The organism is Cupriavidus sp. C2SS-8b (genome assembly GCF_057073745.1).
The window spans coordinates 1,584,032-1,813,133 of the sequence record NZ_CP172717.1 but is presented as its reverse complement, the minus strand read 5'-3'; the positions used below and the strand labels follow the sequence as shown (position 1 = coordinate 1,813,133).

187 protein-coding genes, 2 tRNA genes, 3 rRNA genes and 1 riboswitch (1 of these 193 only partly in view) are annotated in these 229,102 nt (G+C 66.2%); of the genes, 102 read left to right on the top strand and 90 right to left on the bottom strand.

Features of this window, described 5'->3' with window-relative positions; genetic code table 11:
- Positions 1–1,468: the 5' portion of an exonuclease domain-containing protein gene (locus ACIGJB_RS25160; protein ID WP_483732696.1), read on the bottom strand. The gene continues 125 nt to the left of window position 1, outside the view; only the first 1,468 of its 1,593 coding nucleotides appear in the window; the start codon lies at positions 1,466–1,468; the stop codon falls past the left edge of the window.
- Between the two features lie 486 nt (positions 1,469–1,954).
- On the opposite strand from ACIGJB_RS25160, the gene ACIGJB_RS25155 reads away from it, so the two are divergent.
- The 7 genes from ACIGJB_RS25155 to ACIGJB_RS25125 all read left to right on the top strand — a co-directional run bounded on the left by ACIGJB_RS25155 (position 1,955) and on the right by ACIGJB_RS25125 (position 9,465).
- Positions 1,955–3,488 (top strand): 16S ribosomal RNA (locus ACIGJB_RS25155).
- Positions 3,489–3,552: 64 nt separating this feature from the next.
- Positions 3,553–3,629, top strand: a tRNA-Ile gene (locus ACIGJB_RS25150).
- A gap of 11 nt (positions 3,630–3,640) precedes the next feature.
- Positions 3,641–3,716, top strand: a tRNA-Ala gene (locus ACIGJB_RS25145).
- A gap of 306 nt (positions 3,717–4,022) precedes the next feature.
- Positions 4,023–6,903: ribosomal RNA gene (locus ACIGJB_RS25140) — 23S ribosomal RNA — on the top strand.
- Between the two features lie 129 nt (positions 6,904–7,032).
- Positions 7,033–7,146: ribosomal RNA gene (gene rrf, locus ACIGJB_RS25135) — 5S ribosomal RNA — on the top strand.
- Together the 16S, 23S and 5S rRNA genes with 2 tRNA genes alongside form the textbook arrangement of a ribosomal RNA operon.
- A gap of 196 nt (positions 7,147–7,342) precedes the next feature.
- Positions 7,343–8,941 (top strand): MFS transporter, encoded by a 1,599-nt coding sequence (locus ACIGJB_RS25130; RefSeq protein WP_483732695.1) that lies wholly within the window; start codon positions 7,343–7,345, stop codon positions 8,939–8,941.
- A gap of 62 nt (positions 8,942–9,003) precedes the next feature.
- Entirely contained in the window at positions 9,004–9,465 is a 462-nt protein-coding gene (locus ACIGJB_RS25125) for a MarR family winged helix-turn-helix transcriptional regulator (protein WP_483732694.1), read from the top strand.
- Positions 9,466–9,488: 23 nt separating this feature from the next.
- Here the strand turns inward: ACIGJB_RS25125 and ACIGJB_RS25120 are convergent, their stop codons facing one another.
- Positions 9,489–10,148 (bottom strand): response regulator, encoded by a 660-nt coding sequence (locus ACIGJB_RS25120; protein ID WP_483732693.1) that lies wholly within the window; start codon positions 10,146–10,148, stop codon positions 9,489–9,491.
- Between the two features lie 374 nt (positions 10,149–10,522).
- Positions 10,523–11,479, bottom strand: coding sequence for a LysR substrate-binding domain-containing protein (locus ACIGJB_RS25115; protein WP_483732692.1), 957 nt, complete (start codon positions 11,477–11,479; stop codon positions 10,523–10,525).
- 893 nt (positions 11,480–12,372) lie between these two features.
- Here ACIGJB_RS25115 and ACIGJB_RS25110 point away from each other — a divergent pair.
- The 4 genes from ACIGJB_RS25110 to ACIGJB_RS25095 all read left to right on the top strand — a co-directional run bounded on the left by ACIGJB_RS25110 (position 12,373) and on the right by ACIGJB_RS25095 (position 15,457).
- Positions 12,373–12,660: a transposase gene (locus ACIGJB_RS25110; RefSeq protein WP_483712045.1), complete on the top strand. Its 288-nt coding sequence runs from the start codon at positions 12,373–12,375 to the stop codon at positions 12,658–12,660.
- Between the two features lie 100 nt (positions 12,661–12,760).
- On the top strand, positions 12,761–13,126 hold the full coding sequence (locus tag ACIGJB_RS25105; protein WP_483732691.1) for a hypothetical protein: 366 nt from the start codon (positions 12,761–12,763) through the stop codon (positions 13,124–13,126).
- A gap of 106 nt (positions 13,127–13,232) precedes the next feature.
- Positions 13,233–14,612, top strand: coding sequence for a DUF3300 domain-containing protein (locus ACIGJB_RS25100; protein ID WP_483732690.1), 1,380 nt, complete (start codon positions 13,233–13,235; stop codon positions 14,610–14,612).
- A gap of 2 nt (positions 14,613–14,614) precedes the next feature.
- Positions 14,615–15,457: a DUF2950 family protein gene (locus ACIGJB_RS25095; RefSeq protein ID WP_483732689.1), complete on the top strand. Its 843-nt coding sequence runs from the start codon at positions 14,615–14,617 to the stop codon at positions 15,455–15,457.
- A 31-nt stretch (positions 15,458–15,488) separates the two neighbouring features.
- On the opposite strand, the gene ACIGJB_RS25090 is transcribed toward ACIGJB_RS25095, so the two are convergent.
- Complete coding sequence (locus ACIGJB_RS25090; RefSeq protein ID WP_483732688.1) at positions 15,489–16,259, bottom strand: Crp/Fnr family transcriptional regulator; 771 nt, start codon at positions 16,257–16,259, stop codon at positions 15,489–15,491.
- Between the two features lie 258 nt (positions 16,260–16,517).
- Between ACIGJB_RS25090 and ACIGJB_RS25085 the strand changes: the two genes are divergently transcribed.
- Positions 16,518–17,606 carry an extracellular catalytic domain type 1 short-chain-length polyhydroxyalkanoate depolymerase gene (locus ACIGJB_RS25085; RefSeq protein ID WP_483732687.1) on the top strand — a complete coding sequence of 363 codons (1,089 nt, stop codon included), beginning with the start codon at positions 16,518–16,520 and terminating at the stop codon, positions 17,604–17,606.
- A 70-nt stretch (positions 17,607–17,676) separates the two neighbouring features.
- On the opposite strand, the gene ACIGJB_RS25080 is transcribed toward ACIGJB_RS25085, so the two are convergent.
- Positions 17,677–18,987 carry an MFS transporter gene (locus ACIGJB_RS25080; protein ID WP_483732686.1) on the bottom strand — a complete coding sequence of 437 codons (1,311 nt, stop codon included), beginning with the start codon at positions 18,985–18,987 and terminating at the stop codon, positions 17,677–17,679.
- A gap of 301 nt (positions 18,988–19,288) precedes the next feature.
- Between ACIGJB_RS25080 and ACIGJB_RS25075 the strand changes: the two genes are divergently transcribed.
- Positions 19,289–23,203, top strand: coding sequence for a DUF748 domain-containing protein (locus tag ACIGJB_RS25075; protein WP_483732685.1), 3,915 nt, complete (start codon positions 19,289–19,291; stop codon positions 23,201–23,203).
- A gap of 127 nt (positions 23,204–23,330) precedes the next feature.
- A complete protein-coding gene (locus tag ACIGJB_RS25070; protein WP_483732684.1) occupies positions 23,331–23,528 on the top strand; it encodes a rubredoxin in 198 nt (65 codons plus the stop codon).
- 248 nt (positions 23,529–23,776) lie between these two features.
- Here ACIGJB_RS25070 and ACIGJB_RS25065 read toward each other — a convergent pair whose 3' ends face one another.
- The gene (locus tag ACIGJB_RS25065; RefSeq protein WP_211958527.1) at positions 23,777–23,959 is read right to left on the bottom strand and encodes a hypothetical protein; all 183 of its coding nucleotides are present in this window, start codon (positions 23,957–23,959) and stop codon (positions 23,777–23,779) included.
- Positions 23,960–24,249: 290 nt separating this feature from the next.
- On the opposite strand from ACIGJB_RS25065, the gene ACIGJB_RS25060 reads away from it, so the two are divergent.
- From ACIGJB_RS25060 to ACIGJB_RS25030, 7 genes are all read left to right on the top strand, one after another.
- Positions 24,250–24,753, top strand: coding sequence for a hypothetical protein (locus ACIGJB_RS25060; RefSeq protein WP_483732683.1), 504 nt, complete (start codon positions 24,250–24,252; stop codon positions 24,751–24,753).
- Between the two features lie 301 nt (positions 24,754–25,054).
- A complete protein-coding gene (locus ACIGJB_RS25055; protein WP_483732682.1) occupies positions 25,055–26,377 on the top strand; it encodes a cytochrome c oxidase subunit II in 1,323 nt (440 codons plus the stop codon).
- Between the two features lie 10 nt (positions 26,378–26,387).
- Complete coding sequence (gene ctaD / locus ACIGJB_RS25050) at positions 26,388–28,145, top strand: cytochrome c oxidase subunit I (protein WP_483732681.1); 1,758 nt, start codon at positions 26,388–26,390, stop codon at positions 28,143–28,145.
- A complete protein-coding gene (locus ACIGJB_RS25045; protein WP_483732680.1) occupies positions 28,142–28,789 on the top strand; it encodes a bb3-type cytochrome oxidase subunit III in 648 nt (215 codons plus the stop codon). Before ctaD ends, ACIGJB_RS25045 begins: the two co-directional genes overlap by 4 nt.
- A 16-nt stretch (positions 28,790–28,805) precedes the next feature.
- Entirely contained in the window at positions 28,806–29,501 is a 696-nt protein-coding gene (locus tag ACIGJB_RS25040) for a heme-copper oxidase subunit III family protein (protein WP_483732679.1), read from the top strand.
- An 8-nt stretch (positions 29,502–29,509) separates the two neighbouring features.
- Positions 29,510–29,863 carry a cytochrome C oxidase subunit IV family protein gene (locus tag ACIGJB_RS25035; RefSeq protein WP_483732678.1) on the top strand — a complete coding sequence of 118 codons (354 nt, stop codon included), beginning with the start codon at positions 29,510–29,512 and terminating at the stop codon, positions 29,861–29,863.
- 16 nt (positions 29,864–29,879) lie between these two features.
- On the top strand, positions 29,880–31,103 hold the full coding sequence (locus tag ACIGJB_RS25030; RefSeq protein ID WP_483732677.1) for a DUF2252 family protein: 1,224 nt from the start codon (positions 29,880–29,882) through the stop codon (positions 31,101–31,103).
- A gap of 778 nt (positions 31,104–31,881) precedes the next feature.
- Here ACIGJB_RS25030 and ACIGJB_RS25025 read toward each other — a convergent pair.
- Positions 31,882–33,309 carry an NAD-dependent succinate-semialdehyde dehydrogenase gene (locus tag ACIGJB_RS25025; protein ID WP_483732676.1) on the bottom strand — a complete coding sequence of 476 codons (1,428 nt, stop codon included), beginning with the start codon at positions 33,307–33,309 and terminating at the stop codon, positions 31,882–31,884.
- A 226-nt stretch (positions 33,310–33,535) separates the two neighbouring features.
- On the opposite strand from ACIGJB_RS25025, the gene ACIGJB_RS25020 reads away from it, so the two are divergent.
- A complete protein-coding gene (locus ACIGJB_RS25020) occupies positions 33,536–34,582 on the top strand; it encodes a patatin-like phospholipase family protein (protein WP_483732675.1) in 1,047 nt (348 codons plus the stop codon).
- A 35-nt stretch (positions 34,583–34,617) separates the two neighbouring features.
- Here the strand turns inward: ACIGJB_RS25020 and ACIGJB_RS25015 are convergent, their stop codons facing one another.
- Together ACIGJB_RS25015 and ACIGJB_RS25010 are read right to left on the bottom strand one after the other, a co-directional pair.
- Positions 34,618–35,232, bottom strand: a complete 615-nt coding sequence (locus ACIGJB_RS25015) for an HD domain-containing protein (RefSeq protein ID WP_483732674.1) — start codon at positions 35,230–35,232, stop codon at positions 34,618–34,620.
- Positions 35,233–35,257: 25 nt separating this feature from the next.
- Complete coding sequence (locus ACIGJB_RS25010; RefSeq protein WP_483732673.1) at positions 35,258–38,728, bottom strand: AAA family ATPase; 3,471 nt, start codon at positions 38,726–38,728, stop codon at positions 35,258–35,260.
- 184 nt (positions 38,729–38,912) lie between these two features.
- On the opposite strand from ACIGJB_RS25010, the gene ACIGJB_RS25005 reads away from it, so the two are divergent.
- The 4 genes from ACIGJB_RS25005 to ACIGJB_RS24990 all read left to right on the top strand — a co-directional run bounded on the left by ACIGJB_RS25005 (position 38,913) and on the right by ACIGJB_RS24990 (position 43,342).
- The gene (locus tag ACIGJB_RS25005) at positions 38,913–40,403 is read left to right on the top strand and encodes an MATE family efflux transporter (protein WP_483732672.1); all 1,491 of its coding nucleotides are present in this window, start codon (positions 38,913–38,915) and stop codon (positions 40,401–40,403) included.
- A 426-nt stretch (positions 40,404–40,829) separates the two neighbouring features.
- Positions 40,830–41,291 carry a tripartite tricarboxylate transporter TctB family protein gene (locus ACIGJB_RS25000; RefSeq protein WP_483732671.1) on the top strand — a complete coding sequence of 154 codons (462 nt, stop codon included), beginning with the start codon at positions 40,830–40,832 and terminating at the stop codon, positions 41,289–41,291.
- A gap of 13 nt (positions 41,292–41,304) precedes the next feature.
- Complete coding sequence (locus ACIGJB_RS24995) at positions 41,305–42,807, top strand: tripartite tricarboxylate transporter permease (RefSeq protein ID WP_483732670.1); 1,503 nt, start codon at positions 41,305–41,307, stop codon at positions 42,805–42,807.
- A gap of 238 nt (positions 42,808–43,045) precedes the next feature.
- The gene (locus ACIGJB_RS24990; RefSeq protein ID WP_483712026.1) at positions 43,046–43,342 is read left to right on the top strand and encodes a transcriptional regulator; all 297 of its coding nucleotides are present in this window, start codon (positions 43,046–43,048) and stop codon (positions 43,340–43,342) included.
- A 73-nt stretch (positions 43,343–43,415) separates the two neighbouring features.
- On the opposite strand, the gene ACIGJB_RS24985 is transcribed toward ACIGJB_RS24990, so the two are convergent.
- The 8 genes from ACIGJB_RS24985 to ACIGJB_RS24950 form a co-directional block, all read right to left on the bottom strand.
- The gene (locus ACIGJB_RS24985) at positions 43,416–44,213 is read right to left on the bottom strand and encodes a DUF4397 domain-containing protein (protein WP_483732669.1); all 798 of its coding nucleotides are present in this window, start codon (positions 44,211–44,213) and stop codon (positions 43,416–43,418) included.
- Positions 44,214–44,487: 274 nt separating this feature from the next.
- A complete protein-coding gene (locus tag ACIGJB_RS24980; protein WP_483732668.1) occupies positions 44,488–45,513 on the bottom strand; it encodes a diguanylate cyclase domain-containing protein in 1,026 nt (341 codons plus the stop codon).
- Positions 45,514–45,595: 82 nt separating this feature from the next.
- Positions 45,596–46,618 (bottom strand): chemotaxis-specific protein-glutamate methyltransferase CheB, encoded by a 1,023-nt coding sequence (gene cheB, locus ACIGJB_RS24975; RefSeq protein ID WP_483732667.1) that lies wholly within the window; start codon positions 46,616–46,618, stop codon positions 45,596–45,598.
- Positions 46,615–48,888, bottom strand: a complete 2,274-nt coding sequence (locus ACIGJB_RS24970) for a response regulator (RefSeq protein WP_483732666.1) — start codon at positions 48,886–48,888, stop codon at positions 46,615–46,617. The genes cheB and ACIGJB_RS24970 overlap by 4 nt, the downstream gene beginning before the upstream one ends.
- A complete protein-coding gene (locus tag ACIGJB_RS24965) occupies positions 48,885–49,562 on the bottom strand; it encodes a chemotaxis protein CheW (protein ID WP_483732665.1) in 678 nt (225 codons plus the stop codon). Before ACIGJB_RS24965 ends, ACIGJB_RS24970 begins: the two co-directional genes overlap by 4 nt.
- A 2-nt stretch (positions 49,563–49,564) precedes the next feature.
- Complete coding sequence (locus tag ACIGJB_RS24960) at positions 49,565–50,809, bottom strand: CheR family methyltransferase (protein WP_483732664.1); 1,245 nt, start codon at positions 50,807–50,809, stop codon at positions 49,565–49,567.
- On the bottom strand, positions 50,806–51,297 hold the full coding sequence (locus tag ACIGJB_RS24955; RefSeq protein ID WP_483732663.1) for a chemotaxis protein CheW: 492 nt from the start codon (positions 51,295–51,297) through the stop codon (positions 50,806–50,808). The genes ACIGJB_RS24960 and ACIGJB_RS24955 overlap by 4 nt, the downstream gene beginning before the upstream one ends.
- A gap of 27 nt (positions 51,298–51,324) precedes the next feature.
- Positions 51,325–52,944 carry a methyl-accepting chemotaxis protein gene (locus ACIGJB_RS24950; protein WP_483732662.1) on the bottom strand — a complete coding sequence of 540 codons (1,620 nt, stop codon included), beginning with the start codon at positions 52,942–52,944 and terminating at the stop codon, positions 51,325–51,327.
- A gap of 253 nt (positions 52,945–53,197) precedes the next feature.
- Here ACIGJB_RS24950 and ACIGJB_RS24945 point away from each other — a divergent pair, with 253 nt between their 5' ends.
- Together ACIGJB_RS24945 and ACIGJB_RS24940 are read left to right on the top strand one after the other, a co-directional pair.
- The gene (locus ACIGJB_RS24945; protein WP_483732661.1) at positions 53,198–54,526 is read left to right on the top strand and encodes a putative bifunctional diguanylate cyclase/phosphodiesterase; all 1,329 of its coding nucleotides are present in this window, start codon (positions 53,198–53,200) and stop codon (positions 54,524–54,526) included.
- Positions 54,527–54,838: 312 nt separating this feature from the next.
- The gene (locus tag ACIGJB_RS24940) at positions 54,839–57,538 is read left to right on the top strand and encodes a DUF6600 domain-containing protein (protein ID WP_483732660.1); all 2,700 of its coding nucleotides are present in this window, start codon (positions 54,839–54,841) and stop codon (positions 57,536–57,538) included.
- 75 nt (positions 57,539–57,613) lie between these two features.
- Here the strand turns inward: ACIGJB_RS24940 and ACIGJB_RS24935 are convergent, their stop codons facing one another.
- From ACIGJB_RS24935 to ACIGJB_RS24915, 5 genes are all read right to left on the bottom strand, one after another.
- Positions 57,614–58,786 (bottom strand): ABC transporter substrate-binding protein, encoded by a 1,173-nt coding sequence (locus ACIGJB_RS24935; RefSeq protein ID WP_483732659.1) that lies wholly within the window; start codon positions 58,784–58,786, stop codon positions 57,614–57,616.
- 124 nt (positions 58,787–58,910) lie between these two features.
- Positions 58,911–59,618 (bottom strand): ABC transporter ATP-binding protein, encoded by a 708-nt coding sequence (locus ACIGJB_RS24930; protein WP_483712015.1) that lies wholly within the window; start codon positions 59,616–59,618, stop codon positions 58,911–58,913.
- Positions 59,605–60,369: an ABC transporter ATP-binding protein gene (locus ACIGJB_RS24925; protein ID WP_483732658.1), complete on the bottom strand. Its 765-nt coding sequence runs from the start codon at positions 60,367–60,369 to the stop codon at positions 59,605–59,607. Before ACIGJB_RS24925 ends, ACIGJB_RS24930 begins: the two co-directional genes overlap by 14 nt.
- Positions 60,362–61,387 carry a branched-chain amino acid ABC transporter permease gene (locus tag ACIGJB_RS24920; protein ID WP_483732657.1) on the bottom strand — a complete coding sequence of 342 codons (1,026 nt, stop codon included), beginning with the start codon at positions 61,385–61,387 and terminating at the stop codon, positions 60,362–60,364. Before ACIGJB_RS24920 ends, ACIGJB_RS24925 begins: the two co-directional genes overlap by 8 nt.
- A gap of 11 nt (positions 61,388–61,398) precedes the next feature.
- Entirely contained in the window at positions 61,399–62,262 is an 864-nt protein-coding gene (locus ACIGJB_RS24915; protein ID WP_483732656.1) for a branched-chain amino acid ABC transporter permease, read from the bottom strand.
- Positions 62,263–62,813: 551 nt separating this feature from the next.
- Between ACIGJB_RS24915 and ACIGJB_RS24910 the strand changes: the two genes are divergently transcribed.
- The 3 genes from ACIGJB_RS24910 to ACIGJB_RS24900 all read left to right on the top strand — a co-directional run bounded on the left by ACIGJB_RS24910 (position 62,814) and on the right by ACIGJB_RS24900 (position 65,606).
- Entirely contained in the window at positions 62,814–63,725 is a 912-nt protein-coding gene (locus ACIGJB_RS24910; RefSeq protein WP_483732655.1) for an IclR family transcriptional regulator, read from the top strand.
- A 30-nt stretch (positions 63,726–63,755) separates the two neighbouring features.
- Entirely contained in the window at positions 63,756–64,568 is an 813-nt protein-coding gene (locus tag ACIGJB_RS24905) for an SDR family oxidoreductase (RefSeq protein ID WP_483732654.1), read from the top strand.
- Positions 64,569–64,631: 63 nt separating this feature from the next.
- Positions 64,632–65,606: a Bug family tripartite tricarboxylate transporter substrate binding protein gene (locus tag ACIGJB_RS24900; protein WP_483732653.1), complete on the top strand. Its 975-nt coding sequence runs from the start codon at positions 64,632–64,634 to the stop codon at positions 65,604–65,606.
- A gap of 760 nt (positions 65,607–66,366) precedes the next feature.
- Here ACIGJB_RS24900 and ACIGJB_RS24895 read toward each other — a convergent pair.
- The 3 genes from ACIGJB_RS24895 to ACIGJB_RS24885 all read right to left on the bottom strand — a co-directional run bounded on the left by ACIGJB_RS24895 (position 66,367) and on the right by ACIGJB_RS24885 (position 71,967).
- Positions 66,367–67,758: an MFS transporter gene (locus ACIGJB_RS24895; protein WP_483732652.1), complete on the bottom strand. Its 1,392-nt coding sequence runs from the start codon at positions 67,756–67,758 to the stop codon at positions 66,367–66,369.
- 117 nt (positions 67,759–67,875) lie between these two features.
- The gene (locus ACIGJB_RS24890) at positions 67,876–71,313 is read right to left on the bottom strand and encodes an ATP-binding protein (RefSeq protein WP_483732651.1); all 3,438 of its coding nucleotides are present in this window, start codon (positions 71,311–71,313) and stop codon (positions 67,876–67,878) included.
- A gap of 6 nt (positions 71,314–71,319) precedes the next feature.
- The gene (locus ACIGJB_RS24885; protein ID WP_483732650.1) at positions 71,320–71,967 is read right to left on the bottom strand and encodes a response regulator; all 648 of its coding nucleotides are present in this window, start codon (positions 71,965–71,967) and stop codon (positions 71,320–71,322) included.
- Between the two features lie 648 nt (positions 71,968–72,615).
- Here ACIGJB_RS24885 and ACIGJB_RS24880 point away from each other — a divergent pair.
- Positions 72,616–72,870 (top strand): hypothetical protein, encoded by a 255-nt coding sequence (locus ACIGJB_RS24880; RefSeq protein ID WP_483732649.1) that lies wholly within the window; start codon positions 72,616–72,618, stop codon positions 72,868–72,870.
- Positions 72,871–72,893: 23 nt separating this feature from the next.
- On the opposite strand, the gene ACIGJB_RS24875 is transcribed toward ACIGJB_RS24880, so the two are convergent.
- From ACIGJB_RS24875 to folE, 3 genes are all read right to left on the bottom strand, one after another.
- Positions 72,894–73,187, bottom strand: coding sequence for a nicotinamide mononucleotide transporter (locus tag ACIGJB_RS24875; protein ID WP_483712004.1), 294 nt, complete (start codon positions 73,185–73,187; stop codon positions 72,894–72,896).
- Between the two features lie 179 nt (positions 73,188–73,366).
- On the bottom strand, positions 73,367–73,810 hold the full coding sequence (locus ACIGJB_RS24870) for a BLUF domain-containing protein (protein ID WP_483732648.1): 444 nt from the start codon (positions 73,808–73,810) through the stop codon (positions 73,367–73,369).
- A gap of 22 nt (positions 73,811–73,832) precedes the next feature.
- Entirely contained in the window at positions 73,833–74,582 is a 750-nt protein-coding gene (folE, locus tag ACIGJB_RS24865; protein ID WP_483732647.1) for a GTP cyclohydrolase I, read from the bottom strand.
- Between the two features lie 322 nt (positions 74,583–74,904).
- Between folE and ACIGJB_RS24860 the strand changes: the two genes are divergently transcribed.
- Complete coding sequence (locus ACIGJB_RS24860) at positions 74,905–75,066, top strand: hypothetical protein (RefSeq protein WP_483732646.1); 162 nt, start codon at positions 74,905–74,907, stop codon at positions 75,064–75,066.
- Between the two features lie 25 nt (positions 75,067–75,091).
- Here the strand turns inward: ACIGJB_RS24860 and ACIGJB_RS24855 are convergent, their stop codons facing one another.
- From ACIGJB_RS24855 to ACIGJB_RS24845, 3 genes are read right to left on the bottom strand one after another with little or no spacing between them, the layout of a single operon-like run.
- A complete protein-coding gene (locus ACIGJB_RS24855; protein WP_483732645.1) occupies positions 75,092–76,351 on the bottom strand; it encodes an arsenic transporter in 1,260 nt (419 codons plus the stop codon).
- Positions 76,352–76,390: 39 nt separating this feature from the next.
- Entirely contained in the window at positions 76,391–78,424 is a 2,034-nt protein-coding gene (locus ACIGJB_RS24850; RefSeq protein ID WP_483732644.1) for a penicillin-binding protein 1A, read from the bottom strand.
- Positions 78,425–78,433: 9 nt separating this feature from the next.
- Positions 78,434–79,324, bottom strand: coding sequence for an alpha/beta hydrolase (locus ACIGJB_RS24845; protein WP_483732643.1), 891 nt, complete (start codon positions 79,322–79,324; stop codon positions 78,434–78,436).
- 159 nt (positions 79,325–79,483) lie between these two features.
- Between ACIGJB_RS24845 and ACIGJB_RS24840 the strand changes: the two genes are divergently transcribed.
- Together ACIGJB_RS24840 and ACIGJB_RS24835 are read left to right on the top strand one after the other, a co-directional pair.
- Positions 79,484–79,726: a hypothetical protein gene (locus ACIGJB_RS24840; RefSeq protein ID WP_483732642.1), complete on the top strand. Its 243-nt coding sequence runs from the start codon at positions 79,484–79,486 to the stop codon at positions 79,724–79,726.
- 156 nt (positions 79,727–79,882) lie between these two features.
- Positions 79,883–81,853: a sigma-54-dependent Fis family transcriptional regulator gene (locus tag ACIGJB_RS24835; protein WP_483732641.1), complete on the top strand. Its 1,971-nt coding sequence runs from the start codon at positions 79,883–79,885 to the stop codon at positions 81,851–81,853.
- A gap of 7 nt (positions 81,854–81,860) precedes the next feature.
- On the opposite strand, the gene ACIGJB_RS24830 is transcribed toward ACIGJB_RS24835, so the two are convergent.
- The 5 genes from ACIGJB_RS24830 to kdgD all read right to left on the bottom strand — a co-directional run bounded on the left by ACIGJB_RS24830 (position 81,861) and on the right by kdgD (position 86,835).
- Positions 81,861–82,259 carry a DUF779 domain-containing protein gene (locus tag ACIGJB_RS24830; RefSeq protein ID WP_483732640.1) on the bottom strand — a complete coding sequence of 133 codons (399 nt, stop codon included), beginning with the start codon at positions 82,257–82,259 and terminating at the stop codon, positions 81,861–81,863.
- Between the two features lie 10 nt (positions 82,260–82,269).
- Entirely contained in the window at positions 82,270–83,298 is a 1,029-nt protein-coding gene (adhP, locus tag ACIGJB_RS24825) for an alcohol dehydrogenase AdhP (RefSeq protein ID WP_483732639.1), read from the bottom strand.
- Positions 83,299–83,413: 115 nt separating this feature from the next.
- Positions 83,414–84,934 carry an aldehyde dehydrogenase gene (gene adh / locus ACIGJB_RS24820; protein ID WP_483732638.1) on the bottom strand — a complete coding sequence of 507 codons (1,521 nt, stop codon included), beginning with the start codon at positions 84,932–84,934 and terminating at the stop codon, positions 83,414–83,416.
- 309 nt (positions 84,935–85,243) lie between these two features.
- On the bottom strand, positions 85,244–85,753 hold the full coding sequence (locus ACIGJB_RS24815; protein WP_483732637.1) for a hypothetical protein: 510 nt from the start codon (positions 85,751–85,753) through the stop codon (positions 85,244–85,246).
- 167 nt (positions 85,754–85,920) lie between these two features.
- Complete coding sequence (kdgD, locus tag ACIGJB_RS24810) at positions 85,921–86,835, bottom strand: 5-dehydro-4-deoxyglucarate dehydratase (RefSeq protein WP_483732636.1); 915 nt, start codon at positions 86,833–86,835, stop codon at positions 85,921–85,923.
- Between the two features lie 366 nt (positions 86,836–87,201).
- Here kdgD and ACIGJB_RS24805 point away from each other — a divergent pair, with 366 nt between their 5' ends.
- The 9 genes from ACIGJB_RS24805 to ACIGJB_RS24765 all read left to right on the top strand — a co-directional run bounded on the left by ACIGJB_RS24805 (position 87,202) and on the right by ACIGJB_RS24765 (position 99,434).
- On the top strand, positions 87,202–88,581 hold the full coding sequence (locus ACIGJB_RS24805; RefSeq protein ID WP_483732635.1) for an MFS transporter: 1,380 nt from the start codon (positions 87,202–87,204) through the stop codon (positions 88,579–88,581).
- 16 nt (positions 88,582–88,597) lie between these two features.
- A complete protein-coding gene (gene garD / locus ACIGJB_RS24800; RefSeq protein WP_483732634.1) occupies positions 88,598–90,187 on the top strand; it encodes a galactarate dehydratase in 1,590 nt (529 codons plus the stop codon).
- A 129-nt stretch (positions 90,188–90,316) separates the two neighbouring features.
- On the top strand, positions 90,317–91,462 hold the full coding sequence (locus tag ACIGJB_RS24795; protein ID WP_483732633.1) for a sensor domain-containing diguanylate cyclase: 1,146 nt from the start codon (positions 90,317–90,319) through the stop codon (positions 91,460–91,462).
- Positions 91,463–91,611: 149 nt separating this feature from the next.
- Positions 91,612–92,418 carry an IclR family transcriptional regulator gene (locus ACIGJB_RS24790; protein ID WP_483732632.1) on the top strand — a complete coding sequence of 269 codons (807 nt, stop codon included), beginning with the start codon at positions 91,612–91,614 and terminating at the stop codon, positions 92,416–92,418.
- A gap of 37 nt (positions 92,419–92,455) precedes the next feature.
- Positions 92,456–94,627, top strand: a complete 2,172-nt coding sequence (locus ACIGJB_RS24785) for an acetate--CoA ligase family protein (protein ID WP_483732631.1) — start codon at positions 92,456–92,458, stop codon at positions 94,625–94,627.
- 105 nt (positions 94,628–94,732) lie between these two features.
- Positions 94,733–95,734 carry a Bug family tripartite tricarboxylate transporter substrate binding protein gene (locus ACIGJB_RS24780; protein ID WP_483732630.1) on the top strand — a complete coding sequence of 334 codons (1,002 nt, stop codon included), beginning with the start codon at positions 94,733–94,735 and terminating at the stop codon, positions 95,732–95,734.
- A 34-nt stretch (positions 95,735–95,768) separates the two neighbouring features.
- Positions 95,769–97,079 (top strand): DUF1254 domain-containing protein, encoded by a 1,311-nt coding sequence (locus ACIGJB_RS24775; RefSeq protein ID WP_483732629.1) that lies wholly within the window; start codon positions 95,769–95,771, stop codon positions 97,077–97,079.
- Between the two features lie 13 nt (positions 97,080–97,092).
- Positions 97,093–98,433, top strand: coding sequence for a DUF1254 domain-containing protein (locus tag ACIGJB_RS24770; protein ID WP_483732628.1), 1,341 nt, complete (start codon positions 97,093–97,095; stop codon positions 98,431–98,433).
- Positions 98,430–99,434 carry a tripartite tricarboxylate transporter substrate binding protein gene (locus tag ACIGJB_RS24765; protein WP_483732627.1) on the top strand — a complete coding sequence of 335 codons (1,005 nt, stop codon included), beginning with the start codon at positions 98,430–98,432 and terminating at the stop codon, positions 99,432–99,434. The genes ACIGJB_RS24770 and ACIGJB_RS24765 overlap by 4 nt, the downstream gene beginning before the upstream one ends.
- 41 nt (positions 99,435–99,475) lie before the next feature.
- On the opposite strand, the gene ACIGJB_RS24760 is transcribed toward ACIGJB_RS24765, so the two are convergent.
- Complete coding sequence (locus tag ACIGJB_RS24760; RefSeq protein WP_483732626.1) at positions 99,476–101,053, bottom strand: aldehyde dehydrogenase (NADP(+)); 1,578 nt, start codon at positions 101,051–101,053, stop codon at positions 99,476–99,478.
- 139 nt (positions 101,054–101,192) lie between these two features.
- Positions 101,193–101,930, bottom strand: a complete 738-nt coding sequence (locus tag ACIGJB_RS24755; protein WP_483732625.1) for a FadR/GntR family transcriptional regulator — start codon at positions 101,928–101,930, stop codon at positions 101,193–101,195.
- Positions 101,931–102,127: 197 nt separating this feature from the next.
- Between ACIGJB_RS24755 and gudD the strand changes: the two genes are divergently transcribed.
- The 4 genes from gudD (at position 102,128) to ACIGJB_RS24735 (ending at position 108,249) form a co-directional block, all read left to right on the top strand.
- Positions 102,128–103,489: a glucarate dehydratase gene (gudD, locus tag ACIGJB_RS24750; protein WP_483732624.1), complete on the top strand. Its 1,362-nt coding sequence runs from the start codon at positions 102,128–102,130 to the stop codon at positions 103,487–103,489.
- A gap of 103 nt (positions 103,490–103,592) precedes the next feature.
- Positions 103,593–104,555, top strand: a complete 963-nt coding sequence (locus ACIGJB_RS24745; RefSeq protein ID WP_483734656.1) for a Bug family tripartite tricarboxylate transporter substrate binding protein — start codon at positions 103,593–103,595, stop codon at positions 104,553–104,555.
- A 357-nt stretch (positions 104,556–104,912) separates the two neighbouring features.
- Complete coding sequence (gene gdhA / locus ACIGJB_RS24740; protein WP_483732623.1) at positions 104,913–106,256, top strand: NADP-specific glutamate dehydrogenase; 1,344 nt, start codon at positions 104,913–104,915, stop codon at positions 106,254–106,256.
- A gap of 498 nt (positions 106,257–106,754) precedes the next feature.
- Positions 106,755–106,854: riboswitch (glycine riboswitch) on the top strand.
- Positions 106,855–106,998: 144 nt separating this feature from the next.
- On the top strand, positions 106,999–108,249 hold the full coding sequence (locus tag ACIGJB_RS24735; protein ID WP_483732622.1) for a D-amino acid dehydrogenase: 1,251 nt from the start codon (positions 106,999–107,001) through the stop codon (positions 108,247–108,249).
- Between the two features lie 6 nt (positions 108,250–108,255).
- Here the strand turns inward: ACIGJB_RS24735 and ACIGJB_RS24730 are convergent, their stop codons facing one another.
- Positions 108,256–108,417, bottom strand: a complete 162-nt coding sequence (locus tag ACIGJB_RS24730) for a hypothetical protein (protein WP_483732621.1) — start codon at positions 108,415–108,417, stop codon at positions 108,256–108,258.
- 135 nt (positions 108,418–108,552) lie between these two features.
- Here ACIGJB_RS24730 and ACIGJB_RS24725 point away from each other — a divergent pair, with 135 nt between their 5' ends.
- A complete protein-coding gene (locus tag ACIGJB_RS24725; RefSeq protein WP_483732620.1) occupies positions 108,553–109,944 on the top strand; it encodes a GntP family permease in 1,392 nt (463 codons plus the stop codon).
- Positions 109,945–110,007: 63 nt separating this feature from the next.
- On the opposite strand, the gene ACIGJB_RS24720 is transcribed toward ACIGJB_RS24725, so the two are convergent.
- The 5 genes from ACIGJB_RS24720 to ACIGJB_RS24700 all read right to left on the bottom strand — a co-directional run bounded on the left by ACIGJB_RS24720 (position 110,008) and on the right by ACIGJB_RS24700 (position 117,274).
- Complete coding sequence (locus ACIGJB_RS24720; RefSeq protein ID WP_483732619.1) at positions 110,008–111,132, bottom strand: ABC transporter permease; 1,125 nt, start codon at positions 111,130–111,132, stop codon at positions 110,008–110,010.
- A 2-nt stretch (positions 111,133–111,134) separates the two neighbouring features.
- Positions 111,135–113,867 carry a ribosome-associated ATPase/putative transporter RbbA gene (rbbA, locus tag ACIGJB_RS24715; protein WP_483732618.1) on the bottom strand — a complete coding sequence of 911 codons (2,733 nt, stop codon included), beginning with the start codon at positions 113,865–113,867 and terminating at the stop codon, positions 111,135–111,137.
- Between the two features lie 2 nt (positions 113,868–113,869).
- Positions 113,870–114,940, bottom strand: a complete 1,071-nt coding sequence (locus tag ACIGJB_RS24710) for an HlyD family secretion protein (RefSeq protein WP_483732617.1) — start codon at positions 114,938–114,940, stop codon at positions 113,870–113,872.
- Positions 114,937–116,334 (bottom strand): efflux transporter outer membrane subunit, encoded by a 1,398-nt coding sequence (locus ACIGJB_RS24705; protein WP_483732616.1) that lies wholly within the window; start codon positions 116,332–116,334, stop codon positions 114,937–114,939. The genes ACIGJB_RS24710 and ACIGJB_RS24705 overlap by 4 nt, the downstream gene beginning before the upstream one ends.
- Before the next feature lie 514 nt (positions 116,335–116,848).
- Positions 116,849–117,274: a phasin family protein gene (locus tag ACIGJB_RS24700; RefSeq protein WP_483732615.1), complete on the bottom strand. Its 426-nt coding sequence runs from the start codon at positions 117,272–117,274 to the stop codon at positions 116,849–116,851.
- Positions 117,275–117,580: 306 nt separating this feature from the next.
- Between ACIGJB_RS24700 and ACIGJB_RS24695 the strand changes: the two genes are divergently transcribed.
- The 7 genes from ACIGJB_RS24695 (at position 117,581) to ACIGJB_RS24665 (ending at position 133,259) form a co-directional block, all read left to right on the top strand.
- Positions 117,581–119,122, top strand: coding sequence for a methyl-accepting chemotaxis protein (locus tag ACIGJB_RS24695; protein WP_483732614.1), 1,542 nt, complete (start codon positions 117,581–117,583; stop codon positions 119,120–119,122).
- Positions 119,123–119,250: 128 nt separating this feature from the next.
- Positions 119,251–119,751 carry a two-partner secretion domain-containing protein gene (locus ACIGJB_RS24690; protein WP_483732613.1) on the top strand — a complete coding sequence of 167 codons (501 nt, stop codon included), beginning with the start codon at positions 119,251–119,253 and terminating at the stop codon, positions 119,749–119,751.
- Between the two features lie 29 nt (positions 119,752–119,780).
- Positions 119,781–120,710, top strand: coding sequence for a hypothetical protein (locus tag ACIGJB_RS24685; protein ID WP_483732612.1), 930 nt, complete (start codon positions 119,781–119,783; stop codon positions 120,708–120,710).
- On the top strand, positions 120,707–122,458 hold the full coding sequence (locus tag ACIGJB_RS24680; RefSeq protein WP_483732611.1) for a ShlB/FhaC/HecB family hemolysin secretion/activation protein: 1,752 nt from the start codon (positions 120,707–120,709) through the stop codon (positions 122,456–122,458). Before ACIGJB_RS24685 ends, ACIGJB_RS24680 begins: the two co-directional genes overlap by 4 nt.
- Before the next feature lie 26 nt (positions 122,459–122,484).
- Positions 122,485–123,303 (top strand): peptidyl-prolyl cis-trans isomerase, encoded by an 819-nt coding sequence (locus ACIGJB_RS24675; protein WP_483732610.1) that lies wholly within the window; start codon positions 122,485–122,487, stop codon positions 123,301–123,303.
- Positions 123,304–123,406: 103 nt separating this feature from the next.
- Positions 123,407–131,296 carry a two-partner secretion domain-containing protein gene (locus tag ACIGJB_RS24670; protein ID WP_483732609.1) on the top strand — a complete coding sequence of 2,630 codons (7,890 nt, stop codon included), beginning with the start codon at positions 123,407–123,409 and terminating at the stop codon, positions 131,294–131,296.
- A gap of 1,660 nt (positions 131,297–132,956) precedes the next feature.
- Positions 132,957–133,259: a hypothetical protein gene (locus ACIGJB_RS24665; protein ID WP_483732608.1), complete on the top strand. Its 303-nt coding sequence runs from the start codon at positions 132,957–132,959 to the stop codon at positions 133,257–133,259.
- Between the two features lie 855 nt (positions 133,260–134,114).
- Here ACIGJB_RS24665 and ACIGJB_RS24660 read toward each other — a convergent pair.
- From ACIGJB_RS24660 to paaX, 4 genes are all read right to left on the bottom strand, one after another.
- A complete protein-coding gene (locus tag ACIGJB_RS24660; protein ID WP_483732607.1) occupies positions 134,115–134,306 on the bottom strand; it encodes a hypothetical protein in 192 nt (63 codons plus the stop codon).
- A 331-nt stretch (positions 134,307–134,637) separates the two neighbouring features.
- Positions 134,638–135,993, bottom strand: coding sequence for an esterase-like activity of phytase family protein (locus ACIGJB_RS24655; RefSeq protein WP_483732606.1), 1,356 nt, complete (start codon positions 135,991–135,993; stop codon positions 134,638–134,640).
- A gap of 127 nt (positions 135,994–136,120) precedes the next feature.
- Positions 136,121–136,675: a YbhB/YbcL family Raf kinase inhibitor-like protein gene (locus ACIGJB_RS24650; RefSeq protein WP_483732605.1), complete on the bottom strand. Its 555-nt coding sequence runs from the start codon at positions 136,673–136,675 to the stop codon at positions 136,121–136,123.
- A 166-nt stretch (positions 136,676–136,841) separates the two neighbouring features.
- Positions 136,842–137,786 (bottom strand): phenylacetic acid degradation operon negative regulatory protein PaaX, encoded by a 945-nt coding sequence (gene paaX / locus ACIGJB_RS24645; protein WP_483732604.1) that lies wholly within the window; start codon positions 137,784–137,786, stop codon positions 136,842–136,844.
- 116 nt (positions 137,787–137,902) lie between these two features.
- Between paaX and paaA the strand changes: the two genes are divergently transcribed.
- The 10 genes from paaA to ACIGJB_RS24595 all read left to right on the top strand — a co-directional run bounded on the left by paaA (position 137,903) and on the right by ACIGJB_RS24595 (position 147,376).
- A complete protein-coding gene (gene paaA, locus ACIGJB_RS24640) occupies positions 137,903–138,886 on the top strand; it encodes a 1,2-phenylacetyl-CoA epoxidase subunit PaaA (RefSeq protein WP_483732603.1) in 984 nt (327 codons plus the stop codon).
- Between the two features lie 57 nt (positions 138,887–138,943).
- Positions 138,944–139,225, top strand: a complete 282-nt coding sequence (gene paaB, locus ACIGJB_RS24635) for a 1,2-phenylacetyl-CoA epoxidase subunit PaaB (RefSeq protein WP_483732602.1) — start codon at positions 138,944–138,946, stop codon at positions 139,223–139,225.
- A 25-nt stretch (positions 139,226–139,250) separates the two neighbouring features.
- Complete coding sequence (gene paaC / locus ACIGJB_RS24630; RefSeq protein WP_483732601.1) at positions 139,251–140,003, top strand: 1,2-phenylacetyl-CoA epoxidase subunit PaaC; 753 nt, start codon at positions 139,251–139,253, stop codon at positions 140,001–140,003.
- A gap of 5 nt (positions 140,004–140,008) precedes the next feature.
- The gene (gene paaD, locus ACIGJB_RS24625) at positions 140,009–140,524 is read left to right on the top strand and encodes a 1,2-phenylacetyl-CoA epoxidase subunit PaaD (RefSeq protein WP_483732600.1); all 516 of its coding nucleotides are present in this window, start codon (positions 140,009–140,011) and stop codon (positions 140,522–140,524) included.
- 24 nt (positions 140,525–140,548) lie between these two features.
- A complete protein-coding gene (paaE, locus tag ACIGJB_RS24620; protein WP_483732599.1) occupies positions 140,549–141,625 on the top strand; it encodes a 1,2-phenylacetyl-CoA epoxidase subunit PaaE in 1,077 nt (358 codons plus the stop codon).
- 62 nt (positions 141,626–141,687) lie between these two features.
- Positions 141,688–143,352 (top strand): phenylacetic acid degradation protein PaaN, encoded by a 1,665-nt coding sequence (gene paaN / locus ACIGJB_RS24615; RefSeq protein WP_483732598.1) that lies wholly within the window; start codon positions 141,688–141,690, stop codon positions 143,350–143,352.
- A gap of 75 nt (positions 143,353–143,427) precedes the next feature.
- Positions 143,428–144,774, top strand: a complete 1,347-nt coding sequence (gene paaK / locus ACIGJB_RS24610; RefSeq protein ID WP_483732597.1) for a phenylacetate--CoA ligase PaaK — start codon at positions 143,428–143,430, stop codon at positions 144,772–144,774.
- A gap of 108 nt (positions 144,775–144,882) precedes the next feature.
- Entirely contained in the window at positions 144,883–145,191 is a 309-nt protein-coding gene (locus ACIGJB_RS24605) for a DUF485 domain-containing protein (protein ID WP_483732596.1), read from the top strand.
- Entirely contained in the window at positions 145,188–146,852 is a 1,665-nt protein-coding gene (locus ACIGJB_RS24600) for a cation/acetate symporter (RefSeq protein ID WP_483732595.1), read from the top strand. The genes ACIGJB_RS24605 and ACIGJB_RS24600 overlap by 4 nt, the downstream gene beginning before the upstream one ends.
- A gap of 191 nt (positions 146,853–147,043) precedes the next feature.
- The gene (locus ACIGJB_RS24595) at positions 147,044–147,376 is read left to right on the top strand and encodes a hypothetical protein (RefSeq protein ID WP_483732594.1); all 333 of its coding nucleotides are present in this window, start codon (positions 147,044–147,046) and stop codon (positions 147,374–147,376) included.
- A 206-nt stretch (positions 147,377–147,582) separates the two neighbouring features.
- On the opposite strand, the gene ACIGJB_RS24590 is transcribed toward ACIGJB_RS24595, so the two are convergent.
- Together ACIGJB_RS24590 and phnN are read right to left on the bottom strand one after the other, a co-directional pair.
- Entirely contained in the window at positions 147,583–148,575 is a 993-nt protein-coding gene (locus ACIGJB_RS24590; protein ID WP_483732593.1) for a tripartite tricarboxylate transporter substrate binding protein, read from the bottom strand.
- Positions 148,576–148,622: 47 nt separating this feature from the next.
- On the bottom strand, positions 148,623–150,431 hold the full coding sequence (phnN, locus tag ACIGJB_RS24585; RefSeq protein WP_483732592.1) for a phosphonate metabolism protein/1,5-bisphosphokinase (PRPP-forming) PhnN: 1,809 nt from the start codon (positions 150,429–150,431) through the stop codon (positions 148,623–148,625).
- A gap of 352 nt (positions 150,432–150,783) precedes the next feature.
- Between phnN and ACIGJB_RS24580 the strand changes: the two genes are divergently transcribed.
- On the top strand, positions 150,784–151,329 hold the full coding sequence (locus ACIGJB_RS24580; protein WP_483732591.1) for a MarR family winged helix-turn-helix transcriptional regulator: 546 nt from the start codon (positions 150,784–150,786) through the stop codon (positions 151,327–151,329).
- 107 nt (positions 151,330–151,436) lie between these two features.
- Here ACIGJB_RS24580 and nadC read toward each other — a convergent pair whose 3' ends face one another.
- From nadC to ACIGJB_RS24550, 6 genes are all read right to left on the bottom strand, one after another.
- Entirely contained in the window at positions 151,437–152,270 is an 834-nt protein-coding gene (gene nadC, locus ACIGJB_RS24575; protein WP_483732590.1) for a carboxylating nicotinate-nucleotide diphosphorylase, read from the bottom strand.
- 292 nt (positions 152,271–152,562) lie between these two features.
- Positions 152,563–154,629: an elongation factor G gene (gene fusA / locus ACIGJB_RS24570; RefSeq protein ID WP_483732589.1), complete on the bottom strand. Its 2,067-nt coding sequence runs from the start codon at positions 154,627–154,629 to the stop codon at positions 152,563–152,565.
- A gap of 184 nt (positions 154,630–154,813) precedes the next feature.
- A complete protein-coding gene (locus ACIGJB_RS24565) occupies positions 154,814–156,280 on the bottom strand; it encodes an NAD(P)/FAD-dependent oxidoreductase (RefSeq protein ID WP_483732588.1) in 1,467 nt (488 codons plus the stop codon).
- A gap of 16 nt (positions 156,281–156,296) precedes the next feature.
- A complete protein-coding gene (locus tag ACIGJB_RS24560) occupies positions 156,297–156,701 on the bottom strand; it encodes a nuclear transport factor 2 family protein (protein WP_483732587.1) in 405 nt (134 codons plus the stop codon).
- Between the two features lie 217 nt (positions 156,702–156,918).
- The gene (gene pdxR, locus ACIGJB_RS24555; RefSeq protein WP_483732586.1) at positions 156,919–158,460 is read right to left on the bottom strand and encodes a MocR-like pyridoxine biosynthesis transcription factor PdxR; all 1,542 of its coding nucleotides are present in this window, start codon (positions 158,458–158,460) and stop codon (positions 156,919–156,921) included.
- 105 nt (positions 158,461–158,565) lie between these two features.
- On the bottom strand, positions 158,566–160,002 hold the full coding sequence (locus ACIGJB_RS24550) for an amino acid permease (RefSeq protein ID WP_483732585.1): 1,437 nt from the start codon (positions 160,000–160,002) through the stop codon (positions 158,566–158,568).
- Positions 160,003–160,316: 314 nt separating this feature from the next.
- On the opposite strand from ACIGJB_RS24550, the gene ACIGJB_RS24545 reads away from it, so the two are divergent.
- The 3 genes from ACIGJB_RS24545 (at position 160,317) to ACIGJB_RS24535 (ending at position 163,934) form a co-directional block, all read left to right on the top strand.
- The gene (locus ACIGJB_RS24545) at positions 160,317–161,144 is read left to right on the top strand and encodes an IclR family transcriptional regulator (protein WP_483732584.1); all 828 of its coding nucleotides are present in this window, start codon (positions 160,317–160,319) and stop codon (positions 161,142–161,144) included.
- A gap of 91 nt (positions 161,145–161,235) precedes the next feature.
- Positions 161,236–162,216, top strand: a complete 981-nt coding sequence (locus tag ACIGJB_RS24540; protein ID WP_483734655.1) for an AAA family ATPase — start codon at positions 161,236–161,238, stop codon at positions 162,214–162,216.
- Positions 162,213–163,934, top strand: a complete 1,722-nt coding sequence (locus tag ACIGJB_RS24535; protein ID WP_483732583.1) for a cobaltochelatase CobT-related protein — start codon at positions 162,213–162,215, stop codon at positions 163,932–163,934. The genes ACIGJB_RS24540 and ACIGJB_RS24535 overlap by 4 nt, the downstream gene beginning before the upstream one ends.
- A gap of 1 nt (position 163,935) precedes the next feature.
- Here ACIGJB_RS24535 and ACIGJB_RS24530 read toward each other — a convergent pair whose 3' ends face one another.
- From ACIGJB_RS24530 to ACIGJB_RS24515, 4 genes are all read right to left on the bottom strand, one after another.
- A complete protein-coding gene (locus ACIGJB_RS24530) occupies positions 163,936–164,283 on the bottom strand; it encodes a 2Fe-2S iron-sulfur cluster-binding protein (protein WP_483732582.1) in 348 nt (115 codons plus the stop codon).
- A gap of 30 nt (positions 164,284–164,313) precedes the next feature.
- Positions 164,314–164,631 (bottom strand): ferredoxin, encoded by a 318-nt coding sequence (locus tag ACIGJB_RS24525; protein ID WP_483732581.1) that lies wholly within the window; start codon positions 164,629–164,631, stop codon positions 164,314–164,316.
- A 1-nt stretch (position 164,632) separates the two neighbouring features.
- On the bottom strand, positions 164,633–165,007 hold the full coding sequence (locus ACIGJB_RS24520; protein WP_483732580.1) for a 2Fe-2S iron-sulfur cluster-binding protein: 375 nt from the start codon (positions 165,005–165,007) through the stop codon (positions 164,633–164,635).
- A 97-nt stretch (positions 165,008–165,104) separates the two neighbouring features.
- Positions 165,105–166,643, bottom strand: a complete 1,539-nt coding sequence (locus ACIGJB_RS24515) for a hypothetical protein (protein WP_483732579.1) — start codon at positions 166,641–166,643, stop codon at positions 165,105–165,107.
- Between the two features lie 367 nt (positions 166,644–167,010).
- Between ACIGJB_RS24515 and ACIGJB_RS24510 the strand changes: the two genes are divergently transcribed.
- From ACIGJB_RS24510 to ACIGJB_RS24460, 11 genes are all read left to right on the top strand, one after another.
- On the top strand, positions 167,011–167,943 hold the full coding sequence (locus tag ACIGJB_RS24510) for an ornithine cyclodeaminase family protein (protein WP_483732578.1): 933 nt from the start codon (positions 167,011–167,013) through the stop codon (positions 167,941–167,943).
- A gap of 177 nt (positions 167,944–168,120) precedes the next feature.
- Complete coding sequence (locus tag ACIGJB_RS24505) at positions 168,121–168,852, top strand: iron-containing redox enzyme family protein (protein ID WP_483732577.1); 732 nt, start codon at positions 168,121–168,123, stop codon at positions 168,850–168,852.
- 26 nt (positions 168,853–168,878) lie between these two features.
- Positions 168,879–170,324 carry an aldehyde dehydrogenase family protein gene (locus ACIGJB_RS24500; protein WP_483732576.1) on the top strand — a complete coding sequence of 482 codons (1,446 nt, stop codon included), beginning with the start codon at positions 168,879–168,881 and terminating at the stop codon, positions 170,322–170,324.
- 24 nt (positions 170,325–170,348) lie between these two features.
- Entirely contained in the window at positions 170,349–170,828 is a 480-nt protein-coding gene (locus ACIGJB_RS24495) for a GlcG/HbpS family heme-binding protein (RefSeq protein WP_483732575.1), read from the top strand.
- A gap of 59 nt (positions 170,829–170,887) precedes the next feature.
- Positions 170,888–171,886 (top strand): 2Fe-2S iron-sulfur cluster-binding protein, encoded by a 999-nt coding sequence (locus ACIGJB_RS24490; RefSeq protein WP_483732574.1) that lies wholly within the window; start codon positions 170,888–170,890, stop codon positions 171,884–171,886.
- Positions 171,887–171,962: 76 nt separating this feature from the next.
- A complete protein-coding gene (locus ACIGJB_RS24485) occupies positions 171,963–172,685 on the top strand; it encodes a GntR family transcriptional regulator (RefSeq protein WP_483732573.1) in 723 nt (240 codons plus the stop codon).
- A gap of 277 nt (positions 172,686–172,962) precedes the next feature.
- Entirely contained in the window at positions 172,963–173,139 is a 177-nt protein-coding gene (locus ACIGJB_RS24480; protein ID WP_483732572.1) for a hypothetical protein, read from the top strand.
- Positions 173,140–173,507: 368 nt separating this feature from the next.
- Positions 173,508–174,350, top strand: a complete 843-nt coding sequence (locus ACIGJB_RS24475; protein ID WP_483732571.1) for an amidase family protein — start codon at positions 173,508–173,510, stop codon at positions 174,348–174,350.
- Complete coding sequence (locus ACIGJB_RS24470) at positions 174,308–174,634, top strand: amidase family protein (RefSeq protein ID WP_483732570.1); 327 nt, start codon at positions 174,308–174,310, stop codon at positions 174,632–174,634. Before ACIGJB_RS24475 ends, ACIGJB_RS24470 begins: the two co-directional genes overlap by 43 nt.
- A 27-nt stretch (positions 174,635–174,661) precedes the next feature.
- Positions 174,662–174,943 (top strand): hypothetical protein, encoded by a 282-nt coding sequence (locus tag ACIGJB_RS24465; protein WP_483732569.1) that lies wholly within the window; start codon positions 174,662–174,664, stop codon positions 174,941–174,943.
- A 218-nt stretch (positions 174,944–175,161) separates the two neighbouring features.
- The gene (locus tag ACIGJB_RS24460) at positions 175,162–175,401 is read left to right on the top strand and encodes a hypothetical protein (protein ID WP_483732568.1); all 240 of its coding nucleotides are present in this window, start codon (positions 175,162–175,164) and stop codon (positions 175,399–175,401) included.
- A 36-nt stretch (positions 175,402–175,437) separates the two neighbouring features.
- Here ACIGJB_RS24460 and ACIGJB_RS24455 read toward each other — a convergent pair whose 3' ends face one another.
- From ACIGJB_RS24455 to xsc, 3 genes are all read right to left on the bottom strand, one after another.
- The gene (locus tag ACIGJB_RS24455; protein WP_483732567.1) at positions 175,438–176,208 is read right to left on the bottom strand and encodes a TSUP family transporter; all 771 of its coding nucleotides are present in this window, start codon (positions 176,206–176,208) and stop codon (positions 175,438–175,440) included.
- Positions 176,205–177,242 carry a phosphate acetyltransferase gene (gene pta, locus ACIGJB_RS24450; RefSeq protein WP_483732566.1) on the bottom strand — a complete coding sequence of 346 codons (1,038 nt, stop codon included), beginning with the start codon at positions 177,240–177,242 and terminating at the stop codon, positions 176,205–176,207. The genes ACIGJB_RS24455 and pta overlap by 4 nt, the downstream gene beginning before the upstream one ends.
- Before the next feature lie 218 nt (positions 177,243–177,460).
- The gene (xsc, locus tag ACIGJB_RS24445; protein WP_483734654.1) at positions 177,461–179,227 is read right to left on the bottom strand and encodes a sulfoacetaldehyde acetyltransferase; all 1,767 of its coding nucleotides are present in this window, start codon (positions 179,225–179,227) and stop codon (positions 177,461–177,463) included.
- Positions 179,228–179,593: 366 nt separating this feature from the next.
- Here xsc and ACIGJB_RS24440 point away from each other — a divergent pair, with 366 nt between their 5' ends.
- Positions 179,594–180,127: a MarR family winged helix-turn-helix transcriptional regulator gene (locus ACIGJB_RS24440; protein WP_483732565.1), complete on the top strand. Its 534-nt coding sequence runs from the start codon at positions 179,594–179,596 to the stop codon at positions 180,125–180,127.
- Positions 180,128–180,200: 73 nt separating this feature from the next.
- Here the strand turns inward: ACIGJB_RS24440 and ACIGJB_RS24435 are convergent, their stop codons facing one another.
- The 10 genes from ACIGJB_RS24435 to ACIGJB_RS24390 all read right to left on the bottom strand — a co-directional run bounded on the left by ACIGJB_RS24435 (position 180,201) and on the right by ACIGJB_RS24390 (position 190,190).
- Positions 180,201–180,725, bottom strand: coding sequence for an aromatic-ring-hydroxylating dioxygenase subunit beta (locus ACIGJB_RS24435; RefSeq protein WP_483732564.1), 525 nt, complete (start codon positions 180,723–180,725; stop codon positions 180,201–180,203).
- A gap of 3 nt (positions 180,726–180,728) precedes the next feature.
- A complete protein-coding gene (locus tag ACIGJB_RS24430) occupies positions 180,729–182,018 on the bottom strand; it encodes a Rieske 2Fe-2S domain-containing protein (protein WP_483732563.1) in 1,290 nt (429 codons plus the stop codon).
- Between the two features lie 12 nt (positions 182,019–182,030).
- Positions 182,031–183,323: an NAD(P)/FAD-dependent oxidoreductase gene (locus tag ACIGJB_RS24425; RefSeq protein WP_483732562.1), complete on the bottom strand. Its 1,293-nt coding sequence runs from the start codon at positions 183,321–183,323 to the stop codon at positions 182,031–182,033.
- An 11-nt stretch (positions 183,324–183,334) separates the two neighbouring features.
- The gene (locus ACIGJB_RS24420) at positions 183,335–183,640 is read right to left on the bottom strand and encodes a non-heme iron oxygenase ferredoxin subunit (RefSeq protein WP_211950792.1); all 306 of its coding nucleotides are present in this window, start codon (positions 183,638–183,640) and stop codon (positions 183,335–183,337) included.
- Between the two features lie 79 nt (positions 183,641–183,719).
- Positions 183,720–184,769: a branched-chain amino acid ABC transporter permease gene (locus tag ACIGJB_RS24415; RefSeq protein WP_483732561.1), complete on the bottom strand. Its 1,050-nt coding sequence runs from the start codon at positions 184,767–184,769 to the stop codon at positions 183,720–183,722.
- A complete protein-coding gene (locus tag ACIGJB_RS24410) occupies positions 184,769–185,653 on the bottom strand; it encodes a branched-chain amino acid ABC transporter permease (RefSeq protein ID WP_483732560.1) in 885 nt (294 codons plus the stop codon). The genes ACIGJB_RS24415 and ACIGJB_RS24410 overlap by 1 nt, the downstream gene beginning before the upstream one ends.
- Positions 185,654–185,665: 12 nt before the next feature.
- Entirely contained in the window at positions 185,666–186,409 is a 744-nt protein-coding gene (locus tag ACIGJB_RS24405) for an ABC transporter ATP-binding protein (RefSeq protein ID WP_483732559.1), read from the bottom strand.
- The gene (locus tag ACIGJB_RS24400) at positions 186,406–187,197 is read right to left on the bottom strand and encodes an ABC transporter ATP-binding protein (protein ID WP_483732558.1); all 792 of its coding nucleotides are present in this window, start codon (positions 187,195–187,197) and stop codon (positions 186,406–186,408) included. Before ACIGJB_RS24400 ends, ACIGJB_RS24405 begins: the two co-directional genes overlap by 4 nt.
- A gap of 8 nt (positions 187,198–187,205) precedes the next feature.
- Positions 187,206–188,423 carry an ABC transporter substrate-binding protein gene (locus tag ACIGJB_RS24395; RefSeq protein WP_483732557.1) on the bottom strand — a complete coding sequence of 406 codons (1,218 nt, stop codon included), beginning with the start codon at positions 188,421–188,423 and terminating at the stop codon, positions 187,206–187,208.
- Positions 188,424–188,585: 162 nt separating this feature from the next.
- Positions 188,586–190,190: an MFS transporter gene (locus tag ACIGJB_RS24390; protein WP_483732556.1), complete on the bottom strand. Its 1,605-nt coding sequence runs from the start codon at positions 190,188–190,190 to the stop codon at positions 188,586–188,588.
- 393 nt (positions 190,191–190,583) lie between these two features.
- Here ACIGJB_RS24390 and ACIGJB_RS24385 point away from each other — a divergent pair, with 393 nt between their 5' ends.
- The 8 genes from ACIGJB_RS24385 to ACIGJB_RS24350 all read left to right on the top strand — a co-directional run bounded on the left by ACIGJB_RS24385 (position 190,584) and on the right by ACIGJB_RS24350 (position 199,446).
- Complete coding sequence (locus ACIGJB_RS24385) at positions 190,584–191,546, top strand: amidohydrolase family protein (RefSeq protein ID WP_483732555.1); 963 nt, start codon at positions 190,584–190,586, stop codon at positions 191,544–191,546.
- A 39-nt stretch (positions 191,547–191,585) separates the two neighbouring features.
- Positions 191,586–192,338, top strand: coding sequence for a maleate cis-trans isomerase family protein (locus tag ACIGJB_RS24380; protein ID WP_483732554.1), 753 nt, complete (start codon positions 191,586–191,588; stop codon positions 192,336–192,338).
- Positions 192,339–192,348: 10 nt separating this feature from the next.
- On the top strand, positions 192,349–193,176 hold the full coding sequence (locus tag ACIGJB_RS24375) for an alpha/beta fold hydrolase (RefSeq protein WP_483732553.1): 828 nt from the start codon (positions 192,349–192,351) through the stop codon (positions 193,174–193,176).
- A 36-nt stretch (positions 193,177–193,212) separates the two neighbouring features.
- The gene (locus tag ACIGJB_RS24370) at positions 193,213–194,265 is read left to right on the top strand and encodes a 2,5-dihydroxypyridine 5,6-dioxygenase NicX family protein (protein WP_483732552.1); all 1,053 of its coding nucleotides are present in this window, start codon (positions 193,213–193,215) and stop codon (positions 194,263–194,265) included.
- A 6-nt stretch (positions 194,266–194,271) separates the two neighbouring features.
- Positions 194,272–194,898, top strand: a complete 627-nt coding sequence (locus tag ACIGJB_RS24365) for an N-carbamoylsarcosine amidohydrolase (protein ID WP_483732551.1) — start codon at positions 194,272–194,274, stop codon at positions 194,896–194,898.
- Positions 194,899–195,055: 157 nt separating this feature from the next.
- Complete coding sequence (locus ACIGJB_RS24360; protein ID WP_483732550.1) at positions 195,056–197,437, top strand: xanthine dehydrogenase family protein molybdopterin-binding subunit; 2,382 nt, start codon at positions 195,056–195,058, stop codon at positions 197,435–197,437.
- A gap of 3 nt (positions 197,438–197,440) precedes the next feature.
- Positions 197,441–198,268: an FAD binding domain-containing protein gene (locus ACIGJB_RS24355; RefSeq protein ID WP_483732549.1), complete on the top strand. Its 828-nt coding sequence runs from the start codon at positions 197,441–197,443 to the stop codon at positions 198,266–198,268.
- 8 nt (positions 198,269–198,276) lie between these two features.
- The gene (locus ACIGJB_RS24350) at positions 198,277–199,446 is read left to right on the top strand and encodes a xanthine dehydrogenase family Fe-S subunit (RefSeq protein WP_483732548.1); all 1,170 of its coding nucleotides are present in this window, start codon (positions 198,277–198,279) and stop codon (positions 199,444–199,446) included.
- A gap of 20 nt (positions 199,447–199,466) precedes the next feature.
- On the opposite strand, the gene ACIGJB_RS24345 is transcribed toward ACIGJB_RS24350, so the two are convergent.
- The 7 genes from ACIGJB_RS24345 to ACIGJB_RS24315 all read right to left on the bottom strand — a co-directional run bounded on the left by ACIGJB_RS24345 (position 199,467) and on the right by ACIGJB_RS24315 (position 206,125).
- Positions 199,467–200,264: an anti-sigma factor family protein gene (locus ACIGJB_RS24345; protein ID WP_483732547.1), complete on the bottom strand. Its 798-nt coding sequence runs from the start codon at positions 200,262–200,264 to the stop codon at positions 199,467–199,469.
- A complete protein-coding gene (locus ACIGJB_RS24340; protein WP_483732546.1) occupies positions 200,261–200,797 on the bottom strand; it encodes an RNA polymerase sigma factor in 537 nt (178 codons plus the stop codon). The genes ACIGJB_RS24345 and ACIGJB_RS24340 overlap by 4 nt, the downstream gene beginning before the upstream one ends.
- A 40-nt stretch (positions 200,798–200,837) precedes the next feature.
- The gene (locus ACIGJB_RS24335; protein WP_483732545.1) at positions 200,838–202,328 is read right to left on the bottom strand and encodes a YncE family protein; all 1,491 of its coding nucleotides are present in this window, start codon (positions 202,326–202,328) and stop codon (positions 200,838–200,840) included.
- Between the two features lie 15 nt (positions 202,329–202,343).
- The gene (locus ACIGJB_RS24330) at positions 202,344–202,799 is read right to left on the bottom strand and encodes a DUF305 domain-containing protein (RefSeq protein WP_483732544.1); all 456 of its coding nucleotides are present in this window, start codon (positions 202,797–202,799) and stop codon (positions 202,344–202,346) included.
- 490 nt (positions 202,800–203,289) lie between these two features.
- Positions 203,290–204,279 (bottom strand): Bug family tripartite tricarboxylate transporter substrate binding protein, encoded by a 990-nt coding sequence (locus ACIGJB_RS24325; RefSeq protein WP_483732543.1) that lies wholly within the window; start codon positions 204,277–204,279, stop codon positions 203,290–203,292.
- Between the two features lie 59 nt (positions 204,280–204,338).
- Positions 204,339–205,340: a tripartite tricarboxylate transporter substrate binding protein gene (locus ACIGJB_RS24320; RefSeq protein WP_483734653.1), complete on the bottom strand. Its 1,002-nt coding sequence runs from the start codon at positions 205,338–205,340 to the stop codon at positions 204,339–204,341.
- Between the two features lie 29 nt (positions 205,341–205,369).
- Positions 205,370–206,125 carry a GntR family transcriptional regulator gene (locus tag ACIGJB_RS24315; protein ID WP_483732542.1) on the bottom strand — a complete coding sequence of 252 codons (756 nt, stop codon included), beginning with the start codon at positions 206,123–206,125 and terminating at the stop codon, positions 205,370–205,372.
- Positions 206,126–206,225: 100 nt separating this feature from the next.
- Between ACIGJB_RS24315 and ACIGJB_RS24310 the strand changes: the two genes are divergently transcribed.
- From ACIGJB_RS24310 to ACIGJB_RS24290, 5 genes are all read left to right on the top strand, one after another.
- Positions 206,226–207,074, top strand: a complete 849-nt coding sequence (locus tag ACIGJB_RS24310) for an amidohydrolase family protein (RefSeq protein ID WP_483732541.1) — start codon at positions 206,226–206,228, stop codon at positions 207,072–207,074.
- Between the two features lie 306 nt (positions 207,075–207,380).
- Positions 207,381–207,815, top strand: a complete 435-nt coding sequence (locus ACIGJB_RS24305; protein WP_483734652.1) for a cobalt-zinc-cadmium resistance protein — start codon at positions 207,381–207,383, stop codon at positions 207,813–207,815.
- A gap of 189 nt (positions 207,816–208,004) precedes the next feature.
- Positions 208,005–209,372, top strand: a complete 1,368-nt coding sequence (locus tag ACIGJB_RS24300; RefSeq protein ID WP_483732540.1) for a TolC family protein — start codon at positions 208,005–208,007, stop codon at positions 209,370–209,372.
- A 2-nt stretch (positions 209,373–209,374) separates the two neighbouring features.
- On the top strand, positions 209,375–210,535 hold the full coding sequence (locus ACIGJB_RS24295) for an efflux RND transporter periplasmic adaptor subunit (protein ID WP_483732539.1): 1,161 nt from the start codon (positions 209,375–209,377) through the stop codon (positions 210,533–210,535).
- A 5-nt stretch (positions 210,536–210,540) separates the two neighbouring features.
- Positions 210,541–213,657, top strand: a complete 3,117-nt coding sequence (locus tag ACIGJB_RS24290; RefSeq protein ID WP_483732538.1) for an efflux RND transporter permease subunit — start codon at positions 210,541–210,543, stop codon at positions 213,655–213,657.
- Positions 213,658–213,782: 125 nt separating this feature from the next.
- Here the strand turns inward: ACIGJB_RS24290 and ACIGJB_RS24285 are convergent, their stop codons facing one another.
- From ACIGJB_RS24285 to ACIGJB_RS24275, 3 genes are all read right to left on the bottom strand, one after another.
- Complete coding sequence (locus tag ACIGJB_RS24285; protein ID WP_483732537.1) at positions 213,783–213,965, bottom strand: hypothetical protein; 183 nt, start codon at positions 213,963–213,965, stop codon at positions 213,783–213,785.
- 135 nt (positions 213,966–214,100) lie between these two features.
- Complete coding sequence (locus ACIGJB_RS24280; RefSeq protein ID WP_483732536.1) at positions 214,101–215,327, bottom strand: MFS transporter; 1,227 nt, start codon at positions 215,325–215,327, stop codon at positions 214,101–214,103.
- Positions 215,328–215,591: 264 nt separating this feature from the next.
- On the bottom strand, positions 215,592–215,945 hold the full coding sequence (locus ACIGJB_RS24275) for a hypothetical protein (protein WP_483732535.1): 354 nt from the start codon (positions 215,943–215,945) through the stop codon (positions 215,592–215,594).
- Between the two features lie 300 nt (positions 215,946–216,245).
- On the opposite strand from ACIGJB_RS24275, the gene ACIGJB_RS24270 reads away from it, so the two are divergent.
- The 3 genes from ACIGJB_RS24270 to ACIGJB_RS24260 all read left to right on the top strand — a co-directional run bounded on the left by ACIGJB_RS24270 (position 216,246) and on the right by ACIGJB_RS24260 (position 219,305).
- On the top strand, positions 216,246–217,964 hold the full coding sequence (locus tag ACIGJB_RS24270) for a methyl-accepting chemotaxis protein (RefSeq protein ID WP_483732534.1): 1,719 nt from the start codon (positions 216,246–216,248) through the stop codon (positions 217,962–217,964).
- Positions 217,965–218,281: 317 nt separating this feature from the next.
- Positions 218,282–218,863 (top strand): acyloxyacyl hydrolase, encoded by a 582-nt coding sequence (locus ACIGJB_RS24265; protein WP_483732533.1) that lies wholly within the window; start codon positions 218,282–218,284, stop codon positions 218,861–218,863.
- Positions 218,864–218,948: 85 nt separating this feature from the next.
- Positions 218,949–219,305 carry a DUF2880 domain-containing protein gene (locus ACIGJB_RS24260; protein ID WP_483732532.1) on the top strand — a complete coding sequence of 119 codons (357 nt, stop codon included), beginning with the start codon at positions 218,949–218,951 and terminating at the stop codon, positions 219,303–219,305.
- A gap of 64 nt (positions 219,306–219,369) precedes the next feature.
- On the opposite strand, the gene ACIGJB_RS24255 is transcribed toward ACIGJB_RS24260, so the two are convergent.
- Positions 219,370–222,012: a bifunctional diguanylate cyclase/phosphodiesterase gene (locus ACIGJB_RS24255; protein ID WP_483732531.1), complete on the bottom strand. Its 2,643-nt coding sequence runs from the start codon at positions 222,010–222,012 to the stop codon at positions 219,370–219,372.
- 133 nt (positions 222,013–222,145) lie between these two features.
- Here ACIGJB_RS24255 and ACIGJB_RS24250 point away from each other — a divergent pair, with 133 nt between their 5' ends.
- Positions 222,146–222,907 carry a hypothetical protein gene (locus ACIGJB_RS24250; protein ID WP_483732530.1) on the top strand — a complete coding sequence of 254 codons (762 nt, stop codon included), beginning with the start codon at positions 222,146–222,148 and terminating at the stop codon, positions 222,905–222,907.
- A gap of 84 nt (positions 222,908–222,991) precedes the next feature.
- Here ACIGJB_RS24250 and ACIGJB_RS24245 read toward each other — a convergent pair whose 3' ends face one another.
- Positions 222,992–223,168, bottom strand: a complete 177-nt coding sequence (locus ACIGJB_RS24245) for a hypothetical protein (RefSeq protein ID WP_483732529.1) — start codon at positions 223,166–223,168, stop codon at positions 222,992–222,994.
- A 25-nt stretch (positions 223,169–223,193) separates the two neighbouring features.
- On the bottom strand, positions 223,194–223,376 hold the full coding sequence (locus tag ACIGJB_RS24240; protein WP_483732528.1) for a hypothetical protein: 183 nt from the start codon (positions 223,374–223,376) through the stop codon (positions 223,194–223,196).
- A gap of 362 nt (positions 223,377–223,738) precedes the next feature.
- Here ACIGJB_RS24240 and ACIGJB_RS24235 point away from each other — a divergent pair, with 362 nt between their 5' ends.
- Entirely contained in the window at positions 223,739–223,882 is a 144-nt protein-coding gene (locus ACIGJB_RS24235) for an entericidin A/B family lipoprotein (protein ID WP_483711886.1), read from the top strand.
- A gap of 105 nt (positions 223,883–223,987) precedes the next feature.
- On the opposite strand, the gene ACIGJB_RS24230 is transcribed toward ACIGJB_RS24235, so the two are convergent.
- Positions 223,988–224,980 (bottom strand): AraC family transcriptional regulator, encoded by a 993-nt coding sequence (locus tag ACIGJB_RS24230; protein WP_483732527.1) that lies wholly within the window; start codon positions 224,978–224,980, stop codon positions 223,988–223,990.
- A 168-nt stretch (positions 224,981–225,148) separates the two neighbouring features.
- Here ACIGJB_RS24230 and ACIGJB_RS24225 point away from each other — a divergent pair, with 168 nt between their 5' ends.
- Together ACIGJB_RS24225 and ACIGJB_RS24220 are read left to right on the top strand one after the other, a co-directional pair.
- The gene (locus ACIGJB_RS24225; protein WP_483732526.1) at positions 225,149–226,327 is read left to right on the top strand and encodes an acyl-CoA dehydrogenase family protein; all 1,179 of its coding nucleotides are present in this window, start codon (positions 225,149–225,151) and stop codon (positions 226,325–226,327) included.
- Entirely contained in the window at positions 226,324–226,917 is a 594-nt protein-coding gene (locus tag ACIGJB_RS24220; protein ID WP_483732525.1) for a flavin reductase family protein, read from the top strand. Before ACIGJB_RS24225 ends, ACIGJB_RS24220 begins: the two co-directional genes overlap by 4 nt.
- Here the strand turns inward: ACIGJB_RS24220 and ACIGJB_RS24215 are convergent.
- The 3 genes from ACIGJB_RS24215 to ACIGJB_RS24205 all read right to left on the bottom strand — a co-directional run bounded on the left by ACIGJB_RS24215 (position 226,895) and on the right by ACIGJB_RS24205 (position 229,036).
- Positions 226,895–227,740, bottom strand: a complete 846-nt coding sequence (locus ACIGJB_RS24215; RefSeq protein ID WP_483734651.1) for an EamA family transporter — start codon at positions 227,738–227,740, stop codon at positions 226,895–226,897. The genes ACIGJB_RS24220 and ACIGJB_RS24215 overlap by 23 nt on opposite strands.
- A gap of 22 nt (positions 227,741–227,762) precedes the next feature.
- Positions 227,763–228,659 (bottom strand): 2-hydroxy-3-oxopropionate reductase, encoded by an 897-nt coding sequence (locus ACIGJB_RS24210; RefSeq protein WP_483732524.1) that lies wholly within the window; start codon positions 228,657–228,659, stop codon positions 227,763–227,765.
- Positions 228,660–228,760: 101 nt separating this feature from the next.
- Entirely contained in the window at positions 228,761–229,036 is a 276-nt protein-coding gene (locus ACIGJB_RS24205; protein WP_483732523.1) for a CppA family protein, read from the bottom strand.
- Between the last annotated feature and the right edge of the window lie 66 nt (positions 229,037–229,102).

Sequence of the window (229,102 nt, the reverse complement as noted above, 5' to 3'; positions counted from 1 at the left end):
AGCTGCGTGTAGACACTAGTTGCACGACATTGGGCGCCCACTGCGGCAGGCGCGAAGCCAGGATCTGGTAGGTATCGAGTTCGAAACGCGCTGGCGCGGCAAGCAGCGCCGCGGCGTCTTCCTGGCTTCGCGCCGAGCCGAGGTAGCACCAGTCCTCTACGACATGCCACCAGGTTTGCGTTCCCGAAACTTCAGGCCAGGCGACGGGGCCGCTGAAGGGCCAGGGTTTGAGCTCCGATCCGGCCATGGCCGTGACGATTCTCGCGCGGTGGCGGCGCGAGTCTTCCGCACCGACGCAGGCGCCCTCACATCGGTGAATCTGGCGCGCGAAGCAGGGGCTGCCCGCGCGTGTCGTCTTCTCCAGCGAAAGCGTTGCCTGGCAGAGTTGATGCTCGTCTGCTAGCCGTCGCAGCCAGCCGTGCGCTGCGCCACGGCTGGGGAATGCGCCGTACAGGTGGCCACGTCGACTGAAATCCGTATCGATATCCGAGCGCAGGCGTGGCACGGGCAATTCAGGGAGGAATTCCCACGTGTACAGCCGGGTGTTCCTGCGCAGCAACTGGTTGTGAACGGGCTGCATCGACTTGACCAGGCTCGCTTCGAGCAGCAGGGCGCCGATTTCGCCGCCGGTCTCGCGCCATTCCACGCGCCGGACGAGCCGGGCCAGGCGCATGTCGGTGCCGACGCGGTAATCGCCCGAGAAATGCGCGCCGATGCGTTGCCGCAGATGGACGCTCTTGCCTATATAGAGCGGCGCATCGTTGTCGCCATAGAACAGATAGACGCCCGCGGTATCGGGCACCTCATCCAGCGCCGTCTCTTCGAGGCCGGCGGGCAGGCTCGCGCGCCGGATCAGCGCTCGTGTGGCGGCAGCGACGAGTTCGACGGAATAGAGCGCATGGATCTTCTGCCAGAACTGCCAGAGCAGTTCGGCATCGGCCAGCGCCCGGTGGCGTGCGCGGGGCTCCAGGCCGAAGCGGACGACGATCGCATCCAGCCCGTGCTTTGCCACCGAGGGGAACAGGGAGCGTGAGAGCCTGACTGTGCACAGGACATCGGCACGGAAGGTCAGTCCGGCGCGCCGGAACTCATTCTTCAGGAACCCGTAGTCGAAGCGCGCGTTGTGGGCGACGAAAAGGCGGCCTTGCAGGCGCTCGGCCAGCGTCTCGGCGATCGACGCGAAAGCGGGCTGGCCACGGACCATCTCGTCCGTGATGCCGGTCAGGCGCTGGATGAACGGAGGAATGGCGATGCCGGGATCCAGCAATGTGTCCCATTCCAGGATCCCGTCGGGGCCGACTTCGATCACGCCGATTTCTGTGATCCGGTCGTGCTGGGCATCGGCGCCGGTGGTTTCCAGGTCCACGAAGACGATCGGGCGCGACAGTGCCGCCGCAAGAGACTGTGCATCGGCGTACGTTGCTTCCGCTGCCTGTGTGTCCGTGAGAGGGGGAGAAGTGTCCTGCATGAACGGATTCTAAGGGCGCCGGCGATTGGCGTCAGAACGTTCTCAAAAAACGCTTGCCAAGCGCATAGTGGTGACGTAATATTCGCCCCCTCGCAACACAACGCGGCGCTGCAAAGCAGACGTAGCAAGGGTTGCGGGGTTGATCGGGTGGTTCGGCGGCGCGAAGTTGGCGCGACGAACCGGAGCAAAAAAGATTGCTGACCTGGTTGACGAAACGAAGAAAGTGCTACATAATCTCGTTTCTCTGCTGCAGACAACGCAGCGCGCTGAACGGCAAAGCCGGCAGCGAAGTTCTTTAACAACCAAACAACCGATAAGTGTGGGCGCTGGGTAGCGGACGCACGAGGTCTTCGGACTTCGGAGCTTCACAAGTTATACAGTGCTCGCACAGCAAAACGTGACTGGGTCTTCGGATCTGGTCAGTCAGTTTTCTGAGAGTGAGCGACCGCTCGAAAGAGCGAGGGTCTTCGGACCCACACAGAGATTGAACTGAAGAGTTTGATCCTGGCTCAGATTGAACGCTGGCGGCATGCCTTACACATGCAAGTCGAACGGCAGCGCGGGCTTCGGCCTGGCGGCGAGTGGCGAACGGGTGAGTAATACATCGGAACGTGCCCTGTCGTGGGGGATAACTAGTCGAAAGATTAGCTAATACCGCATACGACCTGAGGGTGAAAGCGGGGGACCGGTAACGGCCTCGCGCGACAGGAGCGGCCGATGTCTGATTAGCTAGTTGGTGGGGTAAAAGCCTACCAAGGCGACGATCAGTAGCTGGTCTGAGAGGACGATCAGCCACACTGGGACTGAGACACGGCCCAGACTCCTACGGGAGGCAGCAGTGGGGAATTTTGGACAATGGGGGCAACCCTGATCCAGCAATGCCGCGTGTGTGAAGAAGGCCTTCGGGTTGTAAAGCACTTTTGTCCGGAAAGAAAACGTCCTGGTTAATACCTGGGGCGGATGACGGTACCGGAAGAATAAGCACCGGCTAACTACGTGCCAGCAGCCGCGGTAATACGTAGGGTGCGAGCGTTAATCGGAATTACTGGGCGTAAAGCGTGCGCAGGCGGTTTGATAAGACAGGCGTGAAATCCCCGAGCTTAACTTGGGAATGGCGCTTGTGACTGTCAGGCTAGAGTATGTCAGAGGGGGGTAGAATTCCACGTGTAGCAGTGAAATGCGTAGAGATGTGGAGGAATACCGATGGCGAAGGCAGCCCCCTGGGACGTCACTGACGCTCATGCACGAAAGCGTGGGGAGCAAACAGGATTAGATACCCTGGTAGTCCACGCCCTAAACGATGTCAACTAGTTGTTGGGGATTCATTTCTTCAGTAACGTAGCTAACGCGTGAAGTTGACCGCCTGGGGAGTACGGTCGCAAGATTAAAACTCAAAGGAATTGACGGGGACCCGCACAAGCGGTGGATGATGTGGATTAATTCGATGCAACGCGAAAAACCTTACCTACCCTTGACATGCCACTAACGAAGCAGAGATGCATCAGGTGCCCGAAAGGGAAAGTGGACACAGGTGCTGCATGGCTGTCGTCAGCTCGTGTCGTGAGATGTTGGGTTAAGTCCCGCAACGAGCGCAACCCTTGTCTCTAGTTGCTACGAAAGGGCACTCTAGAGAGACTGCCGGTGACAAACCGGAGGAAGGTGGGGATGACGTCAAGTCCTCATGGCCCTTATGGGTAGGGCTTCACACGTCATACAATGGTGCGTACAGAGGGTTGCCAACCCGCGAGGGGGAGCTAATCCCAGAAAACGCATCGTAGTCCGGATCGTAGTCTGCAACTCGACTACGTGAAGCTGGAATCGCTAGTAATCGCGGATCAGCATGCCGCGGTGAATACGTTCCCGGGTCTTGTACACACCGCCCGTCACACCATGGGAGTGGGTTTTGCCAGAAGTAGTTAGCCTAACCGCAAGGAGGGCGATTACCACGGCAGGGTTCATGACTGGGGTGAAGTCGTAACAAGGTAGCCGTATCGGAAGGTGCGGCTGGATCACCTCCTTTCCAGAGGCGCGCGTTCTGCGTGTCCAGTGTCCACACTTATCGGTTTGTTTGCTGTTACAGCCAAGGGTCTGTAGCTCAGGTGGTTAGAGCACCGTCTTGATAAGGCGGGGGTCGTAGGTTCAAGTCCTACCAGACCCACCAAGTTATCCGAGGGGGGATTAGCTCAGCTGGGAGAGCACCTGCTTTGCAAGCAGGGGGTCGTCGGTTCGATCCCGTCATCCTCCACCATCGCTCTGACGAGTGAGTTGCGGAAACCTGGAATTGGTTGTCAAAGGAAAGCATTTGATTGAGTGCTTCCCTTTGGCATTGCCAAGCGAGCGCGGGTCTATCCTGCGCATCGGCTGTTCTTTAACAATATGGGATGTAGTAAAGGTGTCGCGCGAGCGTTGATGAGACGCTGCAGTACAAACGCGATACCGGGTTGTGATTGTATCAACCAAAATGTATTTAAGTGATCGAAAGATGACTTGGAATACGGCACAAATGCGAGAACTCACCTGTAGCGATAGTGTCGCTGAGACACACTCGTTATAGGGTCAAGCGAACAAGTGCATGTGGTGGATGCCTTGGCGATCACAGGCGATGAAGGACGCGGTAGCCTGCGAAAAGCTTCGGGGAGCTGGCAAACAAGCTTTGATCCGGAGATGTCCGAATGGGGAAACCCGGCCCGCATGGGTCATCCCTTGCTGAATACATAGGCAAGGGAAGCGAACGCGGCGAACTGAAACATCTAAGTAGCTGCAGGAACAGAAATCAACCGAGATTCCCAGAGTAGTGGCGAACGAAATGGGAAGAGCCTTGTACTCTTTAGCAGTGTTGTTAGCAGAACGGGATGGAAAGCCCGGCCATAGCAGGTGATAGCCCTGTATGCGAAAACAGCGTTGTGGAACTAGGTGTACGAGAAGTAGGGCGGGACACGTGAAATCCTGTCTGAAGATGGGGGGACCATCCTCCAAGGCTAAATACTCGTGATCGACCGATAGTGAACCAGTACCGTGAGGGAAAGGCGAAAAGAACCCCGGGAGGGGAGTGAAATAGATCCTGAAACCGCATGCATACAAACAGTCGGAGCCTGGAAACGGGTGACGGCGTACCTTTTGTATAATGGGTCAGCGACTTACATTCAGTGGCAAGCTTAACCGATTAGGGCAGGCGTAGCGAAAGCGAGTCCGAACAGGGCGTTCAGTCGCTGGGTGTAGACCCGAAACCAGATGATCTATCCATGGCCAGGTTGAAGGTGCGGTAACACGTACTGGAGGACCGAACCCACTAACGTTGAAAAGTTAGGGGATGAGCTGTGGATAGGGGTGAAAGGCTAAACAAATCTGGAAATAGCTGGTTCTCTCCGAAAACTATTTAGGTAGTGCCTCGTGTCTCACCTTCGGGGGTAGAGCACTGTCATGGTTGGGGGGTCTATTGCTGATTACCCCGCCATAGCAAACTCCGAATACCGAAGAGTGCAATCACGGGAGACAGACATCGGGTGCTAACGTCCGGTGTCAAGAGGGAAACAACCCAGACCGCCAGCTAAGGTCCCCAAATATAGCTAAGTGGGAAACGAAGTGGGAAGGCTAAAACAGTCAGGAGGTTGGCTTAGAAGCAGCCACCCTTTAAAGAAAGCGTAATAGCTCACTGATCGAGTCGTCCTGCGCGGAAGATGTAACGGGGCTAAGCTATATACCGAAGCTGCGGACGCACAGCAATGTGCGTGGTAGGAGAGCGTTCCGTAAGCCTGTGAAGGTGTCTTGTAAAGGATGCTGGAGGTATCGGAAGTGCGAATGCTGACATGAGTAGCGATAAAGGGGGTGAAAGGCCCCCTCGCCGTAAGCCCAAGGTTTCCTACGCAACGTTCATCGGCGTAGGGTGAGTCGGCCCCTAAGGCGAGGCAGAGATGCGTAGCTGATGGGAAGCAGGTTAATATTCCTGCACCGTCGTATGATGCGATGGGGGGACGGATCGCGGAAGGTTGTCCGGGTGTTGGAAGTCCCGGTCCCTGCATTGGAGAAGGCGCTTAGGCAAATCCGGGCGCGGGATTCAAGGATGTGGGGCGAGCGGCCTAGTGCTGCGAAGCAATTGGAAGTGGTTCCAAGAAAAGCCTCTAAGCTTCAGTCATACGAGACCGTACCGCAAACCGACACAGGTGGGCGAGATGAGTATTCTAAGGCGCTTGAGAGAACTCGGGAGAAGGAACTCGGCAAATTGGTACCGTAACTTCGGGATAAGGTACGCCCTGGTAGCTTGACTGGCCTGCGCCAGAAGGGTGAAGGGGTTGCAATAAAATGGTGGCTGCGACTGTTTAATAAAAACACAGCACTCTGCAAACACGAAAGTGGACGTATAGGGTGTGACGCCTGCCCGGTGCCGGAAGATTAAATGATGGGGTGCAAGCTCTTGATTGAAGTCCCGGTAAACGGCGGCCGTAACTATAACGGTCCTAAGGTAGCGAAATTCCTTGTCGGGTAAGTTCCGACCTGCACGAATGGCGTAACGATGGCCACACTGTCTCCTCCCGAGACTCAGCGAAGTTGAAGTGTTTGTGATGATGCAATCTCCCCGCGGCTAGACGGAAAGACCCCATGAACCTTTACTGTAGCTTTGCATTGGACTTTGAACCGATCTGTGTAGGATAGGTGGGAGGCTTTGAAGCGTGGACGCTAGTCTACGTGGAGCCGTCCTTGAAATACCACCCTGGTTTGTTTGAGGTTCTAACCTTGGCCCGTGAATCCGGGTCGGGGACAGTGCATGGTAGGCAGTTTGACTGGGGCGGTCTCCTCCCAAAGTGTAACGGAGGAGTTCGAAGGTACGCTTGGTACGGTCGGACATCGTACCTAAAGTGCAATGGCAAAAGCGTGCTTAACTGCGAGACCGACAAGTCGAGCAGGTGCGAAAGCAGGACATAGTGATCCGGTGGTTCTGAATGGAAGGGCCATCGCTCAACGGATAAAAGGTACTCTGGGGATAACAGGCTGATACCGCCCAAGAGTTCATATCGACGGCGGTGTTTGGCACCTCGATGTCGGCTCATCTCATCCTGGGGCTGTAGCCGGTCCCAAGGGTATGGCTGTTCGCCATTTAAAGAGGTACGTGAGCTGGGTTTAAAACGTCGTGAGACAGTTTGGTCCCTATCTGCCGTGGGCGTTGGAATCTTGACGGGGGCTGCTCCTAGTACGAGAGGACCGGAGTGGACGTACCGCTGGTGTACCTGTTGTCTCGCCAGAGGCATCGCAGGGTAGCTATGTACGGAAGAGATAACCGCTGAAAGCATCTAAGCGGGAAACTCGCCTGAAGATGAGGATTCCCTGGCGGCTTGACCGCCTTGAAGGGTCGTTCGAGACCAGGACGTTGATAGGCTGGGTGTGGAAGCGCAGTAATGCGTTAAGCTAACCAGTACTAATTGCCCGTAAGGCTTGATCCTATAACCAGTGTGTTTTAGCCTGGTGAGTGAATCGCCTGTGCCGGCTGATACAGCACAACCCAAGACTACAAAGACTACATCCCGAATTGGTGGCGTTGGACGAACTGCCCAGCGCCACAACCCCTTATGCCTGGTGACCATAGCGAGTTGGAACCACCCCTTCCCATCCCGAACAGGTCCGTGAAACGACTCCGCGCCGATGATAGTGCGGATTACCCGTGTGAAAGTAGGTCATCGCCAGGCTCTTACAATGCAAAACCCCTCGACAGCGTGTGCTGCGAGGGGTTTTTGCTTTGGTGGCTGCGTTCGCGATGCCTCCGCGAAGACAGACTGCATTTTTTTGCCAGCCTGTTCCACAGGTCGGCGTAATCGAGCTTCGGAAAACTCTCCAAACCTGTCCTATAATAATTGACATTACAACGATTGATCGAGCAACAACATGACGCCAGACGCACAGCCAGGGCATGGCAGCGGCCAGGTCCTCCCGTTTCGCGAGTCGCTACTCGCCATGCTGGGCGTTGCCTTCGTGTCGATGCTGGTGGCGCTGGACCAAACCGTGGTCGGCACGGCATTGCCGACGGTCGTTGCAGAGTTGCAGGGCTTCGAGTACTACGCCTGGGTAGCCACGTCCTACCTGCTGTTATCGGTCATCACCGTGCCGATCTTCGGTCGCCTTGGTGACTACTACGGCCGCAAGCCTTTCGTGCTGGCATCCATCGTCGTGTTCTCGGTGGCCTCCGCCTTGTGCGGCATGGCGACGAGCATGCCGTTCCTGGTGGCGGCGCGCGGATTGCAGGGGATCGGTGGCGGCATGCTGGTGGGTACCGCCTTCGCATGCATTCCAGACCTTTTTCCGGATTCGCACGTCCGGCTGCGCTGGCAAGTGCTGATGAGCGCGGCGTTCGGCGTGGCCAATGCCGTCGGACCTTCGCTGGGCGGCATCCTGACCGAACTGTATGGCTGGCGCGCCGTCTTCTATGTGAATCTGCCGGTTGGTGCGCTGAGCCTGTGGTTCGTATGGCGCTACCTGCCGCATCTGCGCCAGCAATCGCACAGTGGACCGATCCGGGTCGACTGGCTCGGCGCCTTGCTGATCGGGGTGGGGCTGGGCGGCATGCAGATGAGTGTTGAACTACTGCCGCAGCGCGGCGTCGACTGGCTGACCGCCGGGCTGCTGGTCGCGGCGGTGGCGGCGCTGATCGGGCTGTGGCAATGGGAGCGCCGCTGCGCCAATCCGATCCTGCCGCTGGACATGTTCCGGCACCCGGGCGTGGCACCGCTGTTTCAACTTGCGGTGCTGGTCGGCTTCGCCATGTTTGCGCTGCTGATCTACGCGCCACTGCTGCTCCAGGGCGGATTCGGGTACTCGCCGCGCGAAGCGGGGCTGCTGGTGACGCCGCTGGTGGTCTGCATCACGGTCGGCAGCATCGTTAACGGGCGCATCATCACGCGCATCCGCCATCCGAATGCCATGCTGTTTGCCGGTTTCGGCATGCTGGCCGCCGGATGCCTGGCGCTGTCACAGGCCACGCGCAGCATGTCGCATCCGTTGCTGCTGACGATCATGTTGCTGGCTGGGTTCGGACTCGGCTTCATCATGCCGAACCTGACGGTGTTCGCCCAGCAGACGGTGGGCAGGGAACACCTGGGCATTGCCACGGCAATGCTGCAGTCGCTGCGGATGGTCGGCGGCATGGTTGGCACCGCGATGGTTGGCACGATGGTGACGCGTTCCTATACCGCTGGCGTCGAACATTCGCTGGCGACAGCCAATGCGCTGGACTGGCTCAGCCGCATGTCGGACCCGCAGGTACTGATCGACAAGGTCGCGCAGGCCGGGTTGCTGACCGAACTGCAGCAGGCGGGGCACAATGGCGCCTTGCTGCTGGAGCAGGCGCGTGTTTCGCTTGTAACGGCAATCCACCTGGGGCTTGTCATTGCCGCAGTCGCCGCACTGGTTGGCCTGTGGCGCGCACGGCGCGTGCCGCCGGTCAGGCTGGTGCGCGCCGGCCAGCAACCGGCCATGGCGGCTGACTGAAACGGCCGACGGACGGCAAGAGGCAAGATCGGCATGCCGCGGCCTTGGAAACGGGAGAATGAATGGAACTGGAGCGACAAAGCCTTGCCGTGCTACAGCAGTTCGGGCGAACCTACCGCGCCTATGCGTCGGCGTTCGAGCAGCGTATCGGGCTGCCGTTGCCGCGCTGGCGCATTCTGTTTGCGCTGCAGATGCAGGAGGATGCGATCGCGCAGAAAGCATTGGCCGAGCGCGTAGGCATGGACCCGGGGGCACTGACCCGGCAGCTCAAGGCGATGGAAGAGTTGGGCTGGGTCCTGCGCAATACTTCCGAGCGCGACAACCGCGTCACGCATGTCACGTTGTCCGCGGCGGGCAGGGCCATGGTGGAAGGCAAGCTGCCCCGGCGCTCGGCCTTTCTCCAGGACGTGCTCGAAAACGTCCCCGAGTCGACCATGCTCGAACTCTCGAGAGGCCTGGCCCAGCTGGAGGCCGGCATCGCCGGTGCAGTCGCCCGCGCGACGGAACTGGCTGACGCCGACTGAAGGCTTCGCGCGACGGCTCTTTGCTAAGTCGGCAGCAAGATGCCCTGGCGCGCCGCGCATTCGAACAGCTCGCGATCATTGCTGGCCCCGAGCTTTTGCATCGCGCAATTCTTCTGGCGGCTGATGGTCTTGACGCTGCGGCAGAGGATGATAGCGATCTCGCTGACCGAGCGCCCGCTCAGATAGAGCCGGATGACTTCGGTCTCGCGCACCGACAGGCGTTGCGCAACCTGCTGGCCGGGTTCGTGCGGACTGTCCAGGCTGGTCTGCGACAGGATATCGAGCGCGGACTTGCCAGTGTAGTGAAAGCCTCGCTGGATGCGGGCGACGACCGTGATCAGTTCGGACAGCGGTGCGTCCTTCAGCACGAGCCCCTGCACGCGTGCATTGAGAATCGAACGCAGGATCAAAGGGTTGGTGATCATGGTGAGCACAATCACGCTGACCGAGGGGTAGTGCCGCCGCAGCGTGGAGATCAGCCGGATGCCATCCGAGTCCCTGTGGCCCGGCATGTGATAGTCGGTGATCACGATGTCCGGGTGCAGGGTCTCGACGCTGCTCAGTAGTTCGGTGGCGCTGTTGACCATGCCGCAAACCACCCAGCCCGGCTGCGTCTGCAATTGGTCGCGGACGGCAGCGCAGACGACCGGGTGGTCGTCGGCCAGCAGGATTCTCAGTGTCATGGCGCGGTCCTTGTCGTGGAGATGGCAGCTGTGCTGCGCCTCAAAAAATCGCCGCACGCCATGGCGGCGCGCGGCGCGAAGGACGCATCAACATCTGCGCACGTGCCAGGGTCTCGAGCCAAACGGGAGGCGGCCGCGACACGGCTAGTGCGAGCCCAGAATACTGGCCCGGCAGCCGCGGCGGACTGAGAAAGTTCGCAAAAATTTGCAGACAAAGGTTGCGGTGCCGTCGGCGGGATGGCACCGCGATGCGCGTGTGGCGGGGTACGGGCGGATAGCAGGCGTGCGCGCGAAACGGCTCGCACGCGAACGGTGTTTGCGCTACCGCAAATGGATGAGTGCCGGACGCCGCCGGCTGTCCTGCTGGTCGCCGCTCAGGCCGCGGCGGCGTGCCGTGGCGACTCCTGCCGGCTCTTGCGCCGGCCATCGATGGCCTTGAGCGGATCGCGCAGCACGGCATTGCCCACGTCCATGATGTCGCGCAGCGCGCTCTTGTCGTGTGCGCGTTCAGGGGCCCAGAAATGCAGCGCGGCCCATTCCGGGAAGCTGCTCGGCGGGGCCAGCAGGCGCGTCTTGCGATCACGCGTGACCAGCGGCACATTGAAATCCAGCACGGGGCAGATACCGCCGGCCGAATGCAGCAGCGTGATCTGCGTATGCCAGGACGGCACGACCGTTTCACGATGTCCCGGCGTGCTGGCCTGGCGTGCGAGGAAGCTGCGCAACGGACTGCCGGCTTCGCAGTCTTCCTGCAGCAAGATCCAGTCGCTTTCCGTATCGTCCGCGCTGCCGGCGCGCATCGCACTGACCAGCCGGCGCGGCGTGGCCAGGATGTTATGCGGCAGAACCTTTTCCGGGTTATGCCCGCCATCGACCACGAAGGCGCAGTCGAGCTCGCCATTGTCCAGGCTCTCGGACAGCGTGGCGTCGGCGATCACGGGCCTGGTCACGAAGCTGTCATGCGGAAACTGCTCGCACAGCGTGGTCAGGATCTCGGTGATCACGGGGTCGCCAATGGACGAGGAAAACCCGATCGACAGGCGCCGGCCGTGGCGGCTTTTTTCCGGGGCCTGTTCGTTCGGCCGTACCAGCACACTCCATTTGGCCAGGATCTGCCTGGCGGTCTGTTCCAGGCGCAGCGCGTGCGGCGTTGGCTCCAGCGTGCCGTTGCGCTTGACGAAGAGCGGGTCGCCGGTGATTTCGCGCAACCGTGCAAGGCTGTAGGCGACCGTCGGAACCCGGCCTTGCGTGCAGGCCGCTACCGCGCTGAGGTCACGGTACTCCATCACCAGAACAAAGACGTGCAACAACTTCGTGCTGACATGACGCATTCTGACTTCTCCCGATCCATGGATTCTGTTTTCGTTTTTCTTTTATTTTCTGGCACGACGATGTGACAGCAATGCGCGGTCATTGCATGCCGCGCCGCGAACCTAGAGAAGGGGTTCGCGAGCGGAAAAAGGAATTTCCGTAGCTGTGGGAACGGGAACCGGCAAGCGTTGGTTGCGGCGGATCAGGCTACCAAGAAGCATGACACAACTCCTAAATGTGCGACTCGCGTCGACAAATGGCGCAGTGACTCCTCAATCCTTCAGGCCCTTGCTTGCCGACAGTTCTGGATGCGTCACCGGGCGTGTGAGTGCCGGTGTAGAACTGGCGCGCCGCCCGTCTGTCCGCGTTCCGTGGAGCGCTGTTTGCGGGCGTACGAAATTTAGTTGATGCCGAGGAATCTTAATACAACAACTGGAAAGTTCCTAGGAAGTAACTGACATTCCGATATGCAACGCTCACATTTTAGGAGCGCTTGTCTGGACATGAGAACATGGCGCAATGCGGCCGAAAGCCGCCACGCATAAGGGAAAAGTGTCTTGATTGGGCTCGCTCCATCGGTCGATGGTCAGGGTAGCGACGTGCCGGATTCAGGCTGAAAATTCCGGCGGTCTGGATATGCGGCCATTCTGGATTCCAAATTGGAAAAACCAAAGCAGGCGGCCAAGGCCGGCCCATTCCGCTGGCGGCGATCATCCGTGCATCCTGCGACGCGTCAGCGCAGGCGACGTTCGCAAATATTGCCTCTCGCGCGAAAACCGGCTTGCACAATTTTCTTAACTCGCCCAGCAAAGACGTTGAATTGCCTTTTGGCTCGGCGGTGGGCTAACGTACGGGGCAGGGTCGGGCTCGGTTACCGGCACGCATAAGACTGTTGCGTAGCGGGAGAGAATCGGTGAACAGACGGTATTCGGAAGAGCAGATCCGCAGCTATCTGGCCGAGGCCGCCAGCGGTGTGCCGGTGCGCGAGTTGTGCGCGCGGTACGGCTTCAGCGATGCGTCCTTTTATGGCTGGCGCGCCCGCTATGGGCAGCCCGGACAGGGCGATGCACGCGAAGGGCGTAAACTGCGCGAGTTGCAGGAGGAGAACACCCGGCTCAAGAGCATGCTGGCGGATGCGCTGCTCAAGCTCGAGCTCCTGCGCAACCGGGCGGGCCGCAGCGGCAGCGGGAAGGAACGTTGACCGCAGCCCCGCTACCCCGCCACCAGCGCTGATCCCATGCGGATCGTGCAGGCGTCTTGCCTCATCCCATTCGGGCAGGGCGCTGTCCCGGAGTCACAGATTGAAGAAGTTGATTGGTTGCAAGGTTTCACTGCTGGCCTGTGCAGGGCTGCTTGCCGTACAGGCCTGGGCCGCGCCGGATGCGTCGCTCCCGGCGCCGATGGTTGCGCCGCCTCCGCCCCGCATGCTGGATCCCGCCACGGCAACCGTGGACGCCACCGACGGCACCTTGTCGGTATCGCAGCGCCAGCGCTGCCAGTCGCTGCTGGATCAGATCAACGCGCTGCCCTCGGGGCCGCAGTGGTCAACCGGCAACTCGTCGGTCACCACGGCTGACGGGCGCACGTATCCGACGCTGGAGCGGCAGGCGGACCGCAAGCGCCTGGAAGAGGCATACCGCCAGGAATGCGCGCAGCAGCCACGATGACGACGACGCGGGCTGCACCAGCCGGTACTAAAAACAGGACCGCCAGCCCGCAATAGCGGCCATGGCGGGACACGGTCGGTCGACTGCATTCTTGTGGAGAGCGAACATGCACCGCTTACGTCATATCCTTGCCTGGTGTCTTGGGCTGATGCTGATGGGGCCGCTTGGCGCGCCGATGGCGCAGACCACGCTGAGCCATGGTCAGCTTGACCAGCTGACCGCGCCGATCGCGCTCTATCCCGACGCGCTGCTCTCGCAGGTGCTGATGGCCGCGACCTACCCGGCCGACGTGGCTGCGGCGGCGCAATGGTCCAGATCCAACCCCACGCTGTCGGGCGATGCCGCCACCAAGGCCATCAGCAACGAGCCGTGGGACCCGAGCGTGCAATCGCTGGTGGCATTCCCGTCGGTGATGGACATGATGGGCCGCGAGCCGCAGTGGGTGCAGTCTCTCGGCGACGCCTTCCTTGCACAACCCAACGACGTCATGGATTCGGTGCAGCGGCTGCGGCTGCAGGCGCAGCGGGCGGGGTCGCTCAAGACCACCGAGCAGCAGACCGTCGTCACGCAAAGCACTGGCGGGACCACCGTGGTGCAGATCGAGCCGGCCAATCCCCAGGTGGTTTACGTGCCGTCGTACAACCCGACTGTGGTCTACGGGGCGTGGCCGTATCCCGCCTATCCGCCGGCCTACTATCCGCCGCCGCCGGGCTCGGTGTTCGCGACGTCGCTGGTGGCCGGCATCGGCTTCGGCCTTGGCGTGGCGGCGGTCAATTCCCTGTGGGGCGGCTTCAACTGGGGATCGCACGACGTCAATATCAATGTGAACCGGTACAACAACATCAACGTCAATAACCGGCTCGACGTGAACCGGTCCAATGTCAACTGGCAGCACAATCCCGCCCACCGCGGCAACGTGCCCTACAACAACGCGAACGTGCGCAACCGTTTTGACCAGCAGCGCCAGGCGGGCATGGCCAACCGGCCCCAGGGCGGGCAGTTCGGCGCGCAGCGCCCGGGCGCGGCCGGCGGTGGCGTGCAGCGTCCCGGTGGCGCTGGTGCACAGGCGGGCGGGCGCGACCAGGCGCGCGAGCGCGCCGCGCAATCTTTCCAGAGCCACACGGGCCAGGCCATCCCCGGCCACGCCGGTGGCGGCATGGCGGATCGCGGACGGCAGGGCGCCGAAGGCCGCCTCGGTGCGGGCGCCGGCGGGGTCCAGCATCCGCGTCCGGCCGGTGCCGACCGCCAGCGCGCCGACCAGACTGCGGCGCGCGACCGCGCGCGCAATGCCAACCGCAACAGTGCGCTGCACGATGCGGGCAATGGCGAGCGCCTACGCCAGCAGTCGCAGCGTGTCGGCGCCCAGCCCGCCCGGGCCGCACCGCAGCGCCAGGGCTTCGGTTCGCAGGGCGGCGGCTTCCACGGCGGCGGGGGCTTCCACGGCGGTGGTGGCGGCGGCGGACATTTTGGCCACGGCCGGAGGTGATCATGATGGGTAAATCCTTATCAGCCGTACGCGTGCTGGTTGCCGTCGCGGCGTTGTCCACCGGCGTGCCTACGCTGGCACAGCAGAAGTACCAGACGCCCGATGCCGCGGCCGAAGCGCTCGGCGATGCCATTGCCCGCAGCGACGACGATGCCCTCAGGCATGTGTTGGGCAACGACTATCACAAGCTGCTGCCCCCGAGCGGGGTGGATCGCGACGACGTGTACGAATTCCTGGCCGCCTGGGCGAAGCATCATGCGATCCAGCCTGAGGGCGAGCGCCGCGCGCTGCTGACGGTTGGCGACAGCGGATGGACATTCCCGGCGCCGCTGGTCAGGCAGAACAATGGCTGGCAATTCGACCTGCGCGCGGGAGAGCGCGAAGTCCTGCGCCGGCGCCTTGGCCGCAATGAATTGGTGGCCATGGAAACGCTGCTGCAGCTCGCCGATGCGCAGGAACGTTACGCGCAGCAGTTCGGCAACGGGCGCTATGCGCCGCAGCTGGTGAGCAGCGCTGGCAAGACCAACGGCTTGTACTGGCCGTCGACCAGCCAGGAGAATGCCAGCCCGGTCGGCGCGGATGCGCTGGCGATGGTGCCGGAAACGCCGGTCGACTCCGCCTTCTACGGCTATCACTATCGCGTGATCGCGGCCCCCAAGGGTAGCGATGCCCGGTATGCGTTCGTGGCGTGGCCCGCGCAGTATGGCCAGAGCGGCATCCATACCTTCCTGCTGGGCAGTGACAAGGTGTTCTTCGAGCGCGACCTGGGTTCCGGTACGGCCGCACGCGCCAGGGCGATCCGCAGCTTCTCGCCGGACGGCTGGAAGCGCGTGGCGGACCGCTGATAGACCAGGGTGGCCCGCCCCGTGCAGTGAGTCAGAACGGGTGCGGGTCGTCGCCGGCCGCGGCATGCGCCGCCATGGCGGCCGGTGCCTGCCGGGGCATCGGCTCCAGGTCCGCATAGACTGCGGCCAAGCCGTCGCGGTCGATCAGCTTCAGGCGCCGCTGCCGGACCGAGATCAGTCCCACCGATGCAAAGCGCGACAACAGGCGCGACACCGTTTCCAGCGTCAGCCCGAGCAGGCTGGCGATGTCCGATCGCGACATGGCGAGCGTAAGCGGGCCGTCGGCGCCGCCGCGGCGGCGGTGCTCCGTGTCCAGGTCGAGCAGCAGCATGGCGAGCCGCTGGGCAGCTTTCATCGAGCCGACCGCGACCAGCAGGACGCGCTCGCGTTCGGACTGACGACGCATCACGGCCAGCACGGAATCGCGGAAGGCCGGGTCGGCCATGTGCGTGCGCAGCGCCTCGATCGACACGACACAGCACAGGGTGTCCTGCAAGGCGATGGCGCTGACGCTGTAGGCCGGCGCTTCGTTCGGCTCCAGGCCCAGCACATCGCCGGACAGCGAGAATCCCGTGACTTGCCGCCATCCCAGCGGCGATTCATAAACCTGCTTGGCACTGCCTTCCCGCAACGGAAACAATGCAGCCGCAGGGCGGCCCTGGCGATAGAAGGCATCGCCGGCGGCTACCGTGACGTGCGCGGGCTGCAAGGGCGTCTGCGCAGCCGGCGACCGATCGGCCGTCGGGGCGTCACGGCAGACATGGCGAAAGAGGCAGAGCGAGCAGGAGGGCGAGTCGGGCATGGGGCGTGGGCGCCTGAGGCGACGGCCTAGTATAAATGCACGACAACGGCTGCTAACTCCCCGCGATCTGTATTCTTTCGTGGCTCTGCTTGAAACTTTTCGATTGGCGTAAAGCCTGGGCCGTCCGTCAAGTGGGCGCCGTCTGACGATGCGAAAACGCTACGCACGAGGCAGTCGCGGGCGTCGGTGTGATATGCTGCATCGCAACAATACGCAGAACATCCGGGGGAGATGCATTGCACGCAACCAGGAGTTCTCATGGCCAAGAGCCTTGCCATGGACTGGCAGGCGCAATTCCGGCGATTCAGCCGGGCGCAGGCCCAGACCGAAGCACAAGTCAAAGCGTGGCTGGAACGCGTTGAAGCGTTGAGCCATCTGGCGCCACGGCGCCGCATCCGGACACCGCATGGCGCTCCACTATCTCCACGGCATCCCGCGCCGCATTTGCCGGGCAGCTGGGAATCCCACCGCCTGAGCCTGGAGCCACTGGCCGGCGAGCTGGTGCCGCGATTGTCCTATCACCTGTATGTGCCGGCCAGCGCCGGGCACCGCTTCCGCGGCCCCTTGCCCCTGGTGGTCATGCTGCACGGCTGCCGCCAGACTCCCGACGAACTCGCCGCCGGCACGCGCATGAACGCGCTGGCCGAGCGTGAGGGCTTCATCGTGGCGTATCCCCAGCAGCCGCTGCGGCGCCAGCTGCAGCGCTGCTGGCAATGGTTCGACCTGGCCGACGGCGAAGGTGGCCGCGAAGCGCATGCCGTCGCGGCGTTGATCGAGACCCTCTCGCGGCGCCTCGATGTGCGCGAGGACCAGGTCTTCGTCGCCGGGATGTCGGCCGGCGCCGCCATGGCCGCAGTGGTGGCCTTGCGCTACCCGCAACTTGTCGCGGCGGTAGGTTTGCATTCCGGGGTCGTGGTGGGCGAGGCGAATAACCCGCACGCCGGCCTGAGGGCCATGCGCCACGGGTCGGCCGCCGAGCCCGCATGGCTGCTCGACGCCGCCGGGGCCACGCCGGGCGGCCCCGAACTGCCGGCGATCGTGGTGCACGGGCTCGACGACGATGCGGTCCATCCGGTCAATGGCCGCCTGCTGGCGCGGCAGTTCCTGGCCTACAACGGCCTGGAAGACGGTCCGGGCGGCATTTCCGAGGCGCAGGCGCGCCTGCCGGCCGGACATTTCCATGAAGCGCGCTTCGGGCGCTGGAGCCGCGATCTGGTCACGCTGGTGGAAGTGGAGGGGCTGGGCCACGCATGGAGCGGCGGGGACGGCGACTATAGCTATCACAGTGCCGTCGGCCCCGATGCCAGCGCGATGATGTGGGAGTTCTTCCGCGGACACCGGCGCTAGCACGCGCGTACGCCCATAAAAAAGGAGGGCGACAAGGTCCTCCTTCCTCTCATTCAGGCACGGGCTCGCATCAGCTGCGCGCAGGATCCTTGACGAACAGCGCCGTCACCATGCCGATCGCGCACATCGCGACCACGTAGTGCGCGGGCGCGAGCGGATCGTTCTTGAGCATCAGCGTGACGACCATCGGCGTCAGGCCGCCAAAGATCGCATAGGACAGGTTGTAAGAGAACGACAGGCCCGAAAAGCGCACCTGCGCCGGGAAGGCATTGACCAGCACGAACGGCACCGCGCCGATGGTGCCGACCAGGAAACCCGCCAGCGCGTATAGCGGTACCAGCAGGTCGGGCCGGGTGTGGACGGTGGTGTAGAGCGCATAGGCGCTGGCGGCCAGCAGCAGGCCGCCGAAGAACAACGTGCGGCGTGCGCCGAAGCGGTCGGCGAGCGCGCCCGATACCACGCAGCCGACCGTCAGGCACAGCGTGGCCACGCTGTTGGCGACCAGCGCCGTGCGCGCGTCGAAGCCATAAAGCTTCTGCAGGAACGTGGGGGTCATCAGGATCACGACCACGATGCCCGCGGACAGCATCCACGTCAGCAGCATCGACACCGCGATGGCGCCACGGTGATCGCGCACCACCGACTTCAGCGGCATTTCCGCCGCCAGCGCCTTGCGCTTCTGCAGTTCGGCGAAGACCGGCGTTTCATGCAGCCAGCGGCGCAGGTACATCGACGCGATGCCAAATACGCCGCCGATCAGGAACGGCACGCGCCAGCCCCAGTCAGCCAGCTCGGCCGGCGTGAATACCGAATTGATGCCGGTGGCAACCAGCGAGCCGAGCAGGATCCCCGCGGTCAGCCCGCACGTCAGCGTGCCGCACGCATAGCCCACGTGGCGCGCGGGGACGTGTTCCGATACAAAGACCCAGGCGCCGGGCACTTCGCCGCCCACGGCAGCGCCCTGCAGGATGCGCAGCACCAGCAGCAGCACGGGGGCCATCAGGCCGATGGTGTGGTAGGTCGGCATCAGGCCCATCAGCAGCGTGGGCACCGACATCAGCAGGATCGACAGCGTGAACATCTTCTTGCGCCCCAGCAGGTCGCCGAAGTGCGCCATGATGATGCCGCCCAGCGGACGGGCCAGGTAGCCCGCGGCGAAGATGCCGAAGGTCTGCAACTGCCGCAGCCAGTCGGGTACCGACGGCGGGAAGAACAACTGACCGATCACCGTCGCGAAAAACACGAAGATGATGAAGTCGTAGAACTCGAGGGCGCCGCCCAGTGCGGCGAGGGAGAGGGTCTTGTAATCCTGCCCGGTCAGTCGTCGCGCGGGCCGGGCCTGCGCGCCTGCGATCGGGGCGGTACTGCTGGTGGTCGACATGAATGGACTCGCATGAATGGCATCTCATGCGAAGCGCACAACACGGGTTGCGTGGAGGGTGTGGCCGAAGGGGTTACAGCGCGGGAGAGGCAGGCACTACGTGGCGGGTAAGCCGCAGGCTTGCGACGAGACGCTTCGCAAAGGCGTAAAGATAACAGATCGGCCTTTGTCTTGTTGAAAAGACAAAAGACGATCGCTTTGCTTTGCGTCCAAGCATTGCCATAATGTCAAAAAAAAGTGAAATCCGGGGCACAAAGTGCTGTGCGTCACCCGGAGCGGGGTTGGATTCATCGGGAATGACATGGAAATCAAGAATTCCATCCAGTTCGCCACGGCTACGCTGCGGCGAAAGCTGGCCGTGCGCGCGGCCGGCGGCGTGCTGGCGGCGTTGGCCGTGTTTGGCCTCGCAGGCTACTTCGGCGGTCCGCCGCTGATCAAGTCGCTGATCGAGAAAAACGCCACCGAGGCGCTCGGCCGCAAGGTGACACTAGGGGCGGCGCATGTGCGTCCGTTCGAACTGGCGGCGACGCTCAATGACCTCACCATCTACGAGCGCGACGGCAAGACCCCCGCCGTGACATTGGGCGAGGTGGAAGCGGACACCTCGCTGGCTTCGGTCTGGCACCTCGCGCCGGTGGTGGACTCGCTGCATATCGACCGCCTGGCCGTGCATGTGACGCGCGAGGCCGACGGCCGCCTGAGCTTTGCCGATATCCAGGACAAGCTCGCCGCCCAGCCGCCGAAACCGCCCGATGCCAAGCCGGCCCGCTTCTCAGTCAATAACATTGCCGTCACGGGCAGTTCGGTGGCTTATGAGGACAAGGTGGCCGGGTCCGCCGTGAAGGTCGACAACCTGACGCTGACGCTGCCCTTCCTGTCGAACCTGCCGCACGATGTGGAGATCGTCACGCGGCCCACGCTCAGTGCGCAGATCAACGGCACGCCGCTGGCCCTCGATGGCACCGTCCTGCCTTTTGCCGATTCGCGCGAGACGCACCTGAACGTCAACCTCGACGGGCTCGATGTGGCGCGCTTCATGCCGTTCGCGCCCAGGCTCAAGGATGCGGAGGTCAAGCACGGCCTGCTTGACACGCGCCTGACGGTGGGCTTCCGCCAGCAGAAGGACAAGCAGGACATCTTTGTCTCAGGGACCGCTGCGCTGCGCGAGCTGGACCTGCGCACGGCCGCCGGCGCGCCGCTGGTCAGCAATGGCAAGCTGGCGCTCGATATCGACCGCGTGGAACCGCTGGCACAACGCGCCCACCTGCGCAGCGTCGATATTGAGGGGCTGGATGTGGCCGCCGTGCGCCGCGCGGACGGTTCGCTGAACCTGGTCACGGCTTTCGTCCCGCAAGCCGCGCCTGAAGCCAAGGCCGCGCCGCAGCCTGCGCCGGCATCGGCGCCGACGGCGGCAGCAAAGCCGCAGGAGACGGGGTGGCGCTACGCCGTCGATCGCATCACGCTCAAGCAGGCCCGCTTCGGCTTCGAGGATGCGCTGGCGCCGTCCGGCCCGGGCAAGCTGGCGCTGGGCCCCATCGATGCAGAGGTGAATGGCCTGGCCAGTGCCGAGGCCGACAAGGCGACCAAGCTGCAGGCCACGATCACAGTGGCCGATGGCCAGACCATCACGCATATGGGCGAACTGTCGATGCGGCAACGAACGCTGGCCGGCACGCTCGAAACTTCAGGGCTGCAGCCGCAGGGGTTTGCGTCCTGGTGGCCGCACGCGCTCCAGGCCCAGTTCGGCAAGACCGCGGTCAACGCGGAGCTTCACTACCGGATGTCGTGGGCGCAGCCCGTGTTCCAGTTCGTGCTCGAAAAGTCGCGGCTGGAACTGGCGCCGCTGTACGTGGCGACGCGCGAGCCGGTGGTCATGCCGGCGGCCGCGGCAGCTTCGGGCGAGCCCGCAGCGCGCCAGGCGCGTGCGGAACGCGTCGAGCGCCGCAACCGCCGCGCGCGCGCGGCCGACACCGAGGGCGCAAACCTGCCCTTGATGCAGGCCGATAAAGTGGTGCTGGACGATATCGGCCTGGACCTGGCCAAACTGACCTTCGAGGCGGGGCAGTTGGCGATCACCAAGCCGCAGATCGCGGCGACGCGCGACCATCGCGGCCAACTGCTGGAAATGGCGCGCATCTGGGCCAGCGAATCGGCACGCCAGACCGAAGTCCAGCGCAAGCAGCCGCCCGCGCCGGCGGCGAACAGCGCGGCACCGCAGGCCGGCGGTGGCTGGAAGGTGCGGCTCGGCAAGGTCGGGCTCGACGGCGGCTCGGCGCGCCTGGCCGACTACGCGCCCGCGGAGCTGAACCGCGGCCGGCCCGTCATCCACCAGTACCGCAATATCGGCCTGACCACGGGGGCCATCGCCTGGCCGCTGACGCCGGCGGCGCTGCCGGTCAAGCTGCATGCGGAGTCGGGCAAGCGCGGCGTGATCAATATGGAAGGCAACGTGCTGCCGGCCGCCCCGGCCAGCCAGTTGCAGCTCGACCTGCGCGAGATCGACCTGGCACCGGTGCAGCCCTACGTGGGCGATCGCCTCAACGCGGCGCTGCGCAGCGGCACGCTGACCGTCAAGGGCCGGCTGGCCGTCAGTGCGCCGCCGGGCAAGCCGATTGCCGCGCGCTTTGCGGGCAACGCGCAGGTGGCCAATGTGCGCACCGTGGACCGCGTGACCGGAGACGACTTCCTGCGCTGGCGCTCGCTGGGGGTGTCGGGCATCGATTTCGCCATGGACGACAGCAAGGGCCCGATGCGCGTGGCGCTGAACAATATCGCGCTGTCGGACTTCTATGCCCGCGTGATCCTGAACGCCAATGGCCGCCTGAACCTGCAGGACGTGATGGCGGGCGGCGCGGCCAAGGGCGAGGCGCCGCCGGCCACGAGCCTGACGCAGGCGAACCCGGCGTCGGCACCGGCGGCATCCGCGCCGGCCGCGGCGCCCCCTGCGGCCCCGGCAGCGCCCGCACAGGCGGCCGCGGGCCCGAAGCCGCAGGTGCGTATCGGCGGCGTATCGGTGGACAAAGGCAACATCAATTTCTCGGACTTCTTCGTCAAGCCGAACTACAGCGCCAACCTGACCGGCATGAAGGGCTCGGTGTCCAAGGTGGCGTCGGGCGACCCGACGCCAGCCGACCTCGTGCTCAATGGCCGGCTCGATGACGATGCGCCGGTCAGCATCAGCGGCAAGATCAATCCGCTCGGCGAGCAGCTCTTCCTCGACATTGCCGCCAAGGCCTCCGGCGTGGAACTGACGCGCCTGACGCCGTATGCGGCCAAGTACGCCGGCTACCCGATCACCAAGGGCAAGCTGACGGTCGACGTCGCCTACAAGATCGACCAGGGCAAGCTCGACGCCAGCAACCACCTGTACCTCGACCAGCTCACCTTCGGCGACAAGGTCGACAGCCCGGACGCCACCAAGCTGCCCGTGCTGCTGGCGGTGTCGCTGCTCAAGGACCGCCACGGGGTGATCGACATCAACCTGCCCGTGTCAGGCTCGCTGTCGGATCCGGAGTTCAGCGTCGGCGGCGTGATCGTGCGCGTGATCCTTAACCTGCTGGCCAAGGCGATCACGTCGCCGTTCGCGCTGATTGGCTCGGCGTTTGGCGGCGGCAGCGGCGAGGAACTCGGCTACGTGGAATTCACGCCCGGCACCGCGACGCTTGCGCCCGCGGCCAAGGACAAGATCGCCACAGTGGCCAAGGCGCTCAACGATCGTCCGTCGCTGAAGCTGGAAATCAGCGGCCGCATCGACCCGGCCACCGACGAGGCGGGCGCCCGCCGAGCGTGGCTCGACGCCCGCGTGGCCGAGCAGAAGCGGCGCGACCTGCGCAAGAGCGCGCAGGAAGGCGACGAGGCCGGCGACAGCGAAACGGGCGAGCAGGGTGCCGACGTCAAGGTGTCGAAGCAGGAGTACCCGAAGTATCTCGAAGAGGTCTACAAGCGCACCTCGATGAAGAAGCCGCGCAATTTTGTTGGCTTTGCCAAGTCGCTGCCGCCCGAGGAAATGGAGAAGCTGCTGATGGCGAATGCCACGGTGACGGATACCGATCTGAGGCACCTGGCGGACCAGCGCGCGCTGGTCGTCAAGCAGGCGCTGGAGCGCGACGGCAAGGTGCCGGAAGACCGCTTGTTCCTGACCGCGCCGCACCTGAGCGCCGAGGGTATCAAGGACAAGGGCACGCCGAACCGGGTCGATTTCTCGATCCGACAGTAATCGGTTCCATCGCCGGCGCCGACAGGCGCCGGCATCCCCGCGAACTCGCTGCTCGCAAAAACCGCGTATCATTCGGCCCGGAAAATGTATCGGGCCGCGTACACGCGGCCGCGTTTAGGAGAAAGTTTTGCAGCAGGATCAGCTTGAAGCAGCAGTGGCCTACAAGACCTGGGTTTGCGTGATCTGCGGCTGGGTGTACGACGAAGAACTGGGCTGCCCTGAAGACGGCCTGGCGGCCGGCACCCGCTGGGAAGATGTGCCCGATGACTGGCGCTGCCCGGAATGCGACGTGGGCAAGGCCGAATTCGCCATGATCGAACTGTGACGTTGCCGGCCCGCGCCACATGCGCCGGCCAGGCGGATAGCAGCAGCGGCGGCTAGTGCCTGGCCGCGTGCTTGCAGAGGCCAGCGCGTTGCCGCGCGCAGCGGCGATAGCGCATTCTGTAGGGGTGGCTGCAGCGCCACACTGCAACCAAGACAGTCATGCACAGCAATACCGCCATTACGGCGGCCATCAGGCCGATCGACATGCGCGGCCCTCCTCTCTCTCGACAAATATCCGAGCCTTGCGGCTCAGATCAGCAGCGGCAACGCCTCCAGTACCAGCACAGCCACCAGCGCGCCGATGAGCGCGCCCATGGTGCGGCAACTGATACGCAGGAACCTGGCGGTCACCGGGATCGAGCCCATGGCAATCACGCCTACCAGCGCCATCGGGATCAGGAATACAAGATCGTGCGCCTGAAAATGCCACATCATGGCGGTCTCCTGTCTCTCTGTCTTACGACTCCAGTATAGGCAGTGTGTGGCGAATAAACGGCTGCTTGCATCGGGATTGACCCGAATGTGCGACGGCATCCTGCTGCGCCATGCGGCCGCACAACGCGTCCCGCGTACCGTCCATGCCACCTGCGGGCATGCCGTGCGGGGTGAAGCGCGGACCCCGGCATCTTTTTCGCCCTGTCGGGTCTAACTCTGCGACCCGCGTGTCCTATCCTGTCCAAATACGCGGGCCTGTCCTGCGATACAGAGAGGCGGAGGTGGCTATGGAACTTCACATGCATTCGCACCACTACGTGCGGCGCTCGCCGGACTGGACCGCAGCCGCGGTATCGGGGCTGGCGGCCGGCGCGTTGCTGCTGGTGCTGGAACTGTTCTGGTCCACGATGGTGTCGGGCGTGAATCCGTGGGGCACCACGCGCATGATCGCCGCGATCCTGTTGGGCCGGGACGTATTGCAGACCTCGCTGTTCAGCGTGGGCACCGTGGCGGCGGCACTGCTGATCCACTTCGTGCTGGGCGCGGTGTTGGGAATGATCCTGGCCATCATCATCGCGCCGTTCCAGCTCGATTCGAGCGTCCGCATGATCCTGCTTGCTGGCGCCGTGTTCGGCGCGGCGGTCTACGTGTTCGACTTCCATGTCATGACGCGCGTCTTCACGTGGTTCGCGGATGCGCGCGGCTGGCACACGCTGGTGGGCCACATGATCTTCGGCATGGTGGCTGCGGTGTGCTACTGGAAGCTCGAAAGCAAGGACGTATGGCATTGAGCGCCGGATGCGGCAACGCACGGCGGCGGCTGATGTGCGCCGCACTGCAGCGTCGCTGATTTCGCCACGCGCTTTTGCCACTACACGGGCGGCGCGCGACCACAACGGCGGATGGGAGACGATGTCCCATCCGCCGTTTTTTCCATGCCCGCCACGCTTGTGCGAGACCGCACGGTGGCTTGTGCGATGCGCAAAGCGTGGGCGCCCGTGTTGCCTTGCAGTGACCTGACGGCATGCACTAGTCTTATCTCAACCCTGCGTGACTTCCGCATCCCTCGCCCGCGCGAGGAGGAGGGTGGATATGGCGATGGCCATCGCACTCGTAGTCATCGTCGTCGCTTCGGTGCTCTTTCATTTCCTGAGCCCGTGGTGGGCGACCCCGCTGGCGTCCAACTGGAAGCAGATGGACGACACGCTCACCATTACCCTGGTCATCACGGGCATCTTCTTCATTGTCATCAACCTGTTCGTCGGCTACATCGTTTGGCGCTTCCGTCATGGTGCGCCGCGGCAGGACGGGCAGAACGGGCATCGCGCCAGCTACCATCCCGAGAGCCGCAAGCTGGAACTCTGGCTTACCGTCGGTACCGCGCTCGGCGTCATGGCGCTGCTGGCCCCGGGGCTGTTCGTGTACGCGGACTACGTGCGCCCGCCGCGCGACGCGATGGTGCTGGAAGTCATCGGCCAGCAGTGGCAATGGGCCTTTCGCTTTCCGGGCAAGAGCGGCCAGCTTGGCACCTCCGACCCGCGTTTCATCAGCGGCACCAATCCGCTGGGCCTCAATCCGGACGATCCGCGCGGGCAGGACAACGTCGTCATCAGCGGGCCGGAAGTGCACCTGCCGCTGAACCGGCCCGTCAAGGTGCTGCTGCGCTCGCGCGATGTGCTGCACGACTTCTACGTACCGCCGTTTCGCGCACGCATGAACATGGTGCCGGGCATGGTGACGTCGTTCTGGTTCACGCCGACGCAGGCGGGGCGCTTTGAAATCCTGTGCGCGCAACTCTGCGGCGTGGGCCACTACAACATGCGCGGCATGGTGGTGGTGGAGGACCAGGCCGCCTTCGACACATGGCTGGCGAAGCAGCCAACCTTTGCGATGACGCTCGCCAAGGCGGCAGCGCCACCGCCGCCGGCGCCGGCCGGGGTGGCCAGCGGCGCCGACGCGGCACTGGCGGCAAAAGGCCACGCGCTGGCACAGAGCAAGGGATGCGCGGGATGCCACAGCGTTGACGGCAACCCCGGCGTGGGACCGACGTGGAAGGGCCTGTATGGGCGGACCGAAACATTCTCCGACGGCAGCACCGCGCCGGTCAACGATGCCTTCCTGAAAGAGGAAATCACCGATCCGCAGGCTCGCCTGGTCAAGGGGTTCGGCCCGGTCATGCCCAAGATTTCGCTGACCGAAGAGGAGTTGAGCGCCGTGATGGCCTATATCCGCTCGCAGGGAAGCGGCGCGGGCACGGGCGCAGCGCCGCCGGAGTCGGCGTCGGCCGGAGCACCGACGGGGGCCACCGCGGCGGCCGAGATCAGCTCGCAGGCGGCATCGTCGGCATCCGGCACATACACGACATCGAATGCCGCCGTGGTGCCGCCGACCGCCTCGCCCAAGGCGACGAAGTGAGGAGAGACGCATGGCTTATGCCGATGATGCCGGCCACCACGGACCGCAGAGCTTCTGGACCCGCTACGTCTGGAGCCAGGACCACAAGGTGATCGCCGTGCAGTACACCATCACGGCCATCGTGGTGGGGCTGGTGGGCGTGGCGCTGTCCAACCTGATGCGCATGCAGCTCGGGTTCCCGGGCAAGTTCGATTTCATCGACGCCAACCGCTACTACCAGTTCGTCACCATGCACGGCATGATCATGGTGATCTACCTGCTGACCGCGCTGTTCCTCGGCGGTTTCGGCAACTACCTGATCCCGTTGATGGTCGGCGCGCGCGACATGGTGTTCCCGTTCCTCAACATGCTCAGCTACTGGGTCTACCTGCTGTCGGTGCTCGTGCTGCTGGCCAGCTTCTTCGTGCCGGGCGGCCCGACCGGCGCCGGCTGGACACTGTATCCGCCGCAGGCCATCCTGCCGGGCACGCCCGGCTATGAGTGGGGCATCATCCTGATGCTGGTGTCGCTGGCCATCTTTATCGTTGCGGCCACCATGGGCGGCCTGAACTACGTCACCACGGTGCTGCAGGCGCGCACCGAAGGCATGACGCTGTTGCGCATGCCGTTGTCGGTGTGGGGCATCTTCATGGCGACCATCCTGGCGCTGCTGGCGTTCCCGGCGCTGTTCGTCTCGGCCATCATGATGCTGCTCGACCGGACGCTCGGCACCAGTTTCTTCATGCCGGCGATGGTGTCGATGGGCCAGCAGCTCAACTACAAGGGCGGCAGTCCGCTGCTGTTCCAGCACCTGTTCTGGTTCTTCGGCCACCCGGAGGTGTATATCGTCGCGCTGCCGGCCTTCGGCATCGTGTCCGACCTGATCAGCGTGCATGCGCGCAAGAGCATCTTCGGCTACCGCACCATGGTGTGGGCCATCCTGGCGATCGGCGTGCTGTCGGTGGTGGTGTGGGCGCACCACATGTTCGTGAGCGGCATGAACCCGTACTTCGGCTTCTTCTTCGCCACCACCACGCTGATCATCGCCATCCCGACCGCCATCAAGGTCTACAACTGGGTGCTCACGCTGTGGCGCGCCGATATCCATTTCACGGTGCCGATGCTGTTCGCCATCGCGTTCGTCAGCACCTTCGTGATCGGCGGGCTGACGGGCCTGTTCCTGGGCAACGTGAGCGTCGACATCCCGCTGTCGAACACGTATTTCGTGGTGGCGCATTTCCACATGGTGATGGGCGTATCGCCGATCCTGGTGGTGTTCGGCGGCATCTACCACTGGTATCCCAAGGTGACGGGCCGCATGCTGGACGATACCCTGGGCCGCGTGCATTTCTGGGTCACGTTCATCGGCACCTACGCCATCTTTTTCCCGATGCACTACCTGGGCGTGCTGGGCATGCCGCGGCGCTACTACGCGTACGAGAACTACGCCTTCATTCCGGAATCCGCGCACGTGATGAACATGTATATCTCGATCGCGGCCTTCATCGTCGCGGCGGCGCAGCTGCTGTTCGTCTTCAACCTGGCCTGGAGCGTCTGGCACGGGCGCAAGGCGGACGGCAACCCGTGGCGCGCCGCGTCGCTCGAATGGCAGACGCCACAGACGCCGCCCGCGCACGGCAACTGGGGCCCGCACCTGCCGGTGGCCTATCGCTGGGCCTATGCCTACAGCGTGCCCGGCGCGAAGGAGGACTTCATCGCGCAGAACGCGCCGCCCGAGGCCGGCGGCGCCGAGCCTGAACCGCACCCCAGGCGTGGAGCCGTGGCATGAACGCGGAAGCAGTCTACAAAGTCAGCCGCGACGACTTCGGCGGCAATCCGTCGGGCGGTGGGCACACCCGCGACGAGCACGCCGGCCGTGCGCCTGCGAGCATCGGGTTGTGGATCTTCATGGGCGTGGTCACGGTGCTGTTCGCGCTGTTCCTGACCGCGTATGCCATGCGTATGGACAGCCCCGACTGGCAGCGCATTGCGCTGCCGTGGCAGGTATGGCTGTCCACCGCGCTGCTTGCGGCAGGCAGCGTGGCCATGCAGGCGGCCGTGCGCCTGGCACGCGCGAGCCGCATGGCCGGGGCGCGGCAGGCGCTGTGCCTGGGCGGCGTGGGCGCGGCGGCGTTTGTCGCGTCGCAGCTATGGGCCTGGCAGGCGCTGCAGGCCGCCCATGTCGGTCCGGCGAGCAACCCGGCGGGCAGCTTCTTCTACCTGCTGACGGCCATGCACGGGCTGCACGTGCTCGGCGGCCTCGCGGGCTGGGCCTACGCGTCCGGGTTCCGGGGCAGCGGTGAAGGCGCCGTGCTGCGCATGGTGCTGTGCGCCCGGTACTGGCATTTCCTGCTCGCCGTGTGGGTGGTCCTGCTGGCCGCGCTGGGCTGGCTCACACCGGAGATCGTGCGCTACGTCTGCGGCACCGCGTAGCGCGGAGGAGAGTCCCATGTCATCGAACGTCTCATCGGAGCCCGCCGCGCCGGGGGCCATGGCCTCGGGCCTGCGTGGCCTGGTGGCGGACTGGTCGTCCGACCAGCGCGCCTTCAAGGTGTCGTGGGGCAAGGCGATGATGTGGATCTTCCTGCTGTCCGATACCTTTGTGTTCAGCTGCTTCCTGACGGGCTACATGACGGTGCGCATGGCGACCACGGCGCCGTGGCCCAATCCCAGCGAAGTCTTCGGCCTGCGTATCGGCGGGCACGACGTGCCGCTGCTCCTGATCGCGATCATGACGTTCGTGCTCATCACCAGCAGCGGCACCATGGCGATGGCGGTCAATTTCGCCTACCGGCGCCAACGGCGCCAATGCGCGACGCTGATGATGGTGACCGCCCTGTTCGGCGCGGCCTTTGTCAGCATGCAGGCCTTCGAGTGGACCAAGCTGATCGTCCAGGAAGGCGTGCGCCCCTGGGGCAACCCGATGGGCGCGCCGCAGTTTGGCTCCACCTTCTTCATGATCACCGGCTTCCACGGCTTGCATGTGACCTGCGGCGTGATCTACCTGCTGATCGTGGCGACCAAGGTCTTGCGCGGCCGGTACGAAGCTTCCGGCAACTACCAGATCGTGGAAATCGCGGGCCTGTACTGGCACTTCGTGGACCTGGTCTGGGTCTTCATCTTTGCATTGTTCTATCTCTGGTAAGGCTTGCCATGGCTACGACTCCGTCTCCCGCCGCGCACGGCCCCGACGATACCGCGCACACCGGCCAGCAGCATCCCATCGGCCTCTACCTGAAGATCTGGCTGCTGCTGTTCGTGCTGTCGACGCTGTCCTACATGGTCGACTATGTGGGGTTCACCGGCTACCTGCGCTGGACGCTGATCCTTCTGCTCATGGTGTTGAAGGCCGGCCTGATCGTGGCCGTATTCATGCACATGGCCTGGGAGCGCATGGCGCTGATCTGCGCGATCCTGGTGCCGCCGCTGTGCCTGCTGATCCTTGTCGGGCTGATGGCGGAAGAGGCAAACTACACGTTCCTGACGCGCGGTATCTTCTTCCATTGATCCCCTCCTCGCACGCATGCATCCTGCGACCGAAGCTATTTTGCGTTTCAACCAGGGCCGCGATCCCGAGCGCTTCACGCGCAAGCTGGCCGCCATCGCCGCCGACCCGTTCGCCTTCTTTCGCGGCACCAATCACCTGTACGTGGCATCGCTCGGCCATGCGGATGCGCTGCTCGATGCGCCGACCACCTACGTCTGCGGCGACCTGCACCTGGAGAACTTCGGCAGTTTCAAGGGCGACAACGGCCTGGTCTACTTCGACCTGAACGACTTCGACGACGCGCTGGTCGCGCCGCTGACCGTGGACGTGATCCGCGTGCTGTCCAGTGTGCTGGTTGCCGCCGGCCAGATCGGCCTGTCCGACGAGGATGCGGAGCGCGCCTGCGAGGCGATGTTGTCCGAGTATGCGGCGGTATTGGAGGGCGGCAAGCCGCGTTGGCTGGAGCGCGCCACCGCGACCGGCATGGTGGCCACACTGCTGCGGCGGGTCAAGCGCCGCCGGCGCGGCGAACTGGTCGCGGAGCGCGCCGAGACGCGCAAGGGGCAGCAGCGACTGATCTGCGACGGCCGGCACGCGTTGCCCGTCGACACCAGGGACCGCAAGCGGGCCTTGCAGGTTTTGGACGCCTATTCCGGCCAGGCGCACGGCCACCGCTTCCGCGCCGAGGACGTGGCGCGGCGCGTGGCCGGCATCGGCAGTCTGGGGCTCGAACGCTACGTCGTGCTGGCGCGCGATGAACGCGCCGGCGGCATGCCGCGGCTCATCGACATCAAGCGGGCGGCGCCATCCGCCTGGCAGGACCTGCCGAACCGCGCGCAGCCGCGCTGGAGCAGCGATGCCAGGCGCGTGGCCGCTACCCAGACGATCATGCAGGCGGCATCGCCTGCGCTGCTATCGGCGGTGGACAAGGGCAAGGCGTCGTATCTGGTGAAAAGCCTGCAGCCGACCGCGGACCGGGTCAACCTCGCGCACTGCGATAGTTTCGCGTCGCTGCGCGAAGTGCTCGCGACCATGGCCCATGCCGCGGCGTGGGCCCACCTGCGGGGGTGCGGCCACCATGCGGCCGATCGTATTGAGCAACTGCAGGAATTTGCGGGCGGCACGCGCTGGCGCAAAGGGGCGCTAAGGCTCGCGCGGCATGGCCATGCGGTGTCGCTGGCGCAGTGGAGGGCTTATGCGGAGGACTACCGCAAGGCCAGGGGCAGCGCTGTCAGCGGGGCCGCTAACGGCGCTCGGTAGGTCAAAGTGGGGCGGGGAGGGGGTTCTTCGCTGAATTGTGGGGATGTCGCTCTTGGCATGCGCTGCTGTTTCGCAGGCGTAGCCTGCGAGTCACTTTTTGTCCGAGCGACAAAAAGTAACCAAAAAACGCGTTTACTTGTCCTAGCGGACGAATATTGATCGTAGCGTGCAAAGAATTTTGTACGGGTATTCGCTTCAGAGTCTGCCCGGCTGCCTGCCGCGTGGTGCGCATCCGTTTGCAGGCTCTCCAACAATGATTGAACGAGCCCTGAACCTGTCCGTGGCCCGGGCTCTCCAGCCATATCGCATCATCGCCTTCGGCTGCGCTACGCGCGGCTCAGTAGTCTGAGCGCACAGGCCCAGTTGAACCACCAAGACAATGGCCCGTGCTCTTGAGCGCCAGTGATGGTGATGAGCCAGCGAACAGACTAGTGAGCCGCGTAGCAGCCGTAGGCGATGATGCGATAGCGTTGGCAGTGTCGGGCCACGGACAGGTTCAGGGCTCGTTCAATCATTGCCTGAGAGCCTACATACGGGAGCGCACCACGCGGCAGGCAGCCAGGCAAACTCTGAAGCGAATACCCGTACGAAATTCGTCGCACACTACGATCAATATTCGCCCGTTAGGGCAAGTAAACGCGCTTCTTGCCTACTTCTTGTCGCTTGGACAAGAAGTAGGTCGCCGGCTACGCCGGCGAAACAGCGGCGCATGCCAAGCACGACACCCCCGTAATTCGCCGAAGAACCTCGTCTCAACGGCATTAGGGCGAAGCGTGCCTCAGACCTGCGTGATGAACTTGGTCACCAGGTAGCCATCAAAGGTTTCCATGCCGCCTTCGCTGCCGATACCGGAGTCCTTGATGCCGCCGAATGGCGTTTCGGCGAGTGACACGCCGAAATGGTTGATGTTGACCATGCCGGCTTCCAGCCCGTTCGACACCTCGGTCGCGGTCTTCAGCGAGTTGGTGAAGACATAGGAGGCCAGTCCGAAAGGCAGGCTGTTGGCGCGGCGCAGCACCTCCGCCGTGTCCTTGAAGCGCGTGATCGGCGCGACCGGGCCAAACGGCTCGTCGACCATCAGCTTGGCGTCGTCCGGCAGGTCGGTCACCACGGTCGGGGCAAAGAAGTTGCCCTTGCCGCCGAGGCGCGAACCGCCGGCCACGATCTTCCCGCCACGGTGGCTGGCATCGTCCAGGAACTGCTCCATCGAGAACACGCGGCGCTCGTGCGCCAGCGGCCCCATCTGCGTGCCTTCCTCCAGACCGTTGCCAACCTTGATCGAGCCGATCACCTCCGTAAAGCGGGCCAGGAACTTGTCATAGGCCTTTTCCTGCACGTAGAAGCGCGTCGGGGAGATGCACACCTGGCCCGCGTTGCGCAGCTTGAAGCGCGCCAGCATCTCGGCGGCCGGCTCGATATCGGCATCATCAAACACCAGCACCGGCGAATGCCCGCCGAGCTCCATGGTCACGCGCTTCATGTGCGCGCCGGCCAGCGCGGCCAGCTGCTTGCCCACCGGCACGGAGCCCGTGAACGAGATCTTGCGCACGATCGGCGATTCGATCAGGTAGGTCGAGACCTCGCCCGGCACGCCCCACACGATGTTCAGCACGCCCGGAGGCAGGCCGGCATCGTGGAACAGCTGCGCCAGCGCGACCACGGCGCTGGGCGAGTCTTCCGGCCCCTTGAGGATCAGCGTGCAACCGGCGCCCACCGCCGCCACGATCTTGCGGATGGCCTGGTTGAACGGGAAATTCCACGGCGTGAAGGCCGCGCATACGCCGATCGGCTCGCGCACCACGATCTGGCGCACATGGGGCTGGCGCGGCGGAATCACGCGGCCGTAGATGCGGCGGCATTCCTCGGCGTGCCAGTCGGCATGCTCGGCGCAGACCAGCACTTCGCCGACCGCCTCGGCCAGCGGCTTGCCCTGGTCCAGCGTGATATTGCGGCCGATGTCCTTGGCGCGCTCGCGCGCCAGTTCGCCCACGCGGCGCAGGATCTTCGAGCGCTCCAGCGGCGAAGTCTTCTTCCAGCTTTCAAAGGCGCGCTGGGCCGCGGCCAGGGCGCGGTCCAGGTCCGCGCGGCTGGCGTGCGGCAGCTTGCCCAGGACTTCCTGGGTGGCGGGATTGAGCACATCCTGCTCGCGCCGGTCGCCGCCCTTGATGAATTCCCCGTCGATATAGAGGGCAAGATCCTGGTACATGCGTGTTCTCCTGGTGGTCGTGTGGGACATTCCGGCGGTGCGTGGGTGCGCTGCCAAGCCCGCTAGCTTAACGTGTCGGCGCGGATCGTGCTGGCGATCCGGGAGGGGGCTGGTTGCGCGCGCCGATGCGCAAAGCGGCCGCGATGGGGCCGCATCTTCACTACACTTTACGAAAAAGGCCGCACGGCTTCCCCAGTGCCCCCGGCCGCATACCAGGAGCCACGCCATGGATGGAAACTCGGGCAAGCGTGCCAGCGGCGAACGGAAACCCATCGCGCTGGCGCTCCAGGGCGGCGGCATGCACGGGGCCTTTACATGGGGCGTCATCGACCGGTTGCTCGAGGACGGCAGGCTGGAGATCGAAGGCATCAGCGCCACCAGCGCCGGCGCCATGAACGCCGCCGTGCTGGCCTGTGGGATGCTCAAGGGCGGACCCGACGGGGCGCGCCAGGCGCTGCATGATTTCTGGCTCGCCATCGCGCGCTCGGCAGAACGCTACAGCCCGTTCCGCTGGGTGCCGTGGATGAAGGGCGGGCACAGCTTCGGCCTGGACAACTCGCCGTTGTATGCCATGGCCGACATGGTGCTGCGCCTGATGTCGCCGTACCAGTTCAATCCGCACAACATGAACCCGCTGCGCGACGTGCTGGCCAGCCAGGTGGATTTCGAGGCATTGCGCCGCGAATGCCCGTGCCACCTGTTCCTGTGCGCCACCAACGTCGAAACCGGCAAGATCCGCATCTTCTCCGGGGCGGACTTGTCGATCGATGCTGTGCTGGCCTCCGCCTGCCTGCCTACGCTGTTCCAGTCGGTGATCATTGACGGCCAGCACTACTGGGATGGCGGCTACGTGGGCAATCCGGCCATCTTCCCGCTGATCTACCAGTGCAAGACCAACGATGTCGTGATCGTCCACATCAACCCGATCGTGCGCCCGGGCGTGCCCAGGACGGCTGCCGATATCCTCAACCGCGTCAACGAGGTCAGCTTCAACTCGTCGCTGATGCGCGAGATGCGCGCCATTGCCTTCGTGACCTCGCTGATCCAGCAGGGCAAGGTCGACCGCGCCGAGATGAAGGAGATGCGCATCCATTCGGTCCGCAACGACGAGACCATGGCCGCGCTCGGCGTGTCGAGCAAGTACAACGCGGACTGGAAGTTCCTCTGCTATCTGCGCGACAAGGGCCGCGACCATGCCGGCACCTGGCTGGAGCGCACCTATGACCTGGTCGGGCAGCGCTCCAGCGTGGATATCAGCGGCGAATTCCTCTGAGCGCGCCGCAACACGTCCGTCAGCCCGTGAGTCCGTCAGCCGGGCACCGGCTGCGCCAGCCGCAGCGCCAGATTGTGCCTGGCGCGCGCTTCATAGCGGTCATGGAACAGGTCGGTCAGGTAGAGGCGCGGGCGCGCCAGCAGCCGGCCCAGGTACTTGCGTTCGGCCGCATCGTAGGCCAGGTCGTCCAGGTCCGCGCGCTCGGCGCGCAGCAGCGTCCCGTTGCGGCGGAACCGCGCCCCGTGGCTGCCTAGCGCCGCCAGGTCGATGTCGACCGCATAGCAAGCGGCCGCCCCGTCGGGTACGCCGGCGTGCGTGGTGTCCAGGATCATGGCGGCAATTGCGTCGGCGCCCGCAATCCGTCCGTCGGCGCACTGCAGGAACCAGTCCGCGCTGCGTGCCTCGTTGTCGCGCGCGCCCGGCACGTAGATGACATCGTGGCACCAGAGCGCGAGTTCCACGGCGTCGGCATCGGGAACCTGCGCGCAGGCCCAGTCCAGGTCGCGCAGGCAGCGGCGCACGTGGTACAGCGTGTGGTAGTAGCGGCCCGGCCCCGAGTAATGCCCGCACAGTTGCGCATAGGTGTCGTGCGCGCGCTGGCCGCCGCAGCGCGACCACAGGGACTCGAAGCGGGCCTGGAACCGGTCCATGGGCTTCCTTGGCGGCGGCGCCGGTTCAGCCGACCTCGTCCAGCAAGGCCTTGGCCTGTTGCAGGTCGGGCGTTTCGAAGCCTTCGCGGAAGGCGCCATAGACGCCCGCCAGTACCTGGCGCGCGGCATCGGGTTTGTCCTCCTGTTGCCACAGCCGCGCGAGGCTCAGCGCGGCGCGCAGCTCGAGCGACCTGGCGCCCTGCTCGCGCGCAATGGCGACGGCCTTGCGGAAGCAGGCTTCGGCCTCGTCCCGGGCCTGCGGGCCATGGTCGGGCCCGGCAAGGAGCAGTTCGCCCTTCAGGCGCAGCAGCGTGGAGGCGTCCAGCCGTTCGCCGGTGTGCTCGGCAAGCGGCATGGCTTCGTCGAGCAGCGCCAGGCCGGCGCCGTATTCGCCCGCCATGCCGTGCGCATCGGCGAGCAGCCCCAGCAGGCTCGGCCTTGCCAGCGATGCGCCGGTCGCGGCATAAGCGTCGAGACCCTGCCGCATCTGCGCGATGCCCGCCTGGTGGTCGCCACGCTCGGCCACGGCCCAGCCCTGCAGCACCGTGCCCCAGGCCAGGTAGATCGGGAAGCCCTGTTCGCCGGAGATGGCGATGGCGGCTTCGGCAAACTCGCCGACCTTCTGCACTTCACGCCGGCACAGGTGCACCTCCGCCGCGAAGATCAGGCACAGCGCCAGATTGAAGGCGTCGGGACGCTGGCGGGCCAGCGCCAGCGCTTCGAGCGAGCGCGCCCGCGCCCGGTCCGGCAGACCCTGGTACCAGAGGATCCAGCCCAGCGTGGCCATGGCGTGAACGGTGGGGTCGCGCCCGTAGCCAAGCAGGAAATCATAGGACGACTGGTCGGCCGGCTGCACCGCCAGCACTTGCTCCATGTGGTCGCGGGCGACGCTGATCTGGCCCAGGCGGAACGTGGTGGACCCCTGCACGCGATGGCCCTCGGCGAGCTGGTCGGGTTTGTGCGAGCGCTCGGCCATGCCAAGCAGCCGCTCGCCGAGCGGCAGCGACACGTCGTATTGCGCGCGCAACTGGTAGAACGCCCATAGCCCGAGCTGCGCGGAAAAGACCTGCGCCGTGGGTTCGCCCTCTTTGCCCTCTTGACCCTCTTGACCCTCTTGGCTTTCTCCGCCTTGTTCGCCCTGTTCGCAGAGCGCGAGCGCGCGCCGGTAGTTGGCTTCCACTTCGTCGGCGGCCTGGCCGCGCGTGGCGATCAGCGCGGGCCCCAGCGTCAGCAGCAGGGACAGCTCCTGCCGCACGCGTTCAGGCGTGTCGGGCAGCCGCTTGAGCAGCGCAAGGGCCTGCTTCAGGTGGCCGATCGCTTCGGGCAGGGCGGAGCGTTGCACAGCTTGCTGGCCCGCGCCTTGCAGGTACTCGATCGCCTTCGGGACGTTGCCGCTGAGGCTGTAGTGGTGGGCCAGCTCGCCGCAGTAATCCTTCAGCCGGCTCGGGAACAGCGACTCGATCGCCAGCGCGGTACGTTCATGCAGCGCGCTGCGCCGCTCGGTCAGCAGGCTGTGGCCGGCGACCTCCTGGGTCAGCGCGTGCTTGAAGGCGTACTCCACGTCGGGAAAGGCCGGCTGCTCGTAGATAAAGTCGGCGGCCTGCAGGGCGGCCAGCAGCGGGCGCAGCGCCTCGTCGTCCTGCCCCGTGACCCGGCGGATGAGTCCCAGCGGGAATTCCTTGCCGATCACCGCCAGCGTCTGCAGCAGTTCCTTCTGCGCCACGGGCAGCCGGTCGATACGCGCGGCCAGCACGCCTTGCACGGTAGTCGGAATGTGCAGCAGGGCCGGCGCCTGTTCGATGCGGAAGTCGCCGGGCAACCCCAGCAGCACACCTTCCTCGCTCAGCGTCTGGACCACTTCCTCCATGAAGAACGGATTGCCTTCGGTCTTGTCGAGGATCAGCCGTTTCAGCGGGACCAGGCTGCGGTCGTCGCCCAGCAGCGCGGTGAGCAGGCCCTGGGCCTCGGCCGGGCCCAGCGGCTCCAGACGGAGCTGCGTGTAGGCGCCGCGCGCATGCCAGTCGTGCGCATACTCGGGCCGGTAGTTCACCTGCAGCAGGATGCTGGCCGCGGGCACATGGTCGACCAGGATGTCGAGAAAGCCCTCGGTCTCGCTGTCGAGCCACTGCAGGTCCTCGAAGATCAGCGCGAGCGGCTGGTTCTGGCTCTCGCGCACCAGCAGCTGGGCGATGGCTTCGAAAGTACGCTGGCGCCGGATCGTGGCGTCCATGGTCGGCAGCGCCGAATCCGGGTCACTGCTGCCGAGCAGGTAAAGCAGGTAGGGCAGATGCACCTCCAGCGAGCGATCCAGCGTGAGCAGCCTGCCGGTGACCTTTTCCCGGCAGCCGCGGTCGTTGTCCTGCGCGGTGACCTGGAAGTAGTTCTTCAGCAGTTCGATCAGCGGCAGGTAGGCAAAGGCCTTGCCGTGGGAGACCGAGAAGGTCTCCAGCACCAGGCAGCCCTGCCGCGACCTGGCCTTGAATTCGTGGAACAGGCGGGACTTGCCCACGCCGGCCTCGCCGACCACGCCGACGATCTGCCCGTTGCCGGCCCTGGCCCGCTCCAGCGCCGCGTGCAGCTGCTCCAGTTCCGCCTGGCGGCCGACGAAGCGGGCCAGCCCGCGGTGCGCCGCGACCTGCAGGCGCGTGCGCAGCGCCCCGAGGCCGAGCACCTCGTAGACGGCCAGCGGCTCGCGCACGCCCTTGACATGGGTGGTGCCGAGCGGCTTGAACTCGAAGTAGCCTTCGGTGAGCTTGTGGGTCGACTCGCTGATCAGGATCGACGCCGGCGTCGCCACGCCTTCCATGCGCGAGGCGATGTGGATGGTGTGCCCGACCGGGTCATAGTCCGTGTGCAGGTCGTCCTTGCGGATCGAGCGCACCAGGACCTCGCCGGTGTGGATGCCGACGCGGATCTGCAGCGGAATGCCCAGTTCCAGGCGGACGCGGTCGCTGTGGCGGCGCATCGCCTCCTGCATGCGCAGTGCGGCGTACAGCGCGCGCAGCGCGTGGTCTTCGTGCGCGATGGGCGCGCCGAACAGGGCCAGGATGCCGTCGCCCAGGAACTTGGCGACATAGCCTTCGTAGTGGTGCACGGCTTCCATCATCAGCGTGGCGACGGGGTCGATCAGGCGCCGCGCTTCCTCGGGGTCCAGGTCCTGCGTCAGCGCGGTCGAGCCGGCCATGTCGGCGAACAGCGCGGTGATGGTCTTGCGCTCGCCCTCGGCATCGCCGCGCGCCTCCATGGCCGCGCGTTCGGCAAGGATGCGCTGGGCCAGGTGCGGTGGCGTGTACTGGACAGGCGGGGTGGCGGGCGCCGGCGCGGACGGCCGCGCGGCCGGAGCACCGGCCAGCGAGGCGCCGCAGCCGCGGCAGAACTTTGTCATCGGGCCGGCCGGCTCGCCGCATTGGGGACAGGCCCGTGCCAGCACGGCGCCGCACTCCTCGCAGAAGTTGGCCTTTGCGAGGTTCTCGAACCCGCAATTTGTGCAGCGCATATCGCCTCCTGCGCGCCGTGGCCCGGCGCATTCCGGCGCATTCCGGCTCCGATCCATTAGACGCGCGATCCGGGCCGTTGGCAAGGCGGCAACGCGCGGCGTCGGGATCGCGTATGCTGGCAGGCTGACCGCCTCGAGCCGGGATGACGCATGGACGCGAGCATGGACGCGACACAAGGACGAAATGAAGCCTGACGCCAGACTGACCACCGGCCCCATCGGCCGCACGCTGCTGCTGTTTTCGCTGCCGGTGCTCGGCAGCAACATCCTCCAGTCGCTCAATGCCTCGATCAACTCGGTCTGGGTCGGGCGCTACCTCGGCGAGGCGGCGCTGACCGCGACGTCCAACGCCAACATCATCCTGTTCTTCCTGCTCGGCGTGGTGTTCGGCATCAGCATGGCCAACACCATCATGATCGGGCAGGCCGTCGGCGGGCGCGACCTGGACGAGGCGCGCAAGATCGTCGGCACCAGCACCACGTTCTTCGTGCTGCTGTCGGTGGCGGCGTCGGTGTTCGGCTACATCTTTACGCCGGACATCCTGGCGGCCATGCAGACGCCGCACGACGCCGCGCCGCTGGCCGTGACGTACCTGCGCATCATCTTCATCGCGCTGCCGTTCATGTACTTCTACAACTTCGTGATGATGACGCTGCGCGGCGCCGGCGATTCGCGCACGCCGTTCTACTTCATGCTGTTGTCCGCGGTGCTTGACGTGGTGCTCAACCCGGTGCTGATCTTTGGCGTGGGCCCGGTGCCGGCGCTCGGCATTGCGGGCTCGGCGCTGGCGACGCTGATCGCGCAGCTCACGAGCCTGGCCGCGATGATTGCGCTGCTCTACCGCCGCCGCCATTTCCTGCTGCTGCATCGCGAGCAGCTGGCGCTGCTGCGGCCGGACCCGGCCATCATCCGCTCGCTGGTGGCCAAGGGCCTGCCGATGGGCCTGCAGATGGTGGTGATCTCGTCGTCGGCGATCATGATGATGTCGCTGGTGAATGCATACGGATCGCAGACCACCGCGGCCTACGGCGTGGCATCGCAGCTCTGGACCTACGTGCAGATGCCGGCGCTGGCGGTCGGTGCGAGCGTGTCGTCCATGGTGGCGCAGAACGTCGGTGCGGGGCTCTGGCACCGCGTCACGCGCATCACGCGCATGGGCATGCTGTTCAACCTGGCGATGACCGGCGCGCTGGTCGGCCTCGTCTACCTGTTCGACCGCAATTCGCTGGGGCTTTTCCTCGGCACCGACAACGTGGCCATCGGCATCGCGCAGCAGATCAACGTCGTGGTGCTGTGGTCGTTCATCCTGTTCGGCTTCACCATCGTGATCTTCGGCACGGTGCGTGCCACCGGCGCCGTGATGGCGCCGCTGGTCATCCTGTTCCTGTCGATGTGGGTGATCCGCCTGCCGTTCGCGTGGGCGCTGGGCAAGAGCTGGGGCGCGGACGCCATCTGGTGGAGCTTTCCGCTGGGATCGGTGGTGTCGGTCGTGCTGGCGGTGGGCTACTACCGCTTCGGCAACTGGCGTACCAGCCATATGCTGCCGGTGTCGGCCCATGCACCCGAAGCGGTGGGGCAGGCCCCCGACACCAGCATGGGCACGCCGTGCGAAGACGCGGGACCCGTGGCCGATGCGGACGAACTGCCGCCCCGCACCGTGGAAACCGTGCATTGAAAGCCAATCGAAAGATCGGCATGGCATCGTTGCGCCCGTTGCCGACTTTTGCGGTAATGGACGCGTTCGTCCGCATGCGCGCGGATCCTGTCCGCGCGCGCCAGAATGCCTTCCTCAAACCGCGTCGATGCCGCATGGCAATGGCGCGCGTCCGGCTGTCGTAGTTCTCCCTTTCCACGTCGTCCAACCTTGCACCAATACATCATGTCGTGATGCATTGGCGCGCATGCACATTCGCATGGACATGCTTGTCTTACGCGTAGCGCATTGGTGAATACCCCTAATTGAAGACAAATGAAAGGCGGCTGAAAGATCGCGTCTTTAAGGTTCCGGTCACCGTCGGGGCATGCGCTTGCATGCAGCAATTCGCGCGTCAGAGCCAGCGCGCGACACCGGCAGCATTCGTGAACTTTGAGGAGAATCGTTTTGCGCATACGTAGCCAAAAGGACTTTGCCTCCGGCCTGATGTTTATTCTGGTCGGTCTGGGCTTTTCCTGGGTCGCACGCGGCTATTCCATGGGAACCGCCGCGAAAATGGGCCCCGGGTACTTTCCGTTCCTGCTCGGGCTGGTGCTTGCCGTGCTCGGCGCGCTGGTGCTGGTCTCGTCGCTGTCGAGCAAGGGCGAGCAAGACCATCTCGCACGCTGGGACCTGAAGACGCTGCTGTGGATCCTCGGTTCGGTGGTGCTGTTCGGCCTGCTGCTCAAGCCGCTCGGCATGGTGCTTTCCGTGTTCGTGCTGGTGCTGGTGTCGTCGATGGCCAGCCACGAGTTCAGCTGGAAGGGCGCCTTGCTCAACAGCATCGTGCTGGTGCTGATCAGCCTGGGCGCCTTCGTGTACGGCATCAACCTGCAGATGCCGGTGTGGCCTGCATTCATCACCGGTTAAGGGGAGCGCCGAGATGGAATTGATTGAACACCTTTCACTGGGATTCTCGACGGCGCTGTCGCTGCAGAATCTCGCCTACGCGTTCCTGGGCTGCGTGCTCGGTACGCTGATCGGCGTGCTGCCGGGCCTGGGGCCGCTGGCCACCATCGCCATGCTGTTGCCGGTGACCTACACGCTGCCGCCGGTGGCCGCGCTGATCATGCTGGCCGGTATTTACTACGGTGCGCAGTACGGCGGCTCGACCACGGCCATTCTGGTGAACCTGCCTGGTGAATCGTCGTCGGTGGTGACCACCATCGACGGCTACCAGATGGCACGGCGAGGGCGCGCGGGCGTGGCGTTGGCGACTTCGGGCCTGGGCTCGTTCTTCGCCGGCTGCGTGGCCACGCTGATCCTGGCTGCGTTTGCCACGCCGCTGTCGGAACTGGCATTCAAGTTCGGTCCCGCCGAGTACTTCTCGCTGATGGTGCTGGGCCTGATCGGCGCCGTGGTGCTGGCGTCGGGTTCGCTGCCGAAGGCCGTGGCCATGATCGTGCTGGGCCTGCTGATGGGCCTGATCGGTACCGACGTGAACTCGGGCGCGGCGCGCTTCTCGTTCGACGTGCCGGAACTGACCGACGGCATCGACTTCGTCGCACTGGCCATGGGCATGTTCGGTTTCGCGGAAATCATCGCGAACCTGGAACAGAAGGAATCGCGCGAAACCTTCACCGACGCGGTCACCAACCTGTGGCCGACCAAGGAAGACTTCAAGCGCATGGCGCCTGCCGTGCTGCGCGGCACGATGCTGGGCTCGGCGCTGGGCATCCTGCCGGGCGGTGGTGCGGCACTGGCTTCGTTCGCGGCGTACTCGCTGGAGAAGAAGACTTCGAAGTTCTCGCACGAGTTCGGCAAGGGCGCGATCGAAGGCGTGGCAGGTCCGGAATCGGCCAACAACGCCGCGGCACAGACCTCGTTCATCCCGCTGCTGACGCTGGGCATTCCGCCCAACGCGGTGATGGCGCTGATGGTCGGTGCCATGACCATCCACAACATCCAGCCCGGCCCGCAGGTCATGACCAGCAACCCGGCGCTGTTCTGGGGCCTGATTGCCTCGATGTGGATCGGCAACCTGATGCTCATCATCCTGAACCTGCCGATGATCGGCATCTGGGTGAAGCTGCTGACCGTGCCGTACCGCTTCCTATACCCGGCCATTCTCGTGTTCTGCGGCATTGGCGTGTACTCGGTCAACAACCAGACCTTCGACGTCTTCATGGCGGCTGGCTTCGGCGTGATCGGCTACCTGTTCCTGAAGCTCAAGTGCGAACCGGCGCCGCTGCTGCTCGGCTTCGTGCTGGGACCGATGATGGAAGAGAACTTCCGCCGTTCGCTGCTGCTCTCGCGTGGTGACTTCAGCGTGTTCGTGACCCGTCCGCTGTCGATGGGCCTGCTGATCGCCGCTGCGGCGCTGGTCGCGGTGGTGGCCCTGCCGTCGATCAAGGCCAAGCGCGAAGAAGCGTTCCAGGAAGAGTAGCCCCGGCGCTCCGGAACCACGCCGCCTCGCTGCGGCGTGCATCAAGCAAGTATTCGGGGTGCCTTCGTGCACCCCGTATTTTCTTGCGGCGCAGCCTGGCTGCGCGAAGTTCGCTGAACCAGAGAGTGCCCGACTGCGGCAGCAGTCATGGGCCGCGCAAGATGAACAGGAACTCCGCTCCGGCCCTTCACCGGATCCCGGCATCCGGTGTCGTGGGGTGGGAGCTTCGCCGGCGCTCATGAAACCGTTTTCCCTCGACCGGGTCCTTTCCCGGATTTTCATCCTCAAGCTCGTCCACGCAAGTCCGTCGACCGTCATGAACCTGGTCGACCGGCTGCGCGAGTACGGCATCGAACTGAACATCCGCTCGCTGCGCCCGATCCTGCGCAGCCTGATGATCGCGCGTGCGATCACGGCCGAACTGGTCGAGGGCAGCGGCCGGGTGTACTGCATCACCGACAGCGGCCGCGACGAACTCGATCGCTACCTGTCCCATCTCGATATCCTCAAGCGGGATGGCGGTGCCGATGGCTGAGACGGCTAAGTCCTCACAAGAAAAATGGGCCCGCTTTCGCGGGCCCATTGCATTGCAGCCTGGCGTTGAAGGATCACTGGCTCGGTTGGGTCACCAGTTCCAGGCCTGCCTGCGATTCGTCATCGCCGCGCGCGACCAGCACCTTGATGCGGTTCGGCAGCGTTGCCTTGATGCCGTCCACCGGAAGCGTGGTGATCAGCCAGTCGGCGTTGTTGGCCAGGGTCAGCGTGCCGGAATCGAAGATCACGGTCTTGCTGCCAGCGGTCGTGATGCGCAGCCGGTAGGTGCCGCCGTTCAGGTCGATCGAATCCTGGCCCGATGCCGGCACCGCCTTCTTGAACGCCACGGCGGCGAACGTCGGCGTCGTGGCATTGAGGTCAGCCGCCGGCGTCGTCAGGTAGATGTCCACGTTCTGCGCATTGAACGACCCATTCAGGGCGCGTACGCGTGCCTTGTCGGAGAACAGTCCCTTTTCGAACGGATCGTCGATCTGTATCACGTCCGCCGCGCTTTCGCTGCCTGGCATGGCGACTGCCGTGTACTTGTGGCCCGTATGGGCGTCAATGGTCGTATGCCCCACCTCGGTACTGGTGCCGGCCACGTTGAAGGCGAACAGCTGGTTGCCTTCCTCGACGGTGCGATAGGTCGATACGAACTTGTAGGGCTCGTTCAGCAGATTGGTCTTCGCGCCGTTCTGCCAGATGTCGACGTTCGGACCACCCGGTATGGCATGAATCAGGCGGACGGTTGGCTTGCTGAGGCCGACGCGGGCGGCAATGCCGTCGTCGCCGCCTCCGCCGCAAGCAGACAGGACAGCCGCACTTGCGATCGCGAGGCCAAGGATAAGACTGGTTTTTCTTGAGCGGAACATAAAATCACCTCTCTCCATTGCGTTGGTTTGGGGCGAGTGCCAGGAACGGCCGCGGCGTTGCGGCGGCTGCATAGGGCAGGGGATGCCCTTCAGGCCGTTGACGCCGTTTCGCGAGTCAGGTGGCCTTATTGCAACGATAGAAAGGAACTTTCAGCGGAGGCACCCGCAGGTATCCGAAACCGGTGTCGGAGGATTCCCACAGGAGAAGGGGATGGGACGGTATGCGCGGCGCTGTCGTGACGGGCGCGCACGACACCGTATCCCGAGATTGGGGCTAGCCCCTGGGCCAGGCCATCACCACCTGGTTCCTGCCATTTCTCTTGGCCTCGTACAGCCCCGCATCGGCCACTTCGACCAGCCGGCTGCTGGGCTGGCCTTCTTCCGGCACCAGCACCGCCGCGCCGATGCTGACAGTCAGGCTGGCGCCCGTGCCCAGCCCGTCGTGGGCGATGCCGAGCGCTTCAACCGCACGCCGCGCTTTTTCCGCAAGCAGCCGCGCGCCGCCGGGCGAAGTCGAAGGGAGAATCATCGAGAACTCTTCACCGCCGAAACGCGCGGGCAGGTCCGCGGGCCGCGAGCAGTTGTCGCGCAGCACGGCGGCGACGCGCCGCAAGACCTCATCGCCGGCGACGTGCCCGTACGTATCGTTGTAGGCCTTGAACGCATCGACGTCGATCATCAGCAGGGCGAGCTGGCTCTTGTCACGCTGGGCCCGCTTCCACTCGGCGTTCAGGTATTCGTCGAAATAGCGGCGATTGGACAATCCCGTGAGGCCGTCCGAGTTGGTGAGCCGCTGCAGTTCGAGGTTGGTCTCGAGCAGCTGCTGCTGGCTTTGCCGCAGCGCGCGGTAGGCCTCGTCGCGCTGCAGCAGGTTCAGGTACGAGCGCGAGTGATAGCGGATGCGCGCGATCAGCTCGATGCTGTCCGGCAGTTTCACCAGGTAGTCGTTGGCGCCGGCAGCGAAGGCCGCGCTCTTCGTCGCCGCCTCTTCCTTGGTGGACAGCACGATGATCGGGATATCGCGCGTGGCCGCGTTGTCGCGATAGCGGCGCACCAGCGTCAGGCCATCGACGCCAGGCATGACGAGGTCCTGCAGGATCACGGTGGGGCGGGTGCGCTCGGCCACGGCCACGGCGTCATCCGGCGTCGCGCAGTAGTGGAAATCGATGTCGGGCTCGGAGGCCAGGGCGCGGCGCACGGCTTCGCCGATCATGGCCTGGTCGTCCACCAGCAGCACCATGACGGGATAGCTGTGCGCTGGGGTAGTGTCGGTGATGACGTGGTTCTCGAGTGCTTGCATGCTGGCTTCCTGGATGGCTCGACCCCAAAACATGGCTGGATGAGGCATCGGCGATCTTGTGTCGTCTTGTCTGTTGTCTTCGCTACGGTGCAGCCCACAGGCGGCTGCAGGCCTGCACCAGGCGCGGCGCAATGGCCGCGAGCGGCAGGATCTCGCTGGCGGCGCCGATGGCCGCCGCCGCCTTGGGCATGCCGTAGACGGCGCTGGTGGCCTGGTCCTGCGCAATCGTCAGGCAACCGTGGTCGCGCATGGCCTTCAACCCGCTGGCGCCGTCGCGGCCCATGCCGGTGAGCAGCACGCCAATGGCCTGTCCGCGCCAATGCTCCACCACGCTTTCAAAGAACACGTCGATGGACGGCCGGTAGAGATAATCGCTGGGCTGCTCGGTATAGGCCATGCGGCTTGACCCTAGCAGCCGCAGATGGTTGTTGGTGCCGGCGATCAGGACCGTGCCGGCCTGCGGCACTTCGCCGGCGGCGGCTACGCGCACCGGCAGCGCGCACTGTCCATCGAGCCATTCCGCCATGCCGGGGGCGAAGGCTTCGTCGACATGCTGCACCGTCACGACGGCTGCACAGAAATCCGCGGGCAGGGCGGACAGCAGCGTGGCCAGCGCCGCCGGGCCGCCGGCCGAGGCGCCGATCGCCACCAGGCGCGACGCCGCCGGCTGGCCTGTCGCTTCGGCCACGACGGGACGCGGTGCCACCCGTCCCGTCACCAGGCGCCCGACATTGCGCATCTTGCGCAGCAGCGGGCCCGCGGTCAGCCTGGCATCGGATTCGGTCAGCGTGGGCGTGTCCACGGCGTCGATGGCGCCATGCCCCATGGCGTCGAACACCTGGTTGGCATTGCGGCCGAGGTCCGTGGTGACCACCACGATCGGGCACGGCGTGGCCGCCATGATGCGGCGCGTGGCCTCCACGCCGTCCATGACCGGCATCAGCAGGTCCATCAGGATCAGGTCGGGGGGATGCGAGGCCGCGAGCTCGATCGCCTGTTCGCCGTCCCCGGCGACCCATGCAATCTCGAAGGCGGGATCCAGCGCGATGGCGCGGCGCAGCGCGGCCACGGCCAGGGCCGAATCATTGACGATGCCGACTTTCATTGACTTGCCTCGCCGATCAGGTCGTGCACCGCATCGAGCAGCGCAGCGTCATGGAAACTGCCTTTTGCCAGATAGTAATCTGCGCCAGCCTCCAGGCCGCGCTGGCGATCCTGCTCGCGGTCCTTGTACGACACCACCATGACCGGCAACTGCTGCAGGCGCGGTTCCTTGCGGATCAGCGTGACCAGCTCGATCCCGTCCATGCGCGGCATGTCGATATCTGTGATGACCAGGTCGAACGGCTCCGCGCGCAGCACGTTCCAGCCGTCCATGCCATCCACGGCGACCACGACATCGTAGCCGCGCCCGGCCAGCAGCTTGCGCTCCAGCTCGCGCACGGTGAGCGAATCGTCGACCACCAGCACGCGCTTGCGCCGCGCCTGCGTGGCGGCCGTACCGGCCTGGCGTACAGGCTCGATGCGTCCGTCGCTGACGAGCTTCTCGACCGAGCGCAGCAGGTCGTCCACATCGAAGATCAGGACCGGCGTGCCGTCATCGGTCAGGGCGCCCGCGGCAATGTCCTTGATCTTGCCCAGCGCCGGCGCGAGCGGCTGCACCACCAGCAGCCGTTCGCCCAGCATGCGGTCGACGGCAATGCCGTACACGCGGTCCTGTTCGCCGAGGATGACGACGGGAATCTCTCCGCCCTCGAGCGCGCGTTCCGGGCGCTGCAGCACCTGCGCGGCGCTGACCAGCCCGACTGCGCGGCCCGCGTGCTGGAAATGCTGGTGGCTCTCGGTCTGCGCCACGTCCTGCCGGGCCACCGTGGCGGCGCGCAGGACATGGCCCAGCGGGAACGCATAGGTTTCGCCGGCTACCTCCACCAGCAGCGCGCGCACCACCGACAGCGTCAGCGGCAGCTCCAGGTGGAACTGCAGGCCGCTCCCCGGCGGCTGCGCCAGGCGCAGGCTGCCGCGTACGCGGCGCACCATCTCCTGCACCGCGTCCAGGCCGACGCCGCGGCCCGAGACTTCGGAAACGGTCTCGCGCAGGCTGAAGCCCGGCAGCAGCAGGAACTCTAGCAACTCGGCCTGCGACAGCCGCGCGGCGGTATCCTCGCTCGCCAGGCGCCGGCGCACGATCGCGTGGCGCAGCGCTTCGAGATCCACACCCGCGCCGTCGTCGCCGATCTCGATCACGAGCCGGCCGGCATTGTGCCGCGCCTGCAGCAGGATGCGCCCTTCGGCGGGCTTGCCGGCGGCCACGCGCACCGCGGGCAGCTCGATGCCGTGATCGACGGCATTGCGCAGCAAGTGCGCCAGCGGCGCGTCCAGGGCCTCGAGGATGTCGCGGTCCACCTGCGTGCCGGCGCCGACGAGTTCCAGTTGGACGGCCTTGCCGAGCGAGCGCGCAAGGTCGCGCACCATGCGCGCGTAACCGGCCAGCCCGTCGGACAGCGGGCGCATGCGGCAGGCCAGCGCGGTGTCGTAGAGACGCCGCGCCAGCCGCGCGGTGCGGTGCTCGTACTGGTCCAGCTCTTCCTGCCGCTGCGACAGGTCTTGCGCGCCGTCTGCCAGCAGCTGCCGCGCATCGGACAAGGCAGCCATGGCGCTGGCGTCGGCGCCGCTGCCCGCGAGCGCGCCGCTCAGTGTGTCCAGGGCCTGCAGCGCGCGCGCCTGTTGCCGGCGCGCCTGCAGCATGGCTCGGCTGAACGGGCGCAGCCAGTGCGATTCCACCATGGCCTCTCCCGACAGCGCCAGCAACTGGTCGAGCGACTCGGCGCCGACGCGCAGCATGCGCTCGTGCGATTCCGGGGCGCCCGGTGGCACGGTTGGCTGGGGCGGCGCGGCGGGGCGGGGCTCGGCTGGCTCGGCGTCGGTCGACGCAACTGGCGGCTCCGTCGCAACCGGTGCTGATGGGCCTTCTCCGCCGGGCAGCGCCTGCAAGCGTTGCACCACGGCGAGGATCTCGGCGCGGCCCTGGCGGTCGGCCCAGGCCGGGTCGCCATCAGGCGGCTGGCCGATGCGCTGCAGCAGGTCGGTGCCTTGCAGCAGCGCATCGATATGCGCGGCGCTCAGTGCCATGCCGGCTTGTGCGGCCACCAGGCAGTCTTCCATGGCATGCGCCAGGTGCACCCCGCCATCGAGCCCGACAATGCGCGCCGCGCCCTTGATCGAATGCGCCGCGCGCATGCAGGCGTCGAGCTGGCTGGCGGCGGCCGGGTCGCGTTCCAGCGCGAGCAGGCCCGCATTGAGCACCTCGGCCTGGGATTCGGCTTCGAGCGCGAACAGTTCGAGCAGCGAAGCGTCGCGCAACTGGTCGGGGTTCATGCCAGGCTCCGGGTCAGTGCCTGGCGCACCAGCGCGGCATCCAGCAGGCCGACGCTGCGGCCCTGGTCTTCAAACAAGGCCTGGCTGTAGCGCGCGGAGGCCCGCGCCAGCGTGGCCGGCAGCGGCCGCAGCGCACTGCCGGGCACGCGGCGCACGCCGCTGACTTCGGCCACTGGCAGGGCGATGGCGGCGCGGCCCTGGCCGAGCACCAGGAAACGCTGTCCGTGTCGCGCGTTCGCCTGGGCATCGGCGGCCTCGCCCATGCCGAACAACCGGGCCAGCGACAGGCAGGCCAGCAGGCTGCCGCGCACGCTGGCCAGCCCCAGCACCGCGGCGTCGCGGCGATGCGGGAGCGAATGCACGGGGCTCGGTGCGGTGACTTCGCCAATGGCCTCGGTGGGCAGGGCCAGCCATTCCTCGCCGACACGGAACACCAGGCAGGACAGGCCGGTGCCGGACGACGCCGCATCCGGTTCGCGGTCGGCTGGTGGGTCGGGCAGCCGCGTCATGGCGTGTGAATCGAGCAGGACCGTGGCCGCGCGGGAATAGGTCGGACAGTTGCGGCAATGGATATGCGTGGCCAGCAGCGCGCAGCTGCCGTCGCCCCGCACGCCGATGCGGCGCCAGCAGTCATCGACAGGCGTGTAGGCGGAAAGTGTCAGGTCGTCAGCCATGGCTAGCCGGTACGGGTTTGGCGCTGGGCGCGCTGGCGCAGGCGCGCGGCGCCGGCGTGGTCGCCCTCGGCTTCGAGCCGCGCGGCCAGGTGATAGAGGGCCTCCTGGTGGCCCGGGTCGAGATAGATAGCGCGGCGATAGGCGTCGCGCGCGTTCGGCGTGCGGCCGGCGGCGTCATGGAGCACGCCCAGCAGGCAGCAGGCATCCGCGCTCGGGCCCTGGCTGGCGATCAGCGCTTCGCAGGCCGCGGTGGCGGCGTCCAGTTCGCCGCGATCGGCAAGCGCCGAGATGCTGGCGAGCGCGTCAGCCGGCTCGGCGGCGCGAGGCGGTGCGGGCTCACGCAGCGCCGGCGTGGCGCGCGCAAGAAGCCTGGCCGGCCGCGGCGGCATGCGGGCTGGCGCCGCCGCCGGCGCGGTGCTGTGCTGGATCGGACGCGCGGTCCGTGCTTCCTCCGTGCGCGCCTTGCGGAACGCGAAGGCGAGCGGCACGCCGGCGGACTGCAGCCCTTGTGCGCTGAGCAGGCTGGCTTCGGCCGGGCCCACGAAGATCATGCCGTCGCTCGCGGTCAGCCGGGCCAGGGTCTGGACGGCACGCCGCTGCATATCGGCATCGAAATAGATCAGCAGGTTGCGGCAGAAGACAAAGTCGTAGGGCGCCTCGCCGGCCAGCAGGCCGGGGTCGACAATGTTGCCCAGGCGCGGCTGCACCAGTTCGCGCACACGCGCGTCCAGCGCGAAGCCGCCGGGGCAGGGCTTGAAGTAGCGGTCGCGGAAATCGAGCGCGGCGCCGCGGAAGGCATTGCCGCCGTAGAGGCCGGCACGTGCGCGCGCCAGGGCGCGGGCGCTGATATCCAGCGCGTCGATGTGGAAACGCGCGGGTGCAATGCCTGCGTCGAGCAGGGCCATGGCGATGGAGTAGGGCTCTTCGCCGCTCGCGCAGGGCAGGCTCAGCACACGAATCTGCCGCGCGAGGTCGCCGGACACGCGCTCGGCCGCAAAGCGCCCAAGCGCCACCAGGGCCTCGCGGTGCCGGAAGAACCAGGTCTCGGGGACCACCACGGCTTCAATCAGCGCCTGGAACTCGTCGGGGTGGCTGTGCAGCAGGTTCCAGTAAGCTGCCACATCGTGCGCCTGCAAGGCGTCCTGGCGCTCGCGCAGCGCGCGTTCGAGCGCGCCGGGGCCGATCGAGCGCGCATCCAGCCCGATGCGCGCCTTCAGCAAGGCCTCGATATGGGTGGCCGTGCTCATGGCAGGCACGCGTCGTGCGCGGCGTCGAACAGCATGGCGTGGACATCGTCGGGCAGCAGCGCGTGGACCCGCACCCATTGCACCAGGCCGCGCTGTTCATCGTGTCGCACCGGCCCCAGGTAGCGCGCCGTGCCCGTGTCGATGCCCGTTTCGATGAACGATTCCGGCGCGCAGCGCAGTGTCTCGGTGGCCTGCTCCAGGCGCAGCCCGAGCAGGCGCGGCCTATTGTTTTCGCCTTCGCCTTCGCTGCGGCGGTAATGGACCAGCACGGTGCGCGTGCTGGTGCGCTGGGCCGACGCCACGCCCGTGGCCAGCGCGCACAGGTCGATCACCGGCACCGCCTGCCCGCGCCGCGACAGCACGCCGGCCACCCAGGCGGGGCTGCCGGGAATCTGCTTGAGCGCGGTCAGCGGCAGCACCTCGGCGACCTCGGTGGCATCGATCGCGTAGTGGTCATGGCCCAGCCGGAACAGCAGGAACAATTTCATCGGCGCGTGGCCTCCCGCCCCACGGCGCTATACCTTGAAGCGTGAAACGCCGCTGCGCAGCTCGTTGGCCACCAGCGTCAGCTCGTCGATGGCCTGGCCCGACTGGCGCAGCGACTCGACCGTCTGCTGCGCGGCTTCGGACAACTGCATCAGCGCCTGGTTGATCTGCTCGGCGCCACCGGCCTGCGCTTGCATGCCTTCATTGACCATCTGCACGCGCGGCGCGAGGGACTGCACCTGCCCGATGATCTGCGACAGCTGGTCGCCGACCTGGGTCACGTCCGACATGCCGCGGCGCACTTCTTCCGAGAACTTGTCCATCCCCATCACGCCGGCGGCCACGGCGGACTGGATCTCGCGCACCATCTGCTCGATGTCGTAGGTGGCGACGGCGGTCTGGTCGGCCAGGCGGCGGATCTCGGTAGCCACCACCGAGAAGCCGCGGCCGTATTCGCCGGCCTTCTCGGCCTCGATCGCGGCATTGAGCGACAGCAGGTTGGTCTGGTCCGCCACCTTGGCGATGGTGGTGACGACCTGGTTGATGTTGCCGGCCCGTTCGTTGAGCGTGGCGAGCTTGGCATTGACCGAGCCGGCCGCGTCCATCACGTGCTGCATGGTGGCCTCCATGCGCGACAGGCCGACCTGGCCGGTGCCGGCGAGCCCGGCGGTCTGCTCGGCCGCGTTCGAGACCTCGTTGATGGTACGGACCAGGTCGCGCGCGGTGGCGGAAATCTCGCGCGAGGTCGCGCCGATCTGCGTCGTGGTCGCGGCGGTTTCCGTGGCGGTGGCCTGTTGCTGCCGCGCGGTCGCGGCAATCTCGTTGACCGAGGTGGTGACCTGGATCGCGGAGCGCTGGGCCTGGCCGACCAGCGAGGTCAGCTCGCCTGACATCTGGTTGAAGCCTTCCTCGACGTCCTGGAATTCGTCGCCGCGCTTCAGTGCCATGCGCAGGCGCAGGTCGCCGCCACGGATGCCGGCCAGCAGCCCGACGATGGAGCGCATCGGCACCGTAATGGCGCGCAGCAGCAGGTAGCCGCAGATAACCGCCACCGCCAGCGCGACCAGCAGCGCCACCTCGATGCCGATCTTGGCCGAGCTGACGGCCGCGTTGATGCCGTGGGCGGAACGCTCGTTCACGGCATTGTTGTCGTCCACCATGGCCTGCGAGAGCTTGCGCACCTCCTGCCAGGCCTGGTGGGCATCGCCGCGCAGCAGCGCTTCGGTGTAATCGATGCCTTTGCCGCTGGTCGCTTGCAACAGCGGCAGCGCCACCTGCTCATACCTGGCCTTGGCCGTCTTGTACTGGTTGAAGGTGGCGCGGTCATTGTCGCGCGTGATGGTGGTCTCGTACTGTTGCTCCAGCCGCTCCAGCCGCGCGCGGACGTCGGCCACTTGCTGCTGGTAGCCTTGGCGCTGGCTGTCGCCGTTGGCCTTGATGGTTTCCCAGCCCAGCACGTAGATCTCGCCCCAGGCGCCGCGGATGCCGGTGCTGTATTGGAGGCCTGGCAGCGCGTCCTTGAGCATCAGGGTGGTTTCCCGCTCGATCGACGACAGCCGGTTGTAGGCCACAACTCCCATCAGTGCCATGACGAGCAGGATGAAGGTAAAGCTTGCCAGGATGCGTTTGCGGATGGTCCAGTGGTTCAAGGCTTGATTCCCGTTTTCCGTGTTTTTCTTCAGGGCAGCCGTGGCGCCCGGCCGGCAGTGCGGCAATGCGCGGTAGGGTACTGTAACCCCGGGGCGGTTTCAACGCCGTACGCCCGGTACGGGCCGGGCGTTGCTACGCCGCATTGGCGCGCACGCCGGAATTCCCGAAGCGCTTGCTTTTTTCATGGTTTTCGTCACACTTCCCTGAATTGCAGATCTGGTAACAATGTCGATAATTGCAAAAGAGGCAGGGATGGTGGCCAAGTCGGGGGCGAAAGCGGCTGGCGCTTCGCCAGACGGGGAGACCGATCCGCTGACCGGGGTCGGGAATCGGGGGGGATTCCTAAAGCGGCTGGAGGCACGCCTGCAAAGCGAGGCGGTGCCCCGTTGCGCATTGCTGTTGATCGGCATTGACGATTTCCGCGCCTTCAATGATATGCACGGCCATGCCGAGGGCGACCTGATCCTGCAGGGTGTGGCACGCCGGCTGCGCGACGCATCGCCGCGCGATGCCGTGATCGCCCGCATCGGCAGCGACGAGTTCTCGGTGCTGCTGCCTTCCATTTCGGATCCGACCCTGGTTCGGCACGTCTGCGCCGCGATCCTTTCCATGCTGTCCTCGCCGCACGAATACAGCGGACGCCGCCATCACGTGCTGGCCAGCGTGGGCGCGTGCGTGCTGCCCGCCGCAGGCGATCTTGCCTCTGACGCGCTCGCGGCCGCCAGCCTGGCGCTGGCCCGTGCCAAGCACGATGGCGGGCGCACCATCCGGTTCTTCAAGCCGCAGATGCGCCAGGACGTGACCACGCGGCTGTCGCTGGTCCAGGCGCTGCACGAGGCTTACGCGCAGCGCCAGTTCGAGCTGCACTACCAGCCCCAGGTTGACTTGCGCGACGGCCGCATCATGGGCGCCGAAGCGCTGCTGCGCTGGCGCCATCCGACGCGCGGCCTGCTCGCGCCGGCCAGCTTCATCGATGCGCTGGCGTCCAGCAGCGTGGCCAGCGACGTGGGCATGTGGCTGCTGCAGACCGCCTGCGCGCAGGCGCGGGCGTGGGCGCTGACCTTGCCCCAGGCGCCGCGCGTGGCCATCAACCTGTTCGCCGCGCAACTGGCCGAAAGCCGGCTGGTGACCGAGGTGCGCCACGTCTTGCGCGCGCTGGAACTGCCGCCGTCCAGCCTGGAAATCGAGATCACCGAGACCATCGCGCTGCAGCAGGGCGACGAGGTGTCCGACCAGCTCCAGGCGCTGCGCCGCGACGGCGTGACCTTGACCTGCGACGACTTCGGTACGGGCTACGCCTCGCTGAGCTTCCTGAAGTCGTTCCCGGTGGACCGGCTGAAGATCGACCAGTCCTTCGTGCGAAACGTGACACAGGATCCGGTGGATGCCGCCATCGTCCGCTCCGTCATCAACGTCGGGCAGAGCCTGCAGATCGGCGTGGTGGCGGAGGGCGTCGAAACGGTCGAACAGCGCGACTTCCTGCTGGCCAACGGCTGCTGGGAGGCGCAAGGCTATCTGTACAGCCGCCCGGTGCCCGCCGAGCGGCTTATGGAACACTTGCGCCAGCAGTCAGGGAACTGACACCGGATTCGCGCGCGCCCATTGTTGCCCGGGCGCCGACGGCACCGGGAGACGGCGAGAATCAAGGAGTTGTTTCCACCTTTGACGGCCGCTTGCCCTGCCGCCTTCGTCCGTACCGCCGGTTCCGGCCTCCATCGCGCTTCGCCGGCACGCTTCCTCGCGCCATGCCGCGGCCAGAGGAAATAACCGCTTACAAAGTCTTGTCCGCGCCGGACTCCCGGGGACGTTGCTCCATGTATGGTGACATCAGGACGGCCGCCGGCCGCCGTGGGCCTTGCGCCGTGGGCCTTGTTCTCCCAGCTTCCCGAATCCATGTATCGCTCACCTGCGCCTGACCGCAATTCCGCCATTGGCCCTCGCCGCCTGAAGGCCAGCGTCACAGCCTGGCTGCCCATGCTGGCCGTGACGGCCGGCCTGGCCCTGGCCTTCGCGCCATGGCCCGGTCATGCCCAGCCTTCGCCGCTTGGCGAGCCCGGAGCGGTGGTCGAGCAGACCGATCCGCCATCGCGCGTCGCTACCCTGACCGAGGTGGCGGGCAACCTCAGCTTTGCCCCGGCCGGCTCGGACGAGTGGGCCGCGGCCAGCCTGAACCGGCCGATCACCACCGGCGACCGCCTGTGGGTCGACAACGGCGGCCGTGCCGAGATGCATGCCGGCGCCGTGACCGTCCGCCTGGGCAGCGCGACGGCCGTGAGCGTGCTCAACCTTGACGACAACGCCACGCAGGTCAAGCTCACGCAGGGCACGCTGCAGTTGCGGGTGCGCGCGTTGCCGCAAGACCAGCCGGTGGAAATCGACACGCCCAACCTGGCCTTCGTGCCGCGCGAGCCGGGCGACTACCGGCTGGACGTGTCGCCCGATGGCAGTGTCACCACCGTGACCATGCGCCATGGCCGCGCCGTAATCTATGGCGACAGCCGCTCGCTGGAGATGAGCCGCGGCGAGCGCATGAGCTTTGGCGGAACCGACCTGGCCGATGCCGGTCCGGGCAACCTGCCGCCGGAGGACGATTTCGACCGCTGGACCGCCGCCCGCGATGCGCGCGAAGACGCGTCGCCGTCGGCCCGCTACGTGGCGCGCGACATGCCCGGCTATGCCGCGCTGGACGGCTACGGCGACTGGCAGGAAGACGCCGGCTACGGCGCGGTATGGTTCCCGCGCGCGGTGGATACGGGCTGGGCGCCATACAGCACCGGCCACTGGGCCTGGGTCGCGCCGTGGGGCTGGACCTGGATCGACGACGCACCCTGGGGGTTTGCGCCGTTCCACTACGGACGCTGGGCCTATATCGGCAGCCGCTGGGGCTGGGTGCCGGGACCGCGCGTGCCGCGGCCGTGCTACGCGCCGGCGCTGGTCGGCTTTGTCGGCGCCGGCCCCAACTGGAGCGTGCGCGTGGGCGGCGGCCCGGGCGTGGCCTGGTATCCGCTTGGCCCGCGCGACGCTTACCGGCCCGTGTACCGCGCCAGCCCGGCCTATGTCACGCGGATCAACCGCGTGAACGTCAATTACCTGTCCAACGACTCCCGCTTCCGTGGTGAGCAGCGCCCGAACCGCGACGTGCCAGGCGCGATCCGCGGCATGCCGGCGCGCAATTTCGTCGAAGGCCGGCCGGTACCGCGCAATATGCGCGGCAATGAATGGCGCAACCTGCCCCAGGGCGAGGCCCGCGGTGCGCCGCCGGTCGCGCCGGTCAAGGGCAGCCTGCTCGGCGCGGCGCCGGTCCGGCAGCTTCCGCCGCAGGCGCGCCAGGGGTTCGAACGCCAGGCGATTGCGGCGCGCCCGCCCGGACAGCCCGCGCATGACGAGCTGGCCCGGCGCTTCGCCCGCGAAGGCGGCGTGGTGTCGGGCGCCGGCCCGGTATGGCGCGGCGGCGACACGCGGCCGCGCGGCAGGGACGCGCAGCAAGCCGCGCCGAACGTGCGCATGAGCCAGGCTGCCGTGGCCGTCCGGCCCGCCATACCGCCGCAGCGCCACGACGACGATGCCGGGCGCCGCCCGCCCCCGGGTGGCGAACACGGCGCCCCGGCGATGGGCGGCAATCCCTGGCGTGGCAATGGCCGCGGTCTCACCACGCGGCCTGACCAGGTGCAGGGGCTGGTCCAGATGCCCGACGCCCAGCGGCAGGAGCAGGAACTCCAGCGCCAGCAGCAACAGGTGATGCAGCGCCAGCAGATGGAGCAGCAACGCCAGCAACACGAACAGCAACGGCAGGGCACGGACTTGCGCCGGCAGCAGCAACAGACGCAGGAGCGCCAGCAATGGGAACAGCAGCGCCAGGGCCATGAAGCGCAAGACCAGGGGCAGGCGATGCAGCGTCAGCAGCAACAAGCCATGCAGCGCCAGCAGATGGAGCAACAGCGACAGATGCAGGATCAGCAGCGCCAGCAATCCGAGCAGCGGCACATGATGGAGTCGCAGCGCCAGCAAGCGGAGCAGCAGCGGCAGATGGCCGACCAGCAGCGCCAGCAACGGGCCGTCCAGCGCCAGCAGATGGAGCAACAGCGGCAGATGCAGGAGCAGCAGCGCCAGCAGTCAGAGCAGCGCCACATGATGGAGTCGCAGCGCCAGCAGGCGGAGCAGCAACGGCAGATGGCTGACCAGCAGCGCCAGCAACAGGCGGCCCAGCGCCAGCAGATGGAGCAACAGCGCCAGATGCAGGAGCAACAGCGCCACCAGCAGGAGCAGCAGCGGCAGATGGCGGACCAGCAGCGCCAGCAACAGGCCATGCAGCGCCAGCAGATGGAGCAGCAGCGCCAGATGCAGGAGCAGCAGCGGCGGGCGCAGGACCAGCAACGCGCCGCGCAGGAGCAGCAGCGCGCGATGCAGCAACAGCAGCAACAGCAGCGTGCCATGCAGGAGCAGCAGCGCCAGCAGCAGGACCAGCAGCGGCAGATGCAGGAACGCCAGCGGCAGCAGCAACAGCAGCAACAGCAGCAGATGGAACAGCAGCGCCAGCAGCAGCGCGCTCAACATGACCGCGGGCATCAGGAAGCCCGCAACGACGGCCGCTAGCAGAACGGCGACAGCGCAAGGCAATGCGGGCCGTCAGGGGTGCACCGTGACGGCCCGCATCGTGATGTCAACGCCTTACTTCGCCAGTTCCGACAGGCGCACCGGCGAGATCTTGCCGTTCTGCACCCAGCCCACCACGGTATCGGCAACCGACCCGCCCTTGGCGTCGATGCCTTCGACCTCGTTCGGGTTGGCTTCCTTCGGCAGCGCCTTGACCGCCTCCGGCATCTTCGCGCGGATGGCGGCGGCATCGCTGGTGGTGCCGGCCAGCTTCATCGCGCCGGCCAGGGCATACACCATGGTGTAGTTCAGCGACATCTCCGTGGTGGCATCGCGCCCGTCATGCAGCTTCTTGTACTTGGCATTGAAGGTTTGCGCGGCGGGGCGGCCGTCGTTGACCAGCGGCAGCACGCCGATGGAGCCTTCCAGCATGGCCAGGCCGTTGGTGACCTTGGCCATCTCGTCCATCTTGGCCTGGTCCATGATGATGAAGCCGCCCTTGAAGCCCAGTTCGCGCGCTTGCTTGACCACCAGTGCGGTCGGCTCGGACGGCCCCCCGACGAACATCACGTCCGGCTTGTCGGTGATGGCGCGCGACACGCCGCTGTAGAAGTCGGTGGCCTTGGTATAGGACATCGGATTGTTGCCGACGACCTTGCCGCCCGCGCCTTCCCAGGCCGGGACAAAGGCCTGCACCCACGCCTTGGCGTAGTCGTGGTCGGCCGGCGCCAGCGCCACGTTCTTGCCGTAGCGCTTCATCTGCGCCTTGACGAAGGGCTCGATGTAGCCGGTGTAGGCGGGCGGGATGCGGATGGTCAGCTTGTTGCCGGCGTCGGTGATGCGCGGCACGCTCGAATAGGCCATGACCAGGAACTTTTCCTGCTCGTTGAAGGCCTGCAGCGCGAAGATGCCGCCCGAGTGCGGCACGAACACGGCGGGGGTCTTGTGCTGCTGCACCAGGCGGCGCGCGTTGATGGCGGCCTCGGCGGGCGAGTACTTGTCATCGAGCGCCACGACTTCGAGCTTCACCTTCTTGCCCTTGACCTCCAGGCCCGAGGCGTTGATCTCGTCGACGGCCATCTGCACGCCGGACAGCACGTTCTTGCCATACAGCGCCGCGCCGCCCGACAGCGGGCCGGTGTAGCCGATCTTGACGACTTCCTGGGCCAGTGCGGCGCCGGAGGCCAGCATGGCGGCGACGGCGGTGGCGGCCAGCGGGAAGATGCGGCGGATGATGTTGTTTTGCATGGTGTTGTCTCCTGAAAGTACTGCGCTTGTTTTGCCTGCTGTCGTTCTGTCTGACCGCTTTGTTTTCTCCCTCTCCCGCAAGCGGGAGAGGGAGTCCGCAATCGGGATAACTCAGGCCTTCGCTTCATCCGCCGATATATGCCTTGCGAATCCCCTCATCCTTCAACAGCGAATCGCGATCGCCCTCCATCACGATGCGGCCGCTCTCGATCACATACGCGCGATGCGCGATCCCCAGCGCCGCGTACGCGTTCTGTTCCGCCAGCAGCACCGTGGTGCCGGCGCGGTTGATGCGCTGGATGATCTCGAACATCTGCTTGACCACCAGCGGCGCCAGGCCCAGCGAAGGCTCGTCGAGCAGCAGCGCGCGCGGACGGCTCATCAGCGCGCGGCCCAATGCCACCATCTGCTGCTGGCCGCCTGACAGCGAACCCGCGGGGTCGTCCTTCTTCTGCCGCAGGATCGGGAACATCTCGTACACCTCTTCGAGCGTCTTGCGGATGCCAGCCGAATCGCGGCGGTGCACGTAGGCCCCGAGCGTCAGGTTCTTCTCGACGCTCATGGCCGGAAACAGCTTGCGTCCTTCCGGGCAATGCACGAGTCCCGCCTGCACGATCTGCGACGGCTTCATGCCCGACAGCTCGCGGCCGTCGAAGCGCATGCTGCCGCCGCTGATGCGGTGGATCGCGCTCATCGCCAGGAAGATGGAACTCTTGCCCGCACCGTTGGCGCCGAGCAGCACCACCAGTTCGCCCGCGCCGGCATGCAGGGTGATGTTGTCCAGGGCGCGGAAGCTGCCGTACGACAGCGAGACGCGTTCAAGCTGCAACATGGTCGGCTCCCAGGTAGGCCTCGATGACATGCGGATCCTGCTGGATCTGCGCGGGCGTGCCTTCGGCGATCTTCTCGCCGTAGTTCAGCACCATGATCTTGTCGGCCAGGCGCATGATCATGTCCATCTTGTGTTCGATCAGGCAGACCGTCTTGCCGTGGCGGACCATCTTGCGGATCAGCTCGGCCAGGCCCACGGTTTCCTCAGGGTTGACGCCACCGGCGGGCTCGTCGAGCAGCAGCAATTCAGGGTCGGTGGCCAGCGCCAGCGCGAAGGCCACGCGCTTGCGCGCTTCCTGCGTGATATCGGCGGCGATCTCGTGGGCCAGGTGCGTGAGGCCGACAAAGTCGAGCGCGGCTTCGGCCTTGTCGCGGCACAGGCGCTCTTCTTCACGCAGGCGGCGCGTGTTGAACAGCACGTCGCCAAGGCCCGAGCGCGTGCGCAGGCGGTGGCCGACGATCAGGTTGTCCAGCACCGTGGCGCGGTCGAACAGCGCCGTGGCCTGGAACGTGCGCGCCACGCCGAGCCGCGCGATCTGGTCGGCGCGCAGGCCGGCCACATCCTGCCCCTTGAACAGGACCTGGCCGGAGCTTGGCGCGTGCGTGCCGGCGATCAGGTTGAAGAACGTGGTCTTGCCGGCGCCGTTGGGGCCGATGATGGCGTTGATATGGCCCTGCTCGAAGGTCACGGAGACATCGTTGACCGCGGTCAGGCCGCCAAATTTCTTGGTCAGGTTGCGGATCTCAAGCACGGTCGGCTCCGGCGGTGGTGGCTACGGGTGCGGCAGCGGGGGATGCGGCAGGCTGGCGGTTGCCGCGGCGCGCAGCGGCGGCCTTGCGCGCCTGCTTTTTGAGCCAGGAGCCGACAATGCCGTCCGGGAAGAAGATGATCAGCAGGACCAGCACCGGGCCGAACACCAGCATGCGGTAGTCCTGCAGGAACTGCAGCGTCTGCGTGACCCACGGCACCAGCACCGCGCCCAGCAGCGGCCCGAACAGCGTGCCCGTGCCGCCGACCAGCATCGCCATCACCATGTCGAAGGTCAGGTCGGTGCGCGCGATATCGGGGCCGAGGAACCGCACCTGGCCCGCGTAGAGCGCGCCCGCAAAGCCGGCATAGCCGACCGACAGCACGAACGACAGCACCTTGGTGCGCATCAGGTTGATGCCCAGCGCCTCGGCCAGCGCGTCGCTGTTGCGCACGGCCATGAAGCTGCGGCCCAGCAGCGAGGTGACGATGCGGTGCATCAGGTAGGTGCCGATCGCCAGGAAGGCCAGCACCAGGTAGTACTGCGCCGGCACGCTGTCGAACGTGACCGGACCGATTGCCGCCGGCACCGGAATGCCGATCAGCCCCACGGTGCCGTGCGTCAGGCTTTCCCACTTCTCGATCAGCAGGTAGATGATGTAACCGATGCACATCGTGAAGATCGAGAAGTAATGACCCTTCAGCCGCAGCGAAACGAGGCCCACGATGTAGCCGATTGCCATCGACACCACGCCAGACAGCGCGAACGCCAGCCAGAACGGCACCTGGTGGTCCACGGTCAGGATGCCCAGCGTGTAGGCGCCGATGGCCATGAAGCCGCCATGCGCAAGATTGAGCTGGCCGGTGTAGCCGGTGATGAGGTTCAGCCCGAGCGTGGCGATGGCGTAGATGAAGGCCAGCGTCATCACGGTCAGGTAGTAGCTGTTGGGCGTGATCAGCGGGAACGCAATCGCCAACGCCAGCAGCAGGATCCAGCCGGTCTTTCCTTGCAGTGCTTTCATGGTCGTACTCCTCAGGCTGCCTTGCCGGCGAACAGGCCTTGCGGCCGGATCGACAGGATCACCACCAGCAGCACGAAGGCGATGATGTCCTTGTAGTCGGTCGAAACATAGAAGCCGCCGAAGCTCTCGGCCATACCGATGATGAGCCCGCCGGCAATGGCGCCCGGGATGCTGCCCATGCCGCCCAGGATGATGATGACGAAGGCCTTGGTGATGACCAGGTTGCCCATGCTCGGGTAGACCAGGTTGATCGGCGCGTAGAGCGTGGCGGCGATGGCGGCGAGCGCGCCCGAGATGGCGAACACCAGCAGCGTGACGCGCGTCGCGTCGATGCCGACCAGCGCGGCGCCTTCGCGGTTCTGCGCCATGGCCATGATGGTGGCGCCGGTCATGGTCCGCGTGAGGAACAGGTGCAGCAGCACCATCAGCGCGAACGCCGCGACGATAATCAGCAAGCGCTGCAGCGGCGCGGTCAGGCCGAACAGTTCAACGACCTGCCCGTAAGGCGTGGGCATGCGGTGGAAATCCGCGCCCCACAGCGCCTGCGCGCCGGCTTCGAGGAACAGCAGGATGCCGATGGCCGCGATCATGTCGTGCAGCTCGGGCGCATTGCGCAGCGGATGGAACACCAGCCGGTCGGCCAGCATGGACAGCATCGCCACCACCACGGCCGCGCCGAGCATCGCCAGCCAGTAGTTCAGGCCGAGCGTCGTCATCAGGTAGTACGAGACGTAGGCGCCGGCCATGTAGAACGCGCCGTGCGCGAAGTTCGGCACGTGCAGGATGCCGTAGACCAGCGTCAGGCCAAGGGCCACCAGGCTGTACACGCCGCCCAGCGTCAGGCCGTTCAGGATCTGTTGAAGGAACAATGCCACAGGCTCACCTCGTGAAGTTCACGAAACAGGGCACGCGCCGGCCGCAAGCGGGCGCGTGGGTTCATGGCGGCAACCCTTGGGGCGCCGCCCATGCGAAAGAGGGGATCAGTCGAGGATCTGGGCCGCGGCGAGCGGTGCCGGGTCCGGGTAGGCGCGTTGCGCCAGTCGGATGTGGTGCTCGCGGACAGATGCGTACTGCGGGTATTGCATGGTTGTCTCCTATGCGATGCGGTCTGCGCTGTTGCGCCGCGGTGTGCCGGTCGTGGCCGGCGACGCCGTTGCGTGGAAGTGACAATTCCCGCACGGTCGTTCGTTTTCATCGACTTTTGCATGGGGTCGAAGGGGAGTCAAGAAAACCGGCCCAGTATTCCGCACAGCGAAATAGCGGCACTCTGAGAGATTCGCGAGGGGCTCGCGGTGTAGAGGAAATCCCTGACAGCGCATGCGCGCCGTCATCCATGGCACCTATGACCCCTATGTATTCGCTACATAGCCGACTTGGGCGCGGCGCAAGCTGGTATCTAGTTAAGCTGGACCACACGCCCACTTGCATGAAGCGTTCGACTTCCATCCCGGCCCCGCCGCCCGATGCCGCCCACGTCATGCCCGCCATGCCTTGCGGTGCGGCGGAGCCCGCTGAAGACCGCAACTTCGTCACTGCGCTGGCGCGCGGCATGGAACTGCTGCGCGCGTTCGGGCCGCATGATGACTACCTGGGCAACGCCGAGTTGTCGCGCCGCACGGGGATTCCGAGGCCTACGGTGTCGCGCCTGACCTATACGCTGGCCTCGCTCGGATACCTCGCCTATATCGAGTCGACGGAGAAGTACCGGCTGGGGCAGGGCGCGATGGTGCTGGGGCATCGCTATATTTCCGGCGCGGGCATCCGCGACATCGCGCAGCCGCTGATGCAGTCGCTTTCGTTCGCGACCGATTGCACCGTTGCGCTGGCCATGCCTGACCGCCACGCGATGGTCTACCTCGAATCGTGCCAGCCGCGCGGCGCGCTGGTGATCCGGCTCGCGCCCGGCGCGCGCCTGCCGATGGCGACCTCGGCGATGGGACGCGCATGGCTGGCAGGGCTCGACGAAGCGCACCGCGAAGCCGCGCTGGCCGAACTGGAGCGCCACTATGGCGCGCGCTGGGCGCCGGTGCGCGGCAAGATCGAGCGCTCGCTGCGCGACCACGCGCGGCGCGGTTTCTGCGTGGCCCATGCCGAGTGGGACCGCACCGTCAGCGGTGCCGCGGCGCCGCTGCGGCTCGAAGGCAGCGGCGAGGTGCTGGCGCTGAATATCGGTGGCGCCGCGGCGCGGCTGTCACCCGAAATCCTGGAAGGTAACCTGGGCCCGCGCATCCGCGACCTGGCCCAGACGCTGCAGGCGCGGTTGTGGCAGGCCGGCGCCGGGCAGCAAGGATCGACACGACCCGCGCCGGCAACGTCCGACGCGCGTGACGCCAACTGAAAGACAACACAGACACGAGGAGACACACGCATGCAAGTCAAAGACAAGACCGTCGTCGTGACGGGCGGCGCCACGGGCATCGGCCGTGCGCTGGCCCTGGCCTTCGCGCAGGCCGGAGCGCGCGGCGTGGCCATCGCCGATCTCAACGCCGCTGGCGCTGCCTCGGTGGCGGCCGAAGTGCAGGCGGCCGCGCCGGACTGCAAGGTGTTCGGGCAGGCGGTGGATGTCGCCGATGCCAGCGCCGTGCAGGCGCTGACGGACGAGGCCACGCGCCGCTTCGGCCAGGTCGATGTGTTCTGCTCCAACGCCGGCATCATCCTGCGCAAGGGGCTCGACGCCAGCGCCGGGGAATGGCAGCGCATCTGGGACATCAACGTCATGGCGCACATCCACGCGGCCAAGGCGGTGCTGCCGCAGATGCTCGAGCGCGGCGACGGCTACTTCGTCAATACCGTGTCGGCCGCGGGGCTGCTGTCGCAGATCGGGTCGGCGCCGTACGCGGTGACCAAGCATGCGGCCATCGGCTTCGCGGAATGGCTGTCGATCACTTACGGCGACCGCGGCATCAAGGTGAGCTGCATCTGCCCGCAGGGCGTGCAGACCAACATGCTGTTCGGCGAGAACGGCGAGCGCAAGGGCTTCCTGCAGCAGGGATCGGTCACGGCCGAGCATGTTGCCGACGCCACGCTCGCGGGCATGGCCGACGAGCGCTTCCTGATCCTGCCGCACCCCGAGGTACTGGAATACTATCGCCGCAAGGGACAGGACTACGACCGCTGGCTGCGCGGCATGCGCCGCCTGCACGAGCAGGTCATGCAGGAGTTCGGCGGTAGCGCCGTGTAGTCCCGGATTTTTCCACAGAACAGCCGGCGCCCACGCAGGCGCCGGACAGCCAGGAGACAACCGATGCGAGTCAGTTCCGTTGCCGTGGCCGCGCTCGCCGCTGCCGCTGTGTTCAGTGCCCCCGCCGCGCAGGCGCAGGCGTATCCGAACAAGCCGATCCGGATGGTGGTCGGGTTTCCCAGCGGCGGCGCGCCCGACACGCTGGCGCGCATCGTTTCCGAGAAGATCTCGCCCGCCTGGGGGCAACCGGTCGTGGTGGACAACAAGCCCGGTGCCGGCGGCAATATCGGCGCCGAGGCCGTGGCCCATGCGGCCGCTGACGGCTACACGCTGGCGATGGGCACCGTGGGCACGCACTCGATCAACGGCTCGCTCTACAGCAAGATGCCGTATGACATGGTCAAGGACTTCACGCCCGTGATGCTGGTGGCGACGACGCCCAATGTGCTGGTCGTGCATCCGGACGTGCCGGCGAAGGACGTGGCGGAACTGATCGCGCTGGCGAAGTCGAAGCCCGGCAGCCTCACGTTCGGTACGCCCGGCGTCGGTACGTCGCTGCACGTCGCCGGCGAGTTGTTCAATGTCATGGCCGGGGTGAAGATCACGCATGTGCCGTACAAGGGCCGCGCGATGGCGATTCCGGACCTGCTTGGCGGCCACATCACGATGATGTTCGACAACCTGCCGTCGGCGCTGCCGGTGGTGAAGGAAGGCAAGCTGCGCGCGCTGGGCGTTACCAGCGCGAAGCGCTCGCCATCGGCTCCGGATATTCCCACGCTGGCCGAGCAAGGTCTGCCCGGCTTCGAGGCGGTCTCCTGGTTTGCGGTCTTTGCGCCGGCCAATACGCCCAAAGACGTGGTGGCGAAGCTCAATGCGGAGCTGAACCGCATCTATTCGCTGCCGGACGTGCAGGCCAAGCTCCGGACGCTGGGGCTGGAGCCGGTCCTCGGCACGCCCGAGCGCCTGGCGAGCTACCAGCGCGCGGAGATCGCCAAGTGGGCGAGGGTGGTGAAGGAGTCGGGGGCGAAGGCGGAGTGAGGGGGGAAGGGGGGGAATTGCAGACTCATCGCGTATTTAAGGTTCTTCGCTGAATTGCGGGGGCATCGCTCTTGGCATGCGCGGCTGTTTCGCAGGCGTAGCCTGCGAGTCACTTTTTGTCCGAGCGACAAAAAGTAACCAAAAAACGCGTCGCTTGCCCTAACGGGCGAATATTGATCGTAGTGTGCGAGGAATTTCGTACGGGTACTCGCTTCAGAGAATGCCCGGCTGCCTGCCGCATGGAGCGCAACCGTATGTAGGCTCTCCCACAATGATTGAACCAGCCCCGAACCTGTCCGTGGCCCGCCAGTGGGCGCGATATCGCATCATCGCCTACGGCTGCTGTGCGGCTCAGTAAAAACCAGAAAAGCCGGTAACGGAAGCACCGTCGCCAGCGCTGCTGATGCCCTGACTAACCGACTAGTGAGCAGCGAAGCAGCCGAAGGCGATGATGCGATGACGGTGGAAGCAGGGGCCACGGACAGGTTCAGGGCTGGTTCAATCACGGCTTGAAAGCCCGCATGCGGACGCGCACCATGCGGCAGGCAGCCGGGCACGCTCTGAAGCTCATACCCGTACAACACCCTCAGCACACTACGATCAATATTCGCCCGTTAGGGCAAGTAACGCGCTTCTCGCCTACTTCTTGTCGCTTGGACAAGAGTAGGTCGCCGGCTACGCCGGCGAAACAGCAGCGCCTGCCAAGAGCGATGCCCCCGCAATTTGCCGAAGAACCTTATTTAGGCAATGACCAAAGACGTCAGGCGTCGGGTTCCGGGGTGGCCTGGGTGTGCTGGGCGGGGTCGGCATCGCGCAGCCGGCTCAGGCTGATCGCAGCGCCCAGCGTAGCCATGGCCACCGCCACATAAAGCGCGAAGCGCGCGCCGCCGGTCTCGTCCAGGCTGAACAGCAGCGCCACCACGGCCGTGCCGGTGGTCTGCCCGAGCAGGCGCGTGGTGGCCTGCGCCCCGCTCGCGCCGCCGCTGCGTTCGGGCGGCGTGGCGCCGATCATGGCGCGATTGTTGGGCGACTGGAACAGGCCGAAGCCAAGCCCGCACATCGCCATTCGCCAGAGGATATCCAGGCTGCTGGCATCACGCCCGAGCCATGCCAGGCCAAGCAGGCCGGCAGCAAGCAGCGCCAGCCCGAGACCCGCCAGGATGCTGGCGGGATAGCGGTCCGAGAGCCGGCCCGACAGCGCCGCCATCAGCGCCACCGTCAACGGCCAGGGCGTGATCAGCAGCCCCGTTTCGTGCAGCGAGCGGCCCAGCTGGTACTCGAAATAGAACGGCAGCGCCACGAATGCCAGCATCTGCGTCATGAACGAGCAGAACGACGTGCCGACCGCCAGCGTGAAGGCCCGGCTGGCAAACAGGTCCACGGGCACGAGCGGTGCCGGGCGGCCGTGCTGCCGGCGCACCAGGATCCAGCCCAGCACGATGGTGAGGCCCAACGCGGCGGCACCGGCGTAGCGCAGGCCACCATGGCCGAGGCCATCGACGCCGAGGATAAACAGGCCGAACACCAGCGCGGACAGCACGGCGCTCGGATAGTCGAAATCGCGCGGCTGCGGCGCCGTTTCCGGCAGGGCGCTGCGGCTGAGCGCCAGCGCGACGATCGCCACGGGCACGTTCACGGCGAAGAGCCACTGCCAGCTCGCCAGCGACAGGATCAGTGCCCCGAGCGAAGGGCCCACCGCCGTGGTCACGCCGACCACCAGCGCATTGAGCCCGATGCCGCGGCCCAGCCGCGTCGGCGGATAGATAAAGCGCACCAGCGCCGTATTCACGCTCATGATGCCGGCCCCGCCCAGGCCCTGCAGCACGCGCGCCGCGACCAGCATGGGCAGGTTGACGGCAAGCGCGCACAGCAGCGATCCCACCAGGAAGGTGGCCAGCCCGGCGCGGTACACGCGCTTGTATCCCAGGATGTCACCCAGCGATGACAGCGGCAGCAGGCATACCGTGACCGTGAGCTGATAGGCGTTCACCACCCAGATGGTGTTCGACGGCTCGGACTGCAGCTGGCGCGCGATCGACGGCAGCGCGATATTGGCAATGGAGCCGTCCAGCACGGCCATGATCAGCCCGCAGAAGACGGTGAGGATGGCCCAGTTGCGCTGCGGCTGGGGAAGGCCTTGATGTAACGACATGGGGAAGACAATGGCGGCAAGGACGCGCCCGCGAGGCCGGGTGCGGCGCCGTCATTATCGGCGCGCCGGTCGTTGCCTGCAAATCGGCGGATTGTGGTAGAGGTCCCGCCGCCGGAATCAGGGGCTGTCGGGCGCGGCGGCCGCGGGGCCGTCGCTGGCGTAGCGCAGCGCCAGCGCCTGCAAGGCCTCGCCGGCTTCGGCAATGGCCGGATTCCAGTGGCGGGAGCCAAGGCAGAGCTGCTCGACTGCGCGGCAGCGGGCATGCAGCGCCGTCTGCAGGACGATCCTGAAGCCGCTCGCGGCGCGGTGCGTCCAGGCCTGGAGTGCGTGCAGGTCCCTGGCGGCCAGTATCTGCGCAAGTTCAGGCAAGTCGGTTTGCAGCTGCTCGCGCAGCAGGCGCGTATAGCGTTTCTGGTCGGCACAGGCGTCCGGCAGCTTGCGCGAGTGCAATTCGTGCAATTCGCGCAGGGCTTGCAGCGCGTCGCCCAGCTCCCGCAGTGACGCGGGTTTGGTGATGTAGCCGCTGAAGCCACGCTGCTGCCAGTCCTCGGCCTGCTCCTGCTCGGCAAGCGCGCTGAACGCCAGCACCGGCAGGTCGGGAAGCAATTCGCGCAGGGCATCGAGCAGGGCGTAGCCGTTCATCAGCGGCATGTGGATGTCGGTCAGGACGGCATCGACATGGGTCGACTCCGCGACCGCCAGCGCCTGCTTGCCGTTGTCGGTGATGATGGGACGGCAGCCCAGCGCGCGGAGTTGCTCGCCGATCACCGTCTGGTTCAGCGGATTGTCCTCGGCAACGAGGATGTCCATCCCGGTGATGTCTGGTAAGGGTTGCCACGCCGGCGCGACGGGCTGGCCTGGGTCACCCGCGGAGGACGACGGCGCGGAACCATCCTGCGGGCCCGGGGCGGCGGATGCCACGCTGGCGAGCAGGGCGTCGTGGCTGAAGCTTGTCACCTCGAAGATGCCTGGCGCGCGCTGACGGGGCCGATGGGGACCGTCCGGCGTCAGCCAGACCACGGGCGCGGCACTCAGCGCCTGCAGCGCAGCGAAGGCCTCCGGCTGGTATTCCTCCGTGGCGACGATCACTTGCGGACGGTGGCTTTCCAGGTGCTCGCGCGCGGCGGCCAGCGATGCCAGCAAGCGGGTTCGCCATCCCACCGTGGCCAGCCAGGCTTCCAGGCATTCGCCGGTCCTGGCGTCAGGGCACAGCACCATCACGCTGCCGCGCCGCGCGGGCATGGCATCCGGTCCGTTGGCGGTCGCCGCGTCGTGGCCGGCGGGCGGCAAGGGCACGGCAATGGTGAAGGCGCTGCCCACTTCCTGCACGCTCTGCACGCCAATGCTGCCGCCCATGAGTTCGCACAGCCGCGCGCAGATCGACAGGCCCAGGCCGGTGCCGCCGTGGCGGCTGGTGGCGACGGCGTCGCCTTGCACGAACGGCTGGAAGACGCGTTCGGTCAGTGCGGGCGGCATGCCGATTCCCGAATCGCTGACGCGGCAGGTCAGCATGGGGCGGCCCAGCGCGTCCGGGCCGTAGCTGCCGCTGAGCGTGATGCGGCCGCTCGTGGTGAACTTGAAGGCGTTGTTCAGCAGGTTATTGATGACCTGCGTCAGACGCATGCGGTCCCCGCACACTTCACGATCCAGTTGCGGATCCAGTTGCAGGCTGAGCCGGATGCCGCGTTCGGTGGCCATCGGCGCGTATGTCAGCGCCAGGCCTTCGAGGGCATCGGCCAGCCGGAAGGGCTTGCTGAACAGTTGCAGCTTGCCGGCATCGATCTTCGAGAAATCGAGGATGTCGTTGACGATGCGCCGCAGCCCTTCCGCAGCGGTGCCCAGCGCTTGCAGCCGCGGTGCGTGGCTCTCGAGCCCGGGGCTGCGCGCGAGCAGTTCCAGGTTGCCGATCAGGGCGTTAAGCGGCGTGCGAATCTCGTGGCTCATGGCGGCGAAGAAGCGCGAGCGCGCGCGCATCATGGCCTCGGTAGCTTGCTGTGCCGAACGCAGTTGCTGTTCCAGCGCCTGCTGGGTCGTGACATCCTGCACGGCACAGAACAGGACCTTGTCGTCGCGGTAGCGCGCGGGCGCATAGGTGATTTGCAGGTAGCGCTGCGCGGTCTCGTCAGCGTCGCCTGGCGCGGACACGGTGAAGCGCGCGATCGGTGCAGGCTGGCCGGCTTCCGTGGCCGGTGGCTGGCGTTCGAAGCCCTCTGTCACGGATGCGGGCAAGGTGTCGCGGTGATCCAGCCGCAGCAGTGACTGGGCCAGCTGGTTCGACGTCAGCACGAGGTAGTCGCGCTGCCGGACAATGCACAGGCCGACCGGCGTCGCGCTGACGAGGATCTGGTTCAGGATCTCGTTTTCCAGCGCACGCGCTGCCTCCGAATGGGTCCGGCGCAACAGCTGGCGGTCCCAGTAGCGCGCACTCAGGACGATGGCGCCGATCAGCAGCAGCCCCACGCCGAGGATCAGCGCCAGTTCGGGGGCGAGCGCCGGCACCAGCAAGCCGTACGGTACGAAGCAGACCAGCGTGCCGAACGCCGGCTTCAGCGGCTGCACCATGAGCACGCCGCGGCGCGTGTAGTGCGACAGGTTGCGTGGTGGTCGTCGCGCTTGCGACATGGCGTCGCGGATCACCGGCGCTTCGACGGGCAAGGCCGGGGCGGCGACATCGATGACCTCGTCGGCCGGATCGAGCAGGGCCAGCAGCGCGTTGTCTCCGGGCTGGTCATCGAGCTGCGCAAGGAAGTCTCCGACCGGCACGCATGCCGCGAGCAGGATGGTCGGTGTATCGCCCGAATAGGCCGCGCCGACGCTCAGCATGACCATGGCACCCGTCAGCGGATCCCGGATCGGGCCGGCCCAGACCTGCTCGTCGGCAGGTGGCACCGCATGGCCCGTGCGGTCCAGCATCGCCTGCGTGATGGTGCTGCGCAGGGTGTCGACCAGCGCGGGCACGATCGGCATCGTGGCCTGCGCGGCGAGGCGCTGGCGCGCGAGGACGGCTGCGCTGTCGTCCTCCAGCGACAGGACATAGACCGGGTGGTCCAGCCCGAAGGCCTGCTGCGTGGCCAGCGTACCGAGCGCAATCTGCTGCAGGCGTGCAAGCCGCACGGGTAGCGAGGGCCCCCAGGCGTGCCGCGTGGCGGCCGTCGCGAGCAGGTAGTAGTCGTGCCCCAAGCCGTGCTCCGTCAGCGCATCGGCAACGCGGGCAACGCCGGTTGCGCGGACGGACGCTATCGCGGCCGGATCGGGCATCTGCGCGGGACTCGATTCACGATAGCGGCGCACACCCAGGATGCTGCGCTTCACGAAGGCCGCCTCGCTTTCCAGGCGCTCCGAGAGGGAGGCGGCATAACGGGCAACCTGGCTTTGCTGACGGCTCAGGTGCTTGTCCGTTTCCAGCGCCGCCAGCACGATGCCGGTGAATACCACCAGCGCGATCAGCACGGCAATGGTCGCCGAGTAAAGATGCTGTTGCCGGCGGGCCTTGTCGGCGAGCGTGTCGAAGGCGCTCGCCAGCGACACGCGGGTACTGTCCAGAAGCTGCTGCATGGGCGCTCAGATCAGACCGTTCTCGTAGGCGTAACGGATCAGGTCGGTATTGGTGTGCACGCCGAGCTTGCGCATGGCGACTGTCTTCTGGCTGGAGATGGTGCTGACCGAACGCCCGAGCTTGGCGGCGATGACGTTGAGCTGCATGCCCTGCGCATAGAGCCTGATCACTTCCAGTTCACGCATCGTGAGATCGGTGGCGGGGGCATCCACCATGGACGCGTTGTCGAGGATCGCGCGTATGGACGGCGAGTAGTAGCAGCTGTCGCTGCTCATGACATGGACGCAGGCGCGCAAGGTCTCATCGAGCTCGTCTTCCTTGCTGACAAAGGCGCGCGCTCCCAGCCTGATGGCCCGCCGGATGATCGCCGCATTCGACTGCGCACTGACCACGACGATGCGCGTGCCGCGATGGCGCCGCGCCAGCCGGTGGAGCAGGTTGAAGCCGTCCAGCGTGGCATTGCCGTGGCCCATGCAGAAGTCGGTGATCGCGATGTCGGCCGGCTGCCTGTCGAGCGCCTGCACCAGTTCGGATCCGCTCGTGCAGGCGCAGGCGACCTCGAAGCGTGCGGATCGCTGCAGGCAATCACGCAGCGCGGCGACGACCAGCGGGTGGTCGTCGGCAACGGCGACGCGTATGAGCGGTTCGTTCATGGCACGCCTCCGGCACCGGCGCGCGGATCATGGCGGCGCGCGCGGTTTCTGGCAGGGGGGAGGGCGGAGCAGGGGTAAGGGGTGCTGCGTTGCGGCCGGCGGAAAGACCCCGGCCGATGCCTACAGTCAAGAAACATTTGACGATGACCTCGGTAATTGTGGACGCCAACCGGCAATGGCCGATTGAGACGAGCTATTGCATCCCTACAATCCCCGAATTCTGGCTATCTTATATGCGCCGTTGAATCGTATTTCGGCTAGTTTATTTCGCGCTTTAAGGGTCGCCCGATGCTGGCGTGCACGAATGCTGAGGCAGCGCAATCCTGAGGTGGCGTGTCGGGTGCCGGCGAGTCTCGGCCTTGCCACCTTGCCGCGTACGCCTAGAATGAATTCGGCAACACGAAGGATGCCTGCCGGCACGGTTGTGCCTCCGGCGGCGCATCCCCCGGTGCGGCAGCAGACGGTGCAGCAACCGTCCCCGCCCTTCATGGCGAAGACCGGGCGCAAGCGCTGAACCCCCGAACCAACAACTCACGGTGAGTCGATGCATGCCACCGGCATGCTATCCATTTTTTGCGTCGCGCCTCCTGCGTGACGCACGCTCCCGCTGCGCGCATGCGGCGATCTCATGACCTGACGGAGGATGCCATGGCTACGAGACCGTTTTCCGATTTTTCCCCGGAGGAACAGCAACAGTTCGCGCAGGTATGCAGGCAGATGGGCATGGTCCCGGACGACTTCGACATCACCGACGAAAGTAACGGCGATGCGCTGCGCCGCATCAGCGTGCGCCGGCTGAGCACGGACGCTGGCAGCGCCTATGAAGCCGGCGCGGGTGGCGAGTGGGTCGAGGAATTCGAGAGCGATCTCGAATGCGGCCTGTTTGGCCGGGTGACCGTGTAGCGGATCGCGGAACGCGCCGGCGCTCAGGCGGCGGCGCCCGCCGCCTTGCGGTCGAGATCGCGGTGATACATGGTGTGGCGGTACAGGCCATAGCAACTGGTCGCCGTGAAGCCGAGCTGCTGCACGAACAGGCCATAGGTGCCCGTCACCAGCGCAAAGACGCTCCAGACCAGGTTCGAGCACAGGTACGCGATCCATCCCCAGCGCGACGCGCGGTTGTGCAAGGCCACCAGCAGCGACCCGCTCATGGCCAGGGCGCAGCCTGACCACTCAAGTCCGTTGAGCAGATTGGGAACGATTTGCGGGGCGAAATCCATGTCGCGTGTCTCCTGATTTTGTGTTCATTTTTTGCATACAATCAGCCGCGCACTTTAGCGGGGAACGCAGGCGTGTGCAAGTGTTTTCAGGTTTGCATGGAAGGTTGGAATGTGCGGCGCAAGGGCCGTATCGGCCGCAGGACCGTCAATTCGCGAACAGCTTAGAACGAAGCGGGAACTCAGGACCGGCCGCGATCGGCAGCGCGTGCCACCACCGACGCACCGGCGCTCAGTTCCTTGAGCAGCGCAAGCGATGCCTGGCCGGTGGTGCAGAACGGGTCCAGTTCCGCGCGCGCGGAGAATTTGAGCAGGGTGGCGGTGTTGATGCGCGCGGCGTTGACATGGCCCATGGCCCAGCCGGCGAAATCGCGCTGGCAGATGTCTTCGAGGTGTAGCAGCACCAGGTCATGGTGGCGCGGATCGCGCGTGATCGCCTGGAACAGGCGGGACACCTCCTGACGTTCGCCCTCCAGCGCTTGCAGGAAGACGCCATTGCCATGGCACAGCACGCCGGTGATGCCATGGCGCGGGTTGCGTTCCAGGGCGGTGGCCAGGATGGCGTCGAGCATGGCGGCGTCGATGGCCTGGCGGGCGCGGCTGGCATAGAGCAGGCGGACGAGCATGCGGCGGCTCCGGATGGTGGCGCTATTTGCCGTTGCGGTTGAGCAGCGCGAGGAATTCCCGGCGCAGGCTGCCGTCCTTCAGGAAGGAGCCGCGCATCACGCTGTTGGTCATCTTGGCGTCGGTATCGCGCACGCCGCGCCAGTGCATGCAGAAATGCTCGGCCTCCATCACGATGGCCAGGCCGTCCGGGTTCATCTTCTCCTGCAGCAGGTCGGCCACCTGGGCCACGGCTTCTTCCTGGATCTGCGGCCGGCACATGATCCACTCGGCCAGGCGCGCGTACTTGGACAGGCCGATCAGGTTGGAATGCTGGTTCGGCATCACGCCGACCCACAGCTTGCCGATGATCGGGCACAGGTGGTGCGAACACGCGCTGCGCACGCGGATCGGCCCGACGATCATCAGTTCGCTGAGCTGCTCCACATTCGGAAACTCGGTCACCGGGGGCGGCTTGGCGTAGCGCCCCGCGAAGATTTCCTTCAGGTACATCTTGGCGACGCGGCGCGCGGTTTCCTGCGTGTTGTGGTCGTTGTCCACGTCGATCACCAGCGCGCGCAGCACGTCTTCGAGACGTGCCTGCACTTCTACCTGGAGTGCGTCGAGCTCGCCCGGCTCGAGGTAGCGGGCGATGTTGTCGTTCGCATGAAAGCGTTCACGGGCGGCCAGCAGGCGTGAGCGAATGCGATCCGATACGCTCGAGTCGCCTCGCGCCGGATCGGCGTCATCGTGGGATTTCTTCGCGCCGTGATGAGCCGCGTCCTTGTCTGTCATGGAGAGCCGCTTCGGTGGAGAAAAAGGGGCAGATGGTGCTGCCCACCCCGAGCCGGCCGGCGTGGTGCACCGTGCTTCACTATATGGCAGATGTCCGGCCCCCACAACCTGCGGCAAAGCCGGCGAGCGATGCCCGGTGCACACCGCGCAAGGCCTCCGTGAATTGTTGATGACAACGCTAAAGTGCGGCACGCAAGCCGCCGACAAGCGCACATAATGACCGAACCGCGGCGCCTGACCGGCAGCGGTTCTTCCGCCCGACGGGGTATTTTCCAGGGACCACCGAGTGATCTTGCCGATTGCGTTTCCGTGCAGCAGCCTGATGTTGCTTCATGTCGCCACGGTGCCGCTGCCCCAGCCGACGATGGAAGCGGGGGTAGTGGAGCATCACAGCCGCGCCATGCGCGTCAGTGCGCCGCGCCTGCGCTGGGAGGCGGCGCTGTCCCAGCGCGCCAAACCGGTCCGGTTCGGCCCCCAGGGCTGAAGCCGCGCCCGGCAGCAGGCGGCGCTCAGCGCGCCAGCGTGAGTACCGCAAGCGTCGGCAGCATGGCTGCCGGCATGACAATGGCGCCGAGCCGCAGGAACTGGCCGGCACTGACCATATGGCCGTCGCGGCGCAGGGCGGTCAGCCAGAGCAGCGTGGCCAGCGAGCCGGTCGCCGACAGGTTCGGTCCGAGATCGATGCCCACCAGCACCGCGCCGGTCACGGCATCGGACGCATGGCCGGCCGCCAGGGCCGATGACGCGATCAGCCCGGCCGGGAGGTTGTTGGCGACGTTGCCCACCAGCGCCACGGCACCGCCGATCCCCAGCAGTCCGCCGAGGCTGTCGCGTTGCGACGCCGCCTGGATGACCCCGGCGAGCCAGTGGATGACGCCGGTATGCTCCAGCGCCGCCACCATCACGAACAGGCCCGCCACCATCGGCAGCACACCCCACGAGATTTCGCGCAAGGCCGGCATCAGAAGGTCGCGCCGCGTCGCGCACACCATCAGCAGCGTGGCCACGCCGGCCGCGCACGTGGGCCAGCCCAGGTCGCTGCCGCGCAGCGAGGCCACCAGCAGCGCCAGACCGGTCAGCACGATGCCAAGCGCGGTCAGCCATGCCTGCAGGCTCAGCGGCGGCACCGGCACGTCGGCGTCGATCCGTTCGGCCAGCGCCGTGCGCTGCGTCCAGTACAGCGCCGCCAGCGTGGCCACCACGGCCACCAGCGATGGCAGGGCAAAGTGGGCCAGCCAGCCGGCCAGCGGCGGCATGCGAGTGCCGAAGATCACGAGGTTGGCCGGATTGGAGATCGGCAGCACGAAGCTGGCCGCGTTGGCGATAAAGGCGCACGCGAACAGGTGCGGCAGCGGGTTCCTGACCCTGGCCGCGCGCGTGGCGGCCAGCACCGCCGGTGTCAGCACCACGGCGGTGGCATCATTGGACATGAACGCGGTGACCAGCGTGCCGAAGCCGTAGACCAGCAGGAACAGCCTGCGCGACGAGCCGCGTGCGCGCCGCACGGCCAGTGCGGCCACGTGGTCGAACAGTCCGGTTTTGCGCGCCAGTTCGGAGATCACCATCATGCCGGCCAGGAACAGGTAGACATCCAGGCCGCGCGCGACGGCGGCCCATGCGTCGGGCACGGCGAGCAAGCCGCTCAGGCAGAGGATTACGGCACCTGCAACGGCCCAGAAGGCCTCGGGCAGGCGCAGCGGGCGCATCAGCACGCCCGCCGTGGTGAAGGCGGCGATCGACCAGATCCATACCGCGCTGACGCTCGACATTGTGGTTCTTGTTGTGGGAGGGTTGGGAAGGGGCGGGGACTAAAGGCTGGTCCGGTCGTCGCCGCGCGGGGCGGGCTGTCCGGGCAGGCCCACGGCTTCGCTGTTCACCGGGGCGGCGGAGGCATCCTGTGCCGAATCGGAAGCGAGTGGCGGCGCGGGGAAGCCGAGCGAGGCGATCCCCTTGCCTTCGGCATATTCGGCGTACATCCAGTCGCCCGTGCTGCGCACCACTCCGGACGGGGGCGCGGCGCCGGCCGTCGGGACGCCTGCGAGCCGGCCTTCCATATACGACGCCCACATCGGCAACGCGGTGGTGGCACCGAATTCGTGGGCGCCCAGGCTATGGTTGTCGTCAAAGCCCATCCATGCCACCGTGACCACATTGCCGGCGTAGCCCGCGAACCAGCCGTCGGCGGCATCGTTGGTCGTGCCGGTCTTGCCCGCGATGTCCTCGCGGTGCAGGTAGCGGCGCACGCCGGCGCCGGTGCCGTCGTCCACCACGCTGCGCAGCAGGCTGTCCATCACGAAGGCATTGCGCTCGCTGATGACGCGCGGCGGCTGCGCTTCGGCATCCGCGGCGAACAGCACCGTGCCGTCACTGTCGGTAATGCGCGAGATCAGGTACGGCTCGACCCGGTGGCCGTGGTTGGCGAATACCGAATAGGCGGCCGCGAGCCGCAGCGGCGATGTCGAGCCGGCGCCCAGCGCAAGCGGCAGGAAGCGTGGCAGCCGCCTGGGCGAAAAGCCGAAGCGGCTGGCGAACTCCACCGCGTACGGAATGCCGATGGCCTGCAGCGTGCGGATGGCCGGCAGGTTGCGCGATTCCGCCAGCGCCTGGCGCACAGTGACCGCGCCCAGGAAGCGGCCGTCGTCATTGGACGGCTGCCAGCGCGAGCCGTTGTCCAGCGGCGCGTCATTGATCAGCGTGCCCGGCGACATGCCGCGCTCCAGCGCGGCCGCATAGATGAACGGCTTGAAGGTCGAACCCGGCTGGCGCAGCGCCTGTGTGGCATGGTTGAAGCGGCTGGTGCTGAAGTCGGCGCCGCCGACCAGGGCCTCGATGGCCCCCGTGTCGCCGTCCAGCGAAACCAGCGCTGCCTGCGGACCGCCGTCGGGACCCGCGATGCGATGGCGCCGCCCATAGCCGTCCAGCCCGCGCCGCACGGCGTCGTAGGCCATGGTCTGCCGCACCGACGATACCGTGGTGTAGACATTGAGGCCGCGCGTGTATGCTTCATCGCCGAAGCGGTCGCGTGCAAGCTGGCGCGCGAGTTCGGCGACATATTCGGCGTGTCCGGCGAACTGGCCGGCACTGTCGGGGGCAATCTCCAGTCGGGCGGAGCGCGCTTCGCGATACTGGTCCTGGCTGATCATGCCCAGCGCCAGCATCCGTCCGAGCACGTATTCCTGCCGGCGCTTGGCGCGCGTGAAGTTCGCCACCGGGTTCATGGTGGATGGCGCCTTGGGCAGCCCCGCCAGCATGGCGGTCTCGGCCAGCGAAAGCGCGTCCAGCGGCTTGCCGAAATACGCGTGGGCCGCGCTGCCGAAGCCGTAGGCATGCTCGCCCAGGTAGACCTGGTTCATGTACACCTCCAGGATGCGGTCCTTGGAGAGCGTATGGTCGATCTTCCAGGCGAGCAGGATCTCATACCACTTGCGCGAGAGCGTCTTCTCGCGCGACAGGTAGAAATTGCGCGCCACCTGCATGGTGATGGTGGAGGCGCCCTGCGCATAGCCGCGTCCCAGGTTGGCCAGCGCCGCGCGGAAGATGCCCGGGATATCGATGCCGTCGTGCTCGTAGAACTGGTCGTCCTCGGCGGCCAGCAGCGCCTGCGTCATCTGGCGCGGCATCTTTTCGAACGGGATGAATTCGCGGTGCTCGCTGCCGAATTCGCCGATCTGCACGTTGTCGCTGGTGAAGATCCGCAGCGGCACGTCCGGGCGGTACTCGCGCAGGGCATCGACGGGAGGGAGTTGCCGCAGGCTGACCACCGCGGCGAAACCGGCGAGCAGCACGCCGGCGGCAGCCAGCGCCAACGCGGCGCCACCTGCCTTGACTGCAAATTTTTTCATGCGCGCATTCTAGCGGAACCGGGCGAGCGGAAGCGGCACACCGGTCTCGTCATGATCCGGCGGCGGCGCAGGCGGGGTATCCGGGAGCGGGGCATGCTGCACCTGGCGCGCAAACTCGCAAAGTGTCAGCCAGGTTTCCTGACGCTCGACGATGCTGAAGTGATCCGTGCCCTGCATGGTCTGCAGCGTCACCGGTCCCGGCCATGCGGCCACCAGGCGTTCGGAACACGCATGCGGCACCACGTCATCGGCTTCAGCCAGCAGCACCTTGGTGCTCTGCACCACTTTCTTGCAATGTGAAATGGAATCGAAGTGGTGGCGCATCAACTGCCGCAGGGGCACGAACGGAAAGCGCTGGCGCACCAGTTCCAGCATCGAGTCATAGGGTGTGATCAGCTGCAGGCTTTCGAAGTCCTGCAGGTCGGCGAGCTGGATGGCCACGCCAGTGCCCAGGCTGCGGCCCACCACGTGCGCCCGCGTGCCAGGAAAGACGCGGCGCAGGTGCAGCAGGAACTGGCTGGCGTCCGCGACGGCAGCGGCTTCGGAGGGCTGGCCGTCGGAATGCCCGAGCCCGCGGTAATCGAACGTGGCGAAGCCCATGCCTCGCGGGATCCAGCGCGCGAATTGCAGGGTGTCGAGCACATCCTCGCCGCGGCCCGGCAGGTAGAACAGGAGGTCACGCACGGTGTCGCCCGGTGCATGGTAGATGTAGCCGCGCAGTACGCCGCCCGGCACCAGGTGCGAATAGCCGACGATGCCGTCGGGCAAGTCGCGCGGCGGACGGCGGCGCGCGTCGAACAGCAGGCGCGCCTGGTTGACCGTGAGGTAGGTCCAGTAGCAGGCAAAACCGCCCGCGGTCACCAGGGTGGCGGCCAGCGCGCGGCGCATGAGGGATGACATGTCTGGGTCCGGAATCCGTGGCGCACGAGGGCGCCCCCAGGTGGAGCCTAACCGATTTTTGCGCAAGTCGCGGCGCGTTCCCCTGTCAGCCCGTTCAGTTCTTGTACGATACGGCTCATAACGCCGCGCCACCACAGAGCGCCGGCAGGAGCCCAAGGCATGAGTGAACAGAAGCACGAACAATTGCGCGCCGAGGAGGCGCAGGCCATGCAGCGAGTGGTCGATGCGACCCGTCAGGTGCAGGTCGCCTTTGCCGCCCTGCAGTCCCAGTATCCCCCGGAAGGCAGCGGCAAGCCGTCCAAGATGGCGTTGCAGACGTTCGACGCTGCGCTGCAGGCGCTGGAAGACGCCCAGGCGACCTTCGATGAAATCCTGAACGACCTGCTTGACGAGGAGCGGTAGGCGCGCGCCGCGAAGGCGCAATCCCCGTGCAGCGTGTGATATGGTTGCCGGAGAACGCCGCCGCGGCCGCCGCCGGTTCTTCCGGCAACGCGCGCGCCCCGAGACAGCATGGCCCCGGCCGCACGGCACGGGCGCTGCTACCGGAGACCCGTTGCCATGCATCGTGCCGACAGCCAGGGCGCTGCCCGTTTTGTCCTTTCCCATGCTTCGCTGGCCGACTCCGGCGCAGGGGACACCGACCGCACTGGGCTGATTGCCCGCGCCCATGCGCGCTCGGCGGAGTTCGGCCTGGATGAACGCCTGCTGCCCGAATACCAGCCACTGGGCGCGCGTGCGCTGCACGCGCTGGTCGACGGCAATCGCGCCCTGTACCGCCACGCTTTGCCTGTCATGGAGACGCTGCACGCGCAGATCGCGAATACCGACAGCATGGTGCTGCTGACGGACCGCGCGGGCGTGATCCTGCATAGCCTTGGCGACAGCGAGTTCGCAGCCCAGGCGCGTCGCGTGGCGCTGGCGCCGGGCGAATCCTGGTCGGAACTGAGCAAGGGCACCAATGCCATTGGCACGGCGCTGGCCGAGGCGCGGCCGACGGTGATCCACGCCGGCGAGCATTTCCTGCGCGCCAACCACCAGCTCACCTGTTCCTGCGCGCCGATCATTGGGCCCGGCGGGGACACCGTAGGCGCGCTCGACGTGAGCGGCGACCAGCGCGGCTTCCACAAGCACACCCTGGCGCTCGTGCGCATGTCCGCGCAGATGATCGAGAACCACCTGTTCGCCCACCACTACACCGATGCCGTGCTGGTGCGCTTCCATGCGCGTCCGGAATTCGTCGGCACGCTGTTCGAGGGGATGGCTGCGTTCGCGCCCGATGGCAGCTTCCTTGGCGCCAACCGCAGTGCGCTGTTCCAGTTCGGCCTGCCACCCGACCAGTTGATGGCCGGAGGCTTTGGCGGGCTGTTCGGCCAGCCGGTGGCGCGTGCCATGCAGGCGCGCGGGCTGGCTGCCGGGCACCTGCAGATGCTGGCGCTGCCCAGCCGCGTGCAAGTGTTTGCGCGCATCGAGTACCTGGCATCGACGGCGCCCGCGCCGTCTGCCGCGGGATCGCGGACTCCGGCAATCTTGCCGCCCGCGCTGGCCAGGCTCGACACCGGCGATGCGCGCGTGGCCGCCGTCCTGCGCCGCGTGCACAAGGTCAGCGGGCGCGATATCCCGATCCTCGTGCATGGCCGTACCGGGACTGGCAAGGAGTGGCTGGCGCGGGCCATCCATGCGGCGTCGCCGCGCAGCGCAGGGCCGTTCGTGGCGGTGAACTGCGCGGCCATCCCGGAATCATTGATCGAGGCCGAGCTGTTCGGCTACGAAGACGGCGCCTTTACCGGCGCACGCCGGCAGGGCAGCACGGGCAAGGTGATGCAGGCCGATGGCGGCACGCTGTTCCTAGATGAAATCGGCGACATGCCGCTGGCCCAGCAGGTGCGCCTGATGCGGGTGCTGCAGGAGCGCGCGGTCACGCGGCTTGGCGGCTCGCGTGCGGTGGCGGTGGATGTCCGCATCGTCTGTGCCACGCACCGCGACCTGCGCGTGATGATCGATGCTGGCACCTTTCGCGAAGACCTCTATTACCGCATCAACGCGCTCACGGTCACGCTGCCGGCGCTGAGCGAGCGCAGCGACCTGCCGGTGCTGGTGGAACGCATCCTGTCGATGCAGCAGGCCGAGGCCGGGCCGCTGTGCCCGCAGCGGGTATCCGACGAAGTCATGGCCCGCCTGCGCGCGCATGCGTGGCCGGGCAACCTGCGCCAGATGGCCAACGTGCTGCGCACGGCGGCGATCATGGCCGAAGGCGAGGCGGAAATCCGCTGCGAGCATCTGCCCGAGGAGTTCACCGAAATGGTGGCCGAAGAGGTGGCCGAAGAGGTGGCGGCAGAGGTAGCGATACCCATGCAGATCGCGGACGCGGCGCCATTGCCAGAGGCTCCCGTGCAAGGACGCATGCGCGACTGGGAGGCCGGCCTGATCCGTCAGGCGCTGGAGCGCCATGGCGGCAACGTCAGCCTGGTGGCGCGCGAACTGGGCGTGTCGCGCAACACCATCTACCGGCGCCTGCGCGGCGCGCAGTAGCAGGGCCCTACAGCACAGGCTGCAAGGCCAGCAGCGCGGCCTCTTCGTCGCTGAACAGTTCCGAGCGCGTCAGGAAACGTTGGCCGCTCCCGCTCTCCAGCGAAAACATGCCGCCCGCACCGGCCACGACATCGATCACCAGCCGCGTATGCTGCCAGTATTCGAACTGCGCGCGCGTCATGTAGAACGGCGCGCCGCCGATCTCGCCGAGGCGGACGTCGGCATCGCCGACGATCAGGTCGCCGGCGGCGAAACACATCGGCGCACTGCCGTCACAGCAGCCGCCGGACTGGTGGAACATCAGCGGACCATGCCGTGCGCGCAGCGCGCCGATCAGCGCCAGCGCAGCCGGCGTGGCGACGACGCGTGGCACGGGACTGCCGGTATCAGCGTGGGCGTGCGGCATGGTCGCTCCCTCAGCGCGAGAAATCGAGCACCACGCGGCCCTCGACCTTGCCGTCACGCAGGCGGCCGAGCACATCATTGACGTCTTCCAGCTTTGCGGTCGACACCGTGGCCTTCACGTCGCCGTGCGCGGCGAAGTCGAGCGATTCCTGCAGGTCGCTGCGCGTGCCGACGATCGAACCGCGGATGGTGATGCCCTTGAGCACGACGTCAAAGATCGGCGTGCCGAAATCTCCGGGCGGCAGCCCGTTGAGCGCGATGGTGCCGCCGCGCCGCACCATGCCGATCGCTTGCGAAAACGCCTTGGGCGAGACCGCTGTGACCAGCACGCCATGCGCGCCGCCGATTTCCTTCTGCAGCCATGCGGCCGGGTCCGTGTCGCGCGCATTGACCGCCACCTCGGCGCCGAGCCGCCGCGCCAGGTCGAGCTTGGCGTCGTCGATGTCGACCGCGGCCACGCGCAGGCCCATGGCCCTTGCATACTGCACGGCCACGTGCCCCAGCCCGCCGATGCCCGAGATCACCACCCACTGGCCCGGACGCGTGTCGGTGACCTTCAGGCCCTTGTACACGGTGACGCCGGCGCACAGGATCGGCGCGATCTCGACGAAGCCGACCTTGTCGGGCAGCAGGCCTACGTAGTTGGGATCGGCCACCACATACTCGCCATAGCCGCCGTTGACGGAGTAGCCGGTGTTCTGCTGCTTCTCGCACAAGGTTTCCCAACCCTGCAGGCAGTGTTCACAATAGCCGCAGGCGCTGTACAGCCACGGAATGCCGACGCGGTCGCCTTCCTTCACGCGGCTGACGCCGCTGCCCACGGCGGACACGTAGCCCACGCCTTCATGGCCGGGGATAAAGGGCAGGGTGGGTTTGACCGGCCAGTCGCCATCGGCGGCGTGCAGGTCGGTATGGCAGACACCGGAGGCCTCGATCTTTACCTGGACCTGACCGGGGCCGGGTTGCGGCACGGGCACTTCATCGATCGTGAGCGGGGCGCCGAAGGCGCGCACCACCGCAGCTTTCATCATCGCTGGCATATCGACTCCTGGTTGGATGCGGTGCCCGCAGAGGCGGGCACCGAAGCGATCATGGCACGCGTCTGGCGGACGGGGCATTCAATTTTTCCGCCAAAACGCGATGCCTTGCCCATCGTCAGAAAAAGCCGAGGGCGTTCGGGCTGTAGCTGACCAGCAGGTTCTTGGTCTGCTGGTAATGGTCGAGCATCATGCGGTGGTTCTCGCGACCAATGCCGGACTGCTTGTATCCCCCGAATGCGGCATGCGCGGGATAGGCGTGGTAGCAGTTGGTCCACACCCGGCCGGCCTGGATGCCGCGGCCCATGCGGAACGCGCGCGCGCCATCGCGCGTCCAGACGCCCGCGCCCAGGCCATACAGCGTGTCGTTGGCAATGGCCAGCGCTTCCTCTTCGTCCTTGAAGGTGGTGACCGACACCACCGGCCCGAAGATTTCCTCCTGGAAGATGCGCATCTTGTTGTGGCCCCTGAACACGGTCGGCTTCACGTAGTAGCCGCCCGCCAGGTCGCCATCAAGCACGTTGCGTTCGCCGCCCGCCAGGCATTGCGCGCCTTCCTTGCGGCCCAGGTCGATGTAGGACAGGATCTTCTCGAGCTGTTCGGCCGACGCCTGCGCGCCGATCATGGTGCCCTTGTCGAGCGGATGCCCCTGGCGGATCGCCGCCACGCGCTTGAGCGCGCGTTCCATGAAGCGGTCGTAGATTGATTCCTGGATCAGCGCACGCGACGGGCACGTGCACACCTCGCCTTGGTTCAGCGCGAACATGGCAAAGCCTTCGAGCGCCTTGTCGAAGTAGGCGTCGTCGGCGGCCAGCACATCCTCGAAGAAGATGTTGGGCGATTTGCCGCCCAGCTCCAGCGTGACCGGGATCAGGTTCTGCGATGCGTATTGCATGATCAGCCGGCCCGTGGTGGTCTCGCCCGTGAATGCGACCTTGCTGATGCGCGGGCTTGAGGCCAGCGGCTTGCCCGCTTCCAGGCCAAAGCCGTTGATGACGTTGAGTACGCCCGGGGGCAGCAGGTCGCCGATCACCTCCATCAGCACGAGGATGGACGCAGGCGTCTGTTCGGCGGGCTTGAGCACCACGCAGTTGCCTGCGGCCAGTGCCGGCGCGAGCTTCCACGTGGCCATCAGCAACGGGAAGTTCCACGGAATGATCTGGCCGACCACGCCCAGCGGCTCATGGAAGTGGTACGCGATGGTCTCGGCATCGATCTCCGAGATGCCGCCTTCCTGCGCGCGGATGCATCCGGCGAAGTAGCGGAAGTGGTCGACGGCCAGCGGCAGGTCCGCCGCGGTGGTCTCGCGCACGGGCTTGCCGTTGTCGATGGTTTCGGCCACGGCCAGCAGCGTCAGGTTGGCCTCGATGCGGTCGGCGATGCGGTTCAGGATATTGGCGCGTTCCGTGGTCGAGGTGCGGCCCCAGGCTGCCTTGGCGGCGTGCGCGGCGTCGAGCGCGGCATCGACGTCTTCCTGCTTCGAGCGCGGCACGCGCGTGAACGGCTTGCCGGTGATCGGCGTGATGGCCTCGAAGTATTCGCCGCCTGCCGGCGGCACCCAGGCGCCGCCGATATAGTTCTCGTACTGCTGCTTGTAGGGGTTGCTGACGCCCAGCTGGGCGATCTCGGCCATGTTCATGTCTCGCTCCGTCTTGTGAAGTCGTTGGTCGGCACGGCGATGCGCCGCGCGCGAGGCAGATATCGCAAGAGGTGTGCCGGAGCCGGGACCGGCGGCGAAACTGGCGTGGATGCGAGGGTTTGGAGGTGTCAGGCGCCGGCGCTGTGGCGTCAGCTGTGCCAGTGTGGCGGGACTGCTGTGCCACGCTGGCGCAGCTGTTCCAAAACGGAACAGTGGTCTCGCGGCTGCCTCAGCGCGGCTGGAACACGATGATGGCCATCCCGACGAAGGCGAGCTCCAGGCGGTGGAACCCGGTACAAACCGAACGCATCACCTGCGCCGCCGGTCGCCCCCATACGTATCCACGATGATCATCGTGCGGTCCAGCACCCCCTGGTCGTCGAAGTAGACACTGAAGTGCGCAGGCTGGTATCCGCTTGCATAGAGCCTGTAGGACCATGCCTCTCGCTTCATCAGCGGGTAGTACTGGACCGGCTCGCGCGGCATGCCGAAGCGTTCGGCGATGTCGCGCTTGGTCCATACGCCGGGCCTGGCTTCGTAGATTTCTTTCTCGGTCAGCATCTGGCGGAAGTTGACGAGCCTGCCGTTGCCATCGAAATCGGCGGCGTAGACCTCGAACCCGAGCGGCTGGTGCGAATAGATCCAGCGCACGGTGCCGTCGGCAAGCTTGTAGACCTCCGTCGGTTCGCCAAAGGTCGCGAGCACGGAGCTTTCCGGGCTACCGACCATTTTCTGCGCGGTCTGGACCGGTTGCAGGGACGCACAGGCGGACAGTGCGAGCGCGGTGCATGCCACCCAACTGGCTACGCGATAGGCCATGGCCATTCTCCATTGCCGAATGGTGGTGTTTTTCGGCGGATACCCGATTCAAGCATAGTCGCCAACATTCCGGAATCCGCCCCTGCCGTCATTGCGTTCCATAAACAAAATACCCCGCGCATGGCGGGGTATCCGTTCGTGACCCAGTTTCCCGGGGAGGGGCAGGCTTACTGCGGGCCGAGCTTGCGGATCAGCGCGTCGAGCTGCGCCATTTCCTCTTCGTTCAGGTCCGTCAGCGGCGCGCGCACCGGGCCTGCGTCGTGGCCAACCAGGCGGGCGCCGGCCTTGACGATGCTCACCGCATAGCCCTGGCGGCGGTTGCGGATGTCCAGGTAGGGCAGGAAGAAGTCGTCGATCAGGCGTCCGATGGTGGCATGGTCATCGGCTGCAACAGCACGGTAGAAATCCATCGCGGTGCGCGGGATGAAGTTGAACACGGCCGACGAGTACACCGGCACGCCCAGCGCCTTGTAGGCCGCGGCATACACTTCCGCGGTCGGCAGGCCACCCAGGTAAGCCAGGCGGTCGCCCAGCTTCCGGCGTACGCGCACCATGGCTTCGATCTCGCCGACGCCGTCCTTGAAGCCGATCAGGTTGGGGCAGCGGTCCACCACGCGCTCCAGCAGGTCGGCGCCGATGCGCGAGTTGGCGCGGTTGTAGACGATCACGCCGATGTTGATGGCCTTGCAGACTTCTTCGATGTGGTTGGCAATGCCTTCCTCGCTCGCTTCGGTCAGGTAGTGCGGCATCAGCAGCACACCCTTGGCGCCCAGGCGCTGCGCTTCCTGTGCATAGGCGATGGCCATGCGGGTCGGGCCGCCAGCGCCGGCCAGGATGGGTACCTTGCCCTGGCAGGTTTCCACCGCGGTCCGGATCACGTTGGAGTAGTCATCCGGCGTCAGCGAAAAGAACTCGCCCGTGCCGCCCGCGGCGAACAGTGCCGATGCACCGTAGGGCGCCAGCCATTCCAGACGCTTGACGTAGGTCTCGGGGCGGAAGTTGCCCTGCGCGTCGAAGTCGGTGACTGGGAAGGACAGCAGGCCTTCGGAAATGATCTGCTTCAGTTCTTGCGGTGTCGTCATGTCTCTCATCCTGGGCCGGGACCGGCAATTGAGTGATGGATCGGGCAGGGCGGTGTTCCGCAGTCCTGCAGGGTGTTATCAATGTACGTCATCGTACAACTAGGAATCGAAGAAGACAAGTGCAAATGTAGCGATGTCCGGGAAAACCCCGGGCGGGGCAGCGGGCGGGCGCACTGCCTTGGCTTGAGAATTCCCGGGATTCTCATACGCTGTAAGGAAGGCGAAAGGCGATCACCAAAAGAATCGGCCAATTTAAGGGTAAACGCGCACTACGGCGGACGGATCGTGTCCATATAATTTCAGTCATACGACGACATATCTCAGTTCCCCTTGAGGCGGTCGCTGAATTTGGTCACAGGAGACCCGATGAACGCAAGCCATACCCCCGCTGCCACGACGGCCGCTACCGGCAGTGCAGCCGCCGCGCGCCGCACCAATGTCCGCTACTGGATCCTGGCGATGATCTTCATCGTCACCACGGTCAACTATGCCGACCGTGCCACGCTGTCGATCACCGGGCCCGCCATGCGCGAGGCCTTTGGCTTCAGCGCCGTGCAGATGGGCTATATCTTTTCGGCTTTCAGCTGGGCCTATGTCATGGCGCAGATCCCCGGCGGCTGGCTGCTTGACCGCTTTGGCGCGCGCCGCATCTATGCGGTCAGCATCTGCCTGTGGTCGATATTCACGCTGCTGCAGGCCTGGGTGGGCGTGTTCGCGTCGATGGGCGCAGTCATGGTGGCGCTGTTCATGCTGCGCTTTGCCGTGGGCCTGGCCGAATCGCCGGCCTTTCCCGCCAATGCCAAGGTCGTGGCAAGCTGGTTCCCCACGGCCGAGCGCGGCACGGCGTCCGCCATCTTCAACGCCGCCCAGTACTTCGCGGCGGTGGTGTTCACGCCGCTGATGGCGTGGGTGACGCACAGCTGGGGCTGGCACCACGTCTATATGTGGATGGGCGTGTTCGGCATGGCGCTGGCCGTGCTGTGGCTCAAGGTCATGCGCAGCCCGGCCGATCATCCGGCGGTCAATCGCGCGGAACTCGAGCATATCGAGCAGGGCGGCGGCCTGATCCACATGAATGAAGGGGCAGGGCGCGCCACCGGCAAGGCGGCAGCGCCGGCGGGCTGGTTCTATGCGCGCCAGCTGCTGAGCAACCGCATGCTGGCTGGCGTGTACCTGGGCCAGTACTGCATCAACGTGCTCACGTACTTCTTCCTGACCTGGTTCCCGGTGTACCTGGTGCAGGCGCGCGGCATGTCCATCCTCAAGGCAGGGTTCGTGGCGTCGCTGCCGGCGATCTGCGGTTTCCTCGGCGGCGTGCTGGGCGGCATGATCTCGGACGCGCTGCTGCGCCGTGGCCACTCGCTGACCATCGCCCGCAAGGTGCCCATCGTGGCCGGCATGCTGCTCTCGGTCAGCATGATTGCCTGCAACTATGTCGATGCCGAGTGGCTGGTGGTCGGCTTCATGGCACTGGCCTTCTTCGGCAAGGGCATCGGCGCGCTGGGCTGGGCCGTGGTGGCGGATACCGCGCCCAAGGAAGTCATCGGCCTGGCGGGCAGCATCTTCAATACGTTCGGCAATATCGCCGGCATCGTCACGCCGATCGCGATCGGCTATATCCTGAGCGTCACCGGCTCGTTCAACGGCGCGCTGGTGTTCGTCGGGGTCCACGCACTGGTCACGGTGCTGAGCTACCTGGTGATCGTCAAGGACATTCGCCGCGTGGAACTCAGGCACCCGCAATAACCGCAGGAAACACAGCATGTCCGAACATGATTCGCGCGGCCCGGCCGCCAAGCCGGTCCAGGCGCCGCTCTATATCCGCATCCATCCGGCCGACAACGTGGCCATCGTCGCCAACGACGGTGGCCTGCCGGCCGGCACCGTGTTCCCGTGCGGGCTCGTCTTGCAAGAGGCCGTGCCCCAGGGACACAAAGTCGCGCTGTCGGACCTGAAGCAGGGCGATGCGGTGATGCGCTACAACGTGGTGATCGGCTACGCGCTGAAGGACCTGCCGCGCGGCAGCTGGGTCAACGAGCGCGTCATCGAAATGCCGGTGGCGCCGGGCCTCACCGACCTGCCGATCGGCACGCGCCTGCCGGCACCGCTGCCGCCGCTGGAAGGCTATACCTTCGAGGGCTTCCGCAACCCCGATGGTTCAGTCGGCACGCGCAATATCCTGGCCATCACCACGACCGTGCAGTGCGTGTCGGGCGTGGTCGAGCACGCCGTGCGGCGTATCCGCGATGAGCTGCTGCCGCGCTATCCCAATGTCGATGACGTGGTCGGGCTGGAGCACACCTACGGCTGCGGCGTGGCCATCGACGCGCCCGATGCCGTCATCCCGATCCGCACGCTGCGCAATATCGCGCTCAATCCGAATTTCGGCGGCACCGCGATGATGGTCAGCCTCGGCTGCGAGAAGCTGCAGCCGGACCGCCTGATGCCGGCGGGCACCATCCCGATCCAGACCGGCGCGGGCGAAGTGCAGGTCGGCGTGGTGTGCCTGCAGGATGAGCAGCACGTCGGCTTTGCCTCGATGATCGCGTCGATCATGACGATGGCCGAGGCGCATCTGCAGCGCCTGAATGCGCGCCGGCGCGAAACGTGCCCGGTGTCGGAACTGGTGGTCGGCGTGCAGTGCGGCGGCAGCGATGCGTTCTCCGGCGTCACGGCCAATCCGGCGGTGGGGTTTGCCACGGACCTGCTGGTGCGCGCCGGCGCCAGCGTCATGTTCTCCGAGGTGACCGAAGTGCGCGACGGCATCGATCAGCTCACCGCACGCGCCGCCACGCCGGAAGTCGCCGAAGGGATGATCCGCGAGATGGCCTGGTACGACCGCTACCTCGAACGCGGTCGCGTGGACCGCAGCGCCAACACCACGCCGGGCAACAAGAAGGGCGGCCTGTCGAACATCGTGGAAAAGGCGATGGGCTCGATCATCAAATCGGGCAGCGCGCCGATCACCGGTGTGCTGTCGCCGGGCGAGAAGCTGAAGCAGAAGGGGCTGATCTACGCAGCCACGCCCGCGAGCGATTTCATCTGCGGCACACTGCAGCTGGCCGCCGGCATGAACCTGCACGTGTTCACGACCGGCCGCGGCACGCCTTACGGACTGGCTGAAGTGCCTGTCATCAAGGTCGCCACGCGCAGCGACCTGGCGCGGCGCTGGCATGACCTGATGGACGTGAACGCGGGCCGCATCGCCACCGGCGAAGCCACCATCGAGGATGTGGGCTGGGAACTGTTCCACCTGATGATCGACGTGGCCAGCGGCCGCAAGAAGACGTGGGCGGAGCACCACAAGTTGTATAACTCGCTGGCGTTGTTTAATCCGGCACCGGTGACTTGAGTCGGAGAACTGCTGCGGGCTGCCGGCTGCTGCAGGCGACCCACTCCCTTGATATCCTCGCGGTACGACTTTCCAGGCGCGACGCCACGAACGCTCGCGTACCTGGAGGGGGACAGGGGGGAAGGGGACTTGCAGACCGTCGACAACACGAACCAGAGCCGGCCCGGCGCAGTGCATTGGGTGGTGAAGATGAACCACCGCAATCGCACCGCGTCGTGGTGGATCGTCTTCCTGATCTTTGCCGTGCATTTCCATGCCACGGGACAGGGCGCGGTGGCGTGGGTGCTGATGGCGCTCCAGTTCCTGGTCTATCCGCACGTGGTTTACCTGGTCGCCAGGTATGCGCGCGATCCCCTGGAAGCCGAGCTCAACAACCTGCGCCTGGATGACTTTTGCTTCGGCCTCTGGACCGCATGGCAGGGCTTTCCGCTATGGATTACCTTCCTGCTGGTCATCCGCGGGTGCATCAACCTGGCGGCGTTCCGCGGGTTTCGCGGGGCGCTGCAGGCGGCGGCCTTGTCGGCTGCGGGGGCGGTCGTATCGGTGGCCGCGTTTGGCCTGAAGTTCGAGCCCGACACGACGATGCCGGTCACGGCCCTGAGCATGGCTTGCCTGACGGTCTATCTGCTGCTGTTTGCCCGCGGTGCCTATTTCAGGGCGCTGAGCCTGAGCGAAACGCGCCACAAGCTGCGGCTCAGCGAACAGGCGCTGCAGGGCCAGCTGGAGGCAGTGCAGGCGTTGCAGGCGCAGCTTACCGAGCAGGCCAACCGCGACCCGCTCACCGGCCTGTACAACCGGCGCTATCTCAACGATTCGCTCAGGCGTGAGTTTGGCGCGGGCGCCGGCCAGTCCGCGGCGGTGCTGCTGGTCGATATCGACCATTTCAAGCAGATCAACGACCGCTTTGGCCACTCGGCCGGGGACCAGGTGATCCGGCACGTGGCCATGCTGCTGCAACAGCAGGCGCGCGCCAACGATGTCGTGTGCCGCTACGGTGGCGAGGAATTCCTGGTGCTGCTACCCGGCATGGATGCCGGGGCTGCCATGGGCCCGGCCGAGTGGTACCGCCAGACGGTTTGCGTGCCGGGAACGATCATCGACACGGATGGCGTGGTCGTGACGCTGTCGATCGGCGTGGCAGCTACCACGGACAAGGCGATGAGCCCGGAGCTTCTGATCGACCAGGCGGACCAGGCCTTGTACCTGGCGAAATCGGGCGGCCGCAATCGGTCCGTCCTGTTTCCCCATGCCCAAGCCGGCGCGCATATGTCGTAAGCGGGTCGCCGGCGCGCCCCCGTCAGCCGGCCCTGTGAGACACCCATGACACGGGCAAGGCCGTTTCCTATATTTCCAATATGTGGAAATTGATTCCACTTTTTGACACTGCGCCGCGCGCTGTCCAGACTGGATGAAGAGGAAACGCCATGAACCTGCCCGTCGAACAATTCATTGCCGAGCGCCGCCGCGAGGATCCGTCCTTCGGGGGCCTGCTGGCCAAGGGTTTCGCCTTGCTGCGCTGCTTCATCGACGAGCCGCGCCCGCTCGGCAACGGCGAACTCGCGCAGCGGTTGCAGCTGCCGCGCGCCACGGTGTCGCGCATCTGCCGCACGCTGTTCGAGCTTGGCTACCTCGACTGGGATCCCAAGCTCGACAAGTACTTCGTCAGTGCCCAGGTGCTGGCGCTCGGTTACCCCTACCTGACCGGATTGCAGGTGCGCCATATCGCTCGTCCGCTGATGCAGGAACTGGCCGACCGCATCGAGGGCGCCGTGTCGATGGGCGTCGCGCACCGGCTCGACGTGACTTACCTGCAGTCGTGCACCCACAACGAAGGCACGCCGGCGCGCCCCGGCACCGGCGCCGTGCGCTCGGTGCTCAGTACGGCAATGGGCCGTGCCTACCTGTGCACCTTGTCGAAAGGCGAATTCGAAAGCCTGATGACGGCCGCGAGCGAGGAGCGGCCCGACGAATACGCGGCCTTCTACGACACGCTGTGCCACAACGTCGCCCACTACCCGAAGCGCGGTTTCGCGATCAATGAAGGGGATGCGGGCGTCGGCGTGCACGGCGTGGGCGTCTACTCGCGCATCCGCTACCTGAACCGTCCGCTGCTGTTCAACTGTGCCGTTCCCGGCTCGCAGGTAAAGCGCGGCATGATGGAAAAGAAAGTGGCGCCACTGCTAAGGGAGATGGTCCGATCCATCGAGGCCGCCAGCGGCCTGCACCCATAGCAGCCGCCCCCTGACCACAAGACCTGGAGACTTCCGTATGGTTGACCTGAATTCCCTGCTGTACCCGCGTTCGATCGCGGTGGTCGGTGCGTCCACCCAGCCAGACAAGGTGGGTGGCATGCCGATCCGGCTGCTGCGCGAACTGGGCTATGCGGGACGCATCTATCCGGTCAACCCGTCCGCGGCCGAAGTGCAGGGCCTGCGTGCCTATGGCTCGCTGTCCGATATCGGCGAGGCTGTGGACCTTGCGATCGTCGCGGTCCCAGCCAGCGCCAGCGAGGACGTCATGGCGCAGCTTGCGGGCAACCGCACGCGCGCGGCGGTGGTCTTCACTTCGGGCTTCGCCGAGGCCGGCGAAGCCGGCGTGCACCTGCAGGCCCGGCTCGCCAGCAGCGCGCGCGAGGCTGGCGTCACGCTGCTCGGTCCCAACTGCCTGGGCGCGATGAACCTGCGCGAGCGCGTGTTCGCCACGTTCTCGCCAATCGCGCTGAGCGGCGCGCCGCCGGTCGGCGAAGTCGGCCTGGTGAGCCAGAGCGGCGCGTTCGGCGCCTATGCGTATGCGCTTGCGCGCGAAGCGGGCCTGGGCCTGAGCCACTGGGTCACGACCGGCAACGAGGCCGGGCTGCAGGTGGCCGACGTGATCGCCTGGCTCGCCGAGGACCCGAATACGCGCGTGATCCTGGCCTACATCGAAGGCTGCCGCGACGGCGCGCGCCTGCGCCAGGCGCTTGCCGCCGCGCGCGCGGCCGGCAAGCCGGTGGTGATCACCAAGGTTGGCACCACCGCGGCCGGCGCGCGCTCTGCGCAATCGCATACGGCCAGCCTGACCGGCGAAGACGCGGTGTACCAGGCGGTGTTCGATGCCTATGGCGTGCACCGCGCGCAGACGCTGGAAGAGTTCTTCCGGCTTGGTTACGTGCTGTCGCGCGGCCGGCGGCCATCAGTGTGGCAGCGCCCGCACGGGCGCGACGCGGGTGCCGCCACGCCGCTGGCGATCGTCACCGTGTCGGGCGGCGTGGGCATCATGATGGCCGACCGCGCCGAACAATTGGGCCTGCCGCTGCCGCCGATGCCGGACGCTGCCGCAACGGCACTGCGTACCGCTATCCCGTTCGCCAGCACCGCCAACCCGATCGACGTGACCGGGCAGGTGGTGGCGCAACCGCGCGTCTTCATGGATGCCATCGCCAGCGTCGCGCGCAGCGGCGCCTACGGCTGCGTGGCGGCATTCCTGGCCGGTGGCGCCAATGCCCCGCGGCTGTGGCCGGAGCTGCAGCAGACCATCGGCGCGCTCGCCGAAGACCCTGACGCGGCGCCACTGCTGCTGGCCGGCATCGTCGACGACGACAAGCGCGCGTGGCTGGAAGCGCGTGGTTGCCTGGTCTTCCGCGAGCCGGGCCACGCGGTGGAGGCGGTGGCCACGCTGGCGCGTGCAGCGGCCATGGCAGGCGAGCGCGGCGCGGCCGATCAACCTCCGCAACCCGCATCGCACGCCGGTCTGCTGCGCGATGTACCGCCCACGGCTACGGCGCTGTCCGAGTACGAGGCCATGCAGCTCCTCGCCGCGGCCGGGGTGCCGGTGGCCCCGCATGACCTGGCGCGCGATGCCGACGCGGCCGTGCGCATCGCCGAACGCCTGGGCTATCCCGTGGTGGTGAAGCTGTGCTCGCGCGACATCCTGCACAAGAGCGACGTGGGCGGCGTGGCCCTGAACCTTGCAGATGCGCAGGCCGTGCGCGAGGCCTTCGGCCGCATGGTGCAGGCCGTCGCCGGGGCGCGCACGGACAGCGGCGCGCCGGTCCCGTTCGAAGGCGTGCTGGTGGCGCGCATGGTGCGCGGCTGGGGCGAGGTGATGGTGGGCGTGCGGCGCGACCCGGTGTTCGGGCTGGTCGCGCTGGCGGGCATCGGCGGCACGGCTGTCGAGATCTTCCGTCAGACCGCCTGCGGGCTGGCGCCGCTGTCGCCTGCGCAGGCGCGCCAGATGCTGCGCGCGAGCAAGGCCGCTGCGCTATGCGAGGGACACCGGGGCCATCCGCAGGTGGACCTGGATGCCGCCGCGCAGGTGCTGGCCAGCGTGTCGCGGCTCGCCGCGGCGCTGGGCGAGCGGCTGGACACGCTCGAGATCAATCCGTTCATCGTCACCGCGCAGGGCCTGGTCGCCGCCGACGCGGTGGTCACGCTTCGAGAGGGCAGTCCCGCCGCTCCGTAGCAATACTGGAAGCGCAGGCAACGCAGCACGGTGGCAGGGATGCCCGCACAGACGGGCGCCCGCGCCGCGGCAGTCATTCAAGCACAAAACACACAGGAGACAAGCATGCATTTGCAGACGCACTTGCCGGCGCGGCGCATGGTGTTGCGCGGACTGGGCGCGCTCGCCGTGACCGCAATCTGCGGGGTGGCACCCGGCGCGCACGCGGGCCCCTATCCCGAGAAGCCGATCCGGCTCGTCGTGCCGTTTCCCGCGGGAGGCGGGACAGACGTGGTGGGCCGGCTGCTGGCGGCGGGACTGTCGAAGGAACTCGGGCAGACCGTGGTGGTGGAGAACGTGGCCGGTGCCACCGGCACCATTGGCTCGGCGCAGGTCGCGCGTTCCGCGCCGGATGGCTACACGCTGGTGCTCGGTATCTCCGCCACGCATGCGATTGCGCCGGCCATCTTCCCGAAGCTGCCCTATGACCCGTTGCGCGATTTCGTGCCGGTCAGCCGGCTGTTCTATGGCGGCAATGTGCTGATCGCCGGCCCCGGCTTCACCGGCCGCGATCTGCCCGCGCTGATTGCGGCGGCGAAGCGCCCGGGCGCGGACCTGACCTATGGCTCGTGGGGCACGGGCTCGGGCGGCCACCTGGCCGGCGAGAGCCTTAACGTACTGAGCGGCATCCACCTGCGCCACATCCCGTACAAGGGCGTCAATCCGATGTTGACCGATGTGATCGGCGGCACGCTGCCCGTGGCCATGTCCGACCTTGCCGGCACGCTCCCGCTGATCCGCGGCGGCAAGGTGAGGGCGCTGGCCGTCACTGGCTCCGAGCGCTCGCCCGCGTTGCCGGACGTGCCGACCTTTACCGAAGCCGGCGTCGCGTTCGGCGTCGATAGCTGGTTCGCCTTGTTCGCCCCGGCGCGCACGCCGTCCGGCATCGTCGACAAGCTGGAGCGCGCCACGGTAGCCGCCATGGCCAATCCCGCCATCAGGGCACAGGCCGATGCATTGGGCATGCGCTACGCACCGCAGCCGCGCAGCGCCTTCGCCGCGCAGATGCGCAGCGACGTGACGGCCTGGGCGGCGCTGGTCAAGTCGAGCGGTGCCGCACAGGAATGAAACGCTTTCCCAATTCACATTTCCCGGAGTCCGTATGAACCATCCCGCGCCAGAGTTCTTCTCCACCCCCGTCTATGGCTCCAGCCAGGAAGCGCTGGTCGCCGCGGCGGCGTTGCCGGTCGTGATCTACGGCTATCCGCTGATCGAGACCCTGCGCACTTGCCGCGTGCAGACGGCCGTCAGCGCAGCCACCGGCTATGGCCGCGCGCCGGTCAACACGCTGTCCGCCAGCGAGCGCCAGTGGACGCATGAAGACCGCGACGTCGTCACGCCCGCCAATGACCTGCTGTATTTCTGCGGCTGGATCAACCTGGCCGACGGCCCGGTCACGCTGCGCGTGCCGCCGCTGCCGGAACGCGACCGGTACTACGTGGTGGAACTGCTGGACGCATGGACCAACAACTTTGAGAACCTTGGTCCGCGCAATGTGCCGGCCGAAGGCGCCACCGTCACGCTGGTCGGGCCCGGCCAGCAGGCAACAGGCAGCCATGTCGTGGCCTGTCCGACTTCGCTGGTCTGGCTGCTCGGCCGCGTGCTGGTGCAGGGCCCCGGCGACCTGGCCGCCGCCCATGCGTTCGAGTGCGGCTTTGCGCTCGACGCGCCGGGCAAGGCGCTGCCGCACTCCGTGCGCGCCTGGAGCGACACCGGCAACGAGGCCCTCGACTTCTTCCAGAACCTGTTCAACGCGCTGCGCGAGTTCCCGCCGGCCGAGCGCGAGCAGGGCGTGCTGACGCTGCTGCGCAAGGCCGGCCTGAAACCGGAGGATGAGGTCGACATCGCCGCGCTGCGCGCTGAAGTCCGTGCGGGCCTGGAGAACGCCTACCGCCAGGCCATGCAGCTGATCGAGGCGCATACGCGCAGCCAGGGCCGCAAGAGCTGGGGCTACAGCCTCAAGCTCGGCGTCTATGGCGACGACTGGCTGCAGCGCGCCTGCACCGCGATGAAGGGCCTGGGCGCGCTGCGCGCCGACGAGGCCATCTATGCCATGGCCGATTTCGATGCCGACGGCGAGCCGCTGGACGGCGCGCATGGCTACGAGCTGCGCTTCGCGCCCGGCATGCTGCCGCCCGCGCAGGCATTCTGGTCGGTCTCGCTGTACGGCGCGGACCGCTTCTTCAGCGCCAACGAGATCGGCCGCTACGCGGTGGGAGACCGCACGCCGGGCCTGCGCCTGGAGGCCGACGGCGGGCTCGTGATCCCGATCTCGCACCGGCGGCCGGAGCGCGCCGAAAACTGGCTGCCGGCGCCGGCCGGCAGCTTCTACCTGATCCTGCGCCTGTACCACCCCGCGCCGGCCTTTATCGCGGGCCAGTACCGCATCCCGGCGGTGCGCCGCATTGCGTGACGAGCGAGGCCCCATGACGTCCTTCCAAGCCGAATCGCGCATGGCTGCGCTGGCCCGCGAGGCCGTGCTCTACACCCTGCCGCTCTACGAAATGGCCCGCATGCGCGCCGCCACCTGCCCGCGCCGCCGCCGCGAGGGCGCGTTTGCCGACGAGCGGCCCGACGGCACGCTGCGCTGGGTCAACCACTTTGTCCACACACGCCAGCTGCTGGGTCCGCAGCACCGGCAGGTGGTCACGCCGAACAACGATACGCTCTACAGCAATGCCTGGTTGGACCTGTCGCAGGGGCCGCTGCTGCTCGAGGTGCCGGACAGCGGCGGCCGCTACTACGTGCTCGGGCTGCTCGATTTCTATACCAATCCCTTCGGCTATATCGGCAGCCGCACCACCGGCACGGCGGCCGGACGCTACCTGCTGCATGGTCCCCGCTGGCAAGGTGAAGTCCCGCCGGGCGCCACGGCCGTTGTTTGCCCGACCGATGCGGTCTGGCTGCTGGGACGCTTGCTGGTGGACGGCGCGGACGACCTGCCCGCGGTGCATGCCCTGCAGGACCGCATCCGGCTCACGCTGCCGGACGGCGGTGATCCGGTACGCGCCTGCGACGTCGGCATGCAGCCGGGCGAACAGCTCGGCGCTTCGCCACTGCAGGTGCGGCGCTATGCCGAAGTGGTGAACCGCGCGTTGCGCGAGAATCCGCCGCCGGCCGGCGAGGCGGCGCTCGTGCAGTCGTACGGCGTGCTCGGCCTGGGCGCCGCCTGCGAGGGGGTAGCGCCGGACGCGGCGCAGGCGGACTGGTTGGCGGCGGCGATGGAAAAGATCCTCGGCGAGCTGGCCACGCCGATGCCTTCCGCGCTGGGCGGCGGCTGGAGCCTGCCGGTCGAGATTGGCGCGTCGTTCGGCGGACGCTATTTCGAGCGGGCCCAGGTCGCCCGCAACTACATCGGCGCGCTCGGCATGGAGGAAGCCATGTACGTGATCGCCGACTGCGACGCGCGCGGCCGTCCGCTCGATGGCCGCGAGCCACACGAGCTGGTGTTCGCGCCGGGCCAGCTGCCGCAGGTCGGGGCGTTCTGGTCGCTGACCATGTATGACAAGCGCGACTGCATGCTGGTGGAGAATGCGATCGGCCGGTACTCGCTTGGCGACCGTTCGCCGTGCCTGCGCCATGAAGCCGACGGCAGCCTGCGCCTGCACCTCGGTGCCGTGCCGCCGGCCGAACCGGCGCGCCACGGCAACTGGCTGCCCGCGCCGGAAGGGCCGTTCTACGTCGCCTTGCGGCTGTACGTGCCCGGCGAGGCCCATCTGCGCAAGACCTTCATCTATCCGGGCATCCGGCCCGCGGAGGCATCATGAGGAACGCTGAAAAAATCTCGCGCCGGGCCATGCTGGCGCGGCTGCGCGGGTGGTTGCTGGTGGGCGCCGCACCGGCCCTGGCGCCGTGGCCGGCGCTGGCGCAGGCTTATCCCTCGCGTCCGGTGCGCCTGATATCTCCATATGGTCCGGGCGGGTCCAATGACACCTCGGCCCGGCTGCTGGCCGAAGCGCTGAGCCGCAAGTACGGCCAGCAGGTCATCGTCGAAAACAAGCCCGGGGCCGGTACACGGGTTGCCAATGAAATGCTGGCGCGTGCCGAGCCGGACGGCTACACGCTGTTGTGGGCGGCCGCGCCGTTCGCCATCAATACCGCGGCCGGCCTGCCGCAGCAATACGACATCCACAAGGATTTCACCGCCGTCGGCCCGCGCGTGGTCGGCCCGATCTTCCTGATCGTCAAGGCCGATTCGCCGCTGCGCTCGGTCGAGGACTTCGTGCGGATGGCGCGCGCAAAGCCCGGCGGCGCCACCTTCGCCTCGCCCGGCGCCGGCTCGGGGCCGCACCTGACGGCGGAACTGTTCGCGGCCCAGGCGAAATTCAAGGCGCTGAACGTACACTACCGCGGCGACGCGACCGCCTACACCGAACTGCTGGCCGGTCGTGTCGATGCCACGCTGACCGCGATCACGTCGGCGCTGCCGTTCATCAAGGCCGGCAAGCTGCGGGTGCTGGCGGTCGCGTCGGAGCGGCGCACGCCGGTCTATCCGGATGCGCCCACCTTTGCCGAACAGGGCTTTGCGGGCGTGGTCGGTTCAGGCTGGTTCGGCCTGATGGCGCCCGCGCGCACGCCCGCCGCGATCGTGCAGCAGCTCAACCGCGATGCCAGCGCCGTGCTCGCGGACGCCGACGTCCGCAACAAGCTGGCCGTGCTGGGCCTGCAGGCCGAGCCGGAGGACAGCGCGGCCTTCGCGCGCTTCATCGATGGGGAGGTGCGCAAGTGGAGCGCCGTGATCAAGGCCAGCGGCGTGGTGCTGGAGTAGCCGCGCCCGCAGGTGCGGCTCGCAGCGTCTTCTGCCGCGGATCAGCCCCGCACGGGCTGGCCGTCCTTCAGGCGCCACAGGCCTAGCGGATTGCCGTCCTGCAGCGCGGCCGGAAGCAGTTCCGCCGGCACGTTCTGGTAGCACACCGGCCGCAGGAAGCGATCGATTGCCGTGGTGCCGACCGAAGTCGTGCGCGTGTCCGACGTGGCCGGGAAGGGGCCGCCGTGAACCATGGCATACGACACTTCCACGCCGGTCGGATAGCCGTTGAACAGCACGCGGCCGACCTTGCGTTCCAGCACCGGCAGCAGTTGCGCGGCCAGTGCGTAGTCGCCGCGGTCGGCCTGGACGGTCGCGGTCAGCTGGCCTTCCAGCACGCGCGTGACGGCAAGCATTTCGCCGATATCGCGGCAGGCCACCAGTACGGTGGACGGGCCGAACACCTCGGCATGCATGCGCGTATCGGCGATAAAGCGCTGCGCGGTGGTCTCGAACACTGCCGCGCGAGCCTGGTTCGGGCCCGTGCTGGCCTGGCCGCTGGCGGTACGCGCGAGGCCATCGATGGCCGACAGCTTGCCGATGCCTTGTTCGAACGCGCGCTGGATGCCCGGCGTCAGCATGGTGCCGGCCGGCTTGGCTGTCACCGCGGTGCCGGCCGTGGCGCGGAACGTATCGAGCGCCGGGCCTTCCAGGGCCAGCAGCAGGCCCGGGTTGGTGCAGAACTGGCCCACGCCGAGCACCAGCGAATCGGCCAGGTCGCGCGCGATGGCTTCTCCGCGCGCCGAAAGCGCTTCGGGCAGCAGGAAGACCGGATTGATGCTGCTCATCTCCGCATAGACCGGAATCGGCTGGGCGCGCTGGCTGGCGACCTGCATCAGCGCCAGGCCGCCGGCGCGCGAGCCGGTGAAGCCCACAGCCTGGATGGCCGGGTGGGCCACCAGTTCGGTACCCACGGTGTGGCCCGCGCCGGTCAGCAGCGAGAACACGCCTTCCGGCAGGCCGGCATCGGCCACCGCCTGGCGGATCGCGCGGCCGACCAGTTCGGAGGTGCCCGGGTGCGCGGGGTGAGCCTTGGCCACCACCGGGCAGCCAGCCGCCAGGGCCGACGCGGTATCGCCGCCGGCCACGGAGAAGGCCAGCGGGAAGTTGCTGGCGCCGAACACGGCAACCGGCCCGATGGCGATCTTCTGCATGCGCAGGTCCGGCCGCGGCGGCGTGCGCTCGGGCAGGGCGCTGTCGAGCGTGGCGTCCTGCCAGCGGCCGGCACGCAGCACCGTGGCGAACAGGCGCAGCTGGCCCGTGGTGCGGCCGCGCTCGCCTTGCAGGCGGGCGATCGGCAATGCACTCTCGGCATGGGCGCGCTCGATCAGCGCGTCGCCAAGGGCTTCGATCCGGCTGGCAATCGCTTCGAGAAAGCTCGCGCGCTGCTCGGGCGAGGTGGCGCGGAAGGGATCGAACGCCGCTTCCGCCAGCTCGCAGGCACGCGCCACATCGGCGCTGCGGGAGCCGTGGAAGACCGGTTCCAGGGTCTCGCCGGTGGCCGGGTTGATGGCGTGGAAGGGTTCGTCAGTGCCGCGCACGGCGCTCGCGCCGATCAGCATTTCGCCGGTAATGGTCATGTCTGGATTTCCTGCAAAGGGAAGGGGGCGGAGGCCGCGGTCACACATCCGGTCCGGGTGTGACGCCGCCAGGTGTCATCTCGTAAGACATCATATGACATGAGATGGTTGACCGCAACCCATGCGGCCAGCTGCCGGCTCAGGCGGCGGCGGAAGCCTTGCGCAGCCGCTCGCGGCTGTTGGTCAAGTGCATGCGCATGGCGGCCTTGGCAGCTTCCGGATCGTGGCGCTCGATGGCGTCATAGATATTCTCGTGCTCGATATGCACGCGCTCCAGGTACTGCGCGCGTTCCTGGCTGTTCACCTGCAGGCGGCTGCGCGGGATCAGCATGGTGCCCAGGTGGCCCATGATGTCCGTGAAATAGCGGTTGCCGGTGGCGCGGGCAATGGACAGGTGGAAGTCGAAATCCGCGCTCACGGCATCGCTGCCCTCGGTGGCGCTGCGTTTCATGGCGTCGAGCGCGCGGCGCATGCTGGCAAGCTGCTCGTCGCTGCGGCGCGTGGCGGCCAGGCCAGCGGCCTCGGCCTCAAGGCTGACGCGGAATTCGAGCATGGCCAGCACATCCATGGCGGTGCCCATGGTCGCCAGGTCGATGCGGAACGGCGAGGCCGTCTCGGCCGGGCGTGCCAGCACGAAGGTGCCGATGCCATGGCGCGTTTCCACGAACCCGCTGGCTTGCAGGCGCGACAGCGCTTCACGAACCACGGTGCGGCTCACGCCGAAGCTCGTCATGACCTCGGACTCGGTCGGCAGCTTGTCGCCGGGCTTGAGCTGCCCCTCGCGGATGCGCTCGGTGAGGCCGCTCACCACTTCCTCGGCCAGCGTACGGCCGCGGCGGCGCAGGGGGGCGGGAGTCGAGATCTGGGGGTCGGACATGAGCGTGGGCGGGCGTAGGGAAATTGCGGCCTTGACCGGGCCGGAATATGGTCATTATACTCGGTCATAAGTTATACGACGACTGATAACGGACTGCGATCGAAAGGATGCGCGGTCCGCGATCTACCGATACAGGGATGCCGCAGCCGACGCCGCCGCGCCACCGAAAAGCCAATCAGATTCCGGAGACAGCCCGCATGAACGCATCGCAAGCCGCCATCCACGCCAACCAGGCCGCTACGCCGGTGGTGACTGAACTGACCGTCGTGCCGGTTGCCGGCCACGACAGCATGTTGATGAACCTGTCGGGCGCGCATGGTCCGTACTTCACCCGCAACATCGTGATCCTCAAGGACAGCGCCGGCAACACCGGGGTTGGCGAGGTGCCGGGCGGCGAGGGCATTCGCCAGACGCTCGAGGACGCGCGCCCGCTGGTGGTGGGACAGGGCATCGGCCAGTATCAGGCGATCCTCAACAAGGTCCGCGCCACGTTCGCCAGCCGCGACGCGGGCGGCCGGGGCTTGCAGACGTTCGACCTGCGCATCACGATCCACGCCGTGACCGCACTCGAAGCCGCACTGCTCGACCTGCTGGGCAAGCATCTGCAGGTGCCGGTGGCCGCGCTGCTGGGCGAAGGCCAGCAACGCGATGCCGTGGAGATGCTGGGCTACCTGTTCTACGTTGGCGACCGCAAGAAGACCTCGCTCGACTACCGCACGGAGCCCGACGCCGGCAACGCATGGTTCCGCGTGCGCAACGAAGTCGCGATGGACGCCAAGGGCGTTGTGCGCCTGGCCGAGGCCGCCTACGAACGCTATGGTTTCAACGACTTCAAGCTCAAGGGCGGCGTGCTCCGCGGCGACGAGGAGATGGAGGCGATCATCGCGCTGCACGAGCGTTTCCCGAAGGCGCGGGTGACGCTCGATCCGAACGGCGGCTGGCTGCTGAAGGACGCCATTCGCCTGTGCCGCGACAAGCACGGCATCCTGGCCTACGCGGAAGACCCGTGCGGCGCCGAGGAGGGTTATTCGGGCCGCGAGATCATGTCGGAGTTCCGCGCCGCGACCGGCCTGCCTACCGCCACCAACATGGTCGCCACCGACTGGCGCCAGATGGGCCACGCGGTGCGGCTGCAGTCGGTGGACATCCCGCTGGCCGACCCGCACTTCTGGACCATGCAGGGTTCGGTGCGCGTGGCGCAGATGTGCGCCGAGTGGGGCCTGACCTGGGGCTCGCATTCGAACAACCACTTCGATATCTCGCTGGCGATGTTCACCCACGTGGCCGCCGCCGCGCCGGGCCGTGTCACCGCCATCGATACGCACTGGATCTGGCAGGACGGCGAGCACCTGACGCGCGAGCCGCTGAAGATCGAAGGCGGCCTGGTGCAGGTGCCCAGGACGCCGGGGCTCGGCGTGGAGCTGGACATGGACGCGCTGGCGCGTGCCAACCGCCTCTACCAGGAGAAGGGCCTGGGCGCGCGCGACGATGCCATCGCCATGCAGTTCCTGATCCCGAACTGGAAGTTCAACAACAAGGCGCCCTGCATGGTCCGCTAGGAATGCGTGGGTCGCGATCTCGTACCGGCCAGTGCCATACAAAACCCAGGAGGAGACAACAATGATCGATTTTTCCAAGCTGCGCCGCATTGCCGGCGCGGGCATGGTTCTGGCCGCTGTGGCGGCCGCATCCATGGCAAGCGGCGCGGCTTTTGCGGCCAGCCCGGCATGGCCGCAAAAGCCGGTTTCGGTGGTGGTGCCGTTCCCGGCGGGCGGCTCGACCGACACCATCGCGCGCATGCTCGCGCCGCCGCTCAACGAGAAGCTGGGCCAGCCTTTCGTTATCGATAACCGTCCGGGCGCCACGGGCGCGATCGGTGCGACGTTCGTCAAGCGCGCGCCGGCGGACGGCTACACCATGCTGGTGGCGTCGATCGGCGTGTTCGCGGTGAATCCGTTCCTGCAGAAGAACCTGGGCTACGATCCGGCCAAGGATTTCGATCTGCTCACCGTGGCGGTGCGGGCGCCCAACGTGCTGGTTGCTACGCCGAATTTTCCCGCGAAGAACTTGCAGGAACTGGTCAGTTACATGAAGAAGAACCCGGGCAAAGTCGCCTTCGCGAGTTCGGGCGCGGGTTCTTCCGACCACCTGACCGCGGCGCTGTTCTGGCAGAAGAGCGGCACCGAGGGTCTGCACGTTCCGTACAAGGGGGGCGCGCCGGCCATCTCCGATCTGCTGGCCGGACAGGTCGACGTGTCGTTCCAGAACATCAACGCCGTGCTGCAGCATATCCGCACCGGCAAGCTGCGCGCGCTGGCGGTGACGTCGGACAAGCGTGCCGCGGTGCTGCCCAATGTGCCGACCATGGCCGAAGGCGGCGTGAAGGACGTCGAGGTTTATTCGTGGCAGGGCATCGCCGCACCGCACGGCCTGTCGCCCGAGGTGAAGAGCCGCCTGCACGGCGCGCTGGTCGGCGCGCTCAACGAGCCGAAGATGCGCGAGAAGCTGGCCGAAAGCGGCTTCGAGGTGGTGGCCAACACGCCGGAGCAGTTCGCGCAGTTCGAGAATCAGGAGCTCAAGCGCTGGAAGACGGTGATCGAGCAGGGCAAGATCACGATGGATTGATGCCGGGCGGCCAGATCCAACTGCGGCACGCAGGCTGGCGATCACGTCGATCCGGCGACGGTTGTCTTCCCTCTCCCATTTATGGGAGAGGGGCGGGGGAGAGGGGCGGGACTGGAAATCGCAGCACTATTTGGGGTGATTTTCGGACCGCATACGTGATGGCCACAGCAGTTTTCACTGTCGGGAAATTGCTGCACGGTGGTAAAGTGTTGCCCCGTTGATACATTCATCGCAGTTCCGCAATGTATTAACAATTGCGTTGGTCGGGGTTGCTCCACGGATCGCGCAATTCTTACGGCACGCAAGCCGGGCACGCATCCGGCGCGGCCGCTCTTTCCAGCACAGCAGAGACATCCCGTGAATTCTCCCTCCCTCGACGCATTCCTGGCCGGCGTAGCCCGGCGCGACCCCGGCCAACCCGAATTCCTGCAGGCCGTCAAAGAAGTCATGGTGACGCTTTGGCCGTTTGTCGAGCGTCATCCGCGCTATGCCGACCAGGCGCTGCTCGAGCGCCTGGTCGAACCCGAGCGCGTGATCCAGTTCCGCGTGGCGTGGACCGACGACCAGAACCGCGTGCAGGTCAACCGCGCGTTCCGCGTGCAGCACAGCTCGGCCATCGGCCCGTTCAAGGGCGGCATGCGCTTTCACCCGACGGTAAACCTGTCGGTGCTGAAGTTCCTCGGCTTCGAGCAGACCTTCAAGAACGCGCTGACCACGCTGCCGATGGGCGGTGGCAAGGGCGGTTCCGACTTCGACCCGAAGGGCAAGTCGGATGCCGAGGTGATGCGCTTCTGCCAGGCTCTGGTGACCGAGCTGTTCCGCCACCTGGGGCCGGACACCGACATCCCTGCTGGCGACATCGGCGTGGGCGCGCGCGAAGTTGGCTTCATGGCCGGCATGATGAAGAAGTTATCGAACCAGTCCGCCTGCGTGTTCACGGGCAAGGGCCTGGCGTACGGCGGCAGCCTGATGCGTCCGGAAGCCACCGGCTATGGCACGGTGTACTTCGCGCAGGAAATGCTCCACCGCCGCGGCATGGGGTTCGACGGCCTGCGTGTGCTGATTTCCGGTTCGGGCAATGTTGCGCAGTACGGCGCCGAAAAGGCCATCGAACTGGGTGCGAAGGTGCTGACGCTGTCGGACTCCGGCGGCGTGCTGCATTACCCGCAGGGCATGACCACCGAGCAGTTGGCCGAAGTCATGGCGTTCAAGAACGAAGAGCGTGGCCGCTTGTCCGATTTCGCCGCGCGCCACAATATGAAGTTCGAGGCTGGCCGCACGCCGTGGCACGTGCCTGCCGATGTGGCGCTGCCATGCGCGACGCAGAACGAACTCGACGGCAACGACGCTGAAACGCTGCTCGGCAATGGCGTGATCTGCGTGGCGGAAGGCGCCAACATGCCTTCCACGCTGGAGGCCGTGGATCGCTTCGTCGACGCGAAGATCCTCTATGCACCGGGCAAGGCCAGCAACGCCGGCGGCGTGGCCACATCGGGTCTGGAAATGTCGCAGAACGCCATGCGGCTGTCGTGGCACCACGCCGAGGTCGATGAGAAGCTGCACGCGATCATGAAGGATATCCACCAGAACTGTATTCATCATGGCCAGAAGGACGGAGGCTATGTGAACTACGTGGAAGGCGCGAATATCGCGGGGTTTGTGAAGGTGGCGGATGCGATGCTGGCGCAAGGGGTGATTTGAAGCTTGGCGTTCCCCGGCGCTTTCCTTACGGCGTGGCCGGCGGAGTTCTTTGGTTATGACCGGGTGGTACGCTCTTGGCGGGCGCGGCTGTTTCGCCGGCGTAGCCGGCGAGTCACTTTCTGTCCGAGCGACAGAAAGTAACCAAAGAACGCGTTTACTTGCCCTAACGGGCGAATATTGATCGTAGTGTGCGAAGAATTTCGTACGGGTATTCGCTTCAGAGACTGCCCGGCTGCCTGCCGCGTGGAGCGCGACCGTATGCAGGCTCTCCGGCAATGATTGAACCAGCCCCGAACCTGTCCGTGGCCCGACACTGCCCGCGATATCGCATCATCGCCTTCGGCTGCTGCGCAGCTCACTAACTAGTCGGCAGCCATCACAAAAATCCAATGTGGGGGATAACCCGACTCACCACCCCCCAAGCCTTCAAGTTATCATCGCCCATCGACAGGCCCACGCCTGTCAAAAACAAGCGGCTCCGGACACCCTCCGGCGTCGTGCGACATCGCAGGAGAGACCGGCTCGCCGCCTGGCGGGTCCGGCGCCGACGGAGCAACCGCCCCGGAAACTCTCAGGCACCGAGGACTGTGGCGTCGCAAGTACAGATCTGGAGAGAGGCGCTACGGCGCCCACCGAAGGGGACGGCATGGTCATCGGCCATGTCCAAGCTCTCAGGTACCACGGACAGATGGGGCAGGGGACCGGCAACGGTCAATTTCATCCTTGCTTCGGACAATCTGTCATGTCTCACATGCTCGTTATCGGCGCCGGCATTACCGGCGTCACGACCGCCTATACCCTCGCGAAACAAGGCTATCGCGTCACCGTGCTGGACCGTCACCACTATCCGGCAATGGAAACCTCGTTCGCCAACGGCGGGCAGCTTTCCGCCTGCAACGCGGAGGTCTGGAACAACGCCGGCACGCTGCTCAAGGGCTTCAAATGGATGATGCGGCGCGACGCGCCGCTGCTGCTCAATCCGCGTCCGTCGTGGCACAAGTATTCGTGGCTCGGTGAATTCGTCGGCAACCTCCGCAACTACCGCGCCAATACCATCGCGACCACGCGCCTGGCCATCGCCGCGCGCCAGCACCTGTTCGACATGGCCGAGCGCGAGCAGATCGATTTCAATCTGGAGCGCCGCGGCATCCTGCACTTCTATCACGACCGCCCCAGCTTCGAGGCCGCGGGCCGCACCAACCAGATGCTGGTGCAAGGCGGCCTGGAGCGCTACGCCGTCACGCCGGAAGAGATCCGCTCGATCGAGCCGACGCTGCAAGGCCATTACTACGGCGGCTACTTCACGCCGTCCGATTCCACTGGCGACATCCACAAGTTTACGCGCGGCCTGGCGCGCGCATGCGAACGGCTTGGCGTGACGTTCCTGCAGGGCGTCGACGTGAAGGCCGTGGACCTGCGCCCGGACGGCGTGACGATGCGCCTGGGCGCATCGGAAGCCGCCATCGCTTCGGGGCAGGATGGCGGCGAACGCGAGATCAAGGGAACCGCCGCGGTGGTCTGCGCCGGCGTAGGCAGCCGCCATATCGCGGCGATGCTGGGCGACCGGATCAACGTCTATCCGGTCAAGGGCTATTCGATCACCGTGCATCTCGATGACGCGCGCAGCGTGGAGAACGCGCCGTACGTGAGCCTGCTCGACGAGAGCGCCAAGATCGTGACCAGCCGGCTGGGCGCGGACCGTTTCCGCGTGGCCGGCACCGCGGAATTCAACGGTGAGAACCGCGATATCCGGGCGGACCGCATCGCACCGCTGGTGTCATGGGTGCGGCGCAATTTCGATATCGAGACTTCGCGTGCGGTGCCATGGGCGGGCCTGCGGCCGATGATGCCCGACATGATGCCGCGGGTCGCGCGCGGCCGCGCCACGCGCGTGTTCTACAACACGGGACACGGACACCTGGGCTGGACGCTCTCTGCCGCCACGGCCGCGATGATCAGTCACACCATCGCCGCAAGCCATCCGGTTCACTGAGTTCGCTCAGTCCTCCGCCGCCCCGGCCGGCGCCATGCGCCCGGCCGCGCGGTGCGCCACCAGCTTCTTGTAGAACGCCGCGCGGCTGATGCCGATGGCCGCAGCCGCGCGCCCTTTTGCCTGGAAAGTGGCCGGAAAGAGGATTATGTTCCACTTTCTCCCGGGCATACTCCGTGCACTGCCATCCCGTTCCTGACGTGCGAACTTGCACCCTGCGGCCTGTCACAGATGTAATTGGTGGAGCGCTTTCGGGCGCACGGGCCTATATTTCCCCAGACCAGGAACAAACCTCGCGGAGTCTTCATGTCCTTTGTGATCGTCGTTGCTGCGCTTGCCTTCCTGATGCTTGCCGCGTATCGCGGCTACAGCGTCATCCTGTTTGCCCCGCTGGCCGCGCTTGGCGCCGTGCTGCTGACCGAGCCGTCGGCCGTGGCGCCGGCCTTTACCGGCATCTTCATGGAGAAGATGGTCGGTTTCGTGAAGCTGTACTTCCCCGTGTTCCTGCTCGGCGCCGTGTTTGGCAAGGTAATCGAGCTGTCCGGCTACTCGCGCTCGATCGTCGCGGCCGCCATCCGCTACATCGGCAGCTCGCGCGCGAATGCGGTCATCGTCGCCGTCTGCGCGCTGCTGACCTATGGCGGCGTGTCGCTGTTCGTGGTGGTGTTCGCGGTCTACCCGTTCGCGGCCGAGCTGTACCGGCAGAGCAATATCCCGAAGCGGCTGATGCCGGGCGCAATCGCGCTGGGCGCGTTCTCGTTCACGATGGATTCGCTGCCCGGTACGCCGCAGATCCAGAACATCATCCCGACCACCTTCTTCAAGACCACCGCCTGGGCGGCGCCGGTGCTGGGCGTGGCCGGCGCGCTGTTCATCATCGTCGTCGGCTTGAGCTACCTCGAATGGCGCCGCCGCGCCGCGATGGCGAAGGGCGAGGGCTATGGCACGTCGCTGCTGAACGAGCCCGATCCGGTGGAGACGGCACAACTGCCCAACCCGCTGCTGGCGCTGGCGCCGCTGGTGCTGGTGGGCGTGGCCAACTTCGTACTGACGCGCATGATCCCGCAGTGGTATGGCGCCACCAGTTCGCTGGAGCTGCCGGGGCTGGCCAAGCCCGTGAGCATCACGACCGCCTCCGTGGTCGCGATCTGGGCCGTGGAAGGCGCGCTGCTGCTGGGCATCCTGCTGGTGGTGGTAACCGCGTTCGGCACCGTGCGCCAGCGCTTCGCCGAAGGCAGCAAGACCGCCGTGGGCGGGGCGCTGCTGGCGGCCATGAATACGGCATCGGAATACGGCTTCGGTGGCGTGATTGCTGCGCTGCCGGGCTTCCTGGTGGTGGGCGACGCGTTGCGCGCGATTCCGAACCCGCTGGTCAACGCGGCGGTGTCGGTGAGCGCGCTGGCCGGCATCACCGGGTCGGCATCGGGCGGCATGAGCATTGCGCTGGCAGCCATGGGCGACACGTTCATCCAGGGCGCACAGGCAGCGGGCATTCCGCTGGAAGTGCTGCACCGCGTGGTGTCGATGGCCAGCGGCGGCATGGATACGTTGCCGCACAACGGCGCGGTGATCACGCTGCTGGCCGTGACCGGCCTCACGCACCGCGAGTCCTACCGCGACATCTTCGCCGTCACCATGATCAAGACGCTGGCGGTGTTCTTCGTCATCCTGGTCTACTACACGACCGGACTGGTCTGACCCCGCTTCTTGCGCGGATGGGGAAAGGGGCGCATGCCAGATACCCCGGCACCCCTCCGCGTTTCAAGCCATCTGCCCAATCGTTTTCCGAAACCGGTTCAACGACATCACAAACAACACCGTCCCGATCACCAGCAACGCCAGGAACGGCTTCCACACCACATCCAGCCCCGCGCCGCGAAAAAGGATGGCCTGCCCGAGCGCCACGAAATGCGTGGTCGGCGCCGCCAGCATGATGTCCTGCACGATCTGTGGCATGCTCTCGCGCGGCGTGTTGCCGCCCGAGAGCATCTGCAGCGGCAGCAACACCAGTACCAGCAGCATCCCGAACTGCGGCATATTGCGCGCCACGGTCGCCAGGAAGATGCCCATTGCCGTGGTGGCGAACAGGTGCAGCGCCACGCCCGCCATGAACAGCAGCAGCGAGCCCTCGATGGGCACATGCAGCGCGCCGCGCACCACGAACACCAGCGACAGCATGGCCGCCGCCATCACCACCATGCCCATCGACCACACCTTGGCCAGCATGATCTCGGCCGGCGTCACCGGCATGACCAGCAAATGCTCGATGGTGCCGTGCTCGCGCTCGCGGATCAGCGCGGCGCCGGTCAGGATGATCGACAGCATCGTGACGTTGTTGATGATCTGCGTGAGGCCGCCGAACCACGATTGCGTCAGGTTCGGGTTGAAGCGCGCACGCAGCGCAAGGTCCACCGGCAACGGCGCGGCGCCACGGTATCGCTGCACGAACTCGTTCACTTCGTCCGTGAAGATGCGCTGGATGTAGCCACTGCCGCTGAACGCCTGCGTCATGCGCGTGGCATCCACGTTGAGCTGCACGGCGGGCGAACGGCCGGCCAGCACGTCGCGCTGGAAATTGGGCGGGATGTCCAGCGTGAACGTGTAGTCCCCGGCGTCCATGCCCTTGTCCATCTGCGCGGGCGAGATCAGCAGCGGCGGCGCGAACTGGGGCGGATAGAACGCGGAGAGGATGCGCTCGGCCAGCGGCGAGGCATCTTCATTGACCACCGCGATGGGCGCCATGTGCAGCGTCTCGGGCACCGCGGTGGCACCGGTGTAGACCGACACGCTGAACACATAGATGATCAGCACCAGCAGGGTCCGGTCGCGCACCAGGCTCCACAATTCCTTGATGCCGAGGCGATAGATATTGGCCAGGTGCCGCATGGTCAGCGCTCCTGCTTCTTCAGCAACGCCGCGGTGGCGGCGAAGATCACCGGCACGGCCACGAGCATCGGCCAGAACGATGCGCGCAGGTCGTGCAGCCCCAGCGCCTTGTTGAATACGCCGCGGCTGATGGTGAGCATGTGCGTGGCCGGATAGGCCAGGCCGGCCAGCCGCGCGCTCCCCTCCAGCGACGAAACCGGCACCAGCATGCCGCAAAACTGCACGGCCGGGATCATGGTGCCGATGATGGCGAAGAACATCGCGGCGATCTGGCTGCGCGTGAAGGTCGACGCCAGCATGCCGATGCCGGTGGCGCAGAATGCATAGATCAGCGCGGCCAATGCCAGGGTCGGGAAGCTGCCCTTGACCGGCACGCCGAAGACGGTAACGGCCAGCAAGGCCATGAGCAGGAAATTGAACATGGCCAGCGCCACGTAGGGCAATTGCTTGCCCAGCAGGAATTCCGTGCGCGTGACGGGCGTCACGTACAGGTTGGTGATCGAACCAAGTTCCTTCTCCCGCACCACGGCCAGCGCGGTCAGCATGGCCGGCAGCATCAGCAACAGCAGCGGGATCACCGCGGGCACCATCGCGGGCAGGCTCTTCACGTCGGGGTTGTAGCGGAAGCGCGTTTCCAGCGTGGCGGTGCTCACGGCGTCCTGCCCGTAGCGGTGGCGCATCTGGTCAAGCAGCCAGCCCTGGTGCATGCCCTGCACATAACCTTGCACGGTCTCCGCGCGCGATGGCATCGAGCCATCGATCCATACGCCGACCTGCGCCCGCGCGCCGCGCTGCACGTCGCGCGCGAAGCCGGGCGGAATCTCGACGGCCAGCGCCAGTTCGCCGCTGCGCAGGCGCCGGTCCATGTCGGCGTAATCGGTGATCGGCGCACGCTCGATGAAATAGCGCGAGCCCGACAAGTTCAGCGCATAGTCCTGGCTCAGCACGGTCTGGTCATGGTCGAGCACGGCAAAGCGCAAGTCCTCCACGTCCATGCCGATGCCATAGCCCATCGCGAACAGCAGCACCAGCGAGCCGACCAGCGCCAGCGTGGCGCGCACCGGGTCGCGGCGCAGTTCGAGCGCCTCGCGCCACATATAGGTGAAGGCGCGCTGCAGGCTGAAACGCTGGCGCTGCGGGACGGGCGTAGGAACGATCAGCGGCGCGGCCTCGGCTGGCGCTTCCGCAGGTGCCGGCGCACTCGCGTCGGTCAGGTAGGCGATGAACGCTTGTTCCAGCGTCGCGGCGCTGCGCCGGCGCACCAGGTCCGCCGGCGTGTCGCTGACCAGCACGCGGCCCGCATGCATCAGCGAGATGCGGTCGCAGCGCTCGGCTTCGTTCATGAAGTGCGTGGAGATGAAGATGGTCACGCGCTCATTGCGCGACAGGCCGATCAGCAGCCGCCAGAAACTGTCGCGGGCCACCGGGTCCACGCCGGAAGTCGGCTCGTCCAGGATCAGCAGCTCGGGCTGGTGCACCATCGCCACGGCCAGCGACAGGCGCTGGCGGATGCCCAGCGGCAGGTTGGCCGGCAAGGTGTCGAGCACGTCGGCAAGCGCGAAGCGCGCCACCATATCAGCGACGCGCGCGGGAGTTTCCGCGGCGGGCACGGCGAACAGCCGCGCATGCAGTTCCAGGTTCTGCCGCACGGTCAGTTCGCCATATAGCGAGAACGCTTGCGACATATAGCCAACGCGCTTGCGGGTATCGATGTCCTTCGGGTCGATCTCGTGGCCGAACAGCCAGGCCTTGCCCTCGCTGGCCGGCAGCAGGCCGGTCAGCATCTTCATCGTGGTGGACTTGCCGCAGCCGTTGGAGCCCAGGAAGCCGAAGATTTCGCCACGGCGAATACGGAAGCTGACCTTGTCGACGGCGACGAAATCGCCGAAGCGCATGGTGAGATCCCTGGCTTCGATGGCGATGTCGGCTTCGTCGCCGGCCTCCAGCGGCGTGAGGGTAACTTCGGTGTGGCCGCGCCGGCGCGATTCGGGCAGCAGGGCAATGAATGCGGCTTCGAGCGATGTGGTGCCGGTGCGCGCGAGCAGTTCGGCGGGCGTGCCGGTATCGAGCACCTTGCCGGCATCCATGGCCACGAGCCAGTCGAAGCGCTGCGCCTCGTCCATGTACGCGGTGGCGACGATCACGCTCATGGCCGGACGCGTGGCGCGGATACGGGCGATCAGGTCCCAGAACTGCGCGCGCGCGAGCGGGTCCACGCCGGTGGTCGGCTCGTCGAGGATCAGCAGGTCGGGGTCGTGGATCAGCGCGCAGCACAGCCCGAGCTTCTGCTTCATGCCGCCGGACAGCTTGCCGGCCGGGCGGCCCAGGAACGGGTGCAGGCCCGTGCTGCGCGTCAGGTCGTCGATGCGGCGGCGGCGCTCGGCGTCGTCATGCCCGAACAGGCGGCCGAAGAAATGCAGGTTTTCTTCCACCGACAGCGTCGGGTACAGGTTCTTGCCGAGCCCTTGCGGCATGTAGGCGATGCGCGGGCACACGGCGTCGCGATGCTTGCCGCTGCGCATGTCGCCGCCAAAGGTTTCCACTACGCCTTCCTGCACGGCGCGCGCGCCGGACAGCAGCGACAGCAGGCTGGACTTGCCCACGCCGTCGGGGCCGATCAGGCCGATCATGCGGCCCGCCGGCACATCGAGGCCGATGCCGTCCAGCGCTACGGTCGAGCCGTACTTCAGGCTGACGCCGGCAATCCGGGCAACCGGTGGCAGGGCGGCGTCCATGGTTACTGCGGCACCTTCACCGCCAGGTTGGCCGGCCATTCGGCCTTCGGGTCGAGCCTGACCCAGGCCACGCCGGGCACGCCGGTCTTGACCTGCTTGAGGTGCTTCCTGAGCAGTTCGCGGTCGATCTGGGCCTTGACGCGGAACATCAGCTTCTCGCGCTCGCTGGCCGTCTCGACGGTCTTGGGGGTGAACTGCGCGGTGCTGGCCACGAACGAGACCGTGGCGGGTATCACATAGCCGGGCGCGGCGTCGAGCACGATGCGCGCCTCGGCGCCCAGCGGCACGCGGCCGGCCACGGTCGCGGGCAGGAAGAAGGTCATGTACACATCGGACAGGTCGACCAGGTTCAGCACCTTGCCGCCCGCGCCAAGCACTTCGCCGGGTTGCGCGATGCGGTACTGCACGCGCGCGTCGCGCGGCGAGGTGAGCTGGCTGTCGGTGATGTCCGCCTCGATGCGCGCCACGGTGGCCTTGGCCGCGATGATGGTCGAGCGCGTGCCCACCAGCTGCGCGCGCGCCGCTTCGATGGCGGCCTGCGCCGCCGCCACCTGCGCCTTCGACGCCGCCACGGCGGCCTGCGCGCTGCGCACGCGCGCGCGGTCGTCGTCGAGTTCCTGGATCGACGAGGCGCCTTCGCGCGACAGCGTGCTGGAGCGGGCCAGGCGTCGCTGGGCCGCGTCCAGTTCGCTTTCGCGCTGCGACACCACGGCCTGGGCCGCGACCTTGTCGCTTTCGCGCACCGCCACCTGCGCCGCTGCGCTGGCGGCGGTGTTCACCGCCTGCTGTTCCTGCGCGCGCGCTTCATCGCGCTGCGCTTCGAGCACCTTGACCTGCATGCGCGCGAGGGGGGCTCCAGCGGCGACGAAATCGCCCTCGTTGACGAGGATGCTGTCGATGCGTCCGGCGAGCTTGGTCGCCACGTCGATCTGCGTGGCTTCGATGCGGCCGTTGCCGCTGGCGAACCCCGGTCCGGGGCCGGTATCGCGCATGGCATTCCAGCCATACACGCCTGCCGCGACGGCCAGCGCCACGGCGGCGACGGGAATCAGCTTGCGGACAGGAAGTTTCATGATGGCTGGTCTGAAGGTGAGGGCGGGGCCGGGACGTCGGCACGGTGGTTGTCGTAGGCCTGCGTACCGCCGCCCAGCGCGGTGTAAAGGGATACGCGGCTGGACAGCAGCGCGCGGCGCGTCTGTACCAGCAGCTGTTGCGCGCCCAGCAGGTCGCGCTGGGCATCGAGCACTTCCAGGTAGGGCGTGGCACCGTTGTCGTAGCGCAGCCGCGCCAGCCGCTCGCGCTCGGACTGAAGCGCCAGTGTGGCTTGCAGGTCGGTGACCTGTTCGGCCAGGCGTTCGCGTGCGGACAGCGCATCCGAGACGTCGCGGAATGCGGCCTGGATGGTCTTCTCGTACTGGACGATGGCCTGGTCGCGCCGCACCTCGGCCAGCTTCAGGTTGCTGCGGTTGCGCCCGGCATCGAAGATCGGAACGGACAGCGACGGGCCGAAGCTCCAGGCGCGGCTGGGGCCGGTGAACAGGTCGTTCAGTTCCACGCTCGCCGTACCGAAGCTGCCGGTCAGCGTGATGCGCGGGAAAAACGCGGCCCGCGCGGCGCCGATATTCGCATTGGCCGCGGCAAGCTGGTGTTCCGCGGCGACGATATCGGGGCGGTTGGTCAGCAATTCGGAGGGCAGTCCGGGCGCCATGTCGCGCAGCACGATGCTGTCGTCGAAGCGGCCAATCATCGGCGGCAGGGCCACCGGCGCGCCGACCAGCAGGGCCAGCGCATTGGCCTGCGCCGCGCGTTCCTGCCGCAGCTGCGAACCGAGCGTGCTGGCCTGGCGCCACAGCGCTTCCACCTGCGTCAGGTCGAACTTCGAGGTCGAGCCCATTTCGAAGCGCCGCCGGAAGATGCGCAGCGATTCCGCGCGCGACGCAATGGTCTGGTCCGTGAGCGCGATGCGCTCGTCCAGTTCGCGCAGCACCAGGTAGCCGTTGGCGACCTGGCCGATCAGGCTGACCGTGGCCGCTTCGCGTGCGGCGTCGCTGGCCAGGTAGTTCTCGAGCGCGGCGTCCTTCAGGCTGCGCACGCGGCCCCAGAAATCGAGTTCCCACGCATTCATGCCGATGCCGGCCTCGAAATCATTGATGGTCAGCGGACGGCCGGTCGGGCTGAAGGCGCCCGGCGTGCCGGAGCGCGTGGCGCTGGCGCTCACGCCGATGGTCGGAAACTGCTCCGAGCGCTGGATGCCGTATAGCGCCTGGGCTTCCTCCACGCGCAGCACCGCCGCGCGCAGGTCGCGGCTAGTGGCCAGGGCCTGGTCGATCAGCGCCTGCAGCGCGGGGTCGGCAAAAAAATCGCGCCAGGCGGTCGCTGCGGCAGGCGAGGGCTGCGCGACGCCGGCTTCGGCCCTCGCATAGGTGGCGGGGACCGGCGCCACTGGCCGCTTCAGTGGCGGTGCCATCGACACACAGGCAGACAAAGCCATGGACAGGACGGCTACCGTAACGGCAGCCCTCCCTGGCAGGTAATTTCGGTGTGGCAGTGACTGCCAGATGTCGGGAACGGGAGCGGGAGCGGGGGCGGATCGTCTGGGAAGATCTGCACCCATCGCTCAGCCTCGAAGCGACGGGTCCTGTGGCCGGCGGCGTGTCTGGAGCGGGATGCGCCGCAGCGCGCGCTTGGGGCTTCGCCGCTGTGCGGCGCGAGTCAGGACGAGGGAGACGATGGCCGGGATGGCAAGGAAGGCGACTGCATACACAAGGACTGGGGCGCTCATTTGCATGTTCCGGTAATTAACTACAACATTACTGTAACGATCTTGTCGCTTCTCCCTCTTGATAAAAATCAAGGCGCTCCGGACCGGACGCGCGGTGTGCCTTGTGGTTCGATGTCTGCACGCCCGTCCGGGCGGCATGGTGGGCGGCGGGGCCAGCCGGCGGATACCGCCGGCTATGGCAGTCGCGAAGGGTCCGCGCTCAGGTCGATTTAGGCGTGAGCAGGCTACCGGCCTCCTGCAGGTTCTGCTGCGCGCGGTTGCCGATCACGGCCATGGCGTCGGCTTGTGACTTGCGGGCCATCTCGGCCAGTTCACGCATGTTTTCCAGCGCCTGATGCAAGGCCTTCTGCACGAACTCGTTCTGGCGGCTCATGGCTTCGGCGGGATTGCCGCCGGTGTTCATCTGCTGCGCGGCCGACTGGATCTGCTGCATGGCCTGGCTGAAGATCTCGGCCTGCTTCTGCATCATCGCCTGCATGCCTTCATAGGCGAGCTTGTTGGCCTCGCCAAGGGCCTCGATGTCCTTGCGCCGTGCTTCCATCACGGCGCCCATGTCCATGCCGGGAAGCTGGAACTGCTCGAGCATCCTGGTGAAATCCGCGAAGGGGTTGGGAGGGGTATTCATTCGGTCGCTCCTTGTCATCGGGGGGGAATCGGAGGTGGTTCAAGCTGCCTGTCTATGATTACTCTAGGTGGTGGAGGGGGCGGCCCGCAAGGAGCGGAAAGGCGCCGCACCGGTTATTCGCCTGGTCTTCAGGCACACCCCCTCCGTCGCCGGGTATTCGAGAAAACCCTAAAGTTTGGGCCCGCCGCTGCCGTTCCCGTCCATAGCCCGCCATGACATGGCGGGTACGAGAGCGAAAGGCGGCGCTCGCGCGCCCGCACTTCGCCTTATCGAGGTCCAGAAGTCCAGATCAGGTAGAAGATAGCAATGAAGAATTTCGGAATCGGGGTACGCCTTGGCGTAGGTTTTGGCGTGGTGCTGGTGCTTTGCGCGTTGATGTCCGCCTTTGGCATCCTGCGCCTGCAGCAGGTGGCCGAGCGCACGCATGACATGATGCAGCAGCCGCTGACCAAGGAGCGGCTGGTCAGCGACTGGTACCGCCTGATGCATACCAGCGTGCGCCGCACCACGGCGGTGGCCAAGAGCGCCGATCCGTCGCTCGGCGCGTTCTTCGCCAGGGAAACGAAGGCATCGCTCGAAGGCATCGCGGCGCTGCGCGACAAGATGCAGCCGATGCTGACGTCCGAGGCCGAGAAGGCCGCGTTCAAGAAGATCCTGGAGGTGCGCGAGCCGTACAACGTCTCGCGCGACAAGATCACCAGGCTGAAGCAGGACGGCGATACAGAGGGCGCCAACGAAGTGCTGGAGAAAGAGTTCGTGCCGGCAGGCGATGCCTACCTGGCCGAGATCCAGAAGCTGCTCGACATCCAGCGCACCAGCATCGACGCCACGGCTGCCGAGATCAACACGATCTACACCAACGCCCGCAACAGCCTGGTCGTACTGGCCGTGTTGGTGCTGGCCATCGGCGTTGCGTTTGCGGTGTGGCTCACGCGCGGCATCATCCGGCCGCTGGGCCATGCGGTCGACATCGCGCGCACGGTGGCGTCGGGCGACCTGACCAGCCGCATCCGCGTGGACAGCCAGGACGAGACCGGCCAGCTGCTCAACGCGTTGGGCGAGATGAACACCAATATCCTGCGCATCGTGCGCGATGTGCGCACCGGCACCGAAGCCATTGCCTCGGGCACCAGCCAGATCGCGGTGGGCAACACGGACCTGTCGCAGCGTACCGAAGAGCAGGCGTCCTCGCTGCAGCAGACCGCGGCCAGCATGGAAGAGCTGACCAGCATCGTGCGCCAGAACGCGGACAACGCCAGGCAGGCCAGCTCGCTGGCGGTGAACGCCTCGGAGATCGCGGCCAAGGGCGGCGACGTGGCCGACAAGGTGGCCGAGACCATGGAAGAGATCAACGGCGCGTCGAGGAAGGTGGTCGACATCATCGCGGTGATCGAGGGCATCGCGTTCCAGACCAATATCCTGGCGCTGAACGCCGCGGTGGAAGCCGCGCGCGCCGGCGAGCAGGGCCGCGGCTTTGCCGTGGTGGCGGGCGAGGTGCGCAGCCTGGCCCAGCGCAGCGCCACCGCCGCCAAGGAGATCAAGTCCCTGATCGGCGATTCGGTGGATCGGGTGGAGAAGGGCTCGGCCCTGGTGGCGCAGTCGGGCCAGACCATGCAGGAGATCGTCGAAGCGGTCAAGCGCGTGACCGACATCATGGGCGAGATCAGCGCCGCGTCGGCCGAGCAGAGCGCCGGCATCGAGCAGGTCAACCAGGCCGTGACGCAGATGGATTCGGTTACGCAGCAGAACGCCGCGCTGGTTGAAGAGGCCGCGGCAGCGGCGGGCTCGCTGGAAGAGCAGGCACAGCGGCTGAAGCAGGCGGTGGCTACGTTCCGTATTGCGGCCTGAGGTAGCAGGGCTGTTTGCTCGCTTCTCTCGCTTGCGGGAGAAGCCGGGGAAAGGGCGGCGTTAGGCACGCGCCGTAGTGCCTTGCTTCGTGGTTGCTTCTGCCCTTTCTCGCGCGGCACTTTCCGCAAATGGAAAAGAAAAGCCGCGCCGGCGCCACCCCGTGGCCCCAGGCCATCGTGCTGACGACCAGTCAGGGAACCATCGAGATCGGCCCCGAAGGCCTGTCGGGCACGTTGCTGAACCTCGAGCTGTTTGCCAAGCGGATTCGCGTTGGTGGACCGGTCACGAACCTGTACGAGCATCCCAATGCGAAGGTGCGTCTGGTTGCGGGCAGCAGCCGGGCGGAGATCGACACCAGCATCTCCGCTACCGACAACCTGACGCGCTGGATCGCATACTCGGCGCCCACTGTCAGCGCCGGGCAAGGGATCGCCATCGACATTACTGGGGCGGGCAGCTTGAGTTCCGGTCGCATCGAACTGATGGTCACGGACCAGGGGGCGGGCGTGCGCCACGCTGGCGCGGCCTATGCCACCGCGGGCGATTTCTCGGTCTCCGGGACCGGCGACTTGCAGTTGGCCTCCGGTACAGTCACTGCCCGGCAGGACGTCCTGAAACCGGTGGGCTGATCCAGGGCCAGACACGCATCGCGGACAACGTGCTCTCCACGGGGGCGGTCACCATCAAGGCAGGTGGCAACGTCAACAATGTTTCGACGCCCGGCCTGCTGGGCATCGTTTTTGGCGCGGCCGATGACGTGGACATCGCCGGCGGCGGCAACATCGTCAATCAGTATGGCCGCTTCCTCTCCAACGGATACCTGCGCGTGGCAGCGACCGGGGACGTCGTCAACACGGTCACGCATACCGATGGCACGGGTGGCGGGCAACTGGCCACCTACAGCAGCGCGGGCCAGCGCTGGCTCGTCCTCAGCCGGCGCACGACCGGGCTTGACGTCGACTACGGGCAAATCGACCGCCCCGACCAGATCGCCTATCTGCTCTCGGACAAGGGCACGACGATCTCCGGACGCAACGTCATCAACTACGGCGGCGACATCTACGCCAACAACGGCCCAATCCGCATCGATGCGGCCAATACCTTCCGCAACGAGGGCATCGCTACCGGCTCGGCCCACTTCGAGCGATCCTGCCTGATCGTGTGCCGGACCTCGGCATCGTCCACCACCAGCGTGACGGGCGGCTTGCTGTCCGCCGGCGGCGACATCGATATCCGGGCCGGCACGGCGGCCATCAATACTGGAGGCCGTGTGCTGGCCATGGGCGATTTGACCGTCACGGCCCCGGTGACCTATGCGACCGGCATCACGGGTTATACGGCGATCTCCCGCGATCGCGGCTTCAAGGCCTTCTTCGGGGATACCTGGGCGCGTCTGTATGCAGCGGACGTCGGCGGCAGCTGGATGGCCGCCGGAAAGACGCAGATCAATGGCGACACGGTCACGGATGGCGGCAGCTTCGACGGCAACGTCACGGTCAGTGGCGTGGCCACAGTCGTGCGGCCGCGCCAGCGCGATCCGGTCTCGATCGAGAACCACCTCGGTCTCACCTCCGGGTTCTGGCAATGAGGCGGCTTCCAGTTTCGCTACGTGCGATCGTCTGTGCCGCCGTCGCATTGGCTTGCGCGCCGGTCTGGGCGCAGGTGCCTCCGGCCGCGCTCGTGCCCGAAGATCCCGCGCAACGGCTGCTGCGCGAGCAGCGCCAGCGCGAGCTCGAACGCGAGGCGACCCAGCCTCCGACCCGGATCGAGACGCCAGCCGTGGTCCCCGCCGATGCATCGGTGGAGTCCGTGCCTGAATCCTCAGCCACCTTCGAGATCGGGCGCATCGAGGTGCGCGGCAACACCGTACTGACAGATCGCGAGATCGATGCCATCACCGCGCCTTTCGTTGGCCACGCATTGGGCACCAACCGCATCAACCTGTTGCTGCGGCGCTTCACCGAGGCGTTCGTCGCCAGGGGCTATATCACCACGCGTGCGTATCTCGGCGAGCAGAACCTGGCCAGTGGCGTGTTGGTCATTACGGTCGTGCCCGGCAAGGTAGAGGGCATCACGCTCAACGGCACGTCGATCCGGCCGAATGACCGCGCGCTGTTTGACACGGTGGGCGGCGGCTGGATCACCGACGCTGGTACTGCCACCCAGTTTCCGGCTCCCGGCGACACCTTGCGGCTGCCCGACCTGGAGCAGGGCGTGGACCAGATCAACCGGCTGCGCCGCAACCGCGCCGAGTTGCAGATCCAACCCGGCCAGACACCCGGCAGCTCCATCGTTGCGCTGGCCAATCAACCGGGCGACCGGTTTCGCTTCAACGCCGGCATCGACAACTATGGCAGCAAGGCCACCGGGATATCTCGCACGCGGCTCGGCTTCGATGCGGACAACGCGCTGGGGTGGCAGGAATCGCTGTCGGCCAGCTATGTTGGCACGCTGGACACCAATGCCGGCGTGGTGTCGGCGGCCGTGCCGTGGGGCTACAACACTTTCAGCTATACCGGGTCGCTCTCCGAGTACCAGAACGTCATCGGCGATACGGCGCTGCTCTATGGCCGCACTTTTGGCCATACGGTTGGCTGGAACCGCGTGCTCACCCGCAGCCAGAGCGGCCGGCAGGCCTTCGACCTGACGCTGACGCACCGCAAGACCGAGCGTGAGATCAACAATCTCTGGCTCGACCCGCAGCGCCTGACCGTTCTGCGCGCGGCCTGGAGCGGGCTGCGGCGCTTCACGGCCAATAGCCAGCCCGGATACGGCACAGCCGAAGTGGGTCTCTCGCGTGGCTTGCCCAGCGTCAATGCTACGCGCGACCCCTCCGACATCCGCACCGACGAGGCGCACGCGCAGTTCACCAAGCTGGACGGCAACGTCGGCTGGCAATTTCCGTTACCGGGCGTCTTCGACAGCGCGCGCCTTGCCTGGCGCGGCCAGTTGGTCGGCCAGTGGACAAACGTCGCGTTGTTTGGCTCCGAGCAGATCTATGCCGGTGGCATGAGCACGGTGCGGGGCTTCCGCGAAGGGGTGATCGCGGGGGACCGCGGTGCCTACTGGCGTAACGAACTGGCATGGGCCAACGCCCCGATGCTGGGCGCGCTGCGCATGGAGCCGTACCTGTTTCTCGACGGCGGCCAGGCCATGTACGTGGCCACGCGCCACTGGCAATACGTGGCCGGCACTGGCGCCGGCATTCGCCTTGTGGCCAATTGGGCCCGGCAAACCTTCACCAGCGAGCTTCTGGTCGGCATGCCGCTGGCCCAGCCCGCCGTACTGGGCAACAAGCGCCCAATCGTGCTGGCCACGCTTAACTGGCTCTATTGAGTCTCGACATTTCAAGGATGAACCCCATGCAATGCCACGCTTCCCGCCTCCTGATGGTCACCGCCCTGGCTTTCGGTCTGCAGGCCTATCTTCCCGCCGCCGGTGCGGCCTCTGTCAATGGCGTGGCCATCCCGGACAGCCAGGTCACGGCCGCGCTCCAGCAGGCGCACATTGCCGATACGCCGCAAGCGCGCAGTGCCATCACGCAGCAACTGATTGCACGCGAGCTGTTCCGCCAGGAGGCGAGCAAGGACAAGGCCCTCGAATCGCGTGCCGACGTGCAGCAGGCCATCCGCGATGCGAAGTCCGCGATTCTCACGCAGGCCTGGCTCAAGGACCATATCAAGCCCGCGCCTGTCACCGACGCCGACGTCAAGGCGCGCTACGACGCCATCGTGGCCAGCCTTGGCGACAAGGAATACAAGGCCCGGCTGATCCAGGTAGCCGACGAGGCCGGTGGCAAGGCGGCGCTTGCGCGGATCAAGGGCGGTGAGGATTTTGCGAAGGTCGCGCAGCAGGTCAGCCTCGCGCCTTCCAAGGCCGCTGGCGGCGCGATGGACTGGGTCAGCTTCAAGGTGCCGGCTCAGGAGGGCAAGACACAGGGTCTGCCATTGCCGCTCGCACAAGGCATCGCGACCTTGCCGGCCGGCGCGGTCAGCGCCGCACCCATTGCCATCGATGGCCGCTTCTACCTCATCAAGGTCGATGAGGTTCGTGCCACGCAGGTGCCGGCCTTCGATCAGGTGAAGCCGGGCATTCAGCAGGCCCTGCAGGCGCAGGCGCTTGAACGCGCGACCACCGCGCTGGTCACGCAGTTGCTGACGAAGGCAAAGATTTCCCAGTAAGCGCGCAGCAGGGCGGGGCGTTGCCTCGCCGCGCTGGCCCGGCGCGTGAGCCAACGCGCCAACCCGACGCAGGACAAGCCGCAAACAGCACGTCAGGATTTCCATGAACCGCAAGCAGCCGGCCGCCACGGCCCTCACAGCACCGAACCCTGCCGCACAGGCTGACGCCGTGAGCGACGAGGTGTCAGGGATCACGGCCGATGTGTCGATGGCGGAACGCGCCCGCACCAGCATCGCGGCACGCGCCCTGGCCGGCGCGGTCGCGGTCACGTTGTGGCTGGCGCCGCTGCAGGTGTCGCTCCAGCAGGCGCAGCAGGCTGCTGGCGTGCTGGCTGCGGGTGCAGTCGCCGTGGATACGCCTGCGGTATTGGCGGGAGCGGCGCGCCAGGGGTTGATGCGCTGGGCGGTCAATCACTTGCCGGTGGCGGCCAGCTTTGGGCTGCGTGAGGCCGCAGCCGCGCCCATCGTCGACCCTACGGCGCCGATCCGGTTCCAGCCGACGATCACGACCACTACGGGCCCGGGCGCGCCCGAAGGAGGCGTGCCTGTCGTGGGGATCACGACCCCGAACGCGGCGGGGATTTCGCTGAACCAGTATCGCGCGTTTGTGGTCGATCCCGTTGGCCTGATCCTGAACAACAGCACCACGGGCGGGGGCACTTTCCTCGGCGGCCAGGTCGGCGCGAACCCGAATCTCTCCGGCTCGGGTCCGGCGGGCCTGATCATCAACCAGGTCACCAGTACCGCGCCGGCGCAGGTCAACGGCACCGTGGAGATCTACGGCGCACCGGCCGGGCTTGTCATTGCAGCGCCCGGCGGAATCTACACCAACGGCGCAGGCTTTACCAATGCGACGCAGGTGACCCTCACCACCGGCGTGCCGCAGTTCCTGTCCACGACCGGCGCCCCAAGCAGCTTTGATGCGGCGGCCGCGGCCGGCTTCCTGGTCGAAGGCGGGCGCATCCAGATTGCCAATCCGGTGCCGGGCAACTCCAACGGCGTCGGCATCGAGGGTACGGTCGGGAATATCAACCTGATCGCCGAGTCCATTGGCGTCGACGCGGCACTCTACGCCGGCAACCAGATCAACATGGTGGCCGGGCGGCAGTTGGTGGCGCCGGCCGGTGCGGGCTTCACGACCACGGCTACCGGCCCGAACAACGCGGCCACCAATACGACTGCGACCAACGGCCTGGCGATCGATGCGACCGCCTTTGGCGCCATGACGGCGGGCCAGATCACGATCCTGTCCACGGCGGCAGGAGTGGGGGTGCGCGCGGACGGCAACCTGGCCGCCTCAGCAGGCAACCTGACGCTCGATTCGGCCGGCAACCTCAAGGTCGGCAAGACCTATGGCAAGGGCGATGTGGCGCTGACCTCTGCCGTCAATGTCACCACGGCCGGCAACGGCCAGGCGGAAGGCAGCTATGCCGTGCGCGCGGCACAAGACGTGACGCTCGGCGGCACGCTCGGTGCCAATCAGGTGGTCACGGCCCACGCGGGCGGCTCGATCACCGGCGCCGGTGGTGTCGCTGCCCAGCAGGCGGCCACGCTGGCAGCCGGTGGCAGCGTGGATATCGGCGGTGCCGTCTCGGGCTCGCAGATCACCATTACCGCGGCCGGCAACGACGGCAAAGGTGATATCCACCTTGGCGGGGATGTGACCTCGCCGGGGACCATCACCCTGGGCGCGGCACGCGATACCACGATCGATGGCAGTGCCGTATCGGCCGGCGATCTCAATTTGTCGACGCAGCGCAATCTCACGATCAACGGCGCGGCTGGCAGCACTGCGGGCAATGTGTCACTGACAGGGGTGACAGGCAGCGTGACGACGACCGGGGATGTTGTCTCGCCCGGCTCGCTGAGCGTGAGTGCCGGCACGGATGCGAACCTGGGTGGACGGGTGGTGGCCACCGGCCCGGTGACGGTGACCGCAACAGCGGGCAGCATCGCCACCAGCGGCGAGATCGGCAGCAATGCAGACCTGACCTTGCAGGCTGCGCAGAACGTGACGGTAGGCGGCCAAGCGCAAAGCCAGGGCAACACGACCATCACGGCTACTGGCGGCAGCGCCACCGTCAACGGGGCACTGACCAGCGATGGCGACACCACAATCTCGGCCCGGCAGGACGCCAGGGTCTCGGGCAGCGTGGCCAGCGGCGGCAACACCACGATCCGAGCCACAAACGGCTCAGCCGCGGTGGCGGGATCGCTGCTCGCCATGGGCAATGCCACGATCGGCGCTGGCCAGAATGTGAACCTCGCTGGCAGCGTGCTGACCGCCGGCGATCTGAACGCGACGGCCGGTCAGACGCTGACCGTGGGCAGCCTGCCGTATGTCGGCGGCAACGCTACGCTGCGCGGGCAGGACATTGCTCTCGGATCCGCCACGACAAAAGACAACCAGGTGGCCGGATCGCTGGACGTAGCCGCGGCCAACAGCCTGACGCTCACCGGCAATACCCAAACCACCAATGCGACGCTGGCCGGCCAGGCGGTCAGCAATGCGGGCACCACTGTGGCGACGCAGAACCTCGCCGTTCATGGCAGTCGCATCACCAACACGGCTACGGGCGCACTGGTCGGCAACACGGTCAACGTCAATGCAGTCGATGTGGTGAACCGTGGCACGCTGGGCGGCCAGCTCACGAACGTGACGGCCACGAACAGCCTGGACAACGCCAACGGCCTGCTGGTCGGCGTGCAGACCCTGAACGTGACCACTGGCGCGCTGACGGGCAACGCCGGCGGCACGATCCTGGCGGGTGACCTGACCGGACTGAGCCCGACCGTTGGCGATCTGTCCTTCACGGTCACGGGCGCCGATGGCAGCTTCAACAACGCTGCCGGACAACTGCTCGCCGGCAACAACCTGACGCTCTCCGCCCTCAACCAGACTTTTGATCCGGCGGCGGCGGGGACGCTGGGCGCCAACGGTACGTTCGCGCTCTCGGCGCTGGCGATCCACAACGCGGGCACATGGGACGTGGCGGGTGGCAATGCAGTGCTCACGGCTACGCAAGGCATCAGCAACAGCGGCACGATTCAGAAGGCCGGCGACCTGTCGCTATCCACCGCTGGCCTGCTGGACAACAGCGGCCAGATCGTCGGTGGCGGCAATCTGAGCATGTCGGGCGGCACGGTCGGCAATACCGGCACGGTGCACGCCAACGGCGATCTGGCGCTGGCTGGCAATGTGGTCAACGCCGGCACGGTTGAAGCGCTGGGCAATCTCGGCATCACCGGCGGCGACTTTGACAACCGGGGTGGTACCACGCAGGCCGGCAGGAATCTGGCTGTCGATATCACCGGGACACTGAACAATACTGCCAGCGTGATTGGCGCGATGGGGGACGTGCACATCGCCGCCCAGCAGGTCATCAACGACCGCAGCGCACCGGTCGATGCGGGCAGCGTCAGCGGGCAGGTCACCAACGACGCGCTGGTCAATTCGATCATCATCGGAAGTGTCGCCACGGCGAACACCATTTGCGCGGGCGATGCCGGGTGCAGTACCACCATGACCGGTCCGTTGGTCAACGTGACGATTGGCGACCTCAAGCGGAATCCCGATGGGACGATTCCTCTGCTGCTGGGTAGCGTGGAGGTGCCGACGGGCGACCTGAACGGTTCAATGCAATGGGCGCAGATGTGGCACCTTGGGGTAGACCCGGCGGCGTATCCGGACGCGCCGCAGCAAAGCTTGCCCCTGTCCGCAGTGACGGTGGACCGCAATGTCGTGCAGCAGACCGACGGCGTTGCCGGCCAGATCTCAAGCGGCGGGAAGCTGGACATGACTGCCGCGTCGCTGTCCAACAAGGGCGGTGTCATCTCTGCCGCGCGTGACGTGACGCTGAACCTGAGCGCGCTGGACAACGGCCGTTCGGCATCGCTGATCGATGGCGTGACCGACACGGTGAACCAGGCCAGCCTGTCGGCGTTCCTGGCGCAACTGCAGGCCATTGGCGGCACCACCACGGGCGGACTGGCCGCCCCCGGCAACACCCTGATGTATGGACCGCTCACGAGGACTGTGTGCAACGGAGGGGACAATGGCTGCGAGGTGTTTTCGGGAGCCGACACGCCTTTCGTGATCGGCAAGGCCGCGGACGGCTCTGCGCCGATGACCCCTGCGCAGGCGAGCGTGACGGAGCGCGCCGGCAAGGCCGGCGAGATTACCGCCGGCGGCAATCTCGCCCTGAATGGCTCAGGCAACCTGACCAATGCAGGGGATCTGGCGGCGGCGGGCAATATCACGATCACAACGCCAGGCACCTTCACCAACCAGGGCTTCTACGACGCCAAGGTGACGACCACGCCGGGTTGCATGCCGGGCTCGACCACGTGCGCGAACGCCAGCCCGCATGTCGATAACCTGACGTGGCAGCAGCAGAACAACACCGTAGCCGCCGACGGCACGCTGACGGTGCAGGCCGCCAACGTGCAGAACCTGAACGGCACCTTGGCCGCGCGCGGCAATGTCGACATCACGGCCACGGGCGGCGTCACCAATCAGAGCGGCACGATCCAGTCGATCAGCGGTGACGTGTCGATCAGCGCGCCGACGCTGATCAACAAGGCCATGGACCCGGTGACGCTGCACAAGGACTACGGCAACCTCAACCCGTCCTACGCCGGCGGCTGCAACGCGGGCGGCTCTTACAAGGGCAGCAACTGCTCGGCCGATGAAACCGTGGCCGCTGGTCCGGCAGGCATCATCCAGGGCGCGCGGGACGTGAACCTGAGCGGCACGACGCTGGCGAACAACGGGGGCATGATTGCGGGCGGCAACAACGTCACGGTGACCATGACCGGCGGCGTGGATAACACGAGCCTCGTGCAGAACGCGAACTGGGCCGGCATGTGGGTCGAGAAGACGGGCATGTTCAGTTCGGACAAGACCCACAGCACCAACGGCGTGGCGGTGCTGGGCACCCAGGAGTCGCTGATTCAGGCCGGCAATGTGCTGATGGTGACGGCGGGCGGGCAGGTCGCGAACACCGGCAATATCCTGGGCAAGCAGGTGGATATCACCGGCGCCGGGCTGCTCAATGGCTACACCAGCCCGGACCAGCCGACGCCGCCGGCGACGGTGCCCAGGCAGGTTATCTCGCTGGGGCCGCCCCCGGTGCCTGCCGGCTCGCTGCCGCCGGGCACCCCGTCGGCAGACCCGACTCGGCCGTGGCAGTTCAATCCGGTGATCGTGGCCACGCCCGGCACGCCGACGACGGGCGGGGCGAAAACCATCGACTGGCACTTCACGGCGAACCTGGGTGGCAATCCGCTGGAGGCGCCGGGTGCCAACACCGATCGCACACAGTACCTGACGCTGACGCCAGCCACGTCGGTGCTGGCTGGCGTGACACCGGACGCGCTGCTGGCGCAGCTGCCGGATACTCTCAAGCCGGGTGGCGTGACGTTCTATTACGACCCCTATACCGAAGACCAGAAGCTGCAGCAGGCCGCATTGCAGCAGACCGGCAAGGACAGCTTCATCAGCGGGCTGACGTACGACAACCAGACTCAACTCTCGGTCACGGACCAGGAGAAGCTGGCGCTGTACAAGAACGCGGCCGATTATGCGAAGGCCAACAGCATCCCGCTAGGCACAGCGCTGACGCAGGCGCAGATCAACGCGCTGGACAAGCCGATGCTGTGGTACGTCGAGCAGACGGTGCCCGACCCGAGTTGCAACACGGTCAGCAGCTTGGTTTGCCCAGGCGTGAGGGCGCTGGTGCCGCAGGTGTACCTGCCCGAGGGGTATGCGCAGGCGCTGGCCAAGGCGACGGGCGGCAATATCACTGGCGATAACGTCAACCTGAACTTTGCGGGTGGGACGATTCGCAACACGGGCATGATCGCGGCCGGCGACACGCTCAGTGTCAAGGCAGAAAGCCTCGACTTGACGCCCAATGTGGTCGACATCGGCAAGTCCGCCTACGGGGTCAAGGGCGGCTGGCTGGAAGTGAGCGGCACGCTGGTGCAGCCGGGCGGCTTCATGAGCGCGGCCAATCTGGACCTTGAAGTTGGCGCCATTAATGCCGTCAACGATGCGTTGCGCATCACCAACCCGGACGGCACGACTAACCAGGCGGCGACCAATGCCCTGCTCGCGCAGTTGCAGGCCAATCTCGGTGGCGACTATACCGCCGGGACGGTGACCGACGATATCCACCAGAACTTCATCAAGAAGCAAAGCGCCGTTCCAATCTGGGTGGTCATGGCGGCGGCGGTGGTGATTGCCATCGTCACTTATGGCGCGGCGAGCTATGCCATTGGCGCAGCGGCGGACGAAACGGCGGGTACGGTTGCTGCCGGAACCGCCACGGCGACGGAGGCCGCAGCGGCAGGCAGTACGTGGGCAGCGGCGAGTGCGGCGACCGCAACGACTGCTGCAACGTCGGCAGGCCTGGGCAACGTCGTCGCATCAGCCGCACTCGCCAGCATGGCGAGCAGCGCCGCCTCCCAGGTGCTGTCCGGCCAAGGCTTTAGCGTTGGCAAGATGTTCGAAGCCGGCGCGGTCGGCGCGATCACGGCCGGGTTGACCAACGGCATCACGCTGGACGGCGCCGGCAACCTTGGCTTCAACACTGGCGTGAACGTGGCGGGATCCGGCACGCAGAGCCTGGCGGCCCTGGTGGGCGTCAGCAATGCCAGCGGTGTCATGCAGGCCGCCAGGGATGGTGCGACGGGGGCACTGTGGCAGCAAGGTGCGGCGATTCTCGCCACCGCTGGTATCACGGCGGGAGTCGGGTCGGTGTTCTATGGGGGTAGTTTCGGCAAGGCGCTGACGCAAAACTTGGTGGCTCAAGGGGCTGCGCTCGGTGCGAACAGCATTGGCTCGACAACGGACCCAGGGTCTTTGCAAAACATTGCTGAGCACGCTGTACTGGGCTGCATCGCTGGGGCTGCTAGCGGTGGCAACTGTCAGGCTGGTGCGCTCGGTGGCGCTACCGCAGCGGCGGTGTCGCCGTTGGCCGGTGGTGCGTTGGGAATCGAGACCAACGCGGATCGGGCGAACCCGCTGAACCAGGCGATCGTGACTGCCATCGCGATGCTGGCGGGCGGTGGTCTGGCAACGGCGCTCGGACAGAATGCCAATTCCGCGGCCAGTGCCGCGCAAAACGAGGCGCTGAACAACTACCTGAGCCCCAAGGATAGGTTGGCATTTGATAAGGCCAAGAGGGAATGCGCGAACGGTGTCATTTCATCGTGCGCCGCGGCCAACATTTACGCGGAGAAGGATCAGAGGAGCAATGACATTCTGGCCGACGGGCTGACAAGGTGTGAGGGAAGCAGTTGCCAGTCCCTTGCTTACTGGATTCAGGATCAGAAGGCGTCCCTGGCTTGTGGAGCCGGTGGCAGCTCTACCGACTGCCAGGTATTGGAGAAGAGCTGGCAGATAGCGCAGGCGAAGGCACAGGGATTGGAGCTACCAACCTTCTCGCCGGATGATCTGATTGGCACCGGTCTGATCAAGGGACTTTTGACAGGGACTTTGAAAGGGGTTGGCCTCACTGGCATAACGAGGTCGTTAGCAGAAAGCTCTGGATTGTCTGCGGTCAAGACCAACGTTCTAGACAACATCGCAGCCAGCCAAGCGGCTCGTGCAAATTCAAACTTTAGTCAGTACATTGCTGCGGAGGGGCGGCTGCAAGAGGCGCTAGGAATCTGGCCGCCGAACAGCGGAGCTTACGCGCCGGTGTATAACACGACCATTGGAGTTGGTACTCGGGTGGATCGCTATGGGTATCCGGGAGGATCGTTTGTATCACCCCTTGGAGCGTCGTTTGACTCGAGAGCACTGCCGTCTTCGTATCTGACGACCAAACCATACTTCGAATATCAAGTGTTGCAGCCTATTTCAGGTGTTACGGAGGCAAAAATCCTCCCTTGGTTTGGCCAACCCGGAAAGGGCACGCAGTTTCAATTGCCAAATCCTGTGCAGTGGTATATTGATAATGGATATCTGGAGAAGAGGCTGAAATGACGCGCGACGAATTGGAGAGGAAGCTGGCCACGATCGGCGTTCATCCAAGTAGCTATTCACTTGACGGAATCCGGAACAGCGATTGTGTATGTGTGGTAGCTGAAGGGGAAGCATGGACGGTTTATTATGTCGAGCGTGACAAGCCGCGTGAGTTGGGAGTTTTTAGTGCTATCGAAGACGCGTTCGAATTTGTCTACACGACATTCTGCAAATGGCTTGGTGTCAGTCGGCCTTAAATAGCTCTTAACCGTCCCGGGGTTTCCCGGAGCGGTTCGTAATCCGGATTGAAACCGTGGATGGCTGACTAGATTTGCGCATCCGCGTGTACCTTGCTTCTTATCGGAGTCAGGGTATACGGCCAACAACTCGCGTCTGGGGGGGCAAAAGACCACCATCGACACCCGCGTTGGGGCGTCGATCGCCCGTCAAGCCAAGCTACGTCTAGAGTTGCCAAGTGGAGTGGCTCGCGCGGCCGGCGTGGATAGTGCAGCGAATGCCGTCAACGGTTTGAATCTCAACAAATCGTTGGCGAGCCAACAGCAACTTTTGCAGTTGATATCTGGAAACGGCATTAATATCGCAGGCAAATGGGACCAGTGCCTCTTTGCGGGATGCTCCTCGTTTGGTTTCGGAGTATGGTGGGGGATTGGAGTAAGGTGAGCAGCGCAAGCTATACGGCTGCGGACGGTTCCCAGTTTGAAATCCACGCCTACCGAAATGCAGTAACGGGACAGGTTGTGGAGCCTCGTTCCGCGGCTCGAACGTCTTGCGCGATTTTCGAAACGCACTGGGAGGAAAATAGTGAGTACTTGGCAGGAATTTGTAACGGAGCTGTCTGGGGACGACGTGCTCAACTTCATCGAAAGGCAAGCCCTTGATGAGTGGGGGGAGACATTCCCACCACCGTATTATTCGGAAAATTTGGTAAGGCAATAGCCGGTCATTTTGGGGAGCTTCGGCCCGAACGAAGAGCCCATATCTTCGCGTTATTGAGAAGGGACTCGACGATCGCGATATGCCGCTTAAAGCGCTTGTGGCGACCGGCTTACTTGAAGCTCTCTACTTGCGAGCGGCAGGAATCCCTGGTCGTTGGGATGAGATTAGGAAGTATCTCGGCCCGGTGTCTGCATCGTATCTGATGGAATGGGGGAATCCACAGCAGTGACTATGCGATCAAGATTCCGACCGGCACGACAGTTTATCAAGGCCCTGTTGGCAATCAGGGTGGTATCTATGTCGGTGGGAATAACGTCAACCAAATCTTCGTTCCTCAGCCGTGGAAAATCCCTGGTGTTGAGCCGACTGCTCAGCCAGTGAATATAAGAATACACCGAATGTCTCCCGTCTCCCATATCAATGCCCTCCTCACCGAGCTGTTTGAGATTTATGAGAGAGAGGCCGGAGTTTCGTTTCTGCCTGGGATATCTGCTGCTATTGATGCTGTCTCTGGGTGTTGCGAGATCGGAGACAGTCGGTTTCGAGAGGCGGCATCCATATATCGAACGTTGGCGGGGTCTAAGTCTGGATTCTCAGATTTCTGTATTGACAGGCCAACTGTCGAGGAACGGGTGATCGCGAATGGACGGCTTGACGATATTAGGCGGGAGCTGTGGAAAATTTTTGGTTTTTAGCCCGGCGATGCTGAGAGTAGGGTGCTTTGATGCATCATATTCTGGCAACCTTCGTGATTTCAGCGGATGTGGAAAAACCGAAGGCGGCGGGCGTACGCAATGGGTACGCTCCGCATCACAAGTTCGCGGCCATTGACTACTTAGCCAGTGGAGTACATTCCTATGAGGACAATGATTTCCATTTTCCTGGCGAGACCATAAAGGCAAAAATCAGCTTTGCAGGCTGGCAGTTCTTCTCGGAAAAAATAAAAGTCGGAGATGAATTCGAGGTCAGAGAGAATGCCAGATTGATTGGTCATGGAAGAGTCGACGAGATACTTTGGAATACATAACTTGCCAAATCGAGGTCATAGGCTTTTTTTTGTTTTTGTTTTTGTTTGGGATGTCTACTGAAATTAATTGTCCCTCTGGGTGTTGCGAGATTGGGGACAGTCGATTTCGAGAGGCTGCATCGATATATCGAACGTTGACGGGGCGTATTGAATATTGAACTGTCCGGAACGAGGCACTTCACGGGCGCGGGTGCTGCTCAGCAAGGGAGGCCTTGTGGGTGAGGGAAATCAAGTAGTCTTTCCCCCAGGCTTTAGAGTTGATTATTCGTGGATAAAGACACCCATGAATTCGTGTAAGTGGGAAGCTATCGATGGATTTGCGTCACCGGGTGAAGGCGATGGGGCCGCAGGTGTACCTACCTGAGGGCTATGCGCAGGCGCTGGCCAAGGCGACCCGCGGCAACATCAGCGGCGATAACGTCGACTTGAACGCTTTAGCCAAGTCCAAAAATTGGCGAATTCTTCACAAAAATCAAAGCCATTCTCCGTCCATCCGTGAATCAGCGCGACGCCCTGAACCACACCGCCATCGTCAACGACGAAACACGCGAGATCATCGCAGTCCTGCCTTTTGGCAAAGGCGAGCAAGCGCTTGTTAGTAACGCCAGGCCATCTGATTCGACGCCCAAAAACTATGCTCGGGAGGTAGGTAGCGCCATGGCTGTAGCTGGCCAAAAGGTTCGTAGCCAACGAGACCGCGAGCAAGCAACCAGTCGTACCCAGCAGGTACATTCGTCTTTAAAAATTCATTCAAGATAAACCTCCATTATTTCGGGGACGGTAGTTTTGGCGGAGTAGGCGTCGCAACATCCTGGGCAAGCAGGTGGATATCACCGGCGCCGGGCTGCTCAACGGCTACACCAGCCCGGACCAGCCGACGCCGCCGGCGACGGTGCCCAGGCAGGTGATTTCGCTGGGGCCGGCTCCGGTGCCGGCGGGGTCGCTGCCGCCGGGCAACCCGTCGGCAGACCCGACTCGGCCGTGGCAGTTCAATCCGGTGATCGTGACCACGCCCGGCACGCCGACGACGGGCGGGGCGAAGACCATCGACTGGCATTTCACGGCGAACCTGGGTGGCAATCCGCTGGAGGCGCCGGGTGCCAACACCGATCGCACCCAGTACCTGACGCTGACGCCGGCCACCTCGGTGCTGGCTGGCGTGACGCCGGACGCGCTGCTGTCGCAGCTGCCGGATACCCTCAAGCCGGGTGGCGTGACGTTCTACTACGACCCCTATACCGAAGACCAGAAGCTGCAGCACGCACGCACCGCTCTCTACCGCTGCATCGATCAACGCGATGGCTTCGCGGCGACCCAGGACATTGATCAATCCTCCCACGTCAGTGGGAGAGGGGTACAAACAGCCGCACTACGACCTTCACTTCGCCTTCAAAAACTCCCCCACCTCCAGCAACACCAGCTCGTTACCATCCGCACGATTCGGTTCACGGCTGCTGGAGAACGGCAGGTTGTTGTCATTGCCCACGACGATGTGCGTGGCATCCACCACGTCCACGTTCTCGATCGTGAAGAACGGGAACGCCAGCATGCCATCCGTCAGCGGCTTCCGTGCCAGATGGTTCGGGTCGGCCATACGCAGCAGGTCGATATAGCCGATCTTGCGCACCGGGGCGCCGGCGTTGGCATCGGTCAGCTCGATCTTGTAGACGCGCTTGAACTTCGCCACGTCATCGAAGCAGTCGGTGCGCTTCTGGCCCGCGGGGCAGGCTTTGTCGGGCGTGCCTTCGCCGTTGTCGCGCTCGATGATCAGGCCGGTGGTGGCGTCGATCATATTGAAATCGCCGATCGCATGATGGCCGGCCTCGAGCACGTATTTCCAGTGGCGTCCGGTCCAGGTGCGTTGCTTGACGTCGAATTCCAGCACGCGCAGATAGGGCTTGCCGTCTTCGGTTTCATAGCCGCGGCTGGCTTCGTTCCACAGCGCGCCTTCAAGCAGCGCGTACAGCTTGCTGCCATCCGGCGATGACGCCATGCCTTCGAAGCCCTTCGAACGGCGTACCTCGAACTTCACCGTGCCATCTGGCGCGCCCGGTGAGGTCAGGGCCGGATGGTCGGGGGAACGTACGACCTTGCCATCCACCTGCGTGTCGAACACCGCCAGCACCTTGCCGTTCAGGTCGGCCTGGATCAGGAACGGGCCGAACTCGTCGCCGATCCACAGCGAGCCGCCGGCGAACTGGAAGCTCTCGGTGTCGAAATCCGAACCGGTCAGGTAGCGTGCCCTGGTGCCCTCATGCACGATGCGGAACGGCACCTTCTTGTCCGGGTCGTGCAGGAACACGGTCTTCAGGCGCTGGAACCTGCCGCTCGCGAAATCGACCTTGTAGTGGTTCAGGTACAGCATGAAGTCCGGCGAGTTGACCTTGGCGCCCGCGCCGTTGTCGGTCAGCACCCAGAAGGTGCCATCCGCCATGCGCTTGATGCCGGAGTGGCCCTGCGCGGGCTGGCCGCGGAACGGCAGCGACACGCCGGTCGGCCGGCCGTTCGACTTGCCCTCTACGGTGCCGGGGGCATCTGCGCGTTGCGCGGTAGTGAACTTGCCGCTGAACTGCAGGTCGGCCGGCGCGTCCTTGGGCACCGCCAGGTAGCTCTGTGCCGGCAGCACGGCATGGCCGGCGAGCGTGGCGGGGTAGGCGGTCTGCGCCTGCAGCGACGGCGACAGCGCAAGGCAGGCCAGCGTGATGGCGCTGGCCAGGACGGTTTGACGGAACATCGGGCGGGCTCCTTGCTGGATTTGTCGTTCAGCGCGGCACCCGCCGCACTGGCAAAAGCGCCCATTTTGACCGTCGAGTTTGCCAAGTTTGTGATGCCGCCGCCCCTGGTGTTCGACCGTTCTGCTTCTATTTCCCGCCGTAGCGGCCCACCACGCTGGCGCCGCCGCGCGCATGCCCTTTCAGTGCTGCCATGAGCTCGTCACGCGTCAGGCCCGCGGGCAGCGCGCCTGGCTTCAGATCGGTCGCGACCACCGTCACGATGTAATGGTGCGGGACATCGCCAGGGGGCGGGCAAGGTCCCCGGTATGCGGCCTCGCCGGCAATGTTCTTGCCGACGGTGATGCCAGGGCCATCTTTCTGCCCCTCGCCCTGCTGGAGGTGGCCGCGGTCCGCCGCGATGTTGTAGGCGACCCAGTGCGAAACCCCCAGGCCCATCGCGCCATCGGGGTCGAACATGAAGATCGCCACGGAGCGCGTGCCTGGCGGCAATCCGGACCACGCGATCGGGGGCGATACGCCCTGGCCGCCGCAGTCTGGCTGGCCGCCACCATGTGCCGCGGGAATGACGGCGTTTTCGGAGAACGCGCTCGATGACACGGTCATCGGTGCTGCGCTGGCGATCGATGCGTACGCCAGACAGAGTGCCGCCGAGGCAGAAAACAGTATTGGCTTTGCTTTCATGGAAGGATCCTGTTCGAGGTTGCGGGGTCAAGCTGGGTGAAGCTGGACGACTGCCCCTGATTCCACGGTAGGTCGGAATCCTGGGGATGCCTAGCCTCCGGCAACCCGGCTACGGCATGGGCGACCGTGAAGGGATCGCGCCAGGCAGTGACGCGCAAGCCTGCCGCTAGCGGGCGGCCTCGGCATGGCTGCCCGCGCCAAAGCGCTTGCGCAGCGCGCGATTCGCGTTGACGAGGTGGCCTTCGGACACTTCGACCACGTCGCGCAGGTAGTCTTCGCTGGCGTCGAGCAGGGCCGCGTACATAGCGCGGCACAGGTCGCGCGCGGTGCGGCCCGGCCAGTCCGCGGGCAGCAGTTGCTCCGGCAGGTTCGGGTCGCGCAACAGCACGCGGCGGTATTCGTGCAGCAGCAGCGTGCGCACGAAAAACGCGTCCGCCGGCGCCATGTCGTGTGCGTCGGCCAGCACCGGCGAGAAGCGGCGCAGCAGCGCCTGCCACGCGGACGCCACGTCGCCAAGCTTGAAGGTCTGGTGCATCAGCGTCTGCAGCGGGCGGATCGAGAATGCCTCGAGGCTGGTCGCTTCCATGACGGCAACGAAGTCCTGCGCCTGCGCGGCACGGATGATCTCGCGCAGCGAGCCCGCATCGGCATTCGGATGCGCATACACGCCAGGCGCAATCGCGCCAAAGCCCTCCCACAGCAGTTCGCGCTTGAGCCGCTGGCGGATCGTCGCACGCGCGTCGCCGCGCACCAGCGCCAGCGTCCAGCGGCCGTCCCAGTCGGGCGCATCGCCGGCATAGATGCGCTTGCCGGCATGAACGCAGCGCTGCAAGCCGGCCTCCGACAAGCCGTAGTAGCTGCGCCGCCCGATCCGCGTGGCATCGAGCCAGTCATCCGCCGTCAGCCGGAACGTCGCGGTGCGCACCAGCCGGTCATTGATGCCGAATGGCGCGGCCAGGCGGATCAGGCTGCCCAGCCATATCGCCTGCGGCCGTGGCGCCACCACGTCGCCGAACAGCGTCACCAGCATGGAATTGGCGCCAAGCTTGAGCCCACGCGCGAGCCGCGCAACTTGCGGCGAAACGGGATCCATCTCCGGTCGGGTGGTCATGCGCGCACCTTTAAGTGATACACAAACGGCGATTGTTTGAATCAAATTGTATCACTATGATCCACTGCAACCGAATGATTTGACGCAGGTCAAGACCCTACAGATCGGAGTACGGCATGTACGCACAGTTGGTGGAAACCGGGGCAACCAGGCTCCGCGCGATGGAAGAGATGGACCCGCAGGAACGCGAGTTCCAGGCGCGCGTGGACGCCGGCATCAAGATCGAAGCCAAGGACTGGATGCCCGAGGCTTACCGCAAGACCCTGATTCGCCAGATCTCGCAGCACGCGCATTCCGAGATCGTCGGCCAGCTGCCGGAAGGCAACTGGGTCACGCGTGCCCCGACGCTGGAACGCAAGGCCGTGCTGCTGGCCAAGATCCAGGATGAAGCGGGCCACGGCCTCTACCTGTACAGCGCCGCCGAAACGCTGGGCGTCTCGCGCGACGAACTGCTGGGCGACCTTCATTCCGGCAAGGCGAAGTACTCGAGCATCTTCAACTACCCCACGCTGAGCTGGGCCGATATCGGCGCGATCGGCTGGCTGGTCGATGGCTCGGCCATCATCAACCAGGTGCCGCTGTGCCGCTGCTCGTTCGGCCCCTATGCCCGCGCCATGGTGCGCGTGTGCAAGGAAGAGTCGTTCCACCAGCGCCAGGGCTACGACATCCTGCTCAAGCTGTGCCAGGGCACGCCCGAGCAGAAGCAGATGGCGCAGGACGCGCTGAACCGCTGGTGGTGGCCGGCGCTGATGATGTTCGGCCCATCCGATGCCGATTCGCCTAACAGCGCGCAATCGATGCAATGGCGCATCAAGCTGTTCTCCAATGACGAGTTGCGCCAGAAGATGGTCGACCAGACCGTGCCGCAAGCCGAGCACCTGGGCCTGACCGTTCCCGATCCGGACCTGAAGTGGAACGAGGAGCGCGGCCACTACGATTTCGGCGCGATCGACTGGGACGAGTTCTACAACGTCGTGCGCGGCAACGGCCCGTGCAACCGCGATCGCCTGCGCACGCGCGTCAAGGCGTGGGACGACGGCGCCTGGTTCCGCGAAGCGCTGATGGCGCACGCCGACAAGCAAGAGCGCGCCGCCGCCTGAGCATTCCGGCGCGCAGCAGCGTCGCCGACAACCCCGCAATCTGACAGGAGAGTTGCCATGAAAGAGTGGCCGCTTTGGGAGATCTTTATCCGCAGCCAGCACGGCCTGGCCCACAAGCACGTGGGCAGCCTGCACGCGCCGGACGGCGAAATGGCGATCAACCATGCGCGTGACGTCTACACGCGCCGCAACGAAGGCGTGAGCGTCTGGGTGGTGAAGGCCGCCGACGTGGTCGCCAGCAGCCCCGGCGACAAGGGCCCGCTGTTCGAGCCCGCCAACAGCAAGGTCTACCGTCACCCCACCTTCTTCCCGATGCCGGAAGAGGTCGGGCACATCTGATTTCCAGGCGCGAGGACGCATCACCATGGACCCACACAAGTTCGAATACCTGCAGCGCCTGGGCGATACCACGCTGGTGCTCGGCCAGCGCCTGTCGGAATGGTGCGGCCGCGGCCCCGCGCTGGAAGAGGACATCGCGCTTACCAACGTGGCGCTGGACCTGATCGGACAGACCCGCCTGTGGCTCGGCTACGCCGCCGAAGTCGAAGGCGCGGGCCGCAGCGCCGACCAGCTTGCCTACCTGCGCGACGCCCACCAGTTCCGCAACCTGCTGCTGGTCGAGCAGCCCAACGGCAGCTACGCCGATACGCTGGCGCGGCAGTTCCTGTTCGATACGTGGCACTACTTCCTGCTCGAACGGCTGCAGCATTCGACCGACGCGCGCATTGCGGAGATCGCCGCCAAGTCGCTGAAGGAAGTGACCTACCACGTGCGCCGCAGTGCCGACCTGGTGGTGCGCCTGGGCGATGGCACAGAAGAGAGCCATCGCCGCATGCAGGACGCCATCGACGACCTGTGGATGTTCACCGGCGAGCTGTTCGAGTCGGACGCAGCCGATGCCGCGCTAGTCGCGCAGGGCATTGCGGTGGACCTGGCCACGCTGGCCCAACCTTGGTACCGGCATGTGAGCGAGGTATTGGAAGAAGCCACGCTGCGCGTCCCGGCAGGCGGATGGTCGCAGACCGGTGGCCGCCACGGCCGCCATACCGAACACCTCGGCTACCTGCTGGCTGAAATGCAATTCCTGCAGCGCGCCTATCCCGGCGCGCAGTGGTGAGCGCCATGACCGCGCAAGTGCTGGAACGCGCCAGCGTGGCGCAGGTTTGGGACTGGCTGGAACAGGTGCCGGACCCGGAGATCCCCGTGATCTCCGTGGTGGACTTGGGCATCGTCCGCGACGTGGCATGGATCGACGAGACCTGCGTGATCACCATCACGCCGACTTACTCGGGTTGCCCGGCCATGACGGTGATCCGCGACGATATCGAGCGCGTGCTGGCCGCACAGGGCGTCGGCCACGTTCGCGTGCAGACGCGCCTGGCACCGGCCTGGACCACTGACTGGATGAGCGCGCGGGGCAAGGCCAGCCTGTCCGGCTACGGCATTGCGCCGCCTGCACAGCAGGTGGTCGATATCAGCGGTATCAGCCGCAAGGCTTCGCCGGCGCTGGTAGTGGCGTGCCCGCACTGCGGCTCGCGCCACACGCGCCTGGTCAGCCAGTTCGGTTCGACTGCCTGCAAGGCCCTGTACCGCTGCGGCGATTGCAAGGAACCGTTCGACTACTTCAAGGCCCATTGAGCCGCATTGAGCCAGGAGCCCGAAATGAGCAAATTCCATGAACTGACCGTCGCCAGCGTGACGCGCGAAACGCGCGATGCCGTGGCGGTAACTTTCGACGTGCCGGGCGATCTGGCCGATACCTACCGCTACGTGCAGGGCCAGCACCTGACGCTGCGCGCCGGCATCGGCGGCGAGGACGTGCGCCGCTCGTACTCGATCTGCTCCGCCGTCCAAGACCGGCGCCTGCGCGTGGCCATCAAGCGCGTGGACGGCGGCGTGTTCTCCAACTGGGCCAACGATGCGCTGCAACCCGGCATGACGCTGGAAGTCATGCCGCCGTCCGGTCATTTCCACATGCCGCTGTCGGCAACGCACAGCAAGCACTACGTGGGCTTCGCCGCGGGCAGCGGCATCACGCCGATGCTGTCGATCATCAAGACCACGCTGATGACCGAGCCGGACAGCCGCGTCACGCTGTTCTACGGCAACCGTGCATCGTCCTCGGTGCTGTTCAAGGAAGAACTCGAAGACCTGAAGGACAGCTACCTGGAACGCTTCAACCTGGTCTTCGTGCTGAGCCGCGAGCAGCTCGATATCGACCTGTTCAACGGCCGCATCGATGGCGACAAGGTCCGCGCGCTGCTGCGCCACTGGGTGCGCCCGCACGACATCGACGTGGCCTTTATCTGCGGCCCGCACGCCATGATGGAAGAGGTCTCGCTGGCGCTGCAGGAAAGCGGCGTGGACAAGGCGCGCATCAAGCGTGAGCTGTTCGCCACCAGCATTCCCGCGGCGCGCCCGGCAGCCCATGCGCACAAGCAGGTGGGCCAGCAGCAGTGCGAGGTCACCGTGATCCAGGACGGCCGCACGCGCCAGTTCACGCTGGAGAAGAACAAGGAGACCATCCTCGACGCCGCGCTGGCGCAGGGCATCGAACTGCCGTACTCGTGCAAGGGCGGCGTCTGCTCGACCTGCCGCTGCAAGCGCATCGAAGGCGAGGTCGACATGGACGTCAACTTCGCGCTCGAAGACTACGAAGTCGCGCGCGGCTTCATCCTGAGCTGCCAGAGCTACCCCGTCACCGACAAGCTGGTGATCGATTTCGACCAGGAAACTTGAAGCGTTTCCCCGTTTTCAGTCCTTACTCAAGTCATTCAAGAACCTGTTTTCCGGAGCAAGCCGTGTCCCATCCGTTTTTCACGCGTCACCAGGCCCTGCTGGACCAAGCCACCCAGGCGATTGCCGAGCGCGGCTACTGGAGCCCGTTTTCCGAATCGCCCAGCCCGAAGGCTTATGGCGAAACCGCCAACGCTGACGGCAAGGCCGCCTTCGAGGCGCGGCTGAACAAGCCGTTCGCGCTGACGCAGCCGGGCACGGTCGGACAGACCGGCAAGGAAGTCTCGCCGTACGGCTCGGAACTCGGGGTCACCTATCCCAAGCCCGACCTCGACCAGCTTTTCGCGGGCGTGGCGGAAGGCATGCCCGCGTGGCGCAAGGCCGGGCCGGAGGCGTGGGTCGGCGTGTCGCTGGAGATCCTGCACCGCCTGAACCGCCGCAGCTTCGAGATCGCGTACTCGGTCATGCACACCACCGGCCAGGCCTTCATGATGGCGTTCCAGGCCGGCGGCCCGCACGCGCAGGACCGCGGCCTGGAAGCCGTGGCCTATGCGTGGGACGAGATGCGCCGCATCCCGAAGCGTGCCGTGTGGGAAAAGCCGCAAGGCAAGAACGACCCGCTGCGCATGGTGAAGCAGTACACCGTGGTGCCGCGCGGCGTGGGCCTGGTGATCGGCTGCTGCACCTTCCCGACCTGGAACGGCTATCCGGGCCTGTTCGCAAGCCTGGCCACCGGCAATGCCGTGGTGGTCAAGCCGCATCCGGGCGCCATCCTGCCGCTGGCCATCACCGTGGAAGTGGCGCGTGAAGTGCTGCAGGAAGCGGGCTTCGATCCGAACCTTGTCACGCTGGTGGCCAACGACCCGACCGAGCGCATGGCGTCGACGCTGGCGCTGCGCCCGGAAGTCCGCCTGATCGACTTCACCGGCAGTACCGCCAACGGCGACTGGCTGGAGCGCAATGCGCACCAGGCGCAGGTGTACACCGAGAAGGCCGGCGTGAACCAGATCGTCATCGACTCGACCAGCGATTTCAAGGGCATGGTGCGCAATATCGCGTTCTCGCTGGCGCTGTACTCGGGCCAGATGTGCACGGCGCCGCAGAATATCTATGTGCCGAAGGATGGCATCGAGACGCCGGAAGGGCGCCTGAGCTTCGACCAGGTGGCCAGCGCCATCGGCGAAGCCGTGGGCAAGCTCACGGGCGACGCCGCCAGGGCGGTGGAACTGCTGGGCGCGATCCAGAATGACGGCGTGGTGCAACGTATCGAGGCGTCGCGCACGCTGGGCGAAGTCGTCATCGACAGCCGCGCGCTGCAGCATCCGGAATTTCCGGGCGCCCGCATCCATACGCCGCTGGTGCTAAAGGTCGATGCCAGCGATGAAGGCAAGATTATGCAAGAACTGTTCGGCCCGATCTCTTTCGTAGTCGCCACCAACGACACCACGCACAGCATTGACGTGGCGCGCCGCGGCGCGAAGGAGCATGGCGCGCTGACGCTGTCCGCGTACACCACCGACGATAACGTGGCCGATGCCATCCGCGACGCGGCCGAAGATGCCGGCGTGGCGCTGTCGCTCAACCTGACCGGCGGCGTGTTCGTCAACCAGTCGGCGGCGTTCAGCGATTTCCACGCTACCGGCGCCAACCCGGCCGCCAACGCGTCGCTGTCCGACGCGGCGTTCGTGGCCAACCGCTTCCGCGTGGTGCAGAGCCGCTCGCATATCTGATCCCTGCACGAAGTACCGTAGTTCCCCGCGCCTGCCCCCCATGCATGCGGCGCCACGATAACGATGGAGTAGACAATGGTTCAACGCACCCCCCACCCCGACGAGCTGGAGCCGATCGAGCGCGCCAGCCGCGATGAACTGCAGGCGCTGCAACTGGAACGGCTGAAATGGAGCGTGCGCCATGCCTATGACAACGTGCCGCACTACCGCAAGGCATTCGATGCGGCGGGCGTGCATCCGGACGACCTGAAGCAGCTGTCGGACCTGTCGAAGTTCCCGTTCCTGGCCAAGCAGGATTTGCGCGACAACTACCCGTTCGGCATGTTCGCCGTGCCGCGCGAGAAGGTGGCGCGCGTGCATGCATCGAGCGGGACGACCGGCAAGCCGACTGTGGTGGGCTACACCGCGCGCGACATCGACACGTGGGCCAGTGTGGTGGCGCGGTCCATCCGTGCGGCGGGCGGGCGCGCGGGCGACCTGGTCCACGTCAGCTACGGCTATGGCCTGTTCACGGGCGGGCTGGGGGCACACTACGGCGCCGAGAAGGCCGGCTGCACGGTGATCCCGATGTCCGGCGGACAGACCGAGAAACAGGTACAGCTGATCCGCGAGTTCCAGCCGAACATCATCATGGTCACGCCGTCTTATATGCTGAACCTGATTGAAGAAATGATGCGACAGGGCATGGATCCCGCTGAAAGCTCGCTGAAGGTCGGCATCTTCGGCGCTGAGCCGTGGACTGACGCGATGCGCGCCGAGATCGAGGCGCGTGCCGGCATCGATGCGGTGGATATCTACGGCTTGTCCGAAGTCATGGGTCCGGGTGTGGCGTGCGAATGCATCGAAAGCAAGGATGGCCCGGTCATCTGGGAAGACCATTTCTACGCGGAGATCATCGACCCGGTCACCGGTGAGGTGCTGCCTGACGGCGAGGAGGGCGAGCTGGTGTTCACCTCGCTGACCAAGGAAGCGCTGCCGGTTATCCGCTACCGCACGCGCGACCTGACGCGCCTGCTGCCGCCGACGTCGCGCTCGATGCGCCGCATCGGCAAGATCACGGGGCGTTCGGACGACATGCTGATCATCCGTGGCGTGAACGTGTTTCCGTCGCAGATCGAGGAACTGATCCTGAAGGCGCCGGCACTGGCGCCGCAGTACCAGCTCGTGGTCACGCGCGACGGGCACCTTGACAAGCTCGAAGTGCGTGTTGAAGCGCGCCCGCAGGCCGGCGGCCTGGGCAGCGATGATCGCGCGACGCTGGAGCGCGAACTCAAGGACCAGATCAAGACCTACGTGGGCGTGACCACGCGCGTGCAGGTGGTGGATGCCGAGGGCATCGAGCGCACCAGTACGGGCAAGGCGCGGCGCGTACTGGACATGCGGCCGAAGGTTACGCACGAGCAGCCGGTCGGGGCGATCTGACAATCAGGGCTGGCAAGCACTGCCGGTCCGACATCCCAATTTGATCTGACAACGACGATGGCGCACGCCAAGAGGCGCCACGCCGACCCTCGCGCCAAAGGAGACCGCATGGACGCACAACGACTGGAGACCCTCCAGCAGCACCCCGACTTTATCCAGCTGGCCAGCAGGCGGGCACGCCTGGGCTGGTCGCTTACGGTGGTGATGCTGGCCATCTATTTCGGCTTCATCCTGCTGCTGGCCTTTTTGCCGGCAACGCTCGGCACGCCGCTTGGCGGCGGCGTCATGACGCTCGGCATCCCGGTCGGCGTGGGCATCATCGTCGCGGCCATCGTGCTCACGGCGGTCTATGTCCGCAAGGCCAACACCGAACTCGACCCGATCAACGAACGCCTGCGCAAGGAGTGCGAAGCATGAAGCCGATCCTCCGCAAACTGTCCATGGTCGCTATGGGCCTGGCCAGCAGCGCAGCGCTGGCCGCTCCGGCCATCCAGGGCGAAGTCACGCGCCGGCCACTGAACTGGAGCGCCATCGCGATGTTCACGCTGTTCGTGCTGTTCACGCTCGGCATCACGCGCTGGGCGGCGCGCCGCACGCGTTCGGCATCGGACTTCTATGCTGCCGGTGGTGGTCTGACCGGCTTCCAGAACGGTCTGGCGATTGCCGGCGACATGGTCTCGGCCGCATCGTTTCTCGGCATCTCGGCGATGATGTTCGACAAGGGCTACGACGGGCTGATCTATGCGCTCGGCGTGGTCGCCGGCTGGCCGATCATCCTGTTTATCGTCGCCGAGCGGCTGCGCAACCTGGGCCGCTATACCTTCGCCGACGTGGTGTCCTACCGGCTGTCGCAGAAGCCCGTGCGCATCACGGCCGCATTCGGCACGCTGACCGTCGTGATCATGTATCTGGTCGCGCAGATGGTCGGCGCCGGCAAGCTGATCGAACTGCTGTTCGGCACCAGCTATGAATCGGCCGTGGTCATCGTCGGCCTGCTGATGGTGCTGTACGTGCTGTTCGGCGGCATGCTGGCGACCACATGGGTCCAGATCATCAAGGCCGTGCTGCTGCTGGGCGGGGTCACGTTCATGGCGGTCATGGTTCTGTCCAATTTCGGCTACAGCCCGGAAGCGATGTTCGCGGGGGCCGCGAAGGTGCATGAGAAGGGCCTGGCCATCCTGTCGCCGGGCGGTCTGGTATCCAACCCGATCGATGCCATTTCGCTTGGCGTCGGCATGATGTTCGGCACGGCGGGCCTGCCACACATCCTGATGCGTTTCTTCACCGTGGCGGATGCGCGGGAAGCGCGCAAGTCCGTCCTGTATGCGACCGGCTTCATCGGCTACTTCTACGTGCTGATCCTGGTAGTTGGCTTTGGTGCCATCGTCATGGTCGGTGGCGATCCGGCGTACCGCGATGCGGCGGGCAAGCTGATTGGCGGCAGCAACATGGTGGCGGTGCATCTCGCCCATGCCATCGGCGGGGACTGGTTCCTCGGTTTTATCTCGGCCGTGGCGTTCGCAACCATTCTCGCCGTGGTGGCAGGCCTGGCGCTGTCGGGCGCGTCGGCGGTGTCGCACGACCTGTACGCCAATGTGTTCCGGCAAGGGCGTGCCAACGAGAAGGACGAGATCCGTGTCTCGAAGGCGGCCACCGTCGTGATCGGGCTGCTGGCGATGGTGCTGGGCGTGCTGTTCGAGAAGCAGAACATCGCGTTCCTGTCCGGGTTGGTGCTGGCAATTGCCGCTTCGGTCAACTTCCCGGTGCTGTTCCTGTCGATGTTCTGGAAAGGACTGACTACCAAGGGCGCAGTAGCGGGCAGTCTCGCAGGGCTGGCGTCTGCGGTGGCACTGCTGGTGCTGGGGCCCACGGTGTGGGTGGGCCTGCTGCACCATGACAAGCCGGTCTTCCCATATGCCAACCCTGCGTTGTTCTCCATGACGCTGGCATTTGCTTGCGCATGGCTGGTGTCGGTGCTGGACAAGTCGGCGCAGGCTGCGGCGGAACGCCGTCGCTTTGGGGCGCAGTTTGTGCGGTCGATGACCGGGATTGGAGCGGCGGGGGCGTCACAGCATTAAGCGGAAGGGGCGTACGCACGTGCCAGCAACGCGCTGGCACGAACTGCAAAGTGGCTGGCGCGCTTTGCATGGCCGGGAATGCTGCACGCGTTAGTCTTGTCACTGGAGACTGGCCGCGGCAAGTCAGGGCGGCGGCTAAATTGCCTGTGCCCACGGCGCGGCAAACCGATGATTCAGACGGAGGACGCCCCATGACCTATTCGATTTCCCGTGCCGACCTGGACACCATCACCGATTCGGAACTGGCTCGCAGCACCACGAAGCTCCTGCCGCAGTGGACGGATATCCCCGCGGAATTCCGTGATGGCAACGTCTACACGCGGATGGCGGAAGCGCGGCTGCTCGACTATCCGATGCCGGACGTTTCGATTTCATTCCTTCCCGGCTTTCAGGATGAAGGGGCTTGCAAGGCGATTGACCGCTGCCTCGACGCGCACCTGAAAGCCTTTGCGCCGCGGCACGAGCACCGGATTGCCGGTGTCGGCTACATGCTGTCGAAGATCTGCAGGATCACGGCCGCCTGATTGCCGAAGGCAGTGCAAGCGGCCGCTGCGCAGTGGCCGCTCAGAACTTGTGCCGGATGCCCGCGACCGCGCCGAACTGGTTCGTGCCGGCAGCCCCGGCGGCAGGACGAACGCATTCCCACGAGGGCTGGCGGGCGCCCGTGCGGCAACGAAGGTATTCGGGAGGGGAGGTGCCTGATGGCGTCGGGTCGACGCCCCAGGCGGTGTCAGTCGAGGTTCAGGTTGATCTTCGACACCAGCTTTTGCCAGCGATCGATGTCGCTGTTCACCAGCTTCTGGAATTCGGCAGGGGTACTGGTCGTGGCCGCGAAGCCGAGCTGCGCCAGCGATGCCTTGATCTCGGGCTTGGCCACGGCGCGCGCAATCTCCGCGTTCAGCTTTTGCACGACTTCGGGCGGCGTGTTCGCGGGCGCCAGAATGCCGAACCACTGGTCCACGTCATAGCCGGCCACGCCAAGTTCGCTGACCGTGGGCACCTCAGGCAGTAGCGGCGAGCGGACCTTTGACGTGACGGCGAGCGCGCGCAGCTTGTTGCTCTTGAGATAGGGAACGGTGTTGGGCAGCGTGTTGATGCTGACCTGCGCCTGTCCGCCCAGCACGTCGGCGATGGCCGGCGCGCAACCCTTGTAGGGCACGTGCAGCATGTCGATCTTCGACGACATCTTGAGCAGCTCGCCAGCCAGGTGCTGCGGCGTGCCGTTGCCGCATGACGCATAGCTTGGCGGCGTGGCGCCCTTGCCGGCGGCCAGCAGGTCCTTGAAGGTGTGGATGCCGGAATTCTGCGGGACCGCGATGACCGACGGGACCGACGCAAAGGTGATGACCGCGCTGAAGTCGTTCTTCGGGTCGAACTGCAGCTTCTTGAAGACACCGGGGTTGATGGCAAAGCTGCTGTTGACGATCAGCAGCGTGTAGCCATCGGCGGGGCTCTTGGCGACAAACTCGGCGCCGATGTTGCCGCTGGCGCCAGGCCGGTTGTCGACCACAACGGGTTGTCCTAGGGTCTTGCTGAGGTCGTTGCCGATCAGCCGCGCCAGCGCATCCGTGCCGCCGCCGGGCGGGAAGGTGACGACCATGCGGATCGGCTTCTGCGGAAACGTGCTGGCGATATTGGCTTCGGCCCGCCCGGGCAGGGTGCCCAGGCTGCCCGCGACAAACAGCAGCGATGCCAGACTACGGACGACGGATAGGGGTCTCATTGGTATATATGCCTCGTCGGCTAGGGTGGGGGAAAGGGATGGCCAGGTCAATCGGGATCAACGCGCACTGCGCCCGGGCATTCGCCGGCGGGCCGCGTCAGGGCGACGGCCGCGGCGAGCGCTTCGGCGCTCTCGGCATGGATGCGGTACAGCGGTTCGCCCGCCATGACGGATTCGCCGATCGTGCACAGCAGGTCTATGCCCGCACCCAGGTAGCGCGGCGCGCCCGCCGCCCGCGCAATGCCCGAGATCTGCCAGCCATTGATGGCGCCGACACGGCCGGATGCCGGCGCGATGGCGAGATGGGTATGCGAACCCGGCGCCACCGGATCGGGGCGGATGCCCTGCGCGGCGGCAATCCGGTCGAACGCGGCCCTGGCATTGCCGTCGTCGAGCAGCGCCGTGGCAATGCGCAGGCCTTGCGCCGGGGATTCCACCCGCGGATCGAAGGCGATGATCTCGCCCGCGAAGCGCAAGGCCTTTTCGCGCAGGTCAGCAGGGGCGTCGGGGTGGTTATCGAGGACCAGCCGGACGTCGCGGACTTCCAGCGCAGGCCCGATGCCGCGGCCGATCGGCCGGCTGCCGTCCGTGACGCACGCGCGAATGTGCAGGCCCAGCCCCTTGCCAACTTCATCGAACAGTGACGCGAGCGCCTCGGCATCGGCGCGCGTGGACAGCTTGGTCTGGGGACCATAGGGAATATCGACGATGACGTGGGTGGCGCCGGCGGTGGCCTTCTTCGACAGGATGGAGGCCACGGCCCAGCGGCGCGAATCGAGCCCGAGCGGGCGTGTGATGGCGTTCATGACGTCGTCGATGACCGAATGGTTCATGCGGCCGTTCCAGGCGATGCACGCGCGCGCCTCGGCCACGCAGCGGCGCACGTCGTCATGGGTCAGGTCCACGCGCGCGATGGTCTCCATGGCATCGGCCGTGCCGGCCGCCGACGTGATCGCGCGCGAGGAAGTTTTCGGCATCGCCAGCCCGTAGGCGGCGACGATCGGCACCACGATCAGCGTGATGCGGCTGCCCGGTACGCCGCCCATGGAATGCTTGTCCACGACGATCGGCTCGTCCCATTCGATGTGCGGGGTAAAGCGGGTGCGCGCGCGGGCCAGCGCGACCACCTCGCCGTCGTCGAGCGAGCGCGTGGCGGCGGTCAGGAAGGCCGTGAGTTCCTGCTCGGTGTAGCGGCCCGCAATCGCATCGCGCAGGATGGCTTCGTAGGCGGCTTCATCCAGCGGCCGGCCGTCCAGCTTGGCGGCCAGGTGGCGCCGGCTTGCCGGGTGGGCGGCGGCATCGGCATGGATGCCATGCTTCAGGGCATCGGTGAAACGCGCCACGCCGAGATCCAGCGTGCTGTCGTTCGAGACCGTGACGCAGCGGACCCCATCGGGCATCGGCGGCGCCTGGCGCGACACGCGACGCAGCACGTCATCGCCCGATTCGCGCCCGCGCGCGGCGATCCGCTGCGCCAGCACCTCGTGCGGCGCGGTCACGTTGACTACGACGAAGCGCGGCAGCTGCCGCGCCAGCATGGCAATCACGCCGCGCGAGCCGTTGGCGACGACGTGTTTGCCGGCCTCGAGCAGTCCGACCAGCCACTGCGGCAGCCCGTAGCGGAGCCCGTGCGCGTTCCAGGTCACAAGGAACTCGCCGTTGCGTTCGCGTTCGGTGAACTCGTCCTCGGCCACACCCTCATGGTCTTCACCGGGCGATCCGCTCGGACGCGTGATGACCCGCCGCGCAAACACGTACTCGCTGTGGTCGAGCGCGGCGCGCGCACCATCGATGAGGGAATCCTTGCCTGCGCCGCTGGGGCCCACCACAAGGAAGAACGTGCCGGTCTCTTTCATAATTACCTTAGACGTCGAAGATGTTTTCGTATGCTAGCACTGGACCGGAGGCTGTCAAGATAAGTTCGATGTCTAAGTTAATGCAAGCAGCGGGCCAGCTCCCGCAAACCGAGTGTGTGCGCGGTATTTGCGGCCTTCTAGGGGAAAACACCGGGATCGGTATGCGCGCTGGCAGTGCGGCATGCATCGCCGTCGCGCACGGCGCACTGATGTAGTGATTGCTGAACGGCGAGAACGCGATGAAGCCGCGCGCGAACCGGGTGGATGATGGCGGGAAGCGCTATCATGTGCACCGTCCCGCTCCTGGCGCTTGCGGCAGGGGCGGCTCGCACCGCTTCCCTATGTCACCGCTATGGCCACGAAAAAGCAGGAATCCCCGGTCACGATCACGCCGCCCGATGAAGTCGACGAAGAGCGCCTTGCGCACCTGGTCAAGGACGCTGCGCGCGCCTATATCCGCTCGTTGCAGCTGCGGCTAGCCCAGCATTCCGTGTCGTATGGACACTGGACGATTCTGCGGATCTTGTGGCGCCATGACGGCATGTCGCAGCGCGAACTGAGCGAGCGCGCGGGCGTGACCGAGCCTACTACCTTCTCGGCTGTCAAGGCGCTGGAAGCGCTCGGTTATGTCGAGCGCATGCACCTGCCAGGGAACAAGAAAAAGGTGCACGTGTTCCTGAGCAAGGCGGGCCGCGCGCTGCGGCGCAAGCTGGAACCGCTGGCCGAGGAAGTCAATGCGATCAGCGTCGATGGCGTGACGGAAGAGGATGTGCTGACCACGCGCCGCGTGCTGATCTCGATTGCCGAGAAGCTGGTGGCCGACGAAGCGGCGCTGGCGGAAAGCGGTCGCAGGATGCCTTCGACGCAGGAAGTGGGGCGGCTGCTGGCGGATCTCTGAGGCCGCCATGCAAAAAGTCCCTCGCCGGACCGGGCCGGCAAGGGAAGAAGTGCCCTCGGGTAGACGAGGAGCGTATCAGGCGATATTCGGGTCTTTCAACGCGGCAATCAGGCGTCGTCGAGGCCGATATCCACGGCCGGCGCCGATTGCGTGATCTTGCTGGTCGAAATGTAATCCACGCCGGTTTCCGCCACCGCGCGAATCGTTTCCAGGCGGATGCCGCCCGAAGCCTCGACCTTGGTCCGGCCGTTGACGATCTGCACGGCCTCCTTCATGTCGGGCAACGACATGTTGTCGAGCATGATCACGTCCACGCCCGCGTCCAGTGCCTCGCGCACCTGCTCAAGACGATCGCACTCGACCTCGAGCTTGGTCAGTACCGGCAGCTTGCGGCGCACGCGCTCGACGGCGGCGGCAATGCTGCCGCACACGGCGATATGGTTGTCCTTGACCATCACGCCGTTGTCGAGGCTCAGGCGGTGGTTCAGCCCGCCGCCACACGTAACGGCGTGCTTTTCCAGCGCGCGCAGGCCCGGCGTGGTCTTGCGGCTATCGATCAGGCGTGCCTTGGTGTGCGCGATTTCCTCGACATACCGTGACGTCAGGTTGGCGATGCCGCACAGCCGCTGCATGATATTGAGCGCCGTGCGCTCGGCGGTCAGGACGCTGCGCGCATTGCCGCTGACGTTCAGCAGCACCGCGCCCTTGCCGACCTTGTCGCCATCGGCCACGCGCACGTCGATGGAAAGGGTCGGGTCATAGCGCGCGAAGATGCGCGCGGCCACGTCGATGCCGGCAATGATCATCGGCTCGCGCGCATTCATGCAGAACGTGCCCGTCTCGCCCGGCTCGATCATGGTCTGGACCGTCAGGTCGCAGATGCCGATGTCCTCGGTCAGCCAGAGATCGATCAGCTTGTCAGTGGAGAAAATGTCGTACATGTGTCGCTCCTCAGTGGTCGGTTGTCGTACTCGAATTATATTAGATATCGAAGTACATGGCGCAATCCTAGCAGTTGTACGTGTGCTGTCAACTAAATTCGATCTCTAAGATTATCGGTCGGCAAGACGCCATAGAGCGGCGCTCGGTCATGCCGGGCAAACGTATGGGCTTGTGGAGAGGGGGACTAAGGGAAGGAGTGGGTGTTGCCGGCGTCAGTCCGAGCCGGCGGTCGAGTGCAAAGGCGGCGGCCGCGGGGGTGCCGCGGCCGCAATGCCGTGGATGCCGCCGCCGTCAGCCGGTGTTATCGGCCTGGGCCTTGTGCTTGGCCGCCATCTTGTCCTGCTGCCCGGGCGGCACGCCCTCGTAGTGGCTGAACTGGATGGTGTAGCTGCCATGGCCGCCGGTCAGGCTGTTCAGCCGTGACTGGTAGTCGTTGAGTTCCGACAGCGGCACCTTGCCGGCCACGATTACCGTGTTGGCGGCGCCCGTGCGTGTGCCATGCACCTGGCCACGCTTGGAGGAGAGGTCGCCGATCACGTCGCCCATGGAGCTGTCCGGCATCATCACCTCGATGTCGACCACCGGTTCCAGCACGCTGGGCCGGGCCTTGAGCACGGCGTCGATAAACGCCTTGCGTCCGGCGGCGGCAAATGCGACTTCCTTGGAATCCACGGGGTGGCTCTTGCCGTCGAGCACGGTCACGCGCACATCCTGCATCGGGAAGCCGGCCAGCGGCCCGCAATCCAGCGCCTGGCGGATGCCCTTTTCCACGGCCGGAATGAACTGTCCGGGAATGGCGCCGCCCTTGACCGCGTCGACGAACTCGAAGCCTTCGCCGCGCGGCAGCGGGTCCACGCGCAGCATCACCTCGCCGAACTGGCCGGCGCCGCCGGTCTGCTTCTTGTGGCGATGATGGCCTTCGGCCGAGCCGCCGATGGTCTCGCGATACGCGATGCGCGGCGGCCGCGTAACCACTTCCAGCTTGTACTGTTCGGTCAGCCGCTCCAGCACGCAGCGCAGGTGGAATTCGCCCAGTCCCAGCAGCACGGTCTCGTTGGTGCCGGCCGGGTGCTCGATGCGCAGGCACGGGTCTTCGGCGGCCAGCTTGTGCAGGACTTCAGCCATGCGCTGTTCGTTGCCGCGGCGTGCGGGCTCGATCGCCAGGCCATAGATCGGCGTCGGGAACTCCAGCGGGATCAGGTGGATGTTGCCGTCCTCGGTGGCGTCGTGCAGCACCGCATCGAAGCCGATCTCGTCGACCTTGGCCACCGCGCAGATATCGCCCGGTCCGGCGCGCGGCACTTCCTCGTGTTCCTTGCCTTGCAGCAGCAGCAGGTGCGCGACCTTGAACGGCTGGCGCGCATCGCCGATATAGAGCTGGCTGTCGCGCGTGACCGTGCCCTGATGGATGCGGAACACGGCCATCTTGCCGACGTAGGGATCCATCACGATCTTGAAGACGTGCGCCAGCACGTGCTTGTCGGGCACCGGTTCGGCACGCACTTCCTGCTTGCGCTCGGCGCCGTCGCTGCCTTCGCCGACGCTGCGGTAGAACATCGGCGGGTTGCCTTCGGTCGGGTTCGGCAGCAGCCGCACGAAGGCGTCCAGCAACTCGGGCACGCCAGCGCCGGTAGCCGCGGAGGTGAAGCAGATCGGCACCAGGTGGCCTTCGCGCAGCGCGCGCTCGAACGGCGCGTGCAATTGCTCGGGCTGGATGGCCTCGCCTTGTTCCAGGTAAAGCTCCATCAGCTCGGGATCGATCTCGATCACCTGGTCCACCAGCGCGTCATGGGCGGCCGGCACGCTCAGGAAGTCCGATTCCCCGGCGGGATTGAAGAAGCAGTCCACCACCTGGCTGCCGTTCGCGGCCGGCAGGTTGATCGGCAGGCATTCCTTGCCGAACGCTTCCTGGATGTCGGCCAGCAGCGCGGGCAGGTCGACCTTCTCGCCGTCGATGCCGTTGATGATGATCATGCGGCACAGCTTGCGCGCCTGCGCCCAGGCCATGGCGCGTCGCGTGGTCATCTCGATGCCGGTCTGGGCATTGATGACGATGGCCGCGGTTTCGACTGCGGGCAGGGCGCTAATGGCTTGGCCGGAAAAATCGGGGTAGCCCGGGGTGTCGATCAGGTAGATGCGGGTGTTGCGGAAATCGACGTGCAGGACTGCGGAGGTGAGGGAGTGGTGGAACTTGCGTTCGAGCGGATCGAAATCGCTGACGGTGGAGCCCCGCTCGACACTGCCGGGGGCATGCAGGGCGCCTCCCCGGTGCAGCAGCGCTTCGGCCAGCGAGGTCTTGCCGCACCCCGCATGGCCGAGCAGGGCGATGGTACGAATTGCGTCGGGACTATAGTGCATGGCAGCTCTCGTCCGGCAATGGCAGTCAGGCCATTATTGGCGAAAATTGCTGGAAGCACCATATGCGCGCGGATGGCGAAGGGGTGGCAACAGACAAAGGTGTTTCTCGTCCGTCACACGGGATCCGGACCAGCCGGACGCTGCGTCGCAGCATATCCCGCCGGTCCGGCCGTTGCGGCACCGCTCAGATGACTTCATCCTTCATGTGATACCAGTGATACAGGAAGCGCTGGCCAAACCGGCGGAACGGCGCAAACATCTGCGATTCCACCATCTCGCGCACATTGGGGAACGGCAGCGCCGAGCCGAAAATCGGCAGCGGCGGCAGCGATGCGCCTTTCCCGGCGATCAGCGCCGCCAGCCGCTTGCCGGCCTGCGCGGAATACATCACGCCATTGCCGCCATAGCCCATCGCGTAATAGATCGACTGCGCGGGATCCGGCTGCGTGATGCGGGGCATCATGTCGTGGCTTACATCGACCCAGCCCCACCACGAGTAGTCGATCTGGATGCCGCGCAGCGCCGGAAACTTGCGGTACATGTCGTTGATCAGCTTCTGGCGGTACTGGTCTTGCGGTGCATCGCTGCCGGTGATCGCGCTGCGGCTGCCGATCTGCAGGCGGCCATCGGGCATCAGGCGGTAGTAGTGGCGCAGGATGCGGGTATCGGTGATGACCTGGGTTGTGCGGAAATTGCACGCCGCGATTTCGTCCGGCGTCAGCACGCGCGTGACGATCGAGTTCGACAGGATCGGGAACAGCCGGTTTTTCAGCTGCGGATGCAGCGACTGCGAGGTGTAGCCGCCCGTGGCGACGCCCACCGCACGGGCGCGCACGATGCCGCCGGGCGTGCGCAGGTAATGCACGCCATTGCGGGTTTCCCAGCCGGTCACCGGACTCGACGGGTGCACCTTGACGCCCAGCGCGCGCGCGCGGCGCAGGTAGCCGAAGGCCAGCTTGCCGGCATGGATGCCGATGCCTTCGGGCTCATGCATCGCGCCCGCGGCTTCCTTGTCATCGACATACTCGCGCCGCACGGTGTCGGCGTCGAAGATGCGCGCGTCGTACTTGAAGACGTCGCGCAGGATTTTCGCTTCCTTCTCCAGCGCGGGCATGGCCTTGTCGCGATGGGCGATATACAGGTGGCCACCGGGCTGCGGATCGCAGTCGATGTCGCGGATCAGGTCCTTGAAGGTCTGCATGCCGGCGCAGACTTCTTCATGCAGTTGCAGCGCCGTGTCCAGCCCGTAGCGCTGAATCCACTGCGAGCGCTTGAGGCGACCCGAGGCGCACTGCGCCTGGCCGCCATTGCGCGTGCTGCAGCCCCAGCTCACGCGGTTGGCCTCGAGCACGACAGCCTTGATGCCGTGTTCCTGCGCCAGGAAGATGGCGCTCGTCAGCCCGGTGAAGCCCGAGCCGATAATGGCGACGTCCACGTCGATATCGTGGGTGATCGGGCCATCGTCGGCAGGCGGCTCGCCGGCGGTGCCGATCCAGTAGGTCGGCGCGTACTCGCGGCCCTGGCCCGGCGTGGGCGTGTGCAGCGGATCGTAGGCCGGGTCGTACGGCCGCGACGGCGCGGTGGCATTGCCGCCGGTGTTGTCGCCGCTTTTGTCGCCGGTGAGGATGTTGCGGGTGGCTACAGCTTCCATGGCGCGTCTCCGGGGCTCAGGCAGCGTTGCTGACCGGCGGGCGATCCTTGCGGTAGGCGTTCTTCACGGCGATCTTGCCGTCGCGGAACGTGAATACGTCGACCATGCGGGCCTCGATGCGCATGCCGTCGGCGCGCGTGCCGCGGAAGGTCGATTCGCTTACGCCGCGGTCGCCGGAGACGAAGTGCTCGCCCTCGGTCCAAGAGGCATCGGGAAACGTCTGCCAGGCCAGCACGAAGCCGTCGCGCACGGCGTCGCGGCCGATAAAGCTGCGCCCGAGCACTTCGCCGCCGGCCACGCCGTGGAAGGCGCAGTCGTCAGTCATGAAGCCCATCAGCGCGTCGATGTCGTGCCGGTTCCAGGCGTCGTTGAAGGCTTGCAGGAGGTCGGTGCCGACCGGGTTGTTGCTGGGCTTGTTCATTTGCGTCTCCTTGGTATCGCGTGACGATGCGGCGGCGGGGGCCACGCATCGGCCATGACTTGAGGATAGGGAGCGCGCGCGTTGCGCTGTAGGACCAGTTGGCGGGAATCGCTTGGGCCAGCGATCGCCGGCGCGGGCCAGGGCACGGAAATGCAGAAAGGGCGCCTGCCCGGCGCGTGGCCGGGCAGTCGCCCTTTTTTTCCCGACGTCAGGCCGCTCAGGCGGCCGATGCGCCCCGCGCGGGGAGGCTGGCGTGCAGTTCGCGCGCCACGCTGGCCAGCACCCGGATACCGGGCTCGATGCGTTCCGGTGCGATCGACGAATAGCCGAGCCGGAAGCCATTGCGCGGCGCCGGTTCGCCCATGAAGAACACGCTGCCCGGTTCGATCAGCACGCCTTGCAACTCGGCCAGGCGCGCCAGCGCATCGGCATCGAGCCATGGCGGGCCCTCGATCCAGCACGACGCGCCTCCGGCAATGGGCACCGGGCGGAACTCGGGCATGTGGGCGGCCAGCGCGGACAGCACCGTTTCGGCACGTGCCCGGTGGGCCGCGGACAGGCGGCGCAGGTGCGCGTCATAGTGCCCCAGCGACAGGAACAGCGAGAACGCGCGCTGGATGTAGGCGGACGGGTGCCGCAGCATCAGCCGCCGCGCGCCGCGCAGTTCGGCAATCAGCTCGGCGGGGCCGACGATGTATCCGATGCGCAGCCCCGGCGCCAGGCTCTTGGACAGGCTGCCCACGTAGATCACGCGGTTGTTGCGGTCCAGGCTCTTCAGCGTGGGCGTGGGGTCGCCTTCGAAGCGGCTTTCGCTTTCGTAGTCGTCCTCGATCAGCACGAAGTCCGCGTCTTCCGCCTGCCGCAGCAGCGCCTGCCGGCGCGCCAGCGGCATAGTGACCGTAGTGGGACACTGGTGGCTGGGCGTGACATAGACGTAGTCGCAGGCGCGCAGCGCATCGGACGGGATCACGCCTTCGGCATCGATTGGCAGCGGGATCAGCTTCGAGGTATGGCGGCCGAAGATATTGCGCGCATCGGGGTAGCCGGGTTCCTCGATGCCGACGGGCGTATCGGCGCTGGCCAGCAGGTCGGACAGCAGGTAGAGCGCCTGCTGCGCGCCCACGGTGATCACGATCTCGTCGGCGCCGGCCCACACGCCGCGGCGCGGCAGCACGCGCGTGCGGATCTGCTGCACCAGCGACTCGTCGTCGCGCACGATCATGTCCTGCGCCCACTCGTGGATATCGAGCACGCTCAGCGCCTTCAGGCAGCACTCGCGCCAGTCGGCGGTGGGGAACAGCACCGGGTCGTACTGGCCGTAGATGAACGGGTACGGGTAATCGCGCCAGTTATGGCGCTTGACGATATTGCGCTGGTGGGTCGGACGGAAGACGAAACGGCGATCCCAGTCGGGCCGCGCGCTGCCATGGGTGTCGGGGGCAGGCGCGCCGCGCAGCGACGCGACGCCGCTCACGCGCGCGCCCAGGATTTCAGGATTGACGAAATAGCCGCTGCGTTCGCGCGAGATCAGATAGCCCTCATCCACCAACTGCTGGTAGGCCAGCACCACCGTATTGCGGGCCACGCGCAGCTGCGCGGACATCTCGCGGCTGCTCGGCAGCGGAATGCCCAGCGGGAGCTGTTCGTCCAGGATCGCCGACACCAGCATCTGGCGGATCTTGCCTTGCAGGCTCAGGCCGGAGTGGGCGTGTTGCTGGAAGAGCTGGTCCCACATGGGAGGGGTCAGCTTGTTGGTCATAAGGGACGTCTTGTTTGTGGATTGCCAACCGCCCAAAAAGGGCAAAGGCGCGGAGGACAGAGTATCCCATCCCCGCGCCGATGCCCATCTCCACTTCAGGCCCGGTCAATACTCATGCAGATCCGGCCGCGGCATTTCGGCTAGCGGGGCGACCTGCGGTACGCCTCGGCGAAACAGATGTCGAACGATATAGGCCGACACCAGCAGGCCAAGACTGGCCACACCCAATGCCAGCGGCGTGCGCTGATCGGGAATGAACGCCATGGCCACGACGATCGCCAGCATGCCGAAGATCGCGAACCAGGTCAGGTACGGGTAGCACCACATCCGCACCTTGAGCAGGTGGGGCGCTTCACGCTCCAGGCGGGCGCGCAGCCGCAGTTGCGACACCGCGATCAGGATGTAGACGAAGATGGCCACCGTGCCATACGAGTTGACCAGGAAGGCAAAGACCTTGTCCGGCGAGACATACGACATGATCACCGCGCCGTAGCCGAACAGCGTGGCCACCAGGATGGCGCGCGTCGGCACGCCGTTGCGGCTCACGCGGGCGAGGGCGCGCGGTGCATCGCCGCGGCGCGTCAGCGCGAACAGCATGCGCGACGACGCGTACAGGCCCGAGTTCAGCGCCGAGAGCACCGCGGTCAGCACGATCGCGTTCATGATCTGCGCGGCGGCCGGAATCCCCATGACGTTGAGCGCGCTGACGTACGGCGTGGCGATGCCCGTCGCATTCCACGGTACCAGGCACACCACCAGCAGCACGGAGCCGACGTAGAACACCAGCACACGCGTGATGACGGAGTTGGTCGCCTTTGCCACGGCCTTCTGCGGCTCGGCGGTCTCGGCCGCGGCGATGGTGACGATCTCCGCGCCGAAGTAGAAGCCCGTCGCGGCGACCGCGCCGGTCAGCACCGGCACGATGCCATTTGGCATGAAGCCGCCGTTGGCAGTCAGGTTGGCCACGTTCATGCCATGGGCGCCGGGTGCCAGGCCCAGCACATACACGCCCGCCACGAACAGGAACACCATGATCGCGGCCACCTTGATCGACGCGAACCAGAACTCGAACTCGCCAAAGGACTTGACCGAGATGAGGTTGGTCAGCGTGAGCATGATCAGCAGCACCAGGCTGATGGTCCAGTTAGGCACGTCGGGCAGCCAGTAGCGCACCAGGTCGGCGCCGGCCACGGCTTCGAGCGCCACGACGATGACCCAGAAGTACCAGTACATCCACCCGGTCAGGAAGCTGGCCAGGCTGCCGACGGCGGGGCGGTCGCTCCAGGCCTCGCGGGCATATTCATAGAACGAGCCGCCGCCAGGCATCGCGCAGGCCAGTTCGCCGAGCATGCGCATCACCAGCACCACGAGCAGGCCGGTGATCAGGAAGGAAAGTACCGCGGCGGGACCGGCGGATTTGATGACGACGCCACTGCCAACGAAAAGGCCGGCGCCGATGACGCCGCCCAGGGCGATCATTGTCATGTGCCGCTGCTTGAGGCCGTGCGATAGCCCCGAAGAGGGCTGCGGTGTTTGGGTCATGTTGTGTCTCCTGTACTGCTGACTGCTTGTCTGTCAGCCGCCACGGCGTCTTTCTGTCTGTAATAGTCGGCGCTGCGCGTTATTGCAGGCCGATTGCCGTGGTCGGTCACCCCATTTGGTGCGCAAGGGCGGTGTAAATCATCTGTGCATGGATTTGTGTCTCCGGGTTTACCTTGTAAAACGGAACAGATTGTTCCGAAAAATGTTTTTGTACTCGGAATGTAGGTCCTCTTCCGTGGAAGGTCAACCGGAAATTTCAAGAATTGATATGATTTGTATCTGAAACTGAAACTTGACTATGATGGGAGCCAGGCATGAACGATATGCGTCTTGCCAAGAGCGACAGCAAGCCTGACGGCGACACGCCGGCGCTGCGTCTCTTTGGCCTGCTGGAAGTCATTGCCACCAAGGATCACGCCTTCAACCTGCAAGCGCTGGTGGAAGAAACCGGACTGCCCAAGCCCACGCTGCACCGCATGCTGCAGCAGCTGGAGGCGGCCGGCATGGTCCAGCGCAACGGCGACGGCCGCCACTATGGCACTGGCCTGCGCCTGCGGCGGCTGGCGGAAAACCTGTTGCTGAACAACACCTCGCACGGCGCGCGCCACATGGTGCTGCGCAAGCTGGTGGAAGAGGTGGGCGAGAGTTGCAACCTGACCGCGTTTTCGAGCGGCGAGGTGCTGTACCTGGACCGCGTGGAGACGGCGGCGCCGTTGCGGTTCTACCTGCACCCGGGCTCGCGCGTGCCGGCGCACTGCTCGGCCACGGGCAAGCTGTTCCTGGCGCAGCTGGCGCCGGCGCAGCGGCAGCGCCTGCTGGCGCACGCGGAGCTGGAACGCTACACGGCCAACACGCTGACGGACCACGCGGCGCTGGAAGCGGAAATCGAACGCGTGAAGCGCGACGGCTACGCGATGGATGACGAGGAATTCCTGCCCGGCCTGCTGTGCATCGGCGTGCTGGTGCCGGCGACGGACGGCGGGAAATCGAATCTGGGGCTGGCGCTGCAGGCCCCGGTGATGCGCCTGGCGCACGAGAAGGCATTGCAGATGCTGCCCGCCCTGCAGCGGGCGGCCAGCGCGCTGGCGGCCATCGAAGCCGAAAGCGGCACCGAATGGGGCGGCGCGGACGAGGACGAGTAGGTAGCGGGTAACGCCGGCTCCCGGCTTGTCCTGCTGTCCGCGCAAGAGAAGGACAAGCAAGGCAAGAGAAGAGGAGCACGACGTGACGCAGATGGAGTTTGGGAAGCCGGACCGCATGGTCCCGGTGCGCAGCCTGTTCGGCATCGATTCCGGCCTGATGGTGCCGGCGTTCAGCGAACGCGATGACCATGTGCCGGAGATCGACCCGGCCTACCGTTTCCAGCCCGAGGTGACGCTGGCCATCCTGTCGGGCTTTATGCGCGACCGGCGCGTGATGGTGCAGGGGCTCCATGGCACCGGCAAATCGACCCATATCGAGCAGGTGGCCGCGCGCCTGAACTGGCCGTGCGTGCGCGTGAACCTTGATGGCCACATCAGCCGGCTCGACCTGGTGGGCAAGGACGCCATCGTCGTCCGCGACGGCCAGCAGGTCACCGCCTTCCAGGAGGGCATCGTGCCGTGGGCGCTGCAGCGGCCCGTGGCGCTGATCTTCGACGAATACGACGCGGGCCGGCCCGATGTGATGTTCGTGATCCAGCGCATCCTGGAGCGCGACGGCAAGTTCACGCTGCTGGACCAGAACCGCGTCATCCATCCCCATCCCTCGTTCCGCCTGTTCGCGACCTCGAACACGGTGGGCCTTGGCAACCTCAATGGCCTGTACCACGGCACGCAATTGCTCAACCATGCGCAGATCGACCGCTGGAACGTGGTGGCCACGCTCGACTACCTGCCGCATGCGGAAGAGGCCGGCATCGTGCTGGCGCGCGTGCCAGAGCTGGACCATCCCGACGGCCGCGCGCAGGTCGATGCCATGGTGGCACTGGCCTCGCTGACGCGCCGCGGGTTTGCCGCGGGCGATGTCTCAGCGCTGATGTCGCCGCGCACGGTGATCAGCTGGGCCGAGAACTGCCTGATCTTCCGCGATCCGGCGCTGGCCTTTCGGCTGACCTTCCTGAACAAGTGCGACGACGCCGAGCGTCCCGTGGTAGCCGAGTACTACCAGCGCTGCTTCGGCGCGCTGCCCGGCGCAGCGGCGGGACAGACAGCCCAGTCGGAGCCGGCGCAATGAGTGCGGCGGCGGCCGCGCAGCGGCTGCGCCGTCGCCAGCGCCAGGATGCGTTGTCCGGTGCTGCCGTGCGCGCGCTCACCGGCGACATCGCGCTGCACTTCCGCGATGGCCGGCTCTGGCGTGCGATGCGGCCCGTGCCGCAGCATGCGCCGCACCTGCGTACTGATCCGGACACCGACAGCGCGGCTTGCCTGCGCGGCGCCGTGGATGGCGCCGCGCTGCGCTTCGCGCATTCCGATCCCGCGCTGCACCGCAGCCATTGTCCGGCTGACCCGGTCGAGCGGCTGCTGTTCGAACTGCTGGAGCAACTGCGCTGCGAGACCTGCGTGCCGCGCGGCATGGCCGGCGTGGCCGCCAACCTGCGCCATCGCTTCCTGGCCTGGTCGCGCGCGTTTCATCGCTCGGGCCTGACCGAAGGCCAGCTCGGCATCCTGCTTTACACCGTGGCGCAAATCGCCTGGTCGCGCCTTAGCGGCGAGCCGGTGCTCGATGAAACCGAAGACCTGATCGAGGCCACGCGCGCGGCCATCGTGCCAGTGTTGGGCACCTCGCTGGCGGGACTGAAGGCGCATCGCCATGACCAGGCTGCGTTTGCCGTGCACGCGCTGGCACTGGCCCGCGCCGTCGCGCAGATGATCCGCAGCGAAGCGCCCGATGCGGGCGAGGACGACGACAACGCCGCATCCGCTGCACGTGCCGGGTTTGCGCTGTGGCTCGATTTCGAAGAGGAGCGCGTGGAGGACTTCGCCGTCGCCGACAGCGGCCACAGCCGCGTGCTGGCCGAGGCCCGCGACGGTTATCGCGTCTTCACCACGCGCTACGACCGCGAAGTGCCTGCCGCGACGCTGGTGCGGCGCGCCTTGCTTGACGAGTACCGCACGCAGCTCGACGCCCGCATCGCGCGCGCGGGCGTCAATGTCGCGCGCCTGGCGCGCCGGCTGCGCGCCGCCCTGGCGCAACCGCGCGTGGATGGGTGGTCTTTTGGCGAAGAGAATGGCCGAATCGACGGCCGCCGGCTGTCGCAGCTGGTCAGCTCGCCCGCCGAGCGCCGCCTGTTCCGCCAGGAGGCGTACCGCAGCCATGCCGATTGCGTGGTGGGGTTCCTGGTGGATTGCTCGGGGTCGATGAAAGCGCGCGCCGAGCCGCTGACCCTGCTGCTCGACCTGCTGGCCCGTGCGCTTGACGAGGCGGGCGTTGCCACGGAAGTGCTCGGCTTCACGACGGGCGCCTGGAACGGCGGGCGTGCCCGGGCCGACTGGCTGGCGCGCGGCCGCCCCGCGCATCCGGGCCGCCTCAATGAAACCTGCCACATGGTGTTCAAGGACGCCGCGCGAAGCTGGCGCCGCGCCCGCACCGACATTACCGCCATGCTCAAGGCCGACCTGTTCCGCGAGGGCATCGACGGCGAGGCCGTGGAGTGGGCCTGCACCCGCCTGCATGCCACTGGCAAGGCTCGCCGTATCCTGGTGGTAGTGTCGGACGGCAGTCCGATGGATACGGCCACCGGCCAGGCCAACGACGCCTGCTACCTCGACAACCACCTGAAGGCCGTGGTCGCACGGCACGCGGCGCTGCGCGATGTCGAGGTACTCGGGCTTGGCGTCGGGCTCGACCTCAGCCCCTATTACCGGCATGCGCTGGCGCTGGATCTGTCGCAGCCGGTGGATATGGCGATGCTGGATGAAGTGGCGGACCTGCTCGCGGCGCGGCGCCGGTAGCTCAGACGCTCGGCGAGCACTCGCCCTGCGGGGCGGCGCTGTCCGCTGCCGCACGGGCCGCGGTGCGCGGTTGCCACGACACGGCGATATCGCCGCGGATAAAGGTCTGGCAGGCCAGCCGGTGGCCGCTTGCCAGTTCCGCTTCGGTCAGCAGCTTCTTTTCCTTCGGCTTGACGGCATCGGTATGCTCGTGGCCGGCTTCGATGCGGCACTTGCAGGTGCCGCACAGCCCGCCGCCGCACTTGAAGGGAATGCCGCCCTGTTCGCGCAGCGATACGCGCAGCAGGTTGCTGTCCGGCGGTGCGCTGACCGTCTTGCCCTGGTTGGTGAGGAAGGTGATCTGGATCATGGCGATGAGGGGTGCGGCAAATGACGGGGATCAGGACAGACCGCCCACGGCGACGGGCGTCGGCACCAGCACGATGTCCATGGTGCCGAAGCGGGCCAGCTCGCGCAGCGCGGCGCGGGCGGCCTCCAGCGTGGCGTACTTGTCGAGAAACTTGGTCGACACCAGGTTGACGATGCCGGGCGGCGTTTCCTCCAGCACGCGCACCTTGGTGTCGGCGGCGAGTTCGGCAATGACGAAGCGTGCCGTGAGCTTGCCGTAGAACAGGTAGTCGTAGGCCTCGACCGCGGCCAAGCCGTCGGCGGGCTCGGTGCGGAACTGGCCGGGGCGGCTCGTAAGCAGGACGAACATGTCAGGCGTCCACGCTGTCGGTCGCCACGGCGGCCACCGTGGTCGCTGCCACGGTGCCGGTGGCAGCCGGGGCCGTAGCGGGCAAGTCGTCCTGGGCCAGCTCGATGTCGTGCTCGATCCACAGCTGGCAGGCCAGGCGATAGCCCTGTTCCAGCCGCTCGCCGAGCTGCTTCTTCTCCTTCCAGTTGGGCGGCGGCAGGTGCTCGGCCCCGGCGATCACGCGGCAGGCGCACTTGGAGCACTTGCCCATGCCGCACTCGTAGCGCAGGTTGGGGTAGGGGAACTGGCGGATGCCCGCGCGGACCACCAGGTTGGTCTGCGGCTTGACTTCGTCGGTGAAGGTCTGGCCTTGCTTGTGGAAGGTAACGGTCGGCATGGTACGGAGCGTGCTGGCCGGAAGCCTGCCGCGAGGGCGGCGTCCGACTGGATTCAGAGACGTAAGGGAATCTTCGGTGTGGTGTTGGCCGGGCCCGCTACGACCACAACAACATCGCGGCCACGGTCGAGCAGGCCAGCCCGATCAGCACCGGCATCAGCAGCGCACGCACCGCTTCGAGCACCGGCACCCGGGCAAAGCCGGCCACCGCGATCAGCGATGACCACGCCACCAGCGTACCGCCGCCGGTCCAGACCGCGCCCATCTGGCCGACCGCGGCCAGCGTGGCCGGATCGAATCCGACCACCGGGCCGAGCGCACCGGCCAGCGTGCCGGTCAGCGGCAGGCCCGCGAAGCCCGAGCCATCGATGCCGGTGATCATGCCGACCAGCAGCACGCCGAACGCGACCAGCACGTGGTTGTCCGGGATGGTGTGCTGGTAGGCCTGGATCAGCTCGAACAGCAGGCTCGGCGCCTTGCCGGGCGGCAGGCCGAGGATCTGTGCCGCGGTTTCGCCGGCACCGACGAAGAAGAAGCCCGCGATCGGCAGCACCGAGCCCATCGCCTTGAAGGCAAAGACGAAGCCGTCGGTAATGTGTTCCGGACACACGTCGAGCATGCGGCGCGGGCCTTCGGCGGCCAGCGTCGCGAACATCATCAGCACGGCCGCCACGCCGCCCACCAGCGCGGCCGCGTCGCCGCCCTTGAGGTCCTGCACACTGGTGCCGAGCTTTGGCATCACCATGATGACCACCACCGCGAGGAAGGCGAGGGGCGTCACGATCGCGAAGCACTTCGACCACTTCACGCGGCGCCGGGCCACCATCGACAGGCTGGCCTCGATGTTGCTGTCGGTAGCCAGCGGCTCGGCATGGGCCGTGCCGCGCGCAATCTCGGCCTTGTCGAACGTACCGCCGCCATCGGCCTGCGCCGCGGTGCCGCCCGCACGTGCCTGCCAGCGGTCGAGCAGGGCGCCGCTGGCCGGCACGATGTGCTTGCGCATCGACAGGTAGCCCAGGCACAGCGCGATGCAGCCCGTGATGATCGACAGCGCCAGCGCGCGGTCTGCCACCACGGCGGCGCTGACCGCCGCGCCGGCGGCCTTGGCGCTGATGCCGGGCGCCACGCCGATCACGTAGTCCGACGACAGTGCCATGCCCTGGCCCGCGATGGCGATGGCCATTGCGCCCGCCAGCGGCGGCAGCCCCGCCGCGATGGCCGCCGGCAACAGGATGGCCGACACCAGCGGCACCGCCGGCGTGGGCCAGAAGAACAGCGAGATGACATAGGTGATGCCCGCCAGGATGAAGAAGGCCGAATGCCCGTTCTTCATCACCATGCGGAAGGGCTCCACCATGCGGATATCAGAGCGCAGCGTCTTGAGCGCATTCAGCAGCGCCGTCATGAATGCAATCACCAGGAAGATGTTGAACAACTCCCGGGCGGCAACCAGGCTGGCGGAAAACACGCCACCCAGGGCCGAGATCGGGCTTCCTGTCAGGGCAAAGACAACGAGGGCGGTGCCGATGATGGACGGCACCACGACATTGGCGCGCAGGATCATCGTCAGCACGATGACTGCTACCCCTGCCAGATAGATCCAGTGCGCGGCACCGATCACGACTTGTTGTGACATGAAAACTCCCTGGGGGCGGAGGGGTTGTGGGGCGGTTTCCCGTCGAAGCGGAAGATCGACGTTGGTATACTATATTCCAAGTCGCACATCGGCCAAGCAGATTTTCATCCGGATTTACGCGTACCTCATGCCGGTGCAAGTCGCCCTTAGGCCGCCCTGGTTTGGGGATAGTGGTTTTTCAGGCGTGTCTCCGCTGGTGCATCCCTTCTCAGCCGGGTTTGCCGCAACACGGCTCAATATGTAGACTGTATACCGTTTGCGGCGACACAGCGGAACTCACCATGTCTTCCAGCATGAGACGTGCCTGGAGCGCCGAACCGGCGGTCCGCGCTTCCGACAATTTCCCCAACCCACCAGCGGAGTTTCCATGCAGCACATCACAGACGCGATGATCGACGCCCATGTCAGCCCCGAAGACGCCCGGCAGGTTATGGAAGCGGCCTTCGCCAGCTTCGGCCGGGGCGATGCGGCGATGCAGGAGCGCATCCGCACCGAGGCGGGCGGCGTCAAGCTGTCCACGCTGGGCGCGGTGATCCCGCAGCAGGGCGTGGCCGGCGCCAAGGTCTACACCACCATCAATGGCCAGTTCTCGTTCGTCATCCTGATCTTCTCGACCGAGGATGGCCGGCCGCTGGCCTCGTTCGACGCCGGCGCCATCACGCGCCTGCGCACGGCCGCGTGCACCACGCTCGCCGCGCAACGGCTTGCGCGGCCCGGCGCGCGCACGCTGGCGCTGTTCGGTGCCGGTACGCAGGGCATGCAGCACGCGCGCCAGCTCAGCGGGACGCTGGGGCTGGAACGCATCCTGGTGTCGGACCCACATGCCGATACCGGCATGCCCGCGCGGCTGGCGGAACTGTGTGGCATCCCAGTCGCGCTGACCGAGCCGGATGCCGCCGTGGCGCAGGCCGACATCGTCGTCACCGCCTCGCGCGCGACCACGCCGCTATTTGGAGGCGCTTCGCTGCGGCCGGGGGCGTTCGTCGCCGCGATCGGGTCCAGCCTGCCGCATACACGAGAGCTGGACGACACCGCGCTGCGCCGCGCCGCCGCAGTGGTGGTCGAGTGGCGCCCGCAGTCCACGCGCGAGGCTGGCGACATCGTGCTGGCCGATCCCCACGCACTGCCGGCCGAAAAGATCATCGAACTGGGCGATGTCGTGCTCGGCAAGGTGTCGGCGCGGCAGCGGGACGACGACATCGTCATCTACAAGTCGGTCGGTGTCGGCCTGGAAGACGTGGCGCTGGCGGGCTATGCGTGGTCGCGCATCGCTGGCGCAGCGGGGCTTCGCGCCGCCTGAGATCGCTTCAAGGGCCCTTGCGCCGGGTAAACCCCGGCGTGATTCGTCAACGAAGCACTTGCCGCTCGCATCTATCTGTATATAGTATACAAACATGCCGATGTGATCGATTCCCTAGCGATCCAGGCATCGTCACCCACCGAATCGCCTTGCATCCGCCAACCAGGAGCCCCCGTCATGGCCGAACTGATGAACCGCGAAGTATTCCGAGCCGCCCTTGAAGAAGCCATCAAAGGCAAGAGTGCCAACAAGGCGCCGTTCAGCGTGGCCTGGGCCAGCGGCAAGCTGAGCCGCGCCCACCTCGCACGCTGGGCCGAGAACCACTATCACTACGTCGGTCCGTTCGCGGATTACCTGGGCTACATCTATGCCCGCACGCCGGACCGCTACACCGAGGCCAAGGACTTCCTGCTCGCCAATATGTACGAGGAGGAGATCGGCGGCGACCGCCATACCGACCTGCTGATCCGCTTTGCCGAAGCCTGCGGCACCACGCGCGAGCGCGTGATCGATCCGGACAACATGTCGCCGACCACGCGCGGCCTGCAGGCCTGGTGCTACGCGGTGGCCATGCGCGAAGACCCGATCGTGGCAGTGGCCGGGCTGGTGGTCGGACTCGAATCGCAGGTGCCGTCGATCTACCGCAAGCAGACCCCGACGCTGCGCGAGAAATACCAGTTCACCGACGAGGAGGTCGAGTTCTTCGACCTGCATATCGTCTCGGACGAGATTCACGGCGAGCGCGGCTACCAAATCGTGCTCGAGCACGCCAACACGCCCGAGCTGCAGCAGCGCTGCCTGAAGATCTGCGAGATCGGCGCGCAGATGCGCTTGCTGTACACGACGGCGCTCTACCACGACTACGTCGCGCAAGAGCTGCCGTTGCCCGAACTCGAGATGGCTGCCTGAGCCGCGCCGCGCAAACCGGACCGACGATGAACGTATTCCTCAACCATATCGACGGTGAATGGACGGCCTGCCAGTCGGGCCGGACCTTCGACAACGTCAACCCGGCCGACACCGGCGATCTCGTGGGCCGCTTCCAGGCATCGTCGGCGGTGGACGCGCAGGCGGCCGTCGCTGCCGCTGCCGCGGCCTTCAGCGGCTGGAAGAAGACCCCAGTCGGCAAGCGTGCCGCGATCCTCAACCGCGCCGCCGACCATCTCGAAGCCAACGCCGACAGCATCGCCGCCGAGCTGACCCGCGAGGAGGGCAAGGCCCTGGCGCTGGCGCGCGACGAAGTCCTGCGCTCGGCCCAGACGCTGCGCTTCTACGCCGTGGAAGGGCAGACCTTCACCGGCGAAGTGTTCCCCAACGACGACCCGGACCAGCTCGTCTACAGCCAACGCGAGCCGCTCGGCGTGGTGACGGTGATCGCGCCGTGGAATTTCCCGGTGTCGATCCCGGCCCGCAAGATTGCCCCGGCACTCGTGACCGGCAATACGGTGGTGTTCAAGCCGTCGTCCGAGGCGCCGCTGTCGGGCTACCGGCTGGCCGAGGCGCTGATCAATGCGGGCCTGCCCAAGGGCGTGCTGAACTTCATCACCGGCAGCGCGGCCGAGATCGGCGCGGCCATCACCGAAGCGCAGCCCGTGCGCGCGATTTCGTTCACTGGCTCGTCGCGCGCCGGCGAGCAGATCCATCGCGCGGTGCCGCTGACGACCCGCACGCAGATGGAGCTGGGCGGCAAGAACCCGCTGATCGTGATGGACGATGCCGACCTCGACCGCGCGGTAGACCTGACCATCAAGGGCGGCTTCTCGCTGTCCGGTCAGGCATGCACCGGCACCAGCCGCGTGCTGGTGGCGGAGTCCGTCAAGGCCGCGTACACCGAGCGGCTGCTGGCCAAGGTGGCAACCCTGAAAGTCGGCAGCGGCATGACGGCCGGCATGGACCTGGGCCCGCTCGCTTCGCAGAAGCAGCTCGAAAGCGTGCTGCGCTACATCGAGATCGGCAAGTCCGAGGCGACCTTGCTGTGCGGCGGCGAACGGCTGACCGGCGGCGACTTTGACCGGGGCTTCTATGTCGCGCCGACCGTGTTCACGGACGTGACGCAGTCGATGCGGATCGCGCGCGAGGAAATCTTCGGACCGGTGATCGCCATCCTCGGCTTCAGCGACTACGCCGATGCCATCGCCAAGGCGAACGACACCGAGTACGGGCTGGCGGCGGCCATCGTCACCAGCAACCCGCGCACGATCCACCACTTCGCCAGCGATATCGAGGCCGGCACGGTCAAGGTCAACCGCACTACCACGGGCAACCTCGTCAACGCGCCGTTCGGCGGCCTCAAGCGTTCGAGCACGTCGACGTTCCGCGAGTCGGGCCGCACCGGGCTGGAGTTCTATACGCAGGTCAAGACGGTCTATCGGGGCGCCTGAGCCCGCCGTCGCAAGGAGACAGACATGAAGAAAGCCATCAAGCTGGAACTGCGCGAAGCGCGCCACATGGTCGCCGCGGCTATCCGCCGTTCCGGGGAAATCGGCGTGCTGGAGTCGATCTGCGTGGTCGACGAGGGCGGCTATCCGCTCGTGCTGGAGCGCATGGACGGCGCCCGCATCACTGGGCCGCAAATCGCCTGGAACAAGGCCTTCACGGCCGCGGGCCACAAGCGCTCCACCCATCTGTTCACCACGCCGCCCAACGGGCCGGCGCTGCCGGGCAACGAGGCGTTCGGCATCCAGTGGAGCTTCGAGGGCAAGTTCGCCGCCTTCGTGGGCGGCTTTCCGATCGTGGTCAATGACGAGGTGATCGGCGGCATCGGACTGTCCGGCGGCAATGGCGAGCAGGACACGCAGGCCGGCGTCGCGGCGCTGCAGGCGCTGGCCGAACTGCTGGCGCCACAGGACCTGAGGGTGCTGGTGCAGGCCGATATCAAGAAGTAAGCGCAAGAAGTCAGCGCATCCCGGCGCCAAGCCATCCATCATCCTTGCGCGGAGGTTCCATGTCGCACCGCATCCAGATCGCCGAGACGCAGCAGGTCTTCTTTGTCGACCGCGGCGAGACGCTGCTGCAGGCCGCCGGGCGTGCGAGCATTGCCCTGCCGCACGACTGCCAGCTCGGCGGATGCGGCACCTGCCGCATCCGCCTGCTCGACGGGCAGGTGCGGTATGACGAGGAACCGTTCGGCCTGGCGCCGGACGAGGCGGCCGCGGGCTACGCGCTGGCCTGCCAGGCGCAGCCGCTGGGCGACCTCGTCATCAGCACCGCGCGTGAAGAGGACGCCTGTGCCGAGCCGGCGCGGCACCGGGCGGTGGTGCGCGGCGTGCGGCCGTTGTCGGCGGACGTGCTGCATGTCGAGCTCGAATTGCCGGAGGCCGGCGCGCTCGACTATCGCCCGGGCCAGTACCTGAAGCTGGTCGCCCGCGACGGGCTCGCGCGCAGCTTCTCGATGGCGTCGGTGCCAAGCGCGGGGCGGGTCGACCTGCATGTGCGCCGCATCCCGGGTGGCGCCTTCACCGATGGCGTCCTGCCGCGGCTGCAGGCGGGGGACGGCGTCGAGGTCGAATTGCCGCTCGGCTCCTTCTTCTACCGACCCCGGGATTACCGGCCCTTGCTGATGGTGGCCACCGGCACCGGCCTGGCGCCGATCAAGGCGATCCTCGAATCGCTGATGGACGATCCCGACTGCCCGCCGGTATCGCTGTACTGGGGCATGCGCCAGCCGGACGACCTGTACCTGCACGCCGACATCCCGGCCTGGGGTGAGCGGCTGTACGACTTCAAGTACGTGCCGGTGCTGTCCCGCGCCGGCGATGGCTGGCAGGGGCGGCGCGGCTACGTGCACGACGCGGCGCTGGCCGACCTCGGCGATCTCAGCGAGCACGCTGTCTACCTGTGTGGATCGCCGAACATGATCCGTGACGCCCGCGCCGCATTCGTCGCGCACGGCGCCAGTCCGAACCACCTCTACTCGGACAGTTTCACGTTCCAGCGCGATTGATAAGACATGGCGGTATACAGCCGGGGGCCTGGTATACAATGGCGGCCACACCGTCCGCTTCCGCATCCGCCAACCCATGGCCAATACATCGCCCACTGCCTCGACTGCTCCGACTACCGAGCCGCTCAGCCTCGGTGCCAGCCATTCGCCGCTGTTCGCGCTTGTCACCGACAAGCTGCGTGAGGGCATCCTGAACGGCCAGTACGCGCCGGGCGAGCGGCTGGTGGAGAACCGGCTGTCGGCCGAACTGGGCGTGTCGCGCATTCCGGTGCGCGAGGCCTTGCGTGCCCTGGCCAGCGAAGGCCTGGTGCTGATCGAGCCGCGCCGCGGCGCGTCGGTGGCGAGCCTGTCGCCGGTGATCGCGCGCGAGATGGTGGAAGTCCGTGCCACGCTGGAAGGCCTCAACGCCAAGCTGGCCGCGCAGCGCCGCGACCCGGCGCTGATCGCCGAGCTGGAGGCGGTGTTACGCAACGGCATGGACGCCGCCGCGCAGGGCCGCACGGATGAGCTGCTCGCGCTCAACAGCCGTTTCCACGAAGTGCTTGGCACCATCGCCGCCAACAGCGTGCTGCAGGAAATGATGCGCTCGCTGCGCGAACGCACCGCCGTGCTGTTCGGGCCGGCGAACGTGGTGCGCGCGCGCCAGAACTGGGACGAGCATGCCCAGATCCTGCAGGCTGTGATCGCGGGGGATGCCGATCTCGCCGCCTTGCTCGCGGCGCGCCACGTCCATAGTGCCGCCAAGGCGGCCGAACTGCCGGTCGAAGGGCAGGGCGGGGCGCAAAGCCAGGCCGCCTGAGGCGGCCCTTCCGGCGGCGGCCAGGGCCGCTCGCCGCCTTCCGCGACACGCGTCCCATCCGCATGCGGTCCGGAGTGTCCGCATTTGCGGCCAGCGTAACGGGTCCATGAGCGACCCGTTGATACGACTATATTGAATTCAGCCTTTGTGTCCTGATGGATGTCCCATAGTCCGGGTGCCTTTGCATGCCCGGTAACAGTGCATTGCGCACCCTGTCATGGCGCACTGCACCAATTGTATGTATACTGTAGTCAGTTTGGTTCAATTGGGATTTACCATGAAGTCGCCCGAGCAACGCTATCTTTCGCAACCCGTCGGCCAGCAATTGCTGCGTTACTACGCGGCGCGCGACGCGGTCCGGCATGCGACACCGCTGGTGCCTTTGCACCTTCGTGATATCGGCCGTTTCTTCCGTGCGCTGGTTGGGCACTCACCTCGTCGCAATCACTGCTGACCTGGCCATCCGAGCTTGACTGGCTGCGGCGATCTTTCGTGGCAGCCAATAACCTCCCTGGCAGGTGTTCTTCCTGCCGACCTGTTCCCTTCAAACATCTCTTTCTTGCCGACGACGCGACACGGCTGTGTCAGGGCCAGGCCATAATGGTCTTGCTGTTCTCGCAAAACTGAATATAGTATACCGAAACAAATCGCAGTCCCTCCGTAGTCTCTCCCAACGCCCCCACCGTGCCTTGCCCGCACGGATAACGACACAGGAGTCGACGTGAACCTGCCCGAGCGGAACTCTGCCGGCCCTGCGCCGTTGTGGAAGATGGCGCAATGGCTGGCCGCCGGGGACGTCTCGGCGGTGGAACTGGTGGACGCTTGCGAGACCGCCTGGCGCGCGTGGCATGGGACCATCAACGCGCTGGTGCTGTCGGATTCGACGCTGCCCGAGCCGCCGCGCAGGAAAGCGACCGACGCCGCCGCACCGGCGAGGCGCGCGGCATGCTCGACGGCATCCCGTTTTCGATCAAGGAATCGTTCGACGTTGCCGGCTGGCCCACCACCTGCGGCAATCCGGCTTTGCGCGGCCATGTGGCACAGCGTGATGCCGTGGTCGTGCAGCGCCTGCGCGACGCCGGCGCCGTCCTGCTAGGCAAGACCAACGTCCCGCTCGGCCTGCGCGACTGGCAAAGCTACAACGACATCTACGGCACCACGCGCAACCCGCACGACCCCTCGCGCACGCCGGGCGGCTCGTCGGGCGGGAGTGCGGCGGCGGTGTGCGCCGGGTTGTCGGCCTTCGATGTAGGGTCGGATATCGGCTCCTCGCTGCGCAATCCGGCCCATTACTGCGGGATCTTCTCCCTCAAGCCCAGCCATGGGCTGGTGCCGCTGGATGGCCACGGCACGGGCCCGGCGCGCTTCGGCGAGCAGGACATCAACGTGGCCGGCCCGCTGGCCCGCAGCGCGCATGACCTCGAACCCGTGTTGCGCGCCATCGCCGGCCCGCACGGCGACCTGGCGTCGGCATACCGGCTTGAACTGCCCGCGTGTCCACACCGCCGGCTGGCCGATTTCCGCGGCAGGGCGTGTTCGCGGGCATCGGCGCGACCCCATCTCCGAGTCCTTTCCCAACGGGTTTCGCGGCCGCGTGGCGCCGATTCTTCACCGACCATGACGTGCTGCTGTGCCCGGCGGCGACAACGACCGCGTTCGCGCTAAATGAAGCGGGCGAACCATGGACCCGCACGCTCACCGTCAACGGCCATGCGCAGCCCATGACCACGCAGCTGTTCTGGGCCGGTCATTCGGGGTTGTGCGGACTGCCTTCCGCCGTCGCGCCGATCGGACCGGGCCAGAGCGGCTTGCCGGTCGGCGTGCAGATCGTCGCCGGCCGCTACCAGGATCTCACCGCCTTGCGTTTCGCGGCCCTGCTCGAAGAAGCGGGCTACGTTTTCCGGCCTCCGCCGCAGCCCTCCATGTTGCTGGCGAACCCCCAACACTAAAGCAGACCTACACCACAGGGAGCGATCATGTTTGACTGGTTCCGCGATTTGTCGCGCATGGAGCGCAAGGGCTTCTATGGCGCTTTCCTTGGGCATGCGGTCGACGTGTTCGACTTCATGATCTTCGATGCCGCCGAACTGTGGCACGCCTATGTGACGCTGCTGCGCGCGACCACCGCGGTCCACATGGTGCTGTTCCTCGGCTTCCCGCTCGGGATCCTGATGCTTTACCTGCGCCGCAATCTCGAGGAGCCCGAGGTCTTCCTGAAGACCCGCGCCGCGGGCCGGCAGGTCGTCACGGCCAGGTAGGAACTGGTGCCGAACACCGACAGGCCGCGCTCGGTCTTGAGGAAGGGCATCGACGTGTTCGACACCGGGATCACCATGTAGACCAGCGCGGCCACGAAGGCCCCCGCCGCGAACACGATGTAGGTCAGCCGCCGGCCCCAGCGGTCGGTGGCATAGGCGCCCGCCACATAGCCGATCAGGGACCCGACGATCGCGATATCCGTGCGACGGGTTACGGCGTGTCGTACAACGCCGGCCGCGTGATCGGGTCGTTGTTCCCGCTGTCGGTGGGGTGGCTCAGTTCAGGACGCACTTCGTTGCCGATCGCGATCGCGATTGTCGCCGGTGTCGGCTACGCGATGGTGGTGGTCGCTGCGATGCTGCTGCCTGAAACCACCGGCATGGATCTCGGGCAGGCGGGCGGCGGCGAGGAACCCGAGGCGGCGCCGCTGGCGCAACCTGCGGGGAGCGCGGTCTGAAGCCGTGCGCGAGAGAGCGCTGGTGCGCGGCGGTCCTCAGCCAAACTGGCTGACGAGCGCCGGCACCATCAGGCTCGCACCAATCCCCATCAGCACGCCGAACGCGATGCGCCGCGTGGTGGTGGCGGAGAACGGCGGCGGAAAGCGGCGTCCCAGCAGCGTGGCGAGCACCACCACCGGTACGCCGATGGCGGCCTGCAGCCATACCTGTGCGTCCAGCTGGCCCTGCCAGGCCGAGAAGAGGGTGCGCACGCTGGAGGTCACGGTAAAGACCAGGATCAGCGCGCAGCGGATCTCCACCGGCTTCATGGGCTGGCGGTAGAACTGGAAAATCAGTGGCGGGCCGGACACGCCGAACATGCCGCTCAACAAGCCGCCGAAGATGCCACTGACAAGAAAACTGCCGTCGCCCGAGCGCCGCGCAAGCGGCTCGGGCCGCAGCGCCGAGCTCAGGCCACCATACAGGATGACCGCACCCAGCAGGATCTGGAGCAGCGTGGCCGCGGTGCTGCTCAGGTAGTCGAGCAGCATTACGCCCGCGACCACCGAGGGAAGGATACCGATGGCTGCGGCAAAGACCGCGCGCCCGTCGATATGCTGCATCTTGCCGGGCAGCGCGCAGGCGCTGTTGGCCAGCGTCACCAGGCTCACCACGGCCGCGACCGTGGCCACAGGGGCCAGGCCCAGTCCGCTCGTGGCGCCCATCACGATCATGCCCAGGCCAAAGCCTGTCACGGTCTGGAAATACGTTCCCGCGCCAAGCAGCGCCTGCAGGCCCAGCACGGGTATCAACAATTCCGGCTTCATGCTGCGGCCTGCTCTCCGGAACTTGCCTGCTGCGCCGAAGCGGCCTGCGCCTGCACGACGGTGACGGCGATCACATGGAAAACGTCTTCCTCGTCGCATCCCCGCGACAGGTCATTGGCGGGCTTCTTGAGTCCCTGCAGCATCGGCCCGATGGCCTTGGCGCCGCCGAGCCGCTCTGCGAGCTTGTAGCCGATATTGCCGGCTTCAAGATTGGGGAAGACGAGCACATTGGCGTGGCCGCCCACTTGCGAGTGCGGAATCTTGCGCTCGGCAATTTCCGCGACGATCGCGGCGTCGAGTTGGACATCGCCATCGATGGCCAGGCCCGGGCGTTGCGCGCGCACGCGCTCCGTGGCTGCTACCACCTTGTCGACCGCCGCATGTTTTGCGCTGCCACACGTGGAGAACGACAGCATTGCCACGCGCGGCTCTTCATGCAGCAGCGAACGCGCGCTGTCGGCCGCGGCCATGGCGATCTCCGACAGTTCCTCGGCATCGGGGTTCACCACGAGCCCGCAGTCGGAGAAGATGAGTCCGCCCTTGAGCGCGTGGAACGGCTCGCACAGCATCATCAGGAAGAAGCTCGACACCAGCCGGAAGCCGGGTGCCAGGCCGATCAGCTGGATCGCCTGGCGCACCACGTCGGCGGTAGTGTGAACCGCGCCGGCCACCGAACCATCGGCATGGCCTTGCCGCACCATCAGGTTGGCGAAGCACAGCGGGTCGAGCACGGCCTGCCGCGCCTGGTCCAGCGTCATGCCTTTCTTCTGGCGCATGGCGTAGAGCGCCTGCGCGAAGGAGGGCGCCAGTGCCGAGGTCGCCGGGTCGACGATGCTCATCCCATCCAGCGCGATGCCTTGCGCGTGTGCGGCGACGGCGATTCGCTCGGCGCTGCCCACCAATAGGATCTGCGCGATGCCCTCGCGCATCGCGCGCGCCGCCGCCTGCAGGATGCGCGGGTCTTCTGCCTCGCACAGGACGATGCGGCGGGGCGCGGCGCGGGCGCGATCGATGATGCGGAGGATCGGTTTCATGGCGGGATGGCTCGGTATGAGTGAAAAAAGGGCCAGCGCTTTACGCTATGCCCTTGGTGTTCTCCCCTCTCCCGCTTGCGGGAGAGGGGCCGGGGGAGAGGGAAGGCCGTCGTTATGCCGGGGCACACGACTTCGCGGAAACTCCCGCCCTCTCCCCAACCCTCTCCCGCAAGCGAAAGAGGGGGCACCCGATCGCTAGCGAAAGGGCGCAGCTTCGATCAGACGTAGTCCTTGTACTTGTCCAGGTAGCGCACCGGCTTGGCCAGCGCATCGCGGCGGAACGGGTCGCCGAGTTCACGCGTGCACAGGACTTCGATGATCGTGGTCTTGCCATGATTCATCTGCAGGTCGATGGCGCGCTTTAGAGCCGGCCCGACGTCTTCCAGACGATCCACGACGATGCCTTCAGCGCCCATTGCCTTGCCGATTTCCGCAAAGCTCTGGTTGTCCAACTCGCCCGCGACGAAGCGGCGGTTGTAGAAGTCCACCTGGTTCTTCTTCTCCGCGCCCCACTGGCGGTTGTGGAAGACCACCGCCGTCACCGGGATGTTGTGGCGCACGCAAGTCATGGTTTCCATCAGGCTCATGCCCCAAGCGCCGTCACCAGCGTACGAGACCGCCGGGCGATGCGGCGCGGCAACCTTGGCGCCGATGATGGTCGGGAACGCGTAGCCGCAGTTGCCCCAGCTCATCGCCGCGAAGAAGCTGCGCGGCTTCTCGAAGCGCAGGTAGCTGTTGGCCACCGAGTTGATGTTGCCGATGTCGGTGGACACCATCACGTCTTCCGGCATGGCCTTTTCCAGCTCGCGCAGGACCTGGCGCGGGTGCAGGTAGGTGCCGCCGTTGAAGGTGCGCTCGTTCTTCTGCTCTTCGATCATGTCCAGGCTGTACGGGTCGCGCTCGTGCGTCCACTCGTCCAGTTCCTTTTCCCATGCGGCCTTCTCGCTGGCGATTTCCGTGGCGCGGGCGTCGCGGCTGCTGTCGCAGGCGAGCGTGCGGCCGGCCAGGCGCTGCGACAGCGCGATGGCGGCAGCCTTGGCGTCGCCGCAGATGCCCACCGAGATCTTCTTCACCAGGCCCAGCATCTTGTGGTCGGCGTCGATCTGGATGATCTTGGCGTTCTTCGGCCAGTAGTCCATGCCGTGCTGCGGCAGCGTGCCGAACGGTCCCAGGCGCGAGCCCAGCGCGATCACCACGTCGGCGCGCGAGATCAGCTTCATCGCCGCCTTCGAGCCCTGGTAGCCCAGCGGGCCGCACCACAGCGGGTGGCTGGCGGGGAAGGAGTCGTTGTGCAGGTAGCTGTTGACCACCGGCGCGCCCAGGCGCTCGGCCAGTGCCTTGCATTCCTCGATGGCATCGGCCATCACCACGCCGCCGCCCGAGATGATCACCGGGAACTTGGCCTTGGCCAGCAGTTCTGCCGCTTCGTTCAGGCTCTGCTCGCCGCCGGGGCCGCGATCGAGGTTCTGCGGCTTCGGAATCTCGGCGGTGATCTTGCCGTAGAAGTGGTCGCGCGGAATGTTCAGCTGCGTCGGGCCCATTTCGGCCTTGGCGCGGTCAAAGCAGCGCGCCGTGAACTCGGCCATGCGGGCCGGGTTGGTGACGTGGCCCTGGTACTTGGTGAACTCCTGGAACATCGGCAGCTGGTTGGCCTCCTGGAAGCCGCCCAGGCCAATGCCCATGGTGCCGGCTTCGGGCGTGACGATCACGACCGGGCTGTGCGCCCAGTAGGCAGCGGCAATCGACGTCACACAGTTCGAGATGCCAGGACCATTCTGGCCGATCACGACACCATGGCGACCCGATACCCGGGCAAAACCGTCGGCCATGTGGCCGGCGCCCTGTTCATGCACCACCGGAATCAGGCGGATGCCGGCCGGCGCGAAGATGTCCATGGCATCCATGAAGGCGGAGCCCATGATGCCGAACATGTCGGTAACGCCATTGGCCACCATGGTTTCCACGAACGCTTCGGACGGCGTCATGGTCTGAGGGCCGGCCGGCACCTGGGTCTCGGTGGCCGAGCCACCAGAAACTGCGGGGTGCGAGGTCGTGTCGAGGTCGCGCATGGGTGTCTCCTGTGTGACGTAATAAAGTGGAACTATTCGTTCCGGAAAATTGTTGTTGGGGGAAATGTAGGCGCTAGATCGTCCTTGGTCAATAGAAAGTTTTATTTTTTGGAATGGATGAAACAAAAAAACGAGACAAATTCACAGTAAAGTGACTTATGGGCATCAAAAAGTTGGAGCTGACAAAGCTGGGACGTTGCGGCAACCCGGTTGTCTGGACAAAGCCCGTCCGCGCTCGGCCTTCCTATATACTTTCAGTGTGCTAACAAACTGGTGAGTGAAATGGCTCCAAGAACAAAGCGCGGTGCAGCCGTGGATGACAGTGCGGCTGTGACGGCGATCGGGGCAGAGAGTGACCCTGCCAAGGACCTGTTATGGGCGCGGCCGGGGTTCCTGGTGCGGCGACTGCATCAGATCCACGTCGCGATGTTCTTCGAGGAATGCAAGTCGCCCAATATCACGCCGGTGCAGTACGCGATCCTGACGGTGTTGTCGGTGTTGCCCGGACTGGACCAGACCTCGCTGGGCCAGGAGGTTGGGCTGGACCGCACGACCACGGCGGACGTGGTGCGGCGGCTGGAGGAGCGCGGTCTCGTCGAGCGCCGCGACAATCCGGCGGATCGCCGCACGCGCCATGTCTACCTGACCAAGGAGGGCAAGAGCGTGGTGACGTCCCTGCGCGCCGATATGGCGCGCGCGCAGGAGCGCATGCTGGCACCGCTGAAGCCGGCGCAGCGGGAAGTGTTCATGGAACTGCTGGCCACGCTGGTGGAGGCGAACAATCAGTACAGCCGTACAGTTTTGCGCAGCATGTAGGACGGCGACGGCGAAGGCAGCGGTAAAACGACAAGGCGGGCGCTAGGCCCGCCTTGTATTTTCGAGAGATGCCTCAGACCGGATAGACCAGATCGTTCGCGATGATGGTGGTGTCGTAGATTACCTGGCGTTCACGCAGCAACAGCCCGCTTGCCGAGCGCTGGAAGCGATCATGGTAGGTGCCAGCCATATGCATCGTGGTCGGACCCTCCACAAGCGTCTGCAACAGCAGGAAATTGGCCTGCGCGATGATGTCGCCATCCGAGGTTTCTTCGGTCACGCGGGTATTGGTCACCAGATGCAAGTTGTAGCGCGGCGCGAACATCTGCGTATTGGCAATGGCGGCGGCGCGGTCGCGCATCATGCCGATGCCCTCGGCATACACGAGCCCCACGGGCAGGTTCAGTTCGGCATTTTCGCGCGCGGTGATGCGGTAGAGCGCATCGTCGGTGAAGAACCGCGGCCACTGCTCGACCAGCCCGGCGTCGAGCACCGCGCAGTATTCCGCATGGAAGGTCTCGATCTCCAGGCGCAGTTCGATGGCGCGCGCGGTGCCCAGCGTGCTTTCGCGATAGACGGCGTAGTGCATCGGTTTCATCGTTCAGAACCCCATCACGCTGCGGTAGTACTGGTACATGGCGCGGATCGCCGATTCCGAGATCAGCGAGTTCGACGTGCCCACGTGGTTGGCATCGAGCTTGAGCACATTGACGTCGGTGGTCGAGCGGCGCACGCCTTCCTGCACGAACTTCATGGCCTCGTTGTCTTCCAGCCCCAGGAAGCCGGCGGGCCCCATCAGGTTGCCCTGGCGCAGGCGGTGCTGGGTCATTTCCTCGGTGTCGTCCTCGTAGCCGAACATGGTCCACAGCATCAGCATGCTGTCGGGGCCGTTGGGGACGATGTGGCGCACGCCCAGCGTATTCATCTCGCGCTGCACGATCAGGTTCGGCCAGATGGTCTGCATGGTGACCGACCACGGTGAATCGAATTCCTTCACGTACTCCAGGAAGCGCTCGTCCTCCAGGCGCATGCCTTCGTGGTACGAGCGCATTTCCTTCTTGTTCTCGTCGCTGACGGCGGCGTACTTGTCTTCCTTCTTGGCCGATGCCATGGTGCCGTGGCGGCCGTGCACGGGGTCGGCGATCATGGCCGAATCATTGCCCGCCACCAGCAGGCCGAACACCACCAGGAACGAATGCAGCAGCGTGGCGTGGTACGGGTCCTTCAGGTTCTCGTGGTACATCTTCCAGTTGCACGGCAGCTCGTTCTTGTAATACCCGAGCACCTTGAGCGGCTTGCCGTTGAAGACCACGTCGAAGTCCTTGAGGATCTCCGGCGTCATGTATGCCTCCAGGCTTTCCATGTCGTCCGCGTACGAGGCAAAGATCGCGCCGTTGCGCGTGGCCACGTTCAGCTTCACCAGCCCGTGGTCTTCATTGCGGAAGTCCTTCGGCATGCCGCCCGCGCGATTCACGCCGCGCTTGAACGGCACGCCCTGCAGGTTGCCCTTGAGGTCATAGGACCACTGGTGATAGGGGCAGACGAATTCCTTGGTGTTGCCCTGGCTGTGCCGGCAGAACTCCGCGCCGCGATGGGCGCAGCGATTCTCGAAGACGTTGATCGAACCATCTTCCGCGCGCGACACCACCACGGGCGTGGCGCCGACGTAGGAGCGCTTGAAGTCGCCGGCGTTCGGGATCTCCGCTTCCAGCGCCACGTAGTTCCATGAGCGGCCGCGGAAGATCTTGTCGAGTTCCAGGTCGTAGACCGGCTGGCTTGTGTAGACCCAGTCCGGGATGAAGTGCAGGCCGTCCTCGGGCCAGCGGCAGTCGGCAAGGCCGGTGTCCTTGCGTCCCAGCTTGTGCTGGATCACCGCTTGTGTCTGGTACATGGGGTGTTCCTTTCAGTGTGAGGTGAGGCTGGCGGTGCGGCCCGATGCGTCCGCCTGCACGTCGCGCACGAGCTGGCGCAGCGGCAGGGCGGCGTCGCACAGACGGCCCAGGTGTTCTTCGACGGGTACGCCGAACAGCGCGCGCAACTGGCGCAAGTCTCCGCCCGCGTTGATGGCGATCGCGTGGCGCAGATGACCGTCCAGCGTGCCGAGCAGCATGAACTTCGGGCTGGCCGCGTCGCTGGGCGGCCGCTCGCGCCACGCATAGCGGATGCCGGCATGCGCGGCGCCGATCATCTGCACATTGCAGCCGAACTGGTCAGTCCAGAACCACGGCGTGGCGGCAGGCGCGGCCTGCAGGCCGAGCATCGACGTGGCGGCAATGCGGGCCTGTTCGTTGGCGGACTGCCAGGATTCCATGCGCATCTCGGTGCCGAACAATGGCTGGAACTGGCTCGCACAATCGCCGGCGGCGTAGATGTTCGGCGCGCTGGTGCGGCCTTGCTCGTCGATCCGGATACCGCCATTGCCCGGGTGCAGCGACAGTCCGGCGTTGACGGCAAGGTCGGTATTCGGCGTCAGGCCAATGGCCACGACGAGCACCGGCACATGCCAGGTGGTGCCATCGGCCAGCCGTACCCGCACGCCTTGCGGCTGCGGCTCGATTGTCGCGATCTGGCAGCCAAGCCTGAGGTCCACGCCGCGTGCGCGGATGCGCTGCGCCAGCCAGTCCCCAAGCTCCGGCGGAGCGGCGCGGCCCAGCAACCGGTCGGCGCTTTCCAGCACCGTGACCTTGAGGCCCAGGTCCACCGCGGTCGACGCCGTTTCCAGTCCGAGAAAGCCGCCGCCGATCACCAGGATTTCGTCGGCGCGCTGCATGGCCTCGCGCAGGGCGGCCGCGTCGTCCAGCGTGCGCAGGTAGTGCACACCGGGCGTGCCGGGCGGTAGCGCCGGCAGCGTGCGCGCGCTGCCGCCGGTGGCGAGCAGGCAGGTGCCGAAGCGGATCTCGCTGCCATCCGCGCAGGCGGCGACGCTGCGCGCGGGGTCGATCGCGGTCACCGTGGTGTCGAGACGCAGGTCGATATCGCGTTCGGCGTAGAAGCTCGCGGGATGCACGCCAATCTGGCCTTGCTGGCTGGCATCGGCCAGCACCGCCTTGGACAGCGGCGGCCGTTCATACGGCGCGTGCCGTTCGCCGCCGACCATGACGATGCGCTCCGCGTGCCCGAGCTTGCGCAGCTCGGCCGCGGCCATCGCCCCGGCCTGCCCGGCACCGACGATCAGGATGGACGCTTGCGGGGACATGCGCGCGTCCGTCACAGCTCGACCCAGACCCGGCTGTCTTCGAACTTGACCGGGTAGGTGCGAATGTCGGTGGCGGCCGGCGCGCACATGGCCTTGCCGGTGCGGATGTCGAAGCGGGCCTGATGCAGCGGGCATTCGATGCAGCCGTCTTCCAGGTAGCCGTCGGACAGCAGGGCGTACTGGTGCGTGCAGACGTTGTCGGTGACGAAGTATTCGTCGTCGCTGCGAAAGACGGCCAACTGGCGCTCGCCCAGCGTGAGCGGCATCACTTCGTCGTTCTGCAGCGTGCCGGCGTCGTTGATCTCAATCCATGCCATGAAACTCTCCGTTGCTGATCTGTCAGTACACTGACTATAACGATCAGTGTACTGATGTTGTTTGCACGAACTATCCTCGTTAACCCTGTCCGGAACCGGCGGCACCGGGCCGTGCCGCACTGGACACCGCGGCGACGGGCCGCGATACAGGGCGAACGCGCCAGCGCGCCTCGATCTCGCCCATGACGCCGCGCCGGAACGTGAGTACGCAGACCACGAAGATCAGCCCGGTGACCATGCTGACGGACTCGCCCAGCGCGTCGAACCAGGAGATGCCCGTCAGCGCCGCCAGGGCCGTGCCGGCATCGCCGAGCTTGTTCTCCAGCACGACGATGACGAGTGCACCCAGGATCGGTCCGGACAGCGTTCCCATGCCGCCCACCAGCGTCATCAGGATCACCGAGCCCGACATCATCCAGTGCACATCGGTCAGCGTGGCAAAGCCGAGCACCAGCGTCTTGAGCGCGCCCGCCAGCCCCGCAAGGGCGGAGGAGAGCACGAAGGCCAGCAGCTTGAAGCGGTCCGCGTCATAGCCGAGCGAGACCGCGCGCGGCTCGTTCTCCTTGATGGCACGCAGGATCTGTCCGAACGGCGAATGGACGATGCGCATGATGCCGAGGAACGCCGCCGCGGTGATGGCCAGCACCAGGTAGTACATGGTCATGTCGGATTCGAGCGAGACCACGCCGAACAGGCTGCCGCGCGGCACCGCCTGCAAGCCATCTTCGCCGCCGGTGACGGGCGCCTGCAGGCAGAAGAAGTAGAACATCTGCGCCAGCGCCAGCGTGATCATGGCGAAGTAGATGCCCTGCCTGCGGATCGCCAGCGCACCGAACGCCAGGCCCAGCAGCGCGCCGAACGCCGAGCCGAACAGCAGGCCGATTTCCGGCGTGACGTGGAGCGCCTTCATCGCATAGCCGCACGCATAGGCCGCGCCGCCGAAGAACGCGGCATGGCCGAACGAAAGCAGGCCGGTGAAGCCGAGCAGCAGGTTGAAGGCGCAGGCGAACAGCGCGAAGCAAAGCAGCTTCATCACCAGCACCGGATAGGCACCCAGGAACGGGGCCACCGCCAGGACCGCCAGCAGCAGCCCGTAAGCGAACGTAGCGCGGTTGTCGCGTGCCGTCATTATGCTTCCTTTCCAAAGAGACCGGCCGGGCGCACCAGCAGCACGCAGACCATGGCCACGAACACGACCGTGGCCGAGGCCTCGGGGTAGACCACCTTGGTCATGCCCTCGAACACGCCGAGGCCCAGGCCGGTGAAGATCGATCCGAGGATCGAGCCCATGCCGCCGATCACCACCACCGCGAACACCGTGATGATCAGGTTCTGGCCCATCAGCGGCGACACCTGCATCACCGGCGCCGCGAGCACGCCCGCCAGTGCCGCCAGGCCCACGCCGAACGCGTAGGTCAGCGTGACCAGCAGCGGCACGTTGATGCCGAACGCTTCGACGATGCGCGGGTTCTCGGTGCCGGCCCGAAGGTAGGCGCCAAGCCGGGTCTTCTCGATCACGTACCACGTGGCAAAGCAGACCCCCAGCGAAGCCACCACCACCCAGGCGCGATAGTTCGGCAGCACCATGAAGCCGAGCCCTGTCACGCCGGTGAGCGCTTCCGGCGTCGGATAGGGCAGGCCCGAAACCCCGTAGGCCGATCGCAGCAGGCCTTCCAGCAGCAGGCAGATGCCCAGCGTCAGCAGCAGCCCGTAGAGATGGTCGAAGCGGTACAGGTGGCGCAGCATGGTGCGTTCGAGCACCACGCCGATAGCGCCGGTCACAAGCGGCGCCAGCAGCAGCATCAGCCAGTAGTTGAGGCCCAGGTAGTTCAGGCCCATCCAGGCCAGCACCGCGCCAAGCATGAACAGCGCACCGTGGGCAAAGTTGATCACGTTGAGCAGGCCGAAGATCACGGCCAGCCCGAGACTCAGGATCGCGTAGAACGATCCGTTCACCAGCCCCAGCAGCAGCTGGCTGAGCAGCGCCGGCAGGGGTACTCCGAACAATTCCATTGGAAACTCTCCTTACACGCCGAGCAGTGCGTTAAGCGTCGGCATCTTGCATTCCAGTTCCGATGACTCGAATGCCTCGACGATGGTGCCGTGCTCCATCACGTAGAAGCGGTCGGCCAGCGGTGCGGCGAAGCGGAAGTTCTGCTCCACCATGACGACGGTGTAGCCGCGCCGGCGCAGCATCGTGATCATCTTCGCGAGCTTCTGCACGATCACCGGCGCCAGTCCTTCCGAGATCTCGTCGAGCAGCAGCACGCTGGCGCCGGTGCGCAGGATGCGCGCGACCGCCAGCATCTGCTGTTCCCCGCCCGACATGCGCGTGCCCGGGCTCTTGCGGCGTTCGAGCAGGTTGGGGAACATCTCGTAGATCTCGGCGACTGACATCGGCTCGCGCAGGCCCACCGCGCCGGGTGCGCGTGCGAACTCTGGCGGCAGCAGCAGGTTCTCCTCGCATGACAGACTCGAGAAGATCGCCCGCTCCTCCGGGCAATAGCCAAGTCCGAGCGGCGCGATGCGGTGCGTCTTCATGGCGATGGTTTCCTGGCCATGCACGCGCACCGAGCCCTTGCGCTGGCCCACCAGGCCCATGATCGCGCGCAGCGTGGTGGTGCGCCCGGCGCCGTTGCGGCCGAGCAGCGTGACGACCTCGCCGGGGTTCACCGTGAGGTTCACGCCGTGCAGGATGTGCGATTCGCCATACCACGCGTGCAGGTCGCGGATTTCCAGTGCGGGGGTAACGGTAACGGCCTGGGTCATGCGGCCTCCGCGCGGACGTGGAGGTCCGCGGCCTCGTCTGTGGTTCCCATATAGGCTTCCTTCACTTGCGGATCGTTCGAGACTTCGTCGTAGCTGCCTTCGGCCAGGATCGCGCCGCGCTGGAGCACGGTGATGCGGTCGACGATCGAGGACACCACGCTCATGTTGTGCTCGACCATCAGCACGGTACGTCCGGCGGACACACGCTTGATCAGCGCGGTCACCGTCTCCACGTCTTCATGGCCCATGCCTTGCGTGGGCTCGTCCAGCAGCATCAGCTCCGGGTCCATGGCAAGCGTGGTGGCGATCTCCAAGGCGCGCTTGCGGCCATAGGCGAGCTCGGCGGTCGGCAGGTGCGAGAAGCTCGCCAGCCCGACCGCATCGAGCAGTTCCATGGCGCGGCCATCCAGCTTCGACAGCGACTGCTTGCCGCGCCAGAAGTGGTAGGCCGTGCCCAGCTTGCGCTGCAGCGCCACGCGCACGTTTTCCAGCACGCTCAGTTGTGGAAACACCGCCGAGATCTGGAATGAACGAATCACACCCTTGCGTGCGATGTGCGCGGGCCGCAGCGCGGTGATGTCGGCGCCGTTGAAGTGGATGGAGCCCGACGACGGCGCATGGAACTTGGTCAGCAGGTTGAAGCACGTGGTCTTGCCCGCGCCGTTCGGGCCGATCAGCGCATGGATCGACCCGCGGCGCACGCGCAGGCTGACATCGTTCACGGCGGTGAAGCCCTTGAAGCTCTTGGTCAGGCCGTGGGTCTGCAGGATGATGTCAGCATCGGACATGGGCACGCTCACTTCTTCACCAGCGGGCATTCGCTGGCCGACAGCGGACGGAACGCCTCGTCGCCGGGGATCGTGCCGAGGTACTTCACCAGGTCCCACGGGCCTTTCGATTCGGCCGGCGTCTTGGCCTGGGCCAGGTACATGTCATGCACCATCCGGCCGTCGGCACGCACCTTGCCGTTGTGCACGAAGGCGTCATTGACGGGCAGGGTGCGCATCTTGTCGGCCACGGCGGGGCCATCGACGGTCTTGGCCGCTTCGACCGCCTTCAGGTAGTGCAGCACGCCGGAGTAGACGCCGATCTGGCCGTGCGTCGGGTAGGCCTTGTGGCGCTTGTAGTAGCGCGCGACGAAGTCCTTCGACTTGTCGTCCAGGTCCAGTCGGAACGGATCGACGTAGGTCAGGCCCTGCGCGGTGTTCAGGCCCAGGCTCTTGATGTCGGTGATGAAGGTGGACGGCGTGATCACGGTCTGCCCGGCCTTGACCAGGCCGAACTCGCCGGCGGCTTTCACGCCGTTGATCATGTCGTTGCCCGCATTGGCCAGCACTACGACCTTGGCCTTCGACGCCGACGCGGCAACCACCGGGCTGCTGAAGTCGCTGGCGTTGAGCGGATGCTTGGTGCTGCCCACGTTCTTGCCGCCGCTGACGTCAACGGCCTTGCGGAAGTCCGCTTCCAGCGACTGGCCGAAGGCATAGTCGACGGTGATGTAGTACCAGCTGTTGCGGCCCTGGTCGATCATGCGCTTGACCAGCGGATACGACACCGAGTACGTATCCCATGCCCAGTGGAAGCCCGTGGGCGAGCAGTTCTGGTTGGTCAGCGCCATCGCGCCGCCGGTCGAGACGATGTCGATCTTCTGCTTCTGCCGGGCGACTTCCTGCACGGCCAGCGCCGTCGACGAGTTGGGGAAGTCGATCACCATGTCGACGCCGTCCGTGTCGAACCAGCGGCGCGCCAGCGAGGATGCGATATCCGCCTTGTTCTGGTGGTCCGCCGACAGCACCGTGACGGGCTTGCCGAGCGCCTTGCCGCCGAACTCTTCCACGGCCATCTGCGCGGCAAGCACCGAGCCCTTGCCGGAAAGATCGGCATACGAGCCGGACATATCGGTGATGACACCGATCTTCACGCCATTGGCGTCCGCCCAGGCGGGGGCGGCAGCAGCAAGGCCCAGCAGGGCCGACGACAGGGCAAGCGTGCGGAGAGTGCGAGGTTTGGACATGGGGGCTCCCGGTTGTCTTCGTGGATAGTGAACAGGGTTGCGATGGTTGTGGCTTGCGGTGCACCGGCGTCATCGCCGTGCCGGGGCACTCGTGAACTCAGTATGCTGAGGATGGGGTGAGAAAGAGGGCGGATCGTCCGCCCATTGCCATGTTTGTGCGGCTCAGACCGACAGGTCGCGTCCGCGCGTCTCGGGCACGAACAGCATGCCGATCACGAAGGCGGCGCCGGCAATGATCACCGGGTACCAGAGCCCGTAGTAGATGTCGCCGCTCGACACGTTCATCGCGGTGACGACGAAGGACAGCATGCCGCCGACCCAGCCGGCGCCCAGGTGGAAGGGCAACGACAGCGAGGTGTAGCGCACGCGTGCCGGGAACAGTTCCACCATGAACGCCGCCATTGGCCCGTACACCATGGCCAGGAACAGGATCGGAACGAGCAGCAGCAGGAAAAGCATCGGCATGTTGATGCGCGCTGGATCGGCGCGCTCCGGCCAGCCCGCCGTGACCAGCGCGCGCTTGATGGCGTTGCGATCGAAGCCCTGCAGCGTCTGTGTGCCGATGTGGACCTGGGCCTGCGCCGAATCCGCGGCCGGCACGAAGGTGTAGCCCACGCCAAGGTCGGTCAGGTAGCCGCGGATCTTGTCGCAGTCGGACACCGGGTCGCCGAACAGCCGGGCCTTGCAGTTGCCCGCCGTCACCTGAATGGTGCCTTGCTGCTGGAAATGCTCGAGTGCCGGGTTGGCATAGTGGGTCAGGCCCTTGAAGATGGGCTGGATCGTGACGGCGGCCAGCAGGCATGCCGCCATCATGATGTACTTGCGGCCGATGCGGTCCGACAGCCAGCCGAAGAACAGGTAGCAAGGCGTGGCCACCACCAGCGCGATGGCAATCAGCATGTGCACGGTTTCGATCGGCACGTGCAGCGTCTTGTTGACGAAGAACATCGTGTAGAAATGACCCGTGCCGAAGATCGCGCCGAGGCCCGCGGCCACGGCGAACAGCAGCAGCACGGACTTCAGGTTATGCCATTGCGTGAAGCTCTCGCGGATCGGCGCTTTCGACGTTGCGTTGCTGGCCTTCATGCGCGCGAACACCGGCGACTCATGCAGCTTGCCGCGGATGTACACCGAGATCACCAGCATCACGAACGACACGATGAACGGAATGCGCCAGCCCCATGCGCGGAATTCAGCCTCCGTCAGGAAGGTCTTGAGCAGGTACACGACCAGCAGCGACGACAGCAGCCCCAGGGTCGCCGTGGTCTGCAGCGAGCTGGTGTACAGGCCGCGCTTGTGTACCGGCGAATGCTCGGCCACATACGTCACCGCGCCGCCGACTTCGCCGCCCAGCGCCAGCCCTTGCAGCAGGCGCAGAAGCACCAGCAGCACGGTGGCGGCAATGCCGATCTGCTCGTACGTGGGCAGCACGCCGACGCCGACAGTGGCGATGCCCATCAGCAGGATGGTGACCAGGAAGGTGTACTTGCGGCCGATGATGTCGCCGAGCCGCCCGAACAGCAGCGCGCCGACAGGACGGATCAGGAAACCCGCGCCGAACGTCGCCAGGCTCGCAAGGAAGGCGGCGGTTTCATTGCCCTTGGGAAAGAACAGCGCGCCGAAATACACGGCCAGCGCAGCGTAGATATAAAAGTCGTACCACTCCATCAACGCGCCGAACGAGGAGGCAAGGATGACCTTGCGCTCCTCCCTGGTCATGCCGGAAGCGGAGGCGCGCGCTTCATCGCGGGTCAGGCTCATAGTCATGGCGGGGGTCCTATGGTGAAGCCAGTTGTCTCATTTGTCTTTATTCTTCCCGGTCGTCGCAGGCGCATGCCTGCTTCCGGTGCATCAGTCAGTATGCTGATGAGATGCGCAGTGTGCTGAGCAAAATGCGGGCCAGGCCACAGAAGCCGTAATGCCTGCAATGCCTTGTTTTAAGAAGCTGGTTAATATTGTCAGCATACTGAGCATGTGGGGCAGTGTACTGAGCGTGTTGGGTCATCGTTATAGGTGTTAACCCTCCGGAATCGCTGTCTGGACTTTTGCCATTCCGCTGACTAGAATCCGCAATTAGTCAGTGTACTGATCAATCGGCGGAAGACCTCTGCTTGGGCCGTTGATGGTGCGCTGCAACCCGTCATCAGGAGCCCCCACAGCATGACAAGAGTGAAGAAGATCGCCCTGGAAGAGCATTTCATGACGCCAGGGTTCCAGGCCTATTCCAAGGCATTTACGCAATATATCGACCCGGCGGTATTCGCCGACCTGGGCCGCCGGCTTGCCGACTTCGACGATCTCCGTCTCGCGGAGATGGACCGCGCGGGCATCGATATCACGGTGCTGTCGCAGACCGGTCCTGGTGTGCAGGGCGAAGCCAATCCCGAACTTGCCGTGGCGCGCGCGCAGCAGAGCAATGACTTCCTGGCCGAACAGATCGCGCGTCATCCGACGCGCTTTGCCGGCTTTGCCGCGCTGCCCATGCACGATCCCGAACAGGCGGGCAGGGAACTGGAGCGTGCGGTGCGCGAACTGGGCTTCAAGGGCTCGCTCGTCAATGGCCACACGCACGGCCGCTATTACGACGATCCCGCGTATGACGCGTTCTGGGAACGGATGCAAGCGCTCGACGTGCCGTTGTACCTGCACCCGACCGATGCCTATGTGAAGCCACAGGTGCTGGCCGGTCATCCGGAACTCGATGGCGCGGCGTGGGGCTGGGGCGTGGAAACGGCCTCGCATGCGCTGCGCCTGCTGTTCGGCGGCGTGTTCGACCGCTTCCCGCGGCTGAAGATCATCCTCGGCCATATGGGCGAAGGCCTGCCGTTCCAGCGCTGGCGCTTCGACAGCCGCTTCGCGGTGTACTCGCACGGGGTACGTCTTGCGCGCGCACCGTCGGAGTACATCGGCACCAATATCGTGATCACCACGTCCGGCGTGTGCTCGCACGGCGCGCTGTCCGGTGCCATCGCCGAAATGGGGCCGGAAGCCGTGATGTTCTCCGTCGACTATCCATACGAATCGACCGAGGTCGCCGCGAAGTTTATCGAGGAAGCGCCGCTCGACGACGCAATGCTCGCGCTGGTCTGCCACGGCAACGCCCAACGCCTTCTCAAGCTGTAACCGCTGTCACCGCTGACACCGCACTACGCAAGGACACCCATGCAAAAAGTCTTTCGCATCGGCCAGATCGTGCCGAGCTCCAACACCACGATGGAAACCGAGATCCCGGCCATGCTGAACGCACGGCAACAGATCCGCCCCGAACGGTTCACCTTCCATTCGAGCCGCATGCGCATGAAGAAGGTGGTCAAGGAAGAACTGGCGGCGATGGACGCCGAATCCGATCGCTGTGCCGTGGAGCTATCCGATGCACGCGTGGATGTGCTCGGCTATGCGTGCCTGGTCGCGATCATGGCGATGGGCCATGGTTACCACCGCAAGTCGGAACAGCGCCTGAAAGCCCACACCGTTGAGAACGGTGGTGATGCGCCGGTAATCACGAGTGCCGGCGCGCTGGTCGATGCACTCAAGGTGATCGGTGCCAAGCGCATTGCCGTGGTCGCCCCGTATATGAAGCCGCTGACCGAGCTGGTGGTGAATTACATCCGCAACGAAGGCTACGAAGTCGTCGACTACCGCGCGCTGGAAATTCCCGACAACCTCGAAGTCGGCCGCCACGATCCGGCCAAGCTGCCGGCCATCGTCGCGCAGATGAACATTGCCGACGTCGATGCCATCGTGCTGTCGGCCTGCGTGCAGATGCCGTCGCTGCCCGCTGTAGCGAAGGTCGAGGCGATGACCGGCAAGCCGGTAATCACGGCGGCCATCGCCACCACCTACGCGATGCTGCGCGCGCTGGACCTGGAGCCGGTCGTGCCGGGCGCGGGCGCGCTGCTGTCCGGCGCCTACTGAGGGCCGCGACATGAGCACCTTCCTCTACGGCGGCAATGTCCAGGCCAATGGCATTCGCCAGCACTACCTGCGCTACGGTGGCAACGATGGCGAACGCGCGTCGCGCGACACCGTCATCATCGTGCCGGGCATCACGAGCCCGGCCATCACGTGGGGCTTCGTTGGCGAGCAGTTCGGCCAGTGCTTTGATACCTATGTGCTGGACGTGCGCGGTCGTGGCTTGTCGGAAGCGAGCGACACGCTGGACTACAGCCTCGATGCGCAAGCTGCCGATGTGATCGCGTTTGCGCAGGCACTGGGTCTGCAGCGCTATGCCATCGTTGGCCATTCGATGGGCGGACGCATCGGCGTTCGCGCCGCGCGACAGCACCCGGCAGGCCTGACACGACTGGTGATGATTGATCCGCCAGTCTCCGGCCCGGGCCGCCGCGCATATCCGGCGCAGCTGCCCTGGTACATCGATTCCATTCGCCTCGCGCGCGCCGGCATCGACGCGGAAGGCATGCGCCGTTTCTGCCCGACATGGACCGACGAGCAACTGCGCCTGCGCGCCGAATGGCTGCACACCTGCGACGAGTGCGCGATTCTTGCAAGCTTCAACGGCTTCCATGAAGACGATATCCACGCCGACCTGCCGCACGTGTCGGTACCGACGCTGCTAATGCGCGCGGGCCGCGGCAACGTGGTCCGCGATGAGGACGAGCAGGAAATCCGTACGCTGCTGCCAGGCCTGCTGGTCAGCCACGTGGCCGACGCCGGCCACATGATCCCGTGGGACAACGAGACCGGCTTCTATCGTGCCTTCGGCGATTTCCTCGGTGCGCCGCTGCCGCTATGAACGCCCGTCACCCACCCCGTCACGCAAGGAGCCGACATGCCCGTCAGTGACCACCAGATGATTGAAGCCTGGACCCAGGTGCTCAAGCTGTCCAAGCTCGAACGAGGGCAGACGGTGACCATCCTCACCAGTGCCGCCACGCATCCGCAGACCCTCTTGACCGCGCTGATCGCCACGCAGGCGATGGGCGCCATCGTCAACCGGCTCGACCTGCCGCCGGTCAACGGCGAAAAAGCGCTGAGCCGCGACGCGCTGGCCTATCTCGGCACTACACCGCTGACCGGCAACCGCGCCGCCATCGCCGCGCTGAAAGCGAGCGATCTTGTGCTCGACCTGATGACGCTGCTGTTCTCGCCCGAGCAGCATGACATCCTGAGCGGTGGCACGAAGATCCTCTTGGCCGTCGAGCCGCCCGAAGTGCTGGCGCGCATGGTCCCAACTGAAGCGGACCGTGAACGCGTCAAGGCGGCTACCGAGCGACTTGGACGTGCGAAGGAAATGCACGTGGTTTCAGCCGCCGGCACCAACCTGCGCTGCCCGCTGGGCGAGTTCCCGGCCATCAGCGAATATGGCTTTGTCGACGAGCCGGGGCGCTGGGACCACTGGCCCAGCGGCTTCGTGTTGACGTGGCCGAACGAGGGCGGGGCGAGCGGCACCATCGTGCTCGATCGCGGCGATATCCTGTTGCCACAGAAGACCTACGTCACCGAGCCGGTCACCCTGACAGTGGAGAACGGCTTTGCCACGCGCATCGAAGGCGGCCTGCATGCGGAGCTGCTGAGCGAATACATGGCGTCGTTCCGGGACCCGGAGGCCTACGCAATCTCGCACATCGGCTGGGGCCTGCAGCCGCGCGCGCACTGGGCGACGCTGGGCCTGTACGACCGCGAAGCAACCATCGGTATGGATGCGCGCGCTTTCGAGGGCAACTTCCTGTTCTCGCTCGGCCCGAACAACGAGGCCGGCGGGCAGCGCACCACCACCTGCCATATCGACATCCCGCTGCGCCGCTGCACCGTGCGCCTCGACGGCGTGGACGTGGTGACCGAGGGCAAGGTCATGGATGGATTCCAGTATCCAAAGGAGTAGCAGCCCATGCACAAGGAAATCGGCGCCTACCAGCGCCAGGGCTTCGGCAACCAGCTTGAACTGGCGCCGCCGTTCGGCCTGCTGATCGTCGACTTCGTCAACGGCTTTGCCGATCCGGCGGTGTTCGGCGGCGGCAATATCCGAGAGGCGATCGGCGCCACGGTGCCGCTGCTCGCCGTGGCGCGGCGCGAAGGCTGGGCCATTGCGCACAGCCGCATTGTCTATGCCGACGATGGCGCGGACCACAACATCTTCTCTATGAAGGTGCCGAACATGCTGACGCTGAAGGAGCATGAGCGGAACAGCGCCATCGTTGAGGAACTGGCGCCAGCGCCGGGGGAACTGGTGGTGCGCAAAACCGTGCCATCGGCGTTCTTCGGCACCTCGCTGGCGGCGTGGCTGACCCAGCGCGCGGTGAAGACGCTGCTGGTGGCAGGTGCCGTGACCAGCGGTTGCGTGCGCGCCAGCGTCGTCGATGCCATGCAGTACGGTTTCCGCCCGCTGGTGCTGTCCGATTGCGTAGGCGATCGCGCACTCGGTCCGCACGAGGCCAACCTGTTCGACATGGAGCAGAAGTACGCCACCGTCCTGCCCCGGGCGGCCGCACTGGCCGCGATCGGTGTGCAGCAATGAGCGCAGGCATGGCGTTTGCGCCGCTTGCCATGCGGTGAAGCCGCAATTGACAGGCCGGGGCGGGGTTCTTTAGCATTTTTGCTCAGCATGCTGAGCAACTCAGGATCCGCGGCGGGCGCATCGTCCGCCGGGCCGCCGGCCAGAAGACAGGATATCGATGGAACCGAATCATTCGTTGGAAGGGCAGGGCCAGGGGGTGGGCGCCCGCGTGGCGCGCAAGGAAGATGCCCGGCACTTGCACGGCAAAGGCAGGTTCGTGGCGGACATCGCCATGCCGGACCTGCAAGAGGTGGCATTCCTGCGCAGCCCCGTTGCGCACGCCCGGCTGCTCTCGGTCACCAAGCCGCAGGCGCTGGCCGCCTCCGTGATCGTGCGCGAGGACATGGAGGGCGCGAAGGACATCGTCGCCGACTCGGCCTTTCCCTCGTACAAGCCTTCCGCGCAGCCGCCGCTGGCCAGCGGCAAGGTGCGCTTCGTCGGCGAGCCGGTAGCCATGGCCTTCGCGCCGACCCGCGCGGAGGCGGAGGACATCGCTGAACAGGTCGCGCTCGAACTGGATGAGCTGACGGCGCTGACCGAAGTCGCGCAGGCGCGCCAGCTGGCAGCAGAAGTCCGCGTGCATGAGCACTGGGCGGACAACACCTTCCTGACGCTGACCGCCGACAAGAACTTCGAAGCACGGCAGCGCGAGGCGACGGTCGTTGTAAGCCGCAAGATCGACCTGGCCCGCCAGTGCATGGTGCCGATGGAAGGCAAGGCCGTGCTGGCCTACTGGGACCACCAGTTCGACCAACTGGTCGTGTACAGCGCCACGCAGGTGCCGCACATGATCCGCACCATCCTGAGTCACTGCCTTGGACTTGAGCAGGAACGCGTGCGCGTGATCTCGCCCGATGTGGGCGGGGCGTTCGGCTACAAGTGCGTGCTGCAGCAGGAGGAGTTGTGCATCGCGTGGCTGGCCATGACGTACAAGCGGCCGTTCCGCTTTATCGAGGACCGGCGCGAGCACCTGACCGCAGGCGCCAATTCGCGCGAACACCACTACGAACTGACCGCTTATGCCGATGCGCGTGGCCGGCTGCTGGCGCTGGACGCCAAGATCGCCATCGACGGCGGCGCTTATTCGGTGTGGCCGTTCACCATCGGCCTTGAACCGGGGCAGGCAATAGGCAACCTGCCGGGGCCGTACGCGTTCGATGGCTATCGCTGCGAGACTCTCTGCGTTGCGACCAACAAGCCCGGCTTTGTGCCCTACCGCGGCGTGGCCCGCACGGGCGTGTGCTTCGCGATGGAACTGCTCATGGATGCGATCGCGCGCGAAGTCGGCCGCGAGCCATGGGAAGTCCGCAGCGAGAACCTGGTGCCGCCGCAGGCCATGCCCTATGTCAACGTGACCAACAAGCATTTCGACGGCGGCGACTATCCGGCCAGCGTGCGCAAGGCGATGGAGATGATCAATGTGCCGGCGATCCGCGCGCGCCAGAAGGCTGGTCCCGAGGGCAGCCGCTATGTGGGCGTGGGCTTCGGCACCTACACCGAGCAATCGGCGCACGGCACGTCGGTGTTCGCGGCTTGGGGCACGCCGGTGATTCCCGGCTTCGACTCCGCCACCGTGCGCATCACCCCGGACGGCGGGCTGGAGGTGCGCGTCGGCGTGCATTCGCACGGACAGGGCATGGAAACCACGTTCGCGCAGATCGCGAACGAGATCCTTGGCATCGACGTCGCGCGAATCAAGGTCGTGCATGGCGATACCGGCCTGACGCCGTTCTCGACCGGCACGTATGCATCGCGTTCGCTGGTGATGTCGGGCGGCGCGGTCTCGCGCGCCTGCAAGGCGCTGCTGCCGCGCTTGCTGAGGATCGGCGCGCACATGCTGGGCCAGCCGGCGGAGTCCGCGCGCTTCGAGGCCGGCTTCGTGCACGCCGGCGAGGGCAGTATCGCCGTCGACCGCATTGCCGATGCCTGGTACATCAACCCGCACCTGTTGCCGGCCGATGTCGACGCACAGGGCCTGGAAACCACCATGGGCTTCAAGCCGGCGGTCGATACGGGCAGCTTCACCTATGCCACGCATGCGGTCGCGGTCGAAGTCGATATCGATTCCGGTCACGTCGAGATCCTCGACTACGTCGTGGTCGAGGACTGCGGCACCATGATCAACCCGATGGTGGTGGAAGGGCAGACCTACGGTGGCGTGGCGCAGGGCATCGGCACGGCCATGTTCGAAGAGATGCGCTATGACGGCAATGGCCAGCCGCTCGCTTCGACGCTGGCAGACTACATGCTGCCGGGGCCGACCGAAATCCCGTCGATCCGCATCCATCATTTCGAGACGCCGTCGCCGCACACGGAATTCGGCGCGAAGGGCATGGGCGAGGGCGGGGCCATTGCCCCGCCGGCCGCGATCTTCAACGCGGTGAACGATGCGCTGCGCGACTTCGGGGTCGAACTCAAGGAAACCCCGCTGACCCCAAGAAAGGTGCTGGAGGCGCTGGACGCCGCCGCGACCCAATCCGAAAGCAGGAAGGCTGCCTGACCGATGAAAGCCGTTGCCTTTACCTATCAAGCGCCCGGCTCGCTGGCCGATGCGCTGGCCCGCCTCGGCGCGGGCACCGATGTGGCCAAGACCATGGGCGGGGGCCAGTCGCTCGGCCCGATGCTGAACCTGCGACTGACGCGCCCGGATGCGGTCGTCGATGTCTCACGGCTGCCGGAACTGCGCGAGGTCACTGCCACGCCCGACTACGTGCGCATTGGCGCGTGCGTGACCCATGCGCAGATCGAAGACGGTGTGTTCGAACCCCTGCGCGGCACCATGCTTCAGGCCGTGGCGGGCGGCATCGCCTATCGCGCGATCCGCAACCGCGGCACAGTGGGCGGCAGCCTTGCCCATGCCGACCCTGCGGCGGACTGGGTGGTGACCATGACGGCGCTGGGGGCGCAGATCGAAATCGCTTCGGCCGCGGGGAACCGTGTGGTGCCGATGGACGCCTTCATGATCGGTGCTTACACGACGGTGCTGGAGGAAGGTGAGCTGATCGCCGCCGTACGCGTGCCGCCGGCCGCCGCCGACACGCGCTGGGGCTACCAGAAGCTGTGCCGCAAGACCGGCGAGTTCGCCGAGGCGAGCTGCGCGGCTTACTTCGACGCCAGCCGCCGTTTCGGGCGCATCGTGCTGGGCGCGCTCGACGGGCCGCCGGTGGTGCTGCGCGAGCTGACCCGGGCGGTCGCGGCACAGGGTGCCGAGGCACTGACCGCGCAGGCCGTGGATGCGGCCATTGCCCACGCCGCTCCGGATAAGGACGCGATCGACCGCAAGCTGTGCCGTACCGTCGTGACGCGCTGCGTCATGCAAATGCTGAACTGAGGAGCCCCGTGCAAACCATCGCATTCACCGTCAATGGCCGGCAGGTATCCGGCGCATGCACGGACCGTACCCACCTGGGCGACTTCCTGCGCGATACCCATCGCCTCACCGGCACCCACCTTGGCTGCGAGCACGGCGTCTGCGGCGCGTGCACGGTGCTGGTCGATGACAAGCCTGTGCGCTCGTGCATCACCTTCGCGGGCGGTTGCCAGGGCGCGGACATCGTCACGGTCGAGGGCTACGAGGACGATGCCGTGATGGCCGATCTGCGTCTCGCCTTCAATCGTCATCATGCCTTGCAGTGCGGATTCTGCACGCCGGGCATGCTGGCCACGGCGCGCGACATCGTGCTGCGGCTGCCGGATGCCGATGAGGCGACCATCCGCCATGAGTTATCGGGCAACCTGTGCCGCTGTACCGGCTATATGGGCATCGTTGCCGCCATCCGCTCGGTGCTGGATGCGCGCCGGTCGGCAAACGGAAGTGCGGTATGCGCGCCGGCACCGGCCATCGCCAAGACGTTCACTGGTTTTGCTGTTTCGGACGAGGCGCTTGGCGCGGAATCCACGCAAGCTGGCCCCGCGGCAAATGAGGCGGGACGCGCGGCCGATCGCAAGGGGTGGTCGCGTATCGAAGGCGGCTTCACTGTGCCCTATGCACTCGATGCGGTCTGGGCGTTTATGGCGGACCTGCCCGCCGTGGCAGGCTGCCTGCCGGGTGCCGTGCTGACGGAAGTGGAGGGCGAGAAGGTCAAGGGACACATCGCCATCAAGTTCGGCCCGATGTCAGCACGCTTCGAAGGCGCGGCACGCCTGCAGCGCGACGACAGCCAGAAGCGCGGCGTGCTCAAGGGCGCGGGGCAGGATTCGCTGAGCAACTCCAAGGCCGCCGGCGATATCGCTTACCAGCTCACCGCGCGGTCTGGCAGCGAGACGGAAGTCGCGGTGGACTTGCAGTATTCGCTGCAAGGGCCGCTCGCCCAGTTCTCGCGCTCGGGGCTGGTTCGCGATTTCGTGCGGCGCATGATCGCCGACTTCGGCAAGTCGGTGGCGCGCAGGATGGACCCGACGCTGAGCGAGGCGGAGCGCATGAAGACCGTGCAGCTCAATCCGGTGGCGCTGTTCTTTAGCGTGCTCTGGGAACGCGTGAAGGGACTCATCGGCAAGCGTGAGCGCTAAGCGCGCCAGCCTGCCCGGCGCTATGCCGGCGCAGGCCGGCGTACGCGCTGGTCGATCTGCCGCCGCATTTCATCGGCAAGCGGATGCAGGTCATCGGTCGAATCCGCGGCAACCAGGCTGTAGCCGAGTCCCTGGTCCGCCCAGGAATATCCCGCCACGCCGGCCTGGCGATGCGCTTTCATCGGCGTGTTCTGTTCCACTTTCATCGGCCGCACCAGCATCGCCACGCGCATGCCGTGTCCGTCGTCATACATGAAGAGCCCGGCCGGGCCATGCTCGGTCGCCACCAGGCGTCCGCCCATGTAGCGGTAGCCGGAGCGTGTAAGGTCCGGCACGGCGATGGGGCGCTGCAGCCGTGCCGACACCCACCTGACGAGATCGGCGCTGTCGTGCGCGCTGATCTCCACGGGCCGGTTCGGGTCGGAGGCAAAGACCTGGTAGCTCGCCGTGGCCTCGCGCGCCAGCGCGGCAATGCCGCCCGTCGCGGGCTCGGTCGCGCCGCGTCCCATCCAGCCGGCCATGCCGCCCACGCACAGCGCGACAAAGACCGACGCGGCCAGGCGCCATGGCGCGGCGCTGCGTGAGCGGCGTGCGGCGACCATGTGGCGTAGGTTCAGCTCGGGCGGAATCGGCTCTCCGGCCACGGGCGCGAAGGCAGCGCGCAACTGCTGGCGCTGCGCGACATAGCCCTCGACGCGATGCGCGACTTCCGGGTGATCGCGCAGGTAGGCTTCGATCTCCTTGCGGCGCGCAGCGTCCAGCGCGTTGTCCACGTAGGCCAGCAGGTCTTCTTCCTGCACGGGCCGGTTCTCGTTCATTTGACCCTCCGCAATGCCGTCTTCTGTGCCGATCCCGATGCTGCCGCAGCACTGCCATCCATGATCTTCAGCAACCGCTCCCGCGCGCGCGACAGGCGCGACATCACGGTGCCGATGGGGATGTCGAGCACGCGCGCGGCGTCCGCGTACGACATGTCTTCGACCGACACCAGCAGCAGCACGCTGCGCTGGTCCGCCGGCAAGGTATCGAGCGCGCTCATCAGGTCGCGGTAGTGCAGGCCGTCTTCCTGCGTGGCGCGCGCGCTCAGCGACTCGGCCACGTCTTCGATGGCGATATGCAGGCTGCGCGAGCCTGACTGGCGGCGCAGCGCCGTCATCGCCAGGTTATGCAGGATGGCGAACACCCAGCTGCGGGTGTCGCCCGGGCCGCGACGGGTGTCCCAGTACGTGATGGCCTTCTCCAGGCAGTCCTGGACGAGATCGTCGGCGGCAGCCTGTTCGCGCAGCAGCGCGCGCGCATAGCGCCGCAACGCGGGAATCATCGGCTCGACGTGCTGCAGCAGGTCTTTCACAGCCAGTCCTCTCCGGTAAGCGTGGACAACGTGGTCACGCCTACATCGCCTGCACTTGCACGGGTGCCGCGGGCTTGCCATTGACGGCCGGCGCGATCACAAGATAGCGCCGCGCGTCGGTGCCGGCAATGCCCTGTACGAACTGACGGATCGGTCCGATCGCGTTGACGATGGCCCCGCCGGCGGGATTCGCCGTGAAGTTTGCCAGCGGTTCCAGCGGCCCGCTGCCATCGGCCTGGCCAGCCAGTGCGAGCACATACGCCTGCTTCGGTTGCAGCCCCGTTGCGGAGGCTTGCAGCACCTGCAGCAGGCCCTGGTCGAACAGTGTCACGGTGGTGGGGGCGCTGTCGCCGGCGACCGGCTTGCCATTGGCCAGCGCGACCATCTTCAGCTGCGTGGTCTGGCCCGCAGCGCCAAGCGGCTGCAGCCCTTGCGTGCCTGCGCCCTCCGGCACGGCATGGGGAACGTAGACGATGGCTTGCGGGGCCTGGCCGACGGGCACGTTGGCCACGACCTGATTGGTGGCCGTATCGATGGCCGCGAGGCTGTCCGCGTTCTCCAGGCCCACGTAGATGCGGGTGCCGTCGCCGGACGGCCACAGGCCATGCGGCAAGGCGCCCACGGGAATCGTCGCGACCGGGCTGAAGTCGTCCGTGCGGAAGACCTTCACCTGGTTCAGCCCGCCGATGGTGACGTAGGCAAGCGTGCCTGCCTTGGTGTGCGCGAAGTTCACGTGGTTGGTGATCGCGCCGGTCTCGAGGGTCTTGAGCAGGCTGAATGGCGGGCGGGCGTCGAACACCTGGGTCTTGCCGATATCCTTCAGCGTGAACCAGACCTGCTTGCCATCCGGCGTGGCGGCGATGTTCGGGCAGAACGGGCTGTCCTGCTTCACGCGCGCCACGACCTTGTGATCGGCCACGGTGACCACCGCGACTTCCGGGTTGAACGACGAGCAGATATAGCCGTACTTGCCGTCCGGCGAGAAAATCTGCATGCCGGGGCCTGCAGCGAGCGTAATGCGGGTCTTTTCCGCGAACGTTTTGGCGTCGATGACGGAGATGTAGTTCTCGCCGCGCACCGTCACCCACACTTCCTTGCCATTGGGCGTGTAGAAGGCTTCATGCGGCGAACGTCCCACGTAGGTCACGTGCTTGACGGCGTTGGTGGCCGTGTCGATGAAGGACACCGAGTTGGAGCCGATCGACACCACCGCCAGCGTGCGCCCGTCGGGCGAGAAGCCCAGGCCATGGACGAGCAACTGACCGCGGTAGAGCGGGCTGAGGTTGCCCGGCGTCGGATCGCCCAGGCGAATCACGCCCAGCAGCTTGTTGTCGGCCGGATCGGTGACCGACACCGTGTTGGAGAACTGCTCCGCCGCGTAGATGCGGTCGCGATGGCTGACGGGCACATCGGGCGCGCTCAGCGGGCCGGGGGCCTGGCCGGCCAGTGTGACGCCTGGCAGGCCGAGCAGCAGCGTGAGGGTCAGGGCGGTTTTGGCGGTCTTGGCGATCTTGGCGGGGTTCCGTTTCATGGCTTGGTCTTCTTGTCAGTGGGCGTGCGTAGCGTGGCTGTGCCCGGCCGCTTGCGGCTTGGGCGCGTCGGTGCTGGCGGGCTGGGTCGGTGCGGGGGCGGAGGGTGGCAGCGGCTGGCCGAGCGCGAGCCGCATCGCGGCGATCTCCTGCAACTGCTCGACGACGATTTCCTGTGCAATGCGGCGCAGCTGTTCATTGCGCCCGTAGCGCAGCTCGGCCATGGCCATGTCGATGGCGCCCTGGTGATGGGGGATCATCATGGCGGCAAAATCCTGGTCGATATTGCCGCTGGGCGGCACGGCCATGCCGTCCATCATCCGCGTCATGGCGGCCTCGTTCTCGGCGGCGAACTTCTGCTGGTCGGTGGTGGACTGGGCATTGGCGGCGGCAGTGAGCAGGAAGGCTGCCGTCAATGCTAGGATGGCCCAGGCAGGAGCGGGGGATCGTGGTAAGCGGGGCGGGAGTGCCATGGTTCCTCGTCGTTCAGGCGGTCCGGGGAAGCGGACCAATGCCTGGTAGACGCACGAGGGGGCGGGTTTATTCCGCAGGAGACGGGATTTTTTGTTTTTTCGAGATCAGCGTTCCTGGCAGGCGCCGCTGACTCTGGCAATCTGGCTGGTGAGCCGCGCAGCAGCCGAAGGCGATGATGCGATAACGCGGCCACTGCCGGGCCACGGACAGTTTCAGGGCTCGTTCAATCATTGCCGGAGAGCCTGTCTGCGGTCGCGCTCCATGCGGCAGGCAGCCTGGCAGACTCTGAAGTGAATACCCGTACGAAATTCGTCGCACGCTACGATCAATATTCGCCCGTTAGGGCAAGCGACGCGTTCTTTGGTTACTTTCTGTCGCTCGGACAGAAAGTGACTCGCCGGCTACGCCGGCGAAACGGCAGCGCCTGCCAAGAGCGACGACCCAGTCATCCCTAAAGCCCGCAGCTGAACGTAACCCCCACCCCCAAACTCAATCCGGCTTAATCTGCGCCCGCGCAATAATCGGCTTCCACCGCTGCTGTTCCTGCGCGATGAAATGCGCGAATTCCTGCGGCGTGCTGCCCACCACCAGTGCGGCATCGGCGCTAAGACGCTGCATTGACGCTGGGCTCTTCACCGCCTTGGCTGCCGCGTCGGCGAGCTTGTCCGTAGCCGGCTGCGGCAGGCTTGCCGGCGCCAGCAGCCCGTACCACTGCGTCATCTCGAACCCGGGGTAACCCTGCTCCGCGACGGTGCCCACATCAGGCAGCTGTGGAATGCGCTGCGTCGTGCCCGTGGCGATGCAGCGCAGCTTGCCCGCCTTGATGAACGGCAGGATGGCTGGCGCGCCGACTGCTGCCGCGTCAAGCCTACCCGATAGCAAGTCGGTAATCTGCGGACCGCTGCCGCGGTACGGCACATGGGTAATGAACGTTCCGCTGGCCGCCTTCAGGTACTCGAAGGCAAGATGCCCCGCGCTGCCATTGCCGGCCGACCCGTAGTTAAGCTTGCCGGGCTTGCTCTTGGCCAGCGCGATGAACTCCTTGAGGTTCTTCGCCGGCACGTCCGGATGGATCACGTACAGGCTCGGCACCTTGGATAGCAGCGACACCGGGCGAAAATCCTTGTTCGGATCGTAGGGCAGCTTGGCGAAGATATAAGGATTCACCGCGAGGGTGCCGATATGGCCGAGGATCAGCGTGTGCTGGTCGTCGGCGCGCGCCACTTCTCCCATGGCGACGTTGCCTGCGCCGCCGGGCTTGTTCTCCACGAACACCGACACGCCGAGCAGGCGGGTCAGTTCAGCGGCGGTCGAGCGGGCCACGATTTCCGAGCTGCCGCCCGGCGCGAACGGCACCACCAGGCGGATGGGCTTGGAGGGCCACGCCTGCGCTCGGACAAGCGAAGGCGCAAGGGCGCCGGCGCCTAGCGCGGCGGCGAGCTTCAGGATGTCGCGGCGGACCGCATCGAACTGGGTCATACATTTCTCCGAAGGATTCTTGATGGCACGGGGCGTGCATTGGGTGATGGGCTCTCACCTTATTCGGGCTTGACGTTGCCGTCCTTGATGACCTTGCCCCACAGGCGGGTCTGGTTGTCGATATAGCGGGCGGCTTCCGCGGGCGGCGCGGCCACGACCTCGCCGCCCAGCTCCGCGACGCGCTTGCGCACGTCGGGGCTGTTCATGACTTTCTGCAGGGCCTCGGACAGCTTGCCGGTAATGGGCTGCGGCGTGCCCGCCGGGACAAAGGCGGCATTCCACTCGTAGACCTCGTAGCCGGCCACGCCGGCTTCTTCCATGGTCGGGACGGATGGCAACGCCGGCGTGCGTGTGTGGCTGGTCACCGCAAGCGGCCTGAGCTTGCCGGCCTTGATGTGCTGCAGGCTCGATGCCACGTTGGCAAAGAACAGCGGCACCTGGCCAGCAATCACGTCCGTCATGGCTGGGCCGCCACCCTTGTAAGGGACGTGCAGCAGGTCCACGCCGGCGCGCTGCTCGAACAGCACGCCGGACAGGTGCTGGGCTGAGCCGTTGCCCGACGAGGCGAAGGCCACCGTGCCCGGCTTCTGCTTCGCGATGGCCAGGACATCCTTGACCGAGTGCGCGGGGAACCCTGGCGTGGCAACCAGCACATTGGGATAGCGCGCCAGCACGCCAATGGCCGTGAAGGCCTTGGCGGGGTCATAGGGCAGGCGCGGATAGAGGCTCGGATTGACCGCGTAGGACGAGGCATCGACCATCAGCGTATAGCCGTCGGGCGCGGCCTTGGCGACGTACGACGCGCCGATCTGCCCGCCGGCCCCGGGCCGGTTCTCCACGATGACGGACTGGCCCAGTTCACGGCCGAGCCCGGGTGCGATCAGCCGTGCCATCAGGTCGGCGCCGCCGCCGGGCGGGTAGGTCACGACAATGGTGACGGGCCGGCTCGGCCATTGCGCGGCCGACTCGGTGGCGTGCGCCAGGGCAGGCGTGAGCAGCACGGTGGCTGCGATCACAGCCCAGGCAAAGCGTGTCGTCGAAAGTGTCAAGCTGGTCTCCATTTCGATGGAAGTTTTGTCTTGATGGGTGGTCACCGGATGTCCGCCTGGTAGCGGAAGGCGTAGGCATCGCCCCGTGTCAGCCGGTATTCGGCACAGTGGCCTTGCAAGTCATAGGCGCGCCGCGTTACCAGCGCGCACGGATGGCCATGCGGCAAGTCCAGCAGTTCGGCCTCTTCGGTATCCAGCGTGCGGAAGGTCACCTCGTCCACGGCGCGATGGATCGTGACGCCGCATTGCGCGCCCAGCAGCGGATAGAGCAGGTCGCCCCATTCGCTTTTGGGCAGGCGCTGCAATGGCTCGCAACGCGGCAGCGGCAGCCAGATCGATTCGAGCAAGCGCGGCTTGTCATCGAGCCAGCGCCGGCGGGAGATCGCCAGCCCACGCGCGCCGGCATCGAGACCGAACAAAGCGGCCATGCTTTTGTCCAGCCGCGCCGCGCGGCACGACAGGATCTCGGAACGCGGAATTTCCACGCCCAATCCCCCCGCATCGGCCCGGAAACGGAAGAACCGCATCATGCTCGCGCCCGTCAGCCCGTTGCGCACGAAGGTGCCTTTGCCCTGTACGCGTTCCAGCAGCCCTTCCTGCACCAGCACGGCAATGGCCTGCCGGATGGTGCCCAGCGCCGTGCCGAATTCGGTGGCCAGCGCGCTTTCCGCCGGGATCGCAGCGCCGGGCTGCCATTCGCCGTCAACGATCTTGCGCTGCAGTTGCGCCGCAATCCGGCCATAGCGGCTCACGCCCGGGGCAGTCGCGGCACTGTGCAGCGCGTCGTTGTCTTGCATCTGGGGTCCGTGTTAGATTGATGTCCTCTAGAGGACTAGATTAGCCGCGGGCCGCCTGGTGCCATATAAGGGCTTACCCGCAGGCAAGGAATGGCTGACGATGAAGCGTAATGCGACGCCCTTGGTGGATTGCCACTTTCACCTGTTCGATGCTGGAGCGGGCATGCCGTCCGCCCGCTATCGGCCCGCTTACGCCGCACGCATCGGCGACTGGCTGCAACTGCTGGCACCGATGGGAGATCCATACGGCGTGGTGGTCCAGACCAGTTTCCTTGGCACGGACAATTCGGCGCTGCTGGCGGCGCTGCGCGCCCTGCCGGGACGGCTGCGCGGCGTGGCCGTGGTGGACGCGTCGGTCTCGGACGTTGCGCTGGCTGACATGCACGCGGCGGGCGTGCGCGGCATCCGGCTCAATCTGTTCGACGATCCGGAGTGGGCGCGCATCGGCACGGCCCCATGGCGCGCGCTGTTCGCGCGAGTTGCCGGGCTGGGCTGGCATGTGGAGTTGCACACCGGGAACGGGCAGGGCGGCGCGATGCTGGCCGAACTCGACGCCGCGCTCGAGGGGTGCCCAGCTCCCGTGGTGCTGGACCACTTTGGCAGGCCCGGTGAAGACGGCGCCCGCGACGCTGTCTTCGATGTGGCCGCACAGGTGCTGGCGCGCCGGCAGGTATGGGTGAAGCTGAGCGCTCCGTATCGGCTGCCGCCTGGAGCGGACTGGCGCTTGCTTGCGAAGGCATGGGTCCGGACCGTGGGGCATGACCGGCTGTTGCTGGGCAGCGACTGGCCGTGGACCAACCACGAATCCGCAACGCGCGCGGGGGAATGCGCAGCATTGTTCGGCTGGCCTGAAGAGCAGGGCACTGGTGGCGATGGGGTGAATGACGCCGTTCTTGCCGAGGCACTGCGATGGAGGAATGCGGCGGTGCTCTACGGGTTTGAGTTGTAATGCCGGAGAGGCTTCGCCTCGTCGGCGCGCTCGTGGCGTAGACATAGATGTTCACAAAACCTGTTGTTTCGTGAATATCTATGTGTATGAGCAAATGACTTTCGCAGTTGCGGTTGCGTAACAATGCCGAACTCACAAATTCCCCGCATTCCCGCTCCCCTCAAAGACTTCGGCTCACCGCCCAAACGGAACGAACCGACCCATTCCCGGTCAATCGTAATCGTTAAGTTACAATGTTGTCCCGCAGCAAGGCCGTTGCCTCCTTTGTGAGTGCGGTATCAGGCCCTGTTGAACGCCCCCAACCCGATGCGATTTCTTTTCCTGCTGCTGACTGCCGTGTGCTTGTCGCTGCTCTCCTTTGGAGCGGCCGCGCATGCGCACGCGGATTTCCAGGGGAATATCGCGTCGGTAGCCGTCCAGGCGGCCGCCGTGCCCGACAAGGTTACCGAAGTCGCGGCATTGCCTTCCGTCGACGAGATGGGCCGGGTGATCGCCCCCGGCGATGACGGCCTGCACGACGAAGACGCGATCGACGATCCGCCCCCCGGCTACTGCAATATCTGGTCGGCGGATCTGCTCGATCCGCTGGACCTTCTGGACGAGATCGAAGAGTCCAGCGCCTTGTTCGACCTGCCCACCGCGAAGCTCGTATTGCCCGCGGAAGATTTCTGGCAGGCACCATCGGGTCCCACCGCGCCCCCCGCCACGGCTTTCTTCAAGCCGCCGATTTCCCTCGCCTGATTATCTTCGCACCCGGTGCGCGGCTTTGCCGCGTCCGGGGAGCGTCCCATTGCCTGCCCAGTCTTCCCGGCGAGCGTTTGCGCTAGCCGGCTGAATCCGTTGCGGTCGTCCGCCTTTTTCGCGTTGCGTGCGCGAGGGGCGGGGTCGCGGCGTGGCGCAGGCAGCCGTATCGCTTGCTTTCCCGACTCAATGACAAACACCAAGCTGACCCTGATCGCGTCGCTGTCGCTGGTGGCGTTCGCCGCCGTGCCGGCGCAGGCCAGCGACGACGTGCGCCCGCCGGCCGCTGTCGTCCTTGCCGCCAGTAACACCCAGCCCGCGCCCTCCGCAGCTCCCGCCGGGCCGTCTTACGGCCTGCAAGACTTGCTGGGCATGGCGCAATCGACCAACAAGGGCGTCGAGGCCGCACAGGCCAACGTCGATGCCGCCAATGCCGCCATCACCAGCGCGCGCGCCTATCCGAACCCGCAGGTCGAGGTCATGTATGGCCGCCTGCAGGGCAAGCAGACCGGCGTGACCAGCGGCAATGCACCGACCTACGCCATCACCCAGAAGCTGGACTATCCGCACCAGCGCAGCCTGCGCGAAGACATGGCCACGCGCGGCCTGGAAGCGTCGCAGGCGCTGCGCCAGGGCTTTCGCGCCGAGCTTGCGGCGCGCGTGAAGACGGCCTACTTCGAAGTGCTGCGCCGTGAGAGCGAGTTGCAGGCCGCTTCCGAAGACCTGGCCATGACGCGCCAGATCCATTCCCGCGCGCGTTTGCGCGTGGAGGTGGGCGAGGCGCCGCGCTATGAACTGATCAAGGCCGAGACCGAACTGCTGGCGGCACAGAAAAGCCAGCAGACCGCCGAGCTGCGTGTGAACCAGGCCAAGGCCGCACTGCGCCAGCAGGTCGGCGGCGCCATGCCCGCTCAGTTCGGGCTGGACGGCAGCCTTGGCCACGCGCCCGAAGTGCCGCCGCTGCCGCAGCTGCGCGGCACGATGAGCGCGAACAATGCCGAACTGAACCAGCGCCGCATGGAACTGGAGCGCGCGCGCCTGGGCGTCGATTACCAGCGCTCGCTGCGCTGGCCCGAAGTGGCCGTGCGCGCGAGTACGGACCGCCAGCCGGACAACAACGTCTCGCAGATCGGCCTAGTGCTGACCATTCCGCTATGGGACCGCCGCAGCGGTCCGGTGGGCGAGGCCACGGCCCAGGCCACGCAGGCTCGCAGCGCGCTGGAAGCGCGTGAATTCGAGCTGGCGCAGGAACTGGAAACCGCCTACCGCCAGTACGAGATCACCCAGTCGCAGGTGACCGCGCTGGAGTCCGGCATCGTGCGCGAGGCCGAATCGGCGCTCAACGTGGCCGAGTCAGCGTACCGCTTCGGCGAGCGCGGCATCCTGGATTACCTCGACGCGCAGCGCGTGCTGCGCGGCGCGCGCAATGAACTGATCGCCGCCCAGTTTGACCTGCAGGTCGCCGCCATCCAGATCGAAAAGCTTATGTCGACGGCGCCGGGCGTCTCGCCCGTCTCGCCCGCGGGCCTGCCGTCCTCCACCCTCCAGAACCGATAACCATGCGTCCCAATTCCCTGCTTTCGCTGACGGCCGCCGCCGTCATGGTGTTTGCCCTGGCGGGCTGCTCGAAGGAGCCTGTGCAGGCCACCGAAGCGCCCAGGCTGCCGCCCGGCGTGGTCAAGCCCGAAGCCAACCTGATGAAGACGCTGAAGGTGGCGCCCCTTGCCACGTCCCCGTTCAGCGAGATGCTGCGTGTGGCTGGCCGCGTCGATTTCGACGAGCAGCGCGTGTCCCGCGTCGGCGCCAGCGTGACCGGGCGCGTGACGGACCTGTACGCAACCCTGGGCGAAGAGGTCAAGGCCGGCCAGGTGCTGGCCCGCCTGCACAGCACCGAACTGGGCGCCGCACAGATGGCCTTCCTGAAGAGCGAGGCGCAGCACGAACTGCAGGCCCGCAATGCCGAGCGCGCCCAGCAACTGTATGCCGCCGACGTGATTGGCCGCGGCGAACTGCAGCGCCGCCAGAGCGAGCTGTCGATTGCCTCGGCCGAGATGCGCGCTTACCGCGACCAGCTGCGCGTGCTCGGCATGTCGCCGGCCACCATTGCCGAGCTGGCCAAGAACGGCAGCATCAACTCGCATTCGCCTGTGTATTCGAGCATCAGCGGCACGGTGGTGGAACGCAACGTGGCGCAGGGCCAGGTCGTGCAGCCGGCCGACGCGCTCTACACCGTGGCGGACCTGTCGCGCGTGTGGGTGGTGGCCGAAGTGCCCGAGCAGCAGGCCGCGCAGGTGGCCGAAGGGCAGAGCGTGGAGATCGAGGTGCCGTCGCTGGCCAACGGCAAGGGCGCACAGACCATTACGGGCAAGCTGATCTATGTGGGCCGCACGGTGAATCCGCAATCGCGCACGGTGCTGGTCCGCACGGAACTCGACAATCGCGGGGGGCGCCTCAAGCCGGCCATGCTCGCCAGCATGCTGATCGCCAGCAAGCCGGTCGACCAGCTGGTGGTGCCGGAGTCGGCAGTGGTGCGCGAAGGCAATGACGAACTGGTCTATGTCGAGATGGCGGACGGCCAGTTCCGCCAGACGCGCGTCAAGCTGGGCGCGGAGAGCGACGGCATGCGCGTGGTGCTCAATGGCGTCAAGGCCGGCGACCGTGTCGTGGTGGATGGCGCGTTCCATCTCGACAACGAGCGCAAGCGTCTCGAACAGGGCTGAGCACCATGATGAAATCCCTAGTTGAAGCGGCCATCAAGCAGCGCCTGGTGGTCTGCGTGCTGGCCGTGGTGCTGTTCTTCTTCGGCCTGCGCGCGGCCACCAAGCTGTCGGTCGATGCGTTCCCGGACGTGACCAACGTGCAGGTACAGATCGCTACCGAAGCCACCGGGCGTTCCCCCGAAGAAGTCGAGCGCTTTGTCACCGTGCCGGTGGAGATGGCCATGACCGGCCTGCCCGGGCTGGAAGAGATGCGCTCGCTGAACAAGGCCGGCCTGTCGCTGATCACGCTGGTGTTCACCGATGCCACGGACGTCTACTTCGCGCGGCAGCTCGTCATGGAGCGCCTGATCGAGGTGTCCGGGCGCATGCCCGAAGGTGTGACGCCGGTACTCGGTCCGGTCTCGACCGGCCTTGGCGAGGTCTACCAGTACACACTGGACCGGTCCGACGATGGCAACCGAGAGCTGACGCAGGAAGAACTGGCCGAGCGCCGCATCGCGCAGGACTGGGTGGTGCGACCGCTGCTGCGTTCGATCCCCGGCGTGGCCGAGATCAATTCGCAGGGCGGCTACGTGCGCCAGTACCAGGCGCTGGTCAATCCGGAGCGCATGCGCCACTACGATGTCTCGATCCAGCAGGTGTATCAGGCGCTGGCGCGCAACAACGCCAACTCCGGTGGCGGCGTGCTGCCGCACTACGCCGAGCAGTACCTGATCCGCGGCGTGGGTTTGGCCAAGGGCGTGGACGATCTTGGCAGCATCGTGCTGAAGGAAGTCGCCGGCACGCCTGTCTACCTGCGCGACGTGGCCACCGTCACCATCGGCCATGAGGTGCGTCAGGGCGCGCTCGTGAAGAACGGCCAGACCGAGGCGGTCGGCGGCATCGTCATGATGATGCGCGGCGGCAATGCCAAGGAAGTGGTCAGCCGCGTCAAGGCGCGCGTCGCCGAGATCAACGCCAAGGGCATGCTGCCCGGCAAGCTGCAGATCGTGCCGTACTACGACCGCAGCGAACTGGTCGATGCCGCGCTGTGGACCGTCACCAAGGTGCTGCTTGAGGGCGTGGTGCTGGTCGTGATCGTGCTGTTCCTGTTCCTCGGGGACGTGCGCTCGTCGGTCATCGTGCTCGCGACGCTGGTGCTGACGCCATTGCTGACTTTCATTGTCATGAACCGGATGGGCCTGTCGGCCAACTTGATGTCGCTGGGCGGGCTGGCCATCGCGATCGGCCTGATGGTGGACGGCTCGGTGGTGGTGGTCGAGAACGCCTTCGAGCGGCTCGGCCACAAGGAGCCGGGACTGACCAAGACCCAGATCCTGGTGAAGGCCGTGCAGGAAGTAGCCACGCCCGTGATCGTCGGCGTGGGCATCATCATCCTGGTGTTCCTGCCGCTGATGACGCTGTCGGGCATGGAAGGCAAGATGTTCGCGCCGCTGGCATTCACGATCTCGATCGCGCTGGCGATCTCGCTGTTCCTGTCGCTGACGTTGTCGCCGGTGCTGAGTTCGTACCTGCTGAGGGGCGGCGCCGAGCATGATACGAAGCTGATCGCGTTCATGAAGCGGCACTACCTGCGCCTGCTGCACTGGGCGCTCGGCAACAGCCGCAAGACCGTGATTGGCGCGGTGGGCGCTTTCGTGCTGACGCTGGCGATCGTGCCGCTGCTGGGCACGTCCTTCATCCCGGAGATGAAGGAGGGCTCGATCGTGCCGGCCATCGACCGCGTGCCGAATATCTCGCTGGAAGAGTCGATCAAGCTGGAGAAAGAGGCCAACAAGCTCGTGCTGAGCGTGCCCGGCGTGAAGTCGGTGGTGTCCGGCGTGGGCCGTGGCGAAAGTCCGGCCGACCCGCAGGGCCAGAACGAATCGACGCCGATCGCGAGCCTGAAGGACCGCGACGAGTGGCCCGATGGCTGGACACAGGATGACATCGCCAACGCCATCCGCGAGAAGCTCAAGGCCATCCCTGGCGTGCAGATCGTGATGGCGCAGCCGATTTCGGACCGCGTCGACGAGATGGTCAGCGGCGTGCGTTCGGACGTGGCGGTGAAAGTGTTCGGCGACGACCTCGACAAGCTGCGCGAACTCGCGGGCGAAATTGCGCGGGTCGCCGGCGGCATCCAGGGCTCGCAGGACATCCGCATCGAACGCGTGTCGGGGCAGCAGTACCTGTCGATCGAGATCGACCGCCAGGCGATTGCGCGCTACGGGCTCAATGTGTCGGACATCCACGACATCATCGAGATCTCGATCGGCGGCAAGCGCGCCACGGACATCTTCGAAGGCGAACGCCGCTTTGCCGCGGCCGTGCGCCTGCCCGAGGAGTTCCGTGGCAATGTGCAGGCGATCCGCCAGTTGCTGGTGTCGACGCCCAACGGCATCCAGGTGCCGCTGCAGAGCGTGGCGAAGATCGAGGTCAACGACGGCCCCGCGCAGATCAGCCGCGAAATGGCCAAGCGCCGCGTGGTGGTGATGATCAACGTGAAGGACCGCGACCTCGGCGGCTTCGTGGCCGAACTGCAGCAGGCCACCGGCGCCAAGGTCAAGCTGCCGGAGGGCTATTACCTCGAGTGGGGCGGCCAGTTCCAGAACATGGAACGCGCCATGGGCCACCTGAAGATCATCGTGCCGGTGACCATCGCGGCGATCTTCTTCCTGCTGTTCCTGTTGTTCAACTCGCTGCGCTTTGCCACGCTGATCATCACGGTGCTGCCGTTCGCGTCGATCGGCGGCATCATCGGGCTGTTCGTCACCGGCGAATACCTGTCGGTGCCGGCGTCGGTAGGCTTTATCGCGCTGTGGGGCATGGCCGTGCTCAATGGCGTGGTGCTGGTGTCGTACATCCGCACGCTGCGCGATTCGGGGCTGTCCTTGCATGAGGCGGTGGTGCAGGGCGCGACCCAGCGTTTCCGGCCCGTGATGATGACGGCCACTATCGCCATGCTCGGCCTGGTGCCGTTCCTGTTCTCGAGCGGCCCCGGCTCGGAAGTGCAGCGCCCGCTGGCGGTGGTGGTGATCGGCGGACTGATCACGTCGACGTTGCTGACGCTGGTGATGGTGCCGACGTTGTACCGCTGGTTCGACGACCGCAAGACGGACCCGACCCGCGATGTGCCGGTCTGACGCGCTGACGCGCTGACGCGCTGACGCGCTGATGCGCTGATGCGCTGATGCGGTCGCGATGATCGGAAAAAAGGCGCTTCGCAGCTTGCGCGAAGCGCCTTTTTCTTTGGCGGCTTGCCCGTGTGTTACGACACCGAAATCACCTTGATGTCTTCCCATTGCGGATGCAGCAGCCGCAGCGTGGCCAGGATGGCGTTCGGGTCCTCCGCATGGCGCTCGGACAACGCGACGGCTTCCGTGGTGGTGATGACCGGCTTGCGGCCCTTCTGGCGATATTCGATCTCGACGCTCTTGGTGACAAATGACATGACTGGCTTTCCGGGAAGTGGTTGCCTGGCCAAGGGGACGACGGTCAGGCAGAAACAATAACGGCAGGCCGGCGCCAGACTTTTGATGCGGGCAAATACGGAGTTTGTGTCAGGTCATTCCCGGTAGGGGCCGGTTCAGGGCCGTTCGGTGGCGAAGTACAGCAAGGACAGGATCGGCAGCGCGAAACCGATGCCACTGGCCAGCGGCCAGCCGCCGTGCGCATACGCCCAGCCGCCAATGGCCGAGCCCAGCGCGCCGCCGACAAAGAACATGGCCATGAACACGCCGTTCAGCCGGCCGCGGTGCTCGGCGCTCAGCGAGAAGATCGCCCGCTGGCTGACCACCAGGCTGGCCGAGACACCGAAATCCAGCACGATGGCGGCGACGGTCAGCATGGCCAGTGCAAACATCGATCCGGGCGTGCCGGCCAGTCCGAGCAGGAACGATCCCGCGCCAAGCAGCAAGGCAAGGGCCGTCATGCGCCGCCCGCGACCGCGGTCCGCCAGCCGCCCGGCGATGGGGGCGGCGATGGCACCCGCCACGCCGGCCAGCGCGAACAGCGCAATGCCGCGCTGCGTCAGGACGAAGGCTGGCCCGGAAAGGTAGAGCGGCACCGTGGTCCAGAACAGGCTGAAGGCGCCAAACATGCTGGCCTGGTACGCGGCGCGCCGGCGCAGGACCGGTTGCGTGCGCAACAGTTGCCACATGGAGGCCAGCAACTCGGTGTAGTGCACGCCGGGCGGCGGCGCGCGCTGGGGCAGGCGGCGCGACAGGATGAACGACAACAGCGCCATGACCACGGCCGACAAGGCAAAGATGGCATGCCAGCCCCAGAGGTCGGCCACGATGCTGGCGATCGGGCGGGCCAGCATGATCCCCAGCAGCAGGCCGCTCGTGACATTGCCCACCGCGCGACCGCGCGCATGGTCGGGCGCAAGGTGGGCGGCAAACGGCACCAGCACCTGCACCGCCACGGAGCAAAGCCCGATCAGCCAGGCCGCCAGCAGGAAGGTGACCGCATGCGAAGCATAGGCCGCAGCGGCCAGCGCCACGGCATTGCCGGCCAGCAGCCGGCATACCAGGCGGCGGTTTTCCACGAGGTCGGCCAATGGCACCAGCAACAGCAATCCGAGGCAGTAGCCGGCCTGGACCAGCGTGACGATCAGTCCGGCCGAGCCGGGCGACAGCTGAAGCGCCGCCGCAATCGGTCCCACCAGCGGCTGGGCGAAGTACAGGTTGGCGACGGTGATGCCGCAGGCGGCGGCGAGCAGCGGTATCACCCAGGCGGGGACGGACTGCGGCGGCCCGATCGGGCGCGTGCCCGATGCGGTGGACCCGCCGGTGGCGGATTGGACGGTCATGGCGATCTTCAACTGGGCGGCAGCGGGTGCCGGTTCTGGTGTGTCCGGCGCCCGTTCGACATGGCGCCGGCGCCACCTTTACATCCAGGGTTGGATGCAGGCGGCTTGTTGTGGGCGGCAGGTTAGCACTGATGCGGCCGCCGTGCAGGCGGCCAATCGCCAGGGTTCCGGAGGGGGGATAGGAACAGGGAAGGCGCGGGGCGGCCTGGAACGCGCCCGATGTGGGCCATCCGGACGGCCGGAATGATCCGGCGAGCCTGCCCGTCAGCGCCGCTTCAGCTCGCCCAGGTAGTAGTTGATCTCGGCCAGCAGCGTGGTGTGGAAGGTCTCGGGCAACTGGCGGTCGTCGGTCATGCACAGCAGGTCGTCGACGCGCCTGCGGAAGGCCATTTCCACGCCGTCGCGGCGTTCCGCCGGCATGCCGGCGCATAGGGCGGCCAGGAATTCGCGCAGCACCAGCAGGCGCGCGCCGTACTGCACCATGGCATCGCCCTGGGTCTTCAGGCTGCGTGAAAACTGGTCGTGGACGGCGTCCGGCGCGGCTGACTCGTGGGTCGGCGCCGCGGTGTCTTCCGTGCAAGCCTGCAGCTTGCCGGTCAGCATGGATTTCCTGAACATGGCGGGCCTCCGTGAGAGCCACTAACGCCCGGCGCGCGCCAGACGACGGTAACGTGAATCTTGATGCCCGCGACAATGCCAGACTGTTCGCTAGCCGACACTGAATCTTCGGGGCGGCAAGGTTGTCCTTTGCGGTGCATCAACAATCGTGGCGCCAGGCATTACATCGGGCGACCCGCTGCCGTTAAGGCCCGAAAGACCGCGCCGCGCAATGTCCGCCAAGGCGCGCACCGTGCCCGCACAAGCAGGCGGGCCGGGAGTATCGGGGGTTCAACCGAGCCGGCAATTCAAGTATCCGCCATGAGTCAGTTTATCCATACGATCAAGTTCAGGATCCTCCTGGTGTTCGGCGTCTGTATTGCGCTGATGCTGGGCATCGGGCTGTTCGCGCTGCAGACCATCGCCAGCCTGAACCGGAACATGCACAACGCCTACGAGCAGAACACCGTGGCCATCGGCCAGCTGGCGGAGGTACGCGTGGCGCAGCTCCATATCCGCCGCCTGCTGTGGAAAATCCGCGCGACATCCGAGGGCGCAACCAGCGAAGACATGGCGTCGGTCCAGGCGCATCGCACCAAGATGCAGAAGGGCTGGCAGGATTACTATCCCGCCCGCGTCACGTCCGGGGACGAGCGACACGTCGCCGACGCGCTCGACGCCGCGCTGGGCCGTTTCGCGGACCTGGTCGCGCAGGAGGTGCGCCTGCGCGAAAGCGGCGACGCCGCCGCGGCGGCCCGGCTGCAGGACAACGAACTCGGCGCGGCCGGCGACAAGGTCGGCGAGCTGATCACGCGCAGCGTGGAGGTCAATCTCGAACAGGCCGCGGACTATAACCGCAGCAGTCTTGCGCAATCGCATACGGCGCTTTGGACCACGGGCGTGTTGATCGCGCTCGGCCTGCTGGTAACGGTGGCGGCGTCCTACCAGCTCCAGCGAACGATCACGCGGCAACTGCGCCGTTCCGTGGAAATCGCCGACGAGATTGCCGCGGGACACCTCGACCAGCGGATCGAGATCCGCTCGCGCGACGAGTTCGGACTGTTGCTGGATGCGATGGCGCGCATGAGCCGCCAGCTCGCGCAAACCGTGCGCGGCATCCAGGTGTCGAGCGAAGCCGTGCGCGTGGCGTCGCGCGAAATCTCCAGCGGCAATATGGACCTGTCGGCGCGCACGGAGCAGCAGGCGGCTTCGCTGCAGGAAACCGCGGCCAGCATGACGGAAATCTCGCAGACGGTCCGCATGAACGCCGACAACGCGGCCCAGGCCAATACGCTGGCCGGCAATGCCCGGGACCTGGCCCATGCCGGCAATACGGCGGTGCAGGCCATGGTGCAGACCATGGCCCGCATCAGCGGCAGTTCGGACCGGATCTCGGACATCACCACGCTGATCGAAGGCATTGCGTTCCAGACCAATATCCTGGCGCTGAATGCCGCGGTGGAAGCCGCGCGAGCGGGCGAGCAGGGGCGCGGTTTCGCCGTGGTGGCGGGCGAGGTGCGCGCGCTGGCACAGCGCTCGTCGGCCGCGGCCAAGGAGATCAAGGAGCTGATCGAATCCTCTGCCGGCATGGTCCAGGACGGATCGCGGCAGGCCGCAGAAGTCGGCCACACCGTTGGGCAGGTGATCCGCGCCATCCAGCAGGTCTCGGACATCATGGGCGAGATTTCCGTGGCATCCGGCGAGCAGAGCCAGGGCGTGGAGCAGGTGCACGTGGCCATCAGCCAGATCGACACGGGCACCCAGCAGAACGCCGCGCTGGTGGAGCAGTCGGCGGCCGCCGCGCAATCGCTGGAAGAGCAGGCCAATGCCATGGCCGATGCCGTTTCCGTGTTCCGGCTGGCCGGGACGGGCACGGCCATGGGAGGGCATGTGCCACGCGTGCCGCAAGCCCCCGCCAGGGGCGCGGCAGAGACCAGCCGGAGACATGCGCCGGCGCTTGCGCGCCAGCGGGCGGCTGCACCCCGAGCTGCCCGGTCCGAAGCTGCCGTCCAGGATGGCGATGACTGGCAGACCTTCTGACGGGGCACAATCGCTTAAATACGGCAAGACAGCGGCAATTATTCGAGGCTTTGCAGCGATGGCAGATCCCTAGAATCTCTGGCGTGGCATCTTGCTACACCCCCCGATTTCCAGCCCTCCTCGCGAGGGCTTTTTTTCGTCCTTCATCGGCCAGGCGGTACAAAAACCGGCCCGTTGTTCCAAAAACGGAACACAGTGTGCGTCCCACGAGGCTTCTTTCGGCGCGGTGAAAGCTGCATAATGCCGCGCCACAGCCAGCATCGGCTTCGCCGCGGTGCGGCCGCAAGTCCCTCGTGTCCCAACCCCGCCACACTGCCATGGTTAGCCCTCTTGCATCGCCTTGCCCGTCCAGCCGCCGTTTCGCGCTGGCTGCCGTCGCCCTGACTGCCGCGTTGTCGAGCGGCTTGTCCCATGCCGGGTCGTGGTTCGAGCCCGTGCGGCTGGGCGCGGCCGCCGGGGCTGGCAATGACGCGGCCATGGCGCGGCTCGAAGCCCGCTGGAACCTGAAGCAGGACCTCTGGGCCACGTCGTCGCAGTCGGTGCGCCTGCGGCTCGGTGTCGAAGCGTCGGCGGGCGTCTGGAATCCGCATGGCGGCAGCGGCCATGCATTGGGCGATCTTGGCGTGACCCCGATCCTTCGCCTGCAGGGCGCAGGGTCCAGTGGCGTCTTTGTCGAGGCCGGCGTGGGCATGCATGTCCTGTCGCGCACGCACCTTTCCGACGAAAAGGTCTTCTCCACGGCATTCCAGTTCGGCGACCGCGTGGCCGTCGGCTACCGCTTTGGCGACGCGCTGGACTCGGAGCTGGCGCTGCGCCTGCAGCACTATTCGAACGCCGGCATCAAGGAGCCCAACCCGGGCATCAACTTCTTCCTGCTCCAGTACTCGGCGCGCTTCTGAGCCGGGCGGCATGGTTTTCCCGATGGCAGCAGGGCGGGGCGCCGGCGCGTAGAATGTGGCGCTGCCATCTGTCCAGGAAATCTCCATGACTCTCGTCTTGTCCCGCCGAATCCGAGCAGTGCTTTCGGCGGCCGGCCTGTTGCTGGCTACCGGCACGGCGCTGGCAGCCGATCTCGAAATGCCACGGCCGCGTGGCAAGGACGAAGCCCCGGGAGCGCCAGTGGCCTGCAGGAAAGCGGTGCGGGAAAAGCTGCCGAATCCTGACCACTTCAAATGGGATGGCAGCACCTATCGCAAAATCGCCGAAGACGCCTACAGCGTGGTGGCCGATGTCGAGTACACGGGCACCGACGGCGCCCCGCGCAAAGCCAAGGTCCAGTGCGACGTGATCCGGGCGCCGGGCGACCAGTTCGTGGTGACCAAGGTCCGCCTGCCCGAATAGGGTTGCGAAGCCTTGTCCCAGGCCAACTGCGTCACAGTACCGCGCCACCGGGACGCCGCTGGCCTCAGGCCACGGCGCTTACGAAGGCCTCGAACGCGCTGGCGTCCATCGCCGGACAGAAGAAGTGGCCTTGCCCGTAGTCGCAGCCGGCCGCCAGCAGGATGTCACGCTGCGACTCGGTCTCGATACCCTCCGCAATCACGCGGATGCGCAAGGCATGCGCCATGCTGATGATGGCGCGGCACAAGGCCACGTCGTCCGGGCCCCGCGTCAGCGAGCGGATAAAGGACCGGTCGATCTTGATGTAGTCGATGTCCAGGTGCCGCAGGTACGACAAGGACGAGTAGCCGGTGCCGAAGTCGTCGAGCGCGATTTCGATGCCGGCCGCCTGGAAGCGCGAGAGCTGGTCCATGACATCGGCGTTCTGCTCCATCAGCGAGCCTTCGGTGATCTCGATGATCAGGCTGCCCACCGGCACGTTCCTGCGCTCGATCATGCTGGACCAGGACTCGGGCCCGTTCGCCGGCGCGCAGAACTCCATGGGCGATTTGTTGACCGACAGCTGGAAGTCCTTGCCCAGCAGCAGCTGCCAGCGCGCCAGCTGGTCCAGCGCTTCGGTCAGCACCCAGCGGCCGATGTCGATAATGAGGCCGGATTCCTCCGCAACGGCAATGAAATCTGCCGGGTGGATCGGCCCGCGTGCCGGATGGTTCCAGCGAATCAGGGCCTCGGCCTTGCAGACTTTGCCCGTGCGCAGTTCGACCACGGGCTGGTAGTGCAGCGCGAACTGCCCGGCCGCCAGCGCCGTGCGCAGGTCCTGCGTGATGCGCAGGCGCTCCTTTTCCGCCTGCAGCAGCGCCGGGGTGAAGACCTTCCAGCGATTGCGTCCCTCTTGCTTGGCGGCGAGCATCGCCTGGTCGGCGCACACCTGCAGGGCCTCGGCGTTGTCCGCGTCCTTGGGGCAGGTGGCCACCCCGATGCTGGCCGACACCACCACCAGCTCGCCGGCCAGGTGGTATGGCGCGGCAATTCGCTCCAGGATCGCCTGGGCAATGCCCTCGGCAACGCCGGCATCGCCCACCGCGGGCAGGATCACGGTGAATTCGTCGCCAGCCAGCCGCGCCACGGTATCTGATGCGCGCACCGATGCCGCAATGCGCCGCGCTGCCTCCAGCAGCAACAGGTCGCCCTGGTCGTGGCCGAGGGTATCGTTCACCTCCTTGAAGCGATCCAGATCGATGAACAGCAGCGCCAGCACATCGTGCGTGCCGCGCGAACGCTCGATCTCCTGCTCCAGCCGTTCGAAGAACAGGCGGCGGTTGGGCAGATCCGTGAGCGCGTCGAAATTCGCCTGGTGCAGGATGACTTCCTGCGCCTGGCGCTTCTCGGTCATGTCATGGATCAGCGCGACGCGGCGGCGCTCGCCATACGCGTGGGCCAGGTAGGTATCCACGGTCAGGTAGGCAGGAAACTCGCTGCCGTCCTTGCGGCGGATCGAGAGCTCGCCGCTCCATCTGCCCCTGGCCTCCACGGTGGCACGCAGGCGTTCGATCAGCCCCGCCGCATTGCCTTCGCCGCTGATGCTATAGCCCGAGCGTCCCTTGATCTCGTCGACCGTATAGCCGGTCGCGGCGGCAAAGGCCGGATTCACGTCGATGATGGTGCCATCGAGCGACGTCACCACCATGGCTTCGCTGCTGGACGAATAGACCAGCGAAGCCAGCCGCATCTCTTCCATATGGCGCCGTCGCTCGGCCATGGAGCGGCGCAGGCTGTAGTACAGCAGGCCCAGCAGCAGCGTGGAAGCCATGGCACCGGCCAGGGCAATGCGGCGATAGACCTGGTAGGGCGCAAGCACCAGGCCGACCGATTCGCCCACCACGAAATTGAGCCCGAATTCCGGCATGCGGTAATAGCCGAAGACCCGCTCCATGCCTTCGGAGCCCGATACCGCCCGATAGCTGCCGGACAGGGGCGAGTCGCTGGCGAGGTACGGCCTGTTGCTGACTGCCCTGGCCAGCGAACCTTCCAGGGCCGGCACACGCGCGATGACCTGGCCGGAATTCTTGATGACCGACGCCACTTCGCCGTCGCGGTTCGTGAACGTCTGCGCAAAGCTGGCGAACTGCTCCGGACTGACCGAGACCACGATCACGCCGTCGAAGCTGCCCTCGCGCAGGATGGGGCGCGTGAACTGGATCGACCATTTGCGCGAGACCTTGCCCTTCACCGGGTCGCTGATGAACAGCATGTCGCGCCCGCCCGCCCGCTGATGGACCCGGAAATGCTCGCGAGCGCTCAGGTCGACCTTCTCGCCGGGCGCGGGCGGGGCGATGGACGAGTAGACGAGCAGGCCATGCTTGTCGATCACCGCCACCTGGAACGACAGGTCCACCACCAGGTTCTCCCGCTCACGCACCATGTCGGTGAATCCCCTCGGGCCGGCCAGCCAGCTGGCCCGCAGGTCGAGGAGAAACTCGGACAGCCGCAGGATGCCGGATTTCGAGTACGCGCTGAACGCCTGAGCCTCGGCCTGGGTGCGCAGTGCGGCGTCATGCAGCAAGCGGTCCCGCTCGCTGACGAGTTGAAATGCCACGAATGCCCAGGTTGCAATGAGCCACGCCGCTGCCCCCAGGTTCAAGGGGGAAAAGACCTGCCGCAGGCGCCGTCGCGCCTTGCCATATCGGGTGGTCGAGGGTTCTGGCATCAAATGGGGTTCGCCGCACAGCGAGGAATCGACATCGATAGCAGGCTAGTCGAGGTCAGCGAACCCGACAAGAGCCCGCGGCGGTTCCGGGCCCGGTTTGACTATCGTTATATAGGCGTCTATATTGCGCTGCATGAACCATTCGCTGCTTCTGCTGGATGCATTCGCCATGCATCCGGGGCATCCGGTATCGCGAGCCTTGTCCGGCGTGCTGGAAAGCGCCGCCGCAGGATGCTTGCCGCGCTTTGCCCAGTGGCTGGGGCTGTCGCCTGGCGAGTTCCGGGGCATGCTCGATATCTGGTTCCCCGGGGCCGCTTCGGCCGGCTGGGAGCCCGACCCGCGGCCGGTCGACCTCGCCATGCTGCCGTGCGAGTTCGGCGATATCGTGGAAATGCTGTGGGACGGCCGCTCGCAAGGGGCGGATGGCGTCCATGTCCGCTGGGCACGGGCTAGTCCATTCAACGCCTTGCACCCGCCATCATGGAGGATGGCTGCCCCGGCGCGGCCTCGGCCGGGCGATGCCCCAGGCGTCCAGCAGGGGCTGGAAGCTCGGACCGCCTTCGGCGTCGCGAGGGGGCACGCGACGCGCCGGAGGCAAGGCCCGGCCGGTCAGGCCGAACAGGCGCTCGGCCTGCGCCATGTCGTCAGCGGCCGGAAGGTGTTCGACGATGCCCATCTGCCGGGCGGATTTCAGTGCACGCGTGAGTTCGGAAGCGGAGAGGCGGCACGCGCTGGCGAGTTGGTCGCGGCGCAGGGGGCCAGCATCCCGCAGGCAGGCCATCAGCGCGAGTACACAATCCCGGGTTGGTCGTTTCATGGTGGCTACGTCGGAAGAACTTGCCCCGCGGCCCAATCCTTCTGGCCACGCCGCATCGAACTACCCATTCTTCCGTAGCCCCAGCGCCTTGCCAATCGCATATCACAGTTGTTCACAATTGGCGCGCGAGTCTGGCGACGATCGTCGCCGTGGCTGCCGCGTTCAGGCCGCGGCGGCGTGAACCGGCAATGGCTCGTCACGGCGGGCGCGCATCTCGCAAACCAACGCCTGTGGCGGCTTGCCGAGCGCACGCAGGAACGCGTGGGTCATGCGCTCCTCGTCGCCAAAGCCGGTCAGTGTGGCCACGCGCGTGATGGACGATTCTCCCTTTTCGATCAAGGCAGCAGGCCGAAAACACGCGCGCTCAGTGACGGGTGGGCGGATTGTCCTGGGACGCAGCGCCCTGCGGCAGCAGGGTGCCATGCTTGCGCCAGCGGCGCTCCTGGGCGCGCTGCACTGCGGCGGCGATTTCATGGAGTTCCGCCAGGCGCGCTTCAAGTGCGTCGGGGTAGATGTCGTGAGGGCTGAACCTGAGGCGGAAGGGCATGGTGTCGTCTGTCGTATCGGATAGATGGTTCGGCTGCGACGCCGCCCGGCCTTGACCGTTGTCCCGGGGGATCGGGCGCGCTCGCCTTGCTGTTTCCAGTATGGACAGCACACAGGGCCGCGCGCCAGGCCATCGTTGGCCTGTTGACCTGGCTCAACGCATTTCGCGCAATGACCTGTTGCGCAGGTTCTGTCCGCGGCGCGCGTTCCAGCGGCATTCGATTTCCGCTGCCCTCTGACACCGTTGTAGGACGAATGCGGACTGCCCGCACGGTTTGCTGCTTGCTACGCTCAACTTAACTGTCCGAACCCTTCATTCCGTTGCGGGCATCCCCACATCCACACGAAGCAAGGAGAATCGTCATGAGAAAGTTGTGCGCACTGTTCGCCCTCGCCGGCATGCTGGTGATCACGGGCTGCAATACCATCCACGGTGCCGGCAAGGACATCGAACGCGGTGGCGAGAAGGTGCAGGGCGCCGCGGACAACACCAAGCAGAAAATGTAGCGCGGCCACTCGGTCAACCATCCTCAGGGGGCCCTTTGCGGCCCCCTGACTTATTTGCGAGTCGCGCTTGGGCAAGCCACGAACGGGTCACTGTGCCGTTGTGGCTTACGGCGCTTGCGGCGCAGGGTCGATGCGATGGCGGCGCCAGCTTGCCGGCGGCAAGCCAAATTCGCGCTTGAACGCCCGGCAGAATGCCGCTTCGGAGTCATAGCCGGCAATGCCTGCGACTTCGCCGATCGACTGGCTGCCATTGCGCAACGCCGTGGCGGCAATACGCAGGCGCCAGTGCGCCAGGTATTGCATCGGCGGCTGGCCAAGCAGGTCGGTGAAACGCTGCGCGAGCGCCGAGCGGGACAGGCCCACGCTGCCCGCCAGTTCATCGACGGTCCACGGATAGGCCGGGCGCGCGTGCATGCGTGACAGCGCGCGGCCGACGTAGCGGTCGCGCAGCGCCGCCAGCCAGCCGCGTTCGCTTTCCGGCATGCCGTCGATGCAACGCCGCACCGCCTGCACGAACAGCAGTTCCGACAGTTTCGCCAGGACCGTGGCACTGCCGGCCCGGGGCTCGGCTGCTTCCGACGTGGCGAACGCCAGCGCCGAGGCCAGCCATGCGGATTCCACGCCGCCGTCCAAACCGACCTTGAACAGGCGGGGCAAGGACGAGAGCAGCGGGTTGCCGAACATATCGTCGAAGGCCAGGAAGCCGCACACCATGCGCGTGGGGGTGCCTGCACCGCCATAACTCACTCGCATGACCTCGCCGGGATTGCTCTCCATCATCCCGGCAACGAGTGGCCCGGCCGGAATCGGACTCAGGTGGAGATCGCTGCCGAGCACATGGGGTTCGCCTTGGGGCACGACCAGCACTTCGCCGGCATCGACGCGCAGCCCTTGTCCGTCGCCGTCGGCCAGGCGGGCCCAGCAACTGCCTTCGGTGATGAGATGGTAGGACACGACCGGCCCCGTGCCAGGCAGGAAGGCGGCACGCAGGCTGCTGTCGGCTTCGGAGATCAGGCACCACGGCGCCTTGAAATCGCCGTTGAGAAAGACGGCACCACTCAGTTGCACCGCGCGCAGGAGATCGGACAGGGCATCCACGATCACTCCTTTCGCAAATCCGGCCGCATCCGGTCAAGTCCGGCGTTTTGCGCAAGAAAGCCGGAGGCCCGGTCAATGAAGCGGGCGGGCCGGGCTCCGATACTAGCACCGTGCCTGTCGCCAAACAACGGCGCGGGTACCCCGGCAATTCCGCAGGAGACCTATGCCATGGAAACGATCACCGCCCCCGATGCCAGCGCAGGTGCGCAGTCTGACTGGCTCGCGCTTGCCGCCTCGCTCGGCCGCATCTTCGACGAACGCGCCCCGGCCATCGATGCGCGGGACGCCTTCGTCAGCGCCAACTACGACGATCTCAGGGCGCAACGTTTCCTGGCCGCGGCGGTGCCGCAGGAGTTCGGCGGCGCGGGCCTTTCCCATCAGGAATTGGGGCAGGTGCTGCGTGAGCTGGGCAAGTATTGCGGCTCGACTGCACTGGCCTTTGCCATGCACACGCATCCGGTGGCCACCGCGGCCTGGCGCTGGCGCAACCAGAAGGCGCCGGTGGAAGGGCTGCTCAAGCGCGTGGGCGGCGAGCAGATCGTGCTGCTTGGCAGCGGCGGATCCGACTGGCTGCAGGGCAGCGGCACGGCGACACGCGTGGACGGCGGCTTCCGCATCGACGCGCACAAGGTGTTTGCCAGCGGTGCGCCGGTGGCGGACCTGTTCATGACCAGCGCCGTCCATGATGATCCGCAGGCCGGTCCTACCGTGCTGCATTTTCCACTGCCGATGAAGACGCCGGGTGTGCGCATCGTGCCCACCTGGCGCGCCATGGGCATGCGCGGCACTGGCTCGCATGATGTGGTGCTCGAAAATGTGCTGGTGCCGGACAGCTCCATTGCCGCGCGGCGCCCGCAAGGCGTATGGCACCCGATGATGCATACCGTGGCGATGATCGCCTTGCCGCTGATCTATGCGGTCTACGTCGGCATTGCCGAGGCCGCGCGCGATATCGCGCTGCGGTTGGCGAAGCAGCGCCGCCTCTCGCCGCATGTGGTCGAACTGGCCGGCCGCATTGGCAATGAATGGGATGTCGCACGGCTCGCGCTGGACGACATGTTCGCCGCCGCGGCCGGCCAGGCGCCGGGTGCCGTGACCACGAACCGGATCATGTGCGGACGCGCGGTGGCGGCGCGTGCGGTGCTGGCGACCGCCGACCTGGCCATGGAGCTGGCCGGTGGCGCGGGCTTCTATCGCGATGCCGGGCTGGAACGGCGCTTCCGCGATGCCCAGGGCGCGCGCTTCCATCCGCTGCAGGCGGGCGCGCAACACGAGTACGCGGGCCGCATGGCCCTTGGCCTCGATATCGACGCGCCGCCCGGAGACGTGCGGGCGGCCGCGCAATGATGCCCGCGCTCGCGCCGCTGCCGTATGCCACCGAGGCCAGCAATGACAGCGGACAGGAAGACGAGGACGATGCCGGACATGGCTCGCACTCGACGCAGTCGGCCCACTCGGTGCGCCGTGCCCTCCGCCGCGCGCTGGGGCAGTTCGCCACCGGCGTGGCGGTGGTGACGGCAACCGGGTCCGATGGCCGGCCCGTTGGCGTCACCATCAATTCCCTGGCCTCGGTGTCGCTGTCGCCGCCGCTGCTGCTCTGGAGCCTGGCGCTCGGCTCCGGCAGCCTGCCCGCGTTTCGCGCCGCGCCTTGCTATGCGATCAACGTGCTGGCGCACACGCAGCAGGCCTTGTGCGAACGGTTTGCCACCAGCGGCATCGATCGCTTCCAGGGGGTAACGCTGTCGCCCGGGCCGTGCGGCACGGCGCTGATCGACAACGCGCTGGCGTGCTTTGTATGCCGTCCGCGCAGCGCGCGCAAGGTCGGCGACCATGTGCTGTTCATTGCGGAGATCGTGTCCTACCGCATGAACCGGGGCGAGCCACTGGTCTTTCACGACGGTGGCTTTGCGGGCCTCAACGCTGCTTGCCCGCAATGACGAGCGCGATGCCGCCGAGCACGGCGGCGGCGCTGACCGCGAGCCGCAGCGACATGGTTTCGCCGAGCAACGCCAGGCCGCCTGCCGCCGCGATCACCGGCACGCTGAGCTGGACGGTCGCGGCGGTGGCGGCCCTCAACCGCGGCATGACTGCATACCAGACCACATAGCCCAACCCGGAAGTCAATGCGCCGGACACCAGCGCACACGCCAGCCCGGCGCCGTCCAGGCTGCGTTGCGCGTGCATCAGCAACGCCAGTGCAAGTGCCGGCGGCACGGCGCGCAAGAAATTGCCGGCGGTGGTGGCAATGGCATCCGCCGCGCCGCGCCCGCGCAGCGAATAGATGCCCCAGGCGATGCCGGCCACGATCATCAGCAGCGAAGAGCCCGGCGGCGGTGCGGCCAGCCCTGGCAACACCAGCCATGCCAGTCCGCCCAGCGCCAGGGCCAGTCCCAGCCATTGCCCCGCGCTCAGGCGCTCGCCGACATAGAGCCCGTAGCCCGTCATGGTCGCCTGCACGGCCCCGAACAGCAGCAAGGCGCCCGTCCCCGCGGACAGGTGCAGGTATGCGTAAGAGAACGCCGCCGCGTAGGCGAACAACGCCAGCGCCGATGGCCAGTTGCCTCCGCCGGCCAGCCGGCCCGGGCCATGGCGGACCAGCAGGATCAGCCACAACGCTGCCGCCGCGCTGACGACCCGGACCAGCGTGAAGCTGGCCGCGTCGATCGCCGTGCCCTTGAGCGCGAGCCGGCACAGGATCGAATTGCCGGCAAACGCCAGCATGGTCACGGCCGTCAGCAGGGCGACGCGACCCTGCGGCATGGCGGGCGCCGCGGCGACCGGCTTAGCCTGCATGCGCATCGTCCAGCGAGAACGAGGAGAGGTGTTCGATCGCCCGCACCAGCGCGGCATGGTCCCAGCCCGCGCCGCCCATGCCGACGCAGACATTGAACAGCTGCTGGCAAGAGGCCGTGGACGGCAGCCCGACCCCCAGCGTGCGCGCCGTGGACAGCGCAAGCGCCAGGTCCTTCTGGTGCAGGGCGATGCGGAAGCCCGGCTCGAACTTGCGCTGCAGCATGCGTTCGCCGTGGACTTCCAGGATGCGCGAGCTGGCGAAGCCACCCATCAGCGCTTCGCGCACGCGCGCCGGGTCAGCGCCGGCGCGCGCTGCCAGCACGAGCGCTTCGCTGACAGCCTCGATCGTCAGTGCGACGATGACCTGGTTCGCAACCTTCGCTACCTGGCCGTCGCCCGCCTCACCAACCCGCGTGATGTTCTTGCCCATAAGCTGCAGCAGCGGCAGCACGCGGTCGAAGGCGTGCTGCCGCCCGCCCGCCATGATCGACAGCGTGGCGGCACGGGCGCCCACCTCGCCGCCCGATACCGGAGCATCGACATAGTCGGCGCCGAGCGCTTCGACCTTCCTGGCAAATTCGCGGGTGGCAATGGGCGAGATCGAACTCATGTCGACCACGGTCGCACCGCGGGACAGGCCGGCAGCCACGCCGTTCTGCCCGAACAGCACGCGTTCCACGTCGGGCGTATCGGGCAGCATCAGGATCACGACCTCCGACTGGCGCGCGACGTCGGTGCCGTTGGCGCAGGCGTGCATGCCCGCATCCTGCAGGGCCTGCGGCACGCCGCTGCGGCTGTGCGCGAACAGGGTGTGGCCGCCTTGCAGCAGGTGCTGCGCCATGGGCGTGCCCATCACGCCCAGGCCGATAAAGCCGATCTTGCTCATGTTCTTGTCCGGTGGGTTGCCATGGCCCGGCTGCGCGGCCCGCGCCGCATGCAGCGTCGTGATTGATCATAGTCACTGCAGAGCCACCACAAACAGCCGGATCAGCGGGCGGCGCCAGCCGGTGCCGCGAGGATGGCGCGAATGCGCGCCAGGTACTGGTCGCCGACCGCGCGGTGCGTGCGCGCCGCTTCCTGGGCGAACTCCCGGCGCGAGGGCGGCCGGATACCTAGGCTGCGGCAGATGGTGGACAGATAAGGCTTGCGGGCGCCTGCCAGCCGGCCCGCCGCGGACTGGAGCGCGGCATCGCCGATGCGCGCGCGCAGCCACGCCAGCACCTGGCGGTCATAGTCGTTCTGGACGCGGATCAGATGTTCCATGGGGCCTCCTCATACTGTTCATCCATACAGTTACTGTAAATATATACAGTAATCCGATGGAGGCAA

Excerpts from the sequence above, each read along its gene's own strand:
- ACIGJB_RS24660 (WP_483732607.1), bottom strand. The coding sequence starts at position 134,306 with ATGGTCTTCGCCCCGCCCGTCGTCGGCGTGCCGGGCGTGGTCACGATC.
- ACIGJB_RS24310 (WP_483732541.1), top strand. The coding sequence starts at position 206,226 with ATGAAGCGTAATGCGACGCCCTTGGTGGATTGCCACTTTCACCTGTTC.
- ACIGJB_RS24655 (WP_483732606.1), bottom strand. The coding sequence starts at position 135,993 with ATGTTCCGTCAAACCGTCCTGGCCAGCGCCATCACGCTGGCCTGCCTT.
- ACIGJB_RS24220 (WP_483732525.1), top strand. The coding sequence starts at position 226,324 with ATGATGCCCGCGCTCGCGCCGCTGCCGTATGCCACCGAGGCCAGCAAT.
- xsc (WP_483734654.1), bottom strand. The coding sequence starts at position 179,227 with ATGACGCCGTCCGAAGCGTTCGTGGAAACCATGGTGGCCAATGGCGTT.
- ACIGJB_RS24380 (WP_483732554.1), top strand. The coding sequence starts at position 191,586 with ATGCAAAAAGTCTTTCGCATCGGCCAGATCGTGCCGAGCTCCAACACC.
- ACIGJB_RS25060 (WP_483732683.1), top strand. The coding sequence starts at position 24,250 with ATGGAACTTCACATGCATTCGCACCACTACGTGCGGCGCTCGCCGGAC.
- ACIGJB_RS24720 (WP_483732619.1), bottom strand. The coding sequence starts at position 111,132 with ATGCGGCACCTGGCCAATATCTATCGCCTCGGCATCAAGGAATTGTGG.
- ACIGJB_RS24960 (WP_483732664.1), bottom strand. The coding sequence starts at position 50,809 with ATGAGCACGGCCACCCATATCGAGGCCTTGCTGAAGGCGCGCATCGGG.
- ACIGJB_RS24650 (WP_483732605.1), bottom strand. The coding sequence starts at position 136,675 with ATGAAAGCAAAGCCAATACTGTTTTCTGCCTCGGCGGCACTCTGTCTG.
- ACIGJB_RS24940 (WP_483732660.1), top strand. The coding sequence starts at position 54,839 with ATGTATCGCTCACCTGCGCCTGACCGCAATTCCGCCATTGGCCCTCGC.
- ACIGJB_RS24270 (WP_483732534.1), top strand. The coding sequence starts at position 216,246 with ATGAGTCAGTTTATCCATACGATCAAGTTCAGGATCCTCCTGGTGTTC.
- ACIGJB_RS24365 (WP_483732551.1), top strand. The coding sequence starts at position 194,272 with ATGCACAAGGAAATCGGCGCCTACCAGCGCCAGGGCTTCGGCAACCAG.
- ACIGJB_RS25100 (WP_483732690.1), top strand. The coding sequence starts at position 13,233 with ATGCACCGCTTACGTCATATCCTTGCCTGGTGTCTTGGGCTGATGCTG.
- ACIGJB_RS24530 (WP_483732582.1), bottom strand. The coding sequence starts at position 164,283 with ATGATCCAGATCACCTTCCTCACCAACCAGGGCAAGACGGTCAGCGCA.
- ACIGJB_RS24285 (WP_483732537.1), bottom strand. The coding sequence starts at position 213,965 with ATGTCATTTGTCACCAAGAGCGTCGAGATCGAATATCGCCAGAAGGGC.
- ACIGJB_RS24880 (WP_483732649.1), top strand. The coding sequence starts at position 72,616 with ATGGCTACGAGACCGTTTTCCGATTTTTCCCCGGAGGAACAGCAACAG.
- ACIGJB_RS24970 (WP_483732666.1), bottom strand. The coding sequence starts at position 48,888 with ATGAACCCCGACCAGTTGCGCGACGCTTCGCTGCTCGAACTGTTCGCG.
- ACIGJB_RS24900 (WP_483732653.1), top strand. The coding sequence starts at position 64,632 with ATGCGAGTCAGTTCCGTTGCCGTGGCCGCGCTCGCCGCTGCCGCTGTG.
- paaA (WP_483732603.1), top strand. The coding sequence starts at position 137,903 with ATGTACGCACAGTTGGTGGAAACCGGGGCAACCAGGCTCCGCGCGATG.
- ACIGJB_RS24860 (WP_483732646.1), top strand. The coding sequence starts at position 74,905 with ATGTTGCTTCATGTCGCCACGGTGCCGCTGCCCCAGCCGACGATGGAA.
- ACIGJB_RS25020 (WP_483732675.1), top strand. The coding sequence starts at position 33,536 with ATGGATGGAAACTCGGGCAAGCGTGCCAGCGGCGAACGGAAACCCATC.
- ACIGJB_RS24955 (WP_483732663.1), bottom strand. The coding sequence starts at position 51,297 with ATGAAATTGTTCCTGCTGTTCCGGCTGGGCCATGACCACTACGCGATC.
- cheB (WP_483732667.1), bottom strand. The coding sequence starts at position 46,618 with ATGAAAGTCGGCATCGTCAATGATTCGGCCCTGGCCGTGGCCGCGCTG.
- ACIGJB_RS24410 (WP_483732560.1), bottom strand. The coding sequence starts at position 185,653 with ATGGAATTGTTCGGAGTACCCCTGCCGGCGCTGCTCAGCCAGCTGCTG.
- ACIGJB_RS24785 (WP_483732631.1), top strand. The coding sequence starts at position 92,456 with ATGGTTGACCTGAATTCCCTGCTGTACCCGCGTTCGATCGCGGTGGTC.
- garD (WP_483732634.1), top strand. The coding sequence starts at position 88,598 with ATGTCCGAACATGATTCGCGCGGCCCGGCCGCCAAGCCGGTCCAGGCG.
- pdxR (WP_483732586.1), bottom strand. The coding sequence starts at position 158,460 with ATGACCAACAAGCTGACCCCTCCCATGTGGGACCAGCTCTTCCAGCAA.
- ACIGJB_RS24875 (WP_483712004.1), bottom strand. The coding sequence starts at position 73,187 with ATGGATTTCGCCCCGCAAATCGTTCCCAATCTGCTCAACGGACTTGAG.
- ACIGJB_RS24370 (WP_483732552.1), top strand. The coding sequence starts at position 193,213 with ATGCCCGTCAGTGACCACCAGATGATTGAAGCCTGGACCCAGGTGCTC.
- ACIGJB_RS24415 (WP_483732561.1), bottom strand. The coding sequence starts at position 184,769 with ATGACGGCACGCGACAACCGCGCTACGTTCGCTTACGGGCTGCTGCTG.
- ACIGJB_RS24255 (WP_483732531.1), bottom strand. The coding sequence starts at position 222,012 with ATGCCAGAACCCTCGACCACCCGATATGGCAAGGCGCGACGGCGCCTG.
- ACIGJB_RS24735 (WP_483732622.1), top strand. The coding sequence starts at position 106,999 with ATGTCTCACATGCTCGTTATCGGCGCCGGCATTACCGGCGTCACGACC.
- ACIGJB_RS25030 (WP_483732677.1), top strand. The coding sequence starts at position 29,880 with ATGCATCCTGCGACCGAAGCTATTTTGCGTTTCAACCAGGGCCGCGAT.
- ACIGJB_RS24745 (WP_483734656.1), top strand. The coding sequence starts at position 103,593 with ATGGTTCTGGCCGCTGTGGCGGCCGCATCCATGGCAAGCGGCGCGGCT.
- ACIGJB_RS25025 (WP_483732676.1), bottom strand. The coding sequence starts at position 33,309 with ATGTACCAGGATCTTGCCCTCTATATCGACGGGGAATTCATCAAGGGC.
- ACIGJB_RS24765 (WP_483732627.1), top strand. The coding sequence starts at position 98,430 with ATGAGGAACGCTGAAAAAATCTCGCGCCGGGCCATGCTGGCGCGGCTG.
- ACIGJB_RS24870 (WP_483732648.1), bottom strand. The coding sequence starts at position 73,810 with ATGCTCGTCCGCCTGCTCTATGCCAGCCGCGCCCGCCAGGCCATCGAC.
- ACIGJB_RS24670 (WP_483732609.1), top strand. The coding sequence starts at position 123,407 with ATGAACCGCAAGCAGCCGGCCGCCACGGCCCTCACAGCACCGAACCCT.
- ACIGJB_RS24235 (WP_483711886.1), top strand. The coding sequence starts at position 223,739 with ATGAGAAAGTTGTGCGCACTGTTCGCCCTCGCCGGCATGCTGGTGATC.
- ACIGJB_RS24265 (WP_483732533.1), top strand. The coding sequence starts at position 218,282 with ATGGTTAGCCCTCTTGCATCGCCTTGCCCGTCCAGCCGCCGTTTCGCG.
- ACIGJB_RS24315 (WP_483732542.1), bottom strand. The coding sequence starts at position 206,125 with ATGCAAGACAACGACGCGCTGCACAGTGCCGCGACTGCCCCGGGCGTG.
- ACIGJB_RS24805 (WP_483732635.1), top strand. The coding sequence starts at position 87,202 with ATGAACGCAAGCCATACCCCCGCTGCCACGACGGCCGCTACCGGCAGT.
- ACIGJB_RS24730 (WP_483732621.1), bottom strand. The coding sequence starts at position 108,417 with ATGCCCGGGAGAAAGTGGAACATAATCCTCTTTCCGGCCACTTTCCAG.
- paaB (WP_483732602.1), top strand. The coding sequence starts at position 138,944 with ATGAAAGAGTGGCCGCTTTGGGAGATCTTTATCCGCAGCCAGCACGGC.
- ACIGJB_RS25040 (WP_483732679.1), top strand. The coding sequence starts at position 28,806 with ATGTCATCGAACGTCTCATCGGAGCCCGCCGCGCCGGGGGCCATGGCC.
- ACIGJB_RS24965 (WP_483732665.1), bottom strand. The coding sequence starts at position 49,562 with ATGGCTGACGACCTGACACTTTCCGCCTACACGCCTGTCGATGACTGC.
- ACIGJB_RS24395 (WP_483732557.1), bottom strand. The coding sequence starts at position 188,423 with ATGTCCAAACCTCGCACTCTCCGCACGCTTGCCCTGTCGTCGGCCCTG.
- ACIGJB_RS24755 (WP_483732625.1), bottom strand. The coding sequence starts at position 101,930 with ATGTCCGACCCCCAGATCTCGACTCCCGCCCCCCTGCGCCGCCGCGGC.
- ACIGJB_RS24545 (WP_483732584.1), top strand. The coding sequence starts at position 160,317 with ATGAACGATATGCGTCTTGCCAAGAGCGACAGCAAGCCTGACGGCGAC.
- ACIGJB_RS24930 (WP_483712015.1), bottom strand. The coding sequence starts at position 59,618 with ATGTTGCAGCTTGAACGCGTCTCGCTGTCGTACGGCAGCTTCCGCGCC.
- ACIGJB_RS24855 (WP_483732645.1), bottom strand. The coding sequence starts at position 76,351 with ATGTCGAGCGTCAGCGCGGTATGGATCTGGTCGATCGCCGCCTTCACC.
- ACIGJB_RS24885 (WP_483732650.1), bottom strand. The coding sequence starts at position 71,967 with ATGAACGAACCGCTCATACGCGTCGCCGTTGCCGACGACCACCCGCTG.
- ACIGJB_RS24945 (WP_483732661.1), top strand. The coding sequence starts at position 53,198 with ATGGTGGCCAAGTCGGGGGCGAAAGCGGCTGGCGCTTCGCCAGACGGG.
- ACIGJB_RS24550 (WP_483732585.1), bottom strand. The coding sequence starts at position 160,002 with ATGACCCAAACACCGCAGCCCTCTTCGGGGCTATCGCACGGCCTCAAG.
- ACIGJB_RS25085 (WP_483732687.1), top strand. The coding sequence starts at position 16,518 with ATGGCCAAGAGCCTTGCCATGGACTGGCAGGCGCAATTCCGGCGATTC.
- paaC (WP_483732601.1), top strand. The coding sequence starts at position 139,251 with ATGGACCCACACAAGTTCGAATACCTGCAGCGCCTGGGCGATACCACG.
- ACIGJB_RS24690 (WP_483732613.1), top strand. The coding sequence starts at position 119,251 with ATGGAAAAGAAAAGCCGCGCCGGCGCCACCCCGTGGCCCCAGGCCATC.
- ACIGJB_RS25005 (WP_483732672.1), top strand. The coding sequence starts at position 38,913 with ATGAAGCCTGACGCCAGACTGACCACCGGCCCCATCGGCCGCACGCTG.
- ACIGJB_RS24995 (WP_483732670.1), top strand. The coding sequence starts at position 41,305 with ATGGAATTGATTGAACACCTTTCACTGGGATTCTCGACGGCGCTGTCG.
- ACIGJB_RS24390 (WP_483732556.1), bottom strand. The coding sequence starts at position 190,190 with ATGACTATGAGCCTGACCCGCGATGAAGCGCGCGCCTCCGCTTCCGGC.
- ACIGJB_RS24580 (WP_483732591.1), top strand. The coding sequence starts at position 150,784 with ATGGCCACGAAAAAGCAGGAATCCCCGGTCACGATCACGCCGCCCGAT.
- ACIGJB_RS24300 (WP_483732540.1), top strand. The coding sequence starts at position 208,005 with ATGACAAACACCAAGCTGACCCTGATCGCGTCGCTGTCGCTGGTGGCG.
- paaX (WP_483732604.1), bottom strand. The coding sequence starts at position 137,786 with ATGACCACCCGACCGGAGATGGATCCCGTTTCGCCGCAAGTTGCGCGG.
- ACIGJB_RS24280 (WP_483732536.1), bottom strand. The coding sequence starts at position 215,327 with ATGACCGTCCAATCCGCCACCGGCGGGTCCACCGCATCGGGCACGCGC.
- ACIGJB_RS24385 (WP_483732555.1), top strand. The coding sequence starts at position 190,584 with ATGACAAGAGTGAAGAAGATCGCCCTGGAAGAGCATTTCATGACGCCA.
- ACIGJB_RS24520 (WP_483732580.1), bottom strand. The coding sequence starts at position 165,007 with ATGCCGACCGTTACCTTCCACAAGCAAGGCCAGACCTTCACCGACGAA.
- ACIGJB_RS24320 (WP_483734653.1), bottom strand. The coding sequence starts at position 205,340 with ATGGAGACCAGCTTGACACTTTCGACGACACGCTTTGCCTGGGCTGTG.
- ACIGJB_RS25130 (WP_483732695.1), top strand. The coding sequence starts at position 7,343 with ATGACGCCAGACGCACAGCCAGGGCATGGCAGCGGCCAGGTCCTCCCG.
- ACIGJB_RS24485 (WP_483732573.1), top strand. The coding sequence starts at position 171,963 with ATGGCCAATACATCGCCCACTGCCTCGACTGCTCCGACTACCGAGCCG.
- ACIGJB_RS24890 (WP_483732651.1), bottom strand. The coding sequence starts at position 71,313 with ATGCAGCAGCTTCTGGACAGTACCCGCGTGTCGCTGGCGAGCGCCTTC.
- rbbA (WP_483732618.1), bottom strand. The coding sequence starts at position 113,867 with ATGGACGCCGCCCTGCCACCGGTTGCCCGGATTGCCGGCGTCAGCCTG.
- ACIGJB_RS24675 (WP_483732610.1), top strand. The coding sequence starts at position 122,485 with ATGCAATGCCACGCTTCCCGCCTCCTGATGGTCACCGCCCTGGCTTTC.
- ACIGJB_RS25015 (WP_483732674.1), bottom strand. The coding sequence starts at position 35,232 with ATGGACCGGTTCCAGGCCCGCTTCGAGTCCCTGTGGTCGCGCTGCGGC.
- ACIGJB_RS24400 (WP_483732558.1), bottom strand. The coding sequence starts at position 187,197 with ATGTCCGATGCTGACATCATCCTGCAGACCCACGGCCTGACCAAGAGC.
- ACIGJB_RS24905 (WP_483732654.1), top strand. The coding sequence starts at position 63,756 with ATGCAAGTCAAAGACAAGACCGTCGTCGTGACGGGCGGCGCCACGGGC.
- ACIGJB_RS24935 (WP_483732659.1), bottom strand. The coding sequence starts at position 58,786 with ATGCAAAACAACATCATCCGCCGCATCTTCCCGCTGGCCGCCACCGCC.
- ACIGJB_RS24205 (WP_483732523.1), bottom strand. The coding sequence starts at position 229,036 with ATGGAACATCTGATCCGCGTCCAGAACGACTATGACCGCCAGGTGCTG.
- ACIGJB_RS24985 (WP_483732669.1), bottom strand. The coding sequence starts at position 44,213 with ATGTTCCGCTCAAGAAAAACCAGTCTTATCCTTGGCCTCGCGATCGCA.
- ACIGJB_RS24260 (WP_483732532.1), top strand. The coding sequence starts at position 218,949 with ATGACTCTCGTCTTGTCCCGCCGAATCCGAGCAGTGCTTTCGGCGGCC.
- ACIGJB_RS24840 (WP_483732642.1), top strand. The coding sequence starts at position 79,484 with ATGAGTGAACAGAAGCACGAACAATTGCGCGCCGAGGAGGCGCAGGCC.
- ACIGJB_RS24600 (WP_483732595.1), top strand. The coding sequence starts at position 145,188 with ATGAAGCCGATCCTCCGCAAACTGTCCATGGTCGCTATGGGCCTGGCC.
- ACIGJB_RS24490 (WP_483732574.1), top strand. The coding sequence starts at position 170,888 with ATGTCGCACCGCATCCAGATCGCCGAGACGCAGCAGGTCTTCTTTGTC.
- ACIGJB_RS24465 (WP_483732569.1), top strand. The coding sequence starts at position 174,662 with ATGTTTGACTGGTTCCGCGATTTGTCGCGCATGGAGCGCAAGGGCTTC.
- ACIGJB_RS24590 (WP_483732593.1), bottom strand. The coding sequence starts at position 148,575 with ATGAGACCCCTATCCGTCGTCCGTAGTCTGGCATCGCTGCTGTTTGTC.
- ACIGJB_RS25080 (WP_483732686.1), bottom strand. The coding sequence starts at position 18,987 with ATGTCGACCACCAGCAGTACCGCCCCGATCGCAGGCGCGCAGGCCCGG.
- ACIGJB_RS24405 (WP_483732559.1), bottom strand. The coding sequence starts at position 186,409 with ATGACCCAGGCCGTTACCGTTACCCCCGCACTGGAAATCCGCGACCTG.
- ACIGJB_RS25055 (WP_483732682.1), top strand. The coding sequence starts at position 25,055 with ATGGCGATGGCCATCGCACTCGTAGTCATCGTCGTCGCTTCGGTGCTC.
- ACIGJB_RS24335 (WP_483732545.1), bottom strand. The coding sequence starts at position 202,328 with ATGAAACGGAACCCCGCCAAGATCGCCAAGACCGCCAAAACCGCCCTG.
- ACIGJB_RS25125 (WP_483732694.1), top strand. The coding sequence starts at position 9,004 with ATGGAACTGGAGCGACAAAGCCTTGCCGTGCTACAGCAGTTCGGGCGA.
- ACIGJB_RS24710 (WP_483732617.1), bottom strand. The coding sequence starts at position 114,940 with ATGAAACTTCCTGTCCGCAAGCTGATTCCCGTCGCCGCCGTGGCGCTG.
- ACIGJB_RS25095 (WP_483732689.1), top strand. The coding sequence starts at position 14,615 with ATGATGGGTAAATCCTTATCAGCCGTACGCGTGCTGGTTGCCGTCGCG.
- ACIGJB_RS25075 (WP_483732685.1), top strand. The coding sequence starts at position 19,289 with ATGGAAATCAAGAATTCCATCCAGTTCGCCACGGCTACGCTGCGGCGA.
- ACIGJB_RS24430 (WP_483732563.1), bottom strand. The coding sequence starts at position 182,018 with ATGTACCAGACACAAGCGGTGATCCAGCACAAGCTGGGACGCAAGGAC.
- ACIGJB_RS24775 (WP_483732629.1), top strand. The coding sequence starts at position 95,769 with ATGAACCATCCCGCGCCAGAGTTCTTCTCCACCCCCGTCTATGGCTCC.
- ACIGJB_RS24705 (WP_483732616.1), bottom strand. The coding sequence starts at position 116,334 with ATGGCACCGCCACTGAAGCGGCCAGTGGCGCCGGTCCCCGCCACCTAT.
- ACIGJB_RS24510 (WP_483732578.1), top strand. The coding sequence starts at position 167,011 with ATGCAGCACATCACAGACGCGATGATCGACGCCCATGTCAGCCCCGAA.
- gudD (WP_483732624.1), top strand. The coding sequence starts at position 102,128 with ATGAACGCATCGCAAGCCGCCATCCACGCCAACCAGGCCGCTACGCCG.
- paaD (WP_483732600.1), top strand. The coding sequence starts at position 140,009 with ATGACCGCGCAAGTGCTGGAACGCGCCAGCGTGGCGCAGGTTTGGGAC.
- ACIGJB_RS24565 (WP_483732588.1), bottom strand. The coding sequence starts at position 156,280 with ATGGAAGCTGTAGCCACCCGCAACATCCTCACCGGCGACAAAAGCGGC.
- paaK (WP_483732597.1), top strand. The coding sequence starts at position 143,428 with ATGGTTCAACGCACCCCCCACCCCGACGAGCTGGAGCCGATCGAGCGC.
- adh (WP_483732638.1), bottom strand. The coding sequence starts at position 84,934 with ATGAACATGGCCGAGATCGCCCAGCTGGGCGTCAGCAACCCCTACAAG.
- ACIGJB_RS24665 (WP_483732608.1), top strand. The coding sequence starts at position 132,957 with ATGCATCATATTCTGGCAACCTTCGTGATTTCAGCGGATGTGGAAAAA.
- ACIGJB_RS24845 (WP_483732643.1), bottom strand. The coding sequence starts at position 79,324 with ATGTCATCCCTCATGCGCCGCGCGCTGGCCGCCACCCTGGTGACCGCG.
- ACIGJB_RS24240 (WP_483732528.1), bottom strand. The coding sequence starts at position 223,376 with ATGCCCTTCCGCCTCAGGTTCAGCCCTCACGACATCTACCCCGACGCA.
- ACIGJB_RS24375 (WP_483732553.1), top strand. The coding sequence starts at position 192,349 with ATGAGCACCTTCCTCTACGGCGGCAATGTCCAGGCCAATGGCATTCGC.
- ACIGJB_RS24330 (WP_483732544.1), bottom strand. The coding sequence starts at position 202,799 with ATGGCACTCCCGCCCCGCTTACCACGATCCCCCGCTCCTGCCTGGGCC.
- ACIGJB_RS25065 (WP_211958527.1), bottom strand. The coding sequence starts at position 23,959 with ATGTGGCATTTTCAGGCGCACGATCTTGTATTCCTGATCCCGATGGCG.
- ACIGJB_RS24830 (WP_483732640.1), bottom strand. The coding sequence starts at position 82,259 with ATGCCGCACGCCCACGCTGATACCGGCAGTCCCGTGCCACGCGTCGTC.
- ACIGJB_RS24290 (WP_483732538.1), top strand. The coding sequence starts at position 210,541 with ATGATGAAATCCCTAGTTGAAGCGGCCATCAAGCAGCGCCTGGTGGTC.
- ACIGJB_RS24895 (WP_483732652.1), bottom strand. The coding sequence starts at position 67,758 with ATGTCGTTACATCAAGGCCTTCCCCAGCCGCAGCGCAACTGGGCCATC.
- ACIGJB_RS24540 (WP_483734655.1), top strand. The coding sequence starts at position 161,236 with ATGGAGTTTGGGAAGCCGGACCGCATGGTCCCGGTGCGCAGCCTGTTC.
- ACIGJB_RS24780 (WP_483732630.1), top strand. The coding sequence starts at position 94,733 with ATGCATTTGCAGACGCACTTGCCGGCGCGGCGCATGGTGTTGCGCGGA.
- ACIGJB_RS24835 (WP_483732641.1), top strand. The coding sequence starts at position 79,883 with ATGCATCGTGCCGACAGCCAGGGCGCTGCCCGTTTTGTCCTTTCCCAT.
- ACIGJB_RS24295 (WP_483732539.1), top strand. The coding sequence starts at position 209,375 with ATGCGTCCCAATTCCCTGCTTTCGCTGACGGCCGCCGCCGTCATGGTG.
- ACIGJB_RS25115 (WP_483732692.1), bottom strand. The coding sequence starts at position 11,479 with ATGCGTCATGTCAGCACGAAGTTGTTGCACGTCTTTGTTCTGGTGATG.
- ACIGJB_RS24435 (WP_483732564.1), bottom strand. The coding sequence starts at position 180,725 with ATGAAACCGATGCACTACGCCGTCTATCGCGAAAGCACGCTGGGCACC.
- ACIGJB_RS24325 (WP_483732543.1), bottom strand. The coding sequence starts at position 204,279 with ATGACCCAGTTCGATGCGGTCCGCCGCGACATCCTGAAGCTCGCCGCC.
- ACIGJB_RS24420 (WP_211950792.1), bottom strand. The coding sequence starts at position 183,640 with ATGGCATGGATTGAGATCAACGACGCCGGCACGCTGCAGAACGACGAA.
- ACIGJB_RS24355 (WP_483732549.1), top strand. The coding sequence starts at position 197,441 with ATGAAAGCCGTTGCCTTTACCTATCAAGCGCCCGGCTCGCTGGCCGAT.
- pta (WP_483732566.1), bottom strand. The coding sequence starts at position 177,242 with ATGAAACCGATCCTCCGCATCATCGATCGCGCCCGCGCCGCGCCCCGC.
- ACIGJB_RS24500 (WP_483732576.1), top strand. The coding sequence starts at position 168,879 with ATGAACGTATTCCTCAACCATATCGACGGTGAATGGACGGCCTGCCAG.
- ACIGJB_RS24605 (WP_483732596.1), top strand. The coding sequence starts at position 144,883 with ATGGACGCACAACGACTGGAGACCCTCCAGCAGCACCCCGACTTTATC.
- phnN (WP_483732592.1), bottom strand. The coding sequence starts at position 150,431 with ATGAAAGAGACCGGCACGTTCTTCCTTGTGGTGGGCCCCAGCGGCGCA.
- ACIGJB_RS24345 (WP_483732547.1), bottom strand. The coding sequence starts at position 200,264 with ATGAACGAGAACCGGCCCGTGCAGGAAGAAGACCTGCTGGCCTACGTG.
- ACIGJB_RS24910 (WP_483732655.1), top strand. The coding sequence starts at position 62,814 with ATGAAGCGTTCGACTTCCATCCCGGCCCCGCCGCCCGATGCCGCCCAC.
- ACIGJB_RS24515 (WP_483732579.1), bottom strand. The coding sequence starts at position 166,643 with ATGTCACAACAAGTCGTGATCGGTGCCGCGCACTGGATCTATCTGGCA.
- ACIGJB_RS24790 (WP_483732632.1), top strand. The coding sequence starts at position 91,612 with ATGAACCTGCCCGTCGAACAATTCATTGCCGAGCGCCGCCGCGAGGAT.
- nadC (WP_483732590.1), bottom strand. The coding sequence starts at position 152,270 with ATGTACGACATTTTCTCCACTGACAAGCTGATCGATCTCTGGCTGACC.
- ACIGJB_RS24425 (WP_483732562.1), bottom strand. The coding sequence starts at position 183,323 with ATGTCCCCGCAAGCGTCCATCCTGATCGTCGGTGCCGGGCAGGCCGGG.
- ACIGJB_RS24920 (WP_483732657.1), bottom strand. The coding sequence starts at position 61,387 with ATGAAAGCACTGCAAGGAAAGACCGGCTGGATCCTGCTGCTGGCGTTG.
- adhP (WP_483732639.1), bottom strand. The coding sequence starts at position 83,298 with ATGCCAGCGATGATGAAAGCTGCGGTGGTGCGCGCCTTCGGCGCCCCG.
- ACIGJB_RS24495 (WP_483732575.1), top strand. The coding sequence starts at position 170,349 with ATGAAGAAAGCCATCAAGCTGGAACTGCGCGAAGCGCGCCACATGGTC.
- ACIGJB_RS24215 (WP_483734651.1), bottom strand. The coding sequence starts at position 227,740 with ATGCCGCAGGGTCGCGTCGCCCTGCTGACGGCCGTGACCATGCTGGCG.
- fusA (WP_483732589.1), bottom strand. The coding sequence starts at position 154,629 with ATGCACTATAGTCCCGACGCAATTCGTACCATCGCCCTGCTCGGCCAT.
- ACIGJB_RS24815 (WP_483732637.1), bottom strand. The coding sequence starts at position 85,753 with ATGGCCTATCGCGTAGCCAGTTGGGTGGCATGCACCGCGCTCGCACTG.
- ACIGJB_RS24680 (WP_483732611.1), top strand. The coding sequence starts at position 120,707 with ATGAGGCGGCTTCCAGTTTCGCTACGTGCGATCGTCTGTGCCGCCGTC.
- ACIGJB_RS24695 (WP_483732614.1), top strand. The coding sequence starts at position 117,581 with ATGAAGAATTTCGGAATCGGGGTACGCCTTGGCGTAGGTTTTGGCGTG.
- ctaD (WP_483732681.1), top strand. The coding sequence starts at position 26,388 with ATGGCTTATGCCGATGATGCCGGCCACCACGGACCGCAGAGCTTCTGG.
- ACIGJB_RS24725 (WP_483732620.1), top strand. The coding sequence starts at position 108,553 with ATGTCCTTTGTGATCGTCGTTGCTGCGCTTGCCTTCCTGATGCTTGCC.
- ACIGJB_RS25120 (WP_483732693.1), bottom strand. The coding sequence starts at position 10,148 with ATGACACTGAGAATCCTGCTGGCCGACGACCACCCGGTCGTCTGCGCT.
- ACIGJB_RS24440 (WP_483732565.1), top strand. The coding sequence starts at position 179,594 with ATGGCTCCAAGAACAAAGCGCGGTGCAGCCGTGGATGACAGTGCGGCT.
- ACIGJB_RS25035 (WP_483732678.1), top strand. The coding sequence starts at position 29,510 with ATGGCTACGACTCCGTCTCCCGCCGCGCACGGCCCCGACGATACCGCG.
- ACIGJB_RS24595 (WP_483732594.1), top strand. The coding sequence starts at position 147,044 with ATGACCTATTCGATTTCCCGTGCCGACCTGGACACCATCACCGATTCG.
- ACIGJB_RS24225 (WP_483732526.1), top strand. The coding sequence starts at position 225,149 with ATGGAAACGATCACCGCCCCCGATGCCAGCGCAGGTGCGCAGTCTGAC.
- ACIGJB_RS24505 (WP_483732577.1), top strand. The coding sequence starts at position 168,121 with ATGGCCGAACTGATGAACCGCGAAGTATTCCGAGCCGCCCTTGAAGAA.
- ACIGJB_RS24980 (WP_483732668.1), bottom strand. The coding sequence starts at position 45,513 with ATGCAAGCACTCGAGAACCACGTCATCACCGACACTACCCCAGCGCAC.
- ACIGJB_RS24305 (WP_483734652.1), top strand. The coding sequence starts at position 207,381 with ATGCGATTTCTTTTCCTGCTGCTGACTGCCGTGTGCTTGTCGCTGCTC.
- ACIGJB_RS24560 (WP_483732587.1), bottom strand. The coding sequence starts at position 156,701 with ATGAACAAGCCCAGCAACAACCCGGTCGGCACCGACCTCCTGCAAGCC.
- ACIGJB_RS24535 (WP_483732583.1), top strand. The coding sequence starts at position 162,213 with ATGAGTGCGGCGGCGGCCGCGCAGCGGCTGCGCCGTCGCCAGCGCCAG.
- ACIGJB_RS25010 (WP_483732673.1), bottom strand. The coding sequence starts at position 38,728 with ATGCGCTGCACAAATTGCGGGTTCGAGAACCTCGCAAAGGCCAACTTC.
- ACIGJB_RS24760 (WP_483732626.1), bottom strand. The coding sequence starts at position 101,053 with ATGACCATTACCGGCGAAATGCTGATCGGCGCGAGCGCCGTGCGCGGC.
- ACIGJB_RS24770 (WP_483732628.1), top strand. The coding sequence starts at position 97,093 with ATGACGTCCTTCCAAGCCGAATCGCGCATGGCTGCGCTGGCCCGCGAG.
- ACIGJB_RS24250 (WP_483732530.1), top strand. The coding sequence starts at position 222,146 with ATGAACCATTCGCTGCTTCTGCTGGATGCATTCGCCATGCATCCGGGG.
- ACIGJB_RS24480 (WP_483732572.1), top strand. The coding sequence starts at position 172,963 with ATGAAGTCGCCCGAGCAACGCTATCTTTCGCAACCCGTCGGCCAGCAA.
- ACIGJB_RS24850 (WP_483732644.1), bottom strand. The coding sequence starts at position 78,424 with ATGAAAAAATTTGCAGTCAAGGCAGGTGGCGCCGCGTTGGCGCTGGCT.
- ACIGJB_RS24990 (WP_483712026.1), top strand. The coding sequence starts at position 43,046 with ATGAAACCGTTTTCCCTCGACCGGGTCCTTTCCCGGATTTTCATCCTC.
- ACIGJB_RS24210 (WP_483732524.1), bottom strand. The coding sequence starts at position 228,659 with ATGAGCAAGATCGGCTTTATCGGCCTGGGCGTGATGGGCACGCCCATG.
- ACIGJB_RS25045 (WP_483732680.1), top strand. The coding sequence starts at position 28,142 with ATGAACGCGGAAGCAGTCTACAAAGTCAGCCGCGACGACTTCGGCGGC.
- ACIGJB_RS24525 (WP_483732581.1), bottom strand. The coding sequence starts at position 164,631 with ATGTTCGTCCTGCTTACGAGCCGCCCCGGCCAGTTCCGCACCGAGCCC.
- ACIGJB_RS25090 (WP_483732688.1), bottom strand. The coding sequence starts at position 16,259 with ATGCCCGACTCGCCCTCCTGCTCGCTCTGCCTCTTTCGCCATGTCTGC.
- ACIGJB_RS24700 (WP_483732615.1), bottom strand. The coding sequence starts at position 117,274 with ATGAATACCCCTCCCAACCCCTTCGCGGATTTCACCAGGATGCTCGAG.
- ACIGJB_RS24275 (WP_483732535.1), bottom strand. The coding sequence starts at position 215,945 with ATGTTCAGGAAATCCATGCTGACCGGCAAGCTGCAGGCTTGCACGGAA.
- ACIGJB_RS24455 (WP_483732567.1), bottom strand. The coding sequence starts at position 176,208 with ATGAAGCCGGAATTGTTGATACCCGTGCTGGGCCTGCAGGCGCTGCTT.
- folE (WP_483732647.1), bottom strand. The coding sequence starts at position 74,582 with ATGACAGACAAGGACGCGGCTCATCACGGCGCGAAGAAATCCCACGAT.
- paaE (WP_483732599.1), top strand. The coding sequence starts at position 140,549 with ATGAGCAAATTCCATGAACTGACCGTCGCCAGCGTGACGCGCGAAACG.
- ACIGJB_RS24360 (WP_483732550.1), top strand. The coding sequence starts at position 195,056 with ATGGAACCGAATCATTCGTTGGAAGGGCAGGGCCAGGGGGTGGGCGCC.
- kdgD (WP_483732636.1), bottom strand. The coding sequence starts at position 86,835 with ATGACGACACCGCAAGAACTGAAGCAGATCATTTCCGAAGGCCTGCTG.